204 protein-coding genes and 2 pseudogenes (1 of these 206 cut by a window edge) are annotated in these 230686 nt (G+C 65.5%); 112 read left to right on the top strand and 94 right to left on the bottom strand.

Annotated elements, in window-relative coordinates:
- The 4 genes from metH to ADADO0_RS06535 all read right to left on the bottom strand — a co-directional run.
- Nucleotides 1-1027, bottom strand: the 5' portion of a protein-coding gene (gene metH / locus ADADO0_RS06550) for a methionine synthase (RefSeq protein WP_511304307.1). 2705 nt of this gene lie to the left of the window's left edge; only the first 1027 of its 3732 coding nucleotides appear in the window; it begins with the start codon at nt 1025-1027; its stop codon lies off the left edge, out of view.
- 61 nt (nt 1028-1088) lie between these two features.
- Nucleotides 1089-1346, bottom strand: coding sequence for a hypothetical protein (locus ADADO0_RS06545; protein ID WP_511304306.1), 258 nt, complete (start codon nt 1344-1346; stop codon nt 1089-1091).
- Between the two features lie 10 nt (nt 1347-1356).
- Nucleotides 1357-2286, bottom strand: a complete 930-nt coding sequence (gene metF / locus ADADO0_RS06540; protein WP_511304305.1) for a methylenetetrahydrofolate reductase [NAD(P)H] — start codon at nt 2284-2286, stop codon at nt 1357-1359.
- The gene (locus tag ADADO0_RS06535; RefSeq protein ID WP_511304304.1) at nt 2286-3329 is read right to left on the bottom strand and encodes an ArsR/SmtB family transcription factor; all 1044 of its coding nucleotides are present in this window, start codon (nt 3327-3329) and stop codon (nt 2286-2288) included. The genes metF and ADADO0_RS06535 overlap by 1 nt, the downstream gene beginning before the upstream one ends.
- 289 nt (nt 3330-3618) lie before the next feature.
- On the opposite strand from ADADO0_RS06535, the gene ADADO0_RS06530 reads away from it, so the two are divergent.
- The 3 genes from ADADO0_RS06530 (at nt 3619) to ADADO0_RS06520 (ending at nt 6374) form a co-directional block, all read left to right on the top strand.
- Nucleotides 3619-4833 carry a L,D-transpeptidase gene (locus tag ADADO0_RS06530; RefSeq protein ID WP_511304303.1) on the top strand — a complete coding sequence of 405 codons (1215 nt, stop codon included), beginning with the start codon at nt 3619-3621 and terminating at the stop codon, nt 4831-4833.
- 161 nt (nt 4834-4994) lie between these two features.
- Entirely contained in the window at nt 4995-5570 is a 576-nt protein-coding gene (locus ADADO0_RS06525; protein ID WP_511304302.1) for an HdeD family acid-resistance protein, read from the top strand.
- Between the two features lie 6 nt (nt 5571-5576).
- Nucleotides 5577-6374 carry an SGNH/GDSL hydrolase family protein gene (locus ADADO0_RS06520; protein WP_511304301.1) on the top strand — a complete coding sequence of 266 codons (798 nt, stop codon included), beginning with the start codon at nt 5577-5579 and terminating at the stop codon, nt 6372-6374.
- Between the two features lie 103 nt (nt 6375-6477).
- Here ADADO0_RS06520 and ADADO0_RS06515 read toward each other — a convergent pair whose 3' ends face one another.
- On the bottom strand, nt 6478-7281 hold the full coding sequence (locus ADADO0_RS06515; RefSeq protein WP_511304300.1) for a hypothetical protein: 804 nt from the start codon (nt 7279-7281) through the stop codon (nt 6478-6480).
- 257 nt (nt 7282-7538) lie between these two features.
- Between ADADO0_RS06515 and ADADO0_RS06510 the strand changes: the two genes are divergently transcribed.
- A complete protein-coding gene (locus ADADO0_RS06510; protein ID WP_511304299.1) occupies nt 7539-7991 on the top strand; it encodes an arsenate reductase/protein-tyrosine-phosphatase family protein in 453 nt (150 codons plus the stop codon).
- A 103-nt stretch (nt 7992-8094) separates the two neighbouring features.
- Here ADADO0_RS06510 and ADADO0_RS06505 read toward each other — a convergent pair whose 3' ends face one another.
- The 10 genes from ADADO0_RS06505 to ADADO0_RS06460 all read right to left on the bottom strand — a co-directional run bounded on the left by ADADO0_RS06505 (nt 8095) and on the right by ADADO0_RS06460 (nt 22592).
- Nucleotides 8095-8961, bottom strand: coding sequence for a hypothetical protein (locus ADADO0_RS06505; protein ID WP_511304298.1), 867 nt, complete (start codon nt 8959-8961; stop codon nt 8095-8097).
- Between the two features lie 278 nt (nt 8962-9239).
- Nucleotides 9240-10217 carry a D-erythronate dehydrogenase gene (gene denD / locus ADADO0_RS06500; protein ID WP_511304297.1) on the bottom strand — a complete coding sequence of 326 codons (978 nt, stop codon included), beginning with the start codon at nt 10215-10217 and terminating at the stop codon, nt 9240-9242.
- Between the two features lie 63 nt (nt 10218-10280).
- Complete coding sequence (locus tag ADADO0_RS06495; protein ID WP_511304296.1) at nt 10281-11024, bottom strand: SDR family oxidoreductase; 744 nt, start codon at nt 11022-11024, stop codon at nt 10281-10283.
- An 85-nt stretch (nt 11025-11109) separates the two neighbouring features.
- Complete coding sequence (locus ADADO0_RS06490; RefSeq protein ID WP_511304295.1) at nt 11110-11817, bottom strand: GNAT family N-acetyltransferase; 708 nt, start codon at nt 11815-11817, stop codon at nt 11110-11112.
- Nucleotides 11818-11824: 7 nt separating this feature from the next.
- Nucleotides 11825-13651, bottom strand: a complete 1827-nt coding sequence (locus ADADO0_RS06485; protein WP_511304294.1) for an IlvD/Edd family dehydratase — start codon at nt 13649-13651, stop codon at nt 11825-11827.
- Between the two features lie 241 nt (nt 13652-13892).
- Nucleotides 13893-14597, bottom strand: coding sequence for an ABC transporter ATP-binding protein (locus tag ADADO0_RS06480; protein WP_511304293.1), 705 nt, complete (start codon nt 14595-14597; stop codon nt 13893-13895).
- A complete protein-coding gene (locus ADADO0_RS06475) occupies nt 14594-15343 on the bottom strand; it encodes an ABC transporter ATP-binding protein (protein ID WP_511304292.1) in 750 nt (249 codons plus the stop codon). The genes ADADO0_RS06480 and ADADO0_RS06475 overlap by 4 nt, the downstream gene beginning before the upstream one ends.
- A complete protein-coding gene (locus ADADO0_RS06470) occupies nt 15340-17193 on the bottom strand; it encodes an ABC transporter permease (RefSeq protein WP_511304291.1) in 1854 nt (617 codons plus the stop codon). The genes ADADO0_RS06475 and ADADO0_RS06470 overlap by 4 nt, the downstream gene beginning before the upstream one ends.
- Before the next feature lie 181 nt (nt 17194-17374).
- Entirely contained in the window at nt 17375-18580 is a 1206-nt protein-coding gene (locus tag ADADO0_RS06465; protein WP_511304290.1) for an ABC transporter substrate-binding protein, read from the bottom strand.
- Between the two features lie 241 nt (nt 18581-18821).
- Nucleotides 18822-22592 carry a hydantoinase B/oxoprolinase family protein gene (locus ADADO0_RS06460; RefSeq protein ID WP_511304289.1) on the bottom strand — a complete coding sequence of 1257 codons (3771 nt, stop codon included), beginning with the start codon at nt 22590-22592 and terminating at the stop codon, nt 18822-18824.
- 337 nt (nt 22593-22929) lie between these two features.
- On the opposite strand from ADADO0_RS06460, the gene ADADO0_RS06455 reads away from it, so the two are divergent.
- The 5 genes and pseudogenes from ADADO0_RS06455 (at nt 22930) to ADADO0_RS06435 (ending at nt 27690) form a co-directional block, all read left to right on the top strand.
- The gene (locus ADADO0_RS06455; protein WP_511304288.1) at nt 22930-23478 is read left to right on the top strand and encodes a TRAP transporter small permease; all 549 of its coding nucleotides are present in this window, start codon (nt 22930-22932) and stop codon (nt 23476-23478) included.
- A gap of 3 nt (nt 23479-23481) precedes the next feature.
- Nucleotides 23482-24797, top strand: a pseudogene (locus ADADO0_RS06450) (TRAP transporter large permease).
- 35 nt (nt 24798-24832) lie between these two features.
- A complete protein-coding gene (locus tag ADADO0_RS06445) occupies nt 24833-25819 on the top strand; it encodes a TRAP transporter substrate-binding protein (RefSeq protein ID WP_511304287.1) in 987 nt (328 codons plus the stop codon).
- Nucleotides 25820-25893: 74 nt separating this feature from the next.
- Entirely contained in the window at nt 25894-26499 is a 606-nt protein-coding gene (locus tag ADADO0_RS06440; RefSeq protein ID WP_511304286.1) for a winged helix DNA-binding protein, read from the top strand.
- A 66-nt stretch (nt 26500-26565) separates the two neighbouring features.
- A complete protein-coding gene (locus ADADO0_RS06435) occupies nt 26566-27690 on the top strand; it encodes a hypothetical protein (protein ID WP_511304285.1) in 1125 nt (374 codons plus the stop codon).
- A 7-nt stretch (nt 27691-27697) separates the two neighbouring features.
- On the opposite strand, the gene ADADO0_RS06430 is transcribed toward ADADO0_RS06435, so the two are convergent.
- The 6 genes from ADADO0_RS06430 to ADADO0_RS06405 form a co-directional block, all read right to left on the bottom strand.
- Nucleotides 27698-28438, bottom strand: a complete 741-nt coding sequence (locus ADADO0_RS06430; RefSeq protein ID WP_511304284.1) for a thioesterase domain-containing protein — start codon at nt 28436-28438, stop codon at nt 27698-27700.
- A gap of 711 nt (nt 28439-29149) precedes the next feature.
- Nucleotides 29150-29776, bottom strand: a complete 627-nt coding sequence (locus ADADO0_RS06425) for a hypothetical protein (protein ID WP_511304283.1) — start codon at nt 29774-29776, stop codon at nt 29150-29152.
- A gap of 3 nt (nt 29777-29779) precedes the next feature.
- Complete coding sequence (locus ADADO0_RS06420) at nt 29780-30460, bottom strand: LutC/YkgG family protein (RefSeq protein WP_511304282.1); 681 nt, start codon at nt 30458-30460, stop codon at nt 29780-29782.
- Nucleotides 30457-31905 (bottom strand): lactate utilization protein B, encoded by a 1449-nt coding sequence (locus ADADO0_RS06415; RefSeq protein ID WP_511304281.1) that lies wholly within the window; start codon nt 31903-31905, stop codon nt 30457-30459. The genes ADADO0_RS06420 and ADADO0_RS06415 overlap by 4 nt, the downstream gene beginning before the upstream one ends.
- Complete coding sequence (locus ADADO0_RS06410; protein WP_511304280.1) at nt 31902-32690, bottom strand: (Fe-S)-binding protein; 789 nt, start codon at nt 32688-32690, stop codon at nt 31902-31904. Before ADADO0_RS06410 ends, ADADO0_RS06415 begins: the two co-directional genes overlap by 4 nt.
- A 155-nt stretch (nt 32691-32845) precedes the next feature.
- The gene (locus tag ADADO0_RS06405; RefSeq protein ID WP_511304279.1) at nt 32846-33316 is read right to left on the bottom strand and encodes a L,D-transpeptidase family protein; all 471 of its coding nucleotides are present in this window, start codon (nt 33314-33316) and stop codon (nt 32846-32848) included.
- A 182-nt stretch (nt 33317-33498) separates the two neighbouring features.
- On the opposite strand from ADADO0_RS06405, the gene ADADO0_RS06400 reads away from it, so the two are divergent.
- Nucleotides 33499-34185, top strand: a complete 687-nt coding sequence (locus ADADO0_RS06400) for a response regulator transcription factor (protein ID WP_511304278.1) — start codon at nt 33499-33501, stop codon at nt 34183-34185.
- Between the two features lie 28 nt (nt 34186-34213).
- Nucleotides 34214-34699 carry a cyclic nucleotide-binding domain-containing protein gene (locus ADADO0_RS06395; protein ID WP_511304277.1) on the top strand — a complete coding sequence of 162 codons (486 nt, stop codon included), beginning with the start codon at nt 34214-34216 and terminating at the stop codon, nt 34697-34699.
- A gap of 18 nt (nt 34700-34717) precedes the next feature.
- On the opposite strand, the gene ADADO0_RS06390 is transcribed toward ADADO0_RS06395, so the two are convergent.
- Nucleotides 34718-35593 carry an exodeoxyribonuclease III gene (locus tag ADADO0_RS06390; protein ID WP_511304276.1) on the bottom strand — a complete coding sequence of 292 codons (876 nt, stop codon included), beginning with the start codon at nt 35591-35593 and terminating at the stop codon, nt 34718-34720.
- A gap of 229 nt (nt 35594-35822) precedes the next feature.
- On the opposite strand from ADADO0_RS06390, the gene ADADO0_RS06385 reads away from it, so the two are divergent.
- Nucleotides 35823-37256, top strand: coding sequence for an NAD-dependent succinate-semialdehyde dehydrogenase (locus tag ADADO0_RS06385; protein WP_511304275.1), 1434 nt, complete (start codon nt 35823-35825; stop codon nt 37254-37256).
- Nucleotides 37257-37490: 234 nt separating this feature from the next.
- Here ADADO0_RS06385 and tcuB read toward each other — a convergent pair whose 3' ends face one another.
- Nucleotides 37491-38630, bottom strand: coding sequence for a tricarballylate utilization 4Fe-4S protein TcuB (gene tcuB / locus ADADO0_RS06380; RefSeq protein WP_511304274.1), 1140 nt, complete (start codon nt 38628-38630; stop codon nt 37491-37493).
- A 100-nt stretch (nt 38631-38730) separates the two neighbouring features.
- Between tcuB and ADADO0_RS06375 the strand changes: the two genes are divergently transcribed.
- Nucleotides 38731-39423: a GntR family transcriptional regulator gene (locus ADADO0_RS06375; protein ID WP_511304273.1), complete on the top strand. Its 693-nt coding sequence runs from the start codon at nt 38731-38733 to the stop codon at nt 39421-39423.
- 238 nt (nt 39424-39661) lie between these two features.
- On the opposite strand, the gene tcuA is transcribed toward ADADO0_RS06375, so the two are convergent.
- A complete protein-coding gene (gene tcuA / locus ADADO0_RS06370; RefSeq protein ID WP_511304272.1) occupies nt 39662-41062 on the bottom strand; it encodes an FAD-dependent tricarballylate dehydrogenase TcuA in 1401 nt (466 codons plus the stop codon).
- 200 nt (nt 41063-41262) lie between these two features.
- Here tcuA and ADADO0_RS06365 point away from each other — a divergent pair, with 200 nt between their 5' ends.
- From ADADO0_RS06365 to modC, 4 genes are read left to right on the top strand one after another with little or no spacing between them, the layout of a single operon-like run.
- Nucleotides 41263-42054: a TOBE domain-containing protein gene (locus ADADO0_RS06365; RefSeq protein WP_511304271.1), complete on the top strand. Its 792-nt coding sequence runs from the start codon at nt 41263-41265 to the stop codon at nt 42052-42054.
- 22 nt (nt 42055-42076) lie between these two features.
- Nucleotides 42077-42823, top strand: a complete 747-nt coding sequence (modA, locus tag ADADO0_RS06360) for a molybdate ABC transporter substrate-binding protein (protein WP_511304406.1) — start codon at nt 42077-42079, stop codon at nt 42821-42823.
- An 11-nt stretch (nt 42824-42834) separates the two neighbouring features.
- Nucleotides 42835-43521: a molybdate ABC transporter permease subunit gene (modB, locus tag ADADO0_RS06355; RefSeq protein ID WP_511304270.1), complete on the top strand. Its 687-nt coding sequence runs from the start codon at nt 42835-42837 to the stop codon at nt 43519-43521.
- A gap of 10 nt (nt 43522-43531) precedes the next feature.
- Entirely contained in the window at nt 43532-44629 is a 1098-nt protein-coding gene (gene modC, locus ADADO0_RS06350; protein ID WP_511304269.1) for a molybdenum ABC transporter ATP-binding protein, read from the top strand.
- 25 nt (nt 44630-44654) lie between these two features.
- Here modC and ADADO0_RS06345 read toward each other — a convergent pair whose 3' ends face one another.
- Nucleotides 44655-45071 carry a cupin domain-containing protein gene (locus tag ADADO0_RS06345; protein WP_511304268.1) on the bottom strand — a complete coding sequence of 139 codons (417 nt, stop codon included), beginning with the start codon at nt 45069-45071 and terminating at the stop codon, nt 44655-44657.
- 224 nt (nt 45072-45295) lie between these two features.
- On the opposite strand from ADADO0_RS06345, the gene ADADO0_RS06340 reads away from it, so the two are divergent.
- Nucleotides 45296-46522 (top strand): putative DNA modification/repair radical SAM protein, encoded by a 1227-nt coding sequence (locus tag ADADO0_RS06340; protein ID WP_511304267.1) that lies wholly within the window; start codon nt 45296-45298, stop codon nt 46520-46522.
- Nucleotides 46522-47934 (top strand): UdgX family uracil-DNA binding protein, encoded by a 1413-nt coding sequence (locus ADADO0_RS06335; RefSeq protein WP_511304266.1) that lies wholly within the window; start codon nt 46522-46524, stop codon nt 47932-47934. Before ADADO0_RS06340 ends, ADADO0_RS06335 begins: the two co-directional genes overlap by 1 nt.
- Nucleotides 47935-47960: 26 nt before the next feature.
- Here ADADO0_RS06335 and ADADO0_RS06330 read toward each other — a convergent pair whose 3' ends face one another.
- A complete protein-coding gene (locus tag ADADO0_RS06330) occupies nt 47961-48878 on the bottom strand; it encodes a LysR family transcriptional regulator (protein ID WP_511304265.1) in 918 nt (305 codons plus the stop codon).
- Between the two features lie 370 nt (nt 48879-49248).
- Here ADADO0_RS06330 and ADADO0_RS06325 point away from each other — a divergent pair, with 370 nt between their 5' ends.
- The 8 genes from ADADO0_RS06325 to ADADO0_RS06290 all read left to right on the top strand — a co-directional run bounded on the left by ADADO0_RS06325 (nt 49249) and on the right by ADADO0_RS06290 (nt 56587).
- Nucleotides 49249-49896 carry a polysaccharide deacetylase family protein gene (locus ADADO0_RS06325; protein ID WP_511304264.1) on the top strand — a complete coding sequence of 216 codons (648 nt, stop codon included), beginning with the start codon at nt 49249-49251 and terminating at the stop codon, nt 49894-49896.
- The gene (locus ADADO0_RS06320) at nt 49896-50687 is read left to right on the top strand and encodes an ABC transporter ATP-binding protein (RefSeq protein WP_511304263.1); all 792 of its coding nucleotides are present in this window, start codon (nt 49896-49898) and stop codon (nt 50685-50687) included. The genes ADADO0_RS06325 and ADADO0_RS06320 overlap by 1 nt, the downstream gene beginning before the upstream one ends.
- Nucleotides 50684-51415, top strand: coding sequence for an ABC transporter ATP-binding protein (locus ADADO0_RS06315; protein WP_511304262.1), 732 nt, complete (start codon nt 50684-50686; stop codon nt 51413-51415). Before ADADO0_RS06320 ends, ADADO0_RS06315 begins: the two co-directional genes overlap by 4 nt.
- Nucleotides 51412-52293, top strand: a complete 882-nt coding sequence (locus ADADO0_RS06310; protein WP_511304261.1) for a branched-chain amino acid ABC transporter permease — start codon at nt 51412-51414, stop codon at nt 52291-52293. Before ADADO0_RS06315 ends, ADADO0_RS06310 begins: the two co-directional genes overlap by 4 nt.
- Before the next feature lie 10 nt (nt 52294-52303).
- Nucleotides 52304-53329, top strand: a complete 1026-nt coding sequence (locus ADADO0_RS06305) for a branched-chain amino acid ABC transporter permease (protein ID WP_511304260.1) — start codon at nt 52304-52306, stop codon at nt 53327-53329.
- Between the two features lie 13 nt (nt 53330-53342).
- Nucleotides 53343-54581, top strand: coding sequence for an ABC transporter substrate-binding protein (locus ADADO0_RS06300; protein WP_511304259.1), 1239 nt, complete (start codon nt 53343-53345; stop codon nt 54579-54581).
- A gap of 66 nt (nt 54582-54647) precedes the next feature.
- The gene (locus ADADO0_RS06295) at nt 54648-55676 is read left to right on the top strand and encodes a uroporphyrinogen decarboxylase family protein (RefSeq protein WP_511304258.1); all 1029 of its coding nucleotides are present in this window, start codon (nt 54648-54650) and stop codon (nt 55674-55676) included.
- 29 nt (nt 55677-55705) lie between these two features.
- Complete coding sequence (locus ADADO0_RS06290) at nt 55706-56587, top strand: fumarylacetoacetate hydrolase family protein (protein ID WP_511304257.1); 882 nt, start codon at nt 55706-55708, stop codon at nt 56585-56587.
- Here ADADO0_RS06290 and ADADO0_RS06285 read toward each other — a convergent pair.
- A complete protein-coding gene (locus ADADO0_RS06285) occupies nt 56572-56748 on the bottom strand; it encodes a hypothetical protein (protein ID WP_511304256.1) in 177 nt (58 codons plus the stop codon). The two genes, ADADO0_RS06290 and ADADO0_RS06285, sit on opposite strands and share 16 nt — an antisense overlap.
- On the opposite strand from ADADO0_RS06285, the gene ADADO0_RS06280 reads away from it, so the two are divergent.
- The 3 genes from ADADO0_RS06280 (at nt 56747) to ADADO0_RS06270 (ending at nt 58713) form a co-directional block, all read left to right on the top strand.
- Nucleotides 56747-57688: a VOC family protein gene (locus tag ADADO0_RS06280; protein WP_511304255.1), complete on the top strand. Its 942-nt coding sequence runs from the start codon at nt 56747-56749 to the stop codon at nt 57686-57688. The genes ADADO0_RS06285 and ADADO0_RS06280 overlap by 2 nt on opposite strands.
- Nucleotides 57689-57752: 64 nt before the next feature.
- Nucleotides 57753-58295 carry a carboxymuconolactone decarboxylase family protein gene (locus ADADO0_RS06275; protein WP_511304254.1) on the top strand — a complete coding sequence of 181 codons (543 nt, stop codon included), beginning with the start codon at nt 57753-57755 and terminating at the stop codon, nt 58293-58295.
- Between the two features lie 166 nt (nt 58296-58461).
- On the top strand, nt 58462-58713 hold the full coding sequence (locus ADADO0_RS06270) for a hypothetical protein (RefSeq protein WP_511304253.1): 252 nt from the start codon (nt 58462-58464) through the stop codon (nt 58711-58713).
- A gap of 6 nt (nt 58714-58719) precedes the next feature.
- On the opposite strand, the gene ADADO0_RS06265 is transcribed toward ADADO0_RS06270, so the two are convergent.
- Nucleotides 58720-59397 carry a GntR family transcriptional regulator gene (locus ADADO0_RS06265; protein WP_511304252.1) on the bottom strand — a complete coding sequence of 226 codons (678 nt, stop codon included), beginning with the start codon at nt 59395-59397 and terminating at the stop codon, nt 58720-58722.
- Between the two features lie 234 nt (nt 59398-59631).
- Between ADADO0_RS06265 and ADADO0_RS06260 the strand changes: the two genes are divergently transcribed.
- The 5 genes from ADADO0_RS06260 to ADADO0_RS06240 all read left to right on the top strand — a co-directional run bounded on the left by ADADO0_RS06260 (nt 59632) and on the right by ADADO0_RS06240 (nt 63972).
- Entirely contained in the window at nt 59632-60651 is a 1020-nt protein-coding gene (locus ADADO0_RS06260; protein ID WP_511304251.1) for a Bug family tripartite tricarboxylate transporter substrate binding protein, read from the top strand.
- A 131-nt stretch (nt 60652-60782) separates the two neighbouring features.
- The gene (locus ADADO0_RS06255) at nt 60783-62033 is read left to right on the top strand and encodes an LVIVD repeat-containing protein (RefSeq protein ID WP_511304250.1); all 1251 of its coding nucleotides are present in this window, start codon (nt 60783-60785) and stop codon (nt 62031-62033) included.
- Between the two features lie 195 nt (nt 62034-62228).
- A complete protein-coding gene (locus tag ADADO0_RS06250) occupies nt 62229-63104 on the top strand; it encodes an MBL fold metallo-hydrolase (RefSeq protein WP_511304249.1) in 876 nt (291 codons plus the stop codon).
- Nucleotides 63104-63547, top strand: coding sequence for a PCC domain-containing protein (locus ADADO0_RS06245; RefSeq protein WP_511304248.1), 444 nt, complete (start codon nt 63104-63106; stop codon nt 63545-63547). The genes ADADO0_RS06250 and ADADO0_RS06245 overlap by 1 nt, the downstream gene beginning before the upstream one ends.
- Before the next feature lie 233 nt (nt 63548-63780).
- Complete coding sequence (locus ADADO0_RS06240) at nt 63781-63972, top strand: hypothetical protein (protein ID WP_511304247.1); 192 nt, start codon at nt 63781-63783, stop codon at nt 63970-63972.
- A gap of 363 nt (nt 63973-64335) precedes the next feature.
- Here ADADO0_RS06240 and ADADO0_RS06235 read toward each other — a convergent pair whose 3' ends face one another.
- Together ADADO0_RS06235 and ADADO0_RS06230 are read right to left on the bottom strand one after the other, a co-directional pair.
- Complete coding sequence (locus tag ADADO0_RS06235) at nt 64336-65754, bottom strand: mandelate racemase (protein WP_511304245.1); 1419 nt, start codon at nt 65752-65754, stop codon at nt 64336-64338.
- 36 nt (nt 65755-65790) lie between these two features.
- Complete coding sequence (locus tag ADADO0_RS06230) at nt 65791-66648, bottom strand: IclR family transcriptional regulator (RefSeq protein WP_511304244.1); 858 nt, start codon at nt 66646-66648, stop codon at nt 65791-65793.
- A 214-nt stretch (nt 66649-66862) separates the two neighbouring features.
- Between ADADO0_RS06230 and ADADO0_RS06225 the strand changes: the two genes are divergently transcribed.
- Genes ADADO0_RS06225 through ADADO0_RS06195 form a run of 7 tightly spaced genes read left to right on the top strand, consistent with a single transcriptional unit; the run spans nt 66863 to nt 73828 of the window.
- On the top strand, nt 66863-67906 hold the full coding sequence (locus tag ADADO0_RS06225; RefSeq protein ID WP_511304243.1) for an NAD-dependent epimerase/dehydratase family protein: 1044 nt from the start codon (nt 66863-66865) through the stop codon (nt 67904-67906).
- 15 nt (nt 67907-67921) lie between these two features.
- The gene (locus ADADO0_RS06220; protein ID WP_511304242.1) at nt 67922-68608 is read left to right on the top strand and encodes a hypothetical protein; all 687 of its coding nucleotides are present in this window, start codon (nt 67922-67924) and stop codon (nt 68606-68608) included.
- Nucleotides 68605-69435, top strand: a complete 831-nt coding sequence (locus ADADO0_RS06215; protein WP_511304241.1) for a fumarylacetoacetate hydrolase family protein — start codon at nt 68605-68607, stop codon at nt 69433-69435. The genes ADADO0_RS06220 and ADADO0_RS06215 overlap by 4 nt, the downstream gene beginning before the upstream one ends.
- Before the next feature lie 24 nt (nt 69436-69459).
- On the top strand, nt 69460-70260 hold the full coding sequence (locus ADADO0_RS06210) for an ABC transporter permease (RefSeq protein WP_511304240.1): 801 nt from the start codon (nt 69460-69462) through the stop codon (nt 70258-70260).
- Between the two features lie 53 nt (nt 70261-70313).
- Complete coding sequence (locus ADADO0_RS06205; protein WP_511304239.1) at nt 70314-71303, top strand: ABC transporter substrate-binding protein; 990 nt, start codon at nt 70314-70316, stop codon at nt 71301-71303.
- Between the two features lie 29 nt (nt 71304-71332).
- Nucleotides 71333-72130 (top strand): ABC transporter ATP-binding protein, encoded by a 798-nt coding sequence (locus ADADO0_RS06200; protein WP_511304238.1) that lies wholly within the window; start codon nt 71333-71335, stop codon nt 72128-72130.
- Between the two features lie 33 nt (nt 72131-72163).
- Nucleotides 72164-73828, top strand: a complete 1665-nt coding sequence (locus tag ADADO0_RS06195) for a GMC family oxidoreductase (RefSeq protein ID WP_511304237.1) — start codon at nt 72164-72166, stop codon at nt 73826-73828.
- Here the strand turns inward: ADADO0_RS06195 and uxuA are convergent.
- On the bottom strand, nt 73816-75012 hold the full coding sequence (gene uxuA / locus ADADO0_RS06190) for a mannonate dehydratase (protein WP_511304236.1): 1197 nt from the start codon (nt 75010-75012) through the stop codon (nt 73816-73818). The two genes, ADADO0_RS06195 and uxuA, sit on opposite strands and share 13 nt — an antisense overlap.
- Here uxuA and ADADO0_RS06185 point away from each other — a divergent pair.
- Both ADADO0_RS06185 and ADADO0_RS06180 read left to right on the top strand, forming a co-directional pair.
- Nucleotides 75011-75220: a hypothetical protein gene (locus ADADO0_RS06185; RefSeq protein ID WP_511304235.1), complete on the top strand. Its 210-nt coding sequence runs from the start codon at nt 75011-75013 to the stop codon at nt 75218-75220. The two genes, uxuA and ADADO0_RS06185, sit on opposite strands and share 2 nt — an antisense overlap.
- A gap of 2 nt (nt 75221-75222) precedes the next feature.
- Nucleotides 75223-76245, top strand: a complete 1023-nt coding sequence (locus tag ADADO0_RS06180; RefSeq protein ID WP_511304405.1) for an LLM class flavin-dependent oxidoreductase — start codon at nt 75223-75225, stop codon at nt 76243-76245.
- Nucleotides 76246-76248: 3 nt separating this feature from the next.
- Here the strand turns inward: ADADO0_RS06180 and ADADO0_RS06175 are convergent, their stop codons facing one another.
- The 6 genes from ADADO0_RS06175 to ADADO0_RS06150 all read right to left on the bottom strand — a co-directional run bounded on the left by ADADO0_RS06175 (nt 76249) and on the right by ADADO0_RS06150 (nt 84962).
- Nucleotides 76249-77964: an ABC transporter ATP-binding protein gene (locus ADADO0_RS06175; RefSeq protein WP_511304404.1), complete on the bottom strand. Its 1716-nt coding sequence runs from the start codon at nt 77962-77964 to the stop codon at nt 76249-76251.
- A gap of 26 nt (nt 77965-77990) precedes the next feature.
- A complete protein-coding gene (locus tag ADADO0_RS06170) occupies nt 77991-79076 on the bottom strand; it encodes a DUF2218 domain-containing protein (RefSeq protein WP_511304234.1) in 1086 nt (361 codons plus the stop codon).
- Entirely contained in the window at nt 79069-81063 is a 1995-nt protein-coding gene (gene fhuB, locus ADADO0_RS06165) for a Fe(3+)-hydroxamate ABC transporter permease FhuB (protein ID WP_511304233.1), read from the bottom strand. The genes ADADO0_RS06170 and fhuB overlap by 8 nt, the downstream gene beginning before the upstream one ends.
- Complete coding sequence (locus ADADO0_RS06160) at nt 81056-81937, bottom strand: ABC transporter substrate-binding protein (protein ID WP_511304232.1); 882 nt, start codon at nt 81935-81937, stop codon at nt 81056-81058. The genes fhuB and ADADO0_RS06160 overlap by 8 nt, the downstream gene beginning before the upstream one ends.
- Nucleotides 81934-82695, bottom strand: a complete 762-nt coding sequence (locus ADADO0_RS06155) for an ATP-binding cassette domain-containing protein (RefSeq protein WP_511304403.1) — start codon at nt 82693-82695, stop codon at nt 81934-81936. The genes ADADO0_RS06160 and ADADO0_RS06155 overlap by 4 nt, the downstream gene beginning before the upstream one ends.
- Before the next feature lie 104 nt (nt 82696-82799).
- Nucleotides 82800-84962, bottom strand: coding sequence for a TonB-dependent siderophore receptor (locus tag ADADO0_RS06150; protein ID WP_511304231.1), 2163 nt, complete (start codon nt 84960-84962; stop codon nt 82800-82802).
- A gap of 231 nt (nt 84963-85193) precedes the next feature.
- On the opposite strand from ADADO0_RS06150, the gene ADADO0_RS06145 reads away from it, so the two are divergent.
- On the top strand, nt 85194-86075 hold the full coding sequence (locus ADADO0_RS06145) for a helix-turn-helix domain-containing protein (RefSeq protein ID WP_511304230.1): 882 nt from the start codon (nt 85194-85196) through the stop codon (nt 86073-86075).
- 161 nt (nt 86076-86236) lie between these two features.
- On the top strand, nt 86237-88519 hold the full coding sequence (locus ADADO0_RS06140; protein WP_511304229.1) for a xanthine dehydrogenase family protein molybdopterin-binding subunit: 2283 nt from the start codon (nt 86237-86239) through the stop codon (nt 88517-88519).
- 9 nt (nt 88520-88528) lie between these two features.
- Here ADADO0_RS06140 and msrA read toward each other — a convergent pair whose 3' ends face one another.
- The 9 genes from msrA to ADADO0_RS06095 all read right to left on the bottom strand — a co-directional run bounded on the left by msrA (nt 88529) and on the right by ADADO0_RS06095 (nt 97283).
- Nucleotides 88529-89245, bottom strand: coding sequence for a peptide-methionine (S)-S-oxide reductase MsrA (gene msrA, locus ADADO0_RS06135; RefSeq protein WP_511304228.1), 717 nt, complete (start codon nt 89243-89245; stop codon nt 88529-88531).
- Between the two features lie 275 nt (nt 89246-89520).
- Nucleotides 89521-90453, bottom strand: a complete 933-nt coding sequence (locus ADADO0_RS06130; RefSeq protein WP_511304227.1) for a dihydrodipicolinate synthase family protein — start codon at nt 90451-90453, stop codon at nt 89521-89523.
- A gap of 11 nt (nt 90454-90464) precedes the next feature.
- On the bottom strand, nt 90465-91250 hold the full coding sequence (locus tag ADADO0_RS06125; protein WP_511304226.1) for an SDR family oxidoreductase: 786 nt from the start codon (nt 91248-91250) through the stop codon (nt 90465-90467).
- 42 nt (nt 91251-91292) lie between these two features.
- Nucleotides 91293-91988 (bottom strand): GntR family transcriptional regulator, encoded by a 696-nt coding sequence (locus ADADO0_RS06120; RefSeq protein ID WP_511304225.1) that lies wholly within the window; start codon nt 91986-91988, stop codon nt 91293-91295.
- On the bottom strand, nt 91985-93004 hold the full coding sequence (locus ADADO0_RS06115) for a Gfo/Idh/MocA family protein (protein WP_511304224.1): 1020 nt from the start codon (nt 93002-93004) through the stop codon (nt 91985-91987). Before ADADO0_RS06115 ends, ADADO0_RS06120 begins: the two co-directional genes overlap by 4 nt.
- Complete coding sequence (locus ADADO0_RS06110) at nt 93004-94155, bottom strand: ABC transporter ATP-binding protein (protein ID WP_511304223.1); 1152 nt, start codon at nt 94153-94155, stop codon at nt 93004-93006. The genes ADADO0_RS06115 and ADADO0_RS06110 overlap by 1 nt, the downstream gene beginning before the upstream one ends.
- 7 nt (nt 94156-94162) lie before the next feature.
- The gene (locus ADADO0_RS06105; protein ID WP_511304222.1) at nt 94163-95020 is read right to left on the bottom strand and encodes a carbohydrate ABC transporter permease; all 858 of its coding nucleotides are present in this window, start codon (nt 95018-95020) and stop codon (nt 94163-94165) included.
- A 1-nt stretch (nt 95021) separates the two neighbouring features.
- The gene (locus tag ADADO0_RS06100; RefSeq protein ID WP_511304221.1) at nt 95022-95960 is read right to left on the bottom strand and encodes a carbohydrate ABC transporter permease; all 939 of its coding nucleotides are present in this window, start codon (nt 95958-95960) and stop codon (nt 95022-95024) included.
- Between the two features lie 33 nt (nt 95961-95993).
- Nucleotides 95994-97283 (bottom strand): ABC transporter substrate-binding protein, encoded by a 1290-nt coding sequence (locus ADADO0_RS06095; protein ID WP_511304220.1) that lies wholly within the window; start codon nt 97281-97283, stop codon nt 95994-95996.
- A gap of 196 nt (nt 97284-97479) precedes the next feature.
- On the opposite strand from ADADO0_RS06095, the gene ADADO0_RS06090 reads away from it, so the two are divergent.
- The 8 genes from ADADO0_RS06090 (at nt 97480) to ADADO0_RS06055 (ending at nt 106218) form a co-directional block, all read left to right on the top strand.
- The gene (locus ADADO0_RS06090; RefSeq protein WP_511304219.1) at nt 97480-99192 is read left to right on the top strand and encodes an IlvD/Edd family dehydratase; all 1713 of its coding nucleotides are present in this window, start codon (nt 97480-97482) and stop codon (nt 99190-99192) included.
- Nucleotides 99189-100082 carry an amidohydrolase family protein gene (locus ADADO0_RS06085; protein ID WP_511304218.1) on the top strand — a complete coding sequence of 298 codons (894 nt, stop codon included), beginning with the start codon at nt 99189-99191 and terminating at the stop codon, nt 100080-100082. Before ADADO0_RS06090 ends, ADADO0_RS06085 begins: the two co-directional genes overlap by 4 nt.
- 96 nt (nt 100083-100178) lie before the next feature.
- Nucleotides 100179-100916 (top strand): TetR/AcrR family transcriptional regulator, encoded by a 738-nt coding sequence (locus ADADO0_RS06080; protein ID WP_511304217.1) that lies wholly within the window; start codon nt 100179-100181, stop codon nt 100914-100916.
- Nucleotides 100917-101029: 113 nt separating this feature from the next.
- Nucleotides 101030-102274 (top strand): FAD binding domain-containing protein, encoded by a 1245-nt coding sequence (locus ADADO0_RS06075; RefSeq protein WP_511304216.1) that lies wholly within the window; start codon nt 101030-101032, stop codon nt 102272-102274.
- 59 nt (nt 102275-102333) lie between these two features.
- Nucleotides 102334-102777 (top strand): cupin domain-containing protein, encoded by a 444-nt coding sequence (locus tag ADADO0_RS06070; RefSeq protein WP_511304215.1) that lies wholly within the window; start codon nt 102334-102336, stop codon nt 102775-102777.
- Nucleotides 102778-103101: 324 nt separating this feature from the next.
- Nucleotides 103102-104184, top strand: coding sequence for a C4-dicarboxylate TRAP transporter substrate-binding protein (locus tag ADADO0_RS06065; RefSeq protein ID WP_511304214.1), 1083 nt, complete (start codon nt 103102-103104; stop codon nt 104182-104184).
- A gap of 93 nt (nt 104185-104277) precedes the next feature.
- Nucleotides 104278-104793: a TRAP transporter small permease gene (locus tag ADADO0_RS06060; RefSeq protein WP_511304213.1), complete on the top strand. Its 516-nt coding sequence runs from the start codon at nt 104278-104280 to the stop codon at nt 104791-104793.
- 9 nt (nt 104794-104802) lie between these two features.
- A complete protein-coding gene (locus tag ADADO0_RS06055; protein WP_511304212.1) occupies nt 104803-106218 on the top strand; it encodes a TRAP transporter large permease in 1416 nt (471 codons plus the stop codon).
- A 242-nt stretch (nt 106219-106460) separates the two neighbouring features.
- Here ADADO0_RS06055 and ADADO0_RS06050 read toward each other — a convergent pair whose 3' ends face one another.
- The 10 genes from ADADO0_RS06050 to ADADO0_RS06005 all read right to left on the bottom strand — a co-directional run bounded on the left by ADADO0_RS06050 (nt 106461) and on the right by ADADO0_RS06005 (nt 122758).
- Nucleotides 106461-109925 carry an ATP-binding protein gene (locus ADADO0_RS06050; protein ID WP_511304211.1) on the bottom strand — a complete coding sequence of 1155 codons (3465 nt, stop codon included), beginning with the start codon at nt 109923-109925 and terminating at the stop codon, nt 106461-106463.
- Nucleotides 109922-111175, bottom strand: coding sequence for a metallophosphoesterase family protein (locus tag ADADO0_RS06045; protein WP_511304210.1), 1254 nt, complete (start codon nt 111173-111175; stop codon nt 109922-109924). Before ADADO0_RS06045 ends, ADADO0_RS06050 begins: the two co-directional genes overlap by 4 nt.
- A gap of 109 nt (nt 111176-111284) precedes the next feature.
- Nucleotides 111285-113060: a bifunctional diguanylate cyclase/phosphodiesterase gene (locus ADADO0_RS06040; RefSeq protein ID WP_511304209.1), complete on the bottom strand. Its 1776-nt coding sequence runs from the start codon at nt 113058-113060 to the stop codon at nt 111285-111287.
- Nucleotides 113061-113216: 156 nt separating this feature from the next.
- The gene (locus ADADO0_RS06035; protein ID WP_511304208.1) at nt 113217-115937 is read right to left on the bottom strand and encodes a DNA translocase FtsK; all 2721 of its coding nucleotides are present in this window, start codon (nt 115935-115937) and stop codon (nt 113217-113219) included.
- Between the two features lie 189 nt (nt 115938-116126).
- Complete coding sequence (gene htpG, locus ADADO0_RS06030; protein WP_511304207.1) at nt 116127-118016, bottom strand: molecular chaperone HtpG; 1890 nt, start codon at nt 118014-118016, stop codon at nt 116127-116129.
- A gap of 87 nt (nt 118017-118103) precedes the next feature.
- Nucleotides 118104-119054, bottom strand: a complete 951-nt coding sequence (locus tag ADADO0_RS06025; protein WP_511304206.1) for an ABC transporter substrate-binding protein — start codon at nt 119052-119054, stop codon at nt 118104-118106.
- Between the two features lie 28 nt (nt 119055-119082).
- Entirely contained in the window at nt 119083-119913 is an 831-nt protein-coding gene (locus ADADO0_RS06020; protein WP_511304205.1) for an ABC transporter permease, read from the bottom strand.
- 13 nt (nt 119914-119926) lie between these two features.
- Nucleotides 119927-120721: an ABC transporter ATP-binding protein gene (locus ADADO0_RS06015; protein WP_511304204.1), complete on the bottom strand. Its 795-nt coding sequence runs from the start codon at nt 120719-120721 to the stop codon at nt 119927-119929.
- A gap of 69 nt (nt 120722-120790) precedes the next feature.
- Nucleotides 120791-121741 (bottom strand): acetamidase/formamidase family protein, encoded by a 951-nt coding sequence (locus ADADO0_RS06010; protein WP_511304203.1) that lies wholly within the window; start codon nt 121739-121741, stop codon nt 120791-120793.
- Between the two features lie 93 nt (nt 121742-121834).
- Entirely contained in the window at nt 121835-122758 is a 924-nt protein-coding gene (locus ADADO0_RS06005; protein ID WP_511304202.1) for a polysaccharide deacetylase family protein, read from the bottom strand.
- Between the two features lie 122 nt (nt 122759-122880).
- Between ADADO0_RS06005 and ADADO0_RS06000 the strand changes: the two genes are divergently transcribed.
- The 4 genes from ADADO0_RS06000 (at nt 122881) to ADADO0_RS05985 (ending at nt 126961) form a co-directional block, all read left to right on the top strand.
- Complete coding sequence (locus tag ADADO0_RS06000; protein ID WP_511304201.1) at nt 122881-123945, top strand: ABC transporter substrate-binding protein; 1065 nt, start codon at nt 122881-122883, stop codon at nt 123943-123945.
- A 118-nt stretch (nt 123946-124063) separates the two neighbouring features.
- Nucleotides 124064-124996 (top strand): alpha/beta hydrolase, encoded by a 933-nt coding sequence (locus ADADO0_RS05995; protein WP_511304200.1) that lies wholly within the window; start codon nt 124064-124066, stop codon nt 124994-124996.
- Nucleotides 124997-125050: 54 nt separating this feature from the next.
- Nucleotides 125051-125662 (top strand): cupin domain-containing protein, encoded by a 612-nt coding sequence (locus ADADO0_RS05990; RefSeq protein ID WP_511304199.1) that lies wholly within the window; start codon nt 125051-125053, stop codon nt 125660-125662.
- A 72-nt stretch (nt 125663-125734) separates the two neighbouring features.
- Entirely contained in the window at nt 125735-126961 is a 1227-nt protein-coding gene (locus ADADO0_RS05985; RefSeq protein WP_511304198.1) for a phthiocerol/phthiodiolone dimycocerosyl transferase family protein, read from the top strand.
- Between the two features lie 19 nt (nt 126962-126980).
- On the opposite strand, the gene ADADO0_RS05980 is transcribed toward ADADO0_RS05985, so the two are convergent.
- From ADADO0_RS05980 to ADADO0_RS05965, 4 genes and pseudogenes are all read right to left on the bottom strand, one after another.
- On the bottom strand, nt 126981-127376 hold the full coding sequence (locus ADADO0_RS05980) for a VOC family protein (RefSeq protein ID WP_511304197.1): 396 nt from the start codon (nt 127374-127376) through the stop codon (nt 126981-126983).
- 164 nt (nt 127377-127540) lie between these two features.
- Nucleotides 127541-128320: pseudogene (locus tag ADADO0_RS05975) on the bottom strand (heme ABC transporter ATP-binding protein); the annotation flags it as partial.
- 11 nt (nt 128321-128331) lie between these two features.
- Nucleotides 128332-129423, bottom strand: coding sequence for a FecCD family ABC transporter permease (locus ADADO0_RS05970; protein ID WP_511304196.1), 1092 nt, complete (start codon nt 129421-129423; stop codon nt 128332-128334).
- On the bottom strand, nt 129423-130280 hold the full coding sequence (locus tag ADADO0_RS05965) for a heme/hemin ABC transporter substrate-binding protein (RefSeq protein WP_511304195.1): 858 nt from the start codon (nt 130278-130280) through the stop codon (nt 129423-129425). The genes ADADO0_RS05970 and ADADO0_RS05965 overlap by 1 nt, the downstream gene beginning before the upstream one ends.
- A gap of 371 nt (nt 130281-130651) precedes the next feature.
- On the opposite strand from ADADO0_RS05965, the gene ADADO0_RS05960 reads away from it, so the two are divergent.
- Both ADADO0_RS05960 and hmuQ read left to right on the top strand, forming a co-directional pair.
- Nucleotides 130652-132838, top strand: a complete 2187-nt coding sequence (locus ADADO0_RS05960) for a TonB-dependent hemoglobin/transferrin/lactoferrin family receptor (RefSeq protein WP_511304194.1) — start codon at nt 130652-130654, stop codon at nt 132836-132838.
- A gap of 32 nt (nt 132839-132870) precedes the next feature.
- Nucleotides 132871-133191: a heme-degrading protein HmuQ gene (gene hmuQ, locus ADADO0_RS05955; RefSeq protein WP_511304193.1), complete on the top strand. Its 321-nt coding sequence runs from the start codon at nt 132871-132873 to the stop codon at nt 133189-133191.
- Nucleotides 133192-133291: 100 nt separating this feature from the next.
- Here hmuQ and ADADO0_RS05950 read toward each other — a convergent pair whose 3' ends face one another.
- A complete protein-coding gene (locus ADADO0_RS05950; protein ID WP_511304192.1) occupies nt 133292-134647 on the bottom strand; it encodes a UbiD family decarboxylase in 1356 nt (451 codons plus the stop codon).
- A 37-nt stretch (nt 134648-134684) separates the two neighbouring features.
- Between ADADO0_RS05950 and ADADO0_RS05945 the strand changes: the two genes are divergently transcribed.
- The 3 genes from ADADO0_RS05945 (at nt 134685) to ADADO0_RS05935 (ending at nt 138070) form a co-directional block, all read left to right on the top strand.
- Entirely contained in the window at nt 134685-135728 is a 1044-nt protein-coding gene (locus ADADO0_RS05945; RefSeq protein ID WP_511304190.1) for an FUSC family protein, read from the top strand.
- 250 nt (nt 135729-135978) lie between these two features.
- Nucleotides 135979-136407, top strand: a complete 429-nt coding sequence (locus ADADO0_RS05940; RefSeq protein WP_511304189.1) for an SRPBCC family protein — start codon at nt 135979-135981, stop codon at nt 136405-136407.
- A 22-nt stretch (nt 136408-136429) separates the two neighbouring features.
- On the top strand, nt 136430-138070 hold the full coding sequence (locus ADADO0_RS05935; RefSeq protein ID WP_511304188.1) for a UbiD family decarboxylase domain-containing protein: 1641 nt from the start codon (nt 136430-136432) through the stop codon (nt 138068-138070).
- An 89-nt stretch (nt 138071-138159) separates the two neighbouring features.
- Here ADADO0_RS05935 and ADADO0_RS05930 read toward each other — a convergent pair whose 3' ends face one another.
- Entirely contained in the window at nt 138160-139197 is a 1038-nt protein-coding gene (locus tag ADADO0_RS05930) for a LacI family DNA-binding transcriptional regulator (RefSeq protein ID WP_511304186.1), read from the bottom strand.
- A 206-nt stretch (nt 139198-139403) separates the two neighbouring features.
- On the opposite strand from ADADO0_RS05930, the gene ADADO0_RS05925 reads away from it, so the two are divergent.
- Nucleotides 139404-139895, top strand: coding sequence for a flavin reductase family protein (locus tag ADADO0_RS05925; RefSeq protein WP_511304185.1), 492 nt, complete (start codon nt 139404-139406; stop codon nt 139893-139895).
- Between the two features lie 16 nt (nt 139896-139911).
- Here the strand turns inward: ADADO0_RS05925 and ADADO0_RS05920 are convergent, their stop codons facing one another.
- Nucleotides 139912-141249, bottom strand: a complete 1338-nt coding sequence (locus tag ADADO0_RS05920; protein WP_511304184.1) for an NtaA/DmoA family FMN-dependent monooxygenase — start codon at nt 141247-141249, stop codon at nt 139912-139914.
- Nucleotides 141250-141508: 259 nt separating this feature from the next.
- Here ADADO0_RS05920 and ADADO0_RS05915 point away from each other — a divergent pair, with 259 nt between their 5' ends.
- The 8 genes from ADADO0_RS05915 (at nt 141509) to ADADO0_RS05880 (ending at nt 150972) form a co-directional block, all read left to right on the top strand.
- Complete coding sequence (locus ADADO0_RS05915) at nt 141509-142522, top strand: branched-chain amino acid ABC transporter permease (protein WP_511304183.1); 1014 nt, start codon at nt 141509-141511, stop codon at nt 142520-142522.
- Nucleotides 142523-142536: 14 nt separating this feature from the next.
- Nucleotides 142537-143517, top strand: a complete 981-nt coding sequence (locus tag ADADO0_RS05910; RefSeq protein ID WP_511304182.1) for a branched-chain amino acid ABC transporter permease — start codon at nt 142537-142539, stop codon at nt 143515-143517.
- The gene (locus ADADO0_RS05905; RefSeq protein ID WP_511304181.1) at nt 143517-144332 is read left to right on the top strand and encodes an ABC transporter ATP-binding protein; all 816 of its coding nucleotides are present in this window, start codon (nt 143517-143519) and stop codon (nt 144330-144332) included. The genes ADADO0_RS05910 and ADADO0_RS05905 overlap by 1 nt, the downstream gene beginning before the upstream one ends.
- Nucleotides 144319-145041 carry an ABC transporter ATP-binding protein gene (locus ADADO0_RS05900; RefSeq protein WP_511304180.1) on the top strand — a complete coding sequence of 241 codons (723 nt, stop codon included), beginning with the start codon at nt 144319-144321 and terminating at the stop codon, nt 145039-145041. The genes ADADO0_RS05905 and ADADO0_RS05900 overlap by 14 nt, the downstream gene beginning before the upstream one ends.
- A gap of 78 nt (nt 145042-145119) precedes the next feature.
- Nucleotides 145120-146247 (top strand): ABC transporter substrate-binding protein, encoded by a 1128-nt coding sequence (locus ADADO0_RS05895; RefSeq protein ID WP_511304179.1) that lies wholly within the window; start codon nt 145120-145122, stop codon nt 146245-146247.
- A gap of 65 nt (nt 146248-146312) precedes the next feature.
- Nucleotides 146313-147563: a RidA family protein gene (locus ADADO0_RS05890; RefSeq protein ID WP_511304178.1), complete on the top strand. Its 1251-nt coding sequence runs from the start codon at nt 146313-146315 to the stop codon at nt 147561-147563.
- 192 nt (nt 147564-147755) lie between these two features.
- A complete protein-coding gene (locus ADADO0_RS05885; RefSeq protein ID WP_511304177.1) occupies nt 147756-149573 on the top strand; it encodes a monovalent cation:proton antiporter-2 (CPA2) family protein in 1818 nt (605 codons plus the stop codon).
- Nucleotides 149574-149685: 112 nt separating this feature from the next.
- Nucleotides 149686-150972: an MFS transporter gene (locus ADADO0_RS05880; protein ID WP_511304176.1), complete on the top strand. Its 1287-nt coding sequence runs from the start codon at nt 149686-149688 to the stop codon at nt 150970-150972.
- Nucleotides 150973-150975: 3 nt separating this feature from the next.
- Here ADADO0_RS05880 and ADADO0_RS05875 read toward each other — a convergent pair whose 3' ends face one another.
- Nucleotides 150976-151866 (bottom strand): GntR family transcriptional regulator, encoded by an 891-nt coding sequence (locus ADADO0_RS05875; protein ID WP_511304175.1) that lies wholly within the window; start codon nt 151864-151866, stop codon nt 150976-150978.
- A gap of 164 nt (nt 151867-152030) precedes the next feature.
- Between ADADO0_RS05875 and ADADO0_RS05870 the strand changes: the two genes are divergently transcribed.
- The 5 genes from ADADO0_RS05870 (at nt 152031) to ADADO0_RS05850 (ending at nt 156915) form a co-directional block, all read left to right on the top strand.
- Nucleotides 152031-152948, top strand: a complete 918-nt coding sequence (locus ADADO0_RS05870) for an amidohydrolase family protein (RefSeq protein WP_511304173.1) — start codon at nt 152031-152033, stop codon at nt 152946-152948.
- Between the two features lie 16 nt (nt 152949-152964).
- Complete coding sequence (locus ADADO0_RS05865) at nt 152965-154047, top strand: isocitrate/isopropylmalate dehydrogenase family protein (RefSeq protein ID WP_511304172.1); 1083 nt, start codon at nt 152965-152967, stop codon at nt 154045-154047.
- A gap of 10 nt (nt 154048-154057) precedes the next feature.
- Nucleotides 154058-155431, top strand: a complete 1374-nt coding sequence (locus ADADO0_RS05860; protein WP_511304171.1) for an NAD-dependent succinate-semialdehyde dehydrogenase — start codon at nt 154058-154060, stop codon at nt 155429-155431.
- 13 nt (nt 155432-155444) lie between these two features.
- Nucleotides 155445-155861, top strand: coding sequence for a cupin domain-containing protein (locus ADADO0_RS05855; RefSeq protein WP_511304170.1), 417 nt, complete (start codon nt 155445-155447; stop codon nt 155859-155861).
- A 76-nt stretch (nt 155862-155937) separates the two neighbouring features.
- Nucleotides 155938-156915 (top strand): Bug family tripartite tricarboxylate transporter substrate binding protein, encoded by a 978-nt coding sequence (locus ADADO0_RS05850; protein WP_511304169.1) that lies wholly within the window; start codon nt 155938-155940, stop codon nt 156913-156915.
- Between the two features lie 89 nt (nt 156916-157004).
- Here ADADO0_RS05850 and ADADO0_RS05845 read toward each other — a convergent pair whose 3' ends face one another.
- The 4 genes from ADADO0_RS05845 to ADADO0_RS05830 form a co-directional block, all read right to left on the bottom strand.
- Nucleotides 157005-157685, bottom strand: a complete 681-nt coding sequence (locus ADADO0_RS05845) for an amino acid ABC transporter permease (RefSeq protein ID WP_511304168.1) — start codon at nt 157683-157685, stop codon at nt 157005-157007.
- Complete coding sequence (locus ADADO0_RS05840; RefSeq protein WP_511304167.1) at nt 157682-158473, bottom strand: amino acid ABC transporter permease; 792 nt, start codon at nt 158471-158473, stop codon at nt 157682-157684. The genes ADADO0_RS05845 and ADADO0_RS05840 overlap by 4 nt, the downstream gene beginning before the upstream one ends.
- A 44-nt stretch (nt 158474-158517) precedes the next feature.
- The gene (locus tag ADADO0_RS05835; protein WP_511304166.1) at nt 158518-159420 is read right to left on the bottom strand and encodes an amino acid ABC transporter substrate-binding protein; all 903 of its coding nucleotides are present in this window, start codon (nt 159418-159420) and stop codon (nt 158518-158520) included.
- Between the two features lie 89 nt (nt 159421-159509).
- Nucleotides 159510-160832, bottom strand: coding sequence for an aspartate aminotransferase family protein (locus ADADO0_RS05830; protein ID WP_511304165.1), 1323 nt, complete (start codon nt 160830-160832; stop codon nt 159510-159512).
- A 178-nt stretch (nt 160833-161010) separates the two neighbouring features.
- Between ADADO0_RS05830 and ADADO0_RS05825 the strand changes: the two genes are divergently transcribed.
- On the top strand, nt 161011-161970 hold the full coding sequence (locus ADADO0_RS05825; RefSeq protein WP_511304164.1) for a LysR substrate-binding domain-containing protein: 960 nt from the start codon (nt 161011-161013) through the stop codon (nt 161968-161970).
- On the opposite strand, the gene ADADO0_RS05820 is transcribed toward ADADO0_RS05825, so the two are convergent.
- A complete protein-coding gene (locus ADADO0_RS05820) occupies nt 161945-162883 on the bottom strand; it encodes a hydrogen peroxide-inducible genes activator (protein WP_511304163.1) in 939 nt (312 codons plus the stop codon). The two genes, ADADO0_RS05825 and ADADO0_RS05820, sit on opposite strands and share 26 nt — an antisense overlap.
- 129 nt (nt 162884-163012) lie before the next feature.
- Here ADADO0_RS05820 and katG point away from each other — a divergent pair, with 129 nt between their 5' ends.
- Entirely contained in the window at nt 163013-165277 is a 2265-nt protein-coding gene (gene katG, locus ADADO0_RS05815; protein WP_511304162.1) for a catalase/peroxidase HPI, read from the top strand.
- Nucleotides 165278-165588: 311 nt separating this feature from the next.
- A complete protein-coding gene (locus ADADO0_RS05810; protein ID WP_511304161.1) occupies nt 165589-165846 on the top strand; it encodes a hypothetical protein in 258 nt (85 codons plus the stop codon).
- Between the two features lie 229 nt (nt 165847-166075).
- Here ADADO0_RS05810 and ADADO0_RS05805 read toward each other — a convergent pair whose 3' ends face one another.
- Nucleotides 166076-167782: an amidase gene (locus ADADO0_RS05805; RefSeq protein WP_511304160.1), complete on the bottom strand. Its 1707-nt coding sequence runs from the start codon at nt 167780-167782 to the stop codon at nt 166076-166078.
- Nucleotides 167783-167793: 11 nt separating this feature from the next.
- On the bottom strand, nt 167794-168828 hold the full coding sequence (locus ADADO0_RS05800) for an agmatine deiminase family protein (protein ID WP_511304159.1): 1035 nt from the start codon (nt 168826-168828) through the stop codon (nt 167794-167796).
- Between the two features lie 434 nt (nt 168829-169262).
- Between ADADO0_RS05800 and ADADO0_RS05795 the strand changes: the two genes are divergently transcribed.
- Entirely contained in the window at nt 169263-169706 is a 444-nt protein-coding gene (locus ADADO0_RS05795) for an SRPBCC family protein (protein WP_511304158.1), read from the top strand.
- 176 nt (nt 169707-169882) lie between these two features.
- Here the strand turns inward: ADADO0_RS05795 and glgA (ADADO0_RS05790) are convergent, their stop codons facing one another.
- On the bottom strand, nt 169883-171379 hold the full coding sequence (glgA, locus tag ADADO0_RS05790; RefSeq protein ID WP_511304157.1) for a glycogen synthase GlgA: 1497 nt from the start codon (nt 171377-171379) through the stop codon (nt 169883-169885).
- 202 nt (nt 171380-171581) lie between these two features.
- Here glgA (ADADO0_RS05790) and ADADO0_RS05785 point away from each other — a divergent pair, with 202 nt between their 5' ends.
- Nucleotides 171582-172133 carry a hypothetical protein gene (locus tag ADADO0_RS05785; protein WP_511304156.1) on the top strand — a complete coding sequence of 184 codons (552 nt, stop codon included), beginning with the start codon at nt 171582-171584 and terminating at the stop codon, nt 172131-172133.
- Between the two features lie 14 nt (nt 172134-172147).
- Here the strand turns inward: ADADO0_RS05785 and ADADO0_RS05780 are convergent, their stop codons facing one another.
- Nucleotides 172148-172453: an ArsR/SmtB family transcription factor gene (locus tag ADADO0_RS05780; protein WP_511304155.1), complete on the bottom strand. Its 306-nt coding sequence runs from the start codon at nt 172451-172453 to the stop codon at nt 172148-172150.
- A gap of 103 nt (nt 172454-172556) precedes the next feature.
- Between ADADO0_RS05780 and ADADO0_RS05775 the strand changes: the two genes are divergently transcribed.
- Nucleotides 172557-173648 carry an NADH:flavin oxidoreductase/NADH oxidase gene (locus tag ADADO0_RS05775; RefSeq protein WP_511304154.1) on the top strand — a complete coding sequence of 364 codons (1092 nt, stop codon included), beginning with the start codon at nt 172557-172559 and terminating at the stop codon, nt 173646-173648.
- 97 nt (nt 173649-173745) lie between these two features.
- Here the strand turns inward: ADADO0_RS05775 and ADADO0_RS05770 are convergent, their stop codons facing one another.
- A complete protein-coding gene (locus ADADO0_RS05770; protein ID WP_511304153.1) occupies nt 173746-174660 on the bottom strand; it encodes an NAD(P)-dependent oxidoreductase in 915 nt (304 codons plus the stop codon).
- Between the two features lie 315 nt (nt 174661-174975).
- Between ADADO0_RS05770 and ADADO0_RS05765 the strand changes: the two genes are divergently transcribed.
- From ADADO0_RS05765 to ADADO0_RS05750, 4 genes are all read left to right on the top strand, one after another.
- The gene (locus tag ADADO0_RS05765; RefSeq protein WP_511304152.1) at nt 174976-176766 is read left to right on the top strand and encodes an ATP-binding cassette domain-containing protein; all 1791 of its coding nucleotides are present in this window, start codon (nt 174976-174978) and stop codon (nt 176764-176766) included.
- 58 nt (nt 176767-176824) lie between these two features.
- Nucleotides 176825-177601 (top strand): ABC transporter permease, encoded by a 777-nt coding sequence (locus tag ADADO0_RS05760; protein ID WP_511304151.1) that lies wholly within the window; start codon nt 176825-176827, stop codon nt 177599-177601.
- A 66-nt stretch (nt 177602-177667) separates the two neighbouring features.
- The gene (locus ADADO0_RS05755) at nt 177668-178543 is read left to right on the top strand and encodes an enoyl-CoA hydratase/isomerase family protein (protein ID WP_511304150.1); all 876 of its coding nucleotides are present in this window, start codon (nt 177668-177670) and stop codon (nt 178541-178543) included.
- A gap of 5 nt (nt 178544-178548) precedes the next feature.
- On the top strand, nt 178549-180087 hold the full coding sequence (locus ADADO0_RS05750; protein ID WP_511304149.1) for an acetate--CoA ligase: 1539 nt from the start codon (nt 178549-178551) through the stop codon (nt 180085-180087).
- A gap of 3 nt (nt 180088-180090) precedes the next feature.
- Here ADADO0_RS05750 and ADADO0_RS05745 read toward each other — a convergent pair whose 3' ends face one another.
- The 4 genes from ADADO0_RS05745 to ADADO0_RS05730 form a co-directional block, all read right to left on the bottom strand.
- On the bottom strand, nt 180091-180930 hold the full coding sequence (locus ADADO0_RS05745) for an aspartate dehydrogenase (RefSeq protein ID WP_511304148.1): 840 nt from the start codon (nt 180928-180930) through the stop codon (nt 180091-180093).
- A 108-nt stretch (nt 180931-181038) separates the two neighbouring features.
- Complete coding sequence (locus ADADO0_RS05740) at nt 181039-182028, bottom strand: LysR substrate-binding domain-containing protein (RefSeq protein ID WP_511304147.1); 990 nt, start codon at nt 182026-182028, stop codon at nt 181039-181041.
- A gap of 69 nt (nt 182029-182097) precedes the next feature.
- Complete coding sequence (locus ADADO0_RS05735; protein ID WP_511304146.1) at nt 182098-183024, bottom strand: cation diffusion facilitator family transporter; 927 nt, start codon at nt 183022-183024, stop codon at nt 182098-182100.
- A gap of 75 nt (nt 183025-183099) precedes the next feature.
- Complete coding sequence (locus tag ADADO0_RS05730) at nt 183100-183804, bottom strand: GntR family transcriptional regulator (protein WP_511304145.1); 705 nt, start codon at nt 183802-183804, stop codon at nt 183100-183102.
- A gap of 89 nt (nt 183805-183893) precedes the next feature.
- On the opposite strand from ADADO0_RS05730, the gene ADADO0_RS05725 reads away from it, so the two are divergent.
- The 8 genes from ADADO0_RS05725 to ADADO0_RS05690 all read left to right on the top strand — a co-directional run bounded on the left by ADADO0_RS05725 (nt 183894) and on the right by ADADO0_RS05690 (nt 191802).
- On the top strand, nt 183894-184790 hold the full coding sequence (locus tag ADADO0_RS05725; protein ID WP_511304144.1) for an amidohydrolase family protein: 897 nt from the start codon (nt 183894-183896) through the stop codon (nt 184788-184790).
- A gap of 51 nt (nt 184791-184841) precedes the next feature.
- Nucleotides 184842-186017 (top strand): ABC transporter substrate-binding protein, encoded by a 1176-nt coding sequence (locus ADADO0_RS05720; protein ID WP_511304143.1) that lies wholly within the window; start codon nt 184842-184844, stop codon nt 186015-186017.
- Between the two features lie 14 nt (nt 186018-186031).
- Nucleotides 186032-186910 (top strand): branched-chain amino acid ABC transporter permease, encoded by an 879-nt coding sequence (locus ADADO0_RS05715; RefSeq protein WP_511304142.1) that lies wholly within the window; start codon nt 186032-186034, stop codon nt 186908-186910.
- Entirely contained in the window at nt 186907-187833 is a 927-nt protein-coding gene (locus ADADO0_RS05710) for a branched-chain amino acid ABC transporter permease (protein ID WP_511304141.1), read from the top strand. The genes ADADO0_RS05715 and ADADO0_RS05710 overlap by 4 nt, the downstream gene beginning before the upstream one ends.
- A complete protein-coding gene (locus ADADO0_RS05705) occupies nt 187830-188567 on the top strand; it encodes an ABC transporter ATP-binding protein (protein ID WP_511304140.1) in 738 nt (245 codons plus the stop codon). Before ADADO0_RS05710 ends, ADADO0_RS05705 begins: the two co-directional genes overlap by 4 nt.
- Nucleotides 188560-189267 carry an ABC transporter ATP-binding protein gene (locus ADADO0_RS05700; protein WP_511304139.1) on the top strand — a complete coding sequence of 236 codons (708 nt, stop codon included), beginning with the start codon at nt 188560-188562 and terminating at the stop codon, nt 189265-189267. Before ADADO0_RS05705 ends, ADADO0_RS05700 begins: the two co-directional genes overlap by 8 nt.
- Before the next feature lie 23 nt (nt 189268-189290).
- Nucleotides 189291-190253 carry a dihydrodipicolinate synthase family protein gene (locus ADADO0_RS05695; RefSeq protein WP_511304138.1) on the top strand — a complete coding sequence of 321 codons (963 nt, stop codon included), beginning with the start codon at nt 189291-189293 and terminating at the stop codon, nt 190251-190253.
- A gap of 151 nt (nt 190254-190404) precedes the next feature.
- Nucleotides 190405-191802 (top strand): aminotransferase, encoded by a 1398-nt coding sequence (locus ADADO0_RS05690; protein ID WP_511304137.1) that lies wholly within the window; start codon nt 190405-190407, stop codon nt 191800-191802.
- Between the two features lie 39 nt (nt 191803-191841).
- Here the strand turns inward: ADADO0_RS05690 and ADADO0_RS05685 are convergent, their stop codons facing one another.
- The 4 genes from ADADO0_RS05685 to ADADO0_RS05670 all read right to left on the bottom strand — a co-directional run bounded on the left by ADADO0_RS05685 (nt 191842) and on the right by ADADO0_RS05670 (nt 195522).
- A complete protein-coding gene (locus tag ADADO0_RS05685) occupies nt 191842-192627 on the bottom strand; it encodes an ABC transporter permease (protein WP_511304136.1) in 786 nt (261 codons plus the stop codon).
- Nucleotides 192628-192631: 4 nt separating this feature from the next.
- Nucleotides 192632-193399: an ABC transporter permease gene (locus ADADO0_RS05680; protein WP_511304135.1), complete on the bottom strand. Its 768-nt coding sequence runs from the start codon at nt 193397-193399 to the stop codon at nt 192632-192634.
- Nucleotides 193396-194181, bottom strand: a complete 786-nt coding sequence (locus ADADO0_RS05675; protein WP_511304134.1) for an ABC transporter ATP-binding protein — start codon at nt 194179-194181, stop codon at nt 193396-193398. The genes ADADO0_RS05680 and ADADO0_RS05675 overlap by 4 nt, the downstream gene beginning before the upstream one ends.
- A gap of 69 nt (nt 194182-194250) precedes the next feature.
- A complete protein-coding gene (locus tag ADADO0_RS05670; RefSeq protein WP_511304133.1) occupies nt 194251-195522 on the bottom strand; it encodes a RidA family protein in 1272 nt (423 codons plus the stop codon).
- 152 nt (nt 195523-195674) lie between these two features.
- Between ADADO0_RS05670 and ADADO0_RS05665 the strand changes: the two genes are divergently transcribed.
- Nucleotides 195675-196349, top strand: a complete 675-nt coding sequence (locus ADADO0_RS05665; RefSeq protein WP_511304132.1) for a dienelactone hydrolase family protein — start codon at nt 195675-195677, stop codon at nt 196347-196349.
- A 47-nt stretch (nt 196350-196396) separates the two neighbouring features.
- Here ADADO0_RS05665 and ADADO0_RS05660 read toward each other — a convergent pair whose 3' ends face one another.
- The 3 genes from ADADO0_RS05660 to ADADO0_RS05650 all read right to left on the bottom strand — a co-directional run bounded on the left by ADADO0_RS05660 (nt 196397) and on the right by ADADO0_RS05650 (nt 199516).
- Complete coding sequence (locus tag ADADO0_RS05660; RefSeq protein WP_511304131.1) at nt 196397-197455, bottom strand: ABC transporter substrate-binding protein; 1059 nt, start codon at nt 197453-197455, stop codon at nt 196397-196399.
- 80 nt (nt 197456-197535) lie between these two features.
- Nucleotides 197536-197952, bottom strand: a complete 417-nt coding sequence (locus tag ADADO0_RS05655) for a RidA family protein (protein WP_511304130.1) — start codon at nt 197950-197952, stop codon at nt 197536-197538.
- A 64-nt stretch (nt 197953-198016) separates the two neighbouring features.
- On the bottom strand, nt 198017-199516 hold the full coding sequence (locus ADADO0_RS05650) for an aminotransferase-like domain-containing protein (protein WP_511304129.1): 1500 nt from the start codon (nt 199514-199516) through the stop codon (nt 198017-198019).
- Nucleotides 199517-199754: 238 nt separating this feature from the next.
- Here ADADO0_RS05650 and ADADO0_RS05645 point away from each other — a divergent pair, with 238 nt between their 5' ends.
- The 4 genes from ADADO0_RS05645 to ADADO0_RS05630 all read left to right on the top strand — a co-directional run bounded on the left by ADADO0_RS05645 (nt 199755) and on the right by ADADO0_RS05630 (nt 204156).
- Nucleotides 199755-201146, top strand: a complete 1392-nt coding sequence (locus ADADO0_RS05645; RefSeq protein ID WP_511304128.1) for a dihydroorotase — start codon at nt 199755-199757, stop codon at nt 201144-201146.
- On the top strand, nt 201143-202090 hold the full coding sequence (locus tag ADADO0_RS05640; RefSeq protein WP_511304127.1) for an MBL fold metallo-hydrolase: 948 nt from the start codon (nt 201143-201145) through the stop codon (nt 202088-202090). The genes ADADO0_RS05645 and ADADO0_RS05640 overlap by 4 nt, the downstream gene beginning before the upstream one ends.
- Nucleotide 202091: 1 nt before the next feature.
- A complete protein-coding gene (locus ADADO0_RS05635; RefSeq protein ID WP_511304126.1) occupies nt 202092-203063 on the top strand; it encodes a substrate-binding domain-containing protein in 972 nt (323 codons plus the stop codon).
- Between the two features lie 331 nt (nt 203064-203394).
- Nucleotides 203395-204156 carry an SDR family NAD(P)-dependent oxidoreductase gene (locus ADADO0_RS05630; protein WP_511304125.1) on the top strand — a complete coding sequence of 254 codons (762 nt, stop codon included), beginning with the start codon at nt 203395-203397 and terminating at the stop codon, nt 204154-204156.
- A gap of 60 nt (nt 204157-204216) precedes the next feature.
- Here ADADO0_RS05630 and ADADO0_RS05625 read toward each other — a convergent pair whose 3' ends face one another.
- The 3 genes from ADADO0_RS05625 to ADADO0_RS05615 are packed head-to-tail and all read right to left on the bottom strand — an operon-like array spanning nt 204217 to nt 206151.
- The gene (locus ADADO0_RS05625) at nt 204217-204705 is read right to left on the bottom strand and encodes a hypothetical protein (RefSeq protein ID WP_511304124.1); all 489 of its coding nucleotides are present in this window, start codon (nt 204703-204705) and stop codon (nt 204217-204219) included.
- 16 nt (nt 204706-204721) lie between these two features.
- A complete protein-coding gene (locus ADADO0_RS05620; protein WP_511304123.1) occupies nt 204722-205852 on the bottom strand; it encodes a helix-turn-helix domain-containing protein in 1131 nt (376 codons plus the stop codon).
- A complete protein-coding gene (locus ADADO0_RS05615) occupies nt 205849-206151 on the bottom strand; it encodes a hypothetical protein (RefSeq protein ID WP_511304122.1) in 303 nt (100 codons plus the stop codon). Before ADADO0_RS05615 ends, ADADO0_RS05620 begins: the two co-directional genes overlap by 4 nt.
- Nucleotides 206152-206328: 177 nt before the next feature.
- Between ADADO0_RS05615 and ADADO0_RS05610 the strand changes: the two genes are divergently transcribed.
- On the top strand, nt 206329-207378 hold the full coding sequence (locus ADADO0_RS05610; protein ID WP_511304121.1) for a DUF4917 family protein: 1050 nt from the start codon (nt 206329-206331) through the stop codon (nt 207376-207378).
- Nucleotides 207379-207499: 121 nt separating this feature from the next.
- Entirely contained in the window at nt 207500-208498 is a 999-nt protein-coding gene (locus tag ADADO0_RS05605) for a Dyp-type peroxidase (protein ID WP_511304120.1), read from the top strand.
- A 21-nt stretch (nt 208499-208519) separates the two neighbouring features.
- Here ADADO0_RS05605 and ADADO0_RS05600 read toward each other — a convergent pair whose 3' ends face one another.
- Nucleotides 208520-209224, bottom strand: a complete 705-nt coding sequence (locus ADADO0_RS05600) for a GntR family transcriptional regulator (RefSeq protein WP_511304119.1) — start codon at nt 209222-209224, stop codon at nt 208520-208522.
- A gap of 187 nt (nt 209225-209411) precedes the next feature.
- Here ADADO0_RS05600 and ADADO0_RS05595 point away from each other — a divergent pair, with 187 nt between their 5' ends.
- The 6 genes from ADADO0_RS05595 to ADADO0_RS05570 all read left to right on the top strand — a co-directional run bounded on the left by ADADO0_RS05595 (nt 209412) and on the right by ADADO0_RS05570 (nt 214312).
- Nucleotides 209412-209867 carry a carboxymuconolactone decarboxylase family protein gene (locus tag ADADO0_RS05595; RefSeq protein WP_511304118.1) on the top strand — a complete coding sequence of 152 codons (456 nt, stop codon included), beginning with the start codon at nt 209412-209414 and terminating at the stop codon, nt 209865-209867.
- Nucleotides 209868-209945: 78 nt separating this feature from the next.
- On the top strand, nt 209946-210809 hold the full coding sequence (locus tag ADADO0_RS05590; RefSeq protein WP_511304117.1) for an isocitrate lyase/PEP mutase family protein: 864 nt from the start codon (nt 209946-209948) through the stop codon (nt 210807-210809).
- A gap of 137 nt (nt 210810-210946) precedes the next feature.
- The gene (locus tag ADADO0_RS05585) at nt 210947-211912 is read left to right on the top strand and encodes a Bug family tripartite tricarboxylate transporter substrate binding protein (protein ID WP_511304116.1); all 966 of its coding nucleotides are present in this window, start codon (nt 210947-210949) and stop codon (nt 211910-211912) included.
- A 71-nt stretch (nt 211913-211983) separates the two neighbouring features.
- Entirely contained in the window at nt 211984-213693 is a 1710-nt protein-coding gene (locus tag ADADO0_RS05580) for a thiamine pyrophosphate-requiring protein (protein ID WP_511304115.1), read from the top strand.
- 15 nt (nt 213694-213708) lie between these two features.
- Nucleotides 213709-214029, top strand: a complete 321-nt coding sequence (locus ADADO0_RS05575) for an aldehyde dehydrogenase family protein (protein WP_511304114.1) — start codon at nt 213709-213711, stop codon at nt 214027-214029.
- Nucleotides 214030-214132: 103 nt separating this feature from the next.
- Nucleotides 214133-214312 carry a hypothetical protein gene (locus tag ADADO0_RS05570; protein ID WP_131833504.1) on the top strand — a complete coding sequence of 60 codons (180 nt, stop codon included), beginning with the start codon at nt 214133-214135 and terminating at the stop codon, nt 214310-214312.
- A gap of 12 nt (nt 214313-214324) precedes the next feature.
- Here the strand turns inward: ADADO0_RS05570 and ADADO0_RS05565 are convergent, their stop codons facing one another.
- Both ADADO0_RS05565 and ADADO0_RS05560 read right to left on the bottom strand, forming a co-directional pair.
- Nucleotides 214325-214813, bottom strand: coding sequence for a hypothetical protein (locus ADADO0_RS05565; protein ID WP_511304113.1), 489 nt, complete (start codon nt 214811-214813; stop codon nt 214325-214327).
- A 16-nt stretch (nt 214814-214829) separates the two neighbouring features.
- On the bottom strand, nt 214830-215552 hold the full coding sequence (locus ADADO0_RS05560) for a L,D-transpeptidase family protein (protein ID WP_511304112.1): 723 nt from the start codon (nt 215550-215552) through the stop codon (nt 214830-214832).
- A 413-nt stretch (nt 215553-215965) separates the two neighbouring features.
- Here ADADO0_RS05560 and ADADO0_RS05555 point away from each other — a divergent pair, with 413 nt between their 5' ends.
- Genes ADADO0_RS05555 through glgA (ADADO0_RS05540) form a run of 4 tightly spaced genes read left to right on the top strand, consistent with a single transcriptional unit; the run spans nt 215966 to nt 223432 of the window.
- Nucleotides 215966-218380: a glycogen/starch/alpha-glucan phosphorylase gene (locus ADADO0_RS05555; RefSeq protein WP_511304402.1), complete on the top strand. Its 2415-nt coding sequence runs from the start codon at nt 215966-215968 to the stop codon at nt 218378-218380.
- Between the two features lie 7 nt (nt 218381-218387).
- Nucleotides 218388-220622 (top strand): 1,4-alpha-glucan branching protein GlgB, encoded by a 2235-nt coding sequence (gene glgB, locus ADADO0_RS05550; protein WP_511304111.1) that lies wholly within the window; start codon nt 218388-218390, stop codon nt 220620-220622.
- 43 nt (nt 220623-220665) lie between these two features.
- Nucleotides 220666-221964: a glucose-1-phosphate adenylyltransferase gene (gene glgC / locus ADADO0_RS05545; protein WP_511304110.1), complete on the top strand. Its 1299-nt coding sequence runs from the start codon at nt 220666-220668 to the stop codon at nt 221962-221964.
- A 13-nt stretch (nt 221965-221977) separates the two neighbouring features.
- On the top strand, nt 221978-223432 hold the full coding sequence (gene glgA / locus ADADO0_RS05540; RefSeq protein WP_511304109.1) for a glycogen synthase GlgA: 1455 nt from the start codon (nt 221978-221980) through the stop codon (nt 223430-223432).
- 6 nt (nt 223433-223438) lie between these two features.
- On the opposite strand, the gene ADADO0_RS05535 is transcribed toward glgA (ADADO0_RS05540), so the two are convergent.
- The 3 genes from ADADO0_RS05535 to ADADO0_RS05525 form a co-directional block, all read right to left on the bottom strand.
- Nucleotides 223439-224056 carry an autotransporter outer membrane beta-barrel domain-containing protein gene (locus tag ADADO0_RS05535; RefSeq protein ID WP_511304108.1) on the bottom strand — a complete coding sequence of 206 codons (618 nt, stop codon included), beginning with the start codon at nt 224054-224056 and terminating at the stop codon, nt 223439-223441.
- A 1001-nt stretch (nt 224057-225057) separates the two neighbouring features.
- Nucleotides 225058-229098 carry a beta strand repeat-containing protein gene (locus tag ADADO0_RS05530; RefSeq protein WP_511304107.1) on the bottom strand — a complete coding sequence of 1347 codons (4041 nt, stop codon included), beginning with the start codon at nt 229096-229098 and terminating at the stop codon, nt 225058-225060.
- Nucleotides 228986-230242, bottom strand: coding sequence for a hypothetical protein (locus ADADO0_RS05525; protein ID WP_511304106.1), 1257 nt, complete (start codon nt 230240-230242; stop codon nt 228986-228988). Before ADADO0_RS05525 ends, ADADO0_RS05530 begins: the two co-directional genes overlap by 113 nt.
- Between the last annotated feature and the right edge of the window lie 444 nt (nt 230243-230686).

The raw sequence follows: 230686 nt of genomic DNA, 5'->3' as shown, positions 1-230686 counted from the left end.
GGCGGTGCGGCAACTCCGGGATCGGCCGGGGCTTATGTTTGGCCACAGCTTCCGCGATGGCGCGGATATGGTCCGGCGTGGTGCCGCAGCAGCCGCCGACGATGTTGACGAGGCCGGAGGCGGCGAATTCGCCCACCAGCGTGCCCATCGCCTCGGGGCTCTCGTCATACATGCCGAATTCGTTTGGCAGGCCGGCATTGGGATAGGCGCAGACGAAGGTATCCGCGACCCGGCCGATCTCGGCGATATGGGCGCGCATCTCTTTGGCGCCGAGCGCGCAGTTGAGGCCGATGGAGAACGGCTGGGCATGGCGCAGCGCATACCAGAAGGCGCTGGGCGTCTGGCCCGACAAGGTGCGGCCGGAAAGATCAGTGATGGTGCCGGAAATCATCACCGGCACGCGATAGCCCAACTCCTCGAACAGCCCCTCAATGGCGAACACCGCCGCCTTGGCGTTGAGCGTGTCGAAGATGGTCTCGATCAGGATCAGATCGGAGCCGCCCTCCAGCAGGCCGCGCGCCTGCTCGCCATAGGCGACCGCCAGTTCGTCGAACGAGACGGCACGGAAACCGGGGTCGTTCACATCGGGGGAGATGGAGGCGGTGCGGTTGGTGGGGCCGATGGCACCGGCAACGAACCGGCGGCGCCCGTCCTTCGCTTCGGCGAGCTTCGCCGCCGCCTTGGCGAGGCGCGCGCCTTCCACGTTCAGCTCATAGGCCAGCGCCTCCATGGCGTAGTCGGCCTGGGCGATGGTGGTGGAGGAGAAGGTGTTGGTCTCAACCATGTCCGCACCCGCCAGGAAATATTCCAGGTGGATGTCGCGCACCGCGTCGGGCTGGGTGAGGTTCAGGAGATCGTTGTTGCCCTTGACGTCCTGGCCCCAGTCGGCGAACCGCGCCCCGCGATAGCCCGCCTCGTCCAGCTTCAATCCCTGGATCATGGTGCCCATGGCGCCGTCGAGCACCAGGATGCGCTCGCGGGCTGCGGCTTGAAGGGCGGAGAGGGTTTCGGTGTGGGCAATGGTCATGATGGTCTCTTGCCTGCCTGGGGAGGCGTGCTGCAAACAAACGATGATGGGTCGCGAGGCGCTATTGGCGCTTCTTTTCGAGGTCGGCCAACCGACGCTCGATCTTATCGAGGCGGTCCTCCACTTCGGCCACGGTGTAGCGACCGAGCACGGATTCACCGATCATGGCCTGACGGAGACTCTCAATCCGCCGCGAATTCTCGACGACTTCGTCCTTGAGGCCACCGACCTCGTTTTCGAGCTTCCCGAAGCGCGTGTCGATATGGCTGCGCAATTCTCGCAGCAGCGTCAGGACCATATTGTCGGGTTCGCGCGCCATGCTCTCTTCCTTACACCGCAACGGCATGCTGCGTCGATGCTGGCGCCTCTGCCGCCTGGGCCCGCAGGCCCAGAAGGTGACAGATGGCGTAGACCAGATCGGCGCGGTTCAACGTGTAGAAGTGGATATCGCCGACGCCCTGATCAACCAGGTCCGTCACCTGCTCGGCGGCGACCGCTGCGGAGATCAGCTTGCGGGTCTCTGGGTCGTCGTCCAGCCCCTCGAACCGCTTCAGCAGCCAGTCCGGCACGCCGGCCCCGGTCTGCGCGGCAAAGCGAGAGGCCTGCTTGAAATTGGTCACGGGCAGGATGCCCGGCAGGATCGGAATATCGATGCCGGCGGCGCGCACCTTGTCGAGATAGCGGAAATAGACATCGTTCTCGAAGAAGAACTGGGTGATCGCGCGGGTCGCCCCCGCGTCCACCTTACGCTTGAGATAATCGATGTCCGCGTCGAGGCTCGCGCTCTCCGGGTGCTTCTCGGGATAGGCCGAGACCGACACCTCGAAATCGCCGATCCGGCGAATGCCCTCCACCAGGTCGCAAGCATGGGCATAGCCATCCGGATGCGGCTCATAGCGGGTGCCGACCCCGGTGGTGGGATCGCCGCGCAGTGCCACAATGTGCTTCACGCCGGCCTGCGCATAGCCGCGCACCACATCGTCGATCTCCGCGCGGCTCGCGGCGACGCAGGTGAGGTGAGCGGCGGGGGCAAGCGCGGTCTCGCGCACCAGCCGGGAAACTGTCGCGTGGGTGCGCTCGCGGGTTGAGCCGCCCGCGCCATAGGTAACGGAAACGAAGCTGGGCCCGAGCGGCGCGAGACGGTCGATGGAGGACCAGAGATTGCGCTCCATCTCCTCGGTCTTGGGCGGAAAGAATTCAAACGAAACGCGCACAGGCGCACGTCCCAGTTCCCGGCTCGCCCGGATCGGCGCGGTCATTACGCGACCTCCCTGTCGGTGTTGCTCTTTTGGATGCTGCCGGCCTCGGAGAGGACGACACGCGGGTCGCGCGCCAGCCAGATGGAGACGGTGAGGGTGCCCTCAGCTTCCGCCTCATGGGTCAAAGCGCGGTGCATCTGGGGTTCGAGACCCGCCTGCACCAGCCAGCCCGCCACGGTGTCCTCGGAGAAGCCGAGCCGGCGGTGGGCATGGGCCTCGCGCAGGAATTCCAGATCGTGCGGGGCAAAGTCGATCACCAGCAGGCGGCCTCCGGGCCGCAACAGCCGGGCCGCCTCGCGCACGGCGCGGGCGCCATCGTCAAGGAAGTGCAGCACCTGATGCACGACGATGACGTCGAAACTGTCCCGCGCCATCGCCAGATTATAGATATCGCCGTGGCGCACGATGCAATTGCGCACCCCCGCCCGCTCCAGATTGACCCGGGCGATGCCCAGCATGTCCGGCGACAGATCGACACCGACGCCACGCGTGAACTGGGGCGAGAACACCTCCAGCATGCGGCCGGTGCCGGTGCCGAGATCCAGGAACGAATCGATGGGGGCCGGCCCGAGAACCTCACGCACCTGCTGCTCCACCAGCGCCTCGGGCACATGCAGGCTGCGGATCGCATCCCAGCGCGCGGCGTGGCTGGCAAAATAGGCCTGGGCCTGGGTTTCCCGTGCGGCGCGCACCTCGCCGAGCCGCTCACGGTCGCGGCGCACCAGAGGGTCGCCCCCGTCCAGGAGACCAAGCAGCGCGGCAACCACCGCGCCGCCTGCGCCCTCGCCGGCACAACGATAGAACACCCAGCTTGCTTCCCGGTGGCGCTCCACCAGCCCGGCCTCGGCCAAAAGCTTGAGATGTCGGGAAATGCGCGGTTGGGATTGGCCGAGAATGTCGGTGAGTTCAGAGACCGTGAGTTCGGCCTGATGCAGGATCGCCAGGAGCCGCAGGCGCGTGTCTTCCCCGGCGGCTTTCAGGCCATCCAGCAGCGCGGCATAAGGTAGCGGCCAAGCTTGTGCTTGGTGGCGATCTAAGGACATAAAGATATCTTTATATTTATCCGCCAAGGAGCGCAAGCGTCCCCTCTGCCCTCAAGCTGTGGCTTCCATGGCACTGCAAAGCTGCTGCGCGTTCCACACACGGCCGCGTGCATTGCACACACCGGGACAGGACATTAAACAATTAAGGGAACGCGCAGCGCAGTCCTGAAGTTTTATGAAACGAAGGTGGGCGGCACGGGACCACGGGCGGCGCGACAGTCTGGCGCCACCAAAAAAATGTACGCCGTTTCCAATTTCGTCACGTTTCACGTTTAGCACGAGTGTCATGATGCTGCGCACCACACTCCTTACCGCCCTTGGGGCATCCCTGCTCGCCGTACCGGCTTATGCCCAGTACAGGCAGGCTCCGGTGTATTCGGCTCCGTATCATGTCTCGGCTGCGGCTGATGACGACGAGGAGACGGGAACGATCAGCCCCGAAGTTCCCTCCGCGCTGCCGTCGGGTCCGGTGCCCGGCTACAACGACCCTTATGCGCGCCCCGCCCCGCGCGGTGAATATGTGCAGAGCGCGCCAATGGCGCCGCCCGCCGGCACCGTTCAGGCCCCGACCTATGCGCCTTCCGGCTATGTCTCGGCAGCGCCGGGCCAGCCGGTTGCGAATCAGCCGGTTTCCATCGCCCCTCAGGGAAGCTACCCGCAGCAGGGCGCCTATCCTCAGGCAGCGCCGCAGGGCCAGCCCTATCCGCAGGCAGCCGCACCCCAGCAGGGTGGTTATGAAGGCTCCTACAGGCAGGACGCGCTGCTCCAAGCCGCCCGCAGCGGCGCTCCCCAGGCCGCCGTCCAGCCGTACCCCGCGCAGGGTGCTGGCCAGCCGGTCTATGTCGCGCCCAACACGGTGTCCTATTCCGTGCCTCCCGCCGGCGCGGTCTCCCCGCCGTCCGGCGTCTACGCGACCAACGCCGCTGTGGTGCCCGGCACCCGCGAGGCGCCGTCGGGTCCGCGCATCGAAAATATCGATCCCACCGAGCCTGTTGATCCGCGCTTCCAGCGCCAGACGGTCGACTACACGACCAACCAGCCGGCCGGCACGATCGTCATCGATACCCCCAACACGTACCTTTATTACGTGCTCGGCGGCGGCAAGGCTGTGCGCTACGGCATCGGCGTGGGCCGCGACGGCTTCACCTGGGCCGGCACTGAACGCGTGACCCGCAAGGCCGAATGGGCCGACTGGCGTCCGCCGACCGAGATGATCGAGCGCCAGCCCTACCTGCCCCGCTTCATGGCGGGCGGACCGGGCAACCCGCTCGGCGCGCGCACCCTCTATCTCGGCGGCACCATCTACCGCATCCACGGCACCAACGAGCCGCAGACCATCGGCAAATTCGTCTCCTCCGGCTGCTTCCGCATGCTGAATTCGGACGTCGAAGATCTGTTCGAGCGCGTGAAGGTCGGCACCAAGGTCGTCATCATGCCCAAGGGAAATGGTGGTGTTCAGGCCAACGCAGCCGCAAGTGTTGCGCCGGCCTCCCAGCAACGCTGAGGCTTGGACAACGCCATCCTGGCGAGTAGAAATCAGGGCGCGCCTCACGGCGCGCCCTTTTCTTTTGCCCGGACAGGCTTGAGCTAGGCACCTCTCCCCTACCATTCCTGTGGCTGCTGGATATGATGCCGCTGCGCGGAGCACTCGCGCGGAGTCAGATCATGCCCACCTCAATTCCAACACCCGCCTCTTCCGTCCGCGACCAGCTTTCCGCGATCAGCGCGGGGTGGGGTTGGTTCGTCGCGCTCGGCGCCGCGTTCATCATTCTCGGCTTCATCGCCCTAGCCCATCTCATGATCTCGACCTTCGCGACCGCGATCTACGTGGGCGCGCTCATGCTGGTCGGCGGCATCGTCCAGGGCATGCATGCGTTCCGCGTGCAGAGTTGGGGCCGTTTCTTCTACTGGCTGCTCTCGGGCGTGCTCTATGTGGTGGCTGGCGGCCTGGTCATGTTCCAGCCGCTGTTCGCGGTGAAGGTTATCACCCTTATGATCGGCGTTGCGCTGCTGGTGGGCGGCGTGTTCCGCATAATCGCCGGCTTGGGTTCCCGGCAATCCAAAGGCTGGGGCTTCATCGTCTTCTCGGGCGCCATTACCCTGCTGCTGGGCCTTGAGATCATGGCCGGCTGGCCGGTGAACTCGCCCTATATCCTCGGCCTGTTCCTTGGCATCGATCTTATCATCAATGGTGTGATGACCGCTATGTTCGGCCTTGCGCTGCGCAGCAAAGCGGCCTGACGATCCATGCGGGCATATCGCCTTCCGATCGCACATCGCGCCTTCGCACACCGCATCCTCACCGGTGCGGTGGCGGCCAGCCTTGTGCTGGGGGGGCTTCTCTTCGGCACCGCCGCTCCGGCCCAGGCGCAGAACACACTGACCTGCATTCAAGGGCCGGTGGTCCAGTTGCGCACGCCCAAGGCCGCCGAGGCTCTGGCGACGCGGCGCGCCCTCAACATCGTCGCCATCGGGTCGTCCTCCACCCGCGGCGTCGGAGCTTCCAGCGATGCCCGCACGTATCCCGCTATCCTGCAGGCGATGCTGCGTGAACGCTTCCCCGGCACCGACATCCGCGTCTTCAATCGCGGCGGCAATGGCGAGGATGTGCCGGAGAATCTGGCTCGCTTCGACCGGGACGTGCGGGACCTGAACCCAGATCTCGTGCTGTGGCAGGTGGGCACGAACTACGTGATCCGCAGTCCAGGCATGGGCAATTTCAGCACCCTGTTGCGCCAAGGCATCGGCTTGATCCAGTCCTGGGGCGCCGATGCGGTCATCATCGACCTGCAATATTCGCCCTGGGTGAACGACAACAAGAACACCCCGATCATGAACGCGGAGATCGCCTCGGTCGCCCGCAGCGCGAATGCATCCTCCTATCCACGCTACGCCCTGATGAAGACCTGGGCCGAGCAGCAGATGGTGCCCATGTCGCAGATGCTGATCATCGATCGGCTGCACATGACTGACTGGGCCTACAATTGCTTCACCCGCTCGTTCGCTGCCAGCCTCATTCCGGCCTTGGGCGCGCGGAGCAAGTAAGCCAGGTCTCTCAGTCCGGTCTTCTGGACTTCCTGGTCTTAAACGCCATAGGCCCGGCGCCCGCTCACGCGGGGCCGGGCCTATGTGTATCATAGGACCGATATCACGCCTTCTTTGCGGCCGGCTTCTTGGCCGCAGCCGGCGCCTTGACGACTGGAGCCTTAGCGACCGGAGTCTTTGCAGCGGGCGCCTTCACCACAGGGGCTTTGGCGACAGCGGCCTTGGCAACAGCGGCCTTGGCCGGCGCCTTCTTCGCAGGGACGGCCTTCACGACGGAAACGGGCTTGGGAGCTTCCGCCTTGGGCGCGGCAACCTTCGGGGCAGCGGCCTTAGGCACAGGAGCCTTGACGACCGGAGCCTTAGCAACCTTCGCAACAGCAGCCGGCTTCACCACCGGAGCGGTCGCATTGGGTGTGGTAGCCTTGGGTGCGGGCTTTGAAGCAGCTTTGGGCGCGGCCTTCGGCTTGGCGACGACGGGCGCGGGAGCAGGCTCTTTCGCCGCTTCGACCTTCGGCTCCTCAACCTTGGGGGCCACGGCCTTAGGCGCAGCAACCTTGGGCGCCTTGGCGGTCTTAACCACCGGCGCCTTGGGAGCAGCCGCTTTCGGCTTGGCCGGAGCCTTCACTGCAGCGGCCTCGACCTTCACCGCTTCAACCTTGGGCGCCTCGACCTTCGGGGCGGCGACTTTAGGGGCTGTAGGGTCTGCCTTCGCGACTTTGGCCTTCGCGACCGGAGCTTTCGCAGCCGGAGACTTGGCAACCGCTTTGGGCGCGGCCTTGGGCGCAACCTGGGTCAGAGCGGACGCCGCGAGGGCCCGGATCTCATCGGGTGTCACGCTCGCGGGGTTGCGCAGGGCTTTGGCGGCGATCTTGCTCACCTCTGCCCCCGTCACTTCGCTCTTCGCCATCAAAAGCCTCCGAATCCTCGCGCCGGCACACCGCCAGGGGCGAATCGCCCCGGCTACCGGCCTGCGATCCATGGCGAGAAAGATTTTCCAAATGGTTAACAGCTGGTTTCAGCCTGCGTTTCGTGCCCGCTGTCCACGATGTTCGTAGCAAAACTCAAAACGCGCGGAAGAGCGTCATGGAGCCGTCGGAACCCGGCCCTATGGTCCGCCCGGTTGAGTCGGGCGGCGGCCCGGCTTTGCGCAAACTGGAGGCTATTATGGCGCACGCGCCGGCGCGATCTGCGATATCCATCCTGTTTTCCTGCCGCGATAATGGCGGGCTGAGCCTGCTCGCGGAGGCCATTGCCAACGGCCCCGGCCACCGCCTGCGCGCCTTCAGCGCCGGCGTATCGACCACCGGTGCCGTCGATCTCGCGGCGATGGAATGCCTGCACGCGGCCCGCGTTCCGGCCGATGGGCTTTCCGCGAAACCTCTGGAAATGTTTGCGCTTTCCGGCGCGCCCCGGATCGACGTGGTGGTCTCGCTGGTAGCGGATGCGGCGGCAGAGACGGAGCGTTTCGCCGCCGATGCGGGCTGCACCGCGCATCACCATTGGAACTTCGAGGATGTTGGCACCATCATCGATGCCCACGCACGCCGGCTCGCCTATCGCCGCCTGCTGCCCGAGCTGCGCTCGGCCATCGCCATGCTCGGCCGGAGCGCGATCTGACTGCCACCCAGGCCGCGAGAACAAAGCGCGCCTATAATACCGTGCCGGCACATCGTGCCCCTATCAAAACCCACCGCCGTTAAACAAATATATCTGTCAGACTTTACTTCGGAAGAAGAAACTTCTTCAAATTTCCCCATGCCTCTCCGGAGGCAATTTCTTCGCGCGACCACTGGGAGTATGCAAGCCGGCTCAAAGTTGGAATTCTATTCCCTAAAAATGGATTTTCTATCTCACTTATTGAATGACGTGAAATGTCCCAGCAAAAATTATTTTGGCTAAGACAAATAACTGGAACACCAGCGACAACGGCATCTACAGAGGAACCACTCGTATAGGAAATCCAACACTTGGCTCTACCGAGATCATAGTTCAGACTATATCTCGAAATTTCCACACCATGAATCAACGAAAATTGGTCCCAATTGTTAATTAAATCAAGAGGATGTGGGCGAATTACGATATTCAGATTGGTATTTCTTTTGAGAAAAGACGCGACATCACACGCCCACTGGAATGCATCAATGCCATCAAGGGAATAGTCATCGTTTATCTGCGCCGCAATAATGACATTACTTCCATCAATATTCCATGGCTTGATTTCCAGATTTAATTTTTCCAATCGATCTGACGGGCAAACTTCTTCGGAAAACCTTCCACCTCGATGAACATGGTCAAACCCAAATCGCGAGTGCCACACCTCTGTTTCTCTAAAAATCGGCATTTCAAAAATCAACAAATTTATTCCGTGATTATTTCTAATAAATCTTGCGGCTCTTGTTGTCTTCTCAGACCCTTTGCGAGTAGAATACATTATAAATGCAACATCGCACGGTTCATAATCTTTATTAGATACATGAAAATCATCATTAGAAGAAAATCCAGGCACGATTACATCATATATATACTCTCTCTCGTAATCAGTTCTTGCTGTATTTAAAAATACATTTACCTTAATTTTAACTGTCATACCTACCCCCACAAAAACCATACGACACCCTCGCGACACTCGAACATTCTATCAAAACTCCGCCTCAAACCGCCATCGCAGTTGAACGTAGCTAAGCCGCGCGGCGATCATCTTTGCTCTGACCGTGTGCAGATTGCCCTTTCCGCCAAGAACGCACAGCAGAGCCTCTGGGCCTTAAATTGGCAGCCAGAAGGGTACGAACGGCACAGGGCATCCGTCGATGATGGCAGGATCAGACGCGCATTTTATGGGGAGAACGGCGCCTCGCCGCCTGAGGCTCAGCTGGCGAGACTGCCGCCCAACTCGTCCTCGATATGGATGCGGATGATCTCGTCGAAGCTTTGCTCGGCCTTGAAGCCGAGCGAGGTTGCCCGCGCTGCGTCGAACCGGCGCGGCCAGCCGGCAACGATGGCCTGGATGACAGGGTCCGGCTCGCGCCGGATCAGCGCCACCGCCCGGTCGCCCGCGACCCGGCGCAGCGCCTCGATCTGCTCGCCCACCGTCACCGCGAGACCTGGCATGGTGAGGCAACGGCGCGCGCCGAGCCGAGCGCTCTCGATGGTCACCGCTTGCAGCAGGAACCCCACCGCCGCGCGCGGCGAGGCGTGCCAGTGCATGACATCCTTGGAGACGGGCAGGATCGCCTCCTGCCCGGCGAGCGGCTCGCGGATGATGCCGGAGAAGAAGCCGGACGCGGCTTTGTTGGGCTTGCCCGGCCGCACGCAGATGGTGGGCAGGCGGATGCCCACGCCATCCAGCAGGCCGCGCCGGGAATAGTCCGACAACAACAGCTCTCCAATGGCCTTCTGGGTGCCGTAGGAGGTCAGCGGCGTGGAGAAGAAATCGTCACCGATCGCGTCCGGGAATGGCGCGCCGAACACAGCGATCGAGGAGGTGAACACCACGCGCGGCTTGTAGCCCTCGATTACGCGCACCGCGTCGAACAGCAGCCGCGTGCCGTCGAGGTTGATGCGATAACCCTTCTCGAAATCCGCCTCGGCCTCGCCCGAAACGATGGCGGCGAGGTGGAAGATCACCTCGGGCCTGTCCGCCACCAATGCCGCTGCTTCTCCGGGCACGGAAATGTCGGACACCCGCGTCTCGATTGGAAACGGCGCTTCGATGCGCGCGGGCGCCACGACGTCGTGCGCGGTCAACCCCTCAATGGGCCGTCCGCCCAGCCGCCCGTCGGCAGCGAGGCGTTCGATAAGCTTGCGGCCGACCATGCCGGCACCGCCGATGACAAGGATGCGCATGAAACCTCCCCGTTTATTGAATGCGTTTGTTCTTGTGGGATCACTCGCGACCAAACGCGGGGCTCAGAGCGCCCAACCACCGTCGATGATGTGGATCTGCCCGGTGGTGAAGGCGCTCTCGTCGGAGGCGAGATAGAGGGCGAGGTTCGCCATCTCCTGCGCTGTGCCGAGCCGCCCCATGGGCTGACGGCCGATGAAATCCGCCCGCACCGCCTCCAGCGACCGCCCGGTCTGCGCCGAAACCGCCGCTACACGCTCGTCGAGCGAAGGCGATTGCACGGTACCGGGGCAGATGGCGTTGGCGCGAATGCCTTGGGTGATGAAATCCGCCGCCACCGACTTGGTGAGGCCGATGATCGCCGCCTTCGAGGCGCCGTAAACGTAACGGTTGGGCACCCCGCGCACCGAGGAGGCGGCCGAGGAAATGTTCACGATCGACCCGCCTCCGTTCTCCAGCATCAGCGGCACGAACGCGCGCAGCATTCGGTGCATGGACTTCACATTGAGGTCGAAGGAGAAGTCCCAGTCCTCGTCCGTGCACTCCAGCAGCGAGCCCTGGTGGACATAGCCGGCGCAGTTGGCAAGCACATCCACCGCGCCGATTTCCGCCGCCAGCGCCGCCACCGCGGCATTGTCCCGGACGTTCAGGGCGCGGACTTCGCCGGGAAAACCGGCCAGCTTTTCCGTGTGCAGGTCGGTCGCCACCACCCGCCCGCCCTCGCGCGCAAACGTCTCGGCGATCGCCCGGCCGATCCCCTGCCCTGCTGCCGTGACGAGGCAGGCCTTCCCTTCCAAGCGTCCAACCATGGCGTCTTTCCCTGTGATTTTTTATTGTCTGACCCGCGGCGCGGATTCCCTTACCCACAAGCGGGAGCGGGAATCCGCGCCGGTCTCAAGCCTCTCGAAAATCCTCCAGCCGGCGCTTCTGGCGCCCGTCGGCGTCGAAATTCTCCGGCGTCAGCCATCCCTCGAAGGCCGCTTTGGCGCGCGGCCATTCGTGGTCCAGCAGCGAGAACCAAGTGGTGTCGCGGTTGCGGCCCTTGGTAATCATGTGCTGACGGAATTCCCCCTCATAGGTAAAGCCGAGGCGCAGCGCGGTACGACGGGAGGGCGCGTTCAGCGCGTTGCACTTCCATTCATAGCGGCGATAGCCGAGATCCTCGAAGGCGTGACGGGCCATGAGATACATGGCCTCGGTGGCGGCTGCCGAGCGGGAGAGCACGGGCGTGAAGAGGATGTTGCCCACCTCGATCACCCGCTGCGCCGGCTCGATGCGCATATAGGTGGCATGCCCCACCGCCTTTCCGGTGGCGGGGTCAACGAGTGCGTAAAGCACAGGGTCGGCCTTGGTCGCGAGGTCCGCATAGGTGCCCCGGAACGCCGCCTCGTCCGGGAACGGCCCGACCGAGAGATACGTCCACAGCGCCGCGTCGCCCGGCCCATGGGACGCCGCGAACAGGTCCGGCACATGCCGCTCGGCATCGAAGGGCACGACATGGATGTGGCGTCCCTTCAGCGGCGTGCGCTCGGGTCGAAGGGCCGCGGGTCCTTCGACGATTTCTCCCACCGGCTGCGAAGCAGCCGCATGCGCATCGGTCATGGCAGGCCTAATGGTTGTCGCGCGGCACGCCCATGGTCTGGGCGACGCGCTGATATTTCACCGCCGGCTTGAGGACCATGCCCTCGTCGAACTGCTCCACCATGCCGCGCTGGATTTCCTGCCACGGCGTCTGGCTCTTGGGTATGGGAAACCCGCCGCGCGCCTGGAGATCGGCCCGGCGCTGCGCCAGTTCGACATCGGAGATCACGATATCCGCCGTGCCCTTGATGAGATCGATGCGAACCCGGTCGCCGGTCTTCAGCACCGATAGCCCGCCGCCCGCCGCCGCTTCCGGCGAGGCATTGAGAATGGAAGGCGAGCCCGATGTGCCGGATTGCCGCCCATCGCCGATGCACGGCAGCGCGGTGATGCCCCTTTTGATCAGGGCGGCCGGGGGCTGCATGTTCACCACTTCCGCGCCGCCGGGATAGCCCAGCGGACCGGTACCGCGAATGAACAGCAAGGTGTGCTCGTCGATGCCGAGGGAAGCGTCGTCGATGCGATGGTGGTAATCCTCCGGCCCCTCGAACACCACGGCGCGCCCCTCGAAGGCGTTGGGGTGTGCGGGATCGGACAGGAAGCGCTCGCGGAACTCTTGCGAGATCACGCTGGTCTTCATGATGGCATTGTCGAACAGGTTGCCGCGCAGGACGATGAAGCCGGCATCCTCTTTCAGGGGAGCGTCATAGGTGAAGATCACCTTGCGGTCCCAGGAGAGTTTGCCCCGGCAATTGTCCCCCATCGAACGCCCGTTCACGGTGAGCGCGCCTTCGTGGATCTTGCCCTGCTCCATCAGTTCGGCGACCACCGCAGGGATGCCCCCGGCGCGATGGAATTCCTCACCGAGATATTCGCCCGCCGGCTGAAGGTTCACCAGGAGCGGGATCTTGTGGCCCACGCTCTGCCAGTCGTCCACGGTCAGCGGCACGCCGACATGGCGGGCGATGGCATTGAGGTGGATGGGGGCGTTGGTGGACCCCCCGATGGCGGAATTGACGCGAATGGCGTTCTCGAACGCTTCGCGGGTCAGGATGTCGGAGGGTTTCAGATCCTCCCACACCATGTCGACGATGCGCTTGCCGGTCTCGTAGGCGATCTGGCCGCGTTCGCGATAGGGCGCGGGAATGGCGGCGCAACCGGGCAGAGACATGCCCAGCGCCTCGGCCAGCCCGTTCATGGTGGAGGCCGTGCCCATCGTGTTGCAATGGCCGACCGAGGGGGCGGACGAGGCCACCAGATCCATGAAGGTGTCGTAGTCGATCTCGCCGCGCGCATGCTGCTCACGCGCTTTCCACACCACTGTGCCCGAGCCTGTGCGCTCGCCCATCCACCAACCGTTCAGCATCGGCCCGCCCGAGAGCACGATGGCGGGAATGTTCACGGTCGCCGCCGCCATGATGCAGGCTGGGGTGGTCTTATCGCAGCCGGTGGTCAGCACCACGCCGTCGAGCGGATAGCCGTAGAGGATTTCCACAAGGCCGAGATAGGCGAGATTGCGATCCAGCGCCGCCGTGGGGCGCTTGCCGGTTTCCTGGATCGGATGGACCGGAAATTCGAACGGAATGCCGCCGGCCGCCGCGATCCCCTCGCGCACCCGCTTGGCGAGGTCGATGTGGTGACGATTGCAGGGCGAGAGGTCCGAGCCGGTCTGGGCGATGCCGATGATCGGCTTGCCCGACTGCAATTCGGCCCGTGTCAGGCCGAAGTTCAGATACCGCTCGAGATAGAGCGCGGTCATGCCGGGGTTATCGGGATTATCGAACCAGAGCTGCGACCGCAGCCTACGGCCGTGCGCCTCCGGTTGATCTCCCGCCTTGTTCTCCGGTCCCGCCATGGGTCTCTCCCGCGCCCTTTGATGGGCTGCATTTAATCGATTTGATCGGGGGATTTATGCGCCGGAGCGTAGCCGAAATCAATTCCGTTCGGAGCTGTTCCAAGGGGAGTGGGGCAAGCGGGACCCTGTGTCCACCGACAAGCGGTTCGCTCCCTTCCCGTAAGGGGGGAGCGGGAAATCGGAGGGGTGGGGCCTTTATCCTTAGGTCAGCTGGTCCTTAGCCTTGCCACTCAGCCACACCTCACACCGCCAGCAGCGAATCGCGTTTGCGAGGGTCGCGTTCCAAGTCCCTGAAGGGCCCGTCGAACACCAGGCGTCCGCGCGCCATGACATAGGCGCGTTCGCAGATCAGGCCGGCGAAGCGGAAGTTCTGTTCGCACAGGAGGATGGACAATCCCTCGCCCTTCAGGGCCTTAACCGCCAGCGCCATCTGCTCCAGGATGCGCGGTGCGAGCCCCTCGGAGGGCTCGTCCAGCAGTAGCAAAGCGGGGTTGCCCATCAGGGTGCGGGCGAGGGTGAGCATCTGCTGCTCGCCCCCGCTCATACGCCCACCGCGCCGATGGCGCATCTCCGCGAGATTGGGGAACAGCGCGAACAGCCGCTCCGGCGTCCAGGCGGCATGGCCGGGGCGTGGCGGGCGGCGGCCCACCTCCAGGTTTTCCATCACCGTCAGGTCGGTGAAGATGCGCCGCTCCTCCGGGACATAGCCCAGACCGGCACGAGCGAGGTCGTGGGTCTCCAGGCGGGAGACATCGCGCCCGTCCAGCAGGATGGTGCCGGAGCGACGCGGCACCAGGCCCATGAGCGCGCGCAGCGTGGTGGACTTGCCCGCGCCGTTGCGCCCGAGCAGCGCCACCGCCTCGCCATCGCCGATGGTGAAGGATGCGTCGCGGACGATGTGCGCCGCGCCGTACCAGGCATTCAAGTCGGAAACGCGCAGCATCATCGCGTCTCCGGCTGCGGGACCGAATAGGTCAGGCCCTCGCCGAGATAGACCGCACGCACCCTGGCGTCCGCGCGGATCGCCTGCGGCGGCCCCTGGGCGATCAGTTGTCCGCGATCCAGCACCAGGATGCGCGCGGCATGCTCGAACACCACGTCCATGTCGTGCTCGGTGAACAGCACGCCCATGGCCTGGGTCCGGGCGATGGCGGCGACCAGGCGCATCAGTTCTGTGCGCTCGCTTGCCGCCATGCCGGCGGTGGGCTCGTCCATCAGCAGCAGGCGCGGTCGGTTGGAGAGGGCAAGGGCCAGTTCCAGCCGCTTCACGTCGCCATAGGAGAGTTCGCCCGCCGCACGCGCAGCCTCATCGGCGAGCCCCACCAGCGCCAGCAGGCGCTCGGCCTCGCTTCGGCGGGTGGCGCGGGGATGTGAGAGCAGAGCTGTCTCCACATTCTCGCACACCGTCATGGAGGCGAAGGTCTCGGTGATCTGGAACGTGCGGCCGACACCGAGCCGCCAGAGTTTTCGCGGCGGCAGGCCTGTGACCGGGGTGCCGGCAAGCCGTACCGTGCCGCGATCCGGCTTCACCTGCCCGCCCAGCATGCCGAAGCAGGTGCTCTTGCCTGCGCCGTTCGGGCCGATCAGCGCCAGCATCTCGCCGGCCTGGAGCGCGAAGGAAACATCCCGCACCGCCTCGACCCCGCCGTAGGATTTCGAGAGGCCGGATGCCTCCAGAAGCGGCGCGCTCATGCCGGTCTCCAGCGTTGCCCAAGTCGCTGCCGGAGCCGCGCGATCGCGCCGCCCAAGCCTTGCGGGAACGCCACAACCAGCAGCACGATGATGCCGCCCAGCACCAGCTTGGAGTGGTCGGTTTCGCTGACCAGCCAGATTGCCGCGAGCTTGTAGGCGATGGCGCCGAGTACCGCGCCGGACACCGTCTCCACCCCGCCCAGCAGCACCATGGCCAGCGCGTCCACGGAAAGCGGGATGCCGAGCGTATCGGGAAACACGCTGCCTTTCAGGAACGCGAACAGCGCCCCCGCCATCGCCGCGAAAAGTCCGGCGACGGCGAACGCCGCCCATTGCATCCCCATGCGGTCGATGCCCACCGTCTCGGCCCGCGCGGCGCTGTCCCGTACGGCACGCAGCGCAAAGCCGAAGGGCGAGAAGATGAGGACCCGCAGCAGGGCGATGCCAGTCGCGGCCACGCCGAGCGCAAGCCAATAAAAACCTTGCGGCGTGCGGGCGAAGCCTTCCGGCCAGATGCCCAGCATCCCGTTGTCTCCGCCGGTTACGCCCACCCATTGGAACGCCACCGCCCAGGCGATCTGCGCGAAGGCGAGCGTCAGCATGGCGGAATAGACGCCGGAAAGTCGCACGCAGAACCAGCCGAACAGTCCGGCCCCAGCGAGCCCGAGCAATGGCCCCAGCAGCAGCGCGCCGAGCATGGAGAGCCCGGCATATTTCAGCGCGAACGCCGCGCCATATGCACCAAGCCCGAAGAAGGCGGCATGGCCGAACGAGGGCATGCCGCCCGCGCCCATGAGAAACGAGAGGCTGGCGGCGAACAGGGCGAAGATGGCGATCTCGGCGGCGACGCTCAGCGCATAGGGCCCCGCCACCACAGGCAAAGCGGCGGCGAGGACGAGGGCCACGAGCGCCAGGGTCCGTTCAATGCCGGTGTAGGGTTTCCACGGTGCGAGTGCGATGCCTTTGGAAATGCGTGCCGGCGCCTCGCCGCGCCCCAGCAGGCCGAACGGACGCACCACCAGCACGCAGGCCATGACCGCGAACACCAGCACGATGGAGACCTGCGGGAAGACCAGGATGCCAAAGGCGTTGAGTTCACACACCAGCACGGCGGCCAGGAAAGCCCCGGTGATGGAGCCGAGACCACCGATCACCACCACCACGAAGGCTTCGACGATGATGGTCATGTCCATGGAATGGTTCACCGCCTCGCGCGGCAATTGCAGCGCACCGCCCAGGCCCGCGAGCGCGGCGCCGAGTGCGAACACGGAGGTGAACAGCCATTTCTGGTTGACGCCCAGCGCCGCCACCATGTCCCGGTCCTGCGTCGCCGCGCGCACCAATATGCCCCAGCGGGTGCGCTTCAGGACCAGATGCAGCAGGGCGAGGACCGCAGGGGCCAGGGCGATCAGGAACAAATCATAGGCCGGCACCGCCTGGCCGAGAATGCTTACCGCGCCCTTGAACCCCGGCGCCCGCCCGCCCAGCAGGTCTTCCGGCCCGAAGGCGAGGACCACGAGGTCTTCCACCATCAGCGTGACGCCGAAGGTGGCAAGCAGTTGGAACAGTTCCGGTGCGCGGTAGATCCGCCGCAGCAGCAGGATTTCCATGGCGGCGCCCACCAGCCCCACCGCCAGCGCCGCGCAGGCGAGGCCACCCCAATAGCCGAGCGCCCCTGCCCACCGCTCGGTGAGCGTGAAGGCGAAATAGGCGCCCACCATGTAGAAGGCGCCGTGGGCGAAATTCACGATGCGGGTGACGCCGAAAATGATCGACAGCCCGCTCGCCACCAGGAACAGCGAACACGCGCTGGCAAGGCCGGTGAGGAACTGGACGATCAGGAAGTCCAAGTCTGATTATCTCCGCTCGGAGTTCCCGGGTGCTATGCGCCCCCTCTCCCGCTTGCGGGGGAGGGTTGGAGAGGGGGCCGGGCGCCTCAGAAGAAGCCCCGCACCTTCCGCTACTCACCAATTCCCCCTCCCTAGCCCTCCCCCGCAAGCGGGAGAGGGAATCCAGGGCGGAAGGGAAGAACTACTCCGCCGGGCGCAACTTGGCGGCGTCGGCTTCGCTGGGCAGATAGGCGGCGCCGTCGCGGTAGACGAAATCCACCATGCGGCCCTGGCCGTCCTTCACCGTGGTCTTGCCGACGAACGCGCCGAGCGTCGACTGATGATCGCCCTTGCGGAACACGATCTGGCCGAACGGCGTGATCACGGAAATGCCCTCGGCGGCGGCGATCAGCTTGTCGGTGTCGGTAGAGCCGGCCTTGGCGATGATGGCGGCGGCCGCCTTGATGGTGGAATAGCCGACGATCGAGCCGAGGCGCGGATAATCCTTGAACCGGTCTTGGTAGGCCTTCAGGAAGGCATCGTGTTCCGGCGACTTGATGGAATACCAGGGATAGCCAGTGACGATCCAGCCCTCCGGGGTCTCTTCCTTCAGCGGGTCGAGATATTCCGGCTCGCCGGTAAGGAAGCTGACGACCGAGCGGTCCTTGAACAGGCCGCGGGTATTGCCCTCGCGCACCAGCTTGGTGAGGTCGGGTCCGAAGGTGACGTTGAGGATCGCCTCGGGCTTGGCGGCGGCGATCGCCTGCACCACGGCGCCGGCGTCGATCCGGCCCTGCGGCGGCCACTGCTCGGCGACCCATTCGATGTCAGGGCGCTTCTCCGACAGCAGCTTCTTGAACACCGCGACGGCCGACTGGCCGTATTCGTAATTGGGGGCGATGGTCGCCCAACGCTTGGCCGGAAGCTTCGCCGCTTCCTCCGCCAGCATGGCCGCCTGCATGTAATTGGAGGGGCGAAGCCGGAAGGTATAGGCGTTGCCCTTCTCCCAGGTGATCGCGTCGGTCAGCGGCTCGGCGGCGAGGAAGAAGATCTTCTTCTGCTTGGCATAGTCGGAAACCGCCAGGCCGATATGGGAGAAGAAGGTGCCGGTCAGCATCACCACATTGTCGGACGCCACCAGTTCGTTGGCGGCGGTCACCGCGTCAGCCGGCTTGCCGGCGTCGTCCTTGGACACCACCGCCAGCTTCTTGCCCAGCAGGCCGCCGGCGGCGTTGATCTCCTCCACCGCCAGTTGCCAGCCCTTGCGATAGGGCTCGGTGAAGGCGGGCAGAGTGGAATAGGAATTGATTTCGCCGATCTTGATCTCGCCCTGCTGGGCGTTGGCGCCGGAGGCGCCGCAGAGGGCGAGTGCGGCGAACGCCGCGCTGAAAATGACTGGAAGGCGCATGCCACGTCTCCTTGGCAGAGGACTCATCCGGGCCGGACGTTATTCGGGCCAAACGTGACCGGGGCAAAACAAAACCGGACAAAGGGCGCCACATTCCCGGAAAATGGGCCGTCCGCCGGATACGCGAGGCCGGGCGCGGTGTCGAGCGATGTTGCAGGCGCGAGCGCAAATTAGCGCCGCGCGACGCAGCGCCTCTGTTTATCTCAGCTCTCCTGGGGAGTGGAGCGCACGGAAGCTCGGCTCACTCCACCTTCCCATACCCCCCGCCGGTCGGGGTGATGATAATCACCGCTTCCCCCGCCTCCAGCACGGTCTGAGCGCAGCCATCCAACGGCTCGAAGGTGCCGTCGCTGCGGCGGACGAAGCCTTCGCCCAGCGCGCCGTCCTCGCCGCCGTCCAGGCCGAAGGGGCGGATGCGGCGGTGGGAGGAGAGCAGCGCGCACTCCATCTGTTCCAGGAAGCGGATGCGGCGGTAGGTGCCCGCCCCCGCGCTCCATCGCCCCTTGCCGCCGGAGCCTTCGCGGACGTGGAAATCCTCCAGCAGAACCGGGAAGCGGGTTTCCAGGATTTCGGGGTCGGTGAGGCGGGAATTGGTCATGTGGACATGCACGGCATCGGTGCCGTCGAAGCCGGGGCCTGCGGGCGAGCCGGAGCAGATGGTCTCGTAATACTGCACCGCGTCATTGCCGAAGGTGAGGTTGTTCATGGTGCCCTGGGAGGCGCTCATGGCCTTCAACGCGCCGAACAGGCAATTGGTGACGGCCTGCGAGGTCTCCACATTCCCCGCGACCACGGCGGCGGGATAGACCGGGGAGAGCATGGAGCCCTTGTCCACCACGATCTCGATCGGCCGCAGGCAGCCGGCGTTCATAGGGATTTCGTCTTCCACCATGACGCGGAACACATAGAGCACGGCGGCGCGCGTCACCGGCTCGGGGGCGTTGAAATTGGTCGGCTGCTGCGGCGAGGTGCCGGTGAAGTCCACCTTTGCCGTGCGCGCCGCCTTGTCGACGGTGATCTTCACCTTGATGACCGTGCCCTGGTCCATCTCATAGCTGAAGGCGCAGTCGGAGAGGCGATCCAGCACACGCCGCACGCTCTCGTCGGCATTGTCCTGGACATGGCCCATGTAGGCGCTGACCACGTCGAGCCCGAACAGCGCGATCATCTTCTTGAGTTCGCGCACACCCTTCTCGTTGGCGGCGATCTGCGCCTTGAGGTCGGCGACGTTCTGCACCGGATTACGGGCGGGATATTTCGCCCCCAGCAGGAGGGCATTCAGTTCCGCCTCGCGGAAGCGGCCGGCGTCCACCAGCTTGAAATTGTCGATATAGACGCCTTCCTCCTCGATGGTGGTGGCGCGTGGGCTCATGGAGCCGGGCGCGACGCCGCCCACGTCCGCGTGGTGGCCGCGCGAGGCGACCCAGAACAGCAGCCCCTCGCCAGCATCGTCGAACACCGGGGTGACGACGGTGATGTCGGGCAGATGGGTCCCGCCATTGTAGGGCGCGTTGAGCGCGAAGACGTCGCCGGGCCGGATATCGCCGTCATTCTCGCGGATCACGGTCTCGACCGAGCGATCCATGGAACCGAGATGGACCGGCATGTGAGGCGCATTCGCCACCAGCTCGCCCGCCGCCGAAAACACCGCGCAGGAGAAGTCCAGCCGCTCCTTGATGTTCACGGAATAGGCAGTGTTCTGAAGCGTCACGCCCATTTGCTCGGCGATCGACATGAACAGATTGTTGAAGACCTCCAGCATGACAGGGTCGGCATGGGTGCCCACCGCCCCGGCACGGTGCAAGATTTCGGTGCGGGCGAGCAGGAGATGGTCCTTCGCGGTCATTTCCGCGCGCCAGCCCTGTTCCACCACCACGGTCTGGTTCGGCTCGATGACGATGGCCGGCCCCTGGACCGCCATGCCCGGCTTGAACGCCGCCCGCAGGATGACCGGCGCGTCGTGCCAGGTGCCGCGTGAGAAGAACCGCGTGGTGCGGCACGCCTGAGGCGCGCCTTCGGTGAGCGGATGGTCGGGCTCGTCGATGCCCGCGCCGCCGCCCGCAGCCTGCACCTCCATGGCCTCCACCACCACCTGCTTTTCCGGCGAGACGAAGCCGAATTGCGCGCGGTGGCGCGCCTCGAATTCGGCCGTCATGGCGGAAAGGTCGGCCAGCGTCACGGGCAGTGCGGTGTCGGTGCCCTCGTAGCGCAGATGCAGCTTGGCCTCGGTTTCGATCTCGCCGGCAGGGACGCCCTGCCCCTCAAGCTCAGCCACCGCCTCGGCTGCGAGGGCATCGCGCGCTTCGCCCAGCGAGGGCAGGAGCGCGTCGTGCAGCCGCTCGCCCACCGCCTTGGTGCGATGGGCGCGCACCGCCGCGAGGCCCATGCCATAGGCGGACAGCAGGCCGGAGAAGGGGTGGATGTGCACGCGCATCATGCCCAGCGCGTCGGCCACGAGGCAGGCATGCTGTCCGCCGGCGCCGCCGAAGCAGGTGAGCGCATAGCGCGTCACGTCATAGCCGCGCTCGACCGAGATCTTCTTGATGGCATTGGCCATGTTCTCCACCGCGATGGTGACGAAGCCATCCGCCACCGCCTCCGGCGTGCGGCCATCGCCGATTTCATTTGCCAGGACGGCGAATTTCTCGCGCACCACGTCGGCATTCAAAGGCTGATCCTGGCCGGGACCGAAGATGCGCGGGAAGAAATCAGGGATCAGCTTGCCCAGCATCACATTGGCGTCTGTGACGGCGAGCGGCCCGCCACGCCGGTAGCAGGCGGGGCCGGGATTAGCCCCCGCGCTGTCCGGGCCGACGCGGAAGCGCGCGCCGTCATAATGCAGGATGGAGCCACCGCCCGCCGCGACGGTGTGGATGCGCATCATGGGCGCGCGGATGCGCACGCCGGCCACCTCGGTGTCGAACGCCCGCTCCAACTCGCCGTCGTAATGGCAGACATCGGTGGAGGTGCCGCCCATGTCGAAGCCTATGATCCGGTCGAGCCCGGCGATGTGCCCGGTCTCGGAGGCCCCCACCACCCCGCCCGCCGGGCCGGACAGCAGCGCATCCTTGCCCTGGAACAGGTCGGCGGCGGTGAGGCCGCCGGAGGACATCATGAACATCAGGCGGATGGGGGCGCTTTCTTCCTCCTGCGCAGCCTCACTCCCTCTCCCGCTTGCGGGGGAGGGCTGGGGAGGGGGCAGATGCGAGCCGTCCGCTTGCCCCGCGCCTCCGGCCTGTGGCCGGCCCCCTCCTTCACCCTCCCCCGCAAGCGGGAGAGGGGATGCCGTCGCGCTTCCCGCCCCCAATTCCTCTGCCACCTGGGCAACATAGCGGCGCAGGATGGGGGAGAGGTAGGCATCAGCGACCGTGGTGTCGCCGCGCCCCACCAGCTTGATGAGCGGCGACACCTCATGGGAGACCGAGACCTGGGGGAAGCCGAGGTCTCGGGCCAGCGCCGCCACCTGCCGCTCGTGCGCGGGATAGCGATAGCCGTGCATGAAGGCGACCGCGACCGCCTTGATCCCATCCGCCTTCGCAGCCTCGAGCGCAGCGCGCACCACCGCAAGGTCGGGCGCGGCCTCGATGGTGCCGTCGGCCCGCACCCGCTCGTCCACCTCCAGCACCTGCTCGAACAGCATGTCGGGGAGTTCGATCTTCTTGGCGAAAATCTTGGGACGCGCCTGATAGCCGATGCGCAGCGCATCGCGGAAACCGCGCGTGGTGACCAGCAGGGTGCGCTCGCCTTTGCGCTCCAGCAGGGCATTGGTGGCGACCGTGGTGCCCATCTTCACGGCGGAAACCAGACCCGCCGGGATCGCCACGCCGGGCGCTAGGCCCAGCAGCTCGCGAATGCCGTGCACGGCGGCGTCGCGATACGCCTCGGGATTTTCCGACAGCAGCTTGTGCGCAACCAAGGTGCCGTCCGGCTTGCGGCCGATGATATCGGTGAACGTGCCGCCCCGGTCGATCCAGAATTCCCAGTTGCCGCGCGCCTGACCGACCTGTCCCATATGACTCGTCCTTGGTCCGCTGAATGTTGGCCCGTTTCGTGCTAATCGATGGCGCACGCGCACAGGATGCCTTTCAAGGCTCCCGGCTCTTCCTACGGTTCAGAAAAGAAGCCACGGATCATAAAAAACGTCAACATTTTGTTGACGAAATGACGAGAACGGGCAAACTTATCGTCAGCAAGAGCGCCGCGGCTTCAGACTGACGTGCGCCGCCAACCAGAACGAGGGACTTCATGACCAGCCTGAATTGCGCCCTGTGCGCAAAGCAGCGGCGACGGCGTGCGTGCCGCCCTGATGCCCGTTTTCTTGCGTGCGCCCAGCCGACAGGGAGGGCGCGATGATCCGGCGTCTTCTCGACGGGCTTTACCTTTTCTCCGGCATCCTCGCGGCGCTGTTCCTGCTGACAATCTTCTGCCTGATGCTGGCACTGTCGGGCGGGCGCGAATACGGCATCAACATCCCCGCCGGCGACGACTTCGCCGCCTGGTCCATGGCCGCCATGTCGTTCCTCGGCCTTGCCCACACATTCAAGTCTGGAGAGATGATCCGTGTCGGGCTGCTGATGGAACGGCTCACCGGCCGCCCGAAGCAGGCGATGGAAATATTCGCGCTTCTCGTGGCCATCGCCTTCCTCGCCTACTTCTCCAAGAACGCGATACAGTTGAGTTGGGAATCCTTCCTCTTCAACGACATGTCCCAGGGTGTCATCGCGGTGCCGCTGTGGATTCCCCAGAGCGGCTATGCCGCCGGCATCACCATCCTGCTGATCGCCATGATCGATGAATTGGTGCGCGTCTCGCGCGGCCTTCGTCTGACCTACGAGAAAGACCCGCCAACCTCCCCCGAGGAATTGGTAGAGCGCATTGCTTCCGGCGGGGGAGCGTGAGCGATGCCGCATTTTGATCTGGCACAACTGTCCATCATCCTGCTCCTGCTCCTCGTGGTGATCCTCGCCAGCGGCATCTGGATTGCCATCGGCCTCAGCCTCGTCGGCCTCGCGGCCATGGCGCTCACGACCCCGGTTCCGATCGGCCAGGTGCTCGCGACCACCGTGTGGAGCGCCAGTGCTTCCTGGACACTCGCCGCTCTGCCCCTCTTCATCTGGATGGGTGAAATTCTGTTCCGAACGCGGTTGTCGGAGGAGATGTTCAAGGGCCTGGCGCCGTGGCTACAATGGCTCCCCGGGCGCCTGCTGCATGCCAACGTGGTGGGTTGCGGGATCTTCGCGGCGGTGTCGGGCTCCTCGGCCGCCACCTGCGCCACCATCGGGAAAATCGCCTCTGCCGGAATTGGAGAAGCGTGGCTACAACCAGAGTATGGCGATCGGTTCCCTCGCGGGGTCTGGCACGCTCGGCCTGCTGATCCCGCCGTCCATCCCCATGGTGGTCTACGCGGTAACGGCGAACGTCTCCGTGCTTCAGGTTTTTCCTCGGCGGCTTCCTGCCGGGACTGCTCGTGATGGGCCTTTACAGCGGCTACATCATCCTCTGGTCGCTTCTGAACCCTGGCAAGACACCGCCGCGCGATCCCCCCATGCCCTTCATGGAAAAGATGCGCCAGTCGGCCAAGCTGATCCCATGCCTGCTGCTGATTCTCGGCGTGTTCCTGTCGCTCATCCTCGGCATCGCCACCGCCACGGAATGCGCCGCTTGGGGCGTGATGGGTGCACTGCTTCTGGCACTCTGGAGCGGCACCCTAACCTGGACCTCCTTCACCCAGAGCCTGATGAGCGCGACCCGGCTCTCCTGCATGATCATGCTGATCATCGCCGGAGCCGCCTTCACCACCGCCGCCATGGCCTATACCGGCATCCCCGTTGCGCTCGCGGAATGGGTCCAGGGGCTGAACCTCACGCCTGGCAAACTCGCCCTCGCCCTGACCGTGATGTACATCATTCTCGGCTGCCTCGTGGACGGCATCTCGATGATCGTGCTGACCGCCGTCATCGTGCTTCCCATGGTCAAGCAGGCGGGGTTCGATCTGGTGTGGTTCGGCGTCTATCTCGTCATCCACGTCGAGATGGCACAGATTACCCCGCCGGTGGGGTTCAACCTGTTCGTGCTGCAAAACATGAGCGGCAAGGACACATTCACTGTGGCGAAGGCGGCGTTTCCGTTCTTCATTCTGCTGAACATCGCAGTCATCATCATCACCACCTTCCCCGATATTGTCCTGGTGCTTCCGCGCTGGGTGTTTCCGGGATGAGTTCGCCGTTCAAGCCAACCAAGAGGGACTGACACATGGCGCGTCTTCGATCCTTAGCCCTGGCCTTCGCCGGACTTGCCGCAGCCGGCATTGCCGCAGCCGGCCCCGCCGCTGCCCAGACCAAGTGGAACCTACCGTCCGCCTACCCGGCCGATAATTTCCACACCGAGAACATCGCCCAGTTCGCCAAGGACGTGGACAGCCTCTCCGGTGGCAAGCTCACCATCACGCTCCATCCCAACGCCGTGCTGTTTAAGGCGCCCGAGATCAAGCGCGCGGTCATGACCGGCCAGGCTCAGGCCGGCGAAGTCCTGATGTCGCTGCATGAGAACGAAGACCCGATGTTTGGCATCGACGTGGTGCCCTTCCTCGCCACCTCGTTCGAGCAGGCCAAGAGCCTGTGGCTTGCCTCAAAGCCGGCGGTGGACAAGAAGCTCGCCTCGCAGGGCCTGCAACTGCTCTATGTGGTGCCGTGGCCGCCGCAGGGCCTGTTCTCCAAGACCCCGATCGCCAAGATCGAGGACCTGAAGGGCGCCAAGTGGCGCGCCTACAATGTCGGGACCTCGCGCATCGGCGAGGCGGTCGGCGCGCAGGCGGTCACGGTGCAGCAGGCGGAACTCGCCCAGGCGCTCGCCACCGGCGTCGTCACCGCCCTCATCACCTCCGCCGCCACCGGCTATGACGTGAAGATCTGGGAGAGCATCCCCTATTTCTACGACATCCAGGCCTGGCTGCCGAAGAACATGGTGTTCGTGAACAAGGCCGCGTTCGACGCCCTCGACAAGCCGACCCAGGAGGCGGTGCTGAAGGCTGCCGCCGCCGCCGAGGAGCGCGGCTGGAAGAGCGCCGTCGAGAAGACCAAGTGGTACATGGACCAGCTCACCGCCAAGGGCATGAAGGTCGAGCCGCCCTCGCCCGAACTGAAGGCCGGCTTCGAGAAGGTCGGCAAGACCCTCGCTGCCGACTGGATCAAAAAGGCCGGGCCGGACGGCGAAGCGGTGCTCGGCGCCTACAGCAAGTGAACCGCGCGACCGCGCGGCGATAGACGACAGGCCGGGCGGGCCCCTCCCGCCCGGCCTCCGCAAAAGAGATGATCATGACCAAGCGCCCGCAGGCTGTTCCCGCACCAGACATAAAGCCTGCACTGGCGGACGGCACCGCAGCCGCGCGTCCGGTCGGCTCCCCTCTCCCCGGCTCCCCTCTGGGTTCTATCGTCTCCTCGGCACATCTGGCGGACGGCGCGCTTCCCGCCTTGTCCGAGCTGGAATTCGGTCTGAACATGATCGGCCATGCCTACCAGCGGTGGATGATCCGCTGCATGGCGGCGGCCGGCATTCCCGACCTCTCCTCGCTCGATGTGCTGGTGCTGCACCATGTGGTGCATCGCCAGCGCCCCAAGACCATCGCCGATCTCTGCCTCGTCCTCGACGTGGAGGACACCCACCTCATCACCTATGCCGCCAAGAAGCTTCAGGGGCTCGGATTGGTGGCGGGTGGACGGCGCGGCAAGGAAAAGACCCTCACCGCCACCGAGGCCGGGCGCAATGCCTGCGTGCGATACCGCGAGGTGCGCGAGGCGCTGCTGACCCACGCGGTCGCGGCCACCGGCATCGCGCCCGCCAAGCTGTCCGAGATCGCCACTTTGCTGCGCACCCTATCCGGCCATTACGACCAGGCTGCCCGCTCCGCTGCGAGCCTTTAGTTTCCCACGGCGATGTGTCGTCTCCTGCAATGACGGCGCGCCGCGCAGCGGTTATGCTCGCCGGGCATGCAGGAGCAATCGGACCCTGGAGCCTTCTGGCTCGACACGCGCGTCCCCTTCCACACCACGGTGGGCGATGCCGGACGGCCGGCGTTTCGTCCGTTTGAGATCGGCGCCGTGGATGTCGGCGGAGTTCGTATCCCGGTGGCGGAGGATATCCTCGGCACCCTGCCGTTCGCCCAGCTCAGGCGGTTGCGCCGCGAGGGCAGCGACCGGCGGGTGCTGGTGGTGGCGCCGCTGGCCGGTGGCTTCCCGATCCTGATGCGCGATCTCGCGGCGGGGCTGCTCGGCCTCGCCGGGGAGGTCCATGTCAGCGACTGGCCCGACGCCCGCCATGTGCCGCTGTCTGCGGGCCGGTTCGGCCTGGATGAGAACTGCCTGGAAGTCGCGCGGATGATCCGCACGTTGGGGCCGCAGACCCATGTGGTTGCGGTCTGCCAGGGTGTCATTCCCGCGCTGGCGGCGAGCGCCCTGCTGGCGCCGGAAGGAGCCGCGCCGCTCAGCCTGACGCTGCTCGGCGGCCCCGTCGATCCCGCGCGTAATCCCACGCGGCTCGATCGCATGCTGGGGGCAGAGATGCCCGCGCTCGATCGCTCGCTGATGGAGACGGTGCCGCCCGCGTTCGCAGGAGCGGGGCGGCGGGTGTTTCCGCGCCGTCGGCAGATGCAGGCGTTCGGCCTCTATCTCTGGCGGCAGGCCGCCAGCCGAGGCGAATTGCCGGTGAAGCTGATGGCGGACGACGGCGCCGACCCGCTGCGCTTTCCCCTCGCCCGGCTGTGCTGGGACATGATGGATATTCCCGAGGAATTCTTCGTGGAGAACGTCACGAAGGTGTTCCAGCAGCGCGCGCTTCCCGCCGGCACGCTTGAGGTGGCGGGACGTGAGGTGCGGCCGGAGGCGTTGGAGCGGACCGCGCTCCTGACCGGCGAAGCGGCCGAGGACGACATCGCCGCGCCCGGACAGACCGAAGCCGCACAAAGCCTATGCCCTGCGGTGCCCGCCGACATGCGCCGACGGCTGCTGGTGCCGCACGCGGGGCATTTCTCGCTATTCTACGGCCGGCCGATGCGCGAGGAGGTGCTGCCCGCCATCTCCCATCTCATGGCGGCGGCGGAACACCGCTTCGGATAGGCGGGGCTCAGCGCACCGGCTGCTGGGACACCGACTGCACACTGCTGGCGGTGGAGGGAGCCGCAGCCGGCTGCGCCACAGGGGCGGCAGCTTCGGGAGCGGCGGAAACCGGAGCGCCCGCAATCGGAGCAGCGACCGGGGCCGGCGCAGGCTTGGGACGGGGGCGACGCATCACGGCGACGACATCCGCAATCACCTCGCTGTGCAGGACCGCTGACTTGTCGATGTTGAAATGGTCGATGGTGCCCATGCTGTCGAGATTGCGGTTCACCAACTGGCCCTTGAAGCCCGCGCCGGAGGCAAGGCGCTTACCGAAGCCGTTGTTCGACTGGTAGTAATTGATGAACTTGCCGCCGCTCGCCCCGACTTGGGTCACACCGACGGGATCGAAGGTGACGACCAGGCGCGGGGGAATGCCCAGGCTGGTCATGCGTTCTGCCATGGTGATGGCGGCGTCTGCCCCTAGGGAATGGCCCATGATGACCACCGGCGCCCTGCTGTTCGCCCGCGACCACGCCACCGCATCGTCCGCGAGCGCCTGCCACTGGCCATATTCATAGACATTGGCGTCGATGCCGCGTCCGCGCATCTTCGAGGCGAGATCGTCCATGCCGTAGGAGAAGACGTTCGCGAGCCCGCGCATCAGATAGACTTTGCCCTGCATCTGGGCATTCGCGGGGGCGAGAAGTGCTGGGAGAAGAACCAGCGCCGCGAACAGGGCGCAGACAAAGCGAACACCAGCCTTCATAACCGCACCGTTCCTTGCTGTATCTTCTGCCCAAATCCGCTGGAGCCGCGATAAGGCTTCGGTGCCCTCCCGGCAAGAGACCAATCTGGCGGTGAGTCCGCCGCGTACAAAACCCAGCGAACGAGTCGCACCTGGATGGGCACATGAATGCCACATCCAAGACGATCACGCTTAACGCGGCAACGGCGGGGACGCTGCTTGGTCGCACCGTCCACGCCAAATCTCACGGTTTTCGCCGGGCGTTGCCGCTTTGCATCACCGTAGATCGGAGGCTGCCGCTGGGGATGGTTGGGTTGGGCGCGATGGCTCCCTCTCCCGCTTGCGAGACTTCAGCGAAAGGAGCTGGCGCGGGATTGGTGATGTTTCTCGAGTGACCACGCCATGCTCCCTCTCCCCGACGGGGAGAGGGTTGGGGTGAGGGGGGCAACCCTTTCCAGTCCTGAGATGTCCGAGCCCCCTCACCCGGCAGCTTCGCAGCCGACCTCTCCCCCTCGGGGAGAGGTAAAACAGCCCGACCTCTGCACTTAACGAACCGCGGGAGTTTGCGAGATCCCTTTCGCGGGGCTCCCGCGGCGGGGGAGGGCTGGGGAGGGGGCTGGAGCCTTAGAAGACGCTCTGCACCCGGCCATTTCTCAGAAATTCCCCCTCCCTACCCCTCCCCCGCAAGCGGGAATTTCGGGCGGTTCTCGCAACCCGAGCCGCACCCGCCGCTTAGTGGGGCGGATTTGGCCCAGCATCCGCGCTTGGATGCCACACGGGTCGATAGCCCGCGTGCAGAACAGCCATGATCGACGGCGGCGTGAGGATAGCGACCGCGCCTTCGGGTCGGGGACCTACGTCCCGCCAGCCGGACATGGCGAACGCCAGGCGTCGCCCGTCCCTGAGCGCGAAGGCCTCCGCACCATCGGCATAAACGGCACCGTGGGGAAGGTTTGCGGCGGGGAGGCGGAGTGCAGGCCGGGGCACCATCCGCTCGGCATGGAGGCGCAGGTCCATGGCATCGGCGCCCGGTGGCGGCCCGGCTTCGGCGGTGCCCCAGGCGGCGGCGAAGGCGCGGGCATCGGAGCGGCGGCACTCAAAGCAGGGCCGGTGGCCCGCCGCCAGCGCCACCACCTCATCGAGGAAGAACAATTCGGTGTAGCTGTTGCCCATCACCATGCGGCGGCGCCCGCGAAATGCGAGGACGCAGCAGATCCAGCGGCGGGAGGCATGGGACCGCCCGGTCAGAGTGCGGCTGGCCGGATCGTGAATCCGCCCGCCGCGATTGCCCATGAACAGGCCGCGCGCCGCCACCGCATGGACCGCGCCGAACGGATCGACCCGGTTCTGCAGCGGCACGCTTCAGTCCGCCTCGCCCACCAGCAGCACATGCAGGCTGCGCGGCCCGTGGGCGCCCAGCAGCAGGGTCTGCTCGATATCGGCGGAGCGCGAGGGGCCGGTGATTAAATTCACCGTCCGGGGCATAACGCCGGGTCCGTACAGCGCCCGCACCCGCTCCCAGACGGCTTCGTAATTGCCGGTCACGTCCTGCGCCCGCACCACCACCAGATGATGGTCCGGCAGAAGGTTCAGCGTCGAGGGATTGTCCGGCCCGGAGAGCATGACCACGGTGCCGGTTTCCGCGACGCCGGCGAAGGCATGGGAGAGGCCGGCGAGCTGGTGCCCGTCCGAGGCGCCGATCCAGACGTCCAGGGTCGGCTGGAGATGCCACGGCAGCGCGGACAGGCGCGGATCGGCGCCGCGCAGGATGGTCATGGGCAGGTTGCGGGCGCGCAGATATTCAGCGATCGCCGCCGGCACGCCATCGGCGGCGGGCAGATGGTCGAGGGTGCCGGCGGCTGCCAGCACCATGTCCTTGAACAAAACGAGGCGCTCGGCCGGAGGCAGTTCGGCACGGGCGGGAATGACGCCGCGCGGATGGCCGGCGATGCGGTCGGCCACCTCCTGCCGGCGCGGGGCCTCCTTGCTGGTGACGCCCAGCGCGCGCCGGACCGAAGCGAAGACCGTGTCGCGGGAACTCATCGCGCGGTCCCTCCCTTGGTGCGTGTCGCCTTGCGCGCGTGCCATTGCGCCTGGAACGTATCGCCCTGCGGCGCGGGGAAATCCCTGGAATTGGTCCATCCGCCGGCGAGCGGCAGCGCGGAGAACCGCCCCTTCGCCCGCCCTAGCAGCGACAGGCCCGCCATGGCGAGGCGCGTCAACGGGCGATACAGCCAGCCGCGCTTGGCGAAGAACCCCCAGATGGCGATGCCGTAGCGTTGCGGCGCCGGCGTCAGGTGGCGCTCGAATTCCTTCTCGCGCCAATGCCGCATCAGCTTGGGCAGCGGGATGCGCACCGGGCACACCTCCTCGCAGCGGCCGCAGAAGGTGGAGGCATTGGGCAGGTTCGCGCCCTTCTCGATGCCGACGATCGAGGGCGTGAGTACCGCGCCCATGGGGCCGGGATAGACCCAGCCATACGCGTGGCCGCCGACCGCATGATAGATCGGGCAATGGTTCATGCAGGCGCCGCAGCGGATGCAGCGGAGCATCTCGCGCATCTGCCCGGCCAGCATGCCGGAGCGGCCGTTGTCGAGGATCACCACATGATATTCGCCGGGCCCGTCCACATCCGCCGGGCGGCGCGGGCCGGTGGAGAAGGTGGTGTAGACGCTCAGTTCCTGCCCGGTGGCCGAGCGCGCCAGCACGCGAATGAGCTGGCTGACATCCTCCAGCGTCGGCACCAGCTTTTCCAGCGAGGCCAGCACGATATGCGCCTTCGGCAGGGTCTGCGTCAGGTCGCCGTTGCCCTCATTGGTGACGATGATCGAGGTGCCGGTTTCAGCCACCAGGAAGTTGGCGCCGGTGATGCCCACGTCCGCCACCAGGAAACGCTGGCGCAGTTCGCCGCGCGCCTCGGCCAGGAGCGCGGTGGGTTCGGAGAGGTTGCGCTCCGCCGGCAGGTGGGTGTGCACCCGGCGGAAGTCCTGCTCCACCTGCTCTTTGCTGAGGTGGATGGCGGGAGCGATGATGTGGGAGGGCGCCTCGCCCCGGATCTGGATGAGATATTCGCCGAGATCGGTCTCAATCGGCTCGATGCCGCAGGCTTCCAGATGGTCGTTGAGGCCGATCTCCTCGGAGACCATGCTCTTGCCCTTGGTGACGGTCTTCGCGCCGAGATCGCGGCAGATGCGGGTCACGATGTCCCGCGCTTCAGCTGCATCCACGGCGAAATGCACATGCCCGCCGGCGGCGCGGACATTGTCCTCGAAACGTTCGAGATAGAGATCGAGGTGCGCCAGCGTGTGGTTCTTGATGTCCCGCGCGCTGTCGCGCAGGGCATCGAACTCCGGCAGCAGGGCGACGGCGGCGGCGCGGCGGCCGATGAAGCCGGGGCCGACCTTGGACAGCGCCGCCTGGAGCGACGTGTCGGCCATCGCCTTCCTGGCGTTTTCCTTGAAATCCGGCGTGGTGATGTGGACGCTCATGTGCCCGCCCTCCCGCGCGCCTGGCCGATGGCGGGGTCGCCGCCCTGACCGGCGAGCACTTCCGCCACATGGCGCACCGCCACCGGGCGGCCCATGCGCTGGAGCTTGCCGGCCATGTTCATGAGGCACCCGAGATCACCCGCCAGCAGCGTGTCGGCGCCGGTCGCGACGATGTTTGCCACCTTCTTCTCGACGATGGCATTGGAGATGTCAGGGTATTTCACGCAGAAGGTCCCGCCGAAGCCGCAGCACACGTCCGGATCGGCCATTTCCTTCAGGTCGAGCCCCTCGACCGAGCGCAGGAGCGTGCGCGGCTGCGCCTTCACGCCGAGTTCGCGCAGGCCAGAGCAACTGTCGTGATAGGTGACGGTGCCCTCATAGGCGGCGTTCACCCCGGCCATGCCGCGCACGTCCACCAGGAAGGAGACCAACTCGAACACCTTGGCGCAGAACCGGTCGACGCGCGGCATCCAGTCCGGTTCGCCGACGAACAGCTCGGGGTAATGCGCCTTGATCATGCCGGCGCAGGAGCCGGAGGGCACGACCACATAGTCGAAAGTCTCAAAAGCCGCGATGGTCTGCTCGGCCAGCGCCCGCGTGGTCACGCGATCCCCGGTGTTGAAGGCGGGTTGCCCGCAGCAGGTCTGGCGCGGCACGTCCACCTCGCACCCCGCATCCTCGATCAGCTTGGCCGCGGCGAAACCGATGCTCGGGCGAATGGTGTCCACGAGGCAGGTGACGAACAGTCCGACCACCGGCGGCCGCTTAAGAGGGGAGTGGGGCATCGCGCTTGGATCTTCTTCCGAGTGCCTTTGGCGGGTCCGGGACAGCTTATTGAGTAATTGATCAATTGTCTTCCCCAGCGCCGAAAATCCGCGCGACGGGGTGCCCGGGAGCTGCAAGCTATAACATTGGAACCGCTCGAATGAAACGCAACGCCTCACGGGGAGATGATGATCCGTGCCCCGGGCCGCAGCCGCGCCACCAGCCGGCGGAGTTCGACTGCGGGCATCGCGACGCAGCCCTCGGTCGGCTTGAGGCCGGCGCGGGCGATGTGGATGAAGACCGCAGAGCCCCGCCCCTTCACCCGCGGGCGGGTATTGTGATCCAGCACCAGAACAAGATCGTATAAGTTGTCGTCGCGGCGCATCTTCTCGTGTGACGCGATCATCGGCAGGGTGACGGGTTGATTGTAGCGGCGATCGGCGGGGTCGTCGCACCAGCCGTCAAGGCGGCTTATGGGATGGGCCGGCAGGCGCGAGACGGGACGGGCCCCATGATCGGAACGATAGAGCACGCGCAGGATACGCCAGGTCCCCGCAGGGGTCCGGCCATCGCCCTCGCGCTTGTCAAACCCTATTCCCCCGCGCCCCAGGGCGACCGGAAAAGCGCGTCCGCCGACCGTGAGCACGCCCCGGTGAGGGGGCCCCGGAAGCCCTCTGACGCGTATTTCAGCGATCCCCACAGAAGTCTGCCTCACGAATCCGCACCTGAGCACCGTTCCCAGGTGAAATTATCGAGAAAATTTGCACCATTACAGTGGCATGCTGTACATGCGCGATTCGCGTGCCCGCAAGGGCTACGGAGGTTTTGATGGCCAATGCGTGGAAAATCCTGGTGGTCGAGGACGACCCGGAACTGCGCGACGCACTGGTCGAGCAGCTTGCGTTGCAGGATGAATTCGAACCTGTGCCGGTGGGAACCGCCCAGGATGCCGTGAATGCCGCGAAAAACGGCGTGATCGATCTTGTCATCATGGACGTCGGGCTCCCCGACATGGACGGGCGGGACGGGGTGCGTATGATGCGCGCCAACGGCTTCAAGGCCCCCGTCATCATGCTCACCGCGCACGATACCGACAACGACACCATCCTCGGGCTTGAGGCCGGTGCCAATGACTATGTGGTGAAGCCGTTTCGCTTCGCCGTTCTGCTCGCCCGCCTGCGCGCCCAGATGCGCAGCCACGAGGCGAGCGAGGACGCGGTTTTCGCCATCGGCCCCTACAGCTTCCGCCCCGGCGCCAAGATGCTGGTGACGGAGCGCGGCTCCAAGATCCGTCTCACCGAGAAGGAAACAGCGATCCTGCGCTATCTCTATCGCGCGGGAAAAACGCCGGTGGCGCGCGAGACCCTGCTTCAGGAAGTGTGGGGCTACAATTCCGGCGTGACCACCCACACGCTGGAAACTCACATTTATCGCCTGCGGCAGAAGATCGAGCCCGATCCTTCCGCCCCGACACTGCTGGCCACCCAGGCCGGCGGCTACAAGCTCGTTCCGTGAGCGCCGCGCCCTCAGGGAGCTTTCCACAGTGAGCGTCGAGCAGGATGTCGCCACGCTACAGGGCGTCCCGACCTTCGAGGTCCTGGCGCCCGAGGCCTTGCGCATTCTCGCCATCAGCGCCGAGGAGCGGCAGCTCAAGGCGGGAGAGGTGCTGTTCCGCGCCGGCGAGGCATCGGATGCCGGCTATGTCCTGCTGTCCGGGCGCATCGAACTCGTCCAGGAGCAGCCCGGACGGCGCCGCAAGCTGAGCGAAATTCTGCCCGGCGCACTGGTGGGTGAACTCGCCCTGCTGATCCAGGTGCCGCGCCCAGCCACCGCCCGCGCGCTGGAGGGCACACGGCTGATGCGCATTCCGCGCACCACCTTCCTGCGCATGCTGGAAGGTTTTCCGGACGCCGCCGTCATCCTGCGCGACCGGTTCGCGAAGCGGCTGGAGGAAACCCTCTCCGCCCTCGACACCCTGCGCCAGGACCAGTTGGAAACCCCGCCGAAGCCGCGCCTGCGCAAGAAATAGCGCCTTCCGGATCTTCCCTCAGACCTCGAACGTCACCGCCACCGGCACATGGTCGGACGGGCGCGCCCAGCTGCGCGCCTCGCGCAGCACGGTCATGGCGCGGGCGTGGGGGGCGAGCGACGCGCTGGTCCACACATGGTCGAGCCGGCGGCCCCGGTCGTTGGCTGTCCAGTCCGGCGAGCGGTAGCTCCACCAGGTGAACAGCTTTTCCTCTGGCGGCACGAATTTGCGCATCACATCCACCCAGGGGCCCGCCGCCTGAAAGCGTGTCATGCGCTCCACTTCGACCGGGGTATGGCTGACCACGCCGAGAAGCTGCTTGTGGCCCCAGACATCGGTTTCCAGCGGGGCGATATTGAGGTCGCCCACCAGCACCGCGTGCGCATCGGGATCGCGCGCCTGTTCCGGCAGCGTCGGCCAGTCGATCAGTTCGTCAAGGAAGGCGAGCTTGTGGGCAAACTTGGGGTTCAGCTCCGGGTCGGGAATATCTCCGCCGGCCGGCACATAGAAATTGTGCACCGTGAATGGCTTGGAGAGGCCAGCCGCCTTGCCGAGCGTGATCGCGACATGCCGCGCATCGCCCTTACCACAGAATTCGTGCTTGTCGATGGCCTCGAACGGCCGCTTGGAAAAGGTGGCGACGCCGTGCCAGCCCTTCTGCCCGTTCAGCGCAATATGGGGAAAGCCGAGGTCACGCACCGCCTTGAGCGGAAATTTGTCGTCCTGGCACTTGGTCTCTTGCAGGCAGAGCACGTCCGGCTTCAGCCGCTCGATCGCCTCGCGCACGATGTCCAGGCGGATGCGGATGGAATTGATGTTCCAGGTGCAGACGGTCAGGCTTTGGGGCAAGGCGACACCATGCGACGGGAGAGACGGCAGACTTAACGCGCCCATGGCCAAGGGCCAAGGAAGAACGGTTCGGTCCAAGGTCGAGGGCCCAAGTCGGGGGGCCAAGTCGGGGGGCCAAGGTCGAGGGGGTAGCGGGGGTAGTGAGGAGTTCCGACCTAGGGCGCAGCCATGCGCGACGCGTCGATACCGACCTGCGGCCATGACCAGATCAACCTTGCCACCGGCAAGTTCCCCCGCGATAACACGCAGCAATTTTCGAGCGAGGGAGGCTCCCATGTATCGCGACGTTCAGCTCCACATCAATGGCCAGTGGCGCGATGCCGAGGGGGGAAGGACCATCCCCGTGCTCAACCCCGCCACAGAAGAAGTGATCGGCACCGTCGCGTACGCCTCCCGCGCCGACCTCGACGAGGCGCTGGACGCCGCCGCCAAGGGCTTCAAGCTCTGGTCGAAGGTCTCCGCCTATGACCGCGCGAAGGTGATGCGCAAGGCCGCCGAGTTGGTGCGCGCGCGCGCAGCCGACATCGCGCCCCTCATGACCCTCGAACAGGGTAAGCCGGTCGGCGAAGCGAAGATGGAAACGCTCGCCGCCGCTGACATCATCGACTGGTTCGCCGGGGAGGCGCAGCGCGCCTACGGCCGCGTCGTGCCAGCGCGGGCTCCGGGCATTTATCAGCTGGTGATCAAGGAGCCGGTCGGCCCGGTCGCCGCCTTCACCCCCTGGAACTTCCCGATCAACCAGGTGGTGCGCAAGCTGTCGGCGGCGCTTGCCGCCGGCTGCTCGATCATCGTTAAGGCGCCGGAAGAGACCCCCTCTTCCCCCGCCGAACTGATCCGCGCCTTCCTCGACGCGGGCGTTCCGGCCGGCGTGATCGGCCTGGTCTACGGCGTCCCCGCAGAGATCAGCGAATATCTCATCCCCCATCCCGTGATCCGCAAGGTGACGTTCACCGGCTCCACCCCGGTGGGCAAGAAGCTGGCCGCCCTGGCCGGCCTCCACATGAAGCGCGCCACCATGGAACTGGGCGGGCACTCCCCGGTGATCGTGTTCGACGACGCCGACATCGACATGGCCGCCAAGCAGATCGCCGCCGCCAAGTTCCGCAATGCCGGTCAGGTGTGCGTCTCCCCCACCCGCTTCATGGTGCAGGAGAAGGCCTATGACCAGTTCGTGGATCGCTTCGTCGCCTATGCCAAGACGGTGAAGGTCGGCAACGGCCTTGAGGACGGCATCAACATGGGCCCGCTGGCCAACGAGCGCCGCATCCCCGCCATGGAAGCTCTGCTCGCCGACGCGCGGCAGAAGGGCGCCGAAGTGAAGACCGGCGGCGCGCGGATCGGCAACAAGGGCTATTTCTTCGAGCCCACCGTCGTCACCGGCGTCTCCCGCGACATGCGCATGATGAACGAGGAGCCGTTCGGCCCGCTCGCGATGATCTTTCCCTTCGCCGACTTCGACGAAGCGGTGAGCGAGGCCAACCGCCTGCCCTACGGGCTCGCCTCCTACGCCTATACCCGTTCGGCCAAGACGGCGAACGCCATCGCCGCCTCGGTGGAAGCCGGCATGATGACCATCAACCACCTCGGCCTCGCGCTGCCCGAAGTGCCGTTCGGCGGCGTGCGGGATTCCGGCTACGGCTCCGAGGGCGGCTCGGAAGCCATCGAAGCCTATCTCAACCCGAAGTTCGTCTCCCAGGCGGGCCTCTGAGAGCGTTCGCTTACGTCTAAGCGTTAAGTGCAATCACCCCCTCTCCCCGACGGGGAGAGGGTTAGGGTGAGGGGGTAATCCTCATCAATCCTGAGGTGTCGGAGCCCCCTCACCCGGCTGCTGCGCAGCCGACCTCTCCCCCTCGGGGCGAGGTGAAAACAGCCGACTGCAAGGCTTTGCGAGAAGCGGGCCGAGTGGAAAAGCGGCAGCCCTAACTCCCCGCAAACTAAAGCCTCACGCCGCCTTCGCCACCGCCGCCGCTTTCGCGGCGTGAAGCTCTTCGTGGCGTTCCATGGCGTAACGCACCAGAGCGGCGTAGCGGTAGAGGCCGTGGACGAACTTGCCGTAGGGCATGGTCAGGAAGAAGCCGAACACGAAGCCGAGATGTACCGCCAGCATGGTGCCCATGGCCGGCGTCGTCCGCAGGAACAGCAGTGCAAGGCCCGTCAGCGATGTGAAGAACAGCATGGCGAGGAAGGCGACATCCATGCCCTTGCGGCTCTCGTCCATCATGATGGGATCGCGCTTGGACTTGGCCAGCAGCAGCCCCGCCGGCCCGATCAGCAGGCCGATGCCGCCCAGCGTGCCCAGCACCACCGGCAGGTCCCACCAGGGATAGGGTGCGTGGCGGTTCAGCAGATAGGCATAGAGCGTCGCGACGCTGGTGGCCGCGAAGCACAGGCCGAAGCCATAGAACGTCATGTGATGATAGAGGCGCCGGTTGTCGGTGGGGCGCTCGTCCTCGTTCATGCAGCCGACGCCGCCGCCGTCGAGATAGCGCAGTTGCCCGGCATCCTTCATCGCCTGCCAGATGGAGAGCGTATCCGGCACCAGCGGCCCGCCCGCCGCCATGTCGCGCCAGAAGGCGCGCAGGCCCATGAACAGGGCGAAGATGGAATAGAGGAACACCGTCCCGAACAGTGCCACCATCGCGTTATGGGGCATGATTTTGTAGAACGCGCCCTCGCCCCGGTGGACGCCGAACATCACTGAGGGATCGTTCAGCGCCATGAAGCCGAACAGGAACGCGGCGACCGAGGCCACCACGATCAGCGTGATGGCGAGGCCGTTGCGCTTGAATGTGCCGGCCATGCTGCGCGGCCAAGCATAATCGGCGTAGCTGTCGTTGCGCACCTTCGCCAGCGTCTGGGGCACATTGACGTTGAACTCGTGCGGCGGGGAAAACTGGCAGTCGTAATAGCAGGCGCCGCAGGAATGGCAGAGATTGGCGAGATAGTTGAGATCGCCATCGGAAAAGGCGCGCCGCATCTCCATGGCGGGGAAGACCGCGCACAGCCCTTCGCAATAGCGACAGGAGTTGCAGACGGTCATGAGGCGCCCGGCCTCTTCGAGGGCCTCGGAGTGCGCGGACATATCAGGATTCCCTTTCGACGAGGGGTCTGTTGCATACGCTTGAAGACAGTCGTATGCGGCTTCTAGTGAGGCATTGATCAGTACGGCTTGGAGCAGGCCCGTGAACGACGAGCGGACCACGGCCGAAAACGAGGCGGAGCGGCAGATGCCGCCGGACAGCGGGCTTTCCCGCGCCCAATGGGTCTACGAGACCCTGCGCGACGGCATACGCGTCGGCACATGGCGACGTGGCGAGCGCATGCGGGAGGAAACCGTGGCGCGGGCGCTGGGCGTGAGCCGGACGCCGGTGCGCGAGGCGCTGTCCCGACTTCAGGCACGCGGTCTGCTGGAGGTCACGCTGCACGGCCTCGTGGTCTCGACCATCTCGCGCCCGCAGACCCTCGAACTTTACGCCATGCGCGAAGTGCTGGAAGGCTCGGCCGCGCGGTTCGCCGCCCAGCATGCCGCGCCCAGCGAGATCGCCAGCCTGAAGCAGCTCGGCGCCGCGTTCGCCGGCTCTTCCGGCGACCCGGCCCGGCTCGCCAGCCTCAACCGCCAGTTCCACGCGGCGATCCAGGATGCCGCCCACAATCGTTATGTCGTGCGGATGCTGGAGGAATTGAGCGATTCCCTCGCCTTGCTGCCGGGCACGACGTTTGAACTGCCCGAGCGGGGCCTTCTTGCGGTGGACGAACACGGCGCCATCGTCGCCGCCATCGAGCGCCGCGACCCGGACGCCGCCGAGCAGGCCGCCCGCATCCACATCCGCAACGCCCAAGCCGCCCGCCTGGAGCTGATGCAGCGGGCGGGGTGAGGGTCTTTGGGTGGACAAGAGCGCACACGATTGCCCCCTCCCGCCCCTTTCCCGCAAGAACGCACTGCTCAGCAGTGGTGCCATGCCCCCTCTCCCCGACGGGGAGAGGGTTGGGGTGAGGGGGGCAACCCTCTCCGTTCTGCACGTCAGGAGCCCCCTCACCCGTCTGCTTCGCAGCCGACCTCTCCCCCTCGGGGAGAGGTAAAAACAGTCGATTGCAAGCCCGACAGAAGCACCCTCAGTTGCGCGCACGGCGAGCGGCTCCCTCGCCTGCGCATTTGCCGAACACGCTACCGATGGTCATGCCGATGCCGGCGGCATAGCCGCGCCCGAGCACGTTGCCCGCCATGATCTCCCCTGCGGCGAACATATTGGTGGCGGGTCGGTCGTCGGCCATGATCATGCGGGCCTCGTTGTTCACCCGCACGCCGAGATAGGTGAAGGTGATCCCCGGCCGCACCGGATAGGCATAGAAGGGCGCGGTATCGATCGGGCGGGCCCAATGGGTCTTGGGCGGGGTGAGCCCTTCGGTCCGGCAATCGTCGAGCACTGTGTGGTCGAAGCTGCCGCCGGGAATGATGGCGGCGTTGAAGTCCGATACCGTCCCGGTAAATTTCTCGGCGTCCAGCCCGAGCTTCTGCGCCAGTTCGCCCAGCGTGGACGCGGTGATGGGCGGGTAGAGCGAGGGCATGAAGGAGGTGAGCGACTTGGCGTCGAACACGATGTACGAAATCTGGTCCGGCTGGTGCGCCACCAGGCGCCCCCAGATGGCGTAACGCTTGGGCCAGAAATCCTCGCCCTCGTCGTAGAAACGTTCCGCGTTCTTGTTCACGACAATGCCGAACACCACGCAGTCGAGGCGGGTGATGATCCCGCCATCAAACTTCGGCGCCCGGGCATCGATCGCCACCGCGTGGCACTGGGTGGGGTCGCCCACCTCTTTCACGCCCTTGTCCAGCAGCAAGCGCAGCATGGTGCCGCGGTTGTAGGGCGTCCCGCGGATCAGGAAGTTTTCCGCCGGCGGGCCCCAATATTCCTTCAGCCATTCGATGTTCGCCTCAAACCCGCCAGCCGCCGCCACCAGTGCGCCGGCATGGATGGTCTCGAACCCCTCGCCGCGCTTGACCTTCGCGGAGAGGAACATGCCGTGCTCGATGTCCAGATCGACCACTTCGGCGTCGTATTCCACCTCCACGCCGAGGCCCTCGGCCGTGAGGTAGAGCGCGTTCAGCATCGAACGCCCGCCGCCCAGGAAGAAGGAATTGGTCCGCCCCAGGCTCAGCGTACCGCCGAGCGATGGCTGGAAACGCACCCCCTGCTCGGCGATCCAGGTCAGCATGTCCTTGGACTTGGCGATCATGAACCGCGCCAACTCCTCGTCCGTGTGGCCCTGGGTCACGCGCTTCAGGTCGTCCCAGAACTCATCCTCGGTGTAGGGGCCGGTGAGGGTGTCGGTGGCATGGTCATGGGCGCAGCGCATGTTGCGGGTGTGGCGCGTGTTGCCGCCCCGGTAAAAGCGTGGCGCCGCCTCAAGTACCAGCACCGAAGCACCGTTTCGGCGCGCGCTGATGGCCGCGCACAAGGCGGCGTTGCCCCCGCCGATGACCAGCACATCCCACCGGCGTTCCGACGCCATCATGACCGCCCTCGATACGCAAAAGCGCAATGCATGCGCTTGTATGCAGAAAATTTGGAATGTTTCTCATGCTCCCCCCGATGCGCCCCGTCAAGCGATGACGCTGCGGGAGGGGGCGTGGATGTGCCCTCGATTTACGCTTCCCACCACGCCGGGGCGCACGTTATATAGTCGAGCTACATGACGAATATGGAGCTTGGCGCGTGACCATCGAAGCCCTCATCACCCTTCGCGGCGACAGCCTCTCCCCCGTGGGGCGGGAGCGCATCCGCCTGCTGGAGGCGGTGGCGCGCGAGGGCAGCATCACCGCCGGCGCCAAGGCGGTGGGCCTCACCTACAAGGCCGCGTGGGATGCGCTGGACGCCATGGCGAACCTGTTCGGCCAGCCGCTGCTGGAAACCCGCGCCGGGGGCAAGGCGGGCGGGGGCGCGCGCCTGACGCCGACCGGCCTGCGGGTGATCCGCGCCTTCGGCCGCCTCGAGGCTGAAATGACCCGGGTGATGCGCGCGGTGGAGCCGGACCTGGCCGGCACCGGCATATCCCCCCTCAACCTGATGTCTGGATTCCTCATGAAAACCAGCGCCCGCAACGCGCTGCGCGGCACCATCACCGCCATTACGCTGGACGCCCTGATGGCGGAAGTCGCCGTGAAGGTGTCGGAGGAGACCGTCATTCACGCCCTGGTCACCCGCGAGAGCGTGCGCGAACTCGGGCTGTGCGAGGGCCGCGAGGCCGTGGTGCTGGTGAAGGCCCCGTTCGTGGTGATCGCACCGGGCGACATCCCGCCCCGCGTTTCCGCGCGCAATTGCCTGCGCGGCACGATCCAGCGGGTGGAGGCCAGCACGGTCAGCGCCGAGATCGTGTTGGACATCGGCGGCGGCAAGACCCTGGCCGCCACCATCACCGCCCACAGCGCCGAGGCCCTCGGCCTAGCGCCCGGCAAGCCCGCCTTCGCTCTGATCGAGGCGGCGCACATCATTCTCGCCATCGACTGAAGGGACCACAGAGATGAAGACCATGAAGCTAATGGCGACGGCGCTTGCCCTCGCCTTCGCCGCGCTGGTTTCAGGCCAAGCCTCCGCCGCGCAGACCAATGTGGCGGTCGCCGCCAACTTCACCGAGGCGGCCAAGGAAATCGCCGCCGCGTTCAAGGCCAAGACCGGGCACGAGGCGATCCTCAGCTTCGGCGCGTCGGGCCAGTTCTACACCCAGATCACCCAGGACGCGCCGTTCCAGATCATGCTGTCCGCCGATGACGAGCGGCCCAAGAAGCTGGTTGAAGACGGCCTGGCCGTGGCGGATTCGCGCTTCACCTACGCCATCGGCAAGCTGGTGCTGTGGAGCAAGACCGACGGCTTCGTGAAGGGAGAGGAAACGCTGAAGGCCGGCGCCTTCGCCAAGCTTTCCATCGCCAATCCCACCGCCGCCCCCTATGGTGCCGCCGCCATCGAGACGCTCAAGGCGCTGAAGATCTACGACACGCTCCAGCCCAAGATCGTCCAGGGCAACAGCATCGCCCAGGCGTTCCAGTTTGTGGACACCGGCAATGCGGAACTCGGCTTCGTCGCCCTCTCGCAGGTCATCAACGTGCCGGCCGGCTCGCGCTGGATGGTGCCGCAGGACCTCTACACCCCCATCCGCCAGGACGCGGTTCTGCTGAAGAAGGGCGCCGACAATGAAGCGGCCAAGGCGTTCATGGCCTTCCTGAAGGGTCCCGAAGCCCGCGCAGTCATCGAGAAGTTCGGCTACGCTTTCGGCTCATGAGCTGAGGGCGGATGAACCTTCTTCTCGCCGATATGTGGCAGCCGATCCGACTCACGCTGGAATTGGCTGCCATCACCACGGTGCTCATGCTGGTGGTCGGCACGCCGATCGCCTGGTGGCTGTCGCGCTCGCGCGCCTGGTGGAAGGAGGGGGTGGCGACCGTGGTCGCCCTGCCCCTCGTGCTGCCGCCCACCGTGCTCGGCTTCTATCTTCTGGTGGCGCTCGGGCCAAATGCGCTCGGGGGGCTGATCGGCCCGCTTGTCGGCTTGCGGACCCTCGCCTTCACCTTCGAGGGGTTGGTGATCGGCTCGGTGATCTATTCCATGCCGTTCGTCGTCCAACCGATCCGCAACGCCTTCGACGCAATGGGCGAGCGGCCGATGGAGGTGGCGGCGACATTACGCGCATCGCCGCTCCGGGCGTTCTGGACAGTGGCGGTGCCGCTTGCCCGCCCCGGCTTCCTTACCGGCGCAGTGCTCGGCTTCGCACACACCGTCGGCGAGTTCGGCGTGGTGCTGATGATCGGGGGAAACATCCCCGGCGAGACCAAGGTGCTCTCGGTAGCGATTTTCGATTTCGTCGAGACCTCGCAATGGCGCGAAGCCCACATCCTCGCCGCCGGCATGGTGGTGTTCGCCTTCAGCGTCATCCTGTCCATGATGCTGATCGAGAAGCGTGCGGCGCGGGCGGGCACATGAGCGACCAACAATGAGTAGCGACAAAGCCACGATCCGGGCTGCGTTCAAGGGGCGTCTCGGCGGCTTTTCGCTGGCTGCCGACTTCACCGTGCCGGCGCGGGGTGTCACGGCGCTGTTCGGGCCGTCCGGCTGCGGGAAGACGACGGTCCTGCGCTGCATCGCCGGCCTGACGCGGCTGGAGGGCATCTGCGTCGTGGACGGCGACGTCTGGCAGGACGGCACGCATTGCCGGCCGGTCCATAAACGGCCCGTGGGCTATGTCTTCCAGGAAGCGAGCCTGTTTCCCCACCTCTCGGTGCGGGCAAACCTCGCTTATGGCATGCGCGGTGCCGCCGAAGGCGGCAGCGACTTCGCGGAGATTACCGCGCTGCTCGGACTTTCCGCGCTGCTGGACCGCTCACCGCGCCATCTCTCCGGCGGCGAGCGCCAGCGCGTCGCGGTCGGCCGCGCTTTGCTGTCCCGGCCGCGCCTGCTGCTGATGGACGAGCCGCTATCCGCGCTTGACCGGAACACCAAGGATGAAATCCTGCCGTTTCTCGAACGGCTCCACGCCACGCTGGCGCTGCCGGTCATCTATGTCAGCCACGATATGTCGGAGGTGGAGCGCCTCGCCGATCATCTGGTGCTTATGGACGCCGGGCGGGTGCGCGCCAGCGGACCGCTGCGCCTACTTCAGAGCGATCCCGCATTGCCACTCGCCGCTGCGCGGGAGGCAAGCGTGAGCTTCGACGCCGTGGTGGAGAGCTACGATGCCGCCTACGGGCTGCTCTCGCTGACGGTCCCCGGCGCCCGCTTCCTCGTGCCGGCACCGGCTGAGAAGATCGGCATGCGGCGGCGACTCAGCGTCATGGCGGGTGATATCAGCCTGGCCGTCGCGCCGCCGTCCGCCAGCACGATCCTGAACGTCCTGCCCGCGCGCATCCTCTCCGCCACCGCCCTGCGGGAGCAGGAGATGACGGTGGTTCTGGGCCTCGGCGCCGACGGCGCTGGCGAGCACCTGCTGGCGCGGATCACGCGCCGCTCCTGGGAGCAGCTCGCCCTTGCCGAAGGCATGGGCGTCTACGCCCAGGTGAAGGGCGTGGCGCTGACGCCGGCCTTCGCCGGCTGACCGCGCCCCTCAGGAGGTAACGGACTCAGCTAAGAACTTCGCCGTCGGGGTGCTTCTCGAAATAGGCGATATCGACGTCGCGCGGCTTCCAGTCCGCATTGCCGCGCCATTCTTTGGTGCGCGTCGCCATGTCGGAGCCGTAGCGCACGCGGAACAGCAGCGTGCGCTCGGAGCCGTTCTCATACTCATGAAGTTCGCCCGCGGGGTGCACGACGAACGAGCCGGGGGTGACGTCGATCACCTTGCCGGGAATCTTCATCTTGCCGCCGCCCTCGAAGCAGAAATAAATCTCGGTGCAGAAGGGATGCGAATGGTGCGGGCTCACCTGTCCCGGCTCCCAGCAGGCGATCGTGACATCGCCGTCATCGACCCGGCCCAGGATGTTCTCGATATGCTTCTTGGGATCGAACGTTTTCTCCGCCTGAAGGCTGAAGGCGAGCATCTGGCTTCTCCCATACTGATATTTTTCGATCGTACAAAGATCGCGGGCGCGACGTTAGCCGCGACGGGCGCGCGACGCCACATGCTGCGCATATCCAAATCGATTTTACAGGCTCCAGCGTAGCCCTTGCTGAGAGGGTATTTCGCAATCTCTTGATTCCACACGAAATTACCGCACCCCGTTGCATTATCCATGATAGAACAAAATAGGAACATAGGTGATCGATGGATGAAGCCCTCGTCAAGAAACTGCGGATTCTCGCTGACGCGGCGAAATACGACGTCTCCTGCGCATCCTCGGGCGCGAAGCGACGCGGGAGCGAAAAGTCATCGGACGGCAAGGCTGGGATCGGCTCGACCACCGGGGCCGGAATCTGCCATGCCTACACGCCGGATGGACGCTGCATATCGCTGCTGAAAATCCTGCTGACCAATTATTGCCTGTTCGATTGCGCCTATTGCATCAATCGGCGCTCCTCGAATGTCGCACGCGCTCGCTTCCGGACCGAAGATGTCGTGACGCTGACGATTGAGTTCTACAAACGCAATTATATCGAGGGCCTCTTCCTGTCGTCCGGCATCATCAAGACGCCCGACTACACCATGGAGCAGCTCATTCTGGTGGCGAAGACGTTGCGCCAGGTGCATGGATTTCGCGGCTACATCCATCTCAAGACCATACCGGAGGCGGACCCGTGGCTGATCGAGCAGGCCGGCCTTTGGGCCGACCGGTTGTCGATCAACATCGAATTGCCGACCGTGACGGGGCTGGAGCGCCTTGCGCCGGAAAAGAGCCGGCCCACCATCGCCGCCGCCATGGGGCAGATGCACGAGCGGATCGTCGAGGCCCGCGAGGAGCGCCGGCGTTTCGCCCCGGCGGGCCAAAGCACGCAGATGATCGTCGGCGCGGATGACGCTTCCGATGCAAAAGTGCTTGAGACCAGCGCGATGCTGTATCGCAGCTTCGCGATGAAGCGAGTGTATTACTCCGCCTTCAGCCCGATTCCCGAGGCGAGCGTCCACTTACCGCTCAAGCCGCCGCCGCTCCAGCGGGAAAACCGGCTTTACCAGGCAGACTGGCTGCTGCGTTATTACGGCTTCTCGGTGGATGAAATCGCAGCCGGCGGCGAGGATGGGATGCTCTCCCTGGATATCGACCCCAAGCTCGCCTGGGCGCTGAAGAACCGGCATCGATTTCCGGTCGACATCAACACCGCCGATCGGGAGATGCTGCTGCGGGTGCCCGGTCTTGGCACCCGCGCCATCGACAAAATCATCAGCGCACGCCGCCATGTGACGCTTCGGCTGGAGGATGTGGCGCGGCTGACCGCCGGCCTGCGGCGCGCGCGCCCATTCCTGATTGCCACCGACCATAGCCCCGCCCGTCTCACCGACCGGCAGGACCTGAAGCAATTGCTGGTCGCGCCGGCCACCCAGTTGAGCCTGTTCTGATGACGACGCGGCGCATGTCCCTGGCGCCCGGCGCCGATCAGGCGGGCTTTCGGCGCGCCGTCCGAAGGCTCATCGCCGCGCAAGTGCTGCCCGATGATGTGATCTGGGACGCCGGCACGCCCGAACTCTTCGGCGGCGCGATGGATGAGGACGGCCCGCCGGTCTCCTTGCCGCGCGCGATGGCCGCGCTGATCGAAGCCATCGTCTGCCATAGCGATCCCGAACGATATGCCCTGCTGTATCGGCTGATCTGGCGGACCCTGCACGGCGAACGGGCGTTGCTGGAGACCGCCAGCGACCCGCTGGTTCACCGGCTGTCATTGATGCGCAAATCGGTGGCGCGCGACCTGCACAAGATGCACGCCTTTCTGCGGTTTCGACGCGCCGACACCGCCGATGGCAGCGAGCGGTTCGTCGCCTGGTTCGAGCCGGACCATTTCATCGTCGAAGCCGCAGCGCCGTTTTTTGTCGAGCGGTTTGGTGCCCTGGTCTGGTCGATACTCACGCCCTTCGGGTCGCTGCACTGGGATGGCGCGGAACTGGTCGTCGGACCCGCCGGCGACCGGGAGGCGGTTCCCGAGGCCGATCCCTTCGAGGCCGGCTGGCTCGGGTATTATGAGAGCACCTTCAATCCGGCGCGCCTCAACACCAATGCCATGCGCGCCGAAATGCCCAAGAAATACTGGCACGCGATGCCGGAGACGGCGGCGATACCGGGATTGATCCGATCCGCCCAGACCCGCGTTGAAGGCATGATGAACAAGGAGGCCGCCCTGCCGCTCAAGCTCAACCCTGCGAAGGCCGTCGCCGCCATGGCGGATCAGGCGCCGCAAAGCCTGGAGGCGCTCAACCGCATCATAGCGGCGAGCGATCCGTTCGTGACGGGCGGGGCGCGCGCGGTTCTCGGCGAAGGGCAGATGGCGCCGGACATCGCCTTCGTCGGCGAGCAGCCGGGGGACCAGGAAGATGTGCTGGGCCGGCCCTTTGTCGGCCCGGCCGGCGAAGTGCTGAACCGGGCGATGCAGGAGGCCGGCATCGCGCGCGATAAAACCTACCTGACCAATGCGGTGAAGCATTTCAAGTTCGAGCAGCGCGGCAAGCGGCGCATTCATCAGAAGCCCACCGCCGGCGAGGTCAAGCATTACCGCTGGTGGCTGATGAAGGAGCTGGAATTCGTCCGGCCCCGGCTGATCGTTGCGCTCGGCGGCACGGCGGTTCTCGCCCTTGCCGGCAAGGCGGTGCCGATCACCAAGGCGCGCGGGGAAACGCGGTTCGGGGATTGGGACGGATACATCACCGTCCACCCCGCCTATATGCTTCGCCTGCCAAGCGAGACGGACCGGGCGGCGGCCTATGCGGCATTCGTGGATGATCTGCGAAAGAGCCGCGCGATCGTGCACGCTGGCGCATGACCCACGCCGGGGTCTGACCGCCCCACTCAGTTGGTGGCCGTCAACAGTCCGCGGGTGAATTCGATAAAGGCGCGGGCGTGGGGCCGCACGATCTGGCGGTGGGGGATCACCGCGTGGATGTTCTTGGGCCGAGGCTCCAGGCGCGGCAGCACGCGCAGAAGGCGGCCGCTTTTCAGATCCTCCGCCACATGGAAATGATAGAAGGCGCCGATCCCCGCCCCGCCCAGACACGCCTGGCGCAAGAGCTCCCCGCTGTCGGAGAGCAGGCGGAAGGGAATATTGACGAGCTGCCCCACAGCGCCGTCCTGCAGCGTCCAGCCTTCCGCCAGTTCGGAAAAGCGCCCCGAGAGGCAGTCGTGGCCGAGAAGGTCCCGCGCCGAGGCCGGATCACCGCGCAGCTCGATATAGGCGGGGGAGGCACACAGCGTGAGGCGGCACTGGGCGAGCACCGCATGGGTCAGCTTCGAGGTCGGCTCCTCGTCGAGCACGATGGCGACATCGATGCGGTTGCGAATCAGGTCGGGGGTCGCGCTGGACACCAGGATATCCACCGTGATGCCCGGATGCTCGCGCAGGAAATGGTGGATGTTCGGGCCGAGCACCGCATTGGAGAAGGACGGCGGGGCTGTGACCCTGAGATGCCCGTTCAATTCCTTCTCGGCGATCATCACAGCCGTGGCGCTGTCGATCTGCGCGAGAATGGCGAGGCACTGCTCGTAGAAGCGCGCGCCGCCGTCGGTCACGCTGAGCCGCCGCGTGGTCCGATGCACCAGAGCGACGTTGACGGCGCCTTCCAGCAACTGGATCTGCTTGGTCACGGTGGAGGCAGCGAGCCGCAACTGGCGCGCCGCCGAGGAGAAGCTCTGCGTCTCCACCACCGCGACGAAACAGCGAAGCGAGAGCACGCTCGCGCCATCCAGCATTCCGTGGGGCAGGGTCGCCATCAGGTCAGGTTTCCATTATCGACGATCTGGAAACAGTATTTTCGGTTTATTCCGGATTATCAACAGCGACGGTCCGGACCATGATCATTCTCAAGACGGCGGCACCTCTCGGGGGCCAGACCGTCACGGGATGGAAACGATCATGGATTCAGCTCGCAATGCGCCTTGGGGCGCAGCCTTCGCGCATGCGCCTTCAGTCCATCCCGGACGGGATGCGGCCGCCTCATCACATCCACCGCAAGACACGCTGCCCGGCCGCTCCGCGCGCCATGGCACACCCCGTTCCTCGGCCGGCATAGCCGCATAGCGCGGCTCACGCCGCGCATGCTTTTGCCCGCCCGCCGCACCAAGCCTTGAGTTGGGTTCACACATGACCTTGATCACCATGTCCTTCGACAACGGCCCGGACCCCGACACCACTCCTGTTGTGCTCGATACGCTGAGCCGGCACGACATTCGCTCCACCTTCTTCGTGCTGGGCGACAAGCTGCGCGATCGCCGGAGCGTCGCCGAGCGGGCGCATGGCGAGGGCCATTGGATCGGCAACCACACGTTCAATCACATGGTGCCGCTGGGCATGAGTTCGATCGAGGGCATCTCCACCTCCGAGATCGCGCGCACCCAGAAGCTGATCGGCGACCTCGCGCACGAGCGGCGGTTCTTCCGCCCGTTCGGCGGCGGCGGGGTTCTGGACGGGCGGCTGCTCAACAAGGAAGCCCTGAAATATCTCATGGACGGAGGCTATACCTGCGTCCTGTGGAACGTCATTCCCGAGGATTGGGTCTATCCCCAGGGCTGGGTAGACCGGGCCCTGGACCTGTGCTTCCAGCGCGAGCACGCGCTGATCGTGCTCCACGACTTGCCCACCGGGGCCATGGCGGACCTCGACCGGTTCATTCGCGCCGCCAAGGATCGCGGCGCGGTGTTCCAGCAGGATTTCCCGCGCGAATGCGTGCCGCTGGAACGCGGCAAGCTGGTGGCGCCCATTGAATCCTACGTCATCGACGCGAGCTCCTGATGCGCGCGCCCGATACCCCAGCCTCCCCCGTGCTCCATGTGCTCGATGTTGGCGTCGCCTTCGGCGGCGTGCGCGCGCTGAACGGCGTGAGCTGCGTGGTGAATGACGGCGAATTGTGCGGCCTGGTCGGCCCCAACGGCGCCGGCAAGACCACCCTCTTTAACTGCATCACCCGGCTTTATTCCGTGTCCCAGGGCGAAATCCGGTTTCTCGGCAAGGACATCACCAGCGTGCGCAAGCGCGAGGTGGTGGGGCTCGGCATCGCCAGGACGTTCCAGAATCTCGGTGTGTACGGGCAGATGAGCGTGCTGGATAACATTCTGGTCGGCATGCACCATGCGCGCACGGTCGGCTTCTTCACGCCGCTCATCAATCCCGCCCGCACCCAGGCGGAGGAACGCCGCGCCATCGACTGGTGCCGCGAGATCCTGCGCGAACTCAATCTCGACCATCTCGCCCACCACAAGGCCAGCGACCTGCCCTATGGCACGCTGAAGCGCCTGGAGGTGGCCCGTGCGCTGGCCGCCAAGCCCCGGCTGCTGCTGCTCGACGAGCCGGCCGCCGGCCTGACACAGGGCGAGGTGCTCGCCTTCGGTGACATGCTGCTGCGGGTGAAGGAGCGGTTCGCGCTCACGGTCCTGCTGGTCGAGCACAATATGCGGCTCGTCATGCGTTTGTGCGAACGCATCGTCGTGCTGCACCTCGGCTCGAAGCTCGCGGAGGGAACGCCCGCGCAGATCCAGGGCAACGCTCAGGTGGTGGCGGCCTATCTCGGCGGGGCGGTGAAATGACATCCCTTCAAGATAACACGCTTCAAGTCACGTCCCTTTGCGCCGGTTATGGCGCCCATCATATCGTCCGCGACATCAATATCAGCGTCGGCGAAGGCGAGATCGTCGCGCTGCTGGGCGCGAACGGCGCCGGCAAGACCACGACGCTGCGCGCCATCTCCGGCGCGCTCAGGCACACCGGCGCCATCACCCTGCGCGGAAAAGACATCTCCTCGGTCAGCGCGGCGAAGCGGGTGGCGCTGGGCTTGGCCCATGTCCCGCAGGGGCGCGGCACGTTTGTGGACTTCACGGTGGAGGAGAACCTGCGGCTCGGTGCCTACACGGTCGCGTCCAAGGCGCGGATCGACGAGGACATCGCCTATTGGTTCTCCGCCTTCCCGCGCCTCGGCGAGCGCAAGGGCCAGTTCGCCGGCAGCCTCTCCGGCGGCGAACAGCAGATGCTGGCGATCGCCCGCGCCATGATGACGAGACCCCAGGTGCTGATGTGCGATGAACCCTCCCTCGGGCTCGCCCCGGCCATCACCGCCGACCTGTTCGCCCTGCTGCGGGATCTCGCCGCCGAGCGCGGCACGGCGATCCTGATCGTCGAGCAGAACGCCCACCTCACCCTTGAGATCGCCGCCCGCGCCTATGTGCTGGAGCATGGCGAGATCGAGATCGAAGGCAGCGCCGCCGAGCTGAGCCAGAATTCCGTGGTCCAGCACGCCTATCTGGGGATCGAGGCATGACACTCATCCTGCAGCAAATGGTCGAGGGCCTCGCCTCCGGCACCATCTATGCGGCGCTCGCTTTGGCCCTGGTGCTGATCCACCGCGCCACCCGCATCGTCAATTTCGCCCAAGGCGAGATCGCGACCTTCTCGGTCTATATCTGCTGGCAGATGATGGCGTGGGGCGTGCCGCTCTACCTCGCCCTTGCCCTCACGGCGGTGGTGTCCTTCGTGATCGGCGCGGTGGTGTTCCGCCTCGTCATCCGGCCGATCGTCAGCGCGCCGCAGGAAACCATCGTGGTGTCCTGCATCGGCTTGTTCATCGCCTTCCAGGCGCTTTGCCTGTGGATCTGGGGATCGGACAATTTCCAGTTCCCGCGCCTGTTCTCCAACACCATCTGGACCATCGGCGGGGTGCGGATCAGCGCCAACAATGTCGGCATGCTCGCGACCCTGGCGGTGCTCGCACTAGTCCTGGTGCTGGTGTTCCGCCTGACGCGCATCGGCCTTGCCATGCGGGCCGCCGCCGCCGAGCGCGAAAAGAGCCCGTATGTCGGCATCGAGGTCGAGACCATGCTGATGTTCGGCTGGGGGCTCGCCGCTGTGTTCGGCTTCATTGCGGCGGTGCTGGCCGCGCCGTCGCTGTTCCTCAGCCCCACGATGATGCTGTCGGTGATCATCTATGCGCTCGCCGCCGCGACGCTCGGCGGCTGGGACAGTCCGGCGGGCGCGATCATCGGCGGGCTGATTGTCGGCGTCGCCGAGAGCGTGGGCACGACGCTGATCAAGTTCATCGGAGCGGAACTGCGGCTCGCCATCCCCTTCCTGCTCATCACCCTGATCCTGTTCATCCGTCCGCAAGGCCTGTTCGGCCGGTCCGGCACGACGAGAGTGTGAAGCATCCATTATGCGCAGGAGCCCCGTCGCACCCCTGATCCTCGGCCTCGCCGCCTTCGCGGCGCTGGCTGTCGTGCCGGCCATTCTGCCGGGCTTCATGGTTTTCCAGGCGTCCATCGCCCTCAGCTACGCCATCGCCATCCTCGGGCTGAACCTGCTGATGGGGTTCAACGGTCAGGTGTCCCTGGCCCAGGGCGTGTTCTTCGCGATCGGCGGCTATGTCGTGGCCATCCTGATGGCGGACTACCACCTCTCCTTCTGGCTGGCACTCCCGGCGGCGGTGTTGGCCAATGCCCTGCTCGGGGCGCTCATCGGCATTCCCGCGCTCCGGCTCCAGGGGCTGCAGCTTGCCATCCTGACACTGGTGTTGGCGGCGCTGGTGCCGCCGCTGGTGATGCGCTTCGACAAGATCACCAAGGGCACCGGCGGCATCACCATCGACAAGCCAGAGCCGCCCTCCTGGCTGCCCATGGACCAGGACGCGTTCGTCTATTTCATCTGCCTCGCCGGTGCCGCGCTGTGCGTCATCGTCATGTCCCAGCTCATCCGGGGCGAGACCGGGCGGGTGCTGCGCGCGGTGCGCGACAACACCACCATCGCCGAGGCGTTCGGCATCCACATCGCCCGCACGCGGATCGCCGCCTTCGCCATGAGCGCGGCCTTCGGCGGGTTCGCGGGCGGACTGTTCGCCCTCGTGAACGCCTTCGTCAGCCCGGATTCCTTCCAGCTTTTCAAATCATTCGAATTCCTCGCCGGGGCCATCATCGGCGGCATCACCAGCATGTCCGGCGCCTTCATCGGCGCGGTGATCGTGGTGTTCCTGCCGGAATGGTCCTCGCACATCAGCCTCGCCATGGCGGGCCTGATCTATGGCGGCACGCTGGTCGTGATGATGCTTGTCGCCCGTGAGGGCGTGGCCGGCCTCATCGCAAAATGGCTGTCGCGTCTCTCGGCCCGCATCACCCCGCGTTCGAGCGTTGAAAGCCCGATGAAGATGACCACGGGCAAGCCCATTGCCCTGGTCGAAAAAGAATAGGGAGGAGGACACAATGCAAAAGAAACACGCCTTCGGTCTAACCCGCGCGGCCCTTGTCGCGTTCGTCTCGCTCACCGCGAGCGCTGCCCTGGCCCAGACACCGGGGATCACCGACACCACCATCAAGCTCGGCACCATTGCCCCGGTCACGGGAAACACGCCCGCGGTCGGCATGCTGGGCGATGGGATGGACCTCAAGTTCAAGGCGGTGAATGCCGCCGGCGGGGTCAAGATGGGCGACGGCAAGACCCGCACCATCGACTTCACCATCACCGATGATGCCAACGAGCCGCCCCGTGCACTCACCAACACCCGCCGCATGGTGGAGCAGAACGGCGTATTCGCGCTGGTGGGCGTAGTCGGCACGCTTCAGAACCAGGCGATCCGTTCCTATCTCAACCAGCGGAAGGTGCCGAGCCTGTTCGTCTATTCCGGCGTCTACGAGTTCGGCATTGAGGCGCAGAACCCCATGAGCACCTCGCTGGTGCCCTCGTTCACGACGGAATCCGCGATCTACGCCGAATATCTCAAGCAGAATAAGCCGAACGCCAAGGTGGCGATCCTCTATCTCAACACCGACTTCGGCCAGAACTTCGTCGCCGGCTTCAAGGCCGCCATCAAGGGCACCAATATCACCCTGACGGAGGCCCAGCCGCACAATTACAGCGACCCGACCGTCGACACCCAGCTCACCAACCTCAAGGCCAGCGGGGCCGACACGCTGCTGATCGCAACTGTGCCGAAGCCCGCCGCGCAGGCCGTGCGGTTTAGCGCCGAAAGCGGCTGGAAGCCGCTGATCATGATTACTTACGCCGCCTCTTCACCAATCGCGCTGCGGCCGGCCGGGATTGAGAACCTGCAAGGCGTGATCACCGGTCAGTTCATGAAGCCGATCGAAAGCGACACCTACGCCGCCGATGCCGGCGTGAAGCAGTATCTGGCCGACTATGAGAAGTTCAAGCCGCGCTTCGACAAGGGCGATACGCTGGGGCAGATGGGCTACACCATCGCCGAGGCGACGGTGAAGGTGCTCCAGAACATGAAGGAGCCGACCCGCGAAGCCTTCCTGGAGACCGCCCGCCACATGGCCGGCATCGAACTGAGCCTGCTACTACCGGGCATCAAGCTCAACTCCAACGGCGTCGAGGACCCGTTCCCCATCGAGTCCATGCAGTTGTTCGTCTTCAAGGGCGAAGGCTACGTGCCCGCGAGCGGCGTCATCGCCTACGAGGGCAAGACCCCCAAGCTTTGAAACCATCCGCCCCGGCCGCTGAACGGCCGGGGCGTCTCCTCCGCTTTGAACCTCAAGGGGTCCGCCATGGCTGACATCCTCCAGACCACCGTCGTCGGCAGCTATCCCCAGCCCGACTGGCTCGTGAACCGCGACGTACTGAAGTCCAACACAGTGCCGCGCGTGCGGATGCGGGACATCTGGCGCATCCCCGAGCCGTTTCTTGAGAGGGCGCAGGACGACGCCACCGTGCTGGCGATCCGCGACATGGAAAAGGCCGGCATCGACATCATCTCGGACGGGGAAATCCGGCGCGAGAGTTATTCCAACCGCTTCGCCACCGTGCTCGACGGCATCGACATCGATACGCCGCACGAACTGCAGCAGAAGGACGGGCTCGTCAGCTATCTGCCGCGCGTCGTCGACAAGGTCCGGCGCACCGGGCCGGTGGAGGTGCGCGATCTCGAATTCCTGCGCGCCAACACCGATCGCAAGATCAAGATCACCCTGCCCGGCCCCTTCACCATGTGCCAGCAGGCGTACAACGAATATTACGACGACCAAGAAGAGATGCTGATGGATTTCGCGGCGGCGGTGAATGCCGAAGCCCGGGACCTTGCAGCCGCCGGTGCCGACGTGATCCAGCTCGACGAACCCTGGCTGCGCCACGACGTGGCCGCCGCCGAGCGCTGGGCCGTGAAGGTACTAAACCGCGCGCTGGAGGGCGTCACCGCCACCACAGCCCTGCACCTGTGCTTCGGCTACGCCCATATCGTGAAGGGCAAGCCCAGCGGCTACTCCTTCCTGCCGCAGCTTGCAGACACGATCGCGAACCAGATTTCAATCGAGGCGGCGCAGCCGAAGATCGATCTCGGCGTGCTGCGCGAGCTGGCGCCCAAGACCATGATCCTCGGCGTCATCGACCTCGGCGATGCCAATATCGAAACCCCAGAGCAGGTCGCCGGGCGCATCCGCTCGGCGCTGGAATTCATCACGCCGGACCGGCTGATCCCGGCCCCCGACTGCGGCATGAAATACATGCCGCGCGAGACCGCCTTCGGGAAGCTCAAGTCGCTGGCCGAAGGCGCTGCCATCGTCCGCGCCGAACTGAACTGACACCCCACAGACAGGGCATCGCCTTCGCCATGAAACTCGCCACCCTCTCCCTCGCCGGCAAGGAGACGCCCTGCGTCCGCCTGAACGACCGCTACGTTCCCCTTGCCGATCTGGTGCCGGATTTCACCGGCGATCTCGCGACATTTCTCGGGGGTGGCGCGCCGGCCCGGGCAAAGCTCGACGCCGCGCTTGCCGGTGCGTCGCGCGATGCCGGGGTTTCGGTGGAGGATGCGGTGCACCTGCCGCCGATCCCCCGGCCCGGCAAGATCGTCTGCCTCGGACTGAACTATAAGGACCATGCGGCGGAGGGCGGCTTCAAGACGCCGACCTATCCCGAGATGTTCCTGCGCACGACCGCCTCCCTCACCAGCCACGGCGCGGATATCGTCCGGCCTGAAGCCTCCGAACGTCTCGACTATGAGGTGGAGCTTGCCATCGTCGTTGGGAAGCGCACCCGGCATGCGACGCCTAACACCGCGCTCGATGCCGTGGCCGGCTATTCCGTGTTCAACGACGGCTCGATCCGCGACTATCAGTTGCGCGGCGGGCAGTGGACCATCGGCAAGAATTTCGACACCACCGGCGGTTTCGGCCCGGATCTGGTGACGGCGGATGCGCTGCCGGCGGGCGCCAGAGGCCTGCGGGTCAGCACGCGCCTCAACGGCCAGGTGGTGCAGAATTCCAACACCGACGAGATGATCTTCGACGTTGCCACCACCATCGTCATCGTCTCGGAATGCATGACGCTGGAGCCCGGCGATGTGATCATCATGGGCACTCCGGCAGGCGTCGGCCTCGCGCGCAAGCCGCCGCTCTGGATGAAGCCCGGCGATGTCTGCGAATGCGAGATCGAGGGCATCGGCGTGCTGCGCAACCCCATCGCCCAGGAGCAGCGTCAGGCCGCCGCATAAGGCGCGGCAGCGGCGGCACGATCAGTGCGTGACACGCCGCGCGCGCCCGGTGCAAAAATGAAAAAAACAATCTCTTGAGGAAGCGCCATGTCGACACCGAACATACCTGCGACGAACCACAAATCGCCGTTCAGATTCCGTCGCGCCAGCCATGCGGTCATGACCTCTCGTGACCTCGACAAGAGCCGGGAGTTCTACACCGAGGTGATCGGCCTCGTGGTCAGCGACGAAGACCAGGATACGGTCTATCTGCGCGGCCTTGAGGAGCGCGCCCACCACAGCCTGACGATCAAGCGCAGCAGCGGCCAGCCCGCGTGCGAGCGCATCGGCCTGCGGGTGTTCGACGACGAAGACCTGGATATCGCCAAACACACGCTCGAGAAGCTGCAGTTGAAATGCGACTGGGTGGAAGCGCCGTTCCAGGGCCGCACGCTCCACACCACCGATATCATGGGCGTGCCGCTGGAAATCGTCGCCAGCATGGACCACAAGCCGCGCCGCGACATGCAGGTGCAGGAGCACAAGGGCGGCGCCGCGCGGCGCTTCGACCATTACCAGATCACCGTGCCTGACATCTTCAAGGCGGCGACCTTCTACACCGGGCTCGGCTGCCGCATCGCCGACTACATGACGGTGGCGGGCGTGCATCCGGTCGGCGTGTTCCTGCAGATGAAGGAAACGCCCTACGATCTCGTGTTCCTGGAGCGCGATGGGCCGGCCTACCATCACTGCGGCTACATCATCCCCGACGTCCAATCCATGCTGCGCGCATGCGACACGCTGGGCGAGCTGGGCTGGGGCGACAGCGTGGAGTACGGCCCCGGCAAGCACGGGGTGGGGCACTCCTACTATGTGTATTTGAAGGACCCGGACGGCCACCGCGTGGAGCTTCTGCTGCCGCCGATCGTCTACATGGACGGCGATGACGCGACCCGTCACTGGGACGTGACGCAGGTTACACGCGCGACCGAGGCGTGGGGATTGCCGCCCCGCAAATCCTGGTTCGCCGATCGCTCGCCTTTCCTCGGCGCCGAGATCAGCCACCCCGCCCCCGGCGGCGCGCCCATGTCGCTGGAAGAATTTCTCCAGATCGCGGAGTGAGTGGGCGCCGGTGGCCCCGGCGCCCCTTTTCCCACCCCGATTGCCCTTCATTCAAGGACCCCTCATGGCCCGCGTCCCCTATCCGACACGCGACGAATTCCCCGAGGCGCACAAGGCCGCCTATGATCGGATGCTGCGCGACCGTGGCGACCCGCCGCCGAACATCTTCCTGGCGCTGGCGAACATTCCCAACCTGCTCGATCCGCTCCTCGCCTTCACCGGCGAGATGAAGAACGGCGCCAAGATCGAGCAGCGGCTGCGCGAACTCGCCATCGTCACCGTGGGCCTGACCAGCGGCGCGCAATATGAGTTCGAGCACCATTGGAATTCGGCGCTGAAGGCGGGCGTGCGCCGCGCCCAGCTTGAACAGCTTGCCGATTTCGAGACCTCGCCGGAGTTCGACGCCGCCGAGCGCGCGGTGATCCGCTATGCCCGCGAGGCGACCTTGAACCCGCAGGTTCCGGATGAGATCTGGAACGACCTGCGCGCCCATTTCGAGCTGCGCGAGGCCATGGACATCATGATGGCCGCCGCCTGGTACAATGGCGTGGTGCGGATGCTGCTGCCGATGCAGATCGAGGTGGAGGGGTGGTTCTTGCGCAAGTGAGCGCCTGCCATATCCCCGTCGATCACGCCCCAAAAAAAATCGACATTCTTGGTTTCATTCGCCATAAAAAACGCTTGAATTTGATTATTTATACCGCTCACGCGATAAGCGCGAGAATGGCCCTCGGGCCGTTCCATTGGGCAGCATGGGGTGATCGGGCAAAGCGATGTGTGAAGACTGCGACGGCTATGACGATATAAAGCCCGCCGCCGATGACGCGTTTCCCGTTGCGGATGTCATCGAGGCCACACGCTTCATCGAGGCGGACCTGCCGGGCACGCTGGTGCCGGAGCAGATGTGGCAGATCTATTTCGGCTTCAAGGGTGGCTGCCTGGACCAGCACAGCTTCGCCCGCATCGAGCAGGCCAAGGAGGCCGCGCTCGTCCTGCTGAACACCGCCCACGGCATGGCCGCGTAGGGCGGATCAGCCCGCCTTGGCTCCGGAGCGCAGGGCTTCCCGGACGAGCCGGGCGGTCTTGCGGAAATGCTCGCACAGAAGCTCCACCGCCTCATCCTCGCGGCGCGCCAGGGTCGCCTCCTTGATCTCCCGGTGCTCGTCGCGCCGCGATGATGACGAGGCCACCGGATCGCGGGCGGAATGACGATACCGCTCTCCGGCCAGGAAGGTCTTGGCGCAAAAATCCTCGATCCAGGAGGAGCCTGAGGCGGAGAGAAGCGCGGCGTGGAATGCCTCGTGGGCGGTCTCCCAGCGGGTGTCGCGGGCGCCCGCCTCCGTTGACTGCGAACGCGGCGCGCGCTCGAGCTGGGCGTAGGTCGAGATGACCCGCTCCTCCCATTCAAAACCGCCGGTGCGAATGGAATTGCGCAGGCAGACCTCGTTGGCCCAGCACCGCGCCTTGACCAGTTCGTCGAGGTCCTTGAGCGTGACGGGGGGAACGCGGAACCCGCGTTGGTCGGTCTGCTTCAGGAGACCTTCGCTGGAGAGCCGGTTCAGCGCCTCGCGGATCGGGCTCGGGCCGATCCCATATTCCTCGCACAGCGCGCGGATGCGAACCTTTTCGCCAGGCTTGAACAGCCCGCCAATGATATCGCCGCGCAGCCGCTCATAAGCGACGCTTGCGAGCGTTTCACTCTGGATCATCGACGCCCTCACCTTCCCCAGCGGTATGGTCTGGCAAATACACCCTTTCTCCAAATATGCCAGTTCGTAGCTGAATTTCTCAATTCCTGCGATATAATATCGATATTCACGTTGACATGAAAATGAAAATCGATTTTTGTTCGGCCCACGAAACAAGACCTCGACATAAGCACGGCTGCGACTTCGGCGCGCCTGAGCGACTCAAAACATCCCGTCATGTCCTGGGAGGACAAAATGCCGATGCTCTCGATACGGTACCCGAGACGCGCCCTGCTGCTAGCCGCCCTGCTGGCGACCGGCGGCCTTCTCGCCGGTGCGGACGTCGCCCGCTCTGAAGACGCGAAGGATTACCCGACGCGGGCGATCACCATCATCGTCCCCTACGCCGCCGGCGGCCCCACCGATGCGGCGGTTCGCGTGGTGGCGCAGAGCATGGGCGCGACCCTGGGCAAGCCGGTGGTGATCGAGAATCTCGGCGGCGCGGGCGGCGCCATCGGCACGCTCAAGGTCGTGAACGCGACGCATGACGGCTACACCCTGCTGGCCACCCAGAGCGGCATCGCCACCATCCCGGCGCTCTATCCGAAGATGCCGCTGAACATCACCAAGGACCTGACTGCGGTTGGCATGCTCAATCGCTCCTATTCCTTCCTGGTGGGGCGCAAGACCCTGCCGGCGAATGATGTGCCCGCCCTCAAGACCTGGATGCAGGGCCCCGGAAAGCCCGCCCTGTGGGCCCACCCCGGCGTCGGTTCTGCGGGATATATCAATGCCTTCATCACCGCCCAGGCGCTGGGCGCGGAGGTGACTTTGGTGCCCTACAAGAGCAGCGGCGCGGCGTTGAACGACGTGGTCGCCGGCCATGTGGACCTGGTCTGGGTCGGCTCCACACTCGCGATTCCGCAGATCCAGGCGGGCACGATCAAGGCGTTTGCGGCGGGAGCGGACAAGCCGGGGGAGGTTTTGCCGGGGGTTCCGGTGGCGAGTACGGTGGGGCTGGAGAAGGGGGACAATCCGGTGTGGCAGATGCTGCTGGCACCCGCCGGGACGCCGGAGCCGGTGGTGGCGAAGCTGAACGCCGCGCTGCGACAGGCCCTGGCCTCACCCGAGGTGCAAAAGTCTTACACCGCAGTGGGTTCGCTGGAATATCCGCTTCCCGACCAGACCCCGGAATTCGCCAACCAGCTCCTCTCCAAGGAGATCGAACGGATGACCCAGGTGATCCGCGACAACAAGATCGAAGCCGGCGAGTAGCGCGATCAAGCCACGTCGGGAAGCAGATGTGGCCTCCCGATGTGGCCCGATCTACCCGGAACATCGACGCTGACATCCGCAGATCTAACGGCATGTCGACACAGGACATCCATGCGCGTGAGGGTACAGCAATGAACAAGCCATATTTCCTGAAGCCGGTGCCCGAGGACAGCGCGCCGAGCGCGCTCACCGAGCCCCGCAAGGAAGAGGCGAAGAACACCCGGCTGGTCGGCCATTCGGACCTCGCCGGCTGGAAGGACTCGTTCCAGATCCGGGTGCGCGACGGCGTCTGCTACATCGCCGGCGGCGGGTTCAAGAACGGCGCGTTCGGCCTCACCGTGCTTGATGTCTCCAACCCGGCCAAGCCGACCATCATAAAGCAGATCAACAACCCGCCCTCCGCCCGCACCCACAAGGTGCTGCTGGTGGACGACGTTCTCATCATGAACGTCGAGAAGAAGCCGGATGTGGACGATCCCAACGTGAAGGGCGGCCTCGCGCTTTACGACATCAGCAACCCGCGCGATCCCCGCTTCATGAAGTATGTGGAGACCGACGGCCTCGGCATCCACCGTCCGGTCTATGACCCCAAGCGCAAGCTGCTCTACAGCGGCGGCTTCAAGGACGGCTGCAACGGCCGGGTTCTGATCGTCCATGACATGAAGGACGCGCGGAACCCCGAGCTGATCGGCGAAGGCTGGGTGCCGGGACAGAACGAGGCGGCCGGCGAGGAGCCGAGCTGGGATACCGAGATCATCAAGTTCCCCGACCTGCACGAGGCCCAGCCGTTCGGCAACTACGTGACCTGCGCGTGGCGCCGGGCCGGCTTCGGCATGATGGACCTCACCGATCCCGCCCGCCCCAAGTTCATGTGGCGCCGCAACTTCTTCGCCACGCACCAGTATTCCCCAGCGGCGCACACCTTCATCGTTCCCGATGGGTCGGCGTTCGGCATCTATCTCACCGAGACCCATGTCGCGAACGGCGCTCACCCGCCGGGCTTCGCCACCTTCCTCGACATGCGCAACGCAAACGACCCGATCTCGATCAGCACCTTCAATCCCTATCCCATCGATCCCATCACCATGCGGCCCAAGGATGCCTCCTGGTGCAACCAGGGTGCCCGCTACGGCTCGCACAACACCTGGCAGCTGATGAAGGCGGACGACCTCGCCTATCTCACCTGGTTCAACGCGGGCCTGCGCATCGTCGACTGGTCGAACCCGTTCGAGCCGAAGGAAGTGGGCTATTACATGCCGGCCGGTAACAACGAATACTTCTGCCCGCAGACCAACGAAGTGTTCTGCGACCGCGACACCGGCCTGCTCTACATCTCCGATCGCCGGGGCCTCGGCATGCACATCATCGAATACACGGGTTAGCGGCTGGGTGCTGTCGGCCCTCGCTTTATTCCCTCTCCCGCTTGCGGGGGAGGGTTAGGGAGGGGGAATTGGTGCGTAGCGGCTGGGTGCCAGAAGTCTTCTGAGGCTCCGGCCCCCTCCCCAGCCCTCCCCCGCAAGCGGGAGAGGGAGCGATCGCGTAACGAAACGGCGCCCCCTGAAGGGAGAGAGACGACCATGCAGCAGCTTGGCAAGACCATCTATGTTGAGACCGGCTACGACTGGGCGAATGTCGGCACGGTCGTGACAAAATCCGGTGCCGTCCTGATCGACTGCCCGGTGCGCCCCACCGATTCCGCCCACTGGCAGAAATTCGTCGCCGGTCTCCATCCGCGCGGCGCGCGCTACCTGATCGCGACGGACTTCCACGGCGACCATATCGCCGGAACCTCCTTCATCGACGGCATCGGCGACAGCGTGAACTTCCTGGCGCCGCAGGTCGCCTTCGACGAAATCACGAAGGGCGGCAACGCCTTCTCGAAGAAGATCTTCGTCGACACCCTGATCGACCGCGGAGAAACCGACGAGGCCAAAATCCTCACGGACGCGGTGGTGCCGACCCCGACCTTCTGCTGGGAAGAGACCATGGTGCTTCACTTGGAGCCCGTGACCTTCAACATCAAGCGGATGGGCGGCCACTCCCCCGGCACCTCAGCTGTCGTCATTCCCGAAGAAGGGGTGATCTTCGCCAGCGATGTGGTCTGCAACACCGATGGCGGCGGCGGATTGCGCGATGCGTTCCTGCGCGAATGGATCCGGGAGCTGGAGTGGATTCAGACCCTTCCCGTCGACACCATCGTGCCCGGCCACGGCGAAGTCTGCGGCATGGATGTGGTCCGCCGCATCCACGCGCGCATGCTCGATATCCTCGGGTCTGTGACGGACCTCGTGAAGAAGGGCCTCAGCAAGGATGAGGCGATTTCCGACCCGACGATCGAAAGCAAGTTCTTCGCGGCGGACACCTCGAAGGGTGCGTATTGGATGAAGCAACGCCAGACGACGTTCCGCACCGGCATTGCCCGCGTTTACGACGAAGTTAAGGAGAGTGTCTGATGTACAGGTTCCAGGAATTCAAACAAGGTCGCATATTCCAGGTCAATTTCGATAAGACCGACGAATACATGGCTGAGCTGGAACAGTTCGTGCGGGACAAGAACATCCGCTACGGCTCGATCTTCCTGCTCGGCGCGCTGGCCGAGACCGGAATGATCACCGGCTTCAACACCCAGCAGACCTTTGACATGAACCGGCAGCATTTGGTCGGCTGGCGCGAACTGGTCGCCTACGGCAACATTTCCTGGCTGGACAAGCCGCCGGCCGCCCTCGGGCTTCCCGAAGGCACGGTTTGGACCGAGCCCCAGCCCTATATCCACATCCACATGGCACTCGGCGGCGGCCCCGGCGAGAATGAGGACGTGCGCGTCGGCCATCTCAGCAAGGGCGGCCTGAAGGGCGGCATGGCGACCCAGATCTACGAACTGGTGCCGCTCGACTGATCAACACCCACCGGCGGGGCGATTGAGCCCCGCGCGACATCGCGAATTTAATGCAGCGCCCTTCAGGTGGATCAACCTGGAGGGCGCATGCGTTTGTAGCCTACGGTATGACGCCCACAACGAACCCGACGACGAACCCCACGACAATCCCCACGACCAACCCCACTTGGCACGGAACGGCGGATCGCCTCGAATGCGATCCATCCGAACGAACCCCTCTCAAGGAGACGGACATGACCGACACCTTCTCGAAAGACGAACTCGACAGCCGCATCGCCATCGCCCGGGACAATCTCCGGCAGCTCGTGGAACAGGCGGCCGCCTATTCGGGCGCAGCCGACGAGGAACGCGGCGCGGACCGGATCGCCGAGCAGCAGGCCGTTCTGGACGCACTGCTGAAGGAACGCGAAGACGCCGCCGGCTGATCGAGCGAGGCTCCCCCTGAGGGGACCGTTGCGTTATTCCCTCTTCCGCTTGCGAGAGCTGTGCGAAAGGGCCAAGCGCGGGATCGGTTGAGCTTCTCGATCGACAGCCACATGCTCTCTCCCCGACGGGGAGAGGGTTGGGGTGAGGGGGGCAGCCCTTTCCAATCCTGAAATGTCGGAGGCCCCTCACCCGGCTGCTTCGCAGCCGACCTCTCCCCCTCGGGGCGGGGTGGAAACGGCCCGGCCTCAGCACTTAACGAACCGTGGGAATTTGCTGGAGCCCTTTCGCAGCGCTTCCGCGCGGGAGAGAGATAACGCAACCACCGAAGGCCACACCCGATCATCCGACACACAATGCGCGCCTCAGAAGCCGATGGCGGACGCGGCGACGGCGAAGCCGGGGCGGTTCAGGGAGCCGATTGCGAGGTCGCCGTTGCGGATCGTCAACCGGGTGGGGGCGCCGGGTGTGCGGTGGTAGAGATCGGGGTGGGCGGACACATAGGCGTCCTGCTCCGCATCGGACGCGAACGACATGCCGTCGATATAATGATGGCCGTTGCGCTCCACATGGGACAGGCCCAGCAGCGAGACCAGGGCCAGGTCCTGCTGCACGCACATGCCGGACCAGGTGCTGAGATCTTCCGCCGAAAGCAGATAGCGCCTGTTCGCCCCCGGCTGGGCATTGAGGCGCGCCACCCGCGCGGCGTTCAGGATCGACTTGTAGAAACCCTTGCAATTCTTGCTGGAAACACCGGTGTAGCCGAGCGCGACGGCACGCGGGAAGGCACTGATGTCATCGTCGGATTCATCGATGATGAGCGGCGTCCGCGCGGCCAGCGAAGCGACGGACCGCTCCAGGGCGACCGCCCGCTTGATCGGCTGCTCCACCAGCAGCACCGAGGCGAGCAGCCGGCGCAGCTTGGGCGCCTCGCCCATACGCCGCCACAGCTCGGTGATGCCCTCAACGTCCTCATATTGCTCGTTGCCATCGAGGGTGGAGAGATAGTTTCCCGCCTCAGCATCCAGCACGCCGGCGATGCGCTCCAGCCGGTCGAGGTCGGCCGCCATGTCGCCGCCCACCTTGAGCTTGTAATAGCGGCAGCCATAGTGCCGGGCGACCTCTTCCAGCGTTTCCGGCAGGCCGTCGTTCAGGCGTGGCTCGGTGAGATCGCTTGCGGTGAGGGCATCCACCAGCCCCACCGTGTGGCGCACCGAGATCGTGGCCGGCGCGGAGAGGTTGGCGAGGAAGGCCGTCAGGTCGAAGCCGGCAAGGTCGGGGGTCAGGGCGTCGGTGGTGATGCCGGGCACGTTGCCGGTGATCATCTGCGCGAACGACAGCCCCAGAAGCCGGCCCAGCGCATCAAGAATCGCGCGATCGACCAAGGCTGGGCCGTAGGAGGCGACCAGATGGTTGAGCCCCTGCGCCGCGCAGCGCGCGTGTTGTTCGCCATAGAGGCGAGCGGAAAGCCCGAAGGCGGTGTCGACGCCGGCCGCGCCATAGAGATCCAGCGCAATGCGTAGGGCGGCGCGGAGCTGGTCCATATTGTCGTCGTTGGAGAGCGCCAGGTTCTTGTCGAACCATTTCGGCAGCAGACTTTCGGCGGCGTATCCTTCGCCGCTGCGGCCGTCTTCCAAGGCGATGCGCACGGTGAGCACCGCCTGGGTCGCCTGGGTGAGGGTGGCGATGCCGAAGCGGAACGGCAGCCGCAGGTCGACATTGCGCTCGCGCAGTTCGAACGCCTCCAGCCGAAGGCGCGGACAGTCAGGCCTGCTTGCAGCCATGGTCGCAAATCTCCCAATTCGCAGAGTCCGAAACGGTCACTCGACCATGCGGGGGAAGGCGCCGCTGCGCGCACGCGCTTCCAGCGGCCAGGTCTCGCCGAGCCGGTTGGTGGTGGCGACGACAATGAGGCCGCAGGATTCGAGGTCGGAGCGGCTCATGCGGTTGGTCGGCGCGGCGAGGCTGACGACGCCGACGCATTCCGGCTCGCCGTTGAGGGTGGACGCCTTGATCGGCGCCGCCACCGCGCCCACGCCAAGCTCGTTCTCCTCATAGCTCATGGCATAGCCCATGCGGGCGGCCTGCTCGAGTTCCGCGCGGACCTCGGTGATCGAGGTCTTGGAGTGGAGCGTCAGCGGATCGAGGCCCTGCTGGAGAATGAGCTTGAGGGCATCGGAAAAGGGTAACGTCGAAAGCCACGCCTTGCCGGTGGCGTGCGTGTGCAGGCCGATTTCCAGCGTGTAGTTCGGGTCGATGCGGAGCGACCTTTTGCTGCCGGCGAAGGACTGCACCCAGACGATGCGCTGTCCGCCCGGTTCGACGATAGCGAGGCGCACCAGTTCGCCGGTCTCTTCAGCAAGCTGGCGCAGCGCCGCCGAGCACTGGTCGAGCAGGCGGCTGGTCTGGAGGTGGCGCAGGCCGAGGTTGCTGACCCGGTAGGTGAGGAAATAGCGCTGCGCCCGCTCGTCGCGCCACACCAGCATCAGTTTCTCCAGCGTGTGGAGAATCTTGATCACGATCGCCTTGTTGAGCCCGAGGTTCCGGGAAATCTCCGCCAGCGGCAGGCCGTCCACGGACTCGGCCAGCATTTCGATGACCTCGAACGACCGGGCCACCGAGATGATGGTTTCGTCCAGCTTTTCTGGACGGCCGTCCAAAGGGACCGCTTTCGACATGGATGCAAAACCTTGGGTGCGCGTATGCTTCGTTGATAACGATGTTAGCAGTGAAATCACTCCGATCAAGCGCACTTCATCACCAAAATCCGTTAAAATCGCGATTGACAGCGAAACTTGGGCGTGGAATCCCTTTTAGTAGGGGTAACGGCGTTACCCAATAAAAAAGGCCGGCAGGACGTCCTCGCCGAGCCATCGCACATGGGAGCGAAGCGTGTCGGAACGTCTGACTTTCGAGAGCCTGCCTGACGTCATCGAAACCGAGGAGCAGCTCGAGGAGCTGGTCTCCCGGCCGACCCAGGGCCTTGTGGAGGATTTCGCCAGCGTCGACGGCGACATCGTGGTGCTCGGCGTGGCCGGCAAGGTCGGCCCCTCCCTGGCGCGGATGGCGAAGCGCGCGGCGCCCCACAAGAATGTCATCGGCGTGGCGCGGTTCTCCGAGCCGGGCTCCCAGGAGGAGCTGGCGCAGTGGGGCATCGAGACCATCAAGTGCGACCTGCTCGACCCGAGCGCCGTCGCCCGGCTGCCGAAGGTCGCCAACGTGGTCTACATGGCCGGCAAGAAGTTCGGCACCAACAGCGACCCCTCGTTCGCCTGGGCCATGAACACCACTGCGCCGGCAACCGTGGCTGACCATTATCGCAATGCCCGGATCGTCGCCTTCTCCACCCTGTGCGTCTATCCGTTCGGCGTCGTCGCCCATAATGGCTGGGACGAGAGCGTGCAGCCGCGCCCAGTCGGCGACTATGCAAATTCCTGCGTCGGCCGCGAGCGCGCGTTCGAGTACGGCTCCCATGTCCATGGCACGGCGGGGCGGCTGATCCGGCTCAACTACGCCATCGATCTGCGCTATGGCGTGCTCCACGACATCGCCAGCTGGGTCTATCGCGGCGAGCCGATCCCGATCGCCACCGGCCATGCCAGCGTGATCTGGCAGGGCGATGCCAATGCGCAGATCCTGCGCGCCCTGAAGCACTGCACCGCGCCCACCACGCCACTGAACATTGGCGGACCCGAGCAGGCCAGCGTGCGCGCCATCGCCCATGCCTTCGGCCGCCTGTTCGACAAGGAGCCGCTGTTCGACGGCGTCGAGCAGCCCACCGGCTGGGTCAACAGCACGTTCCAGGCCCAGAAATTGTTCGGCTACCCCAACGTGCCGCTCGCCCGGATGATCGAGTGGGTCGCCCATTGGGTGGAGCGGGACATGCCGATCTACGGCAAGCCGACCCGCTACGAAGTCCGCGACGGCCTGTTCTGAGCGGGGCTTGAGACAATGAGCGATCACGGTTTCATGGGCTTCTGGTCGGACATCGATGCCGACTACCAGCTGCGCTACCAGGAATGGCACAATTGCGAGCACGTTCCCGAGCGTGTGGGCATTCCCGGCTTCGTCGAGGGACGGCGTTACCGCGCCGCGGGAGAGGGCCCCACCTTCTTCATGTGCTACGTGACCCACGACACGGGTGTGCTGAGCAGCGCGCCCTATCTCGCGGCCCTGAACCGGCCGACGCCGTGGACGCAGGAATCGCTCACGCACTTCCGCAATCCCGAGCGCAGCCTCTATCACCGGCTGCGCACCCTGGGCGCGACCCCGGCGCATGCGCCCTACATCGTCCTGGTGCGCTTCAACGATCCCCGGCCGGGACCCGAGATCGCCGATGCGCTTGAGGGCTGGATGGCGACGGGTGCAGCGAACCTTCGCGTCTCGCTCTACGACATGGACACCGCCGCCTCGAACATCGTGACGGCGGAGCGGAAGATCTATTCCGCCGGCCCCGGCGAGCGGCAATTCCTGATCGCCGCCGAGGTGCTGGATCGTCCCCATGCGGAGGCTGTGGCGGACAGCCTGAAGGCCTTGCTGGCACCCCACGCCGCCGACCTCGTGGCCCACATCTACTGGCTCGAAACGCGCATCAAGGCGAGCGACGTGCGTCGCTCCGACAATAAGGACACGCAATGAAACTGGTGCGCTACGGCGAGGCGGGGCATGAGCGCCCCGGCCTTGTGGACAAGACGGGCGCGCTACGCAGCCTTGAGGGAAGGGTCGGCGATATCGATGCGGCCCTGCTGGCCGATCCCGGCGCGCTCGCCGCCATCGACCCGCAGACGCTGCCTCTCGTGGAAGGCAATCCGCGCCTCGACTGTCCGCTGGCGGGCATCGGCAAGATCGTCGGCGTCGGGCTGAATTATCATGACCACGCCCACGAATGCGGCGCGCCGATTCCCTCCGAGCCGATCATCTTCCTGAAGGCCACCACCTCGCTGTGCGGGCCGAACGACGACATCCGCCTGCCGGAGGGCGCCGAGAAGACCGATTGGGAGGTGGAACTGGGCATCGTCATCGGTCGCACCGCCCGCAACGTGCCGCTCGCCGACGCGCTCGACTATGTGTTCGGCTATTGCATCGCCCATGACGTGTCCGAGCGTGCCCACCAGTTGGAGCGCGGCGGCCAATGGACCAAGGGCAAGAGCCACGACACCTTCTGCCCGGTCGGTCCCTGGCTGGTGAGCGCGGACGAGGTGGGCGACCCGCAGGCGCTCGACCTGTGGTGCGATGTCGAGGGCGTGCGCCGCCAGTCCTCCTCCACCGCGCAGATGATCTTCGGCGTCGCGGAATGCGTCAGCTACATCAGCGCCTTCATGACCCTGCTGCCCGGCGATCTCATCATCACCGGCACCCCGGCGGGCGTCGGGCTGGGCCAGAAGCCGCCGTTCTATCTCAAGCGCGGCGACCGTGTGCGCCTCGGCATCGCGGGCCTGGGCGAACAGCTCCAGGCCGTGGTCTAGGCGGGAAGGTTCAAGGAAAATCCCATGGCAATTGTTCGCACGCTCAAGGCCATCGCGGTCTCGGAAGCCATCCGCCCGTTCCTGCTCATGGTCATCATCCTGGTGGGCTGGGACCTCGGGGTGCGCATCCTGCGCATCCCGCCCTATCTGATCCCGGCGCCGACGCTGGTGGTGAAGGAGCTGATCGCGCAATGGCCGCTGCTGCTGCGCGAAGCGGTGCCGACCCTTTATGCGACGCTCGCCGGCTTCATGCTGAGCGCGCTGTTCGGCATCCCGGTCGCCATGCTGATTGCCTCCTCGCGCTTGATCGAGAGCTTCCTCTATCCGGTCCTGGTGTTCTCCCAGAGCGTGCCGAAGATCGCGGTGGCGCCGCTGTTCGTGGTCTGGTTCGGCTTCGGCCTGATCCCCAAGATCATCGCCGCTTTCCTGCTCGGCTTCTTCCCGGTGGTGGTCGCAACCGTGATCGGCCTCAAGAGCATCGATGCCGACATGATCGATCTCGCCCGCTCCATGCGCTCGAACCCGCTGCGGACTTTCATCCGCATCCGCCTGCCGCACGCTTTGCCGAGCATTTTCGGCGGGCTCAAGGTGTCGATCACCCTGGCGGTGGTCGGCGCGGTGGTGGGCGAGTTCGTCGGCTCGAATTCCGGCATCGGCTATCTGCTTCAGATCGCCAACGGCAATTTCGACCTGCCCTTGATGTTCGCGGCGCTGTTCGTGCTCTCGATGATGGGCGTGCTGCTGTTCATGGCGCTCGACCTCATCGAGCACTTCCTGATCCCGTGGCACGCCTCACGGCGCGGGGAGTTCGCCGGCACCGCCTAGCCAGCGGCGCCACGTCCGAAATCCACACAACAAAACAAAAGAGGGAGGAAAACATGCTCAACAGACGAACCCTGATCGCGTCCGCGTTCGCGCTGACGGCCGGTGCCGCCATGGTCGGCCCCGCGATGGCCCAGCAAGCCGACAAGGCTGTGCTGATGCTGAACTGGTATGTCTATGGCGAGCACGCCCCGTTCGTGCTCGGCGTTCAGAAGGGCTTCTACAAGGACGAGGGCATCGACCTCGAAATCCAGGAAGGGCGCGGCTCCGGCGTCACCATCCAGGCGGTTGCGGCGGGCACGGCGACGTTCGGCCTCGCCGATGTGAGCGTCATGACCAAGGCGGTCTCCAAGGGCGCGCCGGTGAAGTCGGTGGGTGTCCTGCTCCAGCGCACGCCCGGTGCGGTGATCGCGCCCGAAGGCAAGATCAAGGACGCGAAAGACCTCGTCGGCAAGACCATCGCGGTGACGCCGGGCGATGCCGTGACGCCGATCTGGCCGGTCTATCTGAAGAAGCTGGGCATCGCCGAGAGCGCGGTGAAAACCGTGTCGGGCGACGCCCAGACCAAGCTCAACGCGGTGGTCAACGGCCAGGCGGACGGCCTGATCGGCTTCACCACCGACCAGGGCGCGCGCCTGCCTGACATCATCAACAAGCCGGTGATCATGCTGCGCTATGCGGACGCCGGTGTGAACCTTGTCAGCCTCGGCATCATCGCCAATGCGGACACGATGAAGAACAAGGGCGACATGATCAAACGCTTCATGCGCGCCACCACCCGCGCCGTCGAGGCGGCGGAGAAGGACCCGAAGGGCGCCATCGACATCCTGCTCCAGGTCTATCCCAAGATCGGCCTGCCGGACGCCCAGTTGCGCAGCCTGCAATATTCCCAGGCGCTCTACCGCGCCAACGACACCGCAAAGGGCCGCCCGTTCCAGATGCCGATCCAGCAGATGGACGACACGCTCGACCTGATGGCCCAGTTCGGCGGCCTCACCGAGCGCGGCAAGGCGTCCGACTATTACACCGCGGAATTCCTGCCGTGAGGAGCGCAGCGAGACGAACGGACCTGCACATGATCGAGCCCGTGGCGCAAGCGCGCGTGTCTCACATCGAGATCCGCGACCTGACCAAGACCTACCGGTCGAAGACCGGTTCGGTTCCCTCGTTGAAGCCGATCGATCTCGACATCGCCAAGGGCGAGTTCGTGGCCATCGTCGGCCCGAGCGGCTGCGGCAAGAGCACGCTTCTCAAACTCGTGGCCGGGTTGCTCCCGGCCACGAGCGGCGCCATCCGCATCGGCGGGGTCGAGGTGCGCGAGCCGATCGACGACATCGGCATCGTGTTCCAGAGCCCGGTGCTGCTGCCCTGGCGCAATGTGCGGGACAACATCCTGCTCCAGGTGCAGATGCGCGGCCGCAAGGTCTCGGCCTATGCGGAGGCCGCCGAGCGGCTGCTGAAGACGGCGGGCCTCCAAGGGTTCGAGACCCGTTTTCCCTGGGAGCTGTCCGGCGGCATGCAGCAGCGCGCCGCCATCTGCCGGGCGCTGATCCACGACCCGAGCGTGCTGCTCATGGACGAGCCGTTCGGCGCGCTCGATGCCATGACGCGCGAGCGGATGAACGCGGAGCTGCAACGCATCTGGTTCGAGACCAAGAAGACCGTGATGCTCATCACCCATTCCATCCCCGAGGCGGTCTATCTCGCCGACCGGGTGGTGGTGATGTCGAGCCGGCCGGGCACCATCGAGGCGATCTATGACATCGACCTGCCGCGTCCGCGCGACCTTTCGGTGATGGGCGAGCCGGATTTCGTGCGGTACACCACCGACATCCGCAAGCACTTCTTCGCCCATGGCGCACTCGATCATTGAGGCTCGCATGTCTGCCCGCACCACAGGCGCACGATGACGCCCGCACCTGAACAGACCGCTTACGACTATGTCATCGTCGGCGGCGGGACCGCCGGCTGCGTGCTGGCGAACCGGCTCTCCGCCGACCCCTCGGTCCGCGTGCTGCTGCTGGAAGCGGGCGGGCGCGACGACTGGCACTGGTTCCATGTGCCGGTCGGCTATCTCTATTGCATCGGCAATCCGCGCGCCGACTGGTGCTATCGCACGGACGACGAGGCCGGCCTCAACGGGCGGAACCTCGCCTATCCGCGCGGCCGGGTGATGGGTGGAAGCTCCTCCATCAACGGCATGATCTACATGCGCGGCCAGGCCCGTGACTATGACGAGTGGGCCGCGCTGGGCAATCCCGGCTGGGGCTGGCGGGACGTGCTGCCGGTGTTCAAAAGGTCCGAGGATCACCAGGGCGGGGCCTCCGCGTTTCATGGCGCGGGCGGGGAATGGCGCGTCGAGCGCCAGCGCCTGTCCTGGGAAATCCTCGATGCCTTCCGGCGGGCGGCCGAGGAGGCCGGCATCCCGCGCACCGAGGATTTCAACCAGGGCGACAACGAAGGCGCCGGCTATTTCGAGGTGAACCAGCGCCGGGGCATCCGCTGGAACGCGCGCAAGGCGTTCCTCAGCGCGCCGGTGCTCAAACGCAGCAACCTGCATATCGTCACCGGCGCTGTGGTGCGCAGGGTCGTGCTGGAGGGGCGCGTCGCCTCCGGTGTCGCTTACGCCCGCGCCGGTGGGCCGGAGACCATCGCGCGCGCCAGCCGGGAGGTCATCCTCGCGGCGGGCGCCGTCGGCTCGCCGCGCCTGCTGGAACTCTCGGGCATCGGCTGTCCCGATGTGCTGGCGCAAAATGGCGTCGCCGTGCGCCACGCCCTTCGGGGTGTCGGCGCGAACCTCCAGGACCATCTGCAATTGCGGCTGATCTACAAGGTGGAGGGCGCCCGCACCCTCAACACCCTGGTGACGAACCCGATGGCGAAACTGCGCATGGGGCTGGAATTCGCCCTGCTGCGCACCGGGCCTCTCACCATGGCGCCGTCACAACTCGGCGTGTTCGCGAAATCCGATCCGCGCCACGCCAGCGCGAACGTGGAATTTCACGTCCAGCCGCTGTCGCTTGATGCGTTCGGCGGCGCGCTGCATGCCTATCCCGCCTTCACCGCCTCGGTGTGCAACCTGCGGCCGACCAGCCGGGGCAGCGTCCATATCTCAGGCCCGGATGCGGACGCCGCTCCGGCGATCCGACCGCTGTACCTCTCCACCGAGGAAGACCGCACCGTAGCGGTGGAAAGCATTCGCCTGGCGCGCAATATCGTCGCCCAGCCCGCGCTCGCCGGCTACCGGCCCAGCGAGATGCGCCCCGGCGCAGAGCGGCAGAGCGATGCGGACCTTGCCGTGGCGGCGGGGGAGATCGGCACCACCATCTTCCACCCTGTCGGCACCTGCCGGATGGGAGAGGGCGAAGGCGCGGTGGTGGACGCGCATCTGCGGGTGCATGGCATCGCCCGGCTGCGCATCGCGGATGCTTCCATCATGCCCACCATCACCTCGGGCAACACCTGCTCGCCGACCATCATGATCGCCGAGAAGGCGGCCGACTTCATCCGCGCCGATCAGGGCCTGCGCCCCGCCGGAGCGGACGTGCGGCTGGAGCTTCAGGCGTCGTAGCCGCGCAGCTGGCTCACCGCCGTCATGACGCCGCGCAATTCCGCGAGCCCGCGCAGGCGGCCGACGGCGGGATAGCCGGGGAAGCTGCCCTTGCCGACATCGTCCAGCAGGGCGTGGCCGTGGTCGGGCCGCATGGGAATGCGCCAGTGCGGCAGGCCAGCCGCGCGGCGCCGCTGCTCCTCGGCGAGCAGCACCTCGACCAGCGCCACCATATCGGTGTCGCCGCCGAGATGGTCGGCCTCCATAAAGGAGCCGTCCGGGTCCTTGGCGACATTGCGCAGGTGGGCGAACCAGATGCGGTCGGCAAAGCGCCGGGCGATCCTAGGCACGTCGTTGTTCGGATTCGCGCCGAGCGAGCCGGAACAGAGCGTCAGCCCGTTCTCCGGCGCATCCACCGCATCGAGAATGAATGCGATGTCGTCCTCATCCGAGCAGATGCGCGGCAGGCCGAACAGCGGGCGCGGCGGATCGTCGGGGTGGATGCACATGCGGATGCCCACCTCCTGCGCGGTCGGGATCACCGCCTGGAGGAAGCGCTTCAGGTTGGCGCGCAGCCGGTCGTGGCTTATGCCGCGATACCGCTCCAGCATGCGGGCAAGGCCGGGCACGTCATAGCGGTCATAGGCGCCGGGCAGGCCGGCCATGATGTTGGCGAGCAGCCGGTCGCGATCCGACTGCGAGGAGCGCTCGAACCAGACGCGGGCGCGGTCCATCACCTCGGCCGAATGCCCCTCGTCCGCGCCCCTGCGCTTGAGGATGAAATGGTCGAGCGCGACATATTCGTGGAGGTTGAAGCGCAGCGCCGTGCCACCGCCTGGAAGCGGATGGGCCAGCTCGGTGCGGGTCCAGTCCAGCACCGGCATGAAATTGTAGCAGATGACCTCAAGCCCGCAGGCGGCGAGGTTGCGCATGGACTGGCGGTAAGCCTCGAAGATCGGTTCGAGATCGCCCTCGCCGATCTTCACATCCTCATGGATCGGCAGGCTCTCGACCACTTTCCAGGCGAGGCCGAGACTTGGGTCATGAGAGATGATCGCCTTGCGGGCCTCGATCTCCGCGACACTCCACACCACGCCGTAGGGGATCTGGTGCAGGGAATTGACGATGCCGCTGGCCCCGGCCTGCCGGGCCTGCGCCAGGGTCACGACATCATCCGGTCCGAACCAGCGCCAGCATTGTTCCATGGTCGCGTTTCCCTCGCGTCTCGTCTTGTTGGGCGGCGCGCGCGGTGACGAAGCCACCGCCGAGATCGCCATGCGCGCGCATCCGCATACCGTGTTCGACGTGATATCCATCCACCCCGTGGCGCGTCAACGCAATGGATCTGCCCGGTGGATGACTTTCCCGCCGCCGGAGCGTAGCGTCCGCGCTCCCAGCATCAGCGTTGCGTGACGATGAAAAAGATCGGGTTTCTCTCCTTCGGCCATTGGACGCCCTCGTCCCAGTCGCAGACGCGCTCCGCGTCCGACGCCATCCTGCAATCCATCGATCTCGCGGTGGCGGCCGAGGCGCTGGGCGCCGACGGGGCCTATTTCCGGGTGCATCATTTCGCCCGCCAACTGGCCTCGCCCTTCCCGCTGCTGGCGGCGGTGGGCGCCAAGACCAGCCGCATCGAGATCGGCACCGCCGTCATCGACATGCGCTACGAGAACCCGCTGTACATGGCCGAGGACGCAAGCGCCGCCGACATCATCGCCGGCGGGCGGCTTCAGCTCGGCATCAGCCGGGGCTCGCCGGAGCAGGTGATCGACGGGTGGCGCCACTTCGGCTACCGCCCGGCCGAGGGCGAGAGCGACACCGACATGGCCCGGCGCCATGCCGAGGTGTTCTACGACGTGCTGCGCGGCGAAGGTTTCGCACAGCCCAACCCCCGCCCCATGTTCCAGAACCCGCCCGGCCTGCTGCGCCTCGAGCCGCACGCCGAGGGTTTGCGCGAGCGCATCTGGTGGGGCGCCAGCTCCAACGCGACCGCGCAGTGGGCGGCGAAGCTCGGCATGAATTTGCAGAGTTCGACGCTGAAGACCGACGAAAGCGGGCTGCCCTTCCACATCCAGCAGGCCGAGCAGATCCGCGCCTTCCGCGCGGCCTGGACAGAGGCCGGCCACACGCGCGAACCCCGGGTGTCGGTGAGCCGCAGCATCTTCGCCCTGGTGAACGACCGTGACCGCGCCTATTTCGGCCAGGGCGGCGAGAGCGACGACCAGATCGGCTTCATCGACGCGAACACCCGCTCGATCTTCGGCCGCAGCTATGCCGCCGAGCCCGAGGCGCTCATCGCGCAACTGGCGAAGGACGAGGCGATCGCGGAGGCGGACACGCTGCTGCTCACCGTGCCCAACCAGCTCGGCGTCGCCTACAACGCCCATGTCATCGAGGCGATCCTGACCCACATCGCGCCGGCGCTGGGCTGGCGCTGAGGCCTAATCGGCGAACTGGGTCTTCACCAGGCGGGCATAGAGGCCGCCGGCGTCCAGCAGTTCACGGTGGGCGCCCTGCTCGGCGACGCCCTCCTTGGTCACGACGATGATCCGGTCGGCATTGCGCACGGTGGAGAGCCGGTGGGCGATGACCAGGGTGGTGCGCCCCTCCGACAGGGCCGCGAGGGACTTCTGGATCTCCCATTCCGTCTCGCTGTCGAGCGCCGAGGTGGCTTCGTCAAGGATCAGGATGGGCGGGTCCTTCAGGAACATGCGGGCGATGGCGAGGCGCTGCTTCTGGCCGCCGGAGAGCTTCACCCCACGCTCGCCGATCACCGTGTCGAGCCCCGCGGGCAGGCCGGCGAGCATCTCGTCCAGTCGCGCGCGGCGGGCGGCGGAGCGGACCTCCTCCTCGCTGGCATCGAGACGCCCATAGGCGATGTTCTCGCGGATGGTGCCGCTGAACAGGAACACGTCCTGCTGCACGATGCCGATGCGCCGGCGCAGCGAACTCAGGCTCACGTCGCGGATGTCGTGGCCGTCGATGGTGATGCGCCCGGCGGTCGCCTCATAGAAGCGCGGCAGCATCGAGCAGATGGTGGTCTTGCCCGCGCCCGAGGGGCCGACGAAGGCCACGGTCTCGCCGGCCCTGATCGTGAGGCTGATGTCGTTGAGCACGCTCTGGCCGGTGCCATAGGCGAAGCTCACATGCTCGTAGCGCACCTCGCCCTTCACCCCGGTCAATTCCACCGCGCCGGGGAGGTCGGCGATATCGGGCCGGGTGGCGAGGAATTCCAGGTAGGATTTGAAGCCGGCGATCCCCTTGGGATAAATCTCCACCACCGCCGCGATCTTCTCCAGCGGCCGGAAGAAGACGCTGACCAGCAGCAGGAAGGAAACGAAGCCGCCGTTGCTCAGTTCACCCCGGATCACGAACCAGGTGCCCGCCACCATCACGATCACCTGGGTGAGGCGCATGCCGAGATAGCTCAGCGAGGCATTGGCGGCCATGAGGCGATAGGCGGCGAGCTTGGTGTCGCGGTATTTGCCGTTGTCGAGGGCGAACAGGCCGCGCTCATGGTCTTCGTTGGCGAACGCCTGGACCACGCGGATGCCGCCGACATTCTCCTCGATCCGCGCATTGAACGCGCCGACCCGCCCGAACAGGGTGCGGAAATTGTCGGTCATGCGCTTGCCGTAGTGGCTGGTCGCCCAGGCCACCGCCGGCACGATGGCGCCGGTAATCAGGGCCAACGGCACGTTGACCGTCATCATGAGGAGGAAGGCGCCGACGAACGTCATCACGGCGATGAACACGTCCTCCGGCCCGTGGTGGGCCACCTCGCCCACCTCCTCCAGATTCTTGGTGAGGCGCGCGACGAGATGGCCGGTCTTCTGATTGTCGAAGAAGCTGAAGGAGAGCTTCTGGATATGGTCGAAGGCGCGGCGGCGCATTTCGGTTTCGATGTTGATGCCGAGCTTGTGCCCCCAATAGGTCACGATCGCCATCAGGGCGGTGTTGAGCAGATAGATGAACAGCAGGACCACGGCGGCGATCGCGATGAAGTTCCAGTCCTGGGCCGGCAGCAGCCGGTCCACGAACAGCTTCACCGCCATGGGGAAGCCGAGTTCGAGCAGGCCGGACACGACCGCGCAGGAAAAATCCAGAATGAACAAGCCCTTGTAGGGGGCGTAATAGGAGAGGAACTGTCTGAGGATCGGCATGCGGTTCGATTTTCCGGGCGTCACTGGCCGATATCCACGCCCTGATGCCCCAGCCGCCAGTAGGCTGCAACAGAACAACGGCTCTTTTCGACGCCTCGCTCTTTTGTGAGGTGAGCCCGGATGGCCCGCGCGCCCGCCTGCTCGCAGCCGACGAAGGCATAGGCGGCATCGCGCGCGGCGGGCCATTCAACCGCGCGCAGCGCCTCAAGCAGAGCGGTGCCGGTGCCGGCGGCGATGCCGTCACGGTGCAGCCAGCGCAGATCGAGACGCGCGTGGGTGGGCAGAAACTGTTCCTCCGCGGCGTCGGCGATTTCGATGCGCACCACCGCCGTCGTGTCCGCGGGCAGGACTTCCAGCATGCGGGCGATGGCGGGCAGCGCCGTCTCGTCACCGGCGAACAAATACCACGACGCGGCCTCCGCCATTCCCCCACCCGGCCCCAGCAGGCCGACCTTGTCGCCGGCCTGGGCATCCCTTGCCCAATCCGAGCCCGGAGTGGCGGCGCCGTCATGCAGCACCACGTCGATGGCCAACGCGCCCTGCGCAATGTCGACCTCGCGCACCGTGTAGACCCGCGGGATAAGTGCATCCGCGCCGGCCGGCCAGACCATGCGTCCGTCCGCACCGGCATGCGGCCACACCGGCGCGCGGCCGGGGGGCGGGATCAGCACCCGCACATGCAGGCCACCGCCAGCGAAATGCGCGGCATCGCCCGCCAGCACGACACGGCGCATGCGCGGCGTGATCTGGTGGGCACAGACCACGCTCATTTCGCGAAAATAGGGAATGTCGCGCTGGACCGCGCCATGGCCGGTCCAGGTGAAAACCGGCACCTCGTCGCCGGCGCAGGTGTGGACATGCTCCGCCACCACCATGCGCAGGACCGAAAAATGGGTTTCGCTGTCGCTGGCGGCGCGCAGCAGCAGGTCGGTGTCCGTGGCGGTGAGGTCGAGGCGGCCGAGCCAGCCTTCCACCCTGGCACCGCCATCGGTGCGGGTGAGGGTGGCGTGGTCCGCGAACTGGGCGCAGAGCTTTTCCAGCATCGCACCCGGCTCAGCGAAGCGAAGCCGGGCTTCCCCGACCAATGGGAAGATGTGTTCACCCACGGCTCGTTCCTCCGCGCTGGAGCAGCCAGATCAGATACGGCCCACCCACCAGCGCGGCGAACAGGCCGACGGGGATCTGGTAGGGGAAGGCCACGGTGCGCCCCAGCCAATCCGCCAGCATCAGCAGATCGGCGCCGATGATCGCCGAGGCGAACAGGAACACCCGCCCGCCCGAAAAACCCGCCAGCCGCGCCAGATGGGGCGCGATGAGGCCGACGAGGCTCAGCGGCCCGACGAAGAAGGCCGCCGCCGCCGTCATCAACGCGGCCAGCACAGAGAGCACGAGGCGGCTCGCCATGACCGGCACGCCGACGGAGCGGCTGACAGCCTCGCCCAGGGGCAGGATATCGATCCAGCGCCCGAGGAACGGCAGGGGCGCCAGCAGGACCAGGGCGCAGACGGCGACGATCCAGGCTTCGGTCACGCCCACCTTGTCGGTGGAGCCGGCCATCCAGGTCAGCAGGCGGAAGGTGCTCCAGCTTCCCGCAGAGAACACCGCCGCGAGGATGGCGAGGCAAATGCAGCCGAGCGCGATGCCGCCCAGCAGCATGCGCTCGGGGCCGAACCCGGTCCATGCGCCGAGCGCGAGGATGGAGAGCAGCGCCACCAGCGCCCCCGCCGCGCTACCCATCAGCAGGGCGCCGGTTCCCGGCGCGTCCATGAAAAGCAGGGTAACGGCGATGCCGACGCCGGCACCGGCGCTGACGCCCAGAACCTCCGGCCCCGCCAGCGGATTTCCGGTGAGCCGCTGCATCATGCCGCCCGCCGCCCCGAGCAGCGCGCCCGCCGCCGCTGCGGCAACGATGCGGGGCGCCCGGAACGGCAGGAGATCGGAGAAAAGGGCGCCGGTCGCCACCGCCCAGCCCTCAAGATCGCGCCCCACCATGAGAACGAGGCCGGCCAGGAGAAGCGCGCCGATGAGAAGCAGGGCGAGCACCGGCAGGGGGCGGGCGAGCCGGCGCGGCGCCGCCGGGCCGCTCGCAGCGATCGGCGAGGCCGAGGACAGTTTCGGCAGCATCCAGAGCAGCAGCGGGCCGCCGAGCAGGCCCACCGCCGCGCCGGTTGGGATGAGATCGCCGCCCGTGCCTGAGGTGAGCTGAATCAGCCCATCGGTCAGCCAGAGCAGCAGCGCGCCGAGCAGCGGCGCCGCCCAGAGGATCTGCGCCGGGGTCCGCGCCCCGGCCATGCGCGCGAAGATCGGCGCGGCGAGGCCGACGAAGCCGATGACGCCCACCTCAGCGATCACGCTGGCCGACAGCCAGACCGCGACGCCGATCACCAGGATGCGCACCCCGTGCAGCGCCACGCCGAGGCTGCGCGCGCCGGCATCGTCCAGTCCCATCACCGCCAGCGGCCGCAGCAGCAGAACCGCCGCCGCGCCGCCGATGGCGAGCCGCTCCGCGATCACCCAGGCGGCGTGCCAGCTCTGCTGGTGCAGCGAGCCGGCGCCCCAGATGAAGACGGAGAGCACATATTCCCCGCGCGCCAGGATGATGGCGGAACTCGCCGCCGCCGCCATCAGCGAGACGGTCATGCCCGAGACCACCACGGTGATGGGATCGAGGCCGCGCCGCCAGCTCATGCCGAGCACCAGCGCCACCGCCACCACGCCGCCCGCGAAGGCGGTGCCCTCTCGCGACCAGGCCAGCAGCGAGGGCGCAAACGCCAACGCCAGAGTCAGCGCCAGTTGCGCGCCGGAGGCGATGCCGAGCGTCGAGGGGTCGGCAATCGGGTTGCGCAGCACCCGCTGGAGCAGCGCGCCGGAAAGGCCGAGCGCCGCGCCAGCCAGAAGGGCCGTGGCGGCACGCGGCAGAAGGCTGTGCCAAAGCAGCGCCTCGCGCAGGCGGGCGACCGTCGCGGGATCGCCGGCAAGCGGCGGCTGGCGGGTCAGCGCCAGCAGGGACAGCGCCAGCGCCAGCACGGCAAGGCCGGTCCAGATGGCGAGCGGCCGGTGCGCGCGCGGCAGGGGAAGCAACACCTCAGCCAAGGCGTGCTCCCGCCGGGTTTTCAAGCGCCCCGGTCATGAGGCGCGCGAAGCGGCGAGCGGTGGGCAGGCCGCCGAACGGGTTCAGGGAGGCGAGCTTCAGCACCCGGTTCTCGCGCACATTGGGAAAGGCGTTCCACACCGCACTGTCCTGGAGCACCCGCAGCGCATCGGGCGGCACCGGAGGGAGGATGACGATCCAGGCGTCGGGAAACCGCGCCAGCGCCTCGATGCCCACGGGCGCGGAGGCGGAATAGAAGGTCCGCTCGGTCCAGGCATTCTTCAGCCCCATGCGCGTCAGCGCCTCGCCGAACATGCTGTCGGGCCCGAACACGCGGAAATGGCGGGCATCGCCGAGATTGATGATGATGAGTGGGCGGCCGTCACGCGCGGCCAGGGCGGCCTTGGATCGGTCAAGATCGGCCTGCGTCTCCGCGATCAGCGCCCGCGCCGCAGCTTCACGTCCGGTGGCCGCGCCGAGTTGAAGGGCGGCGGCTTCAGCCAGCGCGAACGGCGGCTGGCCGCGCACATAGACCGAGATGGTCTCCACCGGCGCGATCAGACGCAGCTTGGCTTCGGCCTCGGCATAATAGTTGGAGCTGAAGATCAGGTTGGGCCGGGCGAGCCGCAATGCCTCGAAGTTCGGCGCACCGCGCAGGCCGATGTCGATCACTTCAGGCGGCACCGGCGGCTCCACCGCCACGGCGCGGAACAGCACCAGTTCGGCGGCGGCGACCGGGGTGACGCCGATCGCCAGCAGCGTCTCCAGCAGTGCCCAATCCATGGCGGCGACACGCGGCTCGCGGGCATCCGCGCGGCCGGCGAGGCCGGCCAGAGCGGCACCGGCGATAAAGACACGGCGCGACAGGGCGGTCACAGGACATAGCTCATGGGCTGGCCGCTGACGGGATGCGGCAGCACCCCCATGGGCAGGCCGTAAATCTCCTCCAGCACCTGCGGCTGCATGATGGCGGGCGCCGGGCCATGGGCCACGAGGCGGCCGCCGCGCAAAGCGATGAGATCATCGCAGGTGCGTGCCGCGAGATTGATGTCGTGGAGCACCACGATCACCGATATGCCCGCGCCGGCCCGCGACAGGTCCCGGATGATGGAGAGCACCTCCATCTGGTGGCCGATATCCAGCGCCGAGGTGGGTTCGTCCAGCAGCAGGCAGCGGGCATCCTGGGCCAGCATCATGGCGAGCCACGCGCGCTGCCGCTCACCGCCGGAGAGGGTGTCCACGGCGCGGTGCTCCATGGCGGCAAGGCCGGTGCGCGCGATGGCGGCATCCACCCTGGCGTGGTCCTGCGCCCCGAAGCGCCCGAGCGCGCCGTGCCAGGGATAGCGGCCGAGCGCCACCAGTTCGCGCACGTTCATGCCGTCCGCCGGCGGGGTGAACTGGGGCATGTAGGCGACCCTGCGGGCAAACGCGCGCCCGCTCCACGCTCCGAGCGCCCGGCCCTCGAAGCGCGCGGTGCCCGCGCTCGGCGCCTGCTGGCGCGCGAGGATCTTCAGCAGCGTGCTTTTGCCCGATCCGTTGGGGCCGATGAGGCCGTAGACCCGCCCGGCCGCCAGTGAGAGATCGAGCGGGGCGAGAATCCGCCGCTCGCCGACGTTGAAGGCGAGGCCGTCCATCTCCCACAGCGCATGGCCCGGCAGCAGATCGCGCACCGGCTCGGGCGCGGCATTCAACTCACCCTGCATCGTCACGTCCCGGCTGCCCCCAGGCGCCTCAATGCCTACCATTTATAGGTGATCTGGCCCACCACGGTGCGGCCGTCTCCGTAATAGCAGCCGAAGAAGCCGCAGCTCGCCACATAGGTTTCGTTGGCGATGTTCTTGACGTTGATCTGCGCCTTGAACGGACCCTTCTCATAATGGATCGCGGCGTCGAACAGCGTATTGGCACTGAGCAGCACGCTGTCGTCGTCGAGGGCATAGCGGTCGCCAACATAGCGCACGCCCGCGCCGACGCCGAAGCCGGTCCAGGCGCCGCTTTTCTGGGTGTAGTCGAGCCAGAGGTTCGCCATGTTCTGGGGCACGTTGGCGGGCTGGTTTCCGGCATTCTGCCCCTGGGTGATCTCGGCGTCCATATAGGTGTAGCTGGCGGTCAGGTTGAGCCCGTCCATCAGGCTCGCGACGGCGGAAAGCTCAAGGCCGCGGACGTGGATTTCCCCGGTCTGCACATTGTAGCTGATGCCGCCGATGAGGTCGGAGGAGAGCACGTTGGTCTGGGTCAGATCATAGACCGCCGCCGTGAAGAAGCCGTTCCAGCCCACCGGCTGGTACTTCACGCCCAGTTCGTACTGCTTGCCCTGCGAGGGCTGGAACGGCGCGCCGCCCAGCACGGTCGGCATGTTGCCGATCACCGGCTCGAACGAGGTGGAATAGCTGATGTAGGGCGCGATGCCGTTGTCGAACAGATAGGTGAGGCCGATCCGGCCGGTGAGCGCCTGGTCGTCCTGATCCTGGAGGGTATTGCCGAAATTGGTGTAGGTGCCGGAATTGGTGGTCGCCCAATCCTGCCGCAGGCCCATGGTGAGGAGCCATTTGCCGTAGCGCACCTGATCCTGCGCATAGATGCCGGCCTGGCTCACCGTGCCGTCGACGATCGAGGTGTACCAGGGGCTGTTGGGGATGAACATGTTGTAGGTGGGATTGAGCAGGTAGATCGACGGCGCATTGCCGAACTGCGTCATGTTGTTCTGGTCATACTTGCGATAGTCGAAGCCGAGCAGCAGCGTGTGGGTCAGGGCGCCGGTGGCGAAGTCGCCCTGAAGCTGGGTGTCGATGGTGATGGTGCTCTGGTCTTCGTCGTTGACCGAGGTGCCGCGGTTGGCGACCAGCGGGTCGGTCGTGCTGAGCCCGCTGTAGTACAGGCTGCTGTAGTCCCAGTTCATCTTGAGATAGCGGGCGTTCTGGCGCACCTGCCACGTATCGTTGAACCGGTGCTCGAACTCGTAGCCGATGCTCCACAGGGTGCGGTCGGAATCGTTGAACGAGGGATCGCCCAGGAACAGGCTGCGCGACAGCGCATTCCGGCCCGACGCATCCACCGTGTACTGGTTCGGCAGACCCACCGGCGAGCCGGCCTGATCGTTCTGGAAATTGGCGAGAATGGTGAAGGAGGTATCGTCCGCAGGCTTCCAGGTGATGGCCGGGGCGAAGAAGTAGCGGTTGTCGTCGACATAATTGGTCTGCGTGCCGCCTTCGCGCACCAGGCCGGTGAGACGGTAGGCGACGGTCGAGCCGGGGGTCATCGGGCCGCCGAAATCGAAGCTGCCGGTGTAGCGGTCGAACGTGCCGATCTGGCCCTGGATCTCGCCGAACGGGGTCCAGGTGGGGCGCTTGGAGATCATGTCGATCAGGCCGCCGGGATTGCCCTGACCGTAGAGCACGGAAGCGGGACCGCGCAGCACGTCGATGCGCTCCAGGCCGTAGGGCTCGATGGCGATCGCGCCGCCGTCGCGCATCAGCTTGAGCCCGTTGAGATACTGGCTGTTGGCGGCGGAGAAGCCGCGAATGATCGAGGTGTTGAACCGGGGATCGACGCCGAACGGCTGGCCCAGCACGCCCGGCATATATTCCAGCGCCTCGCCGATATTCTGCACCGCGTGCGCATCCATCTGGTCGCGGGTGACGACGGAGATGGATTGCGGCACCTCCAGGATCGGCGTGTCGGTCTTCGAGCCGGTGAGCGTGGTGCGGGCGACATAGCCCTGGATCGGGCCGGTTGCGGTTTCGCGGGTGCGCGCCGCCTCGACGTTCACCTGGTCAAGCTCGATCGCGCTGACCGTCGACTGAGCCTGCTGCGCCAGCGCGGCGCCGTGCAGCATCGTCGCACCAACCGCCACGGTTCCCAGTAGCAAAGACCGCTTACGTGCCCGCCCAGATACAATCATTCCCATACCCATCGCCCGGAGATATCAGTTAAGAATAGTTCAAATGTATGCTGTCACTGTCTAGTTCTTGACATCTCATACCAACATCCTCCCTGGGCGGATTGTCTCTTCCTCTTGCGCTTTGGCTGTTTTTGGCTTGTTATTGCACTGAACGCCAGTGACGGCGGCACACTTCAAAAACATTCAAAATCTACTGTCGGATCTGCATGATTTGATCGAGACACACGCACGATGACATTTCAGCCCCGCATGACCTCCCAGGTGGAGGGCATCACCGTCCTGGAAGACCTGCGCTGGCGGACCTGGAACGGGGTGATCGCCGATGTGTGGCATGTGCATTGCGCGGCCGGCGCGCGCGGCCACTACGTCTCCAAGGATGCGCGGCTGTTTGTGGTGCTGGAGCGGGACGGCGGGCTCTCCGATGTCCAATTGTCCGCGCGCGGGTCCGAGCTGCCGGCATGCCGCGCCCCCCAGCACATGAGCTTCGTGCCAGCGGACATGCCGCTCTGGTCGCGCATCGATGAACCGGTGCTGCTGCGCCACCTCGACCTGCATTTCGACGTGCCCGCCCTGAGCGAGCGCCTGGGCGAGGAACTGGACCCGGCGCGCCTCGCCACGCCGCGCCTCGGCTTCGTGGACGAGCGCCTGCTGTCCTTCGCCAAGCTCATCGCCGCCGAGTGCACCGACCCGGAGCTGCACCACGACCTCTATGGCGACAGCCTGACCATGGTGCTGTTCATCGAGCTTTTGCAGCTCGGCCGCAGCCAGGCGACCCGCCGCACGGCGCTGTCACCGCGCCAGCTGAAGCGCGTCACGGCGTTCATCGAGGACAATTGCCTGCGCAACATCCGCCTTCAGGAATTGGCGGAACTGACCGATCTTTCGCAATCCTATTTCAGCCACGCATTCAAGGCCGCGACCGGCCTGCCCCCGCACCAGTGGCACATGAAGGCGCGCATGCGGAAGGTCGAGCAGATGCTCGCCCATTCGGACCTGCCCCTCACCGAGATCGCGGTGGCCGCGGGCTTTGCCGACCAGGCGCATTTCACCCGCGCCTTCCGCCGCCTGACCGGCGCGACCCCCGCAGCATGGCGCGGGGCCAAGCGGGACTGACCGACGGCCCTGCTGCGCCCTTTAATGATCCCTCGCCTCACGCAAGCTCGACTTCCCATAGGTCGCTTGGGTTAGAAACGCTGTTTGCGGACGGCGCGCCCTGCCCTATTCAGCGGGGGCGGGGTGCCGCGCACCCGTTTTCCTTGGCGAGACGCTGGACCATGAACCTGAGTGGAATTGCGCTACAGACGGCGAAGCGGGTCGAGGATCGCCGGTTCGTCACCGGAGCCGGGCAATACACCGGCGATTTGCGCCCCGACGGGCTGCTCCATGTGGCGTTCGTGCGCTCGCCCCACGCGCGGGCGGGACTCTCAGGCATTGATGTGACCGCCGCGAAGGCGGCGGAGGGCGTGGTCGCGGTGCTCACCGGCGCGGACCTTCTCGCCGCCGGCCTGACCCCCTCGCCGGGCGGGTTCGGTGTCGGCCTGGCGGACGGCCGCGACGCGACGCTGACCGCCCGTCCGTCGCTGGCCGTGGATGAGGTGCGCTATGTCGGCGAGGCGGTGGCGGCGGTGGTCGCGCACACACTGTCGCAAGCACTCGATGCCGCCGAGCAGGTGGACGTGGATTACGCCGTGGCCGATGCCCCGCCCTCAGCGGTGTGGGACGAGGCGCCCGACAATGTCGGCTTCCTCTGGCGCGGTGGCGATGCCGCAGCGACCGATGCGGCGCTGAAAGGCGCGGCTCATGTGACGCGGCAGGACATGACCATCTCGCGTGTCACCGCCAACCCCATGGAAACCCGCAACGTCCTCGTCGTGCCCCAGGACGACGGCCGCCTCGCGGTGCATGCCAGCCACCAATCCCCCTTCAATTTGCGCGAGGCTCTGGTCGCCGCCGGCTTCGCGCAGGACGACCTGCATGTACGCATCGGTGATGTCGGCGGCTCTTTCGGCCTGAAGTCGGGCATCATCCCCGAGGCGGTGGCCGTGGCCCATGCCGCCCGCAGCCTCGGACGCCCGGTGATCTGGGAAAGCACGCGCTCGGAAGCCTTTCTCTCCGACGATCAGGCGCGCCAATGCGAGGTGACGGGCGAGATCGGCTTCGACGAGACCCAGCGCATCATCGCGCTCAGGGTGATGGTCAGCGCCCATCTCGGCGCCTATCTCAGCCCCAAGTCCGGCTGGACCGTCAACAACATCGGCGGCGTGGCGGGGGTCTATGACATCCCCGCGATGCATGTGGAGATTTCCGGCATCTTCTCCCACACCGCCCCCACCGCCGCCTATCGCGGCGCGGGCCGGCCGGAAGCCAGCTACATCATCGAGCGCCTGCTGGACCTGGCGGCGCGCGAGCTTGGCATCTCGCCCATCGCGCTCCGGCGCCGGAACCTGATCGCGCCGAGCGCCATGCCGTACAAGACCGCGCTGGTGTTCACCTATGATTGCGGGAACTTCGCCGCCAACATGGATGCGGCGGAAACCCTCGCCGACCTTCCCGGCTTTCCCGCGCGACGGGCGGAAGCGGCTCAGCGCGGCAAGCTGCGCGGCATCGGCCTGTGCAATTGCATCGAGGCGGCTGGCGGCCCGCTGGCCCGTATCGCCCCCGACATTGCCAGGGTTTCGCTGATGGATGACGGGCGGCTGCGGATGCAGTCCGGCACCATGTCGGTCGGTCAGGGATTCGAGACGGTGTTTCCCCAACTGGTGGCCGATCTCTACGGCATCTCCGCCGACCGCGTGGACTACCGGCAGGGCGACACCGACATCCTGCCGTTCGGCCGGGGCAATGGCGGCTCCAGCGGCCTGTGCGTCGGTGGCCCGGCGCTGGCGGAGGCCGCAACGACGCTCGCCACAAAGCTCACCACCATCGCCGCCGAGCAGCTCGACGCATCCGTGGAGAGCGTGACCCTTTCCGAGGGGATATTCCGCAGCTCGACCGGCAACCGCACGCTCACCCTGGCGGAAATCGCCCGCACGCTCACACCGGCGCCGGACGGCACCGCCGCCGAAGGCATGGCCAGCTTCCAGCCGACCGCCGTGACATTTCCAAACGGCACGCACATCTGCGAGGTGGAGATCGACCCGGAAACCGGCGAGGTGCGCATCGTCGCCTATAGCGCGGTCGAGGACATCGGCCGGGTGGTCAATCTCATGCTCGCCGAAGGGCAGATCCATGGCGGCGTGGCGCAGGGCATCGGCCAGGCGCTGGGCGAGCGGATCGTTTACGACGAGGACGGCCAGCTCGTCACCGGCTCCTTCATGGACTACCAGATGCCGCGCGCCGACAATCTGCCGAGCCTCAAGCTGGGGTTCAACGAAGTGCCCACCGGCGTCAACCCGCTCGGCGTCAAGGGTGTGGGCGAAGCCGGCACGGTGGGCGCGCTGGCCGCCTGCATGAGCGCGGTCAACGACGCGCTGGCCCAGGCGGGCGCGCCCCAGATCGACATGCCCGCGACCCCTGCCAACGTGTGGGCGGCGCTCCAGGCGGCGCCGCGATCCTGACGCGCGATCTTACTTCGCTGCGGAGGCGGTCGAAACCAGGACCGGCTTGGCGCGATAGACCTGCGGGAACATCGTCTTGAGGCTTTCCACCTTCGGCAGATCGTTGATGACGATGTAGGGATAGGTGGGGTGGGTGGTCAGGAAGTCCTGGTGATACGCCTCGGCGGGGTAGAACGGCCGGTCGGCCTCGATCCGCGTCACCACCGGCCGGGGAAAGGCATGGGCCTGGTCGAGCTGCTGGATGTAGGCCTTGGCGAGGCGCGCCTGCTCGGCATTCTGGGGGAAGATGGCCGAGCGATATTGCGTGCCGGTGTCGGGTCCCTGCCGGTTCAGCTGGGTGGGATCGTGGGCGACCGAGAAGTAGATCTGCATCAGCCGGCCATAGCTGATCTTCTGGGGATCGTAGGTGACCCGGACCGCCTCGGCGTGACCGGTGGTGCCGTAGCTCACCTTGTCGTACTGGGCGGTGGTCTTCTCGCCGCCGGCATAGCCGGAAACCGCATTGGTGACGCCCGCCACATGCTGGAACACCCCCTGCACGCCCCAGAAGCACCCGCCGGCGAACACCGCCACCTGCTGGGTCGCCGGCGTGGCGGGCTCATCGACCGCCGGCGGCGGGATCACCCGCGCCTCCTCGGCCGCGAAAGCCGTGCCCGGCACCAGCAGGGCGAGGGCGAGCAGAACCTGTCGGGCGGTACGGGCGGGAGTGGAACGAGAACTGGACATGGCGGCCTCCTGGCATCAGGTAAGCGCCAGTCATAAGCCTTTTACAGGGCGGGTTTTGCGTCATCTCGCAGGTGTGATCGGTGGCAGGCGACGCGTGCGCAATCGCCCCCCCAACACGCGCCCTGCGTCCCCTCTCCCGCTTGCGGGGGAGGGTTGGGGAGGGGGCCGGGGCCTCAGCGGAAGCTCTGCACCCAGCCCATCTCTCAGCAATTCCCCCTCCCTGACCCTCCCCCGCAAGCGGGAGAGGGAATCAAACGGAGCGGGAGGCTCCTACGTCACACGTCCGCGCGCGTGTCCGTGCGGGCGAGGCGCTTGAGGAGGTAGTCGACTTCGGCGCGGGCGGCGGCGTTGAGGGCGCCGCCGGGCTTGCGCTGGGCGTCGGAGGCGATGAAGCCGCGCTTCATCAGCACGTATTTGCGCACCGACAGGCCGACGCCCTGCTGCTGCTCATAGCGCAGCAGCGGTAGGTGGGCGTCGAACAGGTCGTGCGCGGCATCGCGGTTCCCGGCCTTCTGCAATCTCACGACGTCCGCCAGCAGTTCGGGGAAGGCGTAGCCGGTCATGGCGCCGTCCGCCCCGCGCTCCATCTCGAAGTCGAGGAACAGCCCGCCATTGCCGGTGAGGATCGAGATCGGCCGCATCGACCCGTCCCCCTGGAAGCCGCGCAGCGCCGAGATCTTGTCCAGGCCCGGCCAGTCCTCGTGCTTCAGCATCACGCAGGACGGGTGATCCTGGACGATCTGCCGGATCACCTTCGGCGTCATCTGCACCGAGAGGGTGAGCGGATAATCCTGGATCACGAACGGAATATCCGTGCCGATCGCCTCGATCGCCTGACGGTAATAGGTCAGGATCTGGTCGTCGGTGCGCAGGCTCGGGACCGGGGCGATCATCACCCCCGCCGCGCCCTTGTCCATCACCTGATGGGCGAGCGAGCGCATGGCGGCAAAGCCCGGCGCCGAGACGCCGACGATCACCGGCAGCCCCGCCATGCCGGTGACGAAGCGCGCGGCGATGTCGAGGGATTCCTCCGGCTCGAGCTTGGGCGCCTCGCCCATGATGCCGAGCACCGTGACGCCGGTGGCCCCCGCTGCGATGTAGCGCTCCATGAGCGTGTCGATGGAAGCCTGGTCGATCCGCCCGTCCGCCAGGAACGGCGTCGGGGCGATCGGGAACAGGCCGCTGGCGGTGATGTCGAGACGAGCCATGCCGGCCTCCGTCAGATGCTGGCGATCAGCCCGCCATCCACGCGGATGACGGAGCCGGTGAGATAGGAGGCGCGGGCGCTGGCGAGGAAAGCGACCACGTCGGCATATTCGCTCGGGTCGCCATAGCGGCCGACGGGGATCGAGCCGGTGCTCTCGGTGGAGACCGCTTCCACCGTGCGGTTTTCCCGCTTGGCCTTCTGCTCGTCGAGGAACTTGATACGGTCGGTTGCGATGCGGCCGGGCAGGACGATGTTGGCGGTGATGCCGTCGCGCGCCACTTCGCGCGCCAGGGTCTTGGACCAGCCCACCAGCGACAGGCGCAGCGCGTTGGAGACGCCGAGATTGGGGATCGGCGCCACCACGCCCGAGGAGGTCGAGGTGACGATCCGGCCCCACTTCTTCGCCCGCATGCCGGGGAGCGCCCGGTCGGTGACGGAGATCACCGACAGCACCATCTGCTGGAAGCTCTTGGTCCAGAGTTCCGGCGACTGGCCGCTCGCGGGGGTGGGGGGCGGACCGCCGGTGTTGTTCACCAGCACATCGACGCCGCCGAGCGTGTCCTCGATCAGGGCGAAATTGGTCTCGATGGCCGCGAGATCGGAGAGGTCCCAGGGCAGCACGAGGGCGGTGCCGCCGGCCTTGGTGATGGTGTCCGCGGTGCGCGCGAGCGCCGCCGCGTCGATGTCGCCGAGCGCGACCTTCGCCCCCTCGCGCGCCAGCCCCGCCGCGATGGCGCTCCCAAGCCCACCGCCCGCGCCAAGCACAAGCGCGACCTTGCCGTTCAATCCGAGATCCATGGGATGTCCTCGTGGTGGCGGCCGCGCAAGCACGGCCTGAAATCAGTCGGCGAGGCCGATATGTCCCTTGAGCGCCCCATTGGCGGTGCGCTGAAGATAGTCGGCCTTGCTGTATTGCATGTGATCGACGCAGAGCTGCGCCAGCGCCCAACTGTCGGTGCCCTGGAGCAGTTCGATCATCACGTCGTGCTGGCGCCGCGAGAGCTGGAGCCCCGCGCGATCCGCCAGATTCTTGGCGCGCATGGGCAGCGTCAGGCCCATATAGTCCTGAAGCGTGCGCACCAGATACGGGTTGCCGCAGCCGGAAAACAAGGTGATGTGGAACGCATCATTGGTCTCGTGGATGCCGCGTAAATCGCCGGCCTCCGCATGCCGGGAATATTCCGCCTGGATTTCGCGGAGCGTCTCGACCAATTCAGGCGAGGCGGGCAGCGGGATCTTCAGCGCGGCGTGGCGCGTCAGCATCTCGCGCACCTCATAGATCTGCCGAACCTCCTCCTCGGAATAGGAGCAGACGGTGGCGCCGACGTTTTTCTCGCGGCGCACCACGCCGGTGCGTTCCAGATGCACCAGAGCCTGGCGGATATAATGGCGCGAGGCGCCGTAGCGGGCCATCAGCGTGTCTTCGACCAGGCGCGAGCCCGGCGCGAGGCGGCCGAAGATGATGTCCTCTTCCAGCTGCCGCAGGATTTCAGCCTGCTCGTCGGCGCGGTTCGCGGACAGCGGATGCTCGTTCATGCGGCATCCCCCAGCGCGGTCTCGAAGCCGGAGAGACGGTAGCAATCCTCCACCAGCCGCAAGGTCTTGAGATTGTCCTCCGGCGAGGTCTCGAACGGCGCGCCGGAGCGCAGACAATCGACGAAATGGGCGATGGTCGCGGCATAGGAGCCGAGATAGGTCGCCTCGGCGTCATAGGTGAGATGCGCCGTGCGGCCGCCGGTCATGGAAAGGTCCATGCCGTCGAGCCGGATCGCGCCCTGGTCGCCGAGCAAGGTCAGCCGGTCCACCTGCTGGGGCGGCGCGCCATAGGCCGCGAAGCTCGCGAACACCGCGACGCCGGCGCCATCCGCGGTGCGCAGATGAAGCACCGCGCCATCCTCGCCGCGCATGTCGGGGCAGGTGCGGGTGAGGGAGGCGGCCTCCACCGTCAGGGGGCCGAGCAGCATGCGCAGCGTGTCGAGATGATGGATCAGCACCTCCGCCACCAGCATGCGCGCCTCGGTGCGCATGAAGGGTTGGCGCTCCAGCGCCGGCAGACGGCCGTCCGCATCCGGCACGGTGCCCGAGGTGGCGAACATGAGGGAGACCGCCTTCACCGCACCGATGTCGCCGGCCGCGATCCATTCCGCCGCCTGCCGGTAATAGGCGCGGAAGCGCCAGTTCTCATGCACCATCAGGCGCACCCGGCCGCCGATGTCGGCCACCAATTCCTCGGCCTCCGCCAAGGTCGGCGCCAGAGGTTTCTGGCAGATGATGGGCAGTCCGTAATCCGCCGCCAGGCGGGCAAGATCGGCGTGCACGGCGCGCGGGGCGGCGATGTCCACCGCATCGAGCCCGCCCGCCGCCAGCATGTCGTGCGCGCTGGCAAACACATGGGGGATACCGAAGGCTTCAGCCCGTTCAGCGGCGCGTTCCGGCGCGGGATCGGCGATCGCCACCACCTTGGCGGCATCGCCGAGCGCCGCCCAGCCCTTCAGGTGATGCTGCGTGACCCAGCCGGCGCCGATGAGCCCGACCCGGAGCGGGGCAGACATCAGTGCGCCCGCCGCTGCACGGCGGCACGCACCGCAGCTGCGCCGCTCTCCTGCGCCGGGACCGCCTCGCCGCTCTGCGCATCGAACAGATAGGCGGCATCGGCGCGGAAATAGAGGTCCACCATCTGCTCGGGCGCGGCCACCACATGGCGTGGCAGGCGCGCCATGATCTCGCCGCCGCTCTCCAGTTCCACCAGCAGCAGCGTCTCGGCGCCCAGCGGCTCGACCGCCACAGTGCGGCCCTTGACAGTGCCGAATGGGGCGCCGTCCACGCCGGCCGGATCGATCATCATGTCTTCCGCGCGCACGCCCAGCGTCACCTTGCGGCCGTCATAGGCTTGCAGCGTGGCATCGGACCAGCGCACCAGCGGCGCATCCACCGAACCGCTGCGCGCGTGCCCGGCGGTGAGCGTCTTCTCCATCAGGTTCATGGGCGGCGAGCCCAGGAAGCGCGCGACGAAGGTGTTGGCCGGCTGCCAGTAGACATCCAGCGGCGCGCCGATCTGCGCCACCTTGCCCGCATTCATCACGCAGATGCGGGTGCCCATGGTCATGGCCTCCACCTGGTCGTGGGTCACGTAGATCATGGTGGAGCCGAGGCGGTTGTGCTGCTTGATGATCTCGCTGCGGGTGTTGACGCGCAAGGCGGCATCGAGGTTCGAGAGCGGCTCGTCGAACAGGAACACCTGCGGCTCGCGCACCATGGCGCGCCCCAGCGCAACACGCTGGCGCTGCCCGCCGGAGAGGGCGCTCGGCTTGCGGGCGAGCAGCGGCGCAAGGCCGAGGATACCGGCGACGTTCGCCACGCGGCGCTCGATCTCGGCATTGGCGATGGAGCGGCGCCGCAGGCCGAAGGCCAGATTGTCGGCGACGCTCATGTGCGGGTAGAGGGCGTAGGACTGGAACACCATGGCGATGTCGCGGTCCTTGGCGGGCAGGTCGTTAACCACCCGCCCGTCGATGGACAGCGTGCCCCCGGAAATGGTCTCCAGACCCGCGATCATGCGCAAAGTCGTCGACTTTCCGCAGCCCGAGGGGCCGAGCAGCACCATGAATTCACCATCGCCCACGGTGAGGTCCACGTTCTCCACCACGGTCGGGCCGGAATTGCCATAGCGTTTGACGATTTTGTCGAGTTTCACGACGGCCATGACTGCCTCACTTGATCGCGCCAGCGGTCATGCCGCGGATGAGTTTTTCGGAGAAGAAGACATAGGCGACGATCACCGGGATGACCGAGATCATCACGCCGGTGGCGATCATGCCGATGTCCTGGAAATGATCCCCCATGAAGGCGCGGATGCCGATCGGCAGGGTGCGCTTCTCGGGATCGGTGATGAGCACCACGGCGAACAGGAACTCGTTCCAGAGCTGGATGAAGTTGAGGATCAGCGTGGTGGCGATGGCGGGCATGCCCACGGGCAGCACGATGCGCCAGAAAATCTCCAGATCGCCATAGCCGTCGATCTTCGCAGCATCGAACAGGTCCTGCGGGATGCGGGCGAAGAAGCCTTCCAGAAGATAGACCGTGAGCGGCAGTTGCAGCGAGACATAGACCAGCGAGAGACCGAACAGGCTGTTGTAGAGATTATAGTCCACCAGGATCTGGTAGAGCGAGATCAAGGTGATCTGCGGCGGGAAGATGATCGACGAAAACAGGATGCCGTAGATCAGCCGATTGCCCTTGAAGCGGTAGCGCGCCAAGGCGTGGGCGGCGGCGGCGCCGACCAGCGTGACCACGGCCACCGCGCCCACCACCACCAAAGTCGAGTTCCAGAAATAGGTGGCGAAATCGCTGTCCACCCAGGCGATGCGGAACTGCTCCCAGTGGAACGGGCGCGGCCAGGCGTAATGGTCGGCGCTGATTTCCGCCGTTGTGCGCACCGACATGCTGGCGAGCCACAGGAACGGGCCGAGCGTGTAGATGGTGTAGATGCCCAGCACCAGGGCGAGGGCGCCGCGCCCGAACAGGCGCGGCAAGGGCTTCTTGCCCTCGCGAGCAGCAACTGCGGTCATCTCAATACTCCAGCCGCTCACGCGAGCTGAGCACGCGGTTGAGGATGATCACGGACGCGCAGACCACCAGGAACCACACCGTCGCGATGGCGGAGGGGTAGCCGAGGTCGAACGTGTTCCAGTTGAAGGCGCGCTTGTAGACGTAGGTGGAGACCGTCTCGGTCGCCCAGAGCGGGCCGCCCTGCGTCATGATCCAGACCAGATCGAAGATCTTCATCTTGCCGATGAAGGCGAGGATATAGAGGCTCAGCAAGGTCGGCCGCAGCATCGGGATGATGATGTAGCGCAGCTTGGCGCCCCACCCGCAATTGTCGAGATCGGAGGCCTCCAGCACTTCCTTCGGCAGGGAGTGGATGGCAGCGAGGCACACCACCATGTTGAAGCCGGCCCATTTCCAGGCGTGGGTGACGATGACGGAGGCGAGCGCGAGGTTGGGATTGCCGAGCCATGAGGAGGCAAGGCCGCCGAGGCCGAGCGTGCGCAGGACCTCGTTGAGGATGCCCCAGTCGTAATTGTAGATCCACATCCACAGGATCGCGACGACCACATAGGACAGGAGCACCGGGGTGAACCATGCGACCCGCAGGAAGCGGGCGAACGGCACGCCGGCATAAAGCGCGAGGGCCAGCAGGAGGCCGGTCGCGACATCGAGCACCGGCGCGACGAACGACCAGATGAAGGTGTTGCGCACCGCGATCCAGAAGGTCTCGTCGCCCATCAGGTCGCGATAATTCTGGAGCCCGACAAAGGTCGCTTCCATCCCCTCGATGGTGAAGAAGCTGTCGTAGATGGTGCGGAACGCGGGATAGGCGGTGAGCCCGCAATAGACCAGGAGACCCGGCCCCAGGAATATGGCCAGCACCAGCCGCGTGGCACGGCGGGGATCGGCGAGGCTGGAGGAGGAGGCTTTCGCCCCCTCGCTCTGTGTTTGGGTCTGCAAGGTGATCGCCTCAGCTATGTGTTACTTCTTCGGTCACTTCTTCAGGCAGGCAGCGTCCATCTTGTCCGCGGCATCCTGAACACTGATCAGGCCGGCGGGGAACGCGTTATTGATAACCTGCACATAGGTCTCGGCGCACTTGGCCCGGTAGTAGAGCAGCGGCGTGCCGAAGAAGTACTTCACGTCCTTGTTGCGGGCGTTCAGTTCAGCAAAATAGGCCTTGTGCGGGCTGACGATCTTCGCCGGGTCGGACTTCAGGCCCGACTGGAGTGAGACTTCGCTCATCCACTTGGTGCCGTTCTCTTCGGTGGCCATCGACTTGAGCAGGGCGCCCGCGCAGTCCTTGTTCTTGCTCTTGGAGAACATCACGAAGCTGCCGGCCACCGCGAGCGTCTTGCAGTCCGGGCAATCGCCCTTGTCCATCGCCGGGAACTGCATGATGCCGAGCGGGAAGTCGGCGGGCATGCCGCCCTTCTCGGGCGAGGCGAACGCGCGGCCGGTGAACCAGCTCGGGTCCGGGAAGGTCAGCGAGCCGGGGGTGTTGTAGAAGTAGAAGTGGCTTTCACCCAGCTTCAGAGTGGAGAAGCTCTTGGGATAGGCGCCGGCATCCACCAGACCCTTGAACCAGGTCATCACCTCGGTGACGCGCGGATCCTTGAAGGAGAGTTCGCCGTTCAGGAGCTTGGCGTAATCGTCCTTGCCGAGCTTGCGCAGCAGGGATTCAAACAGCAGCAGTCCGCCCGGGAACGGACGATCGCCGACGCCCTGCGACACGGGCGTGATGCCGGCGGCGACGCCCTTCTTCACCAGATCCGCGAACTGCTCCTGGGTCAGCTGGAAGTTGGCGGGAACATCGACCCCGACCTTCTTCACCAGATCCTTGTTGTAATAAAGCTCGACCGTATAGGCCTCGACGGGAACGCCATAGACCTTACCCTTGGAGGTCCAGGCGGGCTTTGCCCAGTCTTCGAGACCCTTGAGGTTGATGTAATCGTCCAGGGGCTCAAGGAAGCCGCCGGCCAGGAATTCCGGCTGGTCCGGCTCCATGTAGAAAATATCCGGGGCCTGTCCGGTGCGCACGGCGGACTTGGCCTGGGTGTAGATGTCGGCCTTGGGGATGAAGCTGAGCTTCACGGAGCACTGCTTGTTGGCCGCCTCGAAGTCCTTGACCCGGGCCGTCACCCAATCCTTCTTGGCCGGCTCGTCCGGCCAGTTGCTCCACATGGTGATCTGCGTGGGTTCCTGTGCGACCGCAGGACCGACGCCCCCGAACGCTGCTGCTGCCATAATGGCTGCGACGCTGATTCCGCGAATTTTGCTCATTGGCGTTCCTCCCTTGAATGATGATCTTGATTTTGGCGGGAGAGTGCGGGGGCGATTTATTATTGTCAATAATGAAACGTGGAATCGGACAAGATTCTCACGTATCGCTCTTTAGGCGACGATATTATTGACAATGCGACAGTTGAAGATGATTGTCCGCCGCAGGTCGGCGGTGATCGGCACGAGGAAGGCAAGGATGGCGCGAGGACTTCGCAAAGGACTGACGAGCTATGGGGATGAGGGCTTCGCGCTGTTTCTGCGCAAGGCGTTCATTAAGGCGATGGGCTATTCTGACGATGCCCTCGACCGCCCCATCGTCGGCATCACCAACACCTACAGCGACTACAACCCCTGCCACGGAAACGTGCCGCAGCTGATCGAGGCCGTGAAGCGCGGGGTGATGCTGGCCGGCGCCATGCCCATGGTGTTCCCCACCATTTCCATCCACGAAAGCTTCGCCCACCCCACCTCCATGTTCCTGCGCAACCTCATGTCCATGGACACGGAGGAGATGATCCGCGCCCAGCCCATGGATTCCGTGGTGGTGATCGGCGGCTGCGACAAGACCCTGCCGGCGCAGATCATGGCCGCCGCCAGCGTCGATCTGCCGACCGTGGTGGTGCCGGTGGGACCCATGGTGGTCGGCCATCACCGGGGCGAGGTTCTGGGTGCCTGCACCGACTGCCGGCGCCTGTGGAGCGCGCATCGGGCCGGCGAGATCGACGAGGTGGAGATCGAGACGGTGAACGGCCGCCTCGCGCCCTCGGTCGGCACCTGCATGGTCATGGGAACGGCCAGCACCATGTCCTGCATCACCGAAGCCATGGGGCTCTCGCTGCCCATGAGCGCCACCATTCCGGCCCCCCATGCCGAGCGCATCCGCCTCGCCGAGGAGAGCGGCCGGGTGGCCGCGCGCCTCGCGGTGGCCGGCGGTCCGCGCCCCAGCGAACTGCTCACCCCCGCCGCGTTCCACAACGCCATGGTGGTCATGCAGGCGATCGGCGGTTCGACCAACGGCATCATCCATCTCACCGCCATCGCCAATCGCACCGAGCACAAATTCGCGCTGGAAACCCTCGACAAGATCGGCCGCGAGGTTCCCGTCCTGGTGGATCTGAAGCCCTCCGGCACCCATTACATGGAGCATTTCCACCACGCCGGCGGCGTTCCCAAGCTGCTGAAGCAATTGGGCGACCTGATCGATCTCGACGCCCCCACGGTCGCCGGCGGCACGCTGCGCGACGTGGTCGCGGCGGCGGAGGACGTGCCGGGGCAGGATGTCATCCGCCCCCGCTCCAAGCCGCTCAAGGCCGAAGGCTCCATGGTGGTGCTGCACGGCAATCTCGCCCCCGGCGGCGCGATCCTGAAGCAGGCGGCGGCGACCGAAAGGCTGCTCCAGCACACCGGCCGCGCGCTGGTGTTCGAATCGGTGGAGGACATGGCGGCGCGGGTCGATGACCCGGACCTCGACGTCACCGCCAATGACGTGCTGGTGCTGCGCAACACCGGGCCGAAGGGCGCACCGGGCATGCCCGAGGCCGGCTATCTCCCGATCCCCAAGAAACTGGGCCGGCAGGGCGTGAAGGACATGGTGCGGATCTCCGACGCGCGCATGAGCGGCACCGCCTTCGGCACCATCGTGCTCCACATCACGCCGGAATCGGCCATCGGCGGGCCGCTGGCGCTGGTGAAAAGCGGCGACATGATCTGCCTCGACGTCGCAGGCCGCAGCATCGACCTGCTGGTGGACGATGAAGAACTCGCGCGACGCCGCGCGGCTTTGCCCGCCCACATGGCGCCCAAGCTCCCCGAGCGCGGCTATGCCCGGCTGTTCCAGCAGACCGTGCTCCAGGCGGACGGCGGCTGCGACTTCGACTTCCTGACGCGGCACCCGGACAGCGCCTCTTGACCCCTGACGCCCCGCTCTGCCTGCCGCCGCGCCCTCTGGGTGTCGCGGCGGGCGGGCGCCTCCTGCCGCCGGGCACATGCGACACGCACATGCATGTGTTCGGGCTGGCGGAGCAATATCCCCTGGCGGCGGTGCGCAATTACACCCCACAGCTTGTGACCCTGGACGACTACATCGCGGTCATGGCCGCGCTCGGCATCGACCGCGCGGTGCTGGTTCAGCCCAGCGTCTACGGCACCGACAATTCCGCCTTGCTGGACGCGCTCGCCCGCATGCCCGACCGGCTGCGCGGCGTGGTCGTGGTGCACCCGGATATTTCCGATGCCGCCTTGATCGACCTGCATGCCGCCGGGGTGCGCGGCATCCGGGTGAACCGCCGCAATCCCGGCGGTCTGGCGCTGGAGGATGTGGCGGTGCTGGCGCGCCGGGTGGCGCCGCTCGGCTGGCATATCCAGCTTCAGATCGAACTCTCCAACGGCGCGGACCTCGCCGGGCTGGTGCGCCACTGCCCGGTGCCGCTGGTGCTCGACCATTTCGGCTTCCTCGATCCCCGCTGGCCGGTTGAGGGCGACATCTTCGCCGGCCTGTTGCGGCTCATCGCCGAGGGCAATCTCTGGGTGAAGCTCTCCGGCCCCTATCGCGTCAGCCGGGCGGGCGCGCCCTATGGCGACCTGCTGCCCTTCGTGGAGGCGCTGGTCGCCCATCGCCCCGACCGCCTGCTCTGGGCCTCCGACTGGCCGCACACCGAACTATGGGCCGACATGCCGGACGACCTGGAGTTGGCCGGCGCCCTCGGCCTGCCCGAAATGCCGGAGAGCGTGCGCACGCTGATCCTCCGCGAAAACCCCGCCCGGCTCTATGATTTCGGCGCTTTTCCCAACGTAAGCTGAGGCTTATCTACCCGGCCCTGCTCCTTCCTCGCCGGTGCCGGTTCCCGTATGGCGTGCACGGTGCTATGCGGGATGGCGAAGAAGGAGCCTCCCGCATTGGCCAAGCCGCCAAGCCTCACCCCGGCGGACAAACGCCGCCTCGACCCGAAGGAGCGGGAGGCGGCGATCGTCAAGGCCGCCATCGGCTTCTTCGCCGAGTTCGGGTTCGACGGCTCGACGCGCGATCTCGCGGCGCGGCTCGGCATCACCCAGCCCCTGCTCTATCGCTATTTCCCCTCCAAGGAGGCGCTGCTCGACCGGGTGTATGAGGAGGTTTACCTCCATCCCTGGAACGCCGACTGGGGGCCGGCGCTGCGCGATCGCAGCGTGCCGCTGGAACAGCGCCTCACCCAATTCTACCGGGACTACGCGCGGGTGCTGCTGACCTATGAATGGGTCCGGCTGTTCATGTTCGCGGGGTTGAAGGGGCTCGATTTCAATGCCCGCTATCTCACCTTCCTGCGCGCCACCGCCTTCGATCTCGTGGTCCGCGAGGTGCGCCACGAACGCGGGCTTGCCGTGGACGCGCCGATCCACGAAGCCGAGATGGAGTTGGTGTGGGGCCTGCACGCCTCAATCTTCTACATGGGCGTGCGACGCTTCATTTATGGCATGGCGCTGCCGGCCGACCTCGACGCCGATCTCGCGCTGCGCGTGAAGGCGTTTCTCAACGGCGCGCCCGAAGCCTTCGCCGCCCTTGTGCCGTCCGACCCGGTTGCGCCAGCCGAGCCGATTGTCCCGCCGCATCCGGTTGTCCCACAGACGCCCGCGCGCCGCGGTCGCAAATATAATTGATCAACTGATAAATAACTCTTGACTGGGGGGCGCAGCGGGAGGATGATTTATCAAATGATCAATATGCCCGCTGCACCCGGACTGGGATGCCGGCGGCGAGGGTGGAGGCAAGAATGACCTTATCCGGCGCGGCTGCGACGCCCAAGCGGGCGATCATCATCGGCGGGTCCATGGCCGGCCTGTTCACGGCCTTGAGGCTGCTGCGCCTCGGCTGGGATGCCCACATTTACGAGCGTATCGGCTCGGAACTCTCCGGGCGCGGCGCCGGCATCGTCACCCATGCGGAACTGTTCGAGGTGCTGAAGGATTGCGGCGTCGACAGCGAGGCGGCGCGGGTCGGGGTGCCGGTGCTCGGGCGGAGGATCTTCTCGCGCGACGGCACCCTCACCCATGAGCAGCCGCTGCCGCAGATCGTCACCTCCTGGGGACATCTCTACGGGCTGTTGCGGCAGGCGGTCCCGCCGGAGCGGTATCATCACGGCCGCCACCTGCTGAAGGTCGAGGACGGGCCCGACAAGGTCATCGCCCATTTCGAGGGTGGCGAGCGCGTCGAGGGCGATCTTCTGGTGGGCGCGGATGGCATCTTCTCCACGGTGCGGGCCCAGTTCGCGCCGGACGTGAAGCCCACCTATGCCGGCTACATCGCCTGGCGCGGCCTGGTGGCGGAAGGCGAACTCTCGCCGAAAACCCGCGAAGAATTGTGTGATCACTTCGCCTTCTCCCTGCCGCCCGGCGAGCAGATGCTCGGCTATCCCGTGGCCGGCGAGAACGAGGCGATGGAGCGCGGCAGCCGGCGCTTCAATCTCGTCTGGTACCGTCAGGCGCCCGCCGGCCCATTGCTGCGCGATCTTCTGACCGACGTGGACGGCGTGGAACACGCCCTGTCGATCCCGCCCAACAAGATCCGGCCGGAAATCATCGCCGACCTGCGCCGCACCGCGCAGGAAACCCTGTCGCCGCAATTCGCCGAGGTGGTGGAGCGCACCGTCCAGCCCTTCATCCAGGTGATTCAGGATCTGGTGTCGGAGCGCATGGCGCTCGGTCCCCACACCGTGGTGCTGGGCGATGCCGCCTTCGTGGCGCGCCCTCATGTGGGCATGGGCGTCACAAAGGCGGCGTCCGATGCCGACGCCCTGGCCCATGCGCTGATCGAGACCGCCGACGTCCCCGCCGCACTCGACGCCTTCAACACGAAGCGCCGGGCCTATGGCGCGGCCGTGGTGCGGCGCTCGCGCAATCTCGGCGCCTATATGCAGGCCCCGCCCCTCACCGAGGAAGACCGGGTTGCCGCCGAGCGGCATAGCCAGCCCGACGCCATCATGGCCGAGACCGCCGTCAACACCGGCATCGCCGCCTGAAGCGGGCCAGGGACGCGTAAGCACACGCATAGACACACGCGCAGACGCAGGAGGAACAGATGGAAAAGCATGTCATCCAGCATTGGCCCGACGCCCCCGCCGAATGGCCGGAACATCTGCGCGCCGAGTTCGCCGCGCGCGCCGGAAATGGCGAGGTCGGTTCGCGGCTGGTGTCGCAGACACCGCGCGTCCGGGTGTGGCTGCTCACCCTGAAGCCCGGTGAACGCATCGGCTTCCACACCCATGTGCTGGACTATTTCTGGACCTCCGTGAACGGCGGCGCCGCGCGCTCCCATTATGGCGACGGGCGCATCGTCGACGTGGTCTACAAGCCAGGCGAAACTCGGCACCACACGTTTCCCGCCGGCACCTTCATGACCCACGACCTGGAAAACCTCGGCACCACCGATCTCACCTTTACCACGGTGGAGTTCCTGGACAGCGAAAACGCCCCGCTCCCGCTGGCGGCGTCCGTGCTTGCCGAAGTTCGGGACGCGGCGTGACGCCTCCACGATAATGATACCGCTGTCCAGTCCATTGCGTCTGGGCGATTTTTGCGCGCATAAAGCCCAGAGAGCGTCGGCCGGCGGCCTCGACCCATACTGGCGGCTGGGTCAGGGCATTAGAATTAATGATGCCCTCGATCAAAAAACATCATTTGGCTATCCGAGCCGCGCGATACCATAACCTAAGGAAAACATGCCGTTCTACCCTGCCTTTCAGAGCAACGCTCTGACAGGACGCAGGTGCAAGATTGCCAAGCGCTACGCCAATTCAAGCGCCGTCGCAGTCCGAAGAAAAAAGAATCATAGGGGAGGAAAGTTGTGATGAAACTGATTCTGCGCCGTTCTGCTGTTGCGCTGGCATTGGCCGGCGGGATGGCTGCCGCTTTTGCGGCCCCTGCCGCCGCTGAGACGTTCCGCCTGCGCATCGCCTCGGGCCACCCGGCGGTGAACACCTACGTGAACCTGATGCAGACCTTCTTCGTGCCAGAAGTCACGAAGCGGGTGGCCGAGAAGACCAGCCACAAGATCGAATTCGTGGAGGGCTACGGCGGCTCCATGGTGAAGGTCGCCGACACGCTAGAGGCGGTGCAGTCCGGCATCATCGACATCGGCGGCTACTGCTTCTGCTTTGAGCCCTCGAACCTGCCCATGCAGGCGTTTCAGGTGATGCTGCCCTTCTCCTCCATGAGTTCGGTTACGAGCGTGAAGGTGGCGCGCGAGGTGTACGACAAGGTGCCGTACATGAGCGAAGTCTTCGAGAAGAAGTTCAATCAGAAGCTCATCGCCCTGATCTCGGACAACGGTTACAACCTCACCACCACGTTCGACTGGAACACCGTGTCGGACCTGAAGGGCCGCAAGCTCGCGGGCGCCGGCCTGAACCTCAAGTGGCTGGAATATGCCGGCGCGATCCCGGTGCAGTCCTCGCTGAACGACGCTTACACCGCGATGCAGACCGGCGTGTACAACGGCTGGATCATGTTCCCGTCGGGCGTGGTGAACTTCAAGCTGTTTGAAGTCTCGCCCTATTATACCGAGACCGGCTTCGGCGCGATCACCTGGCATGGCTTGACCATCAACAAGGCGCGCTATGACAAGCTGCCGAAGGAAGTCCAGGAGATCATCGTCCAGGTGGCCCGCGAGTTCGAGGCCAAGACCGGCACGGTGAACGACGAGAACTATCCCAAGCAGATCGAGAAGCTGAAGGAACTCGGCGCCAAGGTGAAGACCGCGGTTCCCGACAGCGTGCGCATCGAATGGGCCACCTCGCTGAAGGATTGGCCGAAGGAGAAGGCCGCCGAGCTGGACAAGGCCGGCCTGCCGGGCACCGAGGTGCTCTCCCTCGCCATGCAGCTCTACGAGAAGTACGGCCACAAGTGGCCTGTGCGCTACGACATCAAGTGATCCGAACACACCCGTGATGTCCGCCCGGATCCGCAGCAGTGCGGGTCCGGGTGCCTCGTTGTCCTTCGCCGCCGATGTCCGAGAGGTGCGCTCATGATCTCCAAAGCGCTTGAATTAGTCTCCAAGAGCCTCCTAGTGGTGGCATCCCTGCTCGCCTTTGTATTGTGCTTCGTGGTGTGCGCGGACGTCATCGGGCGGGTAATCTTCAATTCGCCGCTGAAGGGCACGCCGGAACTGGTGTCGTCCTCCATCGTCATCATCTGCTACCTGCAGGCCAGCTACGCCATCGTCTCCGGCGGCATGATGTATGTGGACGCCTTTACCGTGCACTTCCCCGTTCCGGTCCAGGCCGCGCTCGGCATCATCGGCTCGCTGCTCGGCGCGCTGCTGTTCGGCATCATCTTCTGGGGCAGCATCGACGGCTTCATGCACGCTGTCGCCAGCGGCGAATACGAGGGCGAGGGCGCCCTGCATGTTCCCATGTGGCCGGTGCGCCTCGCAGTCCTGCTCGGGACCGGCCTGGCCTTTCTCGCTTACATCCTTCTCGCCTGTCGTCAGGTGGTCGCCGCACGGCACCGCGAAGTCCTGGCCACTGGCGTCTCACACTGAGGGCGCGCCATGTTTGACGGAACCCAAATGGCGCTGGTTCTCGGCGTCCTGTTCGTCCTCGTCTTCCTCGGAACCCATATCGCGGTGGCGCTCGGCCTAGCATCGGCGCTCGGCATCTACATAATGATGAACGGCGACTTCGATGTGGTGCTGAGCTTCATCTCGAACACCGCCTACGAGGGCATTCGCGACTATATCTTCGCGGTCATCCCGCTGTTCATTCTCATGGGTGAATTTCTCGCCCGCTGCGGCGCGGCGCGCGATCTGTTCGCGCTGGTCAACCGGGTGACGAAATGGCTGCCCGGCCGGCTCGGCATCGCAACGGTGTTCGCGAATGCCATCTTCGCCTTCGTATCGGGGGTGAGCATCGCGGCGGCGGCGGCGTTCTCGCGCATCGCCTATCCCGAGATGAAACGCTACGGCTACGACCGCCAGTTCGCGCTGGCCTGCATCGCTGGCAGCGCGTGCCTCGGCATGCTGATCCCGCCCTCGGTTCTGATGATCGTCTGGGGCGTCATCACCGAACAGTCCATCGGCAGCCTGTTCCTCGCCGGCATTATCCCAGGCTTTCTCGTGGTAACGGTCTACAGCCTCTACATCGTCTATTTCGCCATGCGCTATCCCGCCCTCGTGGGCGAGACCGTCGGCGGGGCGGGCGTGGTTGCCGTCAGCACCTCCGGTGCGGCGATGGCCGGTGGTGGCGGTGGCATGCGCATGCCGGCCGAGGCGCCTCGGGTCGAAGAGGACGAGGACTTCCGCAAGACCATCGTTGGCACCCTGCTGGTGCTGGTGCTGATCCTCAGCGTGCTCGGCGGCATCTGGTTCGGCGTGTTCACCCCCACCGAAGGAGCCGGCGTCGGCGCGACCCTGTCGCTGCTCATCGCCATCGGCCGCGGCATGCGGCTGAAGGACATCTTCGACGTGGTGCTCACGGTGGGCCGGACCTCGGCGCCTCTGCTGCTGCTCCTGGTGATGGCGCAGCTCTATTCCCGCGTGCTGTCGATGACGGGCATCACAGGCGCGGTGCAGGCCTTCTTCCTCGACACCGGCCTGCCGCCGCTCGCCATTCTCGGCATCATGATCCTAATCTGGTTCCTGCTTGGCTGCGTGATCGATTCCATCTCGATCATTCTGCTCACGGTACCGGTATTCGGCCCCATCGCCATGGCGCTCGGCTACGACCCCCTCGCCTTCGCCATGGTGGGCATCATAGCCATCGAGACCGGCCTGCTCACCCCGCCTTTCGGCATCCTGGTGTTCACGGTGAAGGCCGCGCTGCCACACGAAAATGTCTCGGTAGGTGAGATTTTCAAAGGCTCCGTGCCGTTCTGGATCTGCCTGCTCTCGGTCATCGCCATGATCATCGCCTTCCCCGAAATCGCCACCTGGCTGCCAAATCTCGGCAAGGTCGGGGTGGTCAAATAGCGAACGGCGACGCCCGCCATCACCGAGGAAAATCAGCCGTTGCGGAGAGGTCCGCAACGGCGCCGGCTTCTGCCGACCATACGCTCGTCAAGTCCATACGAGGATAGGACCCATGAGCGACATCCACCAAGTCAAGCTCAATGGGGCCGAACGCTCGGTGCGGTAACCGCGATGCCATGTTCGTAGAAGGCATCAATTCCGTCCTCCTCGCCGAGGAGGTCGCACACAGAATATAGGCGCCCCTACAGACGCAGCACCGCCGCAGCATCGCCCAGGGCGCGCACCCCGCAGTCCGCCACATGGGCGTGATGGGTGAAGACGATGACCTGGGTGGTCGCGCCAAGCTCGGCCAGAAGCGTCATCCCGGCTTCTGTCCGCGCCTCGTCGAAGCTGACGAACAGATCGTCGGCAATGAACGGCAATGGCGTCGCGCGGGTGGCGTGGGATTCGATCGCCGCGACCCGCAAGGCCAGGAACAACTGGTCCGCGGTGCCCTCCGACAGCGCGCCGATGCCGAGAAGCCGGCCGTCGCGCAGCGCCGCGAGCTTGGGCGGGTCTTCGTCATAATCGACGCCGATGCCCTCCCACCGCCCGCACGTCAAAGTCGCGAACGCCCGTGAGGCCCGCTCCACGATCGGGTTCTGGTGCGCCTGACGGTAGCGCTCGATGGCAATGCCGAGAAGGCGGGCAGCCACATGATTGCGGGTGAAGCGGTCGGCGGCGTCGGCGATCTCCGACAGCGCGTCCTGCTCCTCCTGCGCCGCAACGGCGGCGCCGTCGCGCGCCTCCATGGCTTCCAGGGCGGTTCGGGCCTGGGTGTCCCGTTCCACCGCCAGGTCGCGGGCCAGACGCGCGGCCTGGGCGACAGCCTCCGCCTCCGCGACGCGGCGGGCGAGCGTGTCATCGTCCATGTTGGCAAGGTCGGCGCGGATCTCCTCTTCGCCCCGTGAGCCCCTGATATGCGCCAGCCGGGCCCGCGCCTGGTCAATCCGCCCCTCGATGCCGGCCGCGCGCTCCAGCCGGTCGAGAAACGGCTCCAGCGCCGCGCGGCACACCGGCGGCAGCGGCGCGACCAGGGCTGCGAGGCCCGAATGGCTGCGGTCGAGCGCGGCCTGTGCCGCGGCGAGGGCGGCGTGCCGCTTGCTTAGGGCATCGACGGCCGCATCCGCCTTGGCGCGCGCCTGCCGCGCGGCATCGAGCCGGCCACGCAGGCGCCGCGCCGCATCGAACGGATCGTCCTGAAGGGAAACCCCTGCCCGCCCCACCAGATCGTGCACCGCCGCCGTGAACGCCTGCTCGTCGCGGACGATGCCTGATGCCCGGCGCTCGGCGGTGCGCAGCCGCTCGTCGATGGTCAGCGCCTCGCGCCACAGCCCGAGGGCGGCTTTCGCCTCCTCCACCGGGGCCTCGGGGCGGATCGCCAGCGGCGGGAACACGGCCGCAACCTCGCTCGCCAGGGCCAATCGCTCCGCGGCGATGGCGTCGGCGCGGCCGGCGAATTCCGCCTCGCCCTGATCGAGAGTTCGCAAATCGCGATCGCAATCGCGCGCCTGCTGGAAGCGGTGCTCAAGTTCACTGATGGCGCTGCGGATATCCGCAATATGCACCGGCGCATCGCCGCGCGCCGGCAGGCCGAGGTCGGCGCGAAGCTGCTCATATTCCAGCCGGTCCCAGCGGGCGGCATCACGCTGGCCTTCGGCGTCAGCCGCCTCTTTCAGCAGCGTCCCGCGCCCGCGCAGGATGGCGTCGGCTTCCCGCAGCACGGCGATAGCGGTTTCGTCCGCCTTCATGGCAAGGCCGCTCACGGCCCACAGACCATTCCAGGCACCCAAGGCGTCGTCGCACCGGCGGCCGGCGGCCTCGGCATGCGCCAGCGCCCCCTCGGCAGCGGCTTTGAGATCCGCGACCGTACGCTCGGCCGCCGCGAGGTCCGCGAGGCGCTTGGTCTCGGTGAGCCGCTCGTCGGCAAGTCGGTCCGCCTCGCCGATGGCGCGGTCGAGCCCATGCGCCAGGGCAGCGTCTTCCTCGGTCCGCCCACGGTGCCCCAAGGCAATCGGCTTCAGGGCATCCCAGGCATCGTCGCGCTCCCGGCGGGCGGCGGCGATGGCGGCCTGCGTGGGCGCTGGGCGGCCGGCATTCAGGGCATTCAGGCGCGCCTCGGCCTGCGCAAGTTGCTGGATCGCCTGGATACGGGCCTCCTGGCTCCGCGCCTGAGCGTCGGTCGTTTCCAGAACGCGCCGCAAGCCCGCTTCCGCCGCCGCAAGCATGGGCAGGGCAATTGCCGCGAGCGCCTCCACGTCCGCCACGCCGAGGTTCAGCCGCACCAGCCGTTCGGAGAGTTCGGCGCGAACCAGCGCCTGCCGGTGGCCCAAGGCCTTGAGCGCATGCTCGCGCGCCTCCACGCCGTCGAGCGCGGCCAGCCGCCGCCGGGTGAGTGCGGGATCGATGACGTGCCCGAGGGCGGCCCGCGCCTGTGCGATCTCCGCACGCCGGCCCGCGAGCGTTCTGCGCTCGGCCTCAAACCCTTCGCTGCGGACCTCGATTGCGGCGAGCCGGTCGGCCGCGCGATCGGCGCGCGCCAGGGCGGGGGGACCGGGAGAGAGCGCGCGCAGCGCCTCAATATCCGCCAACCCGAGCCCGCTCGCCACGCGCATCAGAGCCGAACGCGCCTCCGTCACCTCATCACGGCGCTTGGGGAGGCTTTTCAGCTCCCCCTGCACGGCCGTGCGTTGGCCGTCGCACTGCTCGATCTCCTCGGCAAAGGGCAAGATGCCGTCGTCGAGGCCGATAGCATTGAGTGCCGCCTCCGCCGCTTCGGCTTCCGCACGCGCCATGTCCAGCAGCGGGCTTTGCCGTGAGATTTCCGCCAGCACGGCACGGGCCTGGGCGATGAAGCCGGGCTCCACGCTGGGCAGATCGCCCAGCGTCTCGCGCTCCGCCACGCCGGCATCGATCAGGCGCAACTCCTTCACCGCGCCGACCAGCGCCTGGGCATGGGTGCAGGCAAGGCCGGCGTCGATCTCGGCACGCACAGCCGCGCCGCGCGCCGTATCGGCCTGTTCGGCCTGCTCGCGCACGCGCTTGACCTCCTCGACCCGAACCTCCAGCTCCCGCAGGCGCTTCTGTGCCTGGGCCCGCCGGTCGATGGCGCGATAGAGGGCGTGGGTGGCGCTGCGCCGGTCGGGATTGAAGATGGTGGCGGCACTCGCCTGAAGCCGGTCCCGCAGGGCCGCGACATCGGCAAGGCCGGGAGCCGCCGACAGCAGGACATCGGCAAGATCGCCGCCGCCGGCCAGCAGGCTGCGCCCGCCGGCGCGCAGGCGCTCCTGATCGAGGCCGAAAATCTCCAGGAATGCCTTGCGATCATGCGCGCCGAGAAACGGCGCGAGGCAATCATCATTCAGGGGCTGATCGGTGACGGGATCGACCAGCGGCGCGGTCCGGCGCTTCAGGCGCGCGAACGACAGGCTGCGCCCATCGGCGGAAACGACATCGGCGGAGAGGCGCATGCCCTTGTAGCCGTGGAGGAAATCAAACCGCGACTGCGGCTCGATGCCGAACAGCGCATCCACCACGGCTTTCAGCGCCGTGCTCTTTCCCGCCTCGTTCGCGCCCAGCACGATGGTGACGCGCGCATTCGGATCGAACTCCAGCACGCGGTCGGTGAAATGCCCGTAGCGGTCGAGCCCCAGCCTGGCGAGCCTCATGCGCCGCGCTCCCTGGGGAGCGAAGCACCCTGCAAAGCCGCGCGCACCGTGTCTTCCGCCGCAGCGATGGCGCTTGCCGCGAGCGTATCCTGCGCTCCATCGGCCGAGGATTCCATCAATCCCGCCGGCAGCTTGCTCCTGAGATCGGCCAAAAGACGGGCGATCTCGTCCCGGAAGGCGGGATCGGCGGCGACCGCTGCCAGAACCTCATCCAGTCCCGCGACCGTAAGCGCAGATGCAACGCGCGGGCTGGTGGTGGCGGCACGCACCTTCTCGATCAGCAGATCGGCGCTAACCTCGGCGGCGACAGCTTCCATATCTGCCACCACCTGCTCGGAATGGGCCCGCAAATGGGAATGAAGCGCGGTTTCGCCGGTGATGGTGAGCCGCAGGGCAAGCGGGCGACCTTCCGCCTCGCTATGCGCCGCTTCCATCGCATCGCGCGCCTTGCGCAGGAAATCGGCTGGGTCGTCCACCCCCGACAGATCAAGCTCAACATGCGCGAAGCGGACCGCGTCCAGGGTCAGTTCCTGGATGGCGGCCACCGCCCCATCCGTGACACTGACCAGCATCGCGCCCTTCGCGCCGGTTTCCCTGGCGTGGCGGCCCTGGAGATTTCCCGGGAAGACGATGGCGGGATCTCGGGAGAGGATTTCGCGCCGGTGAATGTGCCCCAGCGCCCAATAATCATACCCCGCCCTGCGCAGATCCTCGATCGAGCATGGGGCGTACACATCATGGCCCTCGCGGCCGGTGAGCGAGGTGTGGAGAATGCCGATGTTGAAATAGCCGGGCGTCGCGGCGGGATAGGTCAGCGCGACATTCTCCGGCACATGCCGGTTGGCGAACCCGCGCCCGTGCAGCATCACCTTCAAATCCTCGATCGGCATCCGCTCCACGGTGCGGATCGAGAAGGCATGGACATTGGAGGGAAGCGGCAGGTTCTTGGTGATGACGGAATCAGCGTCGTGATTGCCGCGGATCGTGAAGACCTTGATGCCGGCGCGGGCGAGGCGCCCCATCTGCCGCACGAAGAACTGGCCGGTGGCATAATCGCGCCAGTCGCCGTCGTAGATGTCGCCCGCGATAATGAGGAAGGCCACCTGCTCCTCGATGGCGGCGGAGACCAGGTTTTCAAACGCCCGGCGCGATGCGCCCACGAAGACATCCGCAATCTCACCGCGCCGAGACAGGCCGCGCAGCGGGCTGTCCAGGTGGATGTCCGCCGCATGGATGAATTTGAACGACATGGACACTCACGCGGATCGGCGACGGGCGGCCCCAAGCCATCCCTGTCGGCGCTATATGTCGGGTGCACGGTGCCGCGTGCAACCCGTCCGCGTTCACGTCATGCGCGGTTCACGCGCGCGCAGCGACCCGCTCAGGGTTCACCCAGCTTTCCATTGCCTCGGGGGCGAGGGGGCGCGAGATCAGGAAGCCCTGCGCCTCGTCGCATCCCCAGCCGACCAGCATGTCGTAGGTCTCCTGCGTCTCCACGCCTTCCGCCACCACGCCGTAGCCGAGATCGTGAGCCATGCCGATCAAAGCCCGCACCAGCTTCTGGTCGTAGGTGTTGGTGGCAAGGTGGGTGATGAACGAGCGGTCCACCTTGATGAGATTGATGGGCAAGCGCTGGAGATAGGACAGGCAGCTATAGCCGGTGCCGAAATCGTCGATCGACATGGCGACCCCCATGTCGCGCAACGCCGCGATCTCGCTGAGAATGCTGGTGCTGCGGGTCAGCAGGGCGCTTTCGGTGAATTCCAGCTCGATCGCGCCGGGGGCGACGCCGTGCCGGGCGAGAATGGCGGCGAGACGCTCCGCGAAGCGCGGATCCTCCAGGTTCCGGGCCGAGACGTTGATCGAAATCCGATGGAAGCCGCCGGAGCGGTCCCAGATCGCCTGCTGGGCGATCGCCTGGTCCAGCACCCAGTCGGTGAGCAGGACGGTGAAGGCCGTGTCCTCAAAGAGCGGCATGAATTCCGCCGGCGAAACTTCGCCCAGTTGGGGATGGCGCCAGCGCAGCAGCGCCTCGGCCCCCACGCAGCGGCCGTTGCGCAGATCGACGCGCGGTTGATAGACCAACCGCAGCTCGCCGGGGTGCTTCAGCGCGGAGCCGATATCGTTCAGGAGCAGGAACCGGCGCCGGTGCGCGAGGTCGTGCCCTTCGTCATAGGCCGCAACCGAATCGCCGTTGTTTCGGGCATCGGCGGCGGCGTTGAACATGCGGCGCAGAACATCGCGCGGGGCCACAGCGCCGAGTTGGAACGCACAGACGCCGAACACGGGGTCCGGCGTCAGAGGGATGCCGGCGCACAGGACGAACGCGCGCAGCCCCACCGTCAGATCGTGGATGATATCGCGCAACTCGTCCGGCGCTTCTCCCCGCAGCACGATGGCGCAGCGCGCGGGACCGACGTGATAGACTCTCTGGGCCGGCTTCAGCAGGCTGCGGATCCGTTCGACGCTCTGGCGGATGAACGCCGCATAGGTGGCGCCCAGGACGCGCTGGCCGTGGGTGACCTGGGGCGGCGAGGCGAACTCGATCAGCAAAGCGGTGCACGCCGCGCCGGGCTCGCGGGCGCTCAGATCGTCCAGATCCTCGAAAAGCTGGTGCTCGTTCGGCTGGCCGCTGGTGGCATCGATGCAGCCGAAGGCGTTCTGAAGCTCGATCTGCGACATGACCATGGCCGCGAGATCGGCAAGGACCTGGCTCTCCTCCTGCGAGAAGTCGCGCGGCTTGTCGCCGATGATGCATAAGGTGCCGAGCCCATAGCCGGCACGGGTGATGAGCGGCGCCCCGGCATAGAAGCGGATGCCCACGCTTGCCAGCAGGCCACCCTTGAAGCGCGGGTCTTCCTCCATATCCGAGACGACGAAGACCGCGTCGTTCTGCACGGCATAGGCGCACGGCGCTTCCGAGCGGGGGATTTCCGCCAGGTCCACGCCCACGCGGGACTTGAACCATTGGCGGTCGCGATCGGTCAGCGAGATGGTCGAGACCGGCGAATGGAACAATCTGCTGGCGAGCCGAGTGATACGATCGAAGCTTTCGCTGGGGGGCGTATCCAGCAAATTGAGGTCCCGCAGAGCATTGAGGCGGGCTTCCTCATTGTCGATCACCGTTCGATCCATGGCTCAGATTTCCGCCTCGCGCCGCCAACTGGGCGGCTCCTATCCAAAGTGACACGCTGCACCACAGTGGAAAAGGCCCCTCAGGTCGTTGCTGGCGTCACTTGATCGTATGTGATGCCTACGTAGCGTCACGTCATCGTGTTTGCCAGATCGGCATCACGGGCGAGAGGTCAGAATTTCCCGCTTGCCGGCGTGGTTTGCCGCACCCACGATCCCTTCGTTTTCCATCCGCTCCATGAGGCTGGCGGCCTTGTTGTAGCCGATCTGAAGCCGGCGCTGGATATAGGAGGTGGATGCCTTGCGGTCCCGCATCACGATCGCCACCGCCTGCTCGTAATTATCCGCGCCGTCCTCGGCTGCGAGGGCGCTTTTGTTGAACACCGGGGTGTCGTCTTCCTCGTCCTCGCCTTCATCGTCGGAGGTGACGGCATCCAGATATTCCGGCCGCCCCTGCGCCTTGAGATGGGCCACCACTTTCTCCACTTCGCCATCGGAGACGAACGGGCCGTGCACGCGGGAAATGCGGCCGCCATTCGCCATGTACAGCATGTCGCCCTGACCCAGCAGGGTCTCGGCGCCCATCTCTCCGAGGATGGTGCGGCTGTCGATCTTGGACGTGACCTGGAACGAGATACGGGTCGGGAAATTGGCCTTGATGGTGCCGGTGATGACATCCACCGAGGGGCGCTGGGTCGCCATGACGAGATGGATGCCGGCGGCGCGGGCCATCTGGGCGAGGCGCTGGATCGCGCCTTCGATGTCCTTGCCGGCGGTCAGCATCAGGTCGGCCATCTCATCGACGATGATGACGATGTAGGGCAGAGCGGCGAGGTCCATGACGACCTCCGCGAAGGTCGCCTCCCCGGTCTCCTTGTCGAAGCCGGTGGGGACGATGGAGGTGACGACCTCGCCGGTCTCGCGCGCCTCGGCGACCCGCGCGTTGAAGCCCTCGATGTTGCGGACCTTCAACCGCGACATCTTGCGGTAGCGATCCTCCATCTCCCGCACCGCCCATTGCAGGGCGATGATCGCCTTCTTGGGGTCGGTGACGACGGGCGTCAGCAGATGGGGAATGCCCTCGTAGACCGACAATTCCAGCATCTTGGGGTCGATCATAATCAGGCGGCACTGCTCCGGCGTCAGGCGGTAGAGCAGCGACAGGATCATGGTGTTGATGGCGACCGACTTGCCCGAGCCGGTGGTGCCGGCCACCAGCAGATGGGGCATGCGGGCGAGATCGACGATGACAGGCTCGCCGCCGATGGTCTTGCCCAGGCAGATGCCGAGGCGCGCGCGGACGTCGGCGAAGGTCTGGCTGGCCAGGAGTTCCCGCAGCCAAACGGTCTCACGGCGCTGGTTCGGCAGTTCGATGCCGATGACGTTGCGCCCTTCCACCACCGCCACGCGGGTCGAGATCGCGCTCATGGAGCGGGCGATGTCGGCGGACAGGCCGATGACCCGGCTCGACTTCGTGCCCGGCGCGGGCTCGAACTCGTAAAGGGTGACGACCGGGCCCGGATTGGCGTCGATCACGTCGCCGCGCACCCCGAAGTCGCGCAGCGTCTGCTGGAGCGCCGCGGAATTGCGGTCGAGATATTCCTCGGACAGCTCGAAGACGGGCTCCAGAACGGGCGGCTCGGCGAGCAGTTCAAGCGGCGGCAATTCGTACGCGAAATGGCTCGGCCGCTGCTCCCTGGCGAGCGGCGCGGGGACTGCGGACACGGGAACGACGGGCGTCTGTTGCGGGACCGGTGGTGCGATGGGCGCCTGAACCTCGGCATGCATCTGCGCAACGGGCAAAGTTTCGGCGGCGGGCGTGAAGATCGGCCAGCCGAAAGAGGCATGCACGGTGTATCCGGCAGCGGAAAACAGTGCGGGCGGGGCGATCTCAGCCTGTTCGGCGTTCTCGACGGCGACCGGCGGCATCTCAGGTGCCGAAGCGACACGCTCGATCTCGGGCGGCAGGATTTCAGGTGCGGGGACTTCAGACGCAGGGGCTTCAGGTGCGAGGTCGACAGGCAGGATGTCTTCGATCGACAGTTCCGGGATCGGCTCCGCGTCGGCCAGATAGGCCTCTACCGGCACCGTCTCCACGGGCATCGCAACCAGATCCTGGTCGGGCGCCGCCGTTGGCATGCTGGAAGACGCGACCGAGATGAGGCGGGCGAGCCGGCGGATAGATGGCGGGATATCCGCGAAGGACACAGCCTCCAGAATCGCCTCGATTGAGACGATCGCCTCGTCGGTCATCTCCGGCGCAGGGACCTCGGCCGATCCGGCGGCTTCAGCCGCGACGAAGACGGACGCGACCGGCTCCGCTTCGGCGGTCAGAGCGGGTTGGATCTCGAATGCCTCGGCTTCGAGGGTAACCGCCTCTGCCGATTCGGGGGTATCGACCGCTTCCGCGACAGGCTCTTGAAGCGGGGATTCTTCAAGGGGCGATTCTTCAAGGGGCGATTCTTGGGTGAAGGTTTCTTCGACAGCCCCATCCTGTGTAAAGGCGGTTTCCTGCGCAAAGGCGCGTGCGGCCCAGCTTTCGCCGGTCCAGTCAATGAGGATGTCGTCGTCCTCGATCTCCTCGGCGGTGCGCTGCGGCAACGCCATCACCTGGGATTCGGGCTCAACGGCGACGTCCGCCGTCTCCGTCGCGGGCTCGCCGGTGGGCGGGGCCGCATGACCCGGCATACGGGCGCGCAGCAGGAGGTCCGGCGTACGGGTGAACCGCGTGTTCTCGTCCAGCGTGAAAGGCTTCAGCCAGCTCGGCACCTGATCCGCCGCGAGCCAAGAGGAAATGCTGACGCGGGGAGCGGAGCCTGTGTCGGTCGAGGGGGGGAAGACGGAGGCAAGTGGATCGGTGGGGCGATTCCAAGAAGACATGTGCGTCCATGACCCATGAGCCGTGCGGACCGGCCGGCAACGTTCGCTTCCAGGGATAGAAGCGGGCCGTTAACGGGAGGTTTGGACGGACCCGATCCGGGTCATGCGCGGTGCTTTTTCCCCAGAGTGTGGCTTTGCTGCGCGGCGACTGCCGCAGCGATGCGACACGCCACGCAGCCCGCCCGCACTCTAGCCGAGCGCGCGCCCCATCAGCCGCCCGAGGCGTGTGGAGAAGGCGCGCGGATCGGCCGGCTGTTCGCCATCCAGGATGCGTGCCTCGTCCAGCAGCAGATGGGCGGCATCGTCCCGGAAGGTGGGGTCCTCCCCGCCAAGGGCGGCGAGCTTCACCACCAGATCGTGGCGCGGGTTGATTTCCAGCACCGGCTTTGCCACTTCGGGTGCACGGCCGGCCCCCGCCAGGAGCTTCTCCAACTGCCGGTCCATTCCCCGCTCGGGCGCCACCAGGCACACCGCGCTCTCGGTCAGCCGATCCGAGGTGCGCACGTCCGAGACGGCATCCTCGAGCGTCGCCTTCAGGAAGGTGACGAACTGCGCGACCTGCTCGCTCGCCTCGGCGGACGGCGGCGCGATGTCCTCGCTCGGAGGAATGAGGCTGAGGTCCGCCGACCCTTGCGTGACGGACTTGAACGGCTTGCCCTCGTGATCCATCCCCGCCGTGACCCAGAAGCTATCCACATGGTCCGGCAGCAGCAGCACCTCGATGCCGCGCGCCCGGAACCCTTCGAGCTGCGGAGAGGCCTCGATCCGCTCAAGGTCGCTGCCGAGCGCGTAATAGATGGCGGTCTGGTTTTCCTTCATCCCCGCCACATAATCCTTCAGCGAGCGCCAGGCGCCGGCCGAGGTGGTGGTCTTGAAGCGGGCGAGGCCGAGCAGCGCCTGCCGGCGCTCATAATCCTCGTACAGGCCTTCCTTCAGGACGGCGCCGAAATTCTCCCAGACGCTGGTATAGGCGTCGGCATCATTGGCGGAGAGCTTCTCCAGCTCCGACAGCACGCGGTTCGAGACGCCCTTCTTGAGCGCAGCGAGCACCGGGCTTTCCTGAATCATTTCGCGCGAGACGTTCAGCGGCAGGTCGGCGGAATCCACCAGCCCGCGCACGAAGCGCAGATAGCGCGGCAGAAGGTCGGCATCATCGGTGATGAAGACGCGGCGCACATAGAGCTTCATGCGGCCGTGACGGTCCGGCTCGAACAGGTCGAACGGCTTGGAGCCGGGCACGAAGGCGAGCACGGAATATTCGTGTCGGCCTTCAGCGCGGTAGTGCAGCGTCAGCGCCGGCTTGTCGAACTGGCCGGCGACGCCGCGATAGAAGTCGGCATATTCCTCTTCGGTGATGTCCGCCTTGGGCCGGGTCCACAGGGCCGCGCCGTCGGCGATCTCCTCCGGTTCGGCGTCCGGCTGTGCCCGCAGGAAGATGGCGACCGGCACATGGCCGGACTGGGCCCGGACGATGCGCTCCACCGTGTAGCGTTCGGTGTAGGTGGCGGCATCCTCCAGCAGATGAAGCACCACGCGGGTTCCGCGCGCCGGGGCGTCTGCCACGTCGATCGGCGCGATGGTGTAGGTGCCCTGCCCGTCCGAGGACCAGAGCGAGGCCTCGTCCGTGCCGGCACGGCGCGAGGTGACGTCCACTTTCCCCGCCACCATGAAGGCGGAATAGAAGCCGACGCCGAACTGGCCGATGAGCTGCGTGCCCTCGCTGCCCTCGGCGGCCGAGATGCGGTCCATGAACGCTTTGGTGCCGGAGCGGGCGATGGTGCCCAGCGCCTCCGAGAGGTCGGCGGCGGTCATGCCGATGCCGTTGTCCTCGATGGTCAGCCGGCGGTTCTCGGCATCCAGCGTCAGAGTGATCCGAGGCTTGGGATCATCACCCAGCAGAGCGGGGGCAGAGATGGATTCGTAGCGCAGCTTCTCGCACGCGTCCGCCGCGTTGGAGATCAGTTCGCGCAGGAAGACGTCCTTGTCCGAATAGACCGAGTGCACCATCAGGTGGAGCAGCTTGGCTACATCGGCTTCGAACGCGTGGCTTTCCGGGGTGGCGGCGCTCGTGGTCGTCATGGCGGAACACATCTCTTCGGTTGCTGCGGCAAGCGAGGAGATGGCCGGAGACGCCGCCAATTTCAAGGGGAATGACGGCCTTGCGCGTCAGCCGCCCATGGCGGTCTGATAAAATGAGGGGTCGTAATAGCGCGAGGGGTCGTTCAGGGTCTTGCGCGGCAGGCCATAGCGGCTGCGCAGAGCGAGCACCGTCTCAATGCCGGCAACATCGACACGCGCGTCGCGGAAGAAGCCGTGCGCGGGGTCGAGGAGTTCCACATAGGTCTCCTGCGCCAGCGCCTCGTCCATGGTCACGTTGGCGCGCAGAATCTCGATGGCTCGGGTACGGTTCTCCGGAAGGTAGAGCCAGTCGATGGCGGCGCTATAGGCGCGGATGAAACCCTGCACCAATTCAGGATTTGCCTGCGCCCAGCCGCGCCGGGTGGCGCCGACATTGCCCTGGTAGGGGCCGATGACGGAAACCGCGTGGGCCAGCTGCGACAGGCCGCGCTGGCGGGCGAGGATGTTGTAGGGCGCCGACAGCAGGGTTCCGGCCTGCTTGCCCTCCAGCAAGGCGTTGAACCGCTGGACCATTCCCCCGGCCTTCTCGATCGTCAGATCTTCTTCGGGAAAGCCTTCCAGCCGCATCATCTCCAGCAGGACGAAGGCATAGCCGGTGGTGCGGGCGTCCACCGACAGGGTGCGGCCGGCAAGATCGGGGATGGTTTTCACGTCCCCGGCCGCAATCAGGCTGAGGAAGCCGCTATCGCTGCCCATGAAGGCGAAGAAGTCCGGCTGCGGGCCGATGGGCGCTTCGCCCTGTCCCTCGACATAGGCGACGATGTTGTCGATGGCGGTGATGGCGATGTCGTAGGCGCCTTCGGCGAGGCCGGTCATCTGGGCGATGGAGTTCGGCGTCGGCAGCAGCGACACCTCGATGCCCTCGCGCGCGAAAAATCCCTCGCTCTGGCCGACGAAACTCGGCCAGTTGAAGCCGCCGGGGAAGACGTTGACGGTCACGCGCGTCAGCGCGCGACCGGAGGATGAAGACAAGGACAAGAGACTCTCCGGCGTTCAGGCGAGGGGGCTACGGCGTGGCGGAAATGCCGCCGCCGCGGGTTGCCCATCCGGTCATGCGCTGCTCGATCGCAACCGCGACCACATACATGGCAATACCCATGGCCGCCGTGGTGAGCAGGCCGGCGAAGGCGAGCGGCACCTCGAAGCGGGAGGAGGCAACCAGCATGAGATGGCCGATGCCGGCATCGGATGCCACGGTTTCCGCCAGGATCGAGCCGACGAAGGCAACCGAAATGGCGATCTTCAGCGAGGCGAAGAAATAGGGCATCGCGCGGGGCAGGCCCACCTTCAACACCACCTGATACTGCTTGGCGCCCAAAGCGCGCAGCACGTCCCGCAGTTCCGGCTCGACCGTGGCGATGCCGGTGGCGACGTTCACCATGATCGGGAAGAAGGAGATGAGAAACGCGGTGATGATGGCCGGGACCGTGCCGATGCCGAACCAGATCACCAGGATCGGCACCACCGCCACCTTCGGAATGGAATTGAAGCCGATCAGCGCGGGATAGAACGCATCATACATTACCGGCGAAGCGCCGATGATGGTCCCGACCAGCAGCCCGAACGCCACGGCGAGCGCAAAGCCGATGATGGTCGTCAGGAACGTCTGCCACGCCGCCTCGGCGATCACAGCGTGCCACTCGATCATTGAGGCGAAGATCGCGGTGGGCGCCGGCAGGACGAAGTTCTCGATGTGGAACAGCCTGACGGCCAGCTCCCACAGAACGAAGAAGCCGACGATCACCAGAACCGGCAATATTCGGCGCACCGCTTTGCGGCGCAGGAGGAGCGGCTTGCGGACTTTCTTGGCCGGCTTCGCGGCGGTCGTGTCGATCATCACGATGGTTCCCTCACGCCGCTTTGCGCCGGACAACGGAAATATGGTCCCGCAGGGTCTGGATCAGTTCGCTCGCCTCCGGCGTGAACAGCCCATCCAACGTGCGCGGCCGGGGGAGTGGGACCTTGTACTGGGCGATGATGCGGCCGGGACGGTTGCTCATCACCAGGATGCGGTCGGCGAGGAACACCGCCTCACGCAGGTCGTGCGTCACCAGGATCACGGTGGGCTTGCGGGCCAGCCACAGGGTCTGAAGCTCGAGCCACAATTCTTCTCGCGTGAACATGTCGAGCGCGCCGAACGGCTCGTCGAGCATCAGGAGCTTCGGGTCATGGATCAGCGCGCGGCAGAGCGAGGCGCGCTGCTGCATGCCACCGGACAATTGCCAGGGAAATTTCTGCTCGAATTCCGCAAGGCCGACCAGCTTCAGGAGGTCGCGTGCCTTGGCGAGATATTCATTGCGGTTGCGCCGCAGCCGGCCGGCATGGGGCTGGGCGATTTCGAGCGGCAGCATGATGTTGGAAAGGGTGGTGCGCCAGGGCAGCAGGCTCGGGTTCTGGAACGCCATGCCGGTGATGCTGAGCGGGCCGTCCACTTCCTTTTCGGACACGATGACCGTGCCGTCATTGGCGGGCCAGAGGCCGGTCACCACCTTCATCAGGGTGGATTTTCCGCACCCGGACGGTCCGACAACGGCGACGAACTCGCCCTCGTCCACCGTCAGGCTGAGGTCGTGCAGCGCAAGGGTGCCGTCCTCGTCTCCGCCGTAGCGCAGTTCGACCCGATCCAATTCGACAAACTTGCTCATTTCCGCTCCCACTGCAGACCTCCCGCTGGTTCCCTCCCCCCTCCGAAGGGGGAGGGAACCCAGATTGCCTCACCCCTTCTGCAGGATGGACTTGTCGATCATCGCGTGAACGCCCTTGATGTTGTTCACGGTCTGAGTGACGTGCAGGTCGCAGGCGAAGCTGCACAGAGCATAGGCTTCTGACTTCGGAATGCCGGTCATGTCGACGATCCAGCCGATCATCTCACGCAGCGCCTGCTTGGCCGCATCGTCAAGGTCGACGTCGAGGCCGAAGGTGACAAACTTCTCCGGCGTCTCGGCACGCGGCATGGTCCAGCCCAGATCCTTGCGGACGGTGAAGTTGAAGACGCCGGTCAGTGAGGTCTCCACCGCCGTGCCGTTCACCTCGCCATCACCCTGAGCGGCATGGCCGTCGCCGGTGGAGAAGAGCGCGCCCTCGTTCCACACGGGGAGATAGATGGTGCTGCCAGCGGTCAGCGCCTTACAGTCGATATTGCCGCCGAACTCGCGCGGCTCCTTGCTGTTCTGCCGGCCGAACTCAGGCTTGGGCGCCACCGCCAACTGGCCGAAGAACGGCGCCATGGGCACGCGCAGGCCGGAGGGCAGGATCACCTGATTGGCCTTGAGGTCGAGTTCCGGCAGCAGGAGATTGAAATAGGGGAAGTCTTCGGGGAGCGTTCCCATATAGCCGCGGAAGACGTTCCAGCCCCAGTCCTGGCGGACCGTGATCTCCTCGATCTTCACCTGGAGGACATCGCCGACCGCAGCGCCCTCAACATAGACCGGGCCGGTATAGATGTGGTTGCCCGTGCCCTTCTTCACCTTCTCGAAGATTTCGACCAGGTCGGGCAGAATGGTCAGGCCGCGCTTGGGGTCCGGCATCCAGTCGGGATGGCCGGAGACGCAATCGATGGTCACGGTGTCGCCCGACGCGATCTTGATGACCGGCGGCAGCGACGCGTCGATGAAGCCCCAGTGCACGGTCTCGGGCTTCGAAGGCAGATGATGATGGGTGCTCATTGCACTCTCCTTGGGCTTATAGCCAAGCGGTGTTTTATCGGATGGGGCATCCCCTCCCCCGCAAGCGGTAGAGGGGGCGCGAGGGGCGCGTCTCTAGCCTTCGCTGCCGAGGATCGTGCCGGCAGGCATGTCCATGCAGTATTTCGCGATGTCGCCGGCGCGGGTGTACCAGATGCGGTCCGCGTGCTTGTGCTCGGCGCAATGCTTGAGCGCCTGGCGCAGCGGGCGAAGGCGGAAAGGCTGGCCGAGAATAAAGCCGTGAAGCGAGATCGCCATCACCAGCGGGTGGCGCTCGGACTGCTCCAGCATTTCCTCGAACTGATCGACGATCATGTCCGCGAACTCACGGCCACTGTGGTCGCGGCCGACCAAGGTGCCGGCATCGTTGAGTTCAAGCGGGTAGGGCACGGTGAGGAGCGGCCCGGAGCGGGTGCGCATCCATACCGGCTGGTCGTCCATCGGCCAGTCGAGCAAATGGGTGTAGCCGGCTTCCTTCAGCAGGTCGGGGGTAACGCTGGATTCGTTGGCGCCGGGTCCCATCCAACCTGTCGGGGCGACGCCGATATGCTCGGCGATGATGTCGGTGACTTCCTGGATGACACGCTTTTCGTCGTGTTCCCAGAACGGCTTCAGATGTTCCGCATTGGTGCGGCCGTGACCGAGCACGTCGTCGCCGCGCTCTTTGATCTTCTCGATAATCTCGGGATATTCGTAGCAGACGCTCGAATTCAGCAGGATCGATGCCGGCAGCTTCAGTTCGTCCAGGATCTCGAACAGGCGCCATACGCCGATGCGGTTGCCATAGTCGCGCCAAGCGTAATTGCGCTGGGTCTGGCCGCCGCCCTTCACGGTGGGGTCCATGCCCATGCCGGCACCGAACGCGAAATGCTCGATATTTATGGCGACATAGAACGCCAGCCGCTTGCCTTCAGGCCAGGTGAAATCCTTGCGCTTGGTAATCGGCGAATAGTCGTAACGTTTCTGGCTCGGCAATTTCAGCATCGTGTCCTCCAGCATCTTCGGCTCGGTTGAACCCCTGCCGCGCGGCCTCGCATCGTCCGGAACAGGCCCGGAAGCAGGATGCCGCGACGCTAACAAACTTGAATGAACTTGCAATATAAAAAATTTAGGTAAAAATCATGAACACCGTTCACATCCACTCAAGGGCCAACGCTGTGATGAAAAGCTTCAAGACACTCAATTTCCTACGCGGCGCGTTGGCTGCCACAGGCGTCCTCGCCGCCTTGTCCGGTGCAAGTTCCGCACAGGCACAGGATGTGCGCATCTCCATGGACTGGCTGATCCAGGGGACCCACGCGCCGTTTTTCGTCGCCCAGTCGAAGGGCTATTTCAAGGACGAGGGCATCAACCCGACAATGGATTCGGGTAAGGGTGCAACCAATGTGGCCGTGAGCGTCGCCAGTGGCGCCTACCAGTTCGGCCTCGTGGACGTGCCGAGCATGATCGTGTTCAACGCGAAGAACCCCGGCAAGCCGCTGGTCGGCGTCTATATGTATTTCGACCAGAGCGCGCTTGCCATCATCAGCCGCGCCTCGGCTGACATCCGCAAGCCGGCAGACCTGATGGGCAAGAAGATCGCAGCCGGCCCCGGTACGGCCGCCTACGACATGATCAGCCTCATCCTCAGCCCCGAGGACAACGCCAAGGTCCAGTGGGTTCCGGTGCAGCCCCAGTTGTTCGCCGCAATGCTTCAGCGCAAGGAAGTGGAAGGCCTCGGCGGCTTCGTGAACTCGCAGCTTCCGGCCGCGCTCGAGGCGGGTCTGAAGATGGATGAAATCTCGGTCATGAGGTTCTCCAGCTTCGGTCCGGAACTCTATGGCATGTCGCTCGCCACCACGAAGGAGTATGCCGACGCCAATCCGGAGATCGTGAAAAAGGTCATCCGCGCGGTGAACAAGGGCCTCCTCGACACCATCGCCGACCCGGAAGCCGCGCTCAAGGTCATGAAGGCGCGCGACGCGATGATGAAGACCGACATCGAGAAGGTCCGCCTCGACCTGGCGCTGAGCCTCGTTGTGACGCCCTTCACCAAGGCCAACGGCCTGTCAACCGTGGTGCCGGAGCGCGTGAAGCTGACCGTCGACAATGTGGCCAAGCTGTTCAAGCTTGAGAACGCCCAGCCGCCGTCCGAAATCTTCAACAGCTCCTACCTGCCCCCGGCAGCCCAGCGCATGCCGAAGTAATCCAGGGATAGCGGCGCCTTAGGAGGCGCCGCACCCCTTAGGTGGCGCGGCAGACTGTACCAGCCGCGCCACCGAAGACGACCAAGATTTAGAAGAACAAGATTTTTTGGAGACGCTTATGACCACCGATGTTTTGTCCGCGCCCATATTGGATCAGGATTTTACCGGAGAAGAGCACTGGGCCGATAAGGACGGCGTTCGCCTGTTCCTGTGGCGCAAGCGCGCGACGACAGCCGATGCCGGAACGATCCTGTTCGTTCACGGTTCCTCCATGTCCTCCCGCCCGACCTTCGACCTCTTGGTTCCCGGCCACCCCGATTCCTCCGCCATGAACTGGTTCGCCCGGCGCGGCTTCGACGTGTGGTGCGTCGACATGGAAGGCTATGGCGCCTCCGACAAGCACCGGGACATCAATTCGGACATCTCCACCGGCGCGGACGATCTCGCCGCCGCCGCCGGCTACATCCAAGCCCTCACCGGCTGCGGCCCGCTGCTGCTCTATGGCATTTCGTCCGGCTCGCTGCGGGCGGCCCTGTTCAGCGAACGGCACCCGGAACTCGTCGCACGGGTGGCGCTCGACGCCCTGGTCTGGACCGGCGAGAACAGCCCGACGCTGGAGCAGCGGCGCAAGAAGCTGCCCGAGTTCATGGCGAAGAACCGCCGGCCCATCGACCGCGCCTTCGTCCGTTCAGTTTTCGACCGGGACCATCCCGACACGGCGGAACGTTCAGTGATCGAATCCTTCGCCGATGCGATCCTGACCTATGACGATTCCATGCCCACCGGCACCTATGTCGACATGTGCTCCCGCCTGCCGCTGCTCGATCCCGCGCGCATGAGGGTCCCCACCCTCATCATGCGCGGCGAACACGACGGCATCGCCAGCCTCCAGGACCTACTGAGCTATTTCGAGAAGATCGCGTGCAGCGACAAATCCTTCGCGGTGATGCCGGGGATTTCGCACGCGTCGTTCCAGCAGAAAAATTACGCGCTCGTCTATCATATTCTCCACAGCTTCTTTACCCAGCCGGCGCCGGTCTATCGCGGCTAAAGACCGGCGGGGCTATCAACCGGACCGGGCGGAGAGAGAAAACGCGGGGCCAAGATGGGTATCAACAAGACAATGTCTTCCTTCGCCGCATCGGCGCGGGATACATCAGATGAAAGCATCGGGCACAGGCTGCGCTATGCGCGGCGCGAACGCGGCGCCACGCTGAAGGAAGTCGCTGATGCGGCGGGGTGCTCCGAGAGCCTTCTCTCCAAGCTGGAAAACAACAAGGCCCATGCCTCGCTGAACCTGTTGCGACGGGTCTGCGGTGCCCTTGACCTTACCATAGGTGAACTGTTCGCCGCTGCCAATGATCCAGGTGAGGTCGTGACCCGCGCGGCCGACCGCAAGATTGTCGATTTCGATCCGGTGCGCCCCGGCTACCGCATCCATATGGAGCGCCTGATTCCCCTTACGGAAAGCTCACTCCTGCAAGGCAACATCCATGTGCTGGCGCCAGGTGGCGGCAGCGATGGGATGATCGCCCATTCCGGCGAGGAGGTCGGTTATCTCATCAGCGGGGAAATCGAACTCCTGGTGGGCGGCCGCGTCTATCACATGAGCGCGGGCGATTCGTTCTTCTTCCGCTCCGACCTGCCCCATGGCTATCGCAATGTGGGGGACAGCGAGGCCCGCATCATCTTCATCAACACCCCCCCGACATTCTGACGCCTTTTCACCGCGCGCCACGGGCTTAGTGTCGGCCACGGCGTTCGGGGGGATGCGCCGGGGGATTCAGCTTTGCTTCACCGCTTTCGGGAGCCGTCCGAGACCGAGCTTATCTATGTTCGCACGCAGACCCAGGTGATCAGCCGCACCACGCTGCGGGGCGCGCTGAGCCGGGACCAATTCCAGACCGCCCTCGCCGCGCTCGAACTCCGTTTCGCCATCCTGCGCGCGGTGATTCGGGACGGCCATTTTCTGGAAAAACCTGCTGAGCGCATGACGCCGGTGCACTGGCTGGCGGGACAAGCGGTCAGCATCGATCAGCTCTACAACGACTTGCTGGACCGGCAGCTCAATCTCCATGAGGGTCTTTATGAGGCCCATGTGATCGACCATGGCGACAGCGCCGACATTTTCCTTCTCACCTCCCACGCCGTGACCGACGCCACCGCTTTGCTGGAACTCCACGCCTGCCTCGCCTTCCTGTGTGACGGTGCGGTGCGCGGCGCGACGCCCAATGTGGTGGACCAGCCGTTTCCCCAGAGCATCGACGATGCGGTTGCCCGATGCCTGACGGCGCTCGGCATCGACCCGGCCCAGCGGCGCCCGGCGGCAGACTTCGAGGGGGACTTCCTTCAATTGCCGGAGCAAGCGGACAGTGCGACGGGTGCATTCACCCACGCTTTGGCGCGCATCGTCCTCGCGCCGGCCCGAATGCGCCTGATTTCCGATGCCGGCCATGCCCACGGCGTCTCCGTGCACGCCATGCTGACCGCCGCCTTCGCCCTGGCCGTCCGCGATGTTGCCACCGCACCTGCGCCGCAGATTCTCATGCGCGCCTCCATCGACATGCGCCGCCGGCTGCACCCGCATGTGGCGGTGGAACTGGTGTTTTCCGCCGTCACCGCGCACATTTCACATGTCGCTGACATGAGCGGCTCGATCTTCGATATCGCCCGCGCAATCCAGGCCGACATCCGCTCCGGCACGGCCGATGGGCGCATCCTGGAAGATTATGTGCACTACCCCAGTTCATTCGGGCAGATGCGGGAAGCGCCGGTGGCGCTGAATATTTCGGACATGGGGGCGGTGACGTTACACTTCCCCATGACAACGCTGAAGGTGGCCGGCTTCGAATACGCCACCGGCTGGCGCAAGCGTTATCCCAATGTCTCGGTCACCATCCACCAAGGACGGTTGGTGGCGACGCTCACCTATATCCCGGAGATCATTTCTCCGGAGACGATGACGCGTCTCTCAGCCGGTGTCGTTGCCCACCTGGACGCGGCCGCCGGCCTGTAGAGCCGGCGCCCGCATTCGCTCAGGTGTACTTCGGGTCGCGGTCCAGCAGCTCGATGGAGATGTTGGCGGGACCTTCGATGAAGCAGACGCGCACGCCAGGCCGCGCGGTTTCGGGGCCCTTGGTGATCACCGCGCCCTTGGCCTTCAGGTCGGCCGCGACGCGGTCAATATCCTTCACGGCCAAGGCGAAATGGTCGAGACCCTTGTGCGGCGACACCGGCGCATCGCCGGTCGAGCCGTCATCCGGCACCTGCTGAAAGAAAATGCTCGCGCCGCCGAGCTTCACGACGATGCGCACCGGCGAGCGGATGATTTCCGCTCCGAGCAGATCCCCGAACCACTGCGCGGCAGCTTCCTGGTCCGTGACGAACAGGTGGATGTGATCCCAAGTGAACTGCGGTGCTGCCTCAGACATGCGTATCCCTCGCCTTCTTGATTCGGGCGGTCTCCGCGCGGTGCGGGATGCCATCCCTCGGTTTACTCCCACGGCCCGCACGGCGCATCAGGCAAAGCCATAAAGCCGCGCCGGAGTGGCCACAAAAGCGATCGAACCGGTGCGGCAACGGGGCACGATCCGTCTCAAATCAACCCGCCGATAGCCCAGCCCTCAACCGCCTGGGGCAGGATGAACGGGCTATCGGGAGCCATATTGACCCGCGCCCGGACGTCGAACGCCTCGTTCAAGGTGCGGTCGGTCAACACCTCTTCCGGCGTCCCCTGGAACAGCAGCCGGCCCTGCTTCAGCACCAGCAGATGGTCGGCCACCATGGCCGCGAGGTTGAGATCGTGGAGCACCGCGAACACGCCGCCGCCGCGCCGGGCGTGCGCGCGGGCGATGTTGAGGACGAGCAACTGATGGGAGAGGTCGAGGCTGGCGGTCGGCTCGTCGAGCAGGAGAAAACGGGGGAGGTCGCTCGCCCCCTGGTCCAGTTGCGCCAGCACACGGGCCAGATGGGTGCGCTGCCGCTCGCCGCCGGACAGCGAATCAAAACGCCGTTCGGCAAAGCCCGGCAGATCGACCCGTGCGAGCAGGCTCTCGATGCGCTGGCCTGCCGCCCTGCCCCCGAGCAGCCCCAGCCCGACGACCTCCGCGACCGAAAAGGGAAACGCGACATCGGTCTGTTGCGGCAGCACGGCGCGCCGGCGTGCCAGTTCCGCCGGCGACAGGGACTTCAGCGGCCTGTCGTCCAGCAGCACCGCGCCGCTGTCCGGCACGATCTCTCCCGAGAGCACCTTGAGGAGCGTGGATTTGCCCGCGCCGTTCGGCCCGACAACCACCATGAACTGGCCTGGCCGAAGGGTGATGCTGACTTCGGACAGAAGGGCCTTTCCGGCGCGCCGGACAGTGACATCGCTCACGACGTACATATTCACCCCAGCGCCGTGCGACGCTGCATCAGCAGCCAGAGGAAGAAGGGCGCGCCCACCAGGGCGGTCACGATGCCCAGGGGCAATTCGGCGGGCGCCGCAAGAAGCCGCGCCGCAATGTCGGCGGCCAGCAGCACGGCGGCACCGAGCAGAGCTGAGGCCGGCAACAAGATGCGGTGCCCCGGCCCCAATGACAGCCGGACAAGGTGCGGCACCACGAGACCCACAAAGCCCACCACGCCGCAGGCGGCGACCGAGGCGCCGACGCCGGCCGCCACGGCGACGATGGCGGCGCGTTTCAGGCGCTCCACCCGGATCCCCAGATGAAACGCCTCCGCCTCCCCCAAAGCGAGGGCATCAAGCCCGCGCGCAAGGAAGGGGCTCGCGGCCAGGAGCGCGAAAACGAAGGGCGCCGTGAGCCCCGCCTTCAGCCAAGTGGCGCCACCGAGGCTTCCCATAGTCCAGAACAGGAATTCGCGGGATTGCTGTTCCGTCGCCATGAAGACCAGCACGCCGGTGCCTGCGCTCGCCAAGGCGCCGAGCGCCAGGCCGGCAAACAGCAAGGTGGAAACGGAGGTGTATCCCTCGCGCATGGCGAGGCGGCCGATCAGCAGCGTGGTCGCGAGCCCGCCGACGAATGCCGCCAGTGAAAGCAGGATCGCCTGAATGAACGCGGGTAGGGCCAGGGAGAGACTGCCGCCGAGCACGATGAAGCCGACCGCCGCCAGCGCCGCCCCCGGAGAGACGCCGATGAGACCTGGGTCGGCGAGCGGATTGCGGAACACGCCCTGCATGATCGCGCCCGCCACCGCCGTGGCGGCTCCCACAAGCGCGCCGAGCAGGGCGCGCGGCAGGCGCACGTCGAGCACGATCACGCGCTCGCGCACACCAAAGGTCCCGGCAGAGGACTGGCCAGCAATCCAATCGAGGATGATCTGGAAGACCCGCCCCGGCGCGATGCTGACCGGCCCGAGGCAGAGCGCGGCGAGGAAGGCCGCGAGGGCCAGGAACGCGATAAACGCGAGGCCGGAGAACGCGAGGCCGGAGAACGGCAGCAGGCGAAAAGCTGCGCCGTCGTCAGAAGGTGCGCGCATCAGTTGGGTTCCGAGGCAAATGCGCGGGGCGGCAGCTCGGGCAGAACGGCACCCGACCGCAGCGCCAAGGCGAGGTCCCGCACCGCCCGTGGGGTGCGCGGCCCGAAGCCGAGCAGATAGGAGCCGGGAACGACGATGAGGCGCTTGTCCTGCGCCGCGACCGTGCCCTTGAATGCGGGCAGCGAGAACAGGATGTCGGCGGTCAGGACCTGTCCACCGCCGCTCATGACGACAATGGCCTGGGGATCGGCCGAATAGGCCGCCTCATCCACCGCCGGCTTGTATCCCTTGATGGACGCCATGGGGTTCTCCGCGCCGGCCAGATGCAGCATTGCGTCCGCCGTCGTATCGCTGCCGCCGACCACGGCTGTGCCCGAGGCGGCCGAAAGAACGAACACGGCGCGCGGATGCCCAGCCAGCGTCGCGACACCGGCTTTCACCGCCTCGAAATCCGCCGTGACGGCTGCCGCCAGCTGCCGGCCGGCCTCTTCCTCGCCAACCGCTTTCGCCACCGCCTCGATCTTGCGGATCACACCCTCGGGGGTGCGCGCGTCGGGGATGATGACCACAGGCACCGAGGCGCTCTCCAGTACATCCAGCGTGGAGCGCGGGCCGGAACCGTCTATCGCGAGGATCAGCGAGGGCGCGGTGGAGAGGACACCCTCAGGCGCCAGGGTGCGGGAATAGCCCACATCGGGCAAAGCGCGAGCGGCGGCGGGGTAGACGCTGGTCTGGTCCACCGCGATCACGCGCGAACCAAGCCCCATGGCGAACAGGATTTCGGTGACGGACCCGCCGATGGAAACAATGCGGCTGCTATCGATAATGCGGACGTTTCGTCCCATCGCGTCGGTCACTGTGCGAGCCTGAGACTCCGCACCCCACGCAGATGTGGCAAAGCTGAACGTCATCGCGACAATGCATGAAACCCGCAAAAACCCCCCCACTTTGCGATTCACACGCTTCAAAACGAGTTCCATATCCATGTACATCTCGTCTAATTCCAAACATTAGAATTTTTATAATCAAATTCCGGGCTGATTGGACGGATTAAACTGAGGATTCAATGTCACTTGTTCGAACTAAATGCAAGATTAGAGCTAATCAACTTGACCTGACATCCAGCGCCACCTAGGCGGTAGAGGACGGGCGCCACGGCGCACCATACCCACGCCAGGCCCTTCATCGGGCGTTAGCCGGGACATTTTCTGTTCTTTGGAGGCTTGGAATGTCACATATTCCGGCGAGCGGCGGCGTTTGCCCGCGATTCCGCCTTTTCCTGATGTCAGGCGTTGCAGGAGCTGCTCTCATTGCATCGCCGATGGTGCCGGCCCTGGCGCAGACTGCCCCCGCCAACCCCATCTCGCCCGCGGCAACGAACGAAATCTCACTGGATTCGATCACGGTCGTCTCCACGCTGACCGAGACGACAGCGATCGACGCCCTGGGCGCCGTCAGCGTTCTGCGCGCGGAAGATTTCCAGCGGCTCATGGCGGATCAGACCTCCGACCTGTTCCTGGGCATGCCCGGCGTCACCACTATCCAGAACGGCAACAGTCAGCAGACGTCCATCAATATTCGCGGCCTTCAGGACTTCGGCCGCGTCGCGATCTTCGTGGACGGTGCGCGGCAGAACTTCACGCAGCTTGGGCATTCCAACGCCGCGGGCTCGTTCTTCCTTGAGCCCGCATTGCTTGCCGGCGTGGACGTGTATCGCGGCCCGGCCTCCAACATCTACGGCTCGGGCGCCATCGGCGGCGTCGTCTTGTTCCGCACCAAGGATGCCGACGACATCCTGAAGCCGGGACAGACATGGGGCGTGGAAGGAACCGGCGAGTTCGGCAGCAACGGCCCCATGGGCTTCGGCTCCGCCTTCGGCGCCGCGCGCCTCGGCCAGAACGTCGACCTCTTCTGGGGCGGCACCTATCGTCAGGCAACCAATTATTCGGACGGCAACGGCAACATGGTGCCGGGCACCGCCTACGACACCTGGACCGGCATCGCCAAGGCCACCTTCCGCCCAGCCGATTTTCACGAGATCAAGATCTCGGGCCTGAACTACAATTCGACCTACACGACCAGCAACGACGTCCCGACGCCGACCCTGACCCAGTATGGCACCCAGGTCATCAACCAGACCCTGACCGCCACCTATAATTACGACAATCCCAACGACAATTTCTTCAATTGGCATAGCAACGTCTATTGGAACCGCGTGCAGCAGGATCAGGTGAAGGTTGCGGGAACCAGAAGCACCATCACCGGCGCCGTCGGCGATCCCCGCAGCTTCACCATCGATACCACCGGCTTCGATGCCAACAACACGTCGCGTTTCGAATTCAACGGCATCCGTAACGCCGTGACCGTGGGCGGCGAGTATTTCCACGACGATGTCAGCAACATCGACAATTTCGGCTTCGGCGACGGCTACAATCCAAGCGGCGATCGCAGTGTCGGTGGCGCATTCGTGCAGTGGCAGGGCAATTATTCATCCTGGCTCGAAGCCATCGCCGCCGTCCGCTACGACAGCTACTCGCTCAATGGCGACGGCACGTCCAACAGCGACAGCCGCTTCTCGCCCAAGTTCACCCTCGGCATCACGCCGGTCCCGTGGTTCACGGTCTACGGCACCTATGCCGAGGCGTTCCGCGCACCGACCGTCACCGAAACCCTGGTATCAGGCGCGCATCCGCCGGCTATTCCGATCGTCACCTGCCCGGATGGCAGCTTTGGCGTGTTCTGCTTCATGCCCAACCCCAACCTCTTGCCTGAAGTCGGCAAGAACAAGGAAATCGGCGTCAACATCAAGTTCGACGACCTGTTGACGAAGGGCGACAAGGTCCGCGTCAAGGCCAACGTCTATCGCAACGATGTCTCGGATTATATCGAGCTGGTCCAGTATGGCACCACCGCGTTCGGCACCACCGCCTACGCCCAGTATCAGAACGTCGCCTCGGCCAAGCTTACCGGCTTCGAGGTGGAGAGCATGTACGACACGGGCCAGTGGTTCGTGGGGGTGAACGGCACCGTCACCAATGGCGAGGACACCTCGAACGGACAGCCGCTCTCCTCCGTTATGCCGGACAATGTCGCCACGACCTTGGGCGTGCGGCTGTGGGACAACAGGATCACCGCCTCGGTTCGCTGGGTCGCGGTCGCGGCGATGGAAGATCTGCCCGTGGGCTCGGTCTATACGCCCACACCCGGCTTCAACCTCGTCAGCCTCTACCTGGGCTATGCGCCGAGCGAAAATGTGCTCGCCGCACTCTCCGTCGAAAACTTGCTGAACGAGCAGTACACGCAGTATCAGCAGTTCCTGCCCAGCGCGGGCATCACCCTGAAGGCCTCGCTCACAATCCGGTTCGGCGATGGATACTTGTCCGCGCTCTCGCCCACCACCCTGGCGACCAAGTGAGCCAGGACCCATCCGTTAGGAAGACAGCCTCCATGTACATCGCAATGAACCGTTTCAAAGTGAAGCCGGAGTCCCAGGACGAATTCGAGCGCGTCTGGCGCGAGCGCGACAGCTATCTCCTCAGCGTTCCCGGCTTCGTCGCCTTCAATCTGCTGAAGGGACCGGTGCGGGAGGACCATGTGCTCTATTCCTCCCACACCCACTGGAAGGACAAGTCAGCGTTCGAGGATTGGACCAAGTCCGAAGCCTTCCGCGACGCCCACCGCAACGCCGGCACCAACAAGGTGAACTATATCGGCCCGCCGGAATTCGAGGGGTTCGAGTCCGTCCTCTCGCTGAACCCTGCCAGCTGAACTTTAAGTGGCATGCTCCTTCGTCGCGCCTGTGAGCGCGACGAAGGCCAGGATACCCAGAACCAGGGATACCCAGACCCAGGGGATACCTATACGACGTTCAGCGCTTGTCGATTTCCGGCAGGTCGAACGCGCGCCAATCGGGAACTTCCGACACCTCGGGAAACTCGACGCCGAACGGCCGCGTGGCATCGATGCCGACCGCGGACGAATAGCCGCCGTCGGTATAGGGATCGAGTGGCGCCGTCGCGGTGCGATCCACCACGAAGACATCCACATTCGGCTTCACGCGGAACGACATGGCCCATTCGACGTCCGAGGACGTGCGGATGTCGATGTCCGGATCGACCACAATCACCCATTTGGGATGAAGGTTGCAGGCCATCGCCGCCAGGATCGCGTGGCGCGCCTCGCCCTCATAACGCGGCACCATGGCGATCACGACATACACCTGAACCCCCCCGGAACTGGTGATCGAGATATCGCGGATCGTCGGGAACTGGGCCTTAAGCTGGCGCAGGATCGACACCTCAAAGGGGATCTGCTTCAGGACGTGGTTTTCGGTGATCGGCTTGCCGGTCAGAAGGCCCTGGAAGATCGCATCCTTGCGATGGGTGATGGCCGTCACCTTGGCGGTCGGCTTGAGCGATGCGGGGGTGTAATAGCCGGTATATTCGCCGAGCGGCCCCTCAACGCGCTGGTCGTCCTCATCGACGACGAACTCGATGACGAACTCCGCATAGGCCGGCACCTTGAGTGAATTGCTCACCGCCTGCGCGAGTTCGACCGGCGCACCGCGTAACCCACCGGCAACGAACCAGTCGTTTGTCGTATCGCCCGACTGCACCTGGCAGGCAAACACCGTCATTGGGTCGACGCCGATGACGATCGCGCCATGGAGCGGCACCTTACGTTCAAGGGCTTTGGCGATGTTCTTGCCGAACCGGTGATTGGACGCCGAGAACAGCCCGAGTACCTGCGGGCCATGGAGCTGGAAGCGATAGTTTCCGATATCCGGGATTCCCGTATCCGGGTCCTCGGACACCACGATACCCGCCGTGATGTAGGGGCCGCCGTCCTTGGGGCTGTAGGTGGGCACCGGCAGCTTCGTGAGATCAATGTCGTCGCCGGTGAGGACCACGTCCTGACACGGCGGCCGACCTGCGAAATCGACCGGACCGATCGGGTTGTCGATCCCCTTCGTCACGCGCGCATGAATGGTTTCCTCAGTCGCCTCGAAGGCAACCAGCGCCCTGCGGCGGGAACCGTAGAGGCCGGCGACAAGCGGGAAATCGGTGCCGTTCTGCGGAAACATGAGCGCAGGCCCATCGACCGCACTGGCTTTCGCGAGGGCTTTCGCGATGTCGTATTTCAGGGCGATGGGTCTGGCGATGTCGACGAGGTCGCCGGATTGCCGTAAAGCCTCAAGGAAGCCTCGCAGGTCTTGATAGGGCATTGTCCCGTCGTCCTTTTTTCCGCAGGTGGTGCGATTAATGCGCAGCTTTTCCGACAAGGTAAAGACACAGGACGTCCGGGCCGCGCTGCGTGTCGGCACCTCCGTCGGCCTGCCTCTGCTCGTGCTGTTTGCCTGCGGACGCGTCGATATCGCGGTCTATGCCGCCTTCGGCGCACTGACCTCACTCTATGGCCACAGCGAGACCGCCGAGCGCAGGGCTGACACGGAACTGGTCGTCGGCGCCGGCATGGTCGCCACCATCGCGGTGGGCGCGATCTATGCGGCGACGCAGGGCCCGGCTTGGCTGCTCGGCACCATGCTCGCGGCCGTGGTGATCGGTGCCGGCACGCTCGGGACCGTCATGGGATGGGTGCCGCGCGGCGAGATTTTCTTTGTCCTGGCCTTCCTCGTCGTCGCCGAGATCCCGTTGAAGCCGGAACAGGTTGGGAGTGCCATCGCCGCGAGCGCCGGCGGTGCGGGCACCGCGATCCTGCTAACTCTGCTGGGGGGCAAAAGCGCCCTGAATGCGCGCGCACGCATGCGCCACCTCAAGACGCGGGCGGCGGACGGGGCTGCCAAACTCGACATGAGGCAGCACATCGTCATCATCGCCGCCGCCGCGATTGGCGTGGTGGGCGCTTGGTTTCTCGCGCTGACGCTACACATCGGCCATCCGTTCTGGTCGCCGGTGACGGTCGCTGCGCTGATGCCGGCCCTCACATCATCGGATATTTTCCGCCGGACTTTCCAGTTGGTGCTCGGCACCCTGGGGGGCGTGTGCCTTGCCTTTCTGCTGTTCTCGACAGAGCCGAGCGTCTTTGCGCTGATCGTGCTGATCACGGTTTTTCAGGGGGTCGCGGAGCTTTTCGTCGTCCGCAATTATGCGATCGCGCTTCTCTTCATCTCACCGCTGGCAATCGGCATGAGCAATCTCGGGCGCGGCCTTGCATGGACGCCTTTGCTCGTGGAGCGGCTGATCGAGGCAGGCCTGGGAAGTGTCGTGGCCGTCGCCACGATCATGATCTGCCGCGTCGTCCTGACCAAACTGGCACCTTCCCCACAGGTGGGCGGAGCGCCTTGAGCTACCTGGCATTGTGCGCCGCACAAATACTTACACCCGCCATCGCGGCAGAAGCTGGATGAATGAGCCACTTCAGAAGAAGTGCGACATAAAAATGAATGTTGCTATCATGAGGGTTTGAACAGTTTTGTTCATCGCCTCTGAGTTTTTCCTGCGGAAACTGCGGGACGGCGAGGCCGACACAGATTCTGCTAGGCTTGCATTAGGCTCGGCATTTGACTCATTATCCCTGAGGCTTGGGAGAAAACTGATGGCTGGCGCACATTCCTTGAAGCATGAGATTTACATCTCGGCTGACGCGGCAAAAATCCAGAAAGCGCTCAGCACGCGCGAAGGACTGCAAGGCTGGAACACCCCTCTCGTATCGGGCAGCGGCGAAGTCGGAACCGAATGGCTTCTCAAATATACTGACCGGCCGGAATTTTCGTGGCGGATCGACCGAAATGATACTGCGGAAATACGCTGGACCTGTACGAAGGGGCCCGGAGATGCCGTCGGCACCACCGCGGACTTCACGTTGACCCCCGGCGCGGACGGGCGAACCTGCGTGCAGGTGGCACATGGCGGCTGGCCTCACAACGAGGCGAACTTCATCAAGTGCAACACCATCTGGGGCGCGCTGATGGATCATTTGCGCGAGTACGTCGAATCCGGCGTGTCTGAACCCGCCTTTTCCTGATTGCGACTTAAGGATCAGCATCATGGCTTCCCAACAGTCGCTTCCCGAATTCGTCCAGGCCATGGACGCGGCCGGGTTTCTCGTCCGCATCACGGATGAGATTCGCGTCGATCAGATTCCCAAGACGATCGAGGCCAATCCGACCAAAGCCGTCCTGATGGAGAAGATCAAGGACTGCGAGTTCTCGGTCCTCGCCAACGCCTATTCCAACCAGGATATGTATGCCTGGGCCATGGAATGCGACAAGACGCAGACCGGACGCAAGATGGTCGAGAAAGCCAAGGCCCGCGCAAAGTGGGAGCTTGTGGACACGGCGCCGTGCAAAGAGGTGATCCTCAAGGGCGAGGATGTCGACCTAACCCGCCTCCCGCTGTTCCTGCACCACGACCGCGACGGCCACGCCTACACCAACGACAACCTCTTCATCAGCAAGCATCCCGACACCGGGGTCTATGACTGGGGCATCTACCGCTCCATGTTCCGCTCGAAGAACGAGAAGTCGGTGGACATGACCTGCACCTCCCATCGCCAGCGCATTCATGCGATGGCGGCGGCCGCGAAGGGGCAAAATCTCGAAGTCGCCATGGTGATCGGCGGCCCGACGGTGGACAAGATTTCCGCCCTCGTCGGCGTCCCCGGCGACACCGACGATTTCGAGGTTCTCGGCGGCTTTTACGGCGCGCCGGCGAAGATGGTGAAATGCGAGACCATTGACGTGGCGGTGCCCGCCAATGCCGAACTGGTCCTTGAGTGCGAACTCATGGCGCTGGAAGGGCTGAACTTCGACGAAGGCCCCTACGGCGAATTCACCGGCATGTACGGCGGCGGGATGAAGCACAATTATCGCCTCAAGGTGAAGGCGATGACGTACCGCAAGAATCCCATCTACCAGCACTGCACCATCGGCGGCATGCATCCCTGGTACACCGACAACATGCTGCAATTGCCCGCCATCGAGGCGGACCTCTACGGCGCGCTGCGGCTCGCCGGCATTGATGTCATGGAAGTGCGCAGCCCGGCCGGCGGGCTCTCGAACATCGCCTATGCCAAGATCCGGCCGCTGGGTGCCGGCGACGCCAAACAGGCGCTCGGCCTCATGCTGACCTGCTCAAAGCAGGGCCTGCCCAAGATCGCCATGGTGTTCAACGACGACGTGGACATCTGGGACGACCAGGCCGTCCTCGCCGCGATGGCGTTCCGCTACATGCCGGATCGCGACACCATCATAATCAAAGACTGCAACACCATGACGGTGGATCCGAAGTGCGCTGAACCAGGCGTGTGCTCCAAGATCGGCATGGACTGCACCAAGCCGCTCGGTGCGGGGTGGAATCCGGACGAATTCATCAAGAGCGCCGTGACGGACCTCGGAGATCCGCCGGATAACCTCACGCCCATGACCGAGGATGAGATCGCCAAGGACATGGAGGCCTTCATCGATACCGAGCCCCGCGCCTGGCTCGACATCCTCAAGCACTTCCATGGCCAGCCGTATGCGCTGATCTATGGCGCGTTCGGCAGCCTGCGTCACAAGCTCGGCCGGATGAACGACGCGCCTTGGTATCGCTACACCCTCTCCGACCGGCCCTTTGCCTTTGAGGCAAGGCCAGCCGCACTGTCGAACTTCGACCCGAGGCACGTAGGCTCCACCCCCTCAGCCTGAAGCAAGGGACCGAACGATACTGGCGGGTGCGGATGCGCGATGGCCTTCAAGGCGGCGCGTGTCCGCACCCGATGTGTTGCGACTGTACCCTACCGGGCGGGACCGGTGGAGGCGCGCAGGATGAGGTCGCCGGGAATGAGTTCCATCATCGCCTTGCGCGCCGGGCCGGCATCATCTTCGGCGAAACCCAGCAATTCGACGACGCGCTCCGCCATCCGCTCCCAGGGATGTCGGACCGTGGTCAGGGAATAGGTGGGCCAGGCCGCCAGCGGCACGTCGTTGAAGCCCACCACCGAAATGTCGCCCGGAATGGAAAGGCCACGGCTGCGGAAAGCATCCATGCCGCCGATGGCCATGATATCGCTGGCGAAAAATACCGCGTCGGGACGGTTTCCACTGTCCGCGAGCCGCAGCGCCGCCGCATATCCCGCCTCATAGCTGTATTCCCCGGCCTGCTCGATATTGCAGGAGGAGATACCGAACCGCGCCAGCCCCGCGACGAAGCCCTGCTGGCGCTCCAGGCTGGTGCTTGCGTCGGGCTGGCCGACGACGAAGGCGAACCGCTTGTGCCCGAGTTCCACCAGATGGCGCGCCATCTCGCGGCCGCCCTGGACGTTGTCGCAGCACACCGCGCTGATATCCAGGCCCGGCACGTTGCGGTTCAGCAGCACCACCGGTGTCTCGCGCTTGGCGCAGACCCGCGCCATGTCGGACGTGACGGTCGCTGACGTGATGATGATGCCGTCCACCTGATACTGGAGCAGCGTCGGCAAGATATCATCAAGGCCGCCCTCCCGTGAGGAAGAGAATAAAAGGGTCTGCTTGCCGGCGGCCTGAAGCCTCTCGGTAAGGATGTCCAGCAGGGTGGTGTAGAACGGGTCAACCAGATTGCCGATGACGATGGCGACCATGCCGGTGCGCCGGGTGATCAGGCTGCGGGCGATCATGTTCGGCTGGTAGCCGAGTTCCAGCGCGGCGTCGGCCACGCGCTTCCTCATCTCCTCGGAAATGCTGGCGCTGGACGAGAACGCCCGCGATATGGTCGATTGCGACACCCCCAGGCGCAACGCCACCTCTTCCGCCGTGACCCGCCCCACGCCCCGCCGACCCGCCTTCGCCATCTTCATCCCGCTACACCTATTGGTGTATGATCCTCACGAGGGGTGCCATACAAAGCAAGTGAAGAAAACCCGTATGCACAAAATACCCTCAACTCTGATTGCATACGCATGCATAATGAGCTTGTACAGCAATGGCGGCTCATTTTAGTCTCTATCACTTATTGCGCCGCGAGGCGCCGGGTGCGGGGTCGGTTCCCCGGAAAGGCGCGTTCATGGTGGACACCGAGCAATACAAGCAGGGCATGCGCCGGCTTGCGGCGAGCGTCACGATCATAACCACGGTGGAAGATGGCGTTCCCCACGGCTTTGTGGCGACAGCCGTGAGTTCGGTGGCGGCCGAGCCCAATGCCACACTGCTCGTATGCGTCAACCGTAGTGCCCACAGTCACGACGTGATCCGCCGCACCGGCGTGTTCTGCGTCAACGTGCTGAGCCATGGTGATGTCGAAACCGCCCGCCGCTTTTCCTCGCCGCATCTGCGCGAGACCCGCTTCGCGGATCAGCCCTGGCTTTCGCTCGCCACCGGCGCACCGGCGCTGCCGAGCGCGCTTGCCAGCTTCGACTGCACGGTGACGGCCACCATGGAGGTGCACTCCCACACGGTGTTCATCGGCGAGGTGCAGCACATGCAGATGCACGAGATCGCTACCGCGCCGCTGCTGTATTTCAACGGCCGCTTCGAGGCGCTGCCCGCCGCCGGATAGGCGGCGGGCACCCACCTCAGCTCGCGAGATTTTCCTTCAGGGTGCGCCCCTCATAAGCGGTGCGGTAGCGGCCCCGGCGCTGAAGCTCGGGAACCAGTTGGGTGATGATGTTGTAGGGCACCGCGCGCGGGCTCGCCTGCGAGATCGAGATCATGAAGCCGCCACGGCTTCCCGTCCCCTCGAACATCTCCTCCATGCGGTCCGCCACCTGCGTGGCGGTGCCCGCCATGGTGACGGCGTAGCCGGTGGCGTGGCGCAGGCCGTGCTCGAAGAAATCATCCAGGCTGATTTCCGTATCCTGGCCATATTCCTTCGCCAGGAGGGCGACAAAGCCCACGGGCGAAGCGTTCGCCGCGGTGATGCGAGCCTGAAGCTCGGACAGGGTGAAGCGTTGCGGCAGCGTGGACATGTCGAAGCCGGTGTTGTGCGAAAGCCAGACCCCGACCGCCTCGCGCGATACGCCGTCGATCAGCCTCTCCCGGAGCGCCTCCGCCTCGGCTTGCGTGTCCGCGACGATGGCGCGCATCGACCAGAGGATGCCCACCTCCTCCGGGTCGCGCCCCTCTGCGCGCAGCGCCGCGTCGAGATCGTTGCGCTGCTGTAGCATCAGGGGCACGGACTTGGTGAGGCCAAACACATGGTCGGCCACATGGGCTGCTGCGCGGGTGCCGCGCGGCGAGCCGCCGGCCTGGAGCACCACCGGCTGGCGCTGCGGCGACGGCAGCACGCTGAGCGGGCCCTTCACCTTGAAGAACCGCCCATCGTGATTGATCGCCCGAACCTTTGCCGGATCGGCGACCTGCCCGGTGGCGCTGTCCCAAATGAAGGCGTCGGGATCCAGGCTCCCCCACAGCGCCCGGCAGACATCGACGAATTCCTCCAGCCGGTCGTAGCGGGAATTGTGGTCCACCAGTTCGTCATAGCCGTAATTGGCATAGTCCGAGCGGCGCTGGGACGTGACCACGTTGAACGCCATGCGCCCATTGGTGACATGGTCCATGGAATTGAGCAGCCGCGCGGTATAGAAGGGATGCATAAAGGTGGAGGCGTAGGTGAGCCCGAAGCCGACATGGCTGGTCACACGCGACATGAGGGTGATCCAGGGACTCATGTCGAGCCGTGGCCAGGCGACGCCATAGCGCACCGCATCCTCAATGCCGCCGCCCCAGGTGTCCGGAACCCCGGTGCCGTCCCCGAAGAAGATCATGTCCAGCCCGCCGCGCTCGGCGAGGCGCGCCATATCCTCGAACAGTCCGATGGAGGGATAATCGGGGCCGACCCAGGAACCCGGCTGGCGCCATTGGGTTTCCACTTGGGTCCAGGACATGTCGAAGGCCAGGTGGATTTTCTTCATGGTCCGGCTCTTTCGTGACTTAATTCTGGGCAGAAGCCCGTTCTTGCGAACGGATACTGATTAATTTGTGCAATCAGGATGCCAAGTCGGCATTGCATGCGCATCCATTCATTGCCGCAGAACGCGCTATCCGCCGAAAAGTTCAGGGAAAACGCCGAGGAACGGGCGCGACGCAAGAGCCGCGCTCTATCTTCAATCCGGCGATATAGGCGTTTCGGCCGCCCCTCGTGTGCTTCACGCGGCATGCCCCAACGTCGGCATGCCCAAACCACTCCGTTATCTGCCCATTTTTTGGATTGCATGCGCATGCAATTTGATCTTGCCCATCATGAAAAGCCAGATACCGTTATCAACTGCGCCACTTTCGATACGGAAGATCCAAGTCCGGATGATTTATGATCAATTCCTCCAGACTCTACTCGGCGGCCTGGCAATAGGTTGCATCTATAGCCTTATTGCACTTGGTATTTCGATGATTGTACGGGCGACCGATATCCTTCACTTCGCCCAGGGCGAAGTGATGATGGTCGGCGCGATGGCCGGCTTCTCCGTGGGTGTTTGGGCGACCGATGCGCCCGTGCTCGCCTTGGTCGGGGGAACGCTGGGCGGCGGCGCCATGGCGGTTGCCGTGGAGCTTGGGGTCTATCGCCCGCTGCGCGCCCGCCGCGTCCCGCTGATCAATGTGGTCATCGCCACCATCGGCGTTTCCATCGTCCTTCAAAACGTGGCCCGCCTCGTCTGGGGCTCCGAACCTCTGGCCTATCCCACGCTCTTTCACACGCGCGGCATCTCCATCGCCGGCTTCACCGTCTCTCCGCAGCTTGCCAGCATCGTGGTGCTGAGCATTTTCATCATGGCCGCGCTCGCCGCTTTCTTTCGCTACAGCCGGGCGGGCATCGCCATGCAGGCGGCGGCGCAGGACGCTGATGCGGCGCGGCTCATGGGCATCAGCGTGGAGCGCGCGACGGTGAACACCTTCGCGGTCTCCGGCATGATGGCCGGCGCCGCCGGCGTGCTGCTCGGCTCTCTGTTCTTCACCTCCTTCAACATGGGCTTCACCACCGGCATCAAAGCGTTCGTCGCGGCGGTGCTGGGGGGCCTTGGCAGCGTGCCCGGCGCCATGGTCGGCGGCTTGCTGTTCGGCGTCATCGAGACCTTCTCCGCCATGTTTATTTCCACATCCTACAAGGACGCGGTGGGCATGGTCGTGCTCATCCTCATTCTCCTGGTGGCGCCCATGGGCCTGTTCAGCCGCGCCGGCAGGCAGGTCTAGGGATGACCCTCAAAATGTCCGCGGCCTTGCCCCGCATCATCGCCCTTCTCATCCTCGCGGCCGTGCCGCTGGTACAGCACAACGCTTACTGGCTGCACGTCTTCAGCCTGGCGCTGATCGCGGCCATTCTGGCCCTCGGCATGCAGCTTCTGCTGGGCATGGCGGGGCTTCTCTCCCTCGGCCAGGGCGCCTTCTACGGCATCGGCGCCTATGTGGCGGGCGGACTTGCGGCAAACTATGGGGTGCCGTTCTTCCTCACCCTGCTGGCGGGCGGCCTCGCCGCCGCAGCGGCGAGCCTCCTGCTCATCCCCCTGGTCCGGCTGAAGGGCACGAGCCTTGCCGTCGCGACGCTCGGCTTCAGCATCATCGTCCATCTCGTCATCCTGAACGAGGAATGGCTGACGGGGGGGAGCATGGGACTCATGGACATTCCCAACCCCACGGTCTTCGGCCTCTCGCTGGCGGGCGACAACACGTTCTATTGGATCTGCCTTGCCATCCTGACCCTGGTGTTCATCGCCATGGACCGCATCCGCAAATCCCGTTTCGGCCGGGCACTGTCGGCCCTGGCGCAGGACGAAGAGGCGGCCCGCGCTAGCGGCATCCGCCTCGCCTGGGCGAAAAGCAAATGCTTCCTGGTGGCGGCCTTCACGGCCGGCGTCGCGGGCGGCCTGTTCGCCTATCACTCGCGCTATCTCAGCCCCAGCGACTTCACCTTCAACGAATCTATCGAAATCATGATCATGGCGGTGATCGGCGGGCTGGGAAGTCTGTCCGGCGCGGTGGTCGGCGCATTCGTGGTGGTGCTGATGCCGGAGGTGCTGCGCTCGTCCGGCGAACTGCGCATGATCCTGTTCGGCCTCGCCGTCATTCTTCTCATGGCGGCGGGCAATCTCGGCATCGTCGGGCTGGTCACGCTCGGCGCATCGAAGGTGGGTGGGCTGTTCACGTCCCTCCGCGCGCGCCGCGCCGCCAAGCCGAGGGAGGCGAACTGATGGGCGCCCTTCTCGAAACCCATGGCGTGAGCCGGCGGTTCGGCGGCCTCCTGGCCGTGGATGCGGTGGACATGGAGGTGGTGGAAGGCGAGGTCCACGGGCTCATCGGCCCCAATGGTGCCGGCAAGACCACCATGCTGAACCTGCTCTCCGGGCATCTGCCGGTGAGCGCCGGGCGGATCCTGTTCGATGGCGCGGACATCACCCGCCTGCCCTCCGAGCGCCGCGCCTCCACCGGCATTCGCCGCACCTTTCAGAATCTGAAACTGTTCCGTGAGATGACGGCGCTGGAAAACGTGAAGGTGGGGCTCCACGCCTCGACCCGCGCGGAGATTCTCCACGCCTTGCTGCGCACGCCGTTCCAGAAGCGGGAAGAAGCGGAGATCACGCAGAAGGCCCGCGACGCTCTCGCGTTCGTCGGTCTCACCCATCTCGCGGACCAGCCCGCCGGAAGCCTGCCCTACGGTCATCAGCGCCTGCTGGAGATTGCGCGGGCCTTCGTCGCCCGGCCGCGCCTGATGCTGCTGGACGAGCCGGCCGCCGGGTTGAACGGCAGCGAGAGCAAGCATCTGGTGGACTTCATCCTGCGCATCCGCGCGGCGGGAACCACCATCATCCTCATCGAGCACCACATGGACGTGGTGATGCCCACCTGCGACCGCATCACCGTGCTCAATTACGGCAAGCTGCTGGCACGCGGCACGCCGGCGGAAATCCGCTCCGACAGCGCTGTCATCGGCGCCTATCTCGGCAAGGGCGCGGTGGCGGCGGCGGCGGCGGTACGGAAAGCGGAGGCGGCTCATGCTGCGCATTAGCAACCTCTCCGTCAGCTACGGCCCGGTGGCGGCGCTGCGGGGCATCGACGTCACCGTCGAGGCCGGAGAGACCATCGCTCTGGTCGGGTCGAACGGCGCCGGGAAATCCACCACGCTGAAGGCTATCTCAGGCCTGGTACAGCCGGCAGGCGGCACCATCGAGTTTCTCGGCGAGGTCATCAACGGCCTACGGCCGGAGGCCATCGTCGACCGGGGCATCGTCCATGTGCCGGAAGGCCGACGCATCTTCCCGCGCCTCAGCGTCGAGCAGAACCTGGATGTGGGCGCCTATTCCCCCCGCGCCGCCACCCGCCAACGCCTGATCCGGGACGAGGTCTTCGCCCTGTTTCCGCGCCTTCATGAGCGGCGGCGGCAGATGGGCGGCTCCCTCTCCGGCGGCGAGCAGCAGATGCTGGCCTTCGGCCGGGCGATGATGGCGCAGCCGACGCTCCTTCTGCTGGATGAACCCTCGCTCGGCCTTGCCCCCATCATCGTCGAAGAGGTGATCCGGGCCATCGGCCATTTCCGCGCCGAGGGCGTGACCATCCTGCTGGTGGAGCAGAATGCCGAACTGGCCCTGACCCTCTCCAAGCGCGGCTACGTCCTCGAGACCGGACAGGTGGTTCTCACGGACCAGAGCGACGTGCTGATTACGCACCCCAAAGTCTGGGCGAGCTATCTCGGCGAAAAAGAGCTTGAGGAAACGTAAGAAAAGAAAACCCGCCAATGCGGCTCTTCAACAATCTAACCTTTCCGGAGTAACAAAATGGCCCATTTGAATAAAACGTTGCGTTCCCTTTTCCTCGCCGGGGTTCTCGCCTCCGGCGCCGCCCACGCGGCCTTGGCGGATACCGTCAAGATCGGCGTGTTCGGCCCGATGACCGGCGATGCCGCCGCCATGGGGCAGAGCGAAAAGGAATCCGTGGATCTCGCCGTCAAGGAGAAGAACGCCGCAGGCGGCCTTCTCGGCAAGCAGATCGAGGTGGTCTACGCGGACGATGCCGGCAAGCCGGAAGAAGCCGTGAACTCGGCCAAGCGTCTCATCTCCAAGGATGAGGTGCTGATGATGATCGGCTCCATCTCCAGCCCCGCCAGCCTTGCCGCCTCGCAGGTGGCGCGGCAGATGGAAGTGCCGCAGATCGTGGTCGCGGGCACCGCCCAGAAGATCACCACCGCCGGCAACAAATGGGTATTCCGCTCGCCGGTCCCGGACACCAAGCTTGTGGCGGATCTCGTCGACTTCATCCATGACAAATTCCCGAAGTATAAGAAGTTCGCCTTTCTCTACGTGAACGACGACTTCGGCCGTGGCGGCTTCGACGCCTTCAAGAAGGCAGGCGAGAAATACGGCTACGAGATCGTTGCGGACGAGCGTTACACGCGCGGCGACCTTGATTTCACCGCCCAGCTCAACCGCGTCAAGGCGAGCGGCGCAGATGCCATGATCGAATGGTCCCGCTACACCGAGGGCGCGTTGGTGGCGAAGCAGTTCGCCCAGATCGGCCTCACCCTGCCGCGTTTTGCCTCGGATGGCGTGGCGACCCCCAAGTTCATCGAACTCGGCGGCAGCGCCGTGGACGGCGTGATGTTCACCACCCACTTCAGCCCGGCCACGGTCGCTGATATTCCCGCCGCCAAGACCTTCATCGACAAGTATAAGGCCGCCTACGGGCGCACCCCCGACGCCTATGCGGCGGAGGCTTACGACGCCATCTCCCTGGCCCTTATCGCCATCGAGAAGGCCGGCAAGGCGGACCGCGCGGCGGTACGCGATGCCCTTGCCAAGGTGGAATTCAACTCCACGCGCGGCGCCTTCAAGTTCGACGAAAAGGGCGACCCGCTGCTCGTGACCCATGTGGTGAAGATCGACGCGGGCAAGGAAACCAACGCCCGCAACATCCCCGTGCAGAACTGAAACGCATCCGACCCCGGCCGCCTCGGCCGGGGTCTTCTCCTTGGGAATATTGAGAGGATCTTGCCGTGATCGAGATCAGCCGCGTCACCTCCAGCAATCCGAAGCCGCTGGCCAATTATTCCGAGGCGACCCTAGCGGGCGGCGTCCTGTTCGCCGCCGGCCAGCTCGCCTCGGATTTCAAGACCGGCGTTCCCGCGGAAGCGCGCAAGCACCCCTCGTTTCCCTATTACGGGTCCGACATCAAGCTCCAGACCCGCTTCATCATGGAAAACCTGAAGCGCACCTTCGAGGCGGGCGGCTCGTCGCTTAATAATGTGGTGAAGGCCCAGGTCTTCCTCACCGATCTCAATGATTTCGCCGGCTTCGACGAGGTGTGGCGCGAGTATTTTGACGTCCCGCCGCCGCGCACCACGGTGGGCACCACGGGCCTGCTCATCAAGGACACGCTGATCGAGATCGACCTCATCGGCTACACGCCTGAACTCGGCACCCACACGGTCGTCACCTCGGAAAACCCAAAGCCGCTCGCCAATTATTCCGAGGCGATCGAAGTGGGCGGGCTGCTGTTTCTCGCCGGCCAGCTTGCCAGCGATTTCAAGACCGGCGTGGCACCTGAAGCACGCCGCGACCCGGCGTTCCCGTTCTACGGTTCCGACATCAAGCTTCAGACCCGCTTCATCATGGAAAACCTGAAGCGCTCTCTGGCGGCTGCGGGTTCATCCCTCGATCAGGTGGTAAAAGCGCAAGTCTTCCTCACCGATCTCGACGACTTCGCCGGATATGACGAGGTGTGGAAGGAATATTTCCAGGTGCCGCCACCGCGCACCACGGTGGGCACTTCGGGCCTGCTCATCAAGGACACGCTGATCGAGATCGACATTATCGCCTATGTCCCGAAGGACGGGCTGGCGCATGAGGTCATCACCTCGGGCAATGCCAAGCCCATCGCCAACTATTCGGAGGCAACGGCTGTCGGCCCCTTCATCTTCGCCGCCGGCCAGCTCGCCTCGGATTTCAAGACCGGCGTTCCCGCCGAGGCGCGCAAGCACCCCGCGTTTCCCTATTACGGATCCGACATCAAGCTTCAGACCCGCTTCATCATGGAAAACCTGAAGCGCACCTTCGCGGCGGCGGGTTCCTCCCTGGACCAGGTGGTGAAGGCCCAGGTGTTTCTCACCGACCTCAACGATTTCGCCGGCTTCGACGAGGTGTGGCGGGAATATTTCGACGTCCCCCCGCCCCGCACCACGATCGGCACATCCGGCCTCCTCATCAAGGACACGCTGATCGAGATCGACCTCATCGCCGTGCGCTGACACCGCCGAGAAGCCACCCTGCACGAAACGAAGGCCCGCTTCTGGTGGGCCTTTTTCCATTTGGGTCCACCAAACTCGGCGGGAAATTCACGTAGCCTTGCGAAAATAGGGCTCGATCCGGCAGGACGAATAACGTTAGGTCATGGCAACTGCCGTTTCCCCACGGCCGACCCGGTGCAGAAAGAGGGACGCGTGGCCGAGCCTACAAACTTTGAACTGGTTCAGATCGTTGCGGTTCTCGGCGCCGGGGTGGTTGCCGCCCCGCTTTTCAAGCGCGCCGGCTTCGGCTCGGTACTGGGATATCTCGCCGCCGGCCTCGCCATAGGCCCGTTCGGCCTCAGGGTCATCGCTGCGCCCGAGGCGGTGCTCCATTTCGCCGAACTCGGCGTCGTCATGTTCTTGTTCGTCATCGGGCTGGAAATGCGGCCCGCGCGTCTGTGGAGCCTGCGGAAGGAGATCTTCGGGCTCGGGGCGGCACAGGTCGGCGTCTGCGGCGCGCTGCTGACGGGGCTTGGAATAGCGGCCGGGCTGAACCCGGCGGTGGCCTTCATCGCCGCCATGGGCTTCGTGCTCTCCTCGACCGCCGCGATCATCCAGATCCTGGATGAAGCGGGCGAGACCGCGACACCTGCGGGCCAAAGGGCGGTCTCCATTCTTCTGCTCGAAGACCTCGCCATCGTGCCCTTGCTGGCGCTGGTGGCGGTGCTGGCACCGGCGACGGGAGAAAACCTTCGCGCCGACTGGACCAGCGCGGCCATAGCCGTCGGCGCGGTCGCCGTGGTGGTGGGGGCCGGGCGCTGGCTGCTCAACCCGCTGTTCGCGCTTCTCTCGGCGGCGCGGGCGCGGGAGATCATGACGGCCGCCGCCCTCACCGTGGTGCTGGGCACCGCCCTGCTCATGCAGGTCTCCGGCCTCTCGATGGCTATGGGCGCCTTCCTGGCAGGCGTGCTGCTGTCCAGCTCCACCTTCCGCCATCAGCTCGAAGCCGATATCGAACCGTTCCGTGGCCTGCTGCTCGGGCTGTTCTTCATGGCGGTGGGCATGTCGCTGAACCTCGCCGTCGTGATCGCCCAATGGCAGATCGTGGCGCTTGCGGTGGTCGGCTATATGGCCGTCAAGGGCCTCGGTATCTTCGTGGTGGCGCTGATCTTCAGGGCGGACCGGCGCGAGGCGATCTACCGCGCCGCGCTGTTCGCCCAAGGCGGCGAGTTCGCCTTCGTGCTGTACGCGGCGGCGGCGGCGGTCGGCATCTTCGATCCGCTGACCAATGCCGTCATGTCGTCCACCGTCATCCTCTCCATGGTGCTGACGCCGCTCACGGTCATGGCCGCGCGCAAGCTGCTGCCAGCGGAAACGCCCGACCTCGATGGCGTCGAGACGCCGGACGGCTTGAGCGGCTCGCTGCTGCTGGTGGGCTTCGGCCGCTTCGGTCAGATGGTCAGCCAGGCGTTCCTGGCGCGCGGGCTCGATGTCACGATCATCGATACCGACCCCGAAATGATCCGCAACGCCGCCAAGTTCGGCTTCAAGATCTATTACGGCGACGGCACCAATCTCGACGTGCTGCACGCCTCCGGCGCCGGCAAGGCACGCGCCATCGCGATCTGCATCGACAAGCGCGAGGCCGCCAACAAGATCGTTGCCCTGGCCAAGGAAGCCTTCCCCAATGCCGGCCTCCTGGTGCGTGCCTTCGACCGGGGCCACGCGCTGGAACTGGTGAACCAGAAGGTGGACTTCCAGATGCGCGAGACGCTGGAATCGGCCTTCGTGTTTGGCCACAACGCGCTGGTGTTCCTGGGCCTATCGCCCGCCGAGGCGGAGGAAACCATCGACGATATCCGCAAGCGCGATCTTGAGCGCCTGTGCATCGAGCAAACCAGCGGGCTCTATGCGGGCATGGACCTCGTCCATTCCAACGGACCCAAGCCCGAGCCTTTCACACAGCCCCGCAAGGCACCCCAGCCGATCAATGCGGAAGCCGACGCCGTAGCGCGAACAGCGGGTGCCTGACGGCGCCGCTGGCGCGCGCGGGTTGCGCTGGGGAACGCGCTGGCGGCCATAGGCAAGACCCTTAGTCTCGGCCATAGTCCCGCCGTGCGCCGTCGCGCGCAGGATCTAGTCGATGCCCCAGCCCCAATCCAAAGTCGCCGCCATCTTCCGCGTGACCAGCGGCAACTTCTTGGAAATGTTCGACTTCTTTCTGTTCGGCTTCTACGCGACGAACATCGCCCAGGCGTTCTTCCCGGTCGCGAGCCCGTTCGCGGCGCTCATGCTGACCTTCGGTACGTTCGGCGCGGGCTTCCTGATGCGTCCGCTGGGTGCGCTCATCCTGGGCGCCTATATCGACCGGATCGGCCGTCGCAAGGGCCTCATCCTCACCCTCGGCATCATGTCTTTCGGCACCATCCTGGTGGCCTTCGTGCCGGGCTACGCGACCATCGGCCTCCTCGCGCCCATTCTGGTTCTCGTCGGGCGGCTGTTACAGGGCTTCTCGGCCGGCGTGGAATTGGGCGGTGTGTCGGTCTATCTCGCGGAGATCGCAACGCCGGGCAACAAGGGCTTCTATGTGAGTTGGCAGTCGGGAAGCCAGCAGGTGGCGATCATCGTGGCGGCGGCACTCGGCTTCGCGCTGAACCGGTATCTCGCGCCCGCCACCGTGGATTCCTGGGCGTGGCGCATCCCGTTCTTCATCGGCTGCCTGATCGTGCCGTTCCTGTTCGTCATCCGCCGCTCGCTCCAGGAAACGGAAGAGTTTCTGACGCGGACGCATCGCCCGGAGATCGGCGAGATCATGCGCTCCATGGCCGCCAACTGGAAGCTGGTGGGCGCGGGCATGATGCTGGTGGTGATGACCACCGTGTCGTTCTACACGATCACCGTCTACACCCCGACTTTCGGCCGCTCAGTGCTGAACCTGTCGGCCTCCGATGCGCTCATCGTCACCTTCTGCGTCGGCGTCTCAAACCTGTTCTGGCTGCCCGTCATGGGCGCGGTGTCAGACCGCATCGGGCGACGGCCCATCCTCGTCACCTTCACCATTTTGACCCTCCTGACCTCCTATCCCGCCCTCGCTTGGCTGGTTCAGGAACCGACCTTCGGCAAGATGCTGCTGGTGGAGCTGTGGCTCTCCTTCCTCTATGCCAGCTACAATGGCGCCATGGTGGTGGCACTCACCGAGGTGATGCCGGTGAGCGTGCGCACCTCGGGCTTCTCGCTGGCCTACAGCCTGGCGACCGCCCTGTTCGGCGGCTTTACGCCGGCCATTTCCACCTGGCTGATCGAGGCGCTTGGCGACAAGGCGGCGCCCGGCTGGTGGCTCACCCTCGCCGGCTTGTGCGGTCTCATCGCCACCTATCTGCTCTACGGCCGGAACTCCCGCCTTTCGGTGAGTTGGAAGACCAGCGGCTAGACGTCAGGCGCGGGGGGAGCGTTCGATCATCTTTTCGATGCTCACCGAGGTCAGGTGGCGCCGCATGAACGCGGCGGCCTCATCGCGGCGCTCGGCGAGAAGAAGATCGATCAGCTCCACATGCTCGCGGCACCGGACGGCGGCATACTGACGATCCAGCGACTGCTTGTATTCGATCAGCCGCCGCAGCCGGTCGACCCGCTTCAGGCCGTCGATGAAGAAGATGTTGCGGCTGCAGGCGATGATGGCCTCGTGGACGTTGCGGTTGAGGTCGAACAACGTGGGGTTCGAGACCTCCCAGATGCGCCCGTCCACCAGATCCTGCTGCTGCACCCGGCAGGCGAGCAGCGCATCGCGGTTGAGCACGAAGCCCGGCTCCAGAATCCCCGCCGGCTCGATGGCCAGCCGGAAACGATAGCTGTCCTTGTAGGACTGCATGGATTTCAGCATCGGCAGGAACGCCCATCCGTGGCCCGGCAGGCGCTCGATCCATCCCTCGTTGGCGATGCGCGCCAGGACCCGGCGAAGCTGGGCGCTGGAGAGGCCATAGTCGCGCGCCAGCTTGCTGTCGGTCACTTTGTCCGGCAGCCGCCCCTCCAGATTGTCCTCAGCGATTTTCAGATAGGCGGTCTCATCCTCGTCCCACGCCACCGGCTTCGGCGGAACCGCCGCCGCGACGGCCGTGGCGCAGACGGAAAAGCCGCCCCGGCTTGCGCTCGCCGCCACATGACCGGACTGCTCCAGCAGCATCAGGGCGCGTCGCACCGGAGAGCGGGAGACGCGGAACTGCTCGGCAAGCTTGCGCTCAACGAGCTGCGTGCCGGGCTCGATCCTCTCGGCGTTGATGTGGTCCGCGATCTGGGCGGCGAGCTGCGTCACGAGCGGCGTTTCCATGTTCGTCCATGTGCATCGTCACTCGGCGTCCTGCAAGCCGGCAGACAGAGCCGTTGGTCTCTCGCCGCGTCACTGCATTCTATTTGGTATTTTATGATTGAAAAGTACCAAACTCTGAGCTACCACTCTGGCAACGAGACAAGCAGACGGGACGGAAACGGGCGATGGCCGAGGCGCAGCCGGAAACGGCAGAGATGGATCGCGACATCCTGGGCCTGCCGATTCCCGCCGGTGCCTGCGATTGTCATGTCCATGTCTTCGAGCCGGCGCGATTTCCGCTCGCCGAAGGCCGCTCCTACACGCCGGGCCTCGCCAGCGTCGCCATGCTGGAGGCGCATCTCGAAGCCCTTGCCATCGACCGGCTGGTGCTGGTGCAGGCGAGCGTCTACGGCGCCGACAATTCGTGCCTGCTGGATGCGCTCGCGCGGCTTGAGGGACGGGCCCGCGCCGTCGCGGTGATCGACCCCCAGACCGTGACCGGCACCGAACTGCGCACGTTGTATTCAGCCGGCGTGCGCGGGGTGCGCGTCAATCTGGAATCCAAGGGCGAGACCCGCGCGACCGCCGCCCTGGATGCCTTCACTGCCACCACAGCGCGGGTCGCGGACCACGGCTTCGCGGTGCAGATCTACGCGGACATGGGCTTGCTGCCCAGCCTCGCCGAGACCATCGCGGCCAGCGCCGCGCCGGTCATTCTCGATCATTTCGCCGGAGCCAGGGCCGAGCGCGGACCGCAGCAGCCGGGCCTTGCCGAACTCCTGGACCTGCTCGCCACCGGAAAGGTATGGGTGAAGCTCTCCGCCCAATACCGCGCCTCGGCGCTGCCCGATCGCGCCGACCTCGCGCCCATCGCCCGCGCCATGATCGACGCGCGCCCGGACCGCATGGTGTGGGCCTCCGACTGGCCGCACACCGGCGGTGGCAAGGACCGCGCCTTGCGCGGGCCGCTGGCGGTCGAACCTTTCCGCGAGATCGACAGCGCGGACGCGCTGCGCACCCTGAAATCCTGGTGCGGCGACGACGACATTTTCAAACGCATCCTCGCCGACAATGCGGCGCGGCTGTTCGACTTTCCCTCCTGAAGAACGGACGCTTCTGATGAAGATCCTCGTGCTCCCCGGTGATGGCATCGGCCCCGAAATCACCGAGGCGACCCTCGCCGTGCTCAAGGCCACCGACGAAAAGCTCGGCCTCGGCCTCACCTTCGAGCAGATGGACATCGGCCTGAAGACGCTCAAGGAGCAGGGCACCACCCTGCCCCCGCCGGTGATGACGCGGGTGCCGGAGATGGACGGCGTCATCCTTGGCCCGGTCTCCCATTATGAGTATCCGACCCGGGAAAAGGGCGGCATCAACCCATCCGGCGCCCTGCGCGTGACCTTCGAGCTTTACGCCAACGTGCGGCCCTGCCGCTCGCGCGAGGGCCTGACGATCCTGCGCAAGCCGATGGACATGATCATCGTGCGCGAGAACACCGAGGGCTTCTACGCCGACCGCAACATGTTCGCCGGCGGCGGCGAATTCATGCCGGAGCCCGACATCGCCCTCGCCGTGCGCAAGATCACCGCCAAGGGCAGTGCCCGCGTGGCGCGCGCCGCCTTCGAGATCGCCCGTGGTCGCCGCAAGAAGCTGACCGCCGTGCACAAGGCCAATGTGCTGCGCCTGTCCGACGGACTGTTCCTCCAGGAGGTGCGCCGGGTCGCGCAGGACTTCCCGGATGTCGAGCTGGACGACCTCATCGTCGATGCGGCGAGCGCCCACATCATCCGCCGCCCCGATACGTTCGACGTGATTGTCACCACCAATATGTTCGGCGACATCCTCTCCGACGAGGCCTCAGAACTGTGCGGCAGCCTCGGCCTCGGCGGGTCGATCAATGCCGGCGATCAGATCTGCGTCGCTCAGGCCCAGCACGGCTCGGCGCCCGACATCGCCGGTCGCGATATCGCCAACCCAACCTCGCTGATCCTGTCCGCCGCCATGCTGCTGGATTGGCGTGGCCGGCGCGACGGCAACGACGCCCTCATCGCCGCCGCCGCCCTGATCGAAGAGGCCGTGGAGGCGACGATCACTGACCCCGCGACTCGCACGCGCGATCTTGGCGGCACCACAGGAACCGAAGCCTTCGCCAAGGTGGTCAGCGGCCGCATCGCCGCCGCCGCCCATTCTCGCGCCGCTTGAGGAGGACACAATGATCCTTTCCATCAATCCCGCCACCGGCGCGGAGATCGCAAGGTTCGAGCCGCACAGCGCGGACGCCGTGGATGCGGCTCTCTCGTCCGCCGCCGCCGCGCAGAAGGGGTGGGCCCGCACGCCGATCGAGCAGCGCGTCGAACTGCTGCGCGCCATGGCAAAAGTGCTGCGCGCGGGCAAGGAACGCTACGGCCGGCTCATCACCCTGGAAATGGGCAAGCCCCTGCCCGAGGCCGAGGCGGAAGTGGAGAAGTGCGCCTGGAACTGCGACTTCTATGCCGAGAAGGCACCGATCTTTCTCGCGGATGAAGTGACCGAAAGCAGCGCCGCCGAGAGCGCGGTGGTGTTCGATCCGCTCGGCGTGGTGCTGGCCATCATGCCCTGGAACTACCCATTCTGGCAGTTCTTCCGCTTCGCCGCGCCTGGCTTCGCGGCCGGCAACGGCGCAATCCTGAAGCACGCCAACAATGTGCCCCAGTGCGCGCTGGCCGTGGAAGAGGTGATGCGCGAGGCGGGGTGTCCGGACGGGCTGTTCCGCACGCTTCTGGTCGACAGCAGCGCCGTCGCAGGCCTGATCGCCGATGACCGCATCGCCGCCGTGACCCTCACCGGCTCGACCGAAGTGGGCATGATCGTCGCCGCCCAGGCCGGCAAGGCGCTGAAGAAGCAGGTGCTGGAACTCGGCGGCTCCGATCCCTTCATCGTGCTCGCCGATGCCGATATCGAAGCAGCGGCAGCCACTGCAGTGAAGGCCCGGTTCATCAATGTCGGCCAGAGCTGCATCAACGCGAAGCGGTTCATCGTCGTCGAAGCCGTGGCCGACCGCTTCGTGGCGGCGTTCTGCGCCGGTGTCGCCAAGCTGAAGATGGGCGACCCGATGGAGCGCGATACCAATATCGGCCCGATGGCGCGGGGCAATCTGCGCGACACGCTCCACAGTCAGGTGGAACGCTCGGTGGCAGCGGGCGCGGTGCTCCGCACCGGCGGCGCGCCGGTGGACGGACCCGGCTATTTCTATCCCGCAACCGTGCTCGACAATGTTGGGCCTGACATGGCGGCGGCCTGCGAGGAAACCTTCGGGCCGGTCGCGGCGGTGATCCGTGTGGCCGACACGGAAGCGGCCATCGCCCGTGCCAACGCGATCGAGTTCGGCCTCGGGGCGTCGCTCTGGACCTCGGACATCGCGCAGGGCAAGGCGCTGGCGCGCCGCATCGAAGCCGGCGCGGTCTTCATCAACGCCATGACGGCCTCGGACCCGCGCTTGCCGTTCGGCGGCATCAAGAAGTCCGGCTACGGCCGGGAACTCGGCGTCTACGGCATCAAGGAATTCGTGAACATCAAGACCCTGTGGGTCGGCCAGTCGAAGGCTTGAGGGAGCAGAGACCATGAGCGAACGCCAACCCGCCATCCTGCGGCCCTCCGAAATCCCCGCGCGCGAGCGCGGCGGCGGAGCGAAGACCATCCCGCTTGTGACCCGCAAGACCGGGGCCACCGCCTTCATCAACGGCATCACCATCTTCGAGCCGAATGCGGCGATCCCGATGCACAGCCACAATTGCGACGAGAGCGTCATGCTGCTCGAAGGCCATGCGATCGCCGAGATCGACGGCGTGCAATACGAGGTTGAGCCGGGGGATACCACCTTCATCCCCGCCAACCTGCCGCACCGCTTCATCAACCGCTCCGCAACCGAGGGCATGAAGATCCTGTGGATCTACGCCTCGGTGGACGCGACCCGCACCATCATCGCCACCGGCGACACCCGCTCCATCGACGACGAGCACAAGGCCCGCGTCGCCTGACATCCATATATCCAATCGATCCCACGGAGACACCATGAGCCCAGTTCACAAGGGCCGATCCGCTCGGCCCCTTTCCATGACGCGCCGGGCCCTCGGCCTTGCCGCTTTTGCCGGCCTCGCCGCCGGCCTGACTCCGGGCGCGGCGTTCGCGCAGAGCTATCCGACGCGGGACGTCACCTTCGTCGTCGGCTACGCGCCCGGCGGCACCGGCGACGTGATCGCCCGCATCATCTCCGAGCGCCTCACGAAGAAGCTCGGCAAGCCGGTCATCGTTGACAACCGCCCCGGCGCCAGCGGCTCCGCCGCAGCAGGCTATGTCGCGAAGGCCCCGGCCGATGGTCTGATCCTGCTCGCCGGCCAGACCGCCGAAATTTCCATCAATCCGTTCCTGATGAAGCTGACCTACGATCCGCAGAAGGATCTTCAGCCGATCGCGATGGCCGCGATTGTGCCTCTCGGACTCGTCGCGCCGGAGAAGGCGGCCTATTCGACCGTTCCCGAAATGCTGGAAGTGGCGAAGAAGACGCCGGACGGGCTGACGTTCGCCTCCTCCGGCATCGGCACGCCCAGCCATTTCGCAACCGAACTGCTGAAGCAGAAGACCGGAGCCAACTTCACCCACATTCCCTACAAGGGCGCCGGCCCTGCCCTTAACGACATCCTGGGCGGGCACGTCGATCTGTTCTTCTCGGGTCTGCCGGCGGCGCTGCAGAGCGTGCGGGCGAACCGCATGAAGCTGATGGCGGTGTCCTCGGCGAACCGTAGCGCCGCCGCCCCCAATGTCCCGACCATCGCGGAAGCCGCCAATATCCCCGGCTTCGACATCACCCTCTGGGTCGGCTTCTTCGCCCCCAAGGCGACCCCGCCGGAGGTGATCGCCCTCCTCAACAAGGAGATCAATGAGATCCTCTCCTCGCCGGACGTGAAGGAACGTTTCCTCACCGAGGGGGCGGATATCTCCGTGCTGTCGGTCGAAGAGACAAGCGCCTTCACCAGAGCCGAGAGCGCCAAGTACAAGGCGCTGATCGAGCAGATTGGCGTTAAGCTGGAGTGACGTGAACGCCAGCTTCCTGTGTCCATGAAACCGAACCCCGGATGGCCCATGCCCTCCGGGGTCTTTTTTGTTCGCGCGGGTGCACAATTTCAGCGCGAAGCGCTGCGCCTCAGGAAGGCGACGCCCTGGGAGGCAGCATAGGACAGAAGGAGATAGATCGCGGCCGCTGCCAGATACATTTCCACCAGCCGCCCGTTGATCTGCGCCATCTTCGAGGCGGCACCGAGCAGATCGGTGAGCGAGAGCACATAGACCAGCGAGGTGTCCTGAAACAGGATGATGGTCTGACTGAGAAGGATCGGGCTCACCTTCCGCACGACCTGCGGCAGGATCACATGGCGATAGACGTGATAGGTGCCCTGGGCCAGCGACTGCGCGGCCTCATACTGGCCCTTGGGGATCGCCCGCAGACCGGAGCGGATGATCTCGCAATAATAGGCCGCCTCAAACAATCCGAAGGTCAGGTACGCGGTCGTGGTCGCGCCGATGGGAATGGGACGACCAGCCCCCGTCATATATCCCGCAAGGATCGGCACCAGGAACAAGAACCAGAACAGCACCATGATCAGCGGGATGGACCGCATGATCATCACGTAGAAGCGCGCGATCGCGCCAAGCACCGGCGTTTCCAAATGCTGCACCATCGCGAGAGCAGTGCCGACCGTCATGCCGATGATGAATGCGACGACCGTGAGGCTGAGCGAGAATTGAAGGCCCTGCCAGAGATAGGGCCACGCGGTCACGACGATGGAAAAATCCAGGCCGCTCATGAGGTTTTTCCCGCGTTCGCCGGCCCGCCGATACCCAACAAGGCCCGCCACGCCGCGCGCCGGGGTGCCCGCCCCGGCAGCTGGAGGCCGGGAATCTGGAAGCGGCGGTCGATGAATTGCATGAGTTGGTGGGCAAGCAGGGCCAGCAGGAGATAGATCACGGTCGCCCACCCGAAGGCGGCAAAGGTCTGGAATGTGGCTTCGCTGATCTGCCGGGCCTGTGCCGTCAGTTCGAGCAGGCCGATGGTGAGCGCGACCGAGGTGTTCTTGTAGATGCCCATCACCTCGCTGGTGAGGGCGGGCAGGATGATGCGCAGCGCCTGAGGCAGGATCACCAGCCGGTTAGTCAGGCGGGGCCGCAACCCCAGAGCGGCGGCGGCCTCACGCTGTCCGCGCGGCAAGGCTTCGATGCCGGCGCGCACCTGTTCGGCGACGCGCGCGGCGGTGTAGAGGCCGAGGCACAGCAGCGCCGGCACGAAGGCACCCCAGGGCGGAGGCATCTGCTTCAGCCAGTTGCCGAGCGTGGACGGCAGCAGGTCGGGCAGCACGAAGTACCAGAGGAAAAGCTGCACCAGCAGCGGGATATTGCGGAAGATCTCCACATAGAGCCGCGCCGCGAAGGCGAGCACGCCCCCGTGGCGGGTTCGCCCGATGCCCACCACAACGCCAATGACGAAGGCGATGCACCAGCCGAAGACGGCCAGCGCCAGGGTCCAGCCGAGACCGGAGAGAAGCCACTCCAGATAAAGCCGCCCGTCGGGGCCGCGCTCGAACAGCAAGTCGAACATCCGCCCCTCCGTGCGTTGGTCTCGTCCCGCGACACTGGACCGGATTAGGGCGTGAGGGAATCGCTCGGCTTGGCGACGCGAGCCTTCAGCGCCTCGCTCATGGGCAGCGAGAGGTTCTGGCCACCGGGGGCAAGCGGCGAGGTGAACCACTTGTCGTAGAGCTTGGTGAATTCACCCGAAGCCATCATCTGGACGATGGTTTCATCCACCAGCGCCTTGAACTCGGGATCGTCCTTGGGAAGCATAAGGCCGAAATAATCGACGCCGCCGAACTCCTCGGGCAGGAATTTCAGGGCCTTGGGATCGGGCGAGAGCGCGACCAGGCCGGCTTGAAGAATCTTGTCCTCGAACCATCCGCTCGCGCGGCCGGTGCGCAGCATCAGCAGAGATTCCGCCTGGTCCTTGGCCTGAAGGAAAACCAGGTTGAAGCCCTCGTCCTGGCTGATCTTCTGGGCCAGCGCCTGGTTCAACGAACCCTGCGTGACGACCACCGTCTTGCCCTTCAGACCTGCGACGCCATCGATGCCGGAGGCGACAGTGGTCAGCCAGGTTGGCCGGCTCGCGAACGTGGCGACGGAGAAGGCCACCTGCTCCTGCCGTTTGGCGGTGTTGGTGGTGCTACCGCACTCGATATTGACGGTGCCGTTCTGGATCAGCGGAATACGGTTGGACGCATTCACCGCGGTCATCGCCACGTCCAGCTTGGGCAGGCCGAGCTTCTGCTTCACCTTTTCCGCCACCGCCATGCACAGGTCGATGGACAGCCCGACCGGCTTCTGGTCGGCGCCGAGATAGGAGAAGGGGATGGAGGATTCCCGGTAGCCGAGCGTGAGCTTTCCGGCGCTTTTGACGGCGTCCAGGGTCGCGCTGGCCGCCATCGCAGTGCCGGGCAGTCCGAGCGCGGCGATGGCGAGGATCGGGAGCGCAAGGCGTCGAAGGTTCAACATGGTTCTAAACCCCTCTGGTGTGTTTGTTATGGGCTTGGGGTCGGCTGGCGTTTCGCCGGCGCGCGATGGCGCCGGCGATGCAGGCGCGGTCAGGCGGCCTTGTTGCGTGCCATCTCGTCGAGGCTGTCGCGCAGCGCGGTCTCCAGAATGTCCACCGCCTGGTCGACCTCCGCGTGCGAGACCGTGAGGGGCGGCGCGATGCGCCACACCGAGCCGCGTTCGGGACGGCGGCGGATGTTCATGCTCAGGCCGTTCTCGAAGCATTTCTGCGTCGTCAAAGCGCCCAGCGCATGGGCCGGCGCGCGGGAGGCGCGGTCGCTGACGAGTTCGACACCGATCAGCAGCCCGAGGCCGCGCACATCTCCGATCACATCGTATTTCTGCTGGAGCCCTTCCAGCCGGCCCCGCAGATAGTCGCCCATCACATTGGCCCGCTCCACCAGACCCTCGCGCTGGATCACGTCGAGCACGGCAAGGCCGACCTCGGCGGTCAGCGGATCGGAGACGTGGCTGGTGTAATAGGTGAACTTGTTGGCGTGGAGCTTCTCCTCGATGGCGGCGGTGGTCGCCACCGCGGCGAGGGGCAGGCCGCCGCCCAGCGTCTTCGACATGGTCATGATATCGGGGACGACGCCGAAATATTCCGAGCCGGTGCGCGTGCCGATGCGCCCGAATGCGGTCTGCGCCTCATCGAAGATCAGCAGCATTCCGCGTGCATCCGCCGCCGTGCGCAGCGCCTGCATGAAGGAGTGCGGCGGCACCAGAACGCCGCCGGCGCTGATCACCGGCTCCACCAAAATCGCGGCGCCGCGCCCGGCCGACTGCATATCGAACATCTTCAGCGCGAGGTCGAGATTGGCGAGCGCCTCCTGCTCCGCGCTGAGACCCGGGATATAGGGACGGTAGGCGTTGGGTTCCGGGATCACATAGACGCCGGGGGTGCCCACGCCGTAACCCTTGCGGTCGCTCGCCATGGAGACCGCACTCGCGCCCCCGGTGATGCCGTGCCAGGAGCCGCCCAGCACAAGGACTTCGTAGCCGTCCGTGTACATCTTCGCCATGCGCAGAGCGACCTCGGTCGCCTCCGAGCCGGTGTTGATGAAGATGGATTTGGTGAGATTTCCGGGCAACCAGTCCTTGGCCAGCACCTGCGCCAATTCGGCCACGACCTCAGGGATCATGCCGCTGAAGAAATGGAACGCCTTTTCGCCGGCCCGATGCACGGCATCGACGATCGCCGGATGATTATGGCCGATGGTCGCGCACATCTGGCCGGAGGTGAAATCGAGATATTCGCGGCCGAAGGCATCCTTGACGATGGTGCCGCGGGCCGACCGGAACAGCGCGGGGAAGGCGTCGCCGCCATACCGGACAAGATGTTCTTTCGCCACTTCGAGAAGGGTCTCGCTCATTTAGCCTCTCCACACGCCGGGCATGGCACCTCCAGTGCTCGGATGACCGAGACACGCGGACCGGATAGCATCCGGCCACGGGATGGTTTGAAGGTGCCCGTATCGGCAAAGCCTCGCGGGCTTCATTGCCCGTATCTTGCATTGCCCTGCCGATGGGAGACGATGGCGGGATGAGCGGATGAAGGCTAACGAGAAATTCTCATTACCTGTGCAATCCAGCTCACCGGAGAGCGCGCGCCCGCCCCGGCTGCCGCCGCTTAAGGCTTTGCTGGCTTTTGAGGCTGCCTCGCGCCATGGCAGCTTCGCGCAGGGGGCGGAAGAACTCGGTGTCACGCCCTCTGCCATCAGCCACCAGATTCATCAGCTTGAGGATTTCCTGGGCGTAAAGCTGTTCGAGCGGCGGGCGGGGCGCGCCGAACTGACCGGCGCGGGCCGCGTTTACAGCCGCGAACTTGCCCAGGCATTCGGCATCATTGGCAACGCGACGGCTCTGGTCGCCCCGCAATCCCAACAGGGGCATCTCGTCATCGCCTCGGGGCCGAGTTTCGCAGCGAAATGGCTCCAGCCCCGGCTGCAGGACTTTCTGGATCGCCATCCTGGGGTCAGGGTCCGCCTCTCCACCTTTTCCGCCACCGAGGAATTGGACGGCAGCCGCTACGACATCGCCATCGCCTATGCCCTCACCTCCACCACGCGGCGCGATGCCGAGCCGCTGCTGGAAGAGCGGCTGCGCCCGCTCTGCGCCCCGTCCCTCGCGGCGAAGCTCGACCTGCACCTGCCGCGCGACCTGACAAGGGCGACCCTCATCCACTCCATCAATTCCGTGACCTGGAAGGATTATTTCCGGCAGTTCGAGATGGAGGGCGCGCGGGTCGCCAATGAACTGTGGCTCGACCGCTCCAGCATCGCCATCGATGCCGCCGTGGGCGGGGTCGGGGTCATTCTGGAGAGCGAGCTTCTGGTGGAGCAGGAGTTGAAGGAGGGCCGCCTCGTCGCGCCGTTCGGCGATGAAGCCTTCAGCATCCACGCGACGACCTATTATCTGGTCCGGCCACGGGGCCTGCGCCGCAGCGCCCATACCGCCGCCTTCGAGACATGGCTGCGCGAAACGCTCAAGGCAAAAGGGGAAGCATCCTAGCGGGAAGCGTCGCCGGCAGTGCATCAGTCGAGCGGCGCACCACGTCGGATATCTGGAGCAATTGCTTGGCGAGCGGGCTGGTCTTGCGCCACACCATGCCGATGGTGCGGGAGGGCTGCGGGCTCCTGAAGCGGGCCAGGGAAACCGACGCCGAGCGGGTCTCCAGCGCCACTGCCATCTCCGGGATCAAGGTCACGCCGATGCCGGCGTCCACCATCTGCACCAAGGTGGACAGGGAGCTTGCCTCCAGGAAATCGCGAGAGGGCAAGGCGCGCGCGTCCACATTGCAGAATGAGAGCGCCTGATCGCGAAAACAGTGCCCCTCCTCCAGGAGAAGCAGGCGCATTTCGCGCAGCATTTCGGGCTCGGGCACCGGCTTTCCCGCGTCCGCCCCAGGACGGACCAACAAGAAATTCTCCGTGAACAGCGGGATTTCCACCAGCGCCGGCTCGGACACCGGCAAAGCGACAATGGCGGAATCGAGCCGCCCCTCGTCCAGTTCCTGGATCAGCCGCGGGGTCTGGGTCTCGCGGACATGGATGTCGAGACCTTCGTGCTGGGACCGCAAATTGCCGAGCAAGGTCGGCAGCAGATAGGGCGCGACGGTGGGGATCACGCCGATCCGCAGTCGCCCCATCAGGCGGCTCCCCGAGGCGCGCGCCAGATCTCCCAATTCCTCCATTGAGCGTAGGATGTCGCGAACGCGCGGGGCGAAGTCCTCGCCGAAACCGGTTAGCCGGACATGGCGTGCACCGCGTTCAAACAATTCGGTGCCGACCTCCTGCTCCAACTCCTTGATCTGCATCGACAATGCCGGTTGCGAGATGCCGCATGCCTCCGCCGCGCGCCGGAAATGGCCGTGCCGCGCCAGCGCCTCGAAATAGCGAAGCTGCTTGAAGGTGAGGTTTTTCATAATCAAAACTTATCACAGCGATCAGTAAATCGGAATTAATCTAATGAAGGAGATTTGCTAAGAGCGGTGTCGGTGGAGCTTGGAGATGGTCGGTCAGACGATCGCCTCGGCTTGGATTTGGAGGGAAGCATGAGCGAGACGAATGGCGCGAGCACGGGAAAATGCCCGGTGGTCCACGAGACCGGCGGCACCCAGAACCACGATTGGTGGCCGAACGAACTGCGCGTCGACCTGTTGAGCCAGCATTCCTCAAAATCCGATCCGCTGGACGCGGCGTTCAACTACCGCGAGGAATTCAAGAAGCTCGATTATCAGGCGCTGAAGAACGACCTGCGCAAGCTGATGACCGAGTCGCAGAGCTGGTGGCCGGCCGATTTCGGGCACTATGGGCCGCTGTTCATCCGCATGGCCTGGCACTCCGCCGGCACCTACCGCGTGGGCGATGGGCGTGGCGGTGGCGGGCGTGGGCAGCAGCGTTTCGCCCCCCTCAATAGCTGGCCGGACAACGTCAGCCTCGACAAGGCGCGCCGCCTGCTGTGGCCGATCAAGCGCAAGTACGGCCAGAAGATCTCCTGGGCCGACCTGATGATCCTCACCGGCAATGTGGCATTGGAGACCATGGGCTTCCGCACCTTCGGCTTTGCCGCCGGCCGCGCGGACACCTGGGAACCCGACCAGGATGTGTACTGGGGCCGTGAGACCACCTGGCTGGGCGGCGATCTGCGCTATGCCCATGGTTCTGAAGGCGTGGAAAAGCCGGCAGACGAAGCCGTGCTCGTCTCCGACGACAATGCCGACGGCACGGTGCATTCGCGCAACCTGGAAAAGCCCCTTGCCGCCGTGCAGATGGGCCTGATCTACGTCAACCCGGAAGGGCCCGACGGCAACCCTGATCCGCTGCTCGCCGCCAAGGACATCCGCGACACCTTCGGCCGCATGGCGATGGACGACGAGGAGACGGTGGCGCTGATCGGCGGCGGCCACACCTTCGGCAAGACCCACGGCGCCGCGCCGGCCGACAATGTCGGCCCCGAGCCTGAAGCCGCTGACCTGGCCTCGCAGGGCCTGGGCTGGCACAACCGCTTCGGCTCCGGCGCGGGCGGCGATGCCATCACCAGCGGCCTCGAAGTCACCTGGACCCAGACGCCGGCGCAGTGGAGCAACTTCTTCTTCGAGAACCTGTTCAAGTTCGAATGGGTGCTGGAGAAGTCTCCGGCCGGCGCGCATCAGTGGGTGGCCAAGGATGCCGGAGATATCATCCCCGACGCGCACGATCCGTCGAAGAAGCACAAGCCGACCATGCTGACCACCGACCTGTCGCTGCGCTTCGATCCGGGATTTGAGAAAATCTCGCGCCGCTTCCTGGAAAATCCGCAAGCCTTCGCCGACGCGTTCGCCCGTGCGTGGTTCAAGCTCACCCACCGCGATCTCGGCCCGCGCTCGCGCTATTTCGGCCCGGAAGTGCCTAAGGAAGTGCTGATCTGGCAGGACCCGTCGCCCCCCGTCGATCATCCCTTGATCGACAATGCGGACGCGGCTGCGCTTAAGGCCAAGGTCCTGGATTCCGGCCTGAGCGTGTCGGAACTGGTCGGCACCGCCTGGGCCTCGGCCTCCACGTTCCGTGGCGGCGACAAGCGCGGCGGCGCCAACGGCGCTCGCATCCGCCTCGCGCCGCAGAAGGACTGGGTAGCCAACCAGCCCGCGCAATTGGACAAGGTGCTCAAGGTCCTCAAAGGCATCCAGTCCGAGTTCAACCTCGGCGCCACCGGCGGCAAGGAGGTCTCGCTGGCGGACCTGATCGTGCTCGCCGGCAACGCCGGCGTCGAGCAGGCGGCGAAGGCCGCCGGCCACGATGTGGCTGTGCCGTTCTCACCCGGCCGCACAGACGCCTCGCAGGCGGAGACTGATGTCGCCTCCTTCGCCTGGCTCGAACCTGCTGCGGACGGCTTCCGTAACTTCCGCAAGCCCGGCCTCCCGGTGCCCGGCGAGGTCGCCCTGATCGACAAGGCGCAGTTGCTGACCCTGACCGCGCCGGAACTGACCGTTCTGATCGGCGGCCTGCGTGCGATCAACATCAATGTCGGGGGCTCCGCCCACGGCATCCTCACCGACCGTCCCGGCGCGCTGACGACAGACTTCTTCGTCAACCTGCTGGACATGGGGACGCAATGGCAGGCGGCGGCGGGCTCCAAGGACGTCTACGAAGGGCGTGACCGCGAGACCGGCGCGCTCAAGTGGACCGGCACCCGTACCGATCTCGTGTTCGGCTCCAACTCGATCCTGCGCGCCCTGGCCGAGGTTTATGCCTCCTCGGATGCGACGGACAAGTTCGTGAAGGATTTCGTAGCGGCCTGGACCAAGGTGATGAACCTCGACCGCTTCGACCTCGCCTGATCCTCTCAACAATCCAACCGCCGCTGACACGAGCGGCGGTTGGATTGTTCTCACGCCCCCCCAGACAATCTTCTGACATATTGGCGAGGAGTGACGCATGAGGCGAGGATCTGCCGCACAGCTCTGCCGCCGCTGAAATCATCGTTGCGGCGCCAGTCGATCTCGGCGCTTCGGTGGAGATGGCCTGCCAAGTGGGCCAGCACCAGGACGCAGCCCAGCTGCCCACTCATCCATGACATGGCGCGGGAGATCTCAGCGCCGTAGAGTGTGATCTGTATCTGCTCGGCGACCCAAAGGGCGGAAAGGGACGCATGGAAGAGTGGGCCATCCAAGCGATCCTGACCGCGTGGACGATCGGCGCCGTCGCAGGAGCCTACATAATTGGCCGCAAGATGCGGCTCATGTGGCCTGCACTGCTGTTCGCGGGGGTTGTCGGCCTTGTGGTGGGACCGCTCGTGTTCCTGGCATCCAGCCCCGATCCCCAGGACAACTTCAGCGCGGTCTATGCCGTCTTCGTCATCGCCGGGCTGGTCGCCGTCGGCGGCGTTTTTGGCGCCCGCTTGCCCTGATCTTTGAGCACTATCCCGCCGCCGCGACCCATCGCCACCCTATGCCGGCGTTAGATCCCTTAATCGCCGGATCGTGATCCTAAGCGCCGCTTATACGGCGCAACGAACTATCTATTCTCGTCGCCGGATTCGGGCTCACGCGGGAATGCAGGCCGGCTGTGCCTGCCGGAGCTGAGTGCCGAGGCCATCGTGAGAGCCGCGATCCGGTAAGTTCACCCAGCTGACGCTATCAAAGTTCCGGCGTGCGATGCGGGGCCTGGCGATAGGGGCCGGTCGCCTCGAACGCGGCGGCAAGCGCGAGCAGGGCGTTGTCGTCCCAGCCACGGCCAGCGAAGGTCAGGCCGGCGGGCATTCCCGTATCGCCCATGATGCCCATGGGCACCGTGACCGTGGGGACGCCGAGGTGCCGGATCGCGAGATTGCCGTTCGCCACCCATGTCCCGTTCCGCCAGGCCAGGTCCGCCGAAGCGGGATTCACGTCGGCATCTGCGGGGCCCACATCCGCCACGGCGGGAAACACCACGGCATCGAGGCCGAGGGTGTCCATCCACTCTTCCAGATCGACCCGACGTGTCGCCTCAAGGCCCCGGAAGCCCTCTTCCAAAAGTGGAATTTCGCGAAAATCGCCCACGGGATGGGCGCGGGCATGATCGGGATAATGGGTGATGTCGTCGTCGAAGCCGACGTAGCGGTCCGGCAGAGCGCCGGGCAGCGGGGGAAATATCCGGCTGCCGTCCACCTGCGCCACGCGGTTCAGGCGCGGGTCGTTGTTCGCGGACAGGAAATCGTTCCAGGACCAGACCGACAGATCCACGATCTCGCGCTTCAGATAGGCCGCGCTGACCAGTCCGCGCGTCTTGATCGTCGCCGCGCCGGGGCGGTCGCCCTCGTAGTTCGTGATCAGCGGGAAATCGACCACCACGATTTCGGCGCCAGCCGCCTCCATCGCCGCCCGCGCGGACTGCCACAACTGGACGATGGAGGGGCGGGTGTCGATGCGTTGCCCTGTCGGCCCGCCGATGCCCGGCGCCTCCGCAGTGCCCGCATCCGGGTCTGCATTGATATACATGGCCGGAATGCCGAGCCGCTTGCCCTTCAGGGTCGCGCCAGCCGCGAGCGCTGGGTAGGAAAGCGGGCGGATGTCGGAGGCCTGGGGTATCGCAACCCAATTCTGCGCGCGCCAGAGGTCGCCGCGCGTCTCGGGATCGTCCGCCACGATCACGTCGAGGATTTCCAGCATGTCCGCCATGCTGCGGGTGTGCGGCACCACCACGTCCATCGTGGGAACGAGGGGCCAGTTGCCACGCACCGAGATCACGCCGCGCGAAGGCGTATAGGCGCAGAGGGCGTTGTTGGCGGCGGGGGCGCGGCCCGAGGACCAGGTCTCTTCGCCCAGGCCGAAGGCGGCGAAGCTCGCGGCCGTCGCCGTGCCCGAGCCGTTGGATGAGCCGGAGGCAAAGGCCGCAGTCAGCCAGTCGGCATTGTATGGACTTTCGGCCCGGCCATAGAGCCCGCGCTGCATTCCGCCATTGGCCATGGGCGGCATGTTCGTCAGCCCGATCAGCACCGCCCCCGCCGCGCGCAGCCGGGCGATGGTGAAGGCATCATCCTGCGCCACCAGTTCTGCGAAGGCCGGCGAGCCGGCCGTGACCGGCAGCCCGCGCACTTTGTAGCTCGCCTTAGCGGTGTAGGGGATGCCGTCCAGCGGGCTCAGCACTGCGCCGGCCGCGCGGCGCGCATCCGAGGCGCGCGCCTCGTCCCACATTTGCGGATTGAGAACCGGCACCGCATTCAGCATCGGCCCGGCCCGGTCATAGGCGTCGATCCTGGCCATGTAGGCGGCCAGCAACCCCTCGGACGTGACGTTGCCCGCCTCAAGCGCTGCGCGCAGATCGGCGATGGAGGCCTCGACGACGCTCGTTTGCCCAGCGCTCATTTGCACGCCCTTCACTTGCGCACCTGCGCCTTCGGCTGCTGCTGCGTGATGCAATGGATTCCCCCGCCGCGCGCGAACAGTTCGCGCGCATCCACCGTAACGACCCGCCGCCCGGGATAGGCCGCAGCAAGGATGTCCCGCGCTTGCGCATCCGCGCGCGGTTCGCCGAAGCCGCAGGCGATGACGCCGTCATTCACCACAAGGTGGTTCACATAGCTCCAGTCCACGAAGCCGTGGTCATCCCGCAAGGTGTCCGGGGCAGGGAGATCGATGATTTCAAGGCGGCGCCCCTGCGCGTCGGTCGCGGCGGAGAGGATCGCGTGCGCCTCGCGCATGTGGGCATGGTCGGGATGTTCCGGGTTCCGCTGGGCATGAAGCAGCACCTTCCCTGGGGCCGGGAAGGTGGCGACGATGTCCACATGGCCGTTGGTGCCGAAAGTTTCGTAATCGCGCTCCAGCCCGCGTGGCAGCCAGATCGCCTTTTGTGTACCCAACGTGCGGGCCATTTCGGCCTCGACCCGGGCCTTATCGGCATGGGGATTGCGGTTCGGGTCCAATTGCACCGTATCTGTGAGGAGGATCGTGCCCGCGCCGTCGACATGGATGCCGCCGCCTTCGTTGACGAGAAGCGAAGATACCACCGGCGCTCCCACAAGCCCGGCGATGAACTGCGCCAAGCCACGATCGTTGGTGGCGCTGGTCCAGGTGCCGTTGCCCCAGCCGTTGAATATCCAGTCCACTGCCGCAAGCGTGCCGTCCGTGGCAGTCACGAACGTCGGGCCTGAATCCCGCATCCAGTAATCGTCAATGACGCGTTCGACGATCTCGATGCCGCCATCCAGCATTCCGCGCGCGCGGGCGGCCTCGGATGGGTCGACGATCATGGTCACCGGCTCGAACCCGGCGATCACGTTGGCAACGGCGGCCCAGGCCGCATAGCCAGCCTCGCGCATCTCGGCGCTTTCGCCCAAGGTCTGGCCTTCACGCGGGAAGGCCATCCAGATCCGCTCTTGCGGGGCGGTTTCGGGCGGCATCGTCCAGGTCATGTCGGCTCCTTTGAACAGAACGTCGCCTTGTTTGCATACGCGCCCGGCGAACCGCAACTGAAGGGAACCGAGCCCGGCGATTAAACTGCGTCGCGGCAGGATGCTTAAGGGAACCATAGGGCCCACCCAGCCACTTTTCCGCGGGTGGATGTTAAGAGGATAACGCGCCCCGAGAACCCAGCGCCCTGACGTTCAAAACGCCGGAGGAGATGCTCGGTGCAGCTTATGTCCTTGAAGGCTCGCGCCTTGGCGGCGGGCGGAGCCGCGAGCGGCGGCAGACGTTCGAGAGCGACCTGCTGACCGAGCGGGCGACGGGAGAGCGGCCGCGGCACACCCTTGGGTGCTTCCTTCCAGAAAAGTCTGATGCCCCATGTCGGACAGGCAACGTCTCGCTCGTCCTCGGGCTATGTTTCGACAAAATCGGGAGCAGCGAGATGCCCAGTACGATCCGCTTTCACCGCGTCCTGGCAACCAGCCCTGAGAAAGTCTATCGCGCCTTCGTCGAGGCCGATGCGCTGGCGAAATGGCTTCCGCCCAACGGCTTCGTCTGCACCGTGCACCATTTGGAGCCGAAGGTCGGCGGCACGTTCAGGATGTCCTTCCGCAATTTCACGACCAACGGATCCATCGCGTTCAGCGGCGAATTTCTCGAACTCGTGCCGGGCGAGCGCGTCCGTTACACGGAACGCTTCGATGAGGCTGCCCTGGCCGGAGAGATGGAAGTGACCGTGAGCTTGAAGCAGGTCTCGGCAGGCACCGAGGTGGACATCGTGCAGGCCGGTATCCCGGACCTTATCCCGCCGGATGGATGCTATCTCGGCTGGCAGGACACGCTACGAAACCTTGCCCGTCTGGTCGAGCCCGAGATCAATCAATAACCGACTGGATCCGGCCAGACAGAGTGTCCGCCAGAGCAGGCGAACCACTAAAGTCACCATACCGGGTCTAATTCGGAACGCGCTCAAGGCCTTCCCCGCTCCGGCGGCGGCGACCCGTCACAGGCGGGTTGCGCCAATAAAGCCAGGGCCGTCTCCCGCGAAACACCAAAATTCCCTCACCCACCCAGTGCCTGCGCGTAAAGCGCGGCGTAGCGGCCAGTCGGTTGGCTCCAGTCGAACCGTTTCGCGACCGCGTTTCTCCGCATGCGGCCGAACGAGCTTTTGGAGCGGAAGGCTTCAAACGCGCGCGTCACGGCGGAAGCCAGGCCTGCTCGCGTCAAAGATGAGAAGAGAAAGCCGGAATCCCCGTCGTCGATCGTGTCGACGAGACCGCCGGTGCGTGATGCAATCGGCAAGGTGCCGACGCGCTGGGCGTACATCTGGCTCAGGCCGCACGGCTCAAAGCGCGAAGGCATCAACAGAAAGTCACTGGCCGCAAACATGCGGCGCGCTTCGGCATCGTCGAAGCCGATGCGGGCAGCGATGGCATTGGGATATTGCCGCGCGAGGCGTGCGACCGCCTCTTCCATCGGCGCCTCGCCACGACCGGTCACCACCAGTTGACCGCCATTGGCGACGATCGTCTCCGCCGCCTCGATGGCGAGGTCTATGCCCTTTTGGTGGACCAGACGGGAGATGATCGCGAACAGCGGACCGTTACTGTCGCGCAGCGCGAAGCTGCGGCGAACCTCGGCGGCATATTGCGCTTTCCAGTGGCTCAGGCTGGTCTCGTCGCCACCGGTTTCAAGGTTGGACCAGCTGTCGTCGATGCCATTGATGATGCCGCTGACCCGCCCCTGGTCCATTCGCGTCTTGAGGAGGCCGTCCAGCCCGCATCCGTGGTCGGGTGTGACGATCTCGCGGGCATAGGTCTCGCTGACAGTCGTGACATGCGAGGCATAGTAAATGCCGGCCTTCAGGAAGGAGAGCTTTCCGTGGAACTCCACGCCGTTGATGCCGAAGGCAAGATCCGGGATGGCAAGTTCGCCCATGCGCTCGGGCTGATAGATGCCCTGGTAGGCAAGGTTGTGGATCGTCAGGATGGTGGGCGTGGAAAGACCCTTCCACCTGATATAGCCGGGCGCCAAAGCCGACGGCCAATCATTGACGTGGACGACATCGGGCTTCCAGTTCGGATCGGCCTCGCCGGCCGCAATTTCAGCGGCGGCCAAGCACAGCCGGGCAAACCGCTTGTCATTGTCGACAAAGTCGCCACCGCCGAACGCGCCGTAAGGCGAGCCGTCTCGATCATAAAGCTCGTCGCAGAGGACGGCGTAGACCGTCAACCCGTCATGTGTGGAGAAGCGGCCGAGCGACCAGGCGGGCAAGCCTGCGGTCCCCGGCATCTCTCGAACCACTTCCATTGCGGGCATCGCGGTCCGAACGGCCCGGTATCCAGGCAAGACGACGCGGACATCACAACGTGAGCGCAATTGGCGCGGCAGGGCTGCGGAAACCTCGCCGAGGCCGCCGGCCTTTATGAAGTCTCCCATTTCCGGGGTCACGAAGAGGAGGCGGGTCTGGGCCGAAAGCAGAGTTGGTAGGTCAACCGCTAATTGCGCCCCTTGCGCAAATCCCACACAGGACGCCGAACTATCGACTGCAATCGTCATGGTGCCGGCGCCTGAATATCTTGAATTCCTCCCTTAACGATTGACGCATCGCGAAGTTCCAGAGTGCAGTGCGGAAATATTGCAATGCACAAGCTTAAGCAAAATCGCTCTCAGGCCACTCAATAGGGGTGTTTCACGGCCTGTCGCGCGGCGTAGGATGTCTGAGAGCCCTCCCCCGCAGCCACGCTTTCGGAACGACGTCATGTCCCTGCACAGGCTCTTTTCGGGCAAAATGGCGTGCGTTCTGGCTATGGCCGCGCTTGGCCTCTCGCCTGCTCGCGGCGCGCCTGCGGCGACCTATTGCCGGGCGGATGAGAGCATCGTCTTCTCCTGCGACTTCGGCAGCCACACGGCCTCGGTCTGCGCCTCGCGCGAGATCGCTCCGGGCAAGGGTTTCCTGCAATATCGCTTTGGTCACCTGGATCGGGTGCTGATGTCGTATCCGCCGGCCGACACACGGCCTGCCGATGCCTTCACGGTCGGCACACTCATGTTCTCGGGCGGCGGTGGGGCCTGGTTGCGGTTTGAGGACCAGCGCATCCGCTACACAGTGTTTACCGCCATCGGAAGATGGAACCCCAAGGGCAGACCGCTGGAGGTCGCTGGCGTGGTGATGGAGCAGGACGGCAAGGAGATGGCGACCATGTCGTGTCGTGGCGCGGCCGTCAGCGCGCTCGGCTCCACCTTTTTCGAGCAAGCGGGCCTGAAGGCGGTGGGCGATTTCGACATTCCGGGATCGTTCTTTCCGAAATAATGCTCAGGCCAAATCTACTCTGGATTGGCCGCGAGGATTGCAGAGAGCAGTCCGGGAAAGCGCCGATCAAGTTCGTCACGCCGCAGGTCATTCATATGCGAAGGACCATCCGTGCGTGTGCGCACCAAGCCGGCATCGCGTAGAACACGGAAATGGTGCGACATGGTGGACTTCGGACGTCCCCCATCCAACGCCGCGCATGTCGCCTCGCCTGCCGCCGCCAATTGGCGCACCACGCCCAGCCTGACCGGGTCGCTGAGCGCGTAGAGCAGTTGGCTGAGGGCGACCTCCTCGATCGCGGGGTGAGTCATGGTTCGCATGCCCCAAACTCTATCACGCGCTTTTCATTTATTCTATTGTTCGATAATACTCGAAATAGCGTATCTATCGTCCGCAATTCGGACCGCCATTATCGGAGCCCCCATGGCCGCACTTTTCACGCCCTTCACGCTGAAGGACATCACCCTGCGAAACCGCATCGCGGTGTCGCCCATGTGTCAGTATTCCGCCGACGAGGGCGTCATAAACGACTGGCATATCTCCCACCTCGCCGGGCTGGCACGCGGCGGCGCGGGGCTGGTGATCGCCGAAGCCACCGCCGTATCCCCCGAGGGTCGCATTACTCCCGGCTGCGCGGGTCTGTGGACCGACGCGCAGGGCGATGCATGGTCCAAGGCCGTCGCACTCATCAAGGCGGCAGGAGCTGTGCCGGGCATCCAGATCGGCCATGCCGGGCGCAAGGCCAGCGCCAACCGTCCTTGGGAGGGCGATGACCACATGGACGCAGATGATCCGCGTGGCTGGGAAACCATCTCGCCATCGGCAGTCGCCTTCGGCGGCGGCTTGGGCAAGGTGCCGCGCGCCATGACACTGGTGGACATCGAACGGGTCAAGGCCGACTTCGTCGCTGCGGCCGTGCGCGCGCGCGTTGCCGGTTTCGAATGGCTGGAGATGCATTTCGCCCACGGCTACCTCGGCCAGAGCTTCTTCTCGACATGGGCGAACAAACGCGAGGACGCCTACGGCGGTGATTTTGAAGGGCGCGCCCGCTTCATGGTGGAAACGCTTGCCGCCGTGCGCGAGGTGTGGCCCGAAAACCTGCCGCTGGCGGCGCGGTTCGGCGTCACCGAGTTCGATGGCACTGACGACCTGGAAGAAGGCATCGAGATGGTGCGTCGCCTCAAGGCGGCGGGCCTCGATCTGATCGACGTCAGCGTCGGCTTCTCCACCCCGAGCGCAAAGATTCCATGGGGGCCGGCCTTCATGGCGCCGATCGCCGAGCGCGTGCGTCGCGAGACCGGCCTGCCGGCGGCGACCAGCTGGTTTATCAACCAGCCCTCGCAGGCCGATGCGCTGATTGCGGAAGGCAAGGTTGATCTGGTCGAACTGGGCCGCCCGCTGTTGGAAGACCCGCACTGGCCCTATCGTGCCGCCCGCGAACTCGGCATCGACAGGCCCGCCTGGACCTTGCCTGTCCCTTATGCCCACTGGCTGGAGCGTTACCGGTCGGCCTGAGCGTGAGAAGACACATCGCTCGGCTGGAATGACCAGCCGAGCGATCTCTTTCCCATGAGATCCCTGAACATGCCCCAGACTTTGTGCGCGTCGCGCCTCAGCCCTCCGCGCGGATGCGGCGGCAATGCTCCAGGGCTGCTTCGATGAGGTTGTCGCTGGCCTCAGGCGTGCGAAATGCCGAGTGGGCCGAGAGCGTCACATTGTCGAGGGTGGTGAACGGGTGGTCCGCCGGCAGCGGCTCGGTGACGAAGACATCCAACCCCGCATGCCCCACCTGACCCGACCTCAGGGCGGCCACCAGCGCGTCTTCGTCGATCAGCGCGCCGCGTGCCGTATTCACCAGAATGGCACCTGGCCGCATGGCCGCGATACGGGCGGCGGAGAGGAAGCCACGGGTCTCGTCATTCAGCACGAGATGCAGCGATACCACCTGGCTCTCTTCGAGCAGCGTCTCAAGTGTAACGAACGCCACACCGGGGATATCTCGGGGCGAGCGGTTCCAGGCGATCACGCGCATGCCCGCACCCAGACCAAGCCGCGCCATTTCCGCGCCGATGCCGCCGACGCCGACAAGGCCCAGTGTCTTGCCCGTGAGTTGGACACCGTCGGTGCGCAGCCAGCGGCCGGCGCGCACGCCGCGATCCATGACGGCGAGACCCTTGGCTGCCGCCCACATGAGCGCAAAGCCGCACTCGGCGACGGCGGTGTCGCCATAGCCCTTGATGAGGTGGACGGTGATACCGATTGCAGCCAATTCCTCGGGGTTCATATAGCTGCGGGCGCCGGTGCCGAGGAACACCACATGCTTCAGCCCGGCGCATCGACGCGCGATCTCGGTGGGAAAGTCGGTGTGGTCGATCACGGCGACCTGCGCGCCTTGAAGAAGAGCAGGCAATGCCGCCGGCGTCACGTCCGGGTCGCGGTGTACGGACATGAGCGGATCGTCAGCGCGATGAAGACGATCCATGACGCTCGCGAGGGTCGGGCTGGCATCCACGAAAACGGCACGCATGCAAAGGCTCCCACAGTCTGACGGGCACGTTATAGCGCGGCGCGATGCGGAGGTAAGTTGGCCACACAAAGCCTCGCTGAAGCGCCGGTGCCGCGCATCACGCCGGCGCAGGCTGGGATGTCACGTATCTCCTTATGCCCTCCAGGCAATCACAAAATACACACAAATATAATGTTATTCTTTCGATATTCCAAAAGTTGATAGGAATAGTCGATTTAGTCATTTTGAATGACCCGCCCCAGGCGGTACTCAATGATGTGGCTGGACAGCTGCGCCCGGAGATAAAAGGGCGCCTGTGTCCCTGGTGGATTATGCATGACACACTCCGCAGGCACATTCGCGGCAGAAGGTATGGCCCTGGAGGTTGACGGCATTCGCGTCACCTTCAAGCGCGGCCAAGGGGCTGTATCCGGCCTCAGCGGATGCTCTTTCGCTGTGCGTCAGGGCGAGATCGTGGCGCTCCTGGGCAGATCCGGCTCCGGCAAGACCACATTGCTCAATGTCATTGCCGGGCTGCTGAAGCCACAGGCCGGGCGCGTCGCATTCCAGCACAGCACCGGCCGCAACCCTCCCTTTGCCTATATGTTTCAGGAAGATCGCCTGCTTCCGTGGCGGACCGCGGAAGCCAATATCCGGTTGGCCACCGAGCGGCTTGGCGTCCCCCGGAACGAGGGCATCGCCCTTGCTCGCGACGCCCTCGCCCGCGTCAGCATGCCGACCGCCGGGGACCTCTACCCCTCGCAACTTTCCGGCGGCATGCGCTCGCGCGTCGCCCTTGCGCGGGCGCTGGCCCTGCGCGCGCCGGTGCTGCTGCTGGACGAGCCGTTCGGAAAACTCGATCCGGCGACACGCAGCGAAATGCACCGTCTGCTTCTGAAATTGCGTGCTGACTTTGGCTTTGCGGCGCTGCTTGTCACCCACGACCCCGAGGAAGCGGTGACGCTCGCCGACCGCGCCCTCGTCATCGATACCGACGGGTTGCGGGAATTGCCGATTGAGGGCGATCGCACCGCGCTGGTCGCCAAATTGAACACCATGATCGCTGACGACGGCCCTTCAAGGATGAACCAAGTGACCACAGATACGCCCGAACGCCCCAGTTCCTCCCCCAGCCGCCGTCAGATTCTCGCAGGCGGCCTTGGTGCACTCGCGACGCCCTTCCTGATGCGCACCGCGCGGGCGCAGACCGCGCCCTTCAGAGTCGGCTACTGGGCCACGGGGATCCAGCTCGCGCTCATTGAACTGATCCAGGAAAAGAAGCTCTTCGAGAAGTATGGCCTCGCCTATGAGTTCGTTCGCTTCGCGGATGTGAACGGGAACACCATCGCGCTCGCCACCGACCGCATCGACGGCGCGTTCAGCGTCAGCGGCGCTGGCGCCCTCGACCTCGCGGCGAAGAAGCGGCCGATCAAGATCGTGCTGTCGACGCAGATCGCCGACGGCCAGCTTGTTACCCGCAATCCCGACATCAAGACCATCGCCGATCTGCGCGGCAAGACCATCGGCATGGCTCCGGCGGGCAGCGCCGGGGCGGCTTATACCAAAGCCTTCCTCGCGCGGAACCATAAGCTGGAACCGTCCGCCTACCGCCCGATCGGCGGCGGCGAGGCACGTCTCGTGCAGCTCCTCATCCAGGGCGAGGTGGATGCGGCGCTGCTGCGCGAAGTCTCCGTGGTGCAGTATACTGAGCGTCTCAAGCTCAAGTCGCTCGCCAACCAGCTCACCGAATGGGCGAAGCTCGCCGGCGACGGCGCACTTCCGCCGCTCGGCGCGGGCGTCATCCAGCAGCGCATCCTTGAGACCCGCCGCCCGGAAGCGGTGGCTTTCATCGCCGCCGTCATGGACGCGATCGCCATCGGCGTGAAGGAGCCGGATCTGATCTCGGCGCTGATGTCGAAATCGCTGAAGCTTGCCCCCGACGAGGCGGAGGCTTATGCCAAGACCTGGCCCGTCAGCTTCCACGGCAAGCTGGAAGAGGCCGATATAAAGAGCTTCGATACTGCCCAGCAGCTTTTCGTTGCCGAAGGAAGTCTTGAGGCGCTGGCCGACCTCAGCTATTTCGACCCGTCGGTCTATCGCGACGCTGCCAAGGCTCTGAAACGGTGAAACCGTTCCGTCCGTCCGCACAATGGTGCCCGTGTCTGAAAGACCGGCTCGATCCGTGATGTCCGGGAAGACTTTCCTGAGCAACCGCTATTTGGGCTGGGTCTTCCTCCCGGCTCTGCTGCTTGCCGTCTGGAGTCTGGCGGCACGCCACATCGATCCGCTGCTCATGCCCTCGCCCAGCGCCACATGGGCGTCGCTGCGCAGCCTCTCCGCGTCCGGCGAGTTGTGGTCCGAGCTTGGAGTGTCGTTGCGGCGGGTGATCCTGGGGGTCATCACCGGTGCCGTCATCGGCGTACCGTTCGGCATCACTGTGGGGCTGTCTCGCGCGGCCCAAAACCTGTTCGGTGCAGCGCTGCCGGCGATTTCCGCGACCTCCTCTGCGATCTGGGCCGTGCTCGGCGTCTTATGGTTTGGGCTGAGCGACGGCGCGACGGTGTTCGTGATCGCGATGACCGCCGCCCCGCTGCTTGCGGTCAATACGCGAGACGCGGTGCGCGCGGTGGATGCGGATCTCGTGCAGATGGCGAACAGCATGGGATTTTCGCCACTGTCGGTGATCTGGAAGGTCATCCTGCCGGCGGTCCTTCCGTCCTTGTTTGCAGGGCTTCGCCTCGCAGCAGGGTTCGGCTGGCGCGTTGGGCTGGTGGCGGAGGCGCTCGGCTCGCCGTCCGGTGTCGGCTTCAAGCTCAAGCAGTCCGTAGACCTTCTGCATACACCCGAAGTGTTCGCCTGGAGCGTCAGCGTGATCCTGATCATGCTCCTCGCGGAGGTGCTTCTCTTCGACACAATAGAGAAGCGCTGCTTCCGATGGCGCAAACAGATCCAGGCGGGATAGCCGCTCGGCCGGACGGAGGGCGGGCTATCCCGCGCTCCAGCCGGCCGCACCATGAAAGGCAAGGCGATGTTCAAGCATAAGACCCTGAAATGGGACGTGGTTTCTCCCGGCGAAGGCGAAGCCGCCTCGATCGCCATCCTCACCCTCAATCGCCCGGAGGCGCTCAACGCCATCGATGTGCGCATGCGCGTGGAGTTGGATCTGCTGCTGGACCAGATCGCCCAGGATGAGTCCATTCGCGTCGTCGTCATCACCGGCGAAGGCCGGGGCTTCAGCGCGGGCGGCGACCTCAAGACCGAAGCGGGGCCTCTTGGCGCGCTGGACGAGGACCACGATTTCGGAGCGTTCGGCGCCTATAGCGACCTTGCGAACTATTTCTTCAACGACCTCAGGCACGTCGTGATCCAGCGCGCCATCCGCAAGCTGGAGGAGCTGAAGCCGATCACCATCGCCGCCATCAATGGCCCGGCGGTCGGCATCGGCCTTGAACTCGCGACCGCCTGCGACATGCGTTATGCCTCCGACCGTGCGCGCCTCGGCGAGGTCGCGGTGCCGGCGGGCTTCATCCCGGAATCCGGCGGTGCGCGCAATCTGCCGAAGCTGGTCGGCATCGGCCGGGCGATGGAGCTTATCCTGACCGGCGAAATCATCGATGCGGCCGAGGCAGAACGGATCGGCCTTGTGGAGCGGGTCTACCCGCACGAGACGCTGATGGAGGATGTGCTGCGCATCGCCGGCCGTATCGCCCGCGCGCCCCACCTCTCGGTCCGCCACGCCAAGTCCCTGGTGCGCCGCTACTGGGACCACAACAAGTCGGCCGAGGGCGCGCAGGCGGAACTCGATGCGGTGATGGAGATCACCCGGACCGGCGATTGCCGGGAAGGCATCCGCGCCTTTCTCGAAAAGCGCCCGCCGGTCTATCGCGGCCCCTCCTACCGGTGATGACCATGACGAACGCACCCGACATCGCCGCCAATCTGGCCGAGCAGGCCCTGGCCCCTGGGCGGGCCGCCGGGGCGCAAGCCCGCACCGCCTTTCACACCGCCGCCGGCCCGGTCACCAATGCCGAGTTACAGGACTTGGTCGCGCGCCTCGCCGGGCAGCTTCGGTCACAGGGCATCGGGGCGGGAAAGCGTGTGCTGGTGCGGCTCACCAATTCGATGGAGTTCGCGGCGGCGTTTCTCGCCATCGTGCGGATCGGCGCCAATCCGGTGCTTCAGAACTCGCAGTTCGGATCAAGTGAACTGGCCCACATCATCAGCGTTTCGCAGCCAGTCGCGATCCTGTGCAGCGAGGCGCAGTGGGCGGACGAACCGGAGGCGTGGTTCGCCGGGGTGCCACGCCTCATCGTCTCGCGCGCCGGCCTGCGGAGTGGCGCTGGCCAAGAGGTCGACACGGTGCCCGCACCGACGCATGCCGTGACGCCGGACGATCCCGCCTTCGTCGTCTTCACATCCGGCACCACCGGTCAGCCAAAAGGCGTCGTGCACGCGCACCGCTGGCTCTCGGCGCTCGGCGCGGCCAACCGCGCGCGCATCCCCGTCAGACCCGACGATGTGGCGCTCGCCACCGGGGAATGGAGCTTCGTGAGCGCGCTGGGACACAATGTGCTGTTCCCCCTCCTCAATGGGATTCCCGGCGCGGTGCTGGAGGACAGGCCGTCACCGGAGCGCATTCTCGCTGCCATCGCGAAATACCGGGTGACCTTGCTGTACAGCGTCGCGACGCTCTATCGGCGCATTCTCGGCAGTCCGGGCATCGAGGCGGGCTTCGACCTCTCCAGCCTGCGCGGCGTGAATTCCACCGGCGAGCCGCTGGAAGCGGCGGTGCGCGCGGAATGGGAAAAGCGCATCGGTTGCCCGGTGTTCGAACACTACGGCATCTCCGAAATCCAGATGGTCCTCGGCTTCGGCCCTGATGTGCCGGTGCGCGACGGCTCGGTGGGCAAGGCCTGGGGTGCCGGACCAGCCATTCTTGACGAGCACGACGAACCCCTGCCCCCTGATACAACGGGGCTTCTGGCGTTCGATGCGGCCTATCCCGGCCTTTTCCTCGGCTATCTCGGCGACGAAGCGCGCACGCAAGCCTCGCTGCGCAATGGCTGGTACGTGACCAGCGATCTCGCGCGCATGGATGACGAGGGCTTTGTCTTCGTGCTCGGCCGTGCCGACGACTGCTTCAAGAGCAAGGGCGTACTAATCGCGCCGCGCGAGGTCGAGGATGCCTTGCTCGGTCTCGGCACAATCGAGGAGGCATGCGTCTTCCCCATTCCCGACGCGGAGATCGGCCACCGCATCGGCGCGGCGGTGGTGCCCCGTGCGGGTGCGAGCCGGGACAGCTTCGATGCGGCGGCGATCCGCAGCGCCCTTGGCGGGCGCATCGCCCCCTTCAAGCTCCCGCACGTCGTTGCTGTATGGGACGAGTTACCAAAGAATGTGAACGGCAAGACGCAGCGCGCGGAAATCGCCCGCCGCAGCCTCGCGTGAGCTTCAGGTGCCGATGCTGATCGGCGCCTGAAGCTTCCTCAGCGCGGCGATCACGCTCAGCGCGGTGATGCGGCCGGTCTTGGGGTTTTCCGAGGGGATATTGCTGATCTCCATGGAGAACGACGCGCTATCGCTCTCGACGAAGATGGCATGGTGGTTGCGCTCCAGCGCGGGGTCGGCCCAGATTTCGATCGTCGTGCGGTCCGGCCCGATGCCCGCGAGGCTCAGGGCGGCTGCAACATTCACGTTGGCGGGAAAGCCGATCACCGCCTCGCGGGCAGAGCCCTCATAGACCTTCAAGGGCGCGACGAGCCCTTCAAGGTTGATGTTGTTTGCAACGAGATAGGGCGCCCCCATGAGGCCTCGTGGCGGCTTGCGCGTGACCATCCGCACGGAATGGATTTCGCCCTGGGCGGCCGCCTGCACCGCATCGAGGCCGAGCAGCGCGCCGGTGGGGACGACAATACGCCCGCCATGCCGGGCCGCCAGTTCCTCCAGCCCCGGCCGCGCCAACAGCGTCCCAACGCTGATGACGATGAACGTGCGCCCCGCCTTCAGGGCAGGCTCGGCAACCGCATCGAACGCGGCAGCCGGAAGGGCTTCGATGATGACGTCGCAGAGCGGCGCCAATCCGGGAAGATCGGTGAGGATCGCTTCAGCGTGGCGCTCACGCAGGAACTGCTCCGCCGCAGCCGTGTTGCGCGTCGCAATGGCGGTCAGGGAAAGGCCGGGCATTCCACGTATCAGGCGCTCCGCCACCGCCTTCCCGATGGTGCCGAGCCCGGCGATGCCGACCTTCAGAGCGCCGCGTGCAAAGGGGGTGGACGACTGATCAGTATTCACCTTCGCACTCCGGAAAACAGCTTCAACCAAGACTGAAAACAAAGCTTGGAATACGAGTGCGAACGACGCGGCACAAATGACTTTTCAGCCGCTATCGATGCTCTGACCTCATTCATCCCCCGCGCCCTCGCGTTCGCGCCGGTACTCGGCAGCGGCGCGCGAAATCCACTGCTGAAAGTTCGCCACCTTCTGCTCCGAACCGGTGATTTTGGGGAACAGGAGATAATAGCCGCCATCGCTCTCCGCCTTGTGGAACAGAATGCGCAACTTGCCGGATGCGATCTCGGGTTCGATCAAGACCTCCGGGAGAATGGCGATGCCACGGCCTTCCAAAGCCGCCTCAAGGGACATGAAAAAGTGGCCGAACGAGAGCATTCGCTTGGGCTTGAAATTCTGGATGCCGCACGATCGCAACCAATCCTCCCAGGCATGAGCGCGCGTCGCCGTGGTGATCAACGTGGACTGGCTCAGCCCTGCGGGAGAGGCGGGTGGTGAGATGAACTCCGGATTGTAGACGGCCACCAAAGTGTCGGGGAACAGGAACTGGTGGTGCACGCCCTCCCAGTCATCGATCATTTCAAGGTCGATCCTGGCACGCAGATCGCCGCCGCCATCCTCGCGGCGCGGCACGTCCGCGGTCTTTGGCTGGCCCACCCGGATTGCGACGTCCGCAGGTCCCGAATCGAAACTGACGGGTTCGATGGAGGTGATGAGATGCAGCTCGACGGCGGGAAAATTCTGAGAGAATTTATGCAGGCGCGGCGCCAGCCACCGCATCCCGAGGGTAGGAAGCACGTCCACGGTCAGAACCGAGGATCGGCTGCGCGCGACCAGAGCCGTGGTCGCGTCTTCGATGATCGAAAGCCCGGCTGAAACTCTGTCGAAATAAGCTTTTCCATGCTCCGAGAGTACGACGAAGCGGCCCTGGCGGATGAACAGCCGCCGGTTGAGGAATATCTCGAGATTGCGGATGTGACGGCTGACTGCGCTTTGGGTGACGGAGAGTTCGTCCGCCGCCTTGCTGAAGCTGAGATGCCGGGACGCACTTTCAAACGCGCGCAGCGATAGCAGGGGCGGGAGCAGTCTGGCCTTTCTCATTATCGAATTATGGCATGAAAGGCCGCCCGCGCCTCCCCTCTTCTAGCCAGTGATCGCCAGCGATCCCAGCTACTCCGCCCATGCCGGGTCGGCCGTGAAAGCGATGGTGAGCCAGCGATTGGGCCCCTCGTCTCCGATCCAGCCGCCAATATCGTCGCGAACCCGGTCCCAATACTCAACCGTCTGTGGCGCAAGGCCGGGCGGGACAATGAAGTAGATTTCGATCTGCTTCGCCCGTCCCACCTTCGCGATATAAAGCCGATAGGAGAGGAAGCCGTACCGCTGGACGCAACCGCGCGCGACGGCATGGACATGCTCGGTCAGGCCGCGCGGCGCGATGAGCAGAATATCCGCCAGCGCCTGCCGCACGGTCGATATCGGCAGCGGAATGATGACGAGGCACACGAGGGCCAGAACCGCAGGGTCCACATAGGGCCTCACCCAGGCGGCCGGCGTGTTGGTGACGAGTTCGCCGATGGAGAACGCCACCAGCAGCGCCGCCGTGATGCCGCCCGACATGGCCCACGCCTTTGCGTCCAGCGCAACGAAATCAGAGTGCAGTGTGCGGTTGGCTCGGGTCGCTATCACGGCCATGGCCGTGCAGACGGCGAGGGTGATGACCGCATAGAAAATCGCAAAGTCGAATTCCAACTCGTGCCCGCCACGCAGAATGCTGATGACCGCGTCGATCAAGGCATAGGTGGCCACCGCGATAAGCAGCGTGCCGTTGAGACCGAGCACGATGGGTTCAAGGTGCCAGAAGCCGGTGGAGAACCGGGCCTTCAGGCGGCCGCTCGACGCAGAGCTTCCTGAAAATCCGGCGATGAGCTTTGCCACGATGAGGGCGAGGAAACTCATACTGGCATCCGCCAGCGCGTAAATTCCGTCGAACGTGATGGAGGATGAGCGGGAAAGGATTCCGAAGATTATTCCAAAAACCGCGACGCAGACGGTCGCGATGATGGAGATGCGCAGCAATCCTTGCTCGGAATTCATGGATGACCTCGCGAGGCCGGTGCACCAGGCACCAAAGGGCGTCGGCCGACTTCATTAGGGCCAGATGTGTGCCGCCTACAACGACAATTCGCCCGAGGTTCCCACCTCCGCCACCACGACGATGGATTCCAGCGCCCGCGCCGTCTGCTCATAGTGGAAGCAAAGCAGCCGCTCCGCTGCGCCGGCGTCGCGTTCAATTGCCGCCTCATAGATCGCCGCATGTTCCCGCCCGATGTCCCGCTCATAGGGAGCACCGAGCGACAAACGGCGATAACGCTCGGCGCGCTGCGCCAACGTCTCGCAGAAGCCCAGAAGCAGAGGTGAGCCACACGCGGCGATCAGCACCTGGTGAAAGCGAACATGGTGCAAATGCCAATCGTGATTCTCGGCCGAGGGACGCTGCGGGTGCGCCTTCTGCCAGCGCGAGATGAGGTGGAAGGCGCTGACAAGGCCTGCCTCCCAAGCTTCGTCCCCCAGTTCCACGGAGAGGCGGATTGCCCGGCCCTCGATCAACTGGCGGGTGCGCACCGTGTCCCACAGATCCGTCAGCGAGAGCGGCGAAACGCGATAGCCGCGATGGCCCTCAAGCGTGGTGAGTCCTTCTGCGGTCAGCCGAGTGAGCGCCTCGCGAACCGGGGAGATGCTGGTCTGGCACAATTCGCGCAGGTCCTCGAACCGCACCCGCTGGCCGGGCTTCAGCGTGCCCACGGTGATAGCCTTCAGGATGCGCCCGTAAGCGACATCCGCCAGGGTTCCGGACCGTTCACCGCTCGCCGTCATTCGCTGGCCGCCCCGTGTCGTATTTTCGAAAATAGTTTGACGAAGATAAAATCAGGGATATCGTTCAAAAAAACAATGGGAGGATTTGGATGACGGACGCGTGCCCTCTCGTTGACTCGCATCATCACATCTGGCGCCTCGCCGATCTTTCCTGGCTCTCCGGCCCGGCCGTGCCACGCATCTTCGGTCCCTATGATTCGATCCGCCGTGACTACGACATCGCGGAATTCCGGGCCGATGCAGAAGGCGCGGGTGCCGTGAAGTCGGTCTATGTGCAAACCAACTGGCCCGCTGGCGGCGCCGTGCCCGAGGCCGAATGGGTGCGTGATGTTGCGCAGGCGAACGAGGGCTGGCCGCACGCCACGGTCGCCTATACCGATCTTGGCAGCGAGGATGCCGCAGATACGCTGGCGGCGCTGTCCCGCATCAAAGGTGTGGTCGGCATCCGCCAGCAGATCCACTGGCACGAGAACCCGCAATACCGCTTCGCCAGCCGGCCGGACCAGATGAACGATCCCGTCTGGCAGCGTAACTTCGCGCGCCTCGCCGATTACGATTTCTCGTTCGATATCCAGCTTTTCACCGGGCAGATGGCAGACGGCGCCGCCTTCGCGAAGCTGTTCCCGCAAACCACCCTGGTGCTACAGCATGCCGGTATGCTGGAAGACCTTTCGCCGGCCGGTTGGGCCGCGTGGCGGGAGGGCATGAAGCGCCTCGCCGATCAGCCGAACGTGGTATCCAAACTCTCGGGTCTCGGCACCTTCGTCCATGCGGTGGACCCTTCCGTCATCAATCCCATCGTTCGCGAAACGGTGGAGATATTCGGCGCGGAGCGATGCCTGTTCGGCAGCAACTTCCCGGTGGAGAAGCTCTGGACCGACTACGCCTCGTTGGCGCAGGCGCACCGCGACGCGCTCGCCCACCTGCCCGCCGCGCAGCAGCGCGCGGTGCTGCACGACAATGCCGTGCGCATCTATAAGCTTTGACCTGAACACAAAAACGACTGGCCAAAAGGCTGGAATATTTGGGAGGAAACCATGGCTTACTTCAAGGCCGCGCCGCTTTGCGGCACGCTGATCGCTGCCGTTCTCGCCGCATCACCCGCCCTTGCCCAGACCCCGCTGCGCGTCGGCTGGAATAGCGAGCTTTCCGGCCCCTGGACCTTCTTCGGCAATGCCTGCCTGGACGCGGCGCGGCTCGCGGAAGGCGAGGTGAATGCCGGCAAAAAGATCATCGAACTGGTGGTCCAGGACAACCAGACCAATCCCGCCCAGGCCGCCGCCGTCTCCCGCGCGCTCGACACGCAGGAGAAGGTCACCATGCTGAGCGGGCCGACCAACGCGGACACCTCGCTGGCCGTCTACGGCTATGCGGAAGAGAACAAGGTGCCATTCCTCGTGCCCGTGGCGGCGTTCCCGCGCCTGACGCGGCCCGGCACCGCCCAGACCTTCCGCATCGAGCCCGACGCCGTTGGCTGGGGCTACGCCGCGGTGAAATTCCTGAGCACCCTTAAGCCGGGCGCCACCATTGGCATCATCATGAACGACTTCGCCGTGCACCGGGCGATCCTCGCCGGCCTGAAGTATCAGGCGGAGAAGGACGGGCTGAAGATCGTCAGCGAGATCGTGTTCCCGCAGAGCGCATCCGACGCCACCGTGCAGGTGGCGCAGATCCGCGCCAAGAAGCCGGACTATGTGATCGTCGCCGGCGGCAGCGCGTTCGATGTGACGCTCACCAACCAGCTTCTCGACGTGGGCTTCAAGCCGGACCAGATCTATCACCCCTACGGCTCGACCAAGCAGGTGCTGAGCTGGGGCCCGCGTTCGGTCGGCTCCTATTTCGGCACCTTCTTCGACCATAACCTCGATACCCTGACCGACACCGGCAAGAAGTTCGTGCAGAACTTCCGCAAGGCGAAAGGTTACGCGCCTGGCTATGTGGAGAATTACTGCTACTCCACGGTCTATCTGCTGAAGGAGATAGTGGAGAAGGGCGCGACCACCCGCGACGCGATCCGCACGGCGCTCTCCACCATCAACACCAAAGAGATCACCACTGGCATTCCGATCGTGTTCGATAAGAACGGCGCCCGCATGGAATACATGTATCTCCAGCAGATCAAGGACGTCTCCAAGGACGATTTCACGGCAGCCAAGATCAATTACATCGAATGGTCGCCGGAAGTGCTCCCGGTCTATGACCTCGCGCCCTGAGGCCAGCCGCCGCAATGGATGAGTTTCTGCTTCTAACGGTCTCGGTCATCACCTCCGGCTTGCTGGTCGGGACCATCTTTTCCGTCATCGCGGCGGGGCTGTCGCTGATCCATGGAACCATCCTGTTGCCGCAGGCGGCGAACGGGCAGGTGTTCCTTGGAGCCGGGCTGCTGTTCTGGCTGTTCGGCACCTCCCTCGAGTGGCCCATCTGGGTTGCGGTCCCTCTCACCTTCCTCGCGGTGGCGGCCTTCGCGTTCGCCACCGAGCGGCTGGTGCTGCGGCACTTCTATCCGCTGAAGGACCGCAACATCAGCTATCTGATCATCACGCTGGGCCTCGCCCAGATCCTCTCCGGGGTCTACACGGGCACGTTCGGCAAGATGACCGACACGTTCCAGATCGTGCCGCCCGTCACCGGCTTCCTGGTGCTGGAGCCGTTTCCGATCTCCAATGCCCGCGCCATCGCCTTCGCTTTGGCGGCGCTGGTGCTGGTCGGGCTGATCGTGTTCCTGCGCATGCACCGCATCGGCCGGGCGCTGCGCGCCGTATTCCAGAACCGCGACGTCGCGCGGCTGCGCGGCATCAACACGCCGCGCATTTACCGCTTCGCTTTCGTGCTCGGCACGATGGTGACCACCGCCGGCGGCATCCTCTACTCGCTCGCCTACGCGCTCGACCTTTCCATTGGCTGGACCATGTCTCTCATCACCTTCGCGATCATGATCGTGGGCGGGCCGGGCAGCATTGTCGGCGCGCTCTGCGTCGGGCTGGTGTTCGGCTTCACGCAGGCGATCGTCAGCGTTATCGCCGACCCCACCATCGCCACCTTCGCCTATCTCCTGGCCATGCTCGGCATGCTGTTCGTGCGCCCGAGCGGATTGTTCGCCCGATGAACCGCGCCATCGCCATCGCCTTCGTCATCCTGGCGCCGCTGGTCGTGCTGTTCACGGCCGGCGACAACCAGTTCCTGGTGTTCATCGTCGGCATCACGCTGATCCACATGCTGCTCGCGAGCGGCTTGAACCTGCTCTACGGCTACACCGGCCTGATCCCCCTCACCTATGCCGGCATCGCCGGTATCAGCGCCTATGCCACGGCGAACCTCTCCATGTTCGGCGGCCTCTCCTTCTGGCTGGCGCTGCCTTTGGGCAGCCTTCTGGCGGCGGGTGTCGGCGTGCTGCTTTCGCTGCCGGCGATCCGGCTGCGCGGCTTCTATTTCGCGCTCTCCGGCCTCGTCATCCAGTCGGCCATGAGCATCGCCTTCGTCTATTTCCCGCGCTTCACCAATGGCGATACCGGCATCGCCTCGATCCCGCGCCCGACCTTTTTCGGTGCCGTGCTCCCCTCGCCCTGGATCGAGTGCCTGCTCGGCGGGTTCGTGATTGGCGTGGTCGGCGTCGTCTGGCTCATCATGCGCTCGCGCTTCGGTGCCTCGCTCATCGCCATCCGAGAGGATGAGGACTTGGCCCGCGCGCTGGGGGTCAGCGTCACACTCAACCGCACCATCTCGTTCGCCATCGCCTCGTTCATCGCCGGGATCGGCGGCGGCCTTTATGCGTATTACGTCGGCTTCGTCTCGCCGCGCGCCTTCGATGTGCTGGTCAGCTTGAACATCTGGCTGATGGCCGCCATGGGCGGGCGGGCGACGCTGATCGGGCCGCTGCTCGGCGCGCTCATTCTCGCGCCCTTGCCGTTCTTTCTCCAGCAATACACTTGGCTCAAGGACGTGATCTACGGCCTCGCCATCATCCTCGTCACCATGTACCTGCCGTCCGGCATCTACGGCTATCTGCTGAAGCGGAGGACGCGGTCATGAGCGATGCTGCCATGAACGACATCCTGCTGGATGCCCAGGGCGTGTCGAAACGGTTCGGCGGCCTCAAGGCGTTGAACGACGTCTCGGTGATCCAGCGGCGCGGCGAATTGATCGGCATGATCGGCCCGAACGGCAGCGGCAAGTCCACATTCGTCAACGTCGTCACAGGCGCGTTGAAGCGCGACACCGGCCAGATCCGCCTCGACGGCATCGACCTCGGCTCGCTTCCCCAGCATAGGATGGCGCGGGCCGGCATCGCCCGCACCTTCCAGGCCGTGCGCATCTTTGAGACGCTCACGGTGCGCGACAACGTGCTGAACGGCCTGCTCGGGCACACCATTTCCACCGCCGAGGGCGAGGAGCGCATGACGGCGGCGCTGGAGCGGGTCGGACTTAAGGTGGAACCGGACGCGCCTGCCAGCGCCCTGGGCCTGTATGACCGGCGGCGGCTGGAATTTGCCACCCGCCTTGTCGCCCGGCCCAAGCTGATCATGCTGGACGAGCCGGTGGGCGGACTGAACCCGGAGGAAATCCGCGCCATGATCGCGCTGATCCAATCGCTGCGCCAGGAGTTCGGCATCTTCATCATCGAACATACGATGAAGGTCATCACCAGCCTTGCGGACCGCGTGGTGGTGCTCGTCAACGGCAACAAGCTGATGGACGACACGCCCCAGGCGGTTCTGAAGGACAAGGCGGTGATCGAGACCTATCTCGGGACCGGCCATGCTTGAGATCAAGGACCTCACCATCCGCTACGGCGAATTCCTCGCGGTCGATCAAGTCGACCTGGAGGTGAAGTCGGGGGAAATCGTCGGCATCATCGGGCCGAACGGCGCAGGCAAGACGAGCCTGCTCAACGCGGTGGCCGGCATCGTCGATCCGACCGGCGGTAGCCTCTCCTTTGAGGGCGCGCCGCTGGCGGGCGTGCCGGCCGACGAGCGCCTCGCGCGCGGGCTGGTTCTGGTGCCGGAGATCCGCGGCATCTTCGGCATGATGTCGGTACACGAGAACCTGCTCATGGGCGCCTATCTCTGCCGCGACAAGGCGGAAGTGACGCGCCGCATGGAGCGCGTGTTCGCCCTGTTCCCCATCCTGCGCGATCGACGCCGTCAACTCGCCGGCACCATGTCCGGCGGGCAGCAGCAGATGGTCGCCATCGGCGCGGGACTGATGGCGGCGCCGCGCCTGCTGATGCTGGACGAACCCTCCATCGGCCTTGCACCCTTGATCATCCAGGACATCGGCCGCACGCTGGCGGCGCTGAGGGCCGAGGGCCTGACGATCTTGCTATCGGAGCAGAACGCGAAGCTCGCCACCGCCATCGCCGACCGCATCTATGTGCTCCAGAGCGGCCGCGTGATGATGGCCCGCTCCACGGAAAGCCTTCTGGAAGACCCGAAGTTCGTTGAGGCCTTCCTGAGCCTGGCCTAACCAAAAACAACGAGGACACGCACATGGGACGCTTCAAGGATTATGTGCCGGAAGGCGTGATACCCGCCACCCTGCTGGCCTTCAACGACGACCTCTCCATCGACGAAGCCTCCTCCCGCAGCCATCTGCGGGACTGCGCGCTTGTCGACGGCGTCACCGCCGTGACCGTCAACGGTCATGCCTCCGAGGTCCACGCCTGCACGTTCGAGGAACAGCGGCGCATTCTGGAGTTCTCGGTAGACGAAGTGGGCGACAAGGTCCCCCTCATCAACGGCGTCTATGCCGACGGTAGCCAGGAAGCGGCCCGCATCGCCGCCATGGCCGACCGAGCCGGCGCCTCGGCGCTGCTGGTGTTCCCCTCCCAATGCTTCGGCCTGGAAGCGCATCTGAGGCCGGAGATGGCACTGGCGCACTTCAGCCGCATTGCGGATGCCACCGACCTGCCGATCATCGTGTTCCAGTATCCGCGTTCGAGCCTGGGGTATCCCTTCGATACCTTGCTGAAGCTGTTCGAGCGCGTGCCAACGATCCGCGCCATCAAGGACTGGAGCGGCGATCCCGTGCTCCACGAGCGCCATGTGCGCACCTTCCAGAACCTGCCCCGCCCGGTGAATGTGCTCACCACCCACAGCGCCTGGCTCATGTCTTCGCTCACCACGGGCGCGAAGGGCCTGCTTTCGGGTGCCGGCAGCGTGGTGGCCGAGCTTCAGGTGGCGCTGTTCCGCGCCGTCCAGGCCGGCGACCTTAAAGCCGCACAAGCGGTCAACGACCGGCTCTATCCCATGCAGGAAGCATTCTATGCGCCGCCGTTCGTGGACATGCACAACCGCATGAAGGAGGCCCTCGTCCTGCTGGGCAAGCTCGACAAGGCGGTGGTCCGTCCGCCGCTGATGAAGCTGCCGCGCGCCGAAATCGACCGCCTCTCCCGGGCACTCAACGCGGCCGGCATGCTCACACACCAGGCCTTCGGCAACGCCGCCGAATAGGTCTCAGCCTCAGCCGGTCCCGACTTCTGCCTCTCGGTGAAAGTCGGGACGGTGGCCGCCGTTTCGCTTTGGCTCCGGGTGCCTCCGGTCTATGGAAGCGCAGCGCCACGAGGCTTCCGCGAAGAGGAGCCTCCGCAGGGAGACGCCAAGCATGACCGAAGATACCGCTCCCAACTCCATAGAGGCGCGCGACCGACGGTCCGTCATCCATGGCCTGACCAATCTCCAGGTCCACCAGGAGCGCGGCCCCACGGTTATCGAGAGCGGACGGGGCGTCTGGGTCACGGACGTGCATGGGAACGAATATATCGAGGGCATGTCCGGCCTCTGGTGCGTGGCGCTGGGCTACGGGCAAAAGCGGCTGGTGGAGGCGGCGGCCCGGCAGATGGAGACGCTGGCCTATTATCACCTGACCAACCATCGCGGACACGAGCGGGTGGTGGAGTTGGCGGAAAAGCTGCTCGCCCTCTCGCCCGTCCCCATGGCCCGGGTCTGGTTCGCGAATTCCGGCTCGGAGGCCAATGACTGCGCCGCCCGCATGGCCTGGTATTACTGGAACGCGGTGGGGCAGCCGGAAAAGCGCAAATTCCTCGCCCATTCCCAGGCCTATCACGGCAATACCATCGCAACCGCCAGCCTCTCCGGCGTCGGCTACGCCCACGCGCGCTTCAACCTGCCATTGGATGGCTTTCTCCACGTCGCCTGCCCGGATTTTCTCAAGGAGGGCCGGCCCGGAGAGAGCGAGGCGGCGTTCGCTCGGCGCCTGCTCGCGGACGTCGAGGCGATAATCCTGCGCGAGGGCCCGGAAACCATTGCCGCCTTCTTCACTGAGCCCGTGCTGGCGGCCGGCGGGGTGATCGTGCCGCCGGAGGGCTATTTTGAGGGTCTTCAGGCTCTGCTGAAGGCCCATGACATCCTGCTGGTCTGCGACGAGGTGGTGACGGCCTTCGGGCGCATCGGCGACATGTTCGGCTCCGCCACAATGGGGCTCAGGCCGGACATGCTTGTCGCGGCCAAGGCCTTGTCGAGCGCCTATATCCCGATCTCCGCCGTGATGGTGAGCGAGCGCATATTCGACGCCATGATGCGCCAGAGCGGCGAACTGGGCGTGTTCGGCCTCACCATGACCTATTCCGGACATCCGGTTGCCGCCGCCGTCGCGCTGGAGGCCCTCGCCATCTATGAGGAAGAGAATATCCCCGCGCGGGTGCGCCGGCTGGAAGATGCCTTCCTCGGCGGGCTCCGGCGGCGCTTCAGGGATCACCCGCATGTCGCAGAGGTGCGCGGCCTTGGTTTGCTGGCCGGGGTGCAACTGGTGCGCGCCCGGGAGCCTCTCGAATTCTTCCCCCCGGCCAAGGGCGCCGGACGGCTCTGGGCGGATGCCGCAGAAAAGCGCGGGCTGATCGTGCGCGCCATCGGCGACACCATCGCGCTCTGCCCGCCGCTGATCATCAGCGAGGCTGAAATAGATCTGCTGATCGACCGGCTTGCTCTGGGCCTGGACGATGTGGCGGAGGCGTTGGCGAGCGAGATGCCCTTGTCGCTGTGACCGTCCCGTCCCAGCGAGCATGACCTATGGGAATGGACCTTAAGTCTTGCCGGAGTGTTCCGCGTTCCAGTGCAGAACACGTTGGCGGAACAGCAGAAATGCCGCGTCAAGCACGTAGCCGACGATGCCCATGACGATGATGTAGACGAACACCGTGGGGGTCTCGAAAAGCCGTCGTGCGGTGGTGAGCAAGCCACCGATACCGCCGCCGCCGCCGACCATCTCAGCGGTGAAGGCGGTGAGCAAAGCGAGCGGGATGGAGACGCGCACGCCGCTGAGCAGAGAGGGAAGCGCGGCGGGCAGGATGATCCTGAGCAGTAGCCGGCCGCGATTGGTGCCCATGGCCAGCGCCGCCCAGATCTGCGTCGTCGGCACCGTCTTTGCGCCCTCCCGCGCGGCGACCACGATGGGAAAGACGCAGGTAAAGGCAACCAGGATGATCTTGGAGATACTGTCGATGCCGAACCACAGGATGAAGACCGGCAGCAGTGTGATCTTCGGCGCGGGCATGCCGACCGCCACGAGCGGCGAGAAGAACCAGTCGAGGCCGCGCGTCCGCGCCATGGCGAAGCCGAGCGGCACGCCGATGATGAGCGCCCACAACAGGCCGCCGGCGGCGCGGTAGAGGCTGAGGGCCAGGGGTGCGAACAGTTCGCCCTCCCGCGTCAGGCGGACCGATTCCGTGAGGATGGCGGAAAGCCCTGGCAGGAAGGCCGGGCGGGTCCAGCCGAGGCGGCTGGAGGCCTCCCAGATCCCGCATATAGCCACCACCGTGGCGATGGACAGGCCGAGATTGATGGCGCGATCCCTGGTCATGTGGGCCATGGGGCTATCCCAGTCTCTGCTGGGGGTCGGCCCAGCGCAGCAGGTGATTTCCGATCAGAACCGTCAGCCGATCAGCCAGAAAGGCGGCGAGGACGGTGACGAGAACGGCGCCGAACATATAGTCGTAGGCGCCATTTTCTCCGTATAAAAACATGGCCTTACCGAGCCCCGCATTGGCGACGATCATCTCGGTGGCGACCGCCAGAACGAAGGCAAGGCTCACCGCGAGGCGCACGCCCACGAGAATGGCGTGGAGGGCGGAGGGGATGTAGATGCGCCATATCATGAGGTGCGCGGGGGTGCCCATGGCGCGGGCGCTCCACACCGTGGTCCGGGGAACGCCCTGCACCCCGTGATAGGTGTAGATGATGATCGGCAGCAGGCAGGCGAAGGCGACCGTGAGGATATTGGTCAGCCCGCCGATGCCCATCCAGAGGATCAGCAGCGGCACCAGCGCGGTCTTCGGCAGGGAGTAGGTGGACTTGATCACGGGATCGAGGATGGCCTCAAACCGTTGAGAAAGCGCCATTCCGGCCCCCAGGGGAATGCCGAGGGCACACCCCACCACAACGCCCACGCCGGCGCTCACCACGGTGGCACGAAGATCGCCCAGCAGGTTCTCATTGGTGAAGAGGTCGGCGGTGGCACGGGCAATGCGTTGCAGGGAGGGCAGGAAGTCGGGATTGACGAGACCGCTCATGCTCGCCGCCTGCCACAGGGCGGCAAGGGCAAGCAGGGGAATGGCGTTGGAGAACGTCGAGCGCCAGCTCATCTTGGTGCGCCGCTGCTGGAGACTTCATGGCGCAAGGCGAGCCACACTTCATTGCGTAAGGTGTTGAATTGCGGCGATAAAACCAGTTCCTCACGGCTGAGGGTCCGGTCCAGCTCGACCTTGAATTCGGTGAGAATCCGCCCCGGCCGCTTCGACATCACGCAGACGCGGTCGGAGAGATAGACCGATTCCGCGACATCGTGCGTGACCATCAGCACGGTCTTCTGGGAGCTGCTCCAGAGCCGCAGAAGCTCGTCCTGCATCACTTCCCGGGTCTGGGCATCAAGGGCGCCGAAAGGCTCGTCGAGGAGCAGCACGTCCGGCTCGTAGGCGAAGGTGCGGGCCAGTGCCACGCGCTGCTTCATGCCGCCGGAGAGTTCGCGGGGATACCGCTTCTCGAAGCCGGTGAGCCCGATCAGCCCGATGTAGCGCTCCACGGTCGGGATATAGCGGTCTTTTGGAATTCCCTGTTGAATCAAGCCGTAAGCGATGTTGTCGAACACCGTCAGCCAGGGAAACAGGGCATATTCCTGGAACACGATGCCGCGATCCGTCCCCGGCCCGGTCACCGTCACGCCGTTGACGGCGAGGGTTCCTTCGCTCGGTTCCACGAAGCCGCCGAGCATATAGAGAAGCGTGCTTTTCCCGCAGCCAGAGGGGCCGACGATGGAGACGAACTCGCCCTTTTCGATGGTCAAATTGACGTCGTCGAGCGCCTTCACCGAGCCGTCGGTGCCGAAGCGCTTGGTTAGATTGCGGATTTCAATTCTGGGATTGGCCATCTCAATTGCCGCTGTTCGTCAGTGCCGCGTGTGGATGTGCGTGTGGATGTGGCGCTAGATCGACCTGTGTCATGCAGCGCCAACCCATAGATCTACCAGCAACGAACAGCCCGGAATCGACAGGGCGCCCGGCACCTGGAACGTGGTCGTCGCGGGCAGGCCGTCGGGGAAGTAGGACCGCCGGACCCGCTCGACCGCCGCCGCCTCCCTGAGGTCGGTGTGGATGGTGGTCATCCGCACCGCATCGGAGAGCCGGCACCCTGCCGCCTCGCACAGCGCATGGGCGTCGGTGAAGATCGCCTCGGCCTGGATCGCCGCGCTCTCGGTGGCGTAGGGATAGTTGGGGTTCACCCGCGCGGCCTCGATCAGGCCGTCGGCGTCGGCGGCCATCAGGCCGGAGAGGAACAGGAAGTCGCCCGCGCGCACCGCCTGGGATTCGTGGAACACCGGCTTGCGGGCGCGCTCGGTGGTGATGACCTCCTTGCGCGCGTTGCCGGAATTGGTGACGGCCACCACATTGATCTCGATGCTGGTGCCGACCACCCCGAGGCTGTGCACCGGGAACACCGTGCGGGCCGGGGGATCGAGGGGGAACACCTCGCGCCAGACGCGGTCGACGCGGGGCAGGTCCTCAATGTTGGTGAGATAGACCTGCGCCTTGACGATGTTCTGCAAGCTGGAGCCGGCGGCCTCCAGGGTGAGGCCGATATTGCGGAGAATATAGCGGGTCTCGCGCTCCACCTGGTTGTTGCCCCAGTGGAACGCCGTGCCCCGCACCTCCGGCGCCAGGCCGCTGCGCCAGTCTGTGGCGAGTTGGCCGGCGGGGAACACATAGTCCCCGGCCTTGCTGGCCTGGGTGAACAACCCGAGCGGCGATGGCACCGCATCGCTGTTGATCGCCTCAATGGCGATGCCGTGACCCGGAGCGACCGCGAGCATGTCCACCTGGATGCTCGCCTGCGGCACCATCAGGGCATCGATATGCACCGACTGGCTGCTCGGCCGGGGCGCCGGGATCATGCTGCTGCGGACGCTTTGGTAGGGATCCATGACCGCGCGGCTGGCGGGGAACTGGTCGATCCGCACGCCATCCGCCAGATGTGCACCACCCTCCGCCAACACCGCATCGAGGCTGGTGAGCAAAGCGCGGGCCTCGCGCATGTGCTGCCCCTCCCCGGCCAACGGGATCGCCGGGTTGCCCCGCGCGTCGGGGAGCAGGCCGGTGCGGTAGTCGCTCGCCATGAGGCCGGACGCGAACACCCAATGCTTGTAGGCGATGCCGGGCGAGAAATCGGGCGAGGGGATCGGCATGCCGGGGGGCAGAAGGCGGCGACGGGTCATGCAAGGCTCCGGGGGCAGGCAAGCTGCAGGCGGGAAAGCGAATTTCTAACAAACCTAGATGTTATAAATTTCATCGCATGTTTGATATTTGTGTTGTCAATCCCCATTCGTGTCGGGCATGTGTGGTCGCGTTCTTCAGAGGAGGGTTGTTGATGGGCCAGATGATCGAACTGAAAAGCGCTGATGGTCATGTTTTCGAGGCTTATGAAGCGATTCCCGAGAAGGACACGCGCGGCGGTTTGGTTCTGCTGCAGGAGGTTTTCGGGCTCAACAGCTATATCCGCCGCCGCTGCGATCATTATGCGCGGCTGGGATATCACGTTGTTGCTCCCGCCCTGTTCGATCGCATCTCGCGAAATCTCCAGCTCGGATACGCCCTCGAGGATGGCCTGAAGGGGCGCGATTTGCGCGAAAGCATCGGCTGGGACGAGGTTCTGCTGGACACACGCGCAGCGGTCGCGCGGCTCGATGCCGACAAGCCCAAGGGCGCCATCGGCTATTGCTGGGGCGGGACCATCGCCTGGCTGGCGGCCACGCGCATTCCCGGCATCAGCGCCGCCTCCTGCTATTACGGCACCCAGATCCTGGCCTTCGCCGACGAGCGGCCGGCCTGTCCGGTGCTGATGCATTTCGCCGAACGCGATCATGTGGTCTCGCTGGATCAGGTGGCGGTCATCGCCGAGAAGGTTGCGGGAACGTCGGTCGAACTGTTCATCTATGAGGGCGACCACGGGTTTGCCTGTGACGAGCGGGCCGCGTTCCATGCGGAGAGCGCCGCGCTCGCCAACGACCGCACCGCCCGCCTGTTCGGGCTCAACCTGGGCTGAGGGAGGCGCAACAGCGCCTCCCCTTCCCCGGCTCGATCTGTCGGGACTCAGCAAGCCTGCGGCAGGTAGCTGAGGTCCATGATCTTGGAGGCATCAAAGGTGCCCTCGAAGATGCCCGCCTTGATCACGGAATCGATCGGCCCCTGGATCAGCGCCACGTCGAGGCAACCGTTCTTGGAGCGGAAATAGTCCTTGTTGGTGCCGAAATAGGACATGGAGCCCTCAGGCGCCTTCGCCAGACGCTCGCCGATGCCGCCCGCCGCCTTCTGGTTCGCGGGATCGAGCAGCCAGTTGGTGCCGGCCACATAATCCGCGAGATAGGCTTTCACCGCCGGGCCATTGGCCTTCAGGAAGTCGTTGCGCGCCGCCTGCACCAGAACCGACATGGGGCCGAACGCGTCGCCGTAATTGAACAGCGGACGAACCCCGCCCTTCGCCTGCTCGGACGCCATGAAGGGGTTGACCAGGCTGCCGGCGTCCACGCGCTTCTCCCGCAGGGCCGGGCCCATGTTGGGGAATGAAACTTCCACGATCTTCACATCGGTCTTGGGGTCGAGGCCGGCCTTCTTCAGCACCACTTGCAGCGCCATGTGCAGCGGGGTGCCGAACGCCACCACGCCGATCACCTTGCCCTTGAGGTCCTGGACCGTCTTGATCGAGCTGTCGTCCAGCACGAAGAAGGAGTTGGACGCCCAGCCCGGCCGGCCGTCCTGGAACAGATCGGCGATGACAGAGATGCCGCCGGGAACCGCGTCCTTGCGCACCGCCGTCAGGAGATTGACGAAGCCGGCGGCGGCGATGTCCGCCTGCCCGGCTGCAAGCAGCGCAACGCCTTCGGCAGCGTTGCGGGTGTTGATGAATTCAACCGTGTAGTCCTTGCCGTAATTCTTCAGCACGCCCGACTTCTTCAGTTCATCCGAGAACACCATGGTCTGCGGCTCGCTCGGCCCGACACCGCCGGCGGTGGCGAAGCGGATCGTGACCGGCGCGGCGAACGCAGGTGTCGGTACCCGTGCGATCAGCGGCGCGGCGGCGAGGAAGGCGCCGGCTTTCAGAAGGGTGCGGCGGCTGGGGGCGGAGATATTTGCGAAGGGGGGGATGGTCATTCTGGCCCTCTGGTGTCTGGAAGGTGGTTTGAAGTGCCCGGCCTGTATCGGCCGGTTGGAATTCAGGACGGGCGGGTTCGTCAGGCCGCCGGCGCGCGGTTGCGCAGCAGGGCGATGGCCTCGATTTCGACCAGGATGTCGTCGCGCATCACCTCTGCGCGAAAGCAGGTGCTGATGGGCTGTTCTTTCTGGAAATACTCGCCGCGCACCCGGTTCATCATGGTGTAATCGGCCGGGTCCTTGAGCATGATCACGACCTTAAAGATGTCGTCCATGGTCCCGCCCGCTGCTTCCACGCAGAGCTTGATGTTGTCGAGAGTCAGCCGCGTCTGCGCCTCAATGCCGGGCGGCACATAGCGTTCGTAATAGTCCCCCGAGATGTGGCTGAGCGCGGTGGTGCCGGCGATGTACAGGTGGTCGCCGACGCGGATCGCGCGCGAGAACGGCCCGACGGCTTCCGCCATGCCGCGCGGCTGGATGATTTCTTTTTCGGTCATCGTGATCGCCTCCGAAGGTGTGGTTTTGCTCAAGGCCCGCCGACCAACGGCAGAGCCGTATGCGCTAGATGAGAAAGGCACTGCGTGTGCTGCCCAAGGCGAGGTCGCGCACCACCGCGCACAGGCGTTCCGCGCCCTCCGCCAACTGGTCGCGCGGAACCAGCCCGAAGCTCACCCGCACGAAATGATGCTCCGGCCGGCTGGTGAAGAAGGCTTCCCCTGGAAGGAAGGCGACGCCTCTGCGCACCGCGCGGAAGTAAAGCTCAGACAGATCGGCCTGCTCGGGCAGGCCGATCCAGAGGCTGAGGCCGCCTTCCGGCCTGGATACGGGAACGCCGTCCGGCAGGCCGCGCTGGAGGGCATCGAACAGGATCGCCTGCCGCTCGCCATACTCGCGGCGCAGGCCGTCCATGAGCGAGGCGTAGCGACCCTCGACCAGCAGATGCGCGAACGCCTCCTGGATCAGCCCATGGCCGTGCAGATCGGCGGTGGCCTTGGCCTTCACCAGCGCATCGCGGCGGCGCGGCGGTGTTACCACCAAGCCGAGCCGCTGGCCGGGCAGCAGGCTCTTGCCGAACCCGCGCACATGAAACACCTCGTCCTCCGGCTCGGCGAGGGCGAACAGGGACGGCACGGCGGCCCCGGAAAAGCGCATTTCGCTGGCGTGGTCGTCCTCCAGCACCGGAATGCGAAACTTCCGCGCCGCCGCCAGGATGCGCCGCCGCTTCTCCTCGCTGGTGGTGATGCCGGTGGGGTTCTGGAAGGTGGGGTTGAGATAGATCAGCGCGACATCGGGGCTGGCGATTTCGCGCTCCAGGCGCACGATATCCGGCCCATCCGCCTCCACCGGAATCTCGATGATGCGGGCACCGGCGGCAATCATCGCATTGGCGGCGCCGTAATAGGTGGGCCGCTCCATGATGACCGCATCGCCCGGCCGCAGCACGGTGCGCGCCACAAGGTCGAGGCCCTGCTGCCCGCCCGAAGTGACGATGATATTGGCGGGCTCGGCATTGATCCCGGTCTGCGACAGCAGTTCGGCCAGGGCGTCGCGCAAACGCGGACGGCCGAGCGAGGTCTCATAGCGGAAATAGCTGTCCCACTCGGTGTCTTGCGCGCGCTGCAAGGCGGTGCGGAACGCCTCCCTCACCGCCGTGCCAACCTGGGGATAATTGGAGGTGAAGGAGATGACACCCGGCGCCCGGCTCAGTTCGTACAGCCGTTCGGCAAGCACGGGGTGCGGGGTGCCGTTGACGCTGCTCGCGCGGTCGGCGGCGGTTGAAGCCCGCTCCAGCACGATCGTGCCTTCGCTGCGGCGGCCTGCCACCAGACCGCGTTCGGACAGCTCGCGATAGGCGCGGGAGACGGTCAGCGGATTGACGCCCAGGGCGCGGGCGAGATCACGCACCGTCGGCAGGCGGGTGCCCGCCGACATGCTGCCGCGCTCGATCAGCATGGCGAGCTGCTCGCGCAATTGCGCGAACATCGGCACCGGCGCGTCCCGCAGCAGCCGAAGCCCCAGCGTCGCGCCCTCGCTTGTCGTGATCTCGGCGAATGCACTCATGGAAGGATTGCGCTCATGGGTGGTCGGCGACCTTGTTGTGTTCAATTTTTATTGTGCTGCTCAATCGCAACACATGCGAGTCATGGGCGGCACAAATGTTCGTCATCTCGCGCACAAAATTCAGTCTCTGGCTATATGAAAAAGCGGATTATCTCTGATATGTAAAGAATTGAAGGCAACCTAGCTTGCCGATTTCTTGTATTGTTTAAAACAATACAAAAGCGAAGGATCTGGGTCGATGCTTCCAGAACAGTTCGATCTGACGGTGCATGGGGGAACGCTTGTCATCCCCGGCACCGGACTGGTGGTCGCGGATGTGGGCGTGCGCGAGGGGCGCATCGTCGCGATCGGCGAGCATCTCTCGCCCGGCGCGGAGGCGATCGACGCGCGCGGCCGGCTGGTTCTGCCGGGCCTGTTTGACCCTCACACCCACATCGGCATCGAACGCAGCTTCGAGGAAGAGACCGTCACGGAGACGCGGGCGGCGGTGCTCGGCGGCGTCACCACCATCGGCATATTTTTGCGCTCGATCCCGGATTCGTATCTCGACCACCTCCCCGCGTTTCGCGCGGCGATGGACGAGACGAGCTATGTGGACAGCGTGTTCCACCCGCAGATCTTCAACGCCCAGCAGCTCGCGGAAATCCCCGAATGCGCGGCGCAGTACGGCATCCGCTCGTTCAAATTCTACATGTCCGGTATGCCCGGCGTGCTCGATCCCGTGGGGGATGATTTCCTGCTGGACGGCTTCCGCGCGGTCGCCGCGCTCGGGCCGGACGCGGTGGCCTGCGTCCATTGCGAGACCGGCGCGCTGATCGATCAGGCCCGCGCCGCCCTGAAGGCGCGGCGGGCCGAGGGAACCGTGGCGGATTGGGCCGAGGCGCACCCGCCCGAGGCAGAGGCCCTCGCCATCCGCACCGCGAGCTATCTCGCCGCTGTCGCCGGCGCGCATCTCTATGTGGTGCATCTCTCCAGCCAGGAGGGCGTGGAAACGGTGCGCGCCCTGAAGCGTGAGGGCGCGAACATCACCGTCGAGACCACCACGCCGTATCTCGGCCTCTCCAGCGATGACCCCAACGGCTTCAAGCTGAAGATGGTGCCGCCGATCCGCGCCAAGGCGCATGGCGCGGCGCTGTGGGGTGCCGTGCGGGACGGGCTGATCGACACGCTGGGCACCGACAACACCTCCCGCTCGCTCTCCACCAAGAAGCCGGAGGCGGGCCTGCATGGCGCGCGGCCGGGATTGCCGGTCCTTGGCACGCATCTGCCGGTGCTGCTGCACCACGGTCGGCGCCACGGCATTCCGCTTGAGACCCTGATCGATAAGGCGACGCGCCAGCCCGCCATGACCTACGGCATCTATCCCCGCAAGGGCACGATCATGGTGGGCTCGGATGCCGACCTCGTGGTGGTTGACCCGACGCTGGAGAAGGTGGTGAGCGCGCAGGCGCTGCGCGGCATGTCGGACTTCTCCCCGTTCGAAGGCCACGCCCTCACCGGCTGGCCGGTCATGACCATCAAGGGCGGGGTGGTGATCGCGCGCGACGGCGAGATCGTCGGCGCACCCAATGGCCGCTACCTGCCGCGCACCGCGCCGGCTGGCGATGGCTGGCCGGCAAGCGCGGAATGAACCGCGCATTGCACATGTCCCCGGCCGCGCAGGTGGGCCTGGTCGCGCTGGCGCCCGGCGTGCACGCCTTCATCGGCGCGGCGGGGGCCTCCAATTCCGGCATCGTCGCGCTGGACGATGGGCTGCTGATCTTCGACGCCCAGCAATCGGCGCGGGAGGGCGCCTTGCTGCGCCAACAGGCGGAAGCCGAGACGCGATTGCCGGTGCGCCAGCTCGTTCTGTCGCATTTTCATCTCGACCATGCGGCCGGCACCGCGGCCTTCCCCGACGTGCCGCTCCTCGCCCACGCCACCACCCGCCGCATCCTGCGCGCGCGGCTGGGAACGCCGGTCGGCGGGCGCTGGGAGATCGCCGATCTCGACGCCCGGCTGGAGCTGGCGTTCGGCGGCAATTTCCATGAGCTGGTGCCGGCGGACGCGCCCGACTTCGACTGGTTCCGGCAGCGCATGAGCGGGCCGGACGATGCCGGAATGGCGGTGCGCGTGCCCACCGGCACGCTGGACGCAGCCGCGTCCCATTCCCCCCTGGCGGGCGCGCTGCGCTTCATCGACGGGCCGCCCGCCCATTGCGCCAGCGATGTGGTGCTGCATTTGCCGGAGGTCGGCGTCGTGTTCCTCGCCGACCTGATGTTCGCCAACCGCCTGCCCTGGTTCGGCGATTGCGATCTCGACGGCTGGATCGCCCGTCTGGAAGCGGTGGAACAGCTCGATGCCGATACGTTGGTGCCGGGCCACGGCCCGCTCTCCCGCCCCGCCGATCTCAACGCCTTCCGCGCCCTGTTGCAGGACATCAGGGGCGCCACCGCGCGGGCGCTGGAGGACGGACTGAGCGAAGCGGAAGCGGTGTCGCGCGTGCGCCTGCCGGCCTACGCCCAGCTTCAGCGCTATGAGGCCTGGATGTCGCTCAACATCCGCGCCGCCTACCGCTATCTCAGAGACAAATGACATGCTGGAGCTGACCTTCGGCGGCGCGCCCTATGACCGCGTGGCGCCCCTGTTCGACGGGCGGGCGCGTGTGGCCGGCTGCGACCTGAAATGCGTGCCGCTCACGCCCGAGGATGCGCTCGCGCGGGTCTACAGCACGCAGGATTTCGACGTGACGGAGATGTCGTTCGCCTCCCACCTCACGGCGGCGGCGCGGGGCGAGACGCATTATGTCGGCATCCCCGCCTTCGTCTCGCGCGCGTTCCGGCATGGCGCGATCTATATCCGCACCGATCGCGGCATCGCCCGGCCGCAGGATCTGGCGCACCGCCGCATCGGCGTGCCGCAATATCAGATGACGGCGGCGCTCTGGGTGCGCGGGCTGCTCTCGGACGAATACGGCGTCGCCGCGCGCGACATCAGCTGGCGCACCGGCGGGCTCGACACGCCGGGCGGCGGCGAGCGCACCCCTTTGGACGCCCCCGGCTTCGACATCGCCCCCATCCCCGAGGGGGAAACGCTCTCCGCGCTGCTGGCGGCGGGAAGGCTGGACGCACTGGTCGCCTCGCGCCCGCCGGCCTGCTTCACCGCCGGCGCACCCGACGTCGCGCGGCTGTTCGCCGATCCGCGCGCGGTGGAGGAGGCGTATTTCCTGCGCACCGGCTTCTTTCCCATCATGCACATGATCGGCCTGCGCCGGTCTCTGGCGGAGCGTCACCCCTGGCTCGCGCCCGCCCTGCTCGAGGCCTTCACCCGCGCCCGCGATCTCGCGCTCGAACAGCTCCACTATGCCGGCGCCTATTATGCCAGCCTGCCCTGGCTGCCGGACGATCTGGCGCGCAGCGGCCGCGTCATGGCGGCCAACCCCTGGAGCTACGGCGTCCCCGCCAATCGCGCGGGGATTGAGGCGGCGTCACGCTGGGCCGTCGAACAGGGCCTGACCCGCACAGCGCCGCCCGTGGCCCGCCTCTTCGCCGCCGGCTGCCTGGATTGAGGGTGCGCGCTTGGGGACGGGCCCCCTCTCCCGCTTGCGGGGGAGGGCTGGGGAGGGGGCCGGGCGCTTAAGAAGACGCTCCGCCCCCAGCCATGTCTCACCAATGCCCCCTCCCTAACCCTCCCCCGCAAGCGGGAGAGGGAATAACGCACCACTCCCCCTCGGGGCGAGGTGGAAACCGCCCGCCTTCGCGCTGAACGGACCACGGGCGTTTGCAAGATCCCTGTCGCAAAGCTCCCGCCTCCGGGGGACTGGAAATAACCCAACGCGTTCAGCCCCGCCCCTGAATCCACCGCCCACCCGCGCGCAACACAATTCCGAAGGCCGCCGCATGTCCGAGAGCCCCGCCAAAGTCGCCTTCATCACCGGTGCCTCCTATGGCGTGGGGGCGGCCTGCGCCCTGACGCTGGCGCGCGACGGCTTCGATCTCGCCCTCACCGCGACGCGGGCGGCGAACCTCGGGCAGACCCTGGCGCACGTCGCGACGCTCGGGCGGCGCGTGCTGGCGCTCGATCTGGACCTCGCCTCCCAAGCCTCCCTGGACGCGGCGACCGACGCCGCCCTCAGCGCATTCGGCCGCATCGACGTGCTGGTGAACAATGCCGGCGTCAATCTCGCGCGCAACGCCCTCGACGTGACGCGCGCGGACTGGGACCAAGTGATCGGCGCCAACCTGACCGGTACCTTCTTTCTCACCCAGCGGATCGGCCGACACATGATCGCGCAGGGGATCGCCGGGCGCATCGTCACCGTGTCCTCGACCCACGCTCTGGTGGGTGCGGTGGACCGGAGCGCCTATGGCATCAGCAAGGCCGGCCTGCTGCAGATGACCCGCATGCTCGCCATCGAATGGGCGCCCCACGGCATCACAGTCAACGCCGTCGCCCCCGGCCGGATGGACACCGCCTCCCCCTCCCGCGCCGGCACCGCCAACGACCCCGCCTATATGGCCGCCCTGCTCGCCCGCGTCCCCCTCAACCGCCTCGCGACCCCCGAAGACATCGCCGCCGCCATCGCCTTTCTGGCGGGGCCGTCAGCGGGGGCGATCACGGGGCAGACGGTGGTGATTGATGGGGGGATGACGGTGGTTTGAGGGGGGTATTTTACAATGGGGATTACTAAATGACTGATTCCGATAGCACGGCTCAATTTGCTACGCGGCGTCTTCGTCTCTAGTACCCTCTCGCCCGACTGCTTCCATCTCGGCAATGTCATCGGTGAAATCAATGACCATCTGAATGGGCACTTCATCCGGATGCTCATCATTGAAGTGATCGACGTCCTGTTTAATCTGAAAACAGTCATCTACGATCGATTTTCGGCGTTGCCCAAATGATTTCTCTAAAAACGAGCGAGGCGCCGTGTCGATATCGGCCCACAAGCTCAGTTGCTGGCCTTCGATCCAAGTTCGGATTGAATGTTTGGCGCGATACTTGCGTCCCTTCTCATCAACGCGCTTTTCCTGACGCAAGCTGTCCGCCAAAGCGTCGCGACAGATTTTTACTATGTCACGCGGGGCAGGCCTATAAAGTCCGCGCTCGATCGCCCACGCCGCAACCTCATCCAGCGATACGGGGTCCGCACTTACTTCTTCGGTATAGCGATCGAAAATCGCTTGCATCTGTTCGCTGAAGGTTGCCACGCCTAAATCCTATTACTTAGAGCTGCACTTCGGCCACATTGCCCCAGCCATCGGCAAGGGCTTCTTCTAGGAGATGACTCCGGACTGGAACCTGATATTTACGCAGAAAATCGTAGCGTTTCATCCGCTTCTGGAGTTGGCCCACTACGATCGCCGGGTGTACAGCCATTAGCGCTGCAAATCCGACAATGTCGCGCTCCGAAAAGTAGGGATGCTTACGGGCGTAGAAGGATGACATCTTCGCTGAGGGAACGCAGAAATCAGCGGCAGCCGTATTGGCGACCCTCTCCTCGTCCAACTCCCCACTGTCATCATTGGAGCCCTCACCCGTCAGGCAGTCAACAATCCCTATCGATTGCTTTCCATGACCCTGAAGTACATGCTCCACTTCATGCCGTAGTACGAACCAGAAATTATCGAGCCGGTCGTACAACGTAGACATCCCGATAACCGGAGAGACATCGTCAAGCCAAGTACAGACACCATCTATTTTAGCATTTGGCAGAACCTCGACAATCACAAGGCGGACTCCACAGCCTGCCAAGAGGCCTGGAACTAAGGCGACCGCTTCAGGATCGATCATCAAACCGCGCAATTTAGGTAGAAGAGCGCCAAGTCTATCGGTTGAAAAAGTTTCAACGTTCATCTGCCTGGCAAGCTGGCGCACTCGAAATACCCACGCGAGTTGCTGCGGCGGCGTAGCATCATAATGGGTGCGCTTCGCAGCAAATGCGACGTCAGCCATTATACCAACGTTGGCCGCTTCGAAGAAGCGAGACATTTGAAGTTGGAGTAGGGATGCTTCACCGTCATGAATCCAACCGCGCCGGATCATGTCCCTTACGGGAAAATGCGCCTGCAGTTCGGCCCGAGTCTTAACGGCTGGATCGGGGACTTTCGCATTCTGCAGGTCATAACGGCCCTGAAGATTGAGGAAGAACTCTGGCGGTGTATCAAACGCATCTCCAAGCAAACGCGCCATATCAGGAGTGACACCTCGCTTACCCGACAAAAGCGGATTAAGCTGCTGCTCTGTCTGACCAAGAATGAAGGCGAGATCGCGCTGGGACCAACCACGCGCCTCTAATTCCATCTTTATGAATGTACCTGGTGGCTCGATAGCCACCTGACCGCTACTGCCCATCATGCCGCCCCGCGCAGTTGCTCTTCTATTGCGGTTACGATCACCGTCATGATGCTGTTCTTTTCTGTGATTTTGACTGCCATCGCCCATTGGGGCGAGAGCATTACAAGGTGTTCTTCCAATTCGCTTCTTGGCTTCAGGCCGAGACTCTTCCAGTTGTGCAACGTACGCGCATCAGGCGCGGCTCGCATGATGCTAATGCGCTGGCGGGCCGCCTGGATGACAGCGACTGGCAAGTGAGTTTCTGCCGCAGCTTCTGTCTCAATTAGGGCTAAGCGAGGATCTGTGAACTCAATGTCCATTGCCTTCAACATAGAGCACAACCAAGCCATGTCAACTAGACTTAACGTAAGTAGTTAAGTTTGATATTTGGGCGTATGCATACATGCTTGATATGGTATCTTGGCACCTCATGCGTGCTGCGGTACAGATTGAAGCGCGCTAATGATAAATGATGGGAGAGCGTCAAGATGCCATTAATGACTTTCGACGCCGCAATCACCGAATCAGCAAGCTTCGCAAAGCGCCATCTACTTTTAGGTAATGGCTTCAGTATCGCTTGCCGCGCAGACATCTTCCACTATGGCTCGCTATTCGCCCAGGCAGATTTCAGCGGCTGCCCGGAGGCGAAGTCTGTTTTTGAGCTGCTGCGTACCCAGGATTTTGAGGCGGCGATCCGCGCACTTGAGAACGCCGCTCTCATTCTGCCTGCCTACGTGCCCGATGGGGCCGGCGCGATCACAAAAATGGAAGCCCATGCCGCTTCGCTGAAGGAAATTCTTATTCAAACCATCGCAGGCAACCACCCCGCTGTCCCGCCGGAGATCAACGATGCAAAGTTCTGGGCGTGCCGCGCCTTCCTCGCTCACTTCCTCGGCGCTGGAGGTCAGGTCTTTACACTTAACTACGACCTGCTGCTTTATTGGACGCTGATGCATGGCGACGATCCGTTAGGAGACCCAATAAATCTCGCCAAGAATGACGGCTTCGGAAATGATGAGGATGATCCCGACGCGGATTATGTTGTATGGCAGGGTGAAATCGGCGCGCATGATGCGCGTGTACACTTCCTTCACGGTGCTCTGCACCTGTTCGATTCCGGTTCCGAACTTAAAAAATACACTTGGGTGCGGAACGGTGTGCCATTGGTTGAACAGGCACGGGCGGCGATCAATCGCAACGCTTATCCATTGTTTGTGGCGGAAGGAACGAGCGCTCAGAAGAAGGCGAAAATTCGCCACAACGCTTACCTTTACCAAGGTTTCAAGCAGTTCACAGCGAATGTGAAGATTGGCACCCATTGCTTTTTCATCTTCGGACACTCGCTTGCGGCTAACGACGACCACATCCTGTATCGCATGGCACGCGGCAATTTCCGGAAGCTCTATGTCGGCATCTATGGCGACCCAGCGTCAGAGGACAATCAGCGGATCAAGGCCCGTGCGGGTGAGCTTTCCGCGAAGCGAATCGAAAGATGGCCGCTGGAAATCGCCTTTTATGATGCTTCTACAGCGCGAGTCTGGGGGTAGCGACATCAGCCTCCATTCCCACCCCCGCCTTGCCTTCCCGCCCCCCTTTAGGATAGCTCCAGCTTGAGCATTCCGGATGGCGGCAGCGGCTGTCATCCGCCCGAACACGGGGAGCATGGGGATGGCGGGGAAGAGTTGGGACAGGGTTCCGATCGACGCGCAGAGCATCGATGCGCCTCTGTCGCGGGCGGCGGTGTTTCTCGTGGTCACGGTGGGGAACGAGCCGGCCGCGCTGAAGCGGGTCTGCGCGGCGCTGGATGGGCTGGATGATCTGGTCAAGACCGTCGGGTTCCGCGATCTCTCCGCCCAGCTTTCCTGCATCGTCGGGATCGGCCGCGATCTGTGGGATCGGCTGCGCCTCGACGGGCGGCCGAAGGAATTGAAGACGTTCGCGCGGATCGAGGGGCCGGTCCATGCGGCCCCTTCCACGCCGGGCGATCTGCTGTTCCATATCCGCTCCGAGCGCACCGATGTGTGCTTCGAGTTCGAGCGCATCCTGCTCGACACGCTCGGCCCCGGCGTGAGCGTGGTGGATGAAGTCTCGGGCTTTCGCTATTTCGATGCGCGCGACCTGCTGGGCTTTGTCGACGGCACGGCCAACCCCACCGGCCTCGATTTGCCCGCCGCATCCCTGGTGGGCGATGAGGACGCGGAATTTGCCGGCGGCAGCTATGTGGTGGTGCAGAAATATCTCCACGACATGAGCGCCTGGGCGAAAATCCCGACGCCGGTGCAGGAGCAGATCATCGGCCGCACCAAGATCGACAATATCGAGATCGACGACGACGACGCGCCGCGCAAATCCCACAAGTCGCTGGCCACCATCCTCGATGCCGATGGCAATGAGTGCGACATCCTGAGGGACAACATGCCGTTCGGCCGTCCGGGGCAGAAGGAATTCGGCACCTATTTCATCGGCTATGCGCGCTATCTCTGGGTGATCGAAAAGATGCTTGAGCGCATGTATATCGGCGACCCGCCCGGCGCCTACGACCGGCTGCTGGATGTCTCGACGCCGCTCACCGGCATCACCTTCTTCGCCCCCACCCGCCCGATGCTGCAAGCCCTGGTTCAGGCGGCGCAGGACAAGCTGGCGCAGGACAAGCTGACGACCGCCTGACCGGCGGACTTTGCGGCCGGCTTACTGCCCTTTGACGTAGCGCGCGAGGGCGGTTCCGGTGCGCACGATATGCTGTTCCAACAGCGCGCAGGCGCCCGCGATGTCGCGTTCGAGCGCCCGCTCATAGATCGCGCGGTGCTCGCTGGGCACGTTCCTGTCGTGGAGGTTTTTGAACAGGAAGATCCGGCGATAGCGGTCGCTGAGATTGAGCAGGGTGCGGCAGAACTGGAGCATCACCGGCATCTCGCAGCCGGAAATCAGCGCGAGATGGAACGCGCTGTGGGCGGTCTCCCATTCTCGCAGGTCGGAATCGAGCGAGGTCTGCTCGATCTTGGCGAGGTGATGGAAGGCGACCACCAATTGGTCCTCCCACTGGGTGCCGCCGTGCAGCATGGAGCGCTTGAACGCCTCCGGCTCCAGCGCCCGCCGCAGCACGGTGATCTCGTCCAGATTCTGCTTTGACACCGGCGCCACGCGAAACCCGCGCTGGTCCTCGGCGACCACATATCCCTCACCCGCCAGCTTCAGCAGCGCCTCGCGCAGCGGGCTCAGGCTGACGTTGAACCTGGTCTTCAGATTGCTCAGCCGCAGCGGGGCCCCCGGCAGCAATTCGCCGGACACGATGGCGAGGCGAAGCTGGTCCGCCATGGAGGTCGAAAGCGAGCCGGAGCCTGGGTCCAGCCGGGTGGATGGGGCGGCGACATCCGGGTCGGTGGTCGAGTTCACGAAGCTCCCTCCCCAGGCGATCCACGCCGTCACCGATGACGCCTTGAGCCGGCAATCCCAGTCATAGAACCGATTGTTCGGGCTTTGTCGAGCCCGCCGCAGGTCGGTTGACAAAATATCGATAATCCTATCACAAGTCGAAATAGGATAAGAAACTCGATATATGACGCTGAGGAAACCACCTGATATGGCTGGCCCCGAGACCTCCCCCAAAGCCTGGATCGCCGCGCAATTCGGCGCCTATAACGACGACACGATCAGCCTCGAGGCCCGGCGCGCGTCGTATCGCGCGATGATCGGCCATGTGCCGCCCCGGGTGGACGCCCGGCTGGAAATCACCGGCGCGCTCGACCCGGTCGCGCTCCAGCTTCAGGAGACGCTGCGCGACCACGCCATGACGCCCGGCATCTTCGATGAGAAGACCATCCAGCTCATGATCTTCGCCATGATGATGGCCGAGCTGAGCGATGCCGCCCATCTCCACGCCAGCGCCGCCCGGCGGGCGGGGGCGTCCTGGGAGGAATTGCAGCGGGTGATCACCTTGTGCGCGATCTTCCGGGGCGTGCCGGCGGCCAATCGCGGCGCCGATATCCTGGCCAAGGTGGCCGAGAAGGAAGCCGCCGCCGCGAAAAACGGCGCCTGATCGCTCACCGCAGGTATTTTCAAGAAAACGGCGGAGGCCGGCGCGGCGCTCCGCCCGCCAATCCTAGGGAGAAGACGCGTGGCAAGGCTTAAGGCACTCATCGAGGGCCCGGATCTCATTGTCGCCCCGGTGGCGCTCAACCCGATCATGGCGCGGCTCGCCAAGGAGGCCGGCTTCAAGGCGGTCTATCTGAGCGGCGGCTCGCTCGGCTGGGTGAAATGCATCACCGAGGCCAACCTGACGCTGCCGGAACTGGCGGATGTCGCGGTGGACATGCGCGCGGCCTGCGACCTGCCGATCATCCTGGATGCCGGCGGCGGCTGGGGCGATCCGGTCCACATGCATCGCACCGTGCGCCTCTCGGAGGCGGCCGGCTTCGACGCCATCGAGATCGAGGATCAGGTGATGCCGCGCCGCGTGCACCACCACATCGGCGTCGAATATCTCATCCCGCCCGAGCAGATGGCGCTGAAGATCAAGGAGGCCGTGGCGGCGCGCACCGACCCCGACATGCTGATCATCGGCCGCACCAATTCCAAGCGCGTCAACGGCATCGACGATGCGATCCGGCGGGGCGAAGTCTATCGCAGGGCCGGCGCCGACATGCTGTTCATCCACACCCGCGACCCCGACGAGATGCGGATGATCGGCGAGCGGCTGGAAGGCCCGCTGATGATCTTCGCCCCCGAAGACGGCTTCGTGGATTTCCCGCTGAGCAAAGCCGATCTCGCCGGGCTCGGCTTCCGCCTTGCCGCGTCCTCGGGCACCGCGTTCGCCGCCATGCACAAGGCCGTGCGCCAGTCCTACGAATACCTCGCAAGAGAAGAGATCGACCCGTTCCTCGGCAAGGGCGGCGCGGTCAAAGAAATGAAGCTTGCCCACAAGGTTTCCGGCCTCGAACACCTGCTGGAGATCGAGAAACGGACCATGGATCTCGGCTGATGATCCGCGCAAGCGCCGCCTGCGTTTGCGCGAAATTGGCGTGAGCCTCGCCCGGCCGGAGCCGTCTGAATAAAGCTCAGAGTGAAACCGCTGTATTCAAGATTAAAAGCAAAAATAATATCGAGAGGATGCGCCAAATGAGACAATATGCTGCGAGCTTTCTTGTTGCATTGGGTTTGTGCGCTTCGGCAGCAACCCAAGCCAGCGCGGAATATCCCGATCATCCGATCCGGATCGTCGCCGGATTTGCCGCGGGGGGCGCGACCGACGTCGCCGCCCGCATCATCGCCAACCGCATGGGCGAAGCCCTCGGCCAGCAGATGATTATCGACAACCGGCCGGGGGACAGCACCAACACCGCCGCTGGGATCGTCTTCAAGGCGCCGCCGGATGGCTACACGCTGTTCATCGCCGGCAACTCCAATTCGGTCAATCCCGCGCTGAGCGCGCGAACCCCGGTCGATATTCTGAAGTTCACGCCGATCGCGCTGTGGGCCGCCGTGCCCAATATCCTGGTGGTGCCGCCATCCCTCGGCGTGAAGGATGTCCAGAGCCTGATCGCGCTCGCCAAGTCGCGGCCTGACGGCCTGCTCTTTGGCTCGTCCGGGCTTGGGTCGATCTCGCATCTCTCCGGCCAGTATCTCGCCAACCAGACCGGCGCGAAGCTGATCCACGTTCCCTACAAGGGAAGTTCCGAGGCGATGACCGACCTGATGATGGGCCGGATCGACATGATGTTCGCGGCGCGCTCGACCGTCGCGGCCTACATCAAGGACGGAAAGCTGGTGGCATTGGCCTCCTCGACGCGGGAGCGGCCCAAGGGGCTCGAAGACCTGCCGACGGTGTCGGAGGCCGGCGTTCCCGGCTTCGAGGCGAGCATCTGGTTCGGCATCGTCGCGCCCCCCGGCACGCCCGCGGCCATCGTCGCCAAGCTGGAGAGCGCCTCGAACGTCGCATTGGCCGATCCCAAGGTGCAGGCACAACTCGCGCTGCAAGGCATCGAGCCGTTTCCGGGGAATGGCGACGCGTTCTGGGCCTATATGAAGAACGAGATGGACAAATGGGCGAAGCTCATCAAGTCCGCCGGCATCATCGCTGAATAGGCCCCTTCCTGAAGATCTCGCCGCGAACCGAGCTGTCCGCGCGCGCCGCCTGCTCTGCACAAGGACACACCGTGAAACCAGACCTTTCGCCGCCGGACACCGTCGCCGACGTCTATCTCCGCCAGCTGGCGCATCGCGGCATCGACTGCCTGTTCGCCAATGCGGGAACCGACTTCGCGCCGATCATCGAGGCCTATGCCAAGGCGCAGGTGACCGGCAGCGACACGCCGAGGCCGGTGACGGTTCCGCATGAGAATGTCGCCATCGCCATGGCGATCGGCCATTACCTCGGCTCGGGCCGGCCCCAGGCGGTGATGGTCCACGTCACGGTGGGAACGGCGAACGCGCTGTGCGGCCTGATGAATGCCTCGCGCGGCAATATTCCGGTGCTGATGACCGCCGGGCGCACGCCGTTCACCGAGAGCGGGCGGGTGCGCGGTGCGCGCAGCGGCGAAAACCATTGGTCGCAGGACATGCGCGACCAGGGCTCCCTGGTGCGGGAATATGTGAAGTGGGACTACCAGCTTCCGCACGCCGATATTCTTGAGGCATCCGTCGACCGCGCCATGACCATCGCCATGAGCGAGCCGCGCGGGCCGGTCTATCTGAGCCTGCCGCGCGAGGTCCTGGGCAGCCCCGCCGAGCCGTTGGTGCAGGCCCCCGGAAGCTATTGCCCGACCGCCTTCGCTCCCGACCCGGACGCCATCCAGACAGCGGCGCGGATCATCGCGGAGGCGAAGAACCCGCTCATCATCACCACCAACGGCGGGCGGACCGCCGAGGAATTCGAGGCACTGGGGCGATTCACGGACACGTTCGCGATCCCCCTGACACAGCGCAAACCCCGCTTCATGGCGATCTCGACCGATCACCCCATGCACCGGGGCTATGCGCCGGACGATTTCATCGGCGAGGCGGACGCGATCCTGGTGATCGAATGCGATGTGCCTTGGGTCCCCGGAAAGGTACAGCCGGGCGCGGATTGCAAAGTCGTACATATCGGCGTCGACCCGATTTTCGCCACCTACCCCTTGCGCGGCTTCCGTTCGGATGCCGCCTTGACCGGGGGGGTTCCCGCCACGCTCGCCTTGCTTGAAACGGCCCTGGAGAGCTATGCGACCTCCCACGCGCAGGTCATCTCGGAGCGGCGTGAGCGGATCGTCGCAGAGCGGGAAAAGCAGCGGGCGCAATGGCGCGCCATGCCGGATGCGGCACGCACCCAGCAGCCCATGAGCCCGACCTGGATCTCCTATTGCATCAACCAGATCAAGGGCGAGGACGGCATCATCGTCCGGGAGCTGCCGCTGGTTCTCAACCAGATGGATTTCACCCGCCCCGATTGCTACTTCTCGCCCAATTGGGCGGCAGGGCTCGGGTCGGGCCTGGGCGTCGCGCTTGGCGTCAAGATGACCAAGCCGGACCAGTTGGTGATCTGCGTCGTCGGCGACGGCTCCTACATGTTCGGCACGCCGCTCGCCGCCCATTACGTGTCGCGCGCGGAAGATCTGCCGTTCCTCACCATCATCTTCAACAATGAGCGGTGGGACGCGGTGCGCGGCAGCACGCGGGCCATGTACCCGAACGGATACGCCGCCAGAAGCAACGCCGAGCCCATGACCTATTTCGAGACCGGCACCCGGTTCGAGAGCGTGGTCGCGGCGGCGGGCGGCTATGGCGAGCGGGTGGAAGACCCCGCCGAATTGCCGGCGGCGCTGAAACGCGCGGTGCATGCTGTCACCCAGGAGCGCCGGCAGGCGGTGCTCAACATCGTCTGCGCCTGAGCCGTCGTTTCCCGCGTGACCACCGACATGGGGATCGCCCGCGAGGAGATTTTCGGGCCGGTGCTGTCGATCATTCCCTATGACAGCGAGGACGAGGCGATTTCGATCGCCAACTCTTCCGTCGACGGGCTTGCCGGCTACGTCCATAGCGAACACGGCCGGGCCTGCGAGATCGCCAACCAGATCCGGGCCGGCCGGGTCTATGTCAACGGCGCGCCCAACCTCAACGACGCGCCGTTCGGCGGCGACAATCAGTCCGGCAACGGCCGCCACAACGGCATCTTCGGCTTCGAGGAATATATGGAGGTGAAGGCCGTCATGGGTCACCGCCCGTGATCGCCTGATGTCTGGTCGTGCGCGAATTGCGATGCCGGAACGGTTCGCGCGTTCTATAGAGGGCGCGAATGCGGGACATGTCCCGGAAGAGCAGGAGCAGACCATGGCCGAGCGATTTGAACGGCACCGCCAACCCTGGACCTATGAGGAACTCGAGAAGCTCAAGCTGCTCGCCAAGAAGGGCATGGCGCTGAGGGCGATCTCCAAGGCGATGACCCGCAGCGAGGAATCCATCAAGGACCGCGCCAAACTCGACGGCATCGGGATCGCCAAGCTCCGGTAGAGAGCGGCGCGGTTACGGATGGTTGTCCTTGCAGGCGGTGTCCGGCATGGCCCGCAGAAGGAAGACCGAGTCCTCCGGACCTCCGATGAGCATGTCGTTCAGGTCCGGGCCGGTGACGTCATCATAGATCTTCAGCCTGCCGGGGTTCGCCAGGCGCAGGTTGCCGCCCTCCAGGGTGACCAGAAGCTCGGAAGCTCCGTCCGTGTCGGGCCGGCATTTCAATCCCGCGTCGCCCGGTTCGCAGCGGCCCCCGGCGCGCCAGTCCTGCGGCTTGTTCCGGACCCAGACATTCATGCCGAAGTCGATCTTGCCGGCGTCGTAGCGGGACGCCTCAATGCGGAGCCAGAGGCGCCGCACCTGCTGGCCCTGATGGCTCTGCAGATGCGCCGCGTCGTAAGTTCGGCCGAAGCAACCCAACGGCATGTCGGCGGCCGCGGCCAATCCGGCACATGAGGCCATACCGGCCGCCGTTACCAGAAGGACGCGCGCCAACCTGCCCAAGAGCCTGCTCCTGTCGTTATGCCGGCAGGACAACCACCTTCGTCTTGACCGGCGTGCGCGAATACAGGTCCATCATGTCCTGGCTGAGCAGGCCAACACAACCGCTCGTCACGCCCGAGCCGATCGACTCGGGGTCGCTGGTCGCATAGATCGTGTAGAGCGTGTAGCTGCCGTTCTGGTAGAGATACAGCGTGCGGGCGCCGAGCGGATTATCGAGGCCGCCGGGCATGCCGCCGGCCCACTTGGCCGCCTCCGGCTGGCGCTTGATCATCTCCTTGGGCGGCGTCCAGACCGCCCATTCGCCCTTGCGCCCGACATAGGCATCGCCGTTCCACAGGAAGCCCTGGCGGCCGACATTGGCCCCGTAGCGGGTCGCCATGCCGTCTTCCTCGATGCGGTAGACGTAGTAATTGCTGGGATCGACGATGATCGTGCCCGGCGCTTCCTTGGTCTCGTAACGCACGGTCGCGCGAAAATATTTCGGATTGACCTTGCTGACATCGACCGCCGGGATCGCGAACTTCTCCGTGGGCACCGGCCCGTAGAGCTTCTGCGCCTCGGCCACGCTCATATAGTCGGAGGTCGAGCAGCCGGCCAGCGCCAGCGCGCCGAGGCTGACGGCAGAGCCGGCCAGAAACGACCGGCGGCTGAGACGCCCCCGATGCGCGCCCAAAGCGTTCTCGTCCAAAGCGTTCTCGTCCATCTTGCCGGCATCGGCCTTGCGATCGTCCATGATCATGATTTTGGACTTTCCGTGTCCTGCTGCCCAACGCGATAATACACCCGTTGAGCATCTTTCCGAGCTGAGATAGCCGGCAGATGGCGCAACTGGCAAGCTCGCGCTTTCTCCGCGCCACGCGATCCGCCGGCCTGCGCGGCCGATCGCAATGCTGCAATGCGCCGCTAATGCTGCCTTGCGGCACGTCGCGGCACCCTGCGACCGCACGGCGTGCCGATCCCCCTCGCATCGCTGTTGTTGCCGGTCGACGACCGTGCCAAGCTCGGCGTTAGCAAGGTTTTTTGTTCCAAAGGATGCGCAGCTTGGCCGACATCAGCTTCCCGCCCAAGCCGTCAGAAAATCCCCGGGAAGACGAGGAGAGGGGCGGGCTACCGCCATTTCCCGCACTGCCGCATGAGACCGACGGGGGCGCCATGCGCGCGGCGATTCTCGCCAAGCTCACCTATTCCGTCGGCAAGAATCCGGAAGTCGCGAGCAAGCGGGACTGGTTCCTGGCCACCACGTTGGCGGTGCGGGACCATATCGTCGAGCGATGGATGGTTTCGACCCGTGCCAGCTACGCCGCCAAGCGCAAGCGGGTCTATTACCTCTCACTCGAATTCCTCATCGGCCGGCTGCTCGCCGATGCGCTGACCGAGACCGGGCTCACCGAGCCGGTGCGCACCGCTCTGGCCGACCTCAACGTGGATCTCAACGAACTCTACCAGGTGGAGCCGGACGCGGCGCTGGGCAATGGCGGCCTCGGCCGGCTCGCCGCCTGCTTCATGGAGAGCATGGCGACGCTCTCAATCGCCGCCTATGGCTATGGCATCCGCTATGACCACGGGCTGTTCCGCCAGGTGATCAAGGACGGCTGGCAGCACGAATATCCCGAGAACTGGCTGGCCCTGGGAAATCCCTGGGAATTCGAGCGGCCGGAGGTGGACTATGCCATCGGCTTCGGCGGATCGGTCGAGACCATCGACCTCGACAATGGCGCGGTGAAGCAGGTCTGGAAGCCGCAGGAGACGGTGGATGCCATCGCCTTCGACACCCCCGTGACCGGCTGGCGGGCGCGCCATGTCAACACGCTCCGCCTATGGTCGGCGCGCGCCCCCGACGCGCTGCGGCTCGACGCCTTCAACCAGGGCGACCATGTGGGGGCGCTGGCCGCACGCATGCGGCTGGAGGCGATCTCCAAGGTTCTCTATCCGAGCGACGAGACCCCTGCCGGCCTCGAACTGCGCCTGCGGCAGGAATATTTCTTCGTCTCCGCCTCGCTGTTCGACATCATCCGCCGCCACAAGCAGCAGAACGGCAGCCTGACGAGCCTGCCCGAGAAGGTGGCGATCCAGCTCAACGACACCCATCCCGCCATCGCCATCGCCGAGCTTATGCGCATCCTGGTGGATCTGGAGAATTTCAGCTGGGAGAAGGCCTGGGACATCACGGTGGCGGTGTTCTCCTACACCAACCACACGCTGCTGCCTGAGGCGCTGGAAAGCTGGCCGGTGCCGCTGATGGAGCGCGTGCTGCCCCGGCACATGCAGATCATCTATCTCATCAACGCGCTGCATCTCGATGCGGTGCGCGCCCAGGGCGAGGAGGACAACGGCGTTCTCGCCTCCCTGTCGCTGATCGATGAAAGCCAGGGCCGGCGCGTGCGCATGGGCAATCTGGCGTTCGTGGGATCGCACAAGATCAACGGCGTGTCGGCGCTCCATTCCGATCTCGTGAAGCGCACCCTGTTCAACCAGCTCGACCGCTTATATCCCGGCCGCATCGTCAACAAGACCAACGGCATCACCTTCCGGCGCTGGCTGTTCGAGGCCAATCCCGGCCTCACCGGCCTGCTGGTCGAATGCTGCGGCGAACGGGTGATGGACGACCCTTCGGCGCTGCTGGAGTTCGAACGCTTCGCCGGCGATGCCGGTGTCGTCGACCGGTTCCGGACGATCCGGCGGACGAAGAAGGTGGAGCTGGCCAAGATCATCCGCGAGCGGCTCAATGTGGTGGTCGATCCCGAGGCGATGTTCGATGTGCAGATCAAGCGCATCCACGAATACAAGCGCCAGCTCCTGAACATCCTCGAAGTGGTCGCGCTCTACGACGCAATCCGCGCCAACCCCGGCGGACCGTGGGTGCCCAGGGTCAAGATCTTCGCCGGCAAGGCGGCGGCGAGCTACCACAAGGCCAAGCTGATCATCAAGCTAGCCAATGACGTGGCGCGGGTGGTCAATAGCGACCCATCGGTGCGCGGGCTGCTGAAGGTGGCCTTCCTGCCCAACTACAATGTGAGCCTTGCCGAGGCGATCATCCCCGCCGCCGATCTGTCGGAGCAGATTTCCACGGCCGGCATGGAAGCGTCCGGCACCGGCAACATGAAGCTCGCGCTCAATGGATCCCTCACCATCGGCACGCTCGACGGCGCCAATGTGGAGATCAAGGAGCATGTGGGCGACGACAACATCTTCATCTTCGGGCTGACCACCGACGAGGTGGTGGCGCGGCGCGCCAAAGGCACCGACATGAGCGATGAAATCGCCGCCTCGCCCATGCTCCACGAGGTGCTCGACGCGGTCGGCTCCGGCGTGTTCTCACCCGGCGAGCCGGGGCGGTTCTCGGATCTCGTGAACCCGATCCGCCACAGCGACTATTTCATGGTGGCCGCTGACTTCGACGCCTATTACGCCACCCAGCGGGCGGTCGATGCCCGTTGGCGCGACCGGCCGGCCTGGTGGCGTTCCGCCATCATCAACACGGCTCATATGGGCTTCTTCTCGTCCGACCGCGCGATCGCGGAATATGCCGCCGAGATCTGGGACGTGCCTCTGCAGCGGCGGGATTGAGCTGCCGATGCCGATGGACGGCAGGGACAACGAGGTCTGGACGGCGCGCCCGGAAGATCTGGACGGCCTCCTGGGGGCGCGGCATGACGATCCCTTCGGCGTGCTGGGCCTGCATGAGCGCGCGGGCGGAACGACGATCCGGGCTTTCGTGCCGCATGCTGAAACCGTCACGGCGGAGGAGCCCGACGGGGCGGTCATCGCCACCCTCACCCGCGTCCATGACGCCGGCATCTTCGAAGGGATGGCCCGGGGACGCCACGGGCGATTTCGCTATCGCCTGCGCTGCGCCAACCGGGGCGGCGACTGGCTGCTGGACGACCCCTATGGCTTTGGACCGGTGCTTGGGCCGCTGGACGATCACCTGATGGCCGAGGGCACCCACCAGCATCTCTATGAGAAGCTGGGTGCCCATCCGCTCACCCATGAGGGTGTCGAGGGCGTCCATTTTGCCGTACGGGCGCCCAATGCCCTGCGGGTTTCAGTGGTGGGCGACTTCAACGGCTGGGACGGCCGCCGCCACCAGATGCGCAGGCGCTTTTCCAGCGGCGTTTGGGAGATCTTCGCGCCCGGCGTCGGTACGGGTTCGGTCTACAAATTTGAGATCGTCGGGGCGGACAACGCGGTGCTGCCGCTGAAGGCCGATCCGGTGGGCTTCGCCAGCGAGCTGCGCCCCTCCACCGCCTCGGTGGTCACGCGCACGGACAGCTTCCGATGGCATGACGATGCCCATCTGGCGTGGCGGCAGGGGGTTGATCCACGCACCGCGCCCATCACGATCTATGAGGTCCATCTCGCCTCCTGGCGGCGCAGGGACGACAACGGCTTCCTCACCTGGGACGAGATCGCCGACGCGCTGATCCCCTATGCGCTCGATATGGGCTTCACCCACCTCGAGTTCCTGCCGGTCTCGGAATATCCGTTCGATCCCTCCTGGGGCTATCAGCCCATCGGCCTGTTCGCTCCCACCGCGCGGTTCGGCGCGCCGGATGGTTTCGCGCGCCTCGTGGACCGGGCGCATCAGGCCGGGCTCAGCGTGCTGCTGGACTGGGTGCCGGCCCATTTCCCCGTGGATGATCACGGCCTCGCCCGTTTCGACGGCACCGCGCTCTATGAGCATTTCGACCCGCGCAAGGGCTTCCATCCCGACTGGAAGACCGCGATCTATGATTTCGGTCGGCGCGAGGTGGTCAACTTCCTCGCCGCCAACGCACTCTACTGGCTGACGCGGATGCATGTGGACGGCCTGCGCGTGGATGCGGTGGCCTCGATGCTCTACCTCAACTATTCCCGCAAAGCCGGGGAATGGGCGCCTAACGCGCGGGGCGGCAATGAAAATCTCGAAGCCGTCGCCTTCATCAAGGAATTGAACGCGCTGATCCGCGCGCAATGCCCCGGCGCGCTGACCATCGCGGAGGAATCCACCACCTGGCCTGGTGTCTCACGGCCGGTGGGCGCAGGCGGGCTCGGCTTCGATTTCAAATGGAACATGGGTTGGATGAACGACACGCTGGATTACGTGTCCACTGATCCCATGTTCCGCAAATGGCATCACCAGAAGCTGACATTCGGATTGCTCTACGCCTTCTCGGAGAATTTCGTCCTGCCCCTGAGTCACGACGAAGTGGTCTACGGCAAACGCTCCATCATCGAGAAAATTCCCGGCGACGACTGGCAGAAGTTCGCCACCGCCCGGGCCTATTACGGTTTCATGTGGGGCCACCCAGGCAAAAAATTGCTGTTCATGGGCCAGGAGTTCGGCCAGCGGCGCGAATGGAATTTCGAGCAGGCTCTGGATTGGAACTTGCTGGGCGTGCCCTTGCATGATGGGCTGCGCCGGCTGGTCCGCGACCTCAATCACGGCTACCGGACCGTAGGCGCACTTCACGAAGCCGATTGCGAGGAACGCGGCTTCCGCTGGATCGTTGTGGATGATCGGGAGCAGTCTGTGTTCGCCTTCCTGCGCCTCGGCGCGGAGGGAACACCGCCGGTGGCGGTGGTGTCGAACTTCACGCCGGTGCCGCGCCCGGACTACCGCATCGGTCTGCCTTTGGCCGGCCGGTGGCGGGAGATGTTGAACACGGACGCTACCGTCTACGGCGGATCGGGCGTCGGTAATTTCGGGGCGATCATGGCGCGGGAAGACCCCTCCCACGGCCTGCCCGCCTCGGCCTCGCTGATGGTGCCACCGCTGGCGACCGTCTGGTTCATATACGACCCCGAAAGTTCGGGCATCGAAGGTTAGAAACAAGAGCGGCCGCAATGCCGGCCCGAAGGAGGACGCGAGGATGTCGACCGCCGAACGCCGGATCAGCCTCCATGACAGTGCGAAGGCCGCCGCCAAGGCCCCGCTCTCACGCCATGCCATGGCCTATGTGCTGGCAGGAGGGCGCGGCTCTCGGCTGATGGAGTTGACCGACCGGCGCGCAAAGCCGGCGGTCTATTTCGGCGGCAAGAGCCGGATCATCGACTTCGCACTCTCCAACGCCCTCAATTCCGGCATTCGCCGCATCGGGGTCGCGACGCAGTACAAGGCGCACAGCCTGATCCGTCATCTCCAGCGTGGCTGGAACTTCTTCCGACCGGAGCGCAACGAGAGCTTCGATATCCTCCCCGCCTCTCAGCGGGTCTCGGAAGATCATTGGTACGAAGGCACGGCCGATGCCGTGTACCAGAACATCGACATCATCCAGGATTACGAACCGAAATTCATGGTCATTCTGGCCGGCGACCACATCTACAAGATGGATTATGAATTGATGCTGCAACAGCACGTCGATTCCGGTGCCGATGTGACGGTGGGCTGCCTCGAAGTCTCCAAGGAGGAGGCGAAAAGCTTCGGGGTGATGCATGTGGATGCGGAAGACCGCATCATCGCCTTCTTCGAGAAGCCGCAAGATCCACCCACCATGCCGGGCTCGCAGGACCGCTGCCTGGCCTCCATGGGCATCTATGTGCTCGACACCGACTTCCTGTTCGACCAGTTGCGCCGGGATGCCGACACGCCGGGCTCTGCCCGCGATTTCGGCAAGGACATCATTCCCTATATCGTCGAGCACGGGAAAGCGGTGGCGCATCACTTCTCCCGCTCGTGCGTGCGCTCCGGGTCCGAGGCCCAGCCCTATTGGCGCGATGTGGGCACGGTGGATGCCTATGCCGAGGCCAATCTCGACCTCACCGACATCGTGCCGGATCTCGACCTCTATGAGCACGAATGGCCGATCTGGACCTATGGCGAGATCACGCCACCGGCCAAGTTCGTCCATGACGAGGAGGGGCGCAGGGGGCAGGCAATCTCCTCCCTGGTCTCCGGCGGCTGCATCATCTCGGGTGCCTCGCTGCGGCGCTCACTGCTGTTCACCGGCGTGCATATCAATTCCTTCTCAGCCGTCGAAAACACGGTGATCCTGCCTTATGCGGAAGTCGCCAGATCGGTGCGACTGAAGAATGTGGTGGTGGATCGCGGGGTGAGGATTCCGGAGGGGCTCGTCGTGGGCGAAGACCCGGTAGAGGACGCCAAGCGGTTCCGGCGGACCGCCAATGGCGTCAGTCTGATTACCCAGGCGATGATCGATCGGCTGGCCTGAAGGAACGGCTTTTATGACGGTTTCGGTTCTTTCGGTCGCCTCGGAGGCATTTCCCCTGATCAAGACCGGGGGGCTCGCGGACGTGGTGGGCGCGCTTCCGGCCGCGCTGGCGGCGGAGGGGGTGGCGGTGCGCACCCTCGTTCCCGGCTATCCCGCGGTCGTGGCGGCGATGGCCGAGGGAAAGATTGTCCATACGTTCGCCGATCTGTTCGGCGCACCGGCGCGCCTGATCGCTGGCCGCGCGGGCGGGCTCGACCTCGTGATGGTTGACGCGCCGCACCTCTTCGACCGTCCGGGCAATCCCTATACCGGGCCGGATGGCCGGGACTTCCAGGACAATGCGTTTCGCTTTGCCGGCCTCTCCCGAGCGGCGGCGGAGATCGGCATGGGGCGCACCGCGCTGCCCCGGCCGGACGTGGTGCATGCCCATGACTGGCAGGCGGGACTCGCGCCGGCCTATCTCGCCTATGAGGGCGGGGCGCGGCCAGTCACGGTCATGACGGTGCACAACCTCGCCTTCCAGGGCCAGTTCGATGCCGGCCTTCTGCGGGTGCTGGGCCTGCCGGCGCATGCCCTCAGCGTCGGCGGGGTCGAATATTATGGCTCCATCGGCTATCTCAAGGCGGGCCTCCAGCTTGCCGACCGGATCACCACGGTCTCCCCCACCTATGCCCAGGAGATTCTTGGGCCGGACGCGGGCATGGGGCTCGACGGGCTGCTGCGGGTTCGGGCCTTGGACCTCTGCGGCATTCTCAACGGCATCGACACCACGGTCTGGGATCCGGCCCGCGATCCCCTCCTGCCGGCCCCTTTCTCGGCGGACGCGCTGGCCGGGCGCGCCGTCGCCAAGGCCGCCCTACAGGCGCGGTTCGGGCTTGCGGCGGATCCCGACGCGCTGCTTTTCGGCGTGGTCAGCCGGCTGTCCTGGCAGAAGGGGCTCGACCTGCTTCTGCAAGCGATCCCCACGCTGATCGGCACCGGCGGCCAGCTTGCCCTGCTTGGCGCCGGTGACGGGGCGCTGGAACAGGGCTGCCGGGACGCCGCCGCCGCCCATCCAGGGCGGATCGGCTGCATCATCGGCTATGACGAGGAACTGGCCCATCTGATCCAGGCAGGTTCGGAAGCCCTGATCGTCCCCTCGCGCTTCGAGCCGTGCGGGCTCACCCAGCTCTGCGCCCTGCGCTACGGCGCGCTGCCGGTGGTCGCCAGCGTCGGTGGCCTCGCCGATACGGTGGTGGATGCCAATGAGATGGCGGTGGCGAGCGGCGTCGGCACCGGCGTGCGCTTCCAGCCCACGACGACACTCGCCCTCGAAAGCGCGCTCCGGCGCACGGCGACTCTCCACGCCGACACCGCCCTTTGGGACCGCCTGCGCCTGAACGCCATGGCCACCGACGTCTCCTGGTCCCGCCCCGCCCGGCGCTATGCCGCGTTGTATCGCGAGGGTCTCAAGGCGCGCGCGGTGTGATGACCCTCACCACCTGATGCGCAGAGCAGCGCTTGCGCCGACGGTGGAATAGCTGTCGGCGAGCTGGGCATCGAAGCTCGCGGAGAGCGAGACGTTCGGACCCGCCATGAACTGGATGCCGGCATGGATGTCGGCCGCGTTGCTCACCGTCGGCAGAGCGTTGGACGAGAAGCTGATGGAGGGCAATTCCGCGAAGGCGCGCGGCACATCCCGGTTCGGGCTGAAATCGTGCATCCACGCTGCCCGCAGGAACGGCGCATAGCTCCGGCCGTCGCTGCCCGACCACATCCCGTCGAGCTGGATCCCCAGATAGAGAGGCAGCGCCGTGATGGTGGTGGACTGATAGCTCAGCCCCGGACCGAGCCCCACGAAGGTTTCCGCGCCCGAACCCAGCCACAGCCCCATGGGCTGGAACGCCACGAACGGCGTCAGGCTCGCCCCGCTCGACCAGAGCGGCAGGCTGTAACCTGCCTCGATCCGGCCACCGAACACCGTGCCGTCGGAAGCCCGACGAGGTGGCAAGGTTGAGGCCCAGCCCGTACAGGTTCCGGTCGAAGTTCGCGCTGCCGTAGCCGATCGTCGCGATCGCCGAGAGATAGGCCGGGCCCGCCTGGTAGAGGCCATAGAGGCTGAAGCCGCCATAGCTGGTCGAGGAACTTGCGCCGTAGGTATCGGCAGAAAGTTGGGTGTCGGAATAATTCACCGCCGCGCCCAGAAGAAGCGGCAGGCCGGGAAGCTCGCCATCAAGGCCGATGGAGCCGCCGATGGTGGAGCCAGAAATCCCCCCGCCGGTGGTGATGCTGCCCGTGGGGGCGGCCCACATGGCGCGCGAGAGGGCGGGCGTCGCCGCCCCCGTATCAGCGGCGGCGTAGGAGAGCGCCGCCGGGGCGAGGCCTGTGCCATTGCGCCAGCGGTCGAGTTGGTTGGTGATGCTGGCGATCGAGCCGGACGCCGCGTTCATCATCGCCATCGGCACCAGCGAGACAGCCCCGCCGCCCACGGTGTCATAGGCCGTGCCCAGCCCGGAGACCGAGGTCACCGCCAGAAGCTGCGGCAGGATCAGCTCGAACAGCGGCGAAGACCCGCGCATCTGGATCGCGCCGATCAGATCGCCCAGCAGCTGCCCGCGCTGGGTCAGCCCAGCCGGGGTGAAGTCGATGCGGGTGCCGAGCGTGAGGTCCGAGCCGCTGCCCGACAGGGAGAAGCTCAGGATCGCCGTGTCGCCGGTGGCGGTGAGGCCGGACGTGGTGAGCCCGCCATTGGCCACCAGGAACGGCGTCTCATAGCTGCCCGGCCGCGCGAGGCTCGGATTGGACACCACGCCGCGCACGGTGCCCGAGAGGCTGGCCGCGCCTGTGACCACAAACCGGTCCGAGGTGCCGGCGCCCTGGTCGGTGCGCACCACGAGCACGCCCGTGGAGGTCTGCACCAGATTGCCGTCGATGGTGGTGGCGCCGAGCGCGCTGGTTCCACTGCCGAACGTGCCGGCATTGGTCAGCGTGCCCGTGGGCCCGCCGAGATCGAGCAAGGACCCTGCCATGATGGTGCCGGGTGGCGAGGTTCTGCCACCGTATTGGCCTGACCCGACGCGAGCGCCAGATTGCCGTTGATGGTGCCGCCGTTCGTCACCACGGCATAGCCGCCGCTGTTCCTGATGGCGAGGCCCTCGGGGACCGTCCGCGGTGCCGAGCGTGCCGTACGTGTTGACGAAGGTCTCGGCGCCCGTGCTGTCGATGGCGATGCCGCCGATGCCGCCGGTGATGGCGACGCCGGAAGCCACATTGATGATAGGGTCGCCATTGCCGCTGGCGAGGATCGCCGTGGCGCCGCTGCCGGAAGTTGTGATGGAGGCGTTCGCGTTCACCGTCACCTTGCCGGCGGTGGCGGCGCTGCCGGAGACCAGCACCATGTCGGTGCCGTCCATCACCAGGCCGCCGCCGCCGCTGGCCGATTGGGCGATGACGCCGTCCGCCCCCGCGCCTGTGGTGGTGATGGCGGCGTTCACCGTCACCGTCACGGCACCGCCGGTGCCGTTCCCCGTTGGCGTGGTGGAGGTGATGTCCTGGTTGTTGGTGAGCGCCGCGCCGCCACCGCCGCCGATCGACTGGGCGAGCACGCCCACCGCATTGGTGTTTGAGGTGGAGATGGCCCCACCGACCGTCACCTGAACCGTGCCGCCGTCGGCCGATGCGCCGCTGCCGGCGAAGGTCGCGGAGGAAGAGACATGCCCGATACCGCCGCCGCCGCCGATGGACTGGGCGATGATGCCGATCGACGCTGCACCGGTGGTCGTGATCGAACCGGAACTGGTCGAGACCGTGACACTCCCGCCCGCCCCGCCGTTGCTGCCGCCGAGTGTCAGGCTTTCGACCTGGAGGTTCGCGATACCGCCGCCGCCGCCGATCGATTGCGCGACGATGCCATGGGCGAAGGTGCCACTTGTGGAGACGGCCGCGCCGGTGGCGCTGGCCGAAACCGCGCCGCCGCCACCGCCCGCCGACCCGCCGAGCGTGACCGTTGCCGGAGGTCGCGCTGCTCGCCTGATCGAGCGCGGTGAGCACGACGACGCCGCCGCCGCCGCCGAGGCTCTGCGCCAGCAGGCCGACCGACCTGTCGCCGGATGTCTGGAGGCTGCTTCCCGCAAACACGTTCACGACGCCGCCGTCGCCGCTGGAGGTGTCGGTGGAGCCGAGGACCGCCGTGAAGATGGTGGTGAGGGCGGTCGTGCCGTTGCCGGTGATCACATTGCCGCCGAGGCCGCCGCCGCCGGCGATGGACTGGGCCACGATGCCGTAGGAATCCGCGTTGGTGGTGTGGACGTTGCCGTAATTGTTCACGGTCACCTGGCCGGCATCCGCGCCCGCGCCGGCGGACCCGCCGAGAGACATGTTGACGGAGGCGTTGATGATGCTGCCGGACACGTCCGTCACGCCCGCCGCAGCGCCGCCGCCGCCCGCGATGGACTGGGCGAGCACGGCGGTCGCGAAAATCCCCTGCGTGACCGTCTCCGCGTAATTGTCCACCGTCACGGCGCCGCCGCTGCCGCCATCGCCGCCCGTGCCGCCGAGCGCGAGGCCCACCCCGAGCGCGACGGCGTTCTCATTGACGAAGCCGGAGGCGAGGGTGCTGCTCGTGCCGCCCGCCCCACCGCCACCGCCAATGGATTGCGCCAGCAGGCCGACGGAACCAGCCCCGAGGGTATAGATTTCCAGGGCGGAGGTGGTCGTCACCTGAACCGCCTGGCCCTGACCGCCGCTGCCCCCGGTGCCCCCGAGCGCCAAGGCCGCGCTGACGGTGCCGGCGCCTGAGGCGTTGCTGTTCGATGAGCCGCCGACACCCCCGCCGCCGCCGATCGACTGCGCGACGGCACCGTAGGCGTTTGTGCCCAATGTCTGAAGACTGAAGGACGCTGAGGAGCCGAGATCGAGGATGACGGTGCCGCCATCACCGCCGAGGCCGCCGGTGCCGCCCAACCCGATGGTGGCGGACGCCGTCCCGCCCGCGGTCGAGGAGCCTGCCGCCGCGCCGCCGACGCCACCGCCGCCGCCCACCGACTGAGCCAGCACGCCGGTCGCGTTCGCGCCCGTTGTCTGCAACACGTTCGCGACGGTGACATTGACCGTGCCGCCGTCGCCGCCGGATGAGCCGCCGCCGCCAAGGCTGAGGCCGGCGGAAAACGTACCGCTGGAGGCATTCGTGCTGCTCGAGCCGCCCGCGCCGCCGCCGCCGCCGATGGATTGGGCCAGGATGCCGATGGACCCGGTGCCCTGTGTCCCCACCGGGCTGTAGCTGTTGACGGTGACCGTGCCGCCGCCGCCGCTGTTGCCGCCGGTGCCGCCGATGGCGAAGGATGCGTTCACGTCGCCGGAGCCGGACGTGGAGGAATTGGAAGCGCCCCCGGCGCCGCCACCGCCGCCGATCGATTGGGCGACGAGCCCGTAGGCATTCGTGCCCTCGGTCAGGATCTCGATGGACTTCGAGAGGCTCGCGCTCGATCCGAAGGTGATGGTGACGCTTCCGCCATTGCCCGCGCCGCCGCCCGAACCACCGAGATTGAAAGCGAGCGAGGCATCGCCGCCGCCGCTGGAGCTGCTCGTGGAGGACCCGGCGAGACCACCGCCCCCGCCGATCGACTGACCCAACACGCCATAGGCGCTGGCGCCTTCGGTTTGGAGCGTGTTCGAAAGCTGCACGGTCACGGCGCCGCCGTCATTCCCGCTGCCCCCGGTGCCGCCGAGGCCAAGCGTGGCGGACACGGTGCCGCCCGACGAAGCGCCGGTGTTGGAGCCGCCCGCGCCGCCGCCGCCGCCGATGGATTGGGCGACGATGCCCGTGGCGCCGGAGCCCTTGGTCAGGGTCGCCCCCGCAATGGTGACGGAAACGATGCCGCCGGTCTCCCCGGTGCCGCCGCTGCCGCCGAGGCCAAGCGAGAGGTTGGTATCGCTCGCGCCGGAGGTGGTGCTGCTGGATGCCCCGCCCGCGCCGCCGCCGCCGCCGACCGACTGTGCGAGAACGCCGTAAGCATTGCTGCCGGAGGTTTGGATGCTCCCGCTCAGATCAAGCGTGACCCCGCCGCCCAAACCTGCGGACCCGCCGGAGCCGCCGAGGCTGAAGCCCAGCGCATAAGTGCCGCCGCTGGCGCTGCTGGTTGAGGAGCCGCCCGCGCCGCCGCCGCCGCCGATGGATTGAGCCATGATGCCTGTGGCGCTGGCACCGGTGGTTGTGATGCCATAGGCGGAGCTGAGGGTGACGACGCCGCCCGTGCCGCCGGAACTGCCGGAGCCGCCGAGCGTCATGCTGACGGTGGCGTCGGTGCCGCTGGAGGTGGTGGAATTGGAGGCGCCGCCGGCACCGCCCCCGCCGCCGATGGATTGGGCGAGAACGCCGTAGGAGCCGGAGCCGGATGTGTTGACCGGCGCATCCACATCGGCCGTCACAGCGCCGCCGGTCCCGCCGGTCCCGCCAGAGCCGCCGAGGCTGAACCCGAGCGTATAGGTCCCGCCCCCGGCAGTGCTGGTGGAGGAGCCGCCCACGCCACCGCCGCCGCCGACGGACTGGGCGATGATGCCGACAGCGTTTGCGCCGGTGGTGACGGTCGAATTCGAGACCCCCACCGTGACCGCGCCGCCGCCATTGCCCTCGCCGCCGCTGCCGCCGAGGCCGAGCGTGGCGGCGACCGTGCCGTTCGATGCGCTGGTGGTTGAGGCACCGCCCGCCCCGCCGCCGCCGCCGATGGATTGGGCCAGGATACCCGTCGCACCGGAGCCGCTCGTCTGTGTCACGCCCTTGACCGTGACGGAGATCGTGCCGCCGGTCTGCCCGCTGCCGCCCGTGCCGCCAAGCGCCATGGCGAGGGAGGCATCGCCGCCCCCAGCCGTGGTCGCGTTGGAGGCTCCGCCGACACCGCCACCGCCGCCGACGGACTGAGCGAAGATGCCATAGGCGCTGGCACCGGCCGTACTTGTGTTCGCGGTCTGAGTGACCGTGACCGCGCCCCCGGTGCCGCCCTCACCGCCGGTGCCGCCAAGGCCGAAGCTCAGCGCAAAGGTGCCGCTATTGGCATTGGTGGTGGAGGAGCCGCCGGCGCCGCCGCCGCCGCCGATAGACTGGGCGAAGATGCCGGTGGACTGATCGCCATAGGTCTGGGATGGCAGCGTCGGATTCAATCAGCACGGTGCCCCCAGACCCGCCGCCGCCGCCGGCACCGCCGAAGCCCATGGCCAGCGCCACGCCTGACGAGGTGGAGGCCGAGGTGCCGCTCGCGGAGCCGGAAGAGGACGCCGAACCGCTGCTGGAACTGGTGTTCGCAGTCGCCGCGGACGTGAAGGAGCCGCCGGAGCCGCCGCCGCCGCCCACCGATTGGGCGAAAATGCCGTAGGACTGGGTGCCCTGGGTCGAAATGCTGCCGCTATAGCCCGGATCGACGATGACGGTGATGGCCCCGCCGTCGCCGCCGCCGTCGCCGCTGCCGCCGAAGCCGAGCGCGAGCGACATGGTGCCGCCATTGCCCGTGGTGGTCGAGGAGGCGCCGCCATTGCCGCCGCCGCCGCCCACCGACTGGGCGAACACGGCGCTCGAATTATTGCCGACCGTCTGAAGGCTGCCGAGCGTCTGCACCTGCACGAGACCGCCGGAGCCGGCACCTGCGCCGGAACCGCCGAAGGAGAGGGACACGCTGTTCTCGCTGGCTGTGGCGTTGGAGGTGCTGGACCCGCCATTGCCGCCGCCGCCGCCGATGGATTGCGCGAAGATGGCCGGCGAATTGTCCGGCGACACGGTCACGAGGATACCGCCGAGGACGTCCACGCCGGTCACCACCGCCGCATAATTGGTGACATAGACGCTGCCGCCGCTGCTGCCGGAACCGCCCGCGCCGCCGATGCTCATGCCGAGCGCGGTGCCGCCGTCGCTGCCGGCCTGGCTGCCCTGCGCCTTGCTGCTGTCGGTGCCGGCGCTGGAGGAGGTTGACGAGCCGCTGGAACTGCCAGAGAGCGTGCCGGTCGAAGCGCTGCTGCCGGCCGACGAACTGGAGGAGGACGAGACGGTGGTGGCCACCGTGCTCGACCCGCCATTGCCGCCGCCGCCGCCGACCGATTGCGCGAAGATGCCGGCCGCCGAGGCGCCGAGCGTGTTGACGTAGGTCACGACACCTGAGGTACCGGACAGCACACTCACCTCAGATGAAGTGCCGCCGCCCGCGCCCGAGCCGCCGAGGCCGAACGTCATCGCCCCCTGCCCACCGGTGGCGCTGCTCTGCGCGGAGCCGCCATTGCCGCCGCCGCCGCCCACCGATTGCGCGAAGATGCCCACCGACTGCGCGCCCTGGGTCTGGAGGTTTCCCGGTGCCCTGCACTTCGACCTCGCCGCCGGCGCCGCCGCCGGCGCCCCCGCCGCCGAGGCTGACAGAGGCCGCATAGGAGGAGCCGTCGGCATTGGCGCTGCTCGACCCGCCATTGCCGCCGCCGCCGCCGATGGACTGGGCGAAGATGCCGTAGGCCAGGGTGCCCACGGTGGTGATGGACGAACTCGATATGACCTTCACCATTTCGCCATCGCCGCCCGCACCGGCATAGCCGCCGATGGAGAGCGATGCCGCGATGCCGTTGCTGGGCTTTTCGCTGCTGGCGGTCGGCTGGCTGATGCCCACCGTGGAGGCGAAATTGGTGGCCTGGTTGACGGTGCCAGCGCCGACGACCGAGGTCACGCCGCCCTGGAGTTCGCCGCCCTGCGCGCCGGTCGTGGTGGTGGAGCTTG

Source organism: Aquabacter sp. (genome assembly GCF_965279295.1).
In the GTDB taxonomy this organism is placed as follows: domain Bacteria; phylum Pseudomonadota; class Alphaproteobacteria; order Rhizobiales; family Xanthobacteraceae; genus Aquabacter.
Note: the sequence above shows the minus strand (reverse complement) of the source record. Positions and strands in the feature narration are given on the sequence as shown.

Coding starts and splice junctions, on each gene's coding strand:
- ADADO0_RS05640 (WP_511304127.1), top strand. CDS start 201,143: ATGAACCGCGCATTGCACATGTCCCCGGCCGCGCAGGTGGGCCTGGTC.
- ADADO0_RS05665 (WP_511304132.1), top strand. CDS start 195,675: ATGGGCCAGATGATCGAACTGAAAAGCGCTGATGGTCATGTTTTCGAG.
- ADADO0_RS06235 (WP_511304245.1), bottom strand. CDS start 65,754: ATGGCTGCAAGCAGGCCTGACTGTCCGCGCCTTCGGCTGGAGGCGTTC.
- ADADO0_RS05765 (WP_511304152.1), top strand. CDS start 174,976: ATGACACACTCCGCAGGCACATTCGCGGCAGAAGGTATGGCCCTGGAG.
- ADADO0_RS05570 (WP_131833504.1), top strand. CDS start 214,133: ATGGCCGAGCGATTTGAACGGCACCGCCAACCCTGGACCTATGAGGAA.
- ADADO0_RS06465 (WP_511304290.1), bottom strand. CDS start 18,580: ATGCGCCTTCCAGTCATTTTCAGCGCGGCGTTCGCCGCACTCGCCCTC.
- ADADO0_RS06280 (WP_511304255.1), top strand. CDS start 56,747: ATGACCTCTCGTGACCTCGACAAGAGCCGGGAGTTCTACACCGAGGTG.
- ADADO0_RS06060 (WP_511304213.1), top strand. CDS start 104,278: ATGATCTCCAAAGCGCTTGAATTAGTCTCCAAGAGCCTCCTAGTGGTG.
- ADADO0_RS06110 (WP_511304223.1), bottom strand. CDS start 94,155: ATGGCCGTCGTGAAACTCGACAAAATCGTCAAACGCTATGGCAATTCC.
- ADADO0_RS06455 (WP_511304288.1), top strand. CDS start 22,930: ATGATCCGGCGTCTTCTCGACGGGCTTTACCTTTTCTCCGGCATCCTC.
- ADADO0_RS05770 (WP_511304153.1), bottom strand. CDS start 174,660: ATGCGTGCCGTTTTCGTGGATGCCAGCCCGACCCTCGCGAGCGTCATG.
- ADADO0_RS05585 (WP_511304116.1), top strand. CDS start 210,947: ATGAGACAATATGCTGCGAGCTTTCTTGTTGCATTGGGTTTGTGCGCT.
- ADADO0_RS05680 (WP_511304135.1), bottom strand. CDS start 193,399: ATGAGCTGGCGCTCGACGTTCTCCAACGCCATTCCCCTGCTTGCCCTT.
- glgA (WP_511304157.1), bottom strand. CDS start 171,379: ATGACGATTGCAGTCGATAGTTCGGCGTCCTGTGTGGGATTTGCGCAA.
- ADADO0_RS05650 (WP_511304129.1), bottom strand. CDS start 199,516: ATGAGTGCATTCGCCGAGATCACGACAAGCGAGGGCGCGACGCTGGGG.
- ADADO0_RS06285 (WP_511304256.1), bottom strand. CDS start 56,748: ATGACCGCATGGCTGGCGCGACGGAATCTGAACGGCGATTTGTGGTTC.
- ADADO0_RS06065 (WP_511304214.1), top strand. CDS start 103,102: ATGAAACTGATTCTGCGCCGTTCTGCTGTTGCGCTGGCATTGGCCGGC.
- ADADO0_RS05560 (WP_511304112.1), bottom strand. CDS start 215,552: ATGATCATGGACGATCGCAAGGCCGATGCCGGCAAGATGGACGAGAAC.
- ADADO0_RS05760 (WP_511304151.1), top strand. CDS start 176,825: ATGTCCGGGAAGACTTTCCTGAGCAACCGCTATTTGGGCTGGGTCTTC.
- ADADO0_RS06510 (WP_511304299.1), top strand. CDS start 7,539: ATGGCGCACGCGCCGGCGCGATCTGCGATATCCATCCTGTTTTCCTGC.
- ADADO0_RS05990 (WP_511304199.1), top strand. CDS start 125,051: ATGGGTATCAACAAGACAATGTCTTCCTTCGCCGCATCGGCGCGGGAT.
- ADADO0_RS06485 (WP_511304294.1), bottom strand. CDS start 13,651: ATGGCGGGACCGGAGAACAAGGCGGGAGATCAACCGGAGGCGCACGGC.
- ADADO0_RS06255 (WP_511304250.1), top strand. CDS start 60,783: ATGAACAAGCCATATTTCCTGAAGCCGGTGCCCGAGGACAGCGCGCCG.
- ADADO0_RS06145 (WP_511304230.1), top strand. CDS start 85,194: ATGACATTTCAGCCCCGCATGACCTCCCAGGTGGAGGGCATCACCGTC.
- ADADO0_RS06335 (WP_511304266.1), top strand. CDS start 46,522: ATGACGACGCGGCGCATGTCCCTGGCGCCCGGCGCCGATCAGGCGGGC.
- ADADO0_RS05915 (WP_511304183.1), top strand. CDS start 141,509: ATGCCCAAACCACTCCGTTATCTGCCCATTTTTTGGATTGCATGCGCA.
- ADADO0_RS06385 (WP_511304275.1), top strand. CDS start 35,823: ATGTATCGCGACGTTCAGCTCCACATCAATGGCCAGTGGCGCGATGCC.
- ADADO0_RS06210 (WP_511304240.1), top strand. CDS start 69,460: ATGGCAATTGTTCGCACGCTCAAGGCCATCGCGGTCTCGGAAGCCATC.
- ADADO0_RS06150 (WP_511304231.1), bottom strand. CDS start 84,962: ATGATTGTATCTGGGCGGGCACGTAAGCGGTCTTTGCTACTGGGAACC.
- ADADO0_RS05830 (WP_511304165.1), bottom strand. CDS start 160,832: ATGAGCGAGACCCTTCTCGAAGTGGCGAAAGAACATCTTGTCCGGTAT.
- ADADO0_RS05855 (WP_511304170.1), top strand. CDS start 155,445: ATGAGCGAACGCCAACCCGCCATCCTGCGGCCCTCCGAAATCCCCGCG.
- ADADO0_RS06205 (WP_511304239.1), top strand. CDS start 70,314: ATGCTCAACAGACGAACCCTGATCGCGTCCGCGTTCGCGCTGACGGCC.
- ADADO0_RS06195 (WP_511304237.1), top strand. CDS start 72,164: ATGACGCCCGCACCTGAACAGACCGCTTACGACTATGTCATCGTCGGC.
- ADADO0_RS05735 (WP_511304146.1), bottom strand. CDS start 183,024: ATGAATTCCGAGCAAGGATTGCTGCGCATCTCCATCATCGCGACCGTC.
- ADADO0_RS06000 (WP_511304201.1), top strand. CDS start 122,881: ATGAACACCGTTCACATCCACTCAAGGGCCAACGCTGTGATGAAAAGC.
- ADADO0_RS05695 (WP_511304138.1), top strand. CDS start 189,291: ATGGGACGCTTCAAGGATTATGTGCCGGAAGGCGTGATACCCGCCACC.
- ADADO0_RS06215 (WP_511304241.1), top strand. CDS start 68,605: ATGAAACTGGTGCGCTACGGCGAGGCGGGGCATGAGCGCCCCGGCCTT.
- ADADO0_RS06050 (WP_511304211.1), bottom strand. CDS start 109,925: ATGAGGCTCGCCAGGCTGGGGCTCGACCGCTACGGGCATTTCACCGAC.
- ADADO0_RS06035 (WP_511304208.1), bottom strand. CDS start 115,937: ATGTCTTCTTGGAATCGCCCCACCGATCCACTTGCCTCCGTCTTCCCC.
- ADADO0_RS05795 (WP_511304158.1), top strand. CDS start 169,263: ATGCCCAGTACGATCCGCTTTCACCGCGTCCTGGCAACCAGCCCTGAG.
- ADADO0_RS05725 (WP_511304144.1), top strand. CDS start 183,894: ATGACGGACGCGTGCCCTCTCGTTGACTCGCATCATCACATCTGGCGC.
- ADADO0_RS05980 (WP_511304197.1), bottom strand. CDS start 127,376: ATGTCTGAGGCAGCACCGCAGTTCACTTGGGATCACATCCACCTGTTC.
- msrA (WP_511304228.1), bottom strand. CDS start 89,245: ATGTCCAGTTCTCGTTCCACTCCCGCCCGTACCGCCCGACAGGTTCTG.
- ADADO0_RS06055 (WP_511304212.1), top strand. CDS start 104,803: ATGTTTGACGGAACCCAAATGGCGCTGGTTCTCGGCGTCCTGTTCGTC.
- ADADO0_RS06515 (WP_511304300.1), bottom strand. CDS start 7,281: ATGGCGAAGAGCGAAGTGACGGGGGCAGAGGTGAGCAAGATCGCCGCC.
- ADADO0_RS05865 (WP_511304172.1), top strand. CDS start 152,965: ATGAAGATCCTCGTGCTCCCCGGTGATGGCATCGGCCCCGAAATCACC.
- ADADO0_RS06075 (WP_511304216.1), top strand. CDS start 101,030: ATGACCTTATCCGGCGCGGCTGCGACGCCCAAGCGGGCGATCATCATC.
- modA (WP_511304406.1), top strand. CDS start 42,077: ATGAAGCTAATGGCGACGGCGCTTGCCCTCGCCTTCGCCGCGCTGGTT.
- ADADO0_RS05755 (WP_511304150.1), top strand. CDS start 177,668: ATGTTCAAGCATAAGACCCTGAAATGGGACGTGGTTTCTCCCGGCGAA.
- ADADO0_RS05930 (WP_511304186.1), bottom strand. CDS start 139,197: ATGAAGATGGCGAAGGCGGGTCGGCGGGGCGTGGGGCGGGTCACGGCG.
- ADADO0_RS06095 (WP_511304220.1), bottom strand. CDS start 97,283: ATGAGCAAAATTCGCGGAATCAGCGTCGCAGCCATTATGGCAGCAGCA.
- htpG (WP_511304207.1), bottom strand. CDS start 118,016: ATGACGACCACGAGCGCCGCCACCCCGGAAAGCCACGCGTTCGAAGCC.
- ADADO0_RS06330 (WP_511304265.1), bottom strand. CDS start 48,878: ATGGCGACCCTGCCCCACGGAATGCTGGATGGCGCGAGCGTGCTCTCG.
- ADADO0_RS05740 (WP_511304147.1), bottom strand. CDS start 182,028: ATGAGAAAGGCCAGACTGCTCCCGCCCCTGCTATCGCTGCGCGCGTTT.
- ADADO0_RS06390 (WP_511304276.1), bottom strand. CDS start 35,593: ATGGGCGCGTTAAGTCTGCCGTCTCTCCCGTCGCATGGTGTCGCCTTG.
- ADADO0_RS06070 (WP_511304215.1), top strand. CDS start 102,334: ATGGAAAAGCATGTCATCCAGCATTGGCCCGACGCCCCCGCCGAATGG.
- ADADO0_RS05605 (WP_511304120.1), top strand. CDS start 207,500: ATGGCGGGGAAGAGTTGGGACAGGGTTCCGATCGACGCGCAGAGCATC.
- ADADO0_RS05750 (WP_511304149.1), top strand. CDS start 178,549: ATGACGAACGCACCCGACATCGCCGCCAATCTGGCCGAGCAGGCCCTG.
- ADADO0_RS06320 (WP_511304263.1), top strand. CDS start 49,896: ATGCGCGCGCCCGATACCCCAGCCTCCCCCGTGCTCCATGTGCTCGAT.
- ADADO0_RS05950 (WP_511304192.1), bottom strand. CDS start 134,647: ATGCCCTATCAAGACCTGCGAGGCTTCCTTGAGGCTTTACGGCAATCC.
- ADADO0_RS06440 (WP_511304286.1), top strand. CDS start 25,894: ATGACCAAGCGCCCGCAGGCTGTTCCCGCACCAGACATAAAGCCTGCA.
- ADADO0_RS06400 (WP_511304278.1), top strand. CDS start 33,499: ATGGCCAATGCGTGGAAAATCCTGGTGGTCGAGGACGACCCGGAACTG.
- uxuA (WP_511304236.1), bottom strand. CDS start 75,012: ATGGAACAATGCTGGCGCTGGTTCGGACCGGATGATGTCGTGACCCTG.
- ADADO0_RS05705 (WP_511304140.1), top strand. CDS start 187,830: ATGAGCGATGCTGCCATGAACGACATCCTGCTGGATGCCCAGGGCGTG.
- glgC (WP_511304110.1), top strand. CDS start 220,666: ATGTCGACCGCCGAACGCCGGATCAGCCTCCATGACAGTGCGAAGGCC.
- ADADO0_RS06020 (WP_511304205.1), bottom strand. CDS start 119,913: ATGATCGACACGACCGCCGCGAAGCCGGCCAAGAAAGTCCGCAAGCCG.
- ADADO0_RS06115 (WP_511304224.1), bottom strand. CDS start 93,004: ATGTCTGCCCCGCTCCGGGTCGGGCTCATCGGCGCCGGCTGGGTCACG.
- ADADO0_RS05920 (WP_511304184.1), bottom strand. CDS start 141,249: ATGAAGAAAATCCACCTGGCCTTCGACATGTCCTGGACCCAAGTGGAA.
- ADADO0_RS05940 (WP_511304189.1), top strand. CDS start 135,979: ATGGCTGGCGCACATTCCTTGAAGCATGAGATTTACATCTCGGCTGAC.
- ADADO0_RS06415 (WP_511304281.1), bottom strand. CDS start 31,905: ATGAGCGTCCACATCACCACGCCGGATTTCAAGGAAAACGCCAGGAAG.
- ADADO0_RS06495 (WP_511304296.1), bottom strand. CDS start 11,024: ATGGTTGGACGCTTGGAAGGGAAGGCCTGCCTCGTCACGGCAGCAGGG.
- ADADO0_RS05660 (WP_511304131.1), bottom strand. CDS start 197,455: ATGACCATCCCCCCCTTCGCAAATATCTCCGCCCCCAGCCGCCGCACC.
- ADADO0_RS05610 (WP_511304121.1), top strand. CDS start 206,329: ATGACTTTCGACGCCGCAATCACCGAATCAGCAAGCTTCGCAAAGCGC.
- ADADO0_RS06340 (WP_511304267.1), top strand. CDS start 45,296: ATGGATGAAGCCCTCGTCAAGAAACTGCGGATTCTCGCTGACGCGGCG.
- ADADO0_RS05615 (WP_511304122.1), bottom strand. CDS start 206,151: ATGGACATTGAGTTCACAGATCCTCGCTTAGCCCTAATTGAGACAGAA.
- ADADO0_RS06310 (WP_511304261.1), top strand. CDS start 51,412: ATGACACTCATCCTGCAGCAAATGGTCGAGGGCCTCGCCTCCGGCACC.
- ADADO0_RS05870 (WP_511304173.1), top strand. CDS start 152,031: ATGGCCGAGGCGCAGCCGGAAACGGCAGAGATGGATCGCGACATCCTG.
- ADADO0_RS06140 (WP_511304229.1), top strand. CDS start 86,237: ATGAACCTGAGTGGAATTGCGCTACAGACGGCGAAGCGGGTCGAGGAT.
- ADADO0_RS06180 (WP_511304405.1), top strand. CDS start 75,223: ATGAAAAAGATCGGGTTTCTCTCCTTCGGCCATTGGACGCCCTCGTCC.
- denD (WP_511304297.1), bottom strand. CDS start 10,217: ATGCGCATCCTTGTCATCGGCGGTGCCGGCATGGTCGGCCGCAAGCTT.
- modC (WP_511304269.1), top strand. CDS start 43,532: ATGAGTAGCGACAAAGCCACGATCCGGGCTGCGTTCAAGGGGCGTCTC.
- ADADO0_RS05685 (WP_511304136.1), bottom strand. CDS start 192,627: ATGGCCCACATGACCAGGGATCGCGCCATCAATCTCGGCCTGTCCATC.
- ADADO0_RS05635 (WP_511304126.1), top strand. CDS start 202,092: ATGCTGGAGCTGACCTTCGGCGGCGCGCCCTATGACCGCGTGGCGCCC.
- ADADO0_RS06250 (WP_511304249.1), top strand. CDS start 62,229: ATGCAGCAGCTTGGCAAGACCATCTATGTTGAGACCGGCTACGACTGG.
- ADADO0_RS05825 (WP_511304164.1), top strand. CDS start 161,011: ATGAAGGCTAACGAGAAATTCTCATTACCTGTGCAATCCAGCTCACCG.
- ADADO0_RS06290 (WP_511304257.1), top strand. CDS start 55,706: ATGAAACTCGCCACCCTCTCCCTCGCCGGCAAGGAGACGCCCTGCGTC.
- ADADO0_RS06445 (WP_511304287.1), top strand. CDS start 24,833: ATGGCGCGTCTTCGATCCTTAGCCCTGGCCTTCGCCGGACTTGCCGCA.
- ADADO0_RS06270 (WP_511304253.1), top strand. CDS start 58,462: ATGTGTGAAGACTGCGACGGCTATGACGATATAAAGCCCGCCGCCGAT.
- ADADO0_RS05715 (WP_511304142.1), top strand. CDS start 186,032: ATGGATGAGTTTCTGCTTCTAACGGTCTCGGTCATCACCTCCGGCTTG.
- ADADO0_RS05645 (WP_511304128.1), top strand. CDS start 199,755: ATGCTTCCAGAACAGTTCGATCTGACGGTGCATGGGGGAACGCTTGTC.
- ADADO0_RS05805 (WP_511304160.1), bottom strand. CDS start 167,782: ATGAGCGCTGGGCAAACGAGCGTCGTCGAGGCCTCCATCGCCGATCTG.
- ADADO0_RS06325 (WP_511304264.1), top strand. CDS start 49,249: ATGACCTTGATCACCATGTCCTTCGACAACGGCCCGGACCCCGACACC.
- ADADO0_RS05970 (WP_511304196.1), bottom strand. CDS start 129,423: ATGCGCGCACCTTCTGACGACGGCGCAGCTTTTCGCCTGCTGCCGTTC.
- ADADO0_RS05535 (WP_511304108.1), bottom strand. CDS start 224,056: ATGGCCTCTACCAGGCGGGCCCGGCCTATCTCTCGGCGATCGCGACGA.
- ADADO0_RS06435 (WP_511304285.1), top strand. CDS start 26,566: ATGCAGGAGCAATCGGACCCTGGAGCCTTCTGGCTCGACACGCGCGTC.
- ADADO0_RS05995 (WP_511304200.1), top strand. CDS start 124,064: ATGACCACCGATGTTTTGTCCGCGCCCATATTGGATCAGGATTTTACC.
- ADADO0_RS06275 (WP_511304254.1), top strand. CDS start 57,753: ATGGCCCGCGTCCCCTATCCGACACGCGACGAATTCCCCGAGGCGCAC.
- ADADO0_RS06155 (WP_511304403.1), bottom strand. CDS start 82,695: ATGGACGGCCTCGCCTTCAACGTCGGCGAGCGGCGGATTCTCGCCCCG.
- ADADO0_RS06005 (WP_511304202.1), bottom strand. CDS start 122,758: ATGCTGGAGGACACGATGCTGAAATTGCCGAGCCAGAAACGTTACGAC.
- ADADO0_RS05880 (WP_511304176.1), top strand. CDS start 149,686: ATGCCCCAGCCCCAATCCAAAGTCGCCGCCATCTTCCGCGTGACCAGC.
- katG (WP_511304162.1), top strand. CDS start 163,013: ATGAGCGAGACGAATGGCGCGAGCACGGGAAAATGCCCGGTGGTCCAC.
- ADADO0_RS06230 (WP_511304244.1), bottom strand. CDS start 66,648: ATGTCGAAAGCGGTCCCTTTGGACGGCCGTCCAGAAAAGCTGGACGAA.
- ADADO0_RS05690 (WP_511304137.1), top strand. CDS start 190,405: ATGACCGAAGATACCGCTCCCAACTCCATAGAGGCGCGCGACCGACGG.
- ADADO0_RS06430 (WP_511304284.1), bottom strand. CDS start 28,438: ATGAAGGCTGGTGTTCGCTTTGTCTGCGCCCTGTTCGCGGCGCTGGTT.
- ADADO0_RS05850 (WP_511304169.1), top strand. CDS start 155,938: ATGACGCGCCGGGCCCTCGGCCTTGCCGCTTTTGCCGGCCTCGCCGCC.
- ADADO0_RS06345 (WP_511304268.1), bottom strand. CDS start 45,071: ATGCTCGCCTTCAGCCTTCAGGCGGAGAAAACGTTCGATCCCAAGAAG.
- ADADO0_RS06245 (WP_511304248.1), top strand. CDS start 63,104: ATGTACAGGTTCCAGGAATTCAAACAAGGTCGCATATTCCAGGTCAAT.
- tcuB (WP_511304274.1), bottom strand. CDS start 38,630: ATGTCCGCGCACTCCGAGGCCCTCGAAGAGGCCGGGCGCCTCATGACC.
- ADADO0_RS05875 (WP_511304175.1), bottom strand. CDS start 151,866: ATGGAAACGCCGCTCGTGACGCAGCTCGCCGCCCAGATCGCGGACCAC.
- ADADO0_RS05845 (WP_511304168.1), bottom strand. CDS start 157,685: ATGAGCGGCCTGGATTTTTCCATCGTCGTGACCGCGTGGCCCTATCTC.
- ADADO0_RS05700 (WP_511304139.1), top strand. CDS start 188,560: ATGCTTGAGATCAAGGACCTCACCATCCGCTACGGCGAATTCCTCGCG.
- ADADO0_RS06525 (WP_511304302.1), top strand. CDS start 4,995: ATGCCCACCTCAATTCCAACACCCGCCTCTTCCGTCCGCGACCAGCTT.
- ADADO0_RS06125 (WP_511304226.1), bottom strand. CDS start 91,250: ATGGATCTCGGATTGAACGGCAAGGTCGCGCTTGTGCTTGGCGCGGGC.
- glgA (WP_511304109.1), top strand. CDS start 221,978: ATGACGGTTTCGGTTCTTTCGGTCGCCTCGGAGGCATTTCCCCTGATC.
- ADADO0_RS05800 (WP_511304159.1), bottom strand. CDS start 168,828: ATGACCTGGACGATGCCGCCCGAAACCGCCCCGCAAGAGCGGATCTGG.
- ADADO0_RS06520 (WP_511304301.1), top strand. CDS start 5,577: ATGCGGGCATATCGCCTTCCGATCGCACATCGCGCCTTCGCACACCGC.
- ADADO0_RS05810 (WP_511304161.1), top strand. CDS start 165,589: ATGGAAGAGTGGGCCATCCAAGCGATCCTGACCGCGTGGACGATCGGC.
- ADADO0_RS05905 (WP_511304181.1), top strand. CDS start 143,517: ATGGGCGCCCTTCTCGAAACCCATGGCGTGAGCCGGCGGTTCGGCGGC.
- ADADO0_RS05945 (WP_511304190.1), top strand. CDS start 134,685: ATGCGCAGCTTTTCCGACAAGGTAAAGACACAGGACGTCCGGGCCGCG.
- ADADO0_RS05655 (WP_511304130.1), bottom strand. CDS start 197,952: ATGACCGAAAAAGAAATCATCCAGCCGCGCGGCATGGCGGAAGCCGTC.
- ADADO0_RS05720 (WP_511304143.1), top strand. CDS start 184,842: ATGGCTTACTTCAAGGCCGCGCCGCTTTGCGGCACGCTGATCGCTGCC.
- ADADO0_RS06460 (WP_511304289.1), bottom strand. CDS start 22,592: ATGGGACAGGTCGGTCAGGCGCGCGGCAACTGGGAATTCTGGATCGAC.
- ADADO0_RS06315 (WP_511304262.1), top strand. CDS start 50,684: ATGACATCCCTTCAAGATAACACGCTTCAAGTCACGTCCCTTTGCGCC.
- ADADO0_RS05840 (WP_511304167.1), bottom strand. CDS start 158,473: ATGTTCGACTTGCTGTTCGAGCGCGGCCCCGACGGGCGGCTTTATCTG.
- ADADO0_RS05960 (WP_511304194.1), top strand. CDS start 130,652: ATGTCACATATTCCGGCGAGCGGCGGCGTTTGCCCGCGATTCCGCCTT.
- ADADO0_RS05820 (WP_511304163.1), bottom strand. CDS start 162,883: ATGAAAAACCTCACCTTCAAGCAGCTTCGCTATTTCGAGGCGCTGGCG.
- ADADO0_RS06535 (WP_511304304.1), bottom strand. CDS start 3,329: ATGTCCTTAGATCGCCACCAAGCACAAGCTTGGCCGCTACCTTATGCC.
- ADADO0_RS05555 (WP_511304402.1), top strand. CDS start 215,966: ATGCGCGCGGCGATTCTCGCCAAGCTCACCTATTCCGTCGGCAAGAAT.
- ADADO0_RS06475 (WP_511304292.1), bottom strand. CDS start 15,343: ATGAGCGCGCCGCTTCTGGAGGCATCCGGCCTCTCGAAATCCTACGGC.
- ADADO0_RS05860 (WP_511304171.1), top strand. CDS start 154,058: ATGATCCTTTCCATCAATCCCGCCACCGGCGCGGAGATCGCAAGGTTC.
- ADADO0_RS05785 (WP_511304156.1), top strand. CDS start 171,582: ATGTCCCTGCACAGGCTCTTTTCGGGCAAAATGGCGTGCGTTCTGGCT.
- ADADO0_RS06040 (WP_511304209.1), bottom strand. CDS start 113,060: ATGGATCGAACGGTGATCGACAATGAGGAAGCCCGCCTCAATGCTCTG.
- ADADO0_RS05900 (WP_511304180.1), top strand. CDS start 144,319: ATGCTGCGCATTAGCAACCTCTCCGTCAGCTACGGCCCGGTGGCGGCG.
- ADADO0_RS05925 (WP_511304185.1), top strand. CDS start 139,404: ATGGTGGACACCGAGCAATACAAGCAGGGCATGCGCCGGCTTGCGGCG.
- ADADO0_RS06410 (WP_511304280.1), bottom strand. CDS start 32,690: ATGCCCCACTCCCCTCTTAAGCGGCCGCCGGTGGTCGGACTGTTCGTC.
- ADADO0_RS05620 (WP_511304123.1), bottom strand. CDS start 205,852: ATGATGGGCAGTAGCGGTCAGGTGGCTATCGAGCCACCAGGTACATTC.
- ADADO0_RS06295 (WP_511304258.1), top strand. CDS start 54,648: ATGGCTGACATCCTCCAGACCACCGTCGTCGGCAGCTATCCCCAGCCC.
- ADADO0_RS05910 (WP_511304182.1), top strand. CDS start 142,537: ATGTCCGCGGCCTTGCCCCGCATCATCGCCCTTCTCATCCTCGCGGCC.
- ADADO0_RS06045 (WP_511304210.1), bottom strand. CDS start 111,175: ATGTCGTTCAAATTCATCCATGCGGCGGACATCCACCTGGACAGCCCG.
- ADADO0_RS06185 (WP_511304235.1), top strand. CDS start 75,011: ATGGTCGCGTTTCCCTCGCGTCTCGTCTTGTTGGGCGGCGCGCGCGGT.
- ADADO0_RS06120 (WP_511304225.1), bottom strand. CDS start 91,988: ATGAACGAGCATCCGCTGTCCGCGAACCGCGCCGACGAGCAGGCTGAA.
- ADADO0_RS05595 (WP_511304118.1), top strand. CDS start 209,412: ATGGCTGGCCCCGAGACCTCCCCCAAAGCCTGGATCGCCGCGCAATTC.
- ADADO0_RS06505 (WP_511304298.1), bottom strand. CDS start 8,961: ATGACAGTTAAAATTAAGGTAAATGTATTTTTAAATACAGCAAGAACT.
- ADADO0_RS06240 (WP_511304247.1), top strand. CDS start 63,781: ATGACCGACACCTTCTCGAAAGACGAACTCGACAGCCGCATCGCCATC.
- modB (WP_511304270.1), top strand. CDS start 42,835: ATGAACCTTCTTCTCGCCGATATGTGGCAGCCGATCCGACTCACGCTG.
- ADADO0_RS05780 (WP_511304155.1), bottom strand. CDS start 172,453: ATGCGAACCATGACTCACCCCGCGATCGAGGAGGTCGCCCTCAGCCAA.
- ADADO0_RS05835 (WP_511304166.1), bottom strand. CDS start 159,420: ATGTTGAACCTTCGACGCCTTGCGCTCCCGATCCTCGCCATCGCCGCG.
- ADADO0_RS06105 (WP_511304222.1), bottom strand. CDS start 95,020: ATGACCGCAGTTGCTGCTCGCGAGGGCAAGAAGCCCTTGCCGCGCCTG.
- metF (WP_511304305.1), bottom strand. CDS start 2,286: ATGACCGCGCCGATCCGGGCGAGCCGGGAACTGGGACGTGCGCCTGTG.
- ADADO0_RS06010 (WP_511304203.1), bottom strand. CDS start 121,741: ATGAGCACCCATCATCATCTGCCTTCGAAGCCCGAGACCGTGCACTGG.
- ADADO0_RS06545 (WP_511304306.1), bottom strand. CDS start 1,346: ATGGCGCGCGAACCCGACAATATGGTCCTGACGCTGCTGCGAGAATTG.
- ADADO0_RS06305 (WP_511304260.1), top strand. CDS start 52,304: ATGCGCAGGAGCCCCGTCGCACCCCTGATCCTCGGCCTCGCCGCCTTC.
- ADADO0_RS06265 (WP_511304252.1), bottom strand. CDS start 59,397: ATGATCCAGAGTGAAACGCTCGCAAGCGTCGCTTATGAGCGGCTGCGC.
- ADADO0_RS05675 (WP_511304134.1), bottom strand. CDS start 194,181: ATGGCCAATCCCAGAATTGAAATCCGCAATCTAACCAAGCGCTTCGGC.
- ADADO0_RS06300 (WP_511304259.1), top strand. CDS start 53,343: ATGCAAAAGAAACACGCCTTCGGTCTAACCCGCGCGGCCCTTGTCGCG.
- ADADO0_RS05730 (WP_511304145.1), bottom strand. CDS start 183,804: ATGACGGCGAGCGGTGAACGGTCCGGAACCCTGGCGGATGTCGCTTAC.
- tcuA (WP_511304272.1), bottom strand. CDS start 41,062: ATGATGGCGTCGGAACGCCGGTGGGATGTGCTGGTCATCGGCGGGGGC.
- ADADO0_RS05710 (WP_511304141.1), top strand. CDS start 186,907: ATGAACCGCGCCATCGCCATCGCCTTCGTCATCCTGGCGCCGCTGGTC.
- ADADO0_RS05670 (WP_511304133.1), bottom strand. CDS start 195,522: ATGACCCGTCGCCGCCTTCTGCCCCCCGGCATGCCGATCCCCTCGCCC.
- ADADO0_RS05630 (WP_511304125.1), top strand. CDS start 203,395: ATGTCCGAGAGCCCCGCCAAAGTCGCCTTCATCACCGGTGCCTCCTAT.
- ADADO0_RS06480 (WP_511304293.1), bottom strand. CDS start 14,597: ATGATGCTGCGCGTTTCCGACTTGAATGCCTGGTACGGCGCGGCGCAC.
- ADADO0_RS06490 (WP_511304295.1), bottom strand. CDS start 11,817: ATGACCGATGCGCATGCGGCTGCTTCGCAGCCGGTGGGAGAAATCGTC.
- ADADO0_RS06015 (WP_511304204.1), bottom strand. CDS start 120,721: ATGAGCAAGTTTGTCGAATTGGATCGGGTCGAACTGCGCTACGGCGGA.
- hmuQ (WP_511304193.1), top strand. CDS start 132,871: ATGTACATCGCAATGAACCGTTTCAAAGTGAAGCCGGAGTCCCAGGAC.
- ADADO0_RS06530 (WP_511304303.1), top strand. CDS start 3,619: ATGCTGCGCACCACACTCCTTACCGCCCTTGGGGCATCCCTGCTCGCC.
- ADADO0_RS06200 (WP_511304238.1), top strand. CDS start 71,333: ATGATCGAGCCCGTGGCGCAAGCGCGCGTGTCTCACATCGAGATCCGC.
- ADADO0_RS06420 (WP_511304282.1), bottom strand. CDS start 30,460: ATGAGTTCCCGCGACACGGTCTTCGCTTCGGTCCGGCGCGCGCTGGGC.
- glgB (WP_511304111.1), top strand. CDS start 218,388: ATGCCGATGGACGGCAGGGACAACGAGGTCTGGACGGCGCGCCCGGAA.
- ADADO0_RS06090 (WP_511304219.1), top strand. CDS start 97,480: ATGGCGCGAGGACTTCGCAAAGGACTGACGAGCTATGGGGATGAGGGC.
- ADADO0_RS06220 (WP_511304242.1), top strand. CDS start 67,922: ATGAGCGATCACGGTTTCATGGGCTTCTGGTCGGACATCGATGCCGAC.
- ADADO0_RS05775 (WP_511304154.1), top strand. CDS start 172,557: ATGGCCGCACTTTTCACGCCCTTCACGCTGAAGGACATCACCCTGCGA.
- ADADO0_RS06130 (WP_511304227.1), bottom strand. CDS start 90,453: ATGGCTCGTCTCGACATCACCGCCAGCGGCCTGTTCCCGATCGCCCCG.
- ADADO0_RS06260 (WP_511304251.1), top strand. CDS start 59,632: ATGCCGATGCTCTCGATACGGTACCCGAGACGCGCCCTGCTGCTAGCC.
- ADADO0_RS05935 (WP_511304188.1), top strand. CDS start 136,430: ATGGCTTCCCAACAGTCGCTTCCCGAATTCGTCCAGGCCATGGACGCG.